Here is a 230,686-nt window from a genome sequence, read left to right as displayed (position 1 = left end):
AGTTGACTGGCAGCGCATTGAAGGCTTTCTGGTTGAGGTAAGAAAAAGATTATTGCGAGAACAAACGCTACTCGCCGAAAAGCTTAAAAATGTAGAGTCCTGTATTGAAGCGATCAATTCATGTGAATAGTGGTTGACTCTCCCCCTATGGGCAGACTTTACACTCATCATCCCACTCAAAGGAGAAAGATGATGAAAAACGTATTAATACTCAACGGTAACCCAAAGCGACAAAGCCTTTGCCACACAATATCTGATGCTTATCAAAGCGGTGTGGCTCCTGCACATCACGTTCGTCGATTTGATTTAGGATCAATGACTTTTGACCCTGATCTATCTGGCGGATACGACTCTTCGAAAACGCTTGAGCCTAGTTTGCAGGAGTTTCAAGAGATGCTTCTCTGGGCGGACCATATCACGATTGTGAGCCCAATTTGGTGGGGAGGCATACCAGCTAAGCTTAAGGGCCTGATTGACCGCTCTCTTCTACCTGGATTCGCTTTTAAATATGAAAGTGGCAACCCAAACGTAATTCCACTTTTAGAAGGTAAAACATCTCAACTAATTCTGACGATGGATGCTCCAGAAAAATACGCTCAAGTGCAGGCAGATCCAGTTTTGGCACAGCTGAATCAATTTACGCTTCAATTTTGTGGGATAGAGTGTTTAGAATCGGTTTTTCTATGTTCTGCCAGTTTTGTAGATAACGACAAGATCGTGGATTGGCAAGCAAACGTGCGCGAACTAGCATCTCGAATGGTTTAGCTGTTTGGGCGAATAACATTGAACGTTATTCGCCGTATTAATGATCTACTGATTTTCTATTTTATCGATGTTGTTTAGAGTACAAGACTCAGTACCCGCAGGTGACGTCACCACCACTTTTTGAAAGCCAACAACTAAATTGTGCTGCACAGTACCGCTTTTGTATGTCACTACATCGGCACTGTTAATCCCCTTTGCTTTAACGTCCTTTTTCCCTTCGGCAGACGTACAAACCATGGTGCATCCTCCCATTTTACAGGTGATGTGAGTCATGAATTCAATGTTTGGATTATTCGCCGCCATCGCGGGAAATGTGGAGCCGATCAAAAGAGCGATAAGAGATATTTTTTGCATAATTTACCTAATTAGCATTTACGGCGTAAAGATGAGCAGTCTAGCTCTCACTAACCACCTGTTCAACAGGTTTTATAGACACAAAATGTGACATCGTCACCTATGGTATTTGATATTTACTCTAAATACTTATTTCCTTGATTTGAAAACGTATCGTCTCTTAATTCTTCAATTTCGCTCCAAATTTTTCTCGCCAATTCAGGGTTCACATCAACAAAATCGTGGCTCAATACTAGGTAGTAATTCTTCGTTGTAATCGCAGGTTGGACTTGTTTAATGTTGCTGATTTTCTGACTACTCAAAAACTGCTGAGCCATCGTATCTTGGACAGCAATGGCGGATAAACGATCCAATTGCAGCATATTAAACAACTGTTCCGTTGTTTTGACTTCGTGAACTTTGAGCTGCTTCTTCTTTAGCTCTCTGACAATAGAAAAACCTAAGTGCGCACCGACCTTTTGATCGGTGTCTGCTAGATTCTCTCCATCCCAATTGAGTTGTTTGTCGTCAAGTGTATAGAAATAATACCCTATGGTAGCGATACGTTTACTCCCATCAGGTTTACCATCACTTGTTGGATAGCGAGCATATTTCGCCCGTTGTGAGTTGTAGGAAAAGATGAAGCCTCCATCGACTTTCCCTGCTCCTATATCTTGCAGAACGCGTTTACCTGGAAGGCGTATATACTCGATGTTAAGGTCTAATTTCTTGGCAACTTGGTTAAGTACATCCAACGCTAAGCCAGGCGGATTAGCAACGTCAGCGCCATCTCCCATTTGAAACGGATAAGATTCAACATCTGAGTAAGCCAGCCTGATCGTTGTTGTGGCTGAAACATGAACGGAAATAGAAGCCATCGCCAGAAAGAGGCACAGTTTGCGAGTAAGTTGATTCATACGCTCTACCTTTCACTTAACTAAAGAAAGCATAGAGCGTGATCGTGTGAATGTCCTATAAATTCTTCGCAGATACAAACACGTAGTTTGCTGATACCTTCCATTTTAATACATTACGGCAGATCGATGATTTCGTTAATGAAGTCATACTTATCTGACTCATATTTTGTTATCCAATGCGCACCCTGCGCTGGCGCAGAATCCAGTGTAAACAAATAGAAGTCGATGCCTTTGTCACCCATAACTCGGGTAAAGTATGTGGCCTGTTTACGGTGGCTTTCGTCCGTGTAAGGAATCTGCTTAGCGGATTTTTTTAAGTCATCATCAAACCAGCTATGAACTCCTATTTGCTGAGCCATTTCAATCCGACCTACATCACTGGCTCGCTCCAGAGTACGCTTGTTCCCTGCAGCAAAGAGGTCTGTGCCTCCAGAGAATACGGAGCCATTCTCAGTGACCAACGTATTCATATTGTTGTCTTTGATCAGCAAGCCTGTATACATATTGATGTCGTCATCCGCGCTACCACCAATATGGCTGTCAAATACCATGGTCATTGGTGTTCCCTGATATTGATCCACTATTGATTGTAATTGAGTGAAAGTAGTCACACCTAATGTCGACTCAATACGTTGTTGGCAATGACCACCGCACACTGCATCATTATAAAAGTCATCAAATGCAAACGATGTTTTTATCTTTACTTCTGCTGGCGTCACAATCGGAGTCAAGATGGTAGAGCCGATCATCGTAAGGTACTCAAGTGCCTCTTGGTGATACTCCAAGCGCAGGGTTTTCATGCCCAATTGTGTTTGCGATTCCACCAAGCTTTTGTTCGAGGACACTGCAATTTTCTTGGGGCCACAATCAAAGCTATCAAGTTCATTTTTATCAGAGTAAATAAGGCACCTTGCATCGGCATCTGACATGTCATCAATCATTAAAGTGACGGTTTTTCCTGATACACTTTCTAGTTGCACTAACGTATCCCGACCATACTCATCAGCGTATTTTATCTTGGAGTATGTTTGTCCTTCATAGGTTAGTTGCATAGAGCTAAGTATTGGTAACCTCTCTGCAAGCAATTCTGCACGCTCCTGAGCACTAAACACGTAATCGGCCTTAGGCTTATCTTTTACAAGCGATTTAAACATGGAGTCTGAGCTGACCCCAGCTAGCGTCACCATTGGAACGGTTAGTAACGTGAGCAGTTTTATATTCATATGCATTCCTGTTGCTAATTAATAATCAGGAGCAATATAAATGGATAAAATGTAAGTTACTGTCGGTGATATGTAGTCTTTATGTAAGTTGATGTTTTACTAGATAAATGGAAACACATGAATGGTGATAGTAAAAAGCACCGCTCATAAGATGAGCGGTGAAAAAGTGGAGCTTCCAATCGCTATAGCCTTGGATGAAAGCATGTAACATGATTGGCGACATAGCATCTGCCTGATTGCCAAGAGCAAGATAACCGTGCGATGTTTCAATCCGATGGCTGAAAAACTTCAGGAAAATGACAATGCATCGTGTCTATGCGTTAGGCGAAAAAAAGGCTCATGACTGAGCCTAGAAACTTTCATAGAAAGTGATCGTAAGGTGTCTTCAGGATATTTCCGTTCAACATATTCACCATAGCCATAGCCTCATGAATAACAAAAATATCATTAGCTTTGCATGTGAACTAACCCGAAGTAAACCTGTTCACAAATCATTGCTCTACGTGAAGATGAGAAGTGGTTAAAAGTTTAGAGTTTCGTCATTAAATTGAATTTGCAATGGTACATCTTGTTGGCTAGGAGCTTAGATAAGCCAGAAAATGACGTTCTGTCGAGGATGTTGTCGAACTAGGGGGCCGAAACGAGTACAGCTCTAAACAGACATGCTTAAAGGTAAAAATAAAAAAGAACCGGCTCATTAAGAGCCGGCCTGCTTACCCGAAACAGCAAACGTAAGGCACTTGGATTATTACCAAGGCCCGCTTACAGTAACAAATTCATTTTTTTATGAAAGCCGTCACAGTGCATCTCTGTGAGGCTCGTTCAGCAAAAAGCTTGGCATATAGACACTTGAATCTATATAAGTCGATTAACGGTCATTTATATAGAAATAATCTTTATGTTTTAATCACAATCAATACTTTAAATTTTTAAAATGAATCGATCAAAGTTTTAAATTCAATTACTTATATGCATAATCATTAATAATATAGCAATAATCCAAAGTTAATACATGTAAGACCAGTTAGTGATATAAATACTTATAATTGAGAAGTTAATCCCAAAACTTTTTTCATCAAACTCGTAAATGAAGCTCTAGTCAAACAAGCCAATGGTGCGAATGCCGTGCCACATAATATTGCTAAAGAGGTTAATCTTATGTTGCATTTTTAGCAGGTGCATAACTGGAATGATCGCATTACTGTTAAAACTAGGTTCACCAACCGTTACATAGTGAGGTCAAGATGAAAGTACTAATTCAATATACTCAAACTGGTAAATACCGTGATCAAGCTTGGGAAGCATATACACTAAAAGCTAAAGGCGATGTTCATGCTGTCACCCCTTCATACGCGGCACAGCTCATCAAACAAAACAAAGCAAACCTGTTTACGACGGACGACTCTGATATCGTTATCGAATCATGATAAAAAAGAAGCTCTCAACGACAGCGCTGAGAGCTTCTTTTTTATTAACATGAACAAACAACTATTTTTGCTTCATGAATGCCACCGCTAGCCCAGATGCAATGAAAGTGGCTCCAGCCCCTAGATTCATTGATGTCACAAGCTTAGGTTTACGATGAAACCAATCTGAGAGTTGAAATGAAAAAACACCCATTAACGAAAAACCAAATCCGGTAAGTACAGCAAACCATACTCCATAACCTATCATTTGTATGGTGACTGATCCCAAATCGGGGTTAACAAACTGCGGGATAAACGCTAACACGAACATGCCAGGTTTTGGATTCAACGATGCAGACAAGAATCCAGTCGAAAATATCACTTTCAATGGTTGTTTTTTAGCTGGTTCCAACGTAAACAACTGACGATTTCGAATAACCTTAACGCCCAACCATATCAGGTAACCTGCTCCAACCGTTTTGACAATGTAAAAAGCTAACTCTGAAGTCTGAATTAAGACGGTCAAACCAAATGTTGCAGCCAAGACGTGAAACAGTATACCTGTACCGGAGGCACTACCTGATACCACAGCAGCTAACTTTCCTTGGCTTAACCCTCGCCCTATTGCCAGCAAATTATCTGGCCCAGGAGATAAAACGAGCACAATACAAGCAAGTGTGTAAGTTACAAAGACATCCATCGGAAACATTACTTATGACTCCTTTGGTGCGAATTGTTCAAAAACCTGTTGCGCGGTCATCTTATGAGATCCTGAATTCAGCTCATAGTAACCTGGCTTCTCATCAACAAAGATTTCGTTTTTAAGTGAAAAACGATGTTCTTGGAACAAGCCCACCGACAAAACGTATTCATCACCAGGTATAAGATAATAGAAAAGATGGGTACCACAGGTGGAACAGAAACCTCGCTCTGCCCATTCCGAAGATCGATAGCGTTTTATCGAGTTTCCGGAAAACTGAACTTTCGAGTGGCAATGTATTGCATGTAATGGTCCACCACTCCATTGTCGGCACATATTGCAATGACACAAACTGACTTCATGTTCTTCCTCAGCCTGCACTTCAACAGAACCACACAGACAAGTACCTTTCATTATGCATACTCCCTCAAATCAATAATGACATTCATCACTTTAATAAAACCTGAGAGATAATGTGCAAACGTAATCATAACTCGTGTGTAACATCACGGAATAGTACTTTCAGCTTTCTACTGGCTGAATTTGTCGGAGGTAACACTTTGAGCCTTCAGTAAGTTATGGCTAACCTATTTACAGATTAGCAAATATTTTTAGTTATAGTGCTTTAGAAGGCATACTATTTAGCCTAAGAACTTAACTCAATGCGCCCTGGATGACTGCTGCGAATGGCCTTTAATGCATCAGGCGGCATTTGTACGTTAGCGAACCAAAAAGGTTTATGTTTCTCGACAAATACGTTGCTACGCTCAAGAGCATCGTATATCGAGTAAGCCTGAGCTTGAGCCAATGCAACACCATAAGGGCTCCTCTCTAACATCGGAGTATCTTCCAAATCTTCTAAGAGAGCATTTTTTAAATGTACGTTTGTAGGTGACCAATCTATAAACTCAACGACTTTACGCGTTAGTGATTTTTCTAAGCCAATAATAACATCAGGGAGAATGCTCATTATTGGCTTAATTTCTGCGCAAGCGTAATATTCTTCACGAAGATTTTTATCACGATAGAACTGCATTCGCTCAACCAATGCATCCTCAAACATCATTGGAAAGTTGTTCACTATGGCAAACTGGCTAATAGTTCGTAAAGTGCCAATTGCTACCCCCTGTTCTGGCGATCTGACTTCGGCTTCTTCCAAGCGAAATCGAGTAACATTTGCAGTCAAAATCATATGCTGCCATAGCTTAGGGGCAATCAGTTTGGTAGTAGGCTCATCCCATCTGAGTAAAGGCTTAACCATTAGTATTGGAAACAGAATTCGGCTATTGTCGATCCCTAGAAGTCCTATCGCCATCTTCGTGTCGGTAAAACTCCTTACAGATTTTCCGAGGCGGGCACAAAACTTGGGATTCTTACCCAGTTCGAAAAGATTGTTTTTCAGTTGGTTATCGTTTACGGCTAAAACGTCAAGTTTGCTGTAACTTACCGAAGGCGAATAAGCAGTACTCAAAAAATATGAAAAATCGGGAAAACGTCCAAAGAGCTTTAAAACCTCCAGCTCAGATAGTTTGTCCATCATTCTATTAATAGCGGATTCTGAAATGTCCCCGATTACGTTTTCATGTATCTTTTGCCTTTCTTCAGCCGCTTGACGCCTCTCCTCGACTTTACTGCTTTCACACTCGAGTAGCAGCCGCTGGTTTTTCATTACGCGCTCTTTCTCGTTAAGGATCACTGTATCGCAAAACTCGCTCTGACGACTAAGCACAGAATCTACATCAGACTGATCAAGCACATACTTTATACTTACCAGCCATTTGGCATAACGTTCTCTAGTCGATGCCGCAATTTTGCTCGCAAGCTGATTAGCCTCTTCATTGTATTTCTTATTAGTGAGTAACAAGTGTAAAAGCTCTGCTCTGGGTGATAGATGTAATACTAGTACAACATGCCGCTCCATTTACTGATATGCCAAAAAATGAATGAATAAAAACCACTGCCTTTGTAAAAGAAAAGCCCCCAGTAATTAGCTGGGGGCTTTCTAGGTGTAACTGATCTTAATGTGCTTTCTTTTTGCCTTTAGAGCGAAAGCCTTGATGTGGAAATACGTTTCTTATCCGTTGCTGCACTTTCTTAGGAACTTGCTTTGAAAAAACCAACTTGGAACCTGTGCGTTGCTGATAGACTTTCAGCTCACCATCAAAAGGATCGCGCTCTGCAATATCTAATATATTGTGGCGAAAAGTTGGAGGAAAGTGCCCTTTTTCTTTGGTGATGTGCCCAGACTTAAACTGAACACGCAACACTGGCCTATCAACCGCCACTAACCAGAATACAACAATTGCAGCAACCAAAATCACGTAAAGCATACATGCTCCTTAGTCTAGTAACTTACTCAAATCCTCTTTGAGGCTATTGACCGCTTTGCTGGCTTTCTCACTGCGTGATGCTTCAGATAGCAAGTATTCAATGGCATCAGACAATGTACAGCCCAGTTCGTTTGCGCGAGTCGAAAGCTTCTCCCAAACGCGATAATCCAAATCGATTGATTTTTTCTTGGTATGGATTTGCTCCGCGTTAAAATGGCGCTTACGCTTAGCACGGATGGCTTGCTTGAGCTTATTATCCAACTCAAGCGACATATGCTGCTCAATCCACTCCAACACTTTTGTTGGCTCATGCTCTAAATGGCGCAATTCATTAACCGCGGCCTCTGCTTCACTCGTATCAACATACCGAGTTATCGCCTCTCCATTTTTCCATTTACTGATGAGATACGTCCACTTCCAACCACATTCTAAATTTTCAAGTTGTTGATATTTCATTGTAAGCAGTTTCCATTCAATTTGGGTGACAGCGTAACTCAGCATCACATTAGTTACAATCTTTATTGTAGAAAAATCGACCTAGATCATCACATTAAATTCGCTATGTCATACTTAGCCGTTTTTCTATATAATTTCTGACCTTTTCAAGTACATGAATACTGTTAATGATCCAAGAAAGCTGGCGTGCAGTCACTCCACAATACACAAGTTATGACGATGTAATATCGAGATTTGAAAGCCTACCCGATGTAGGTTTTCTCGACGTTCAGCCTCGATTAAAACAAGCCTTATCTACCTTTGCTGCTATCAAAGGTTTCGCCAGAATTCTCGTTGTAAACTCGCCAGATAACGCTTTCTACCGTTCTAATGTTAAGCGTAGTTTATCTTTCGTTTCTGACAGTAACGTCATTTCCACAGAAAGCATCAACATAAACGAACTTCTTGGTACCTATTCGTGTAATAAATCTGGCGAAATTATCGCGCACAAGAAAGGATTGTTAGCCAAAGCTGATGGTGGATTCTTGATCGTTTCCGCTAATATGCTTCTCGCTAACCCAAGCAGTTGGCCTGTATTCAAGTCGGTTTTTCTAGGTGAGAGTGTTAGCCCAATCAATACGACACCACGTAATATTGCTAACGATATTCCAAGCAACTCTTATGACGTAAAACTCGTTGTCGTTGGCGACAGAGATCAGATCGCTGACCTAGAATACATGGACGATGAACTTTATACTGGCTTAGCTTCTTATACAGAGATAGAGCACGAAATCACGTTAAGTGAACAATCCATCGAACTGTATTTGGGTTACTTGTCGTCTCTGTTAAAAGAACACCGCCTGCCAACTCTCTCTTCTGAGGCAATTCATAGATTAATGGTTGCAGGAGCTAGGTACACTGAAGATCAGCGCTATATGCCGATCGAGCCTTTGTGGTACCTATCAATATTTCAAGAGGCTTCACTTCATGCCAATGAGCAAGTCATTGATGAGAGTGCACTAGATAAGGCATTAGATGCAAAGTACCAGCGTGAGTCTTACCTACCCGAGCGCGCCTTATCAGACATATTAGATGGCCAGGTAATAATTGAAACTCAAGGTGAATGCGTTGGCCAGGTTAATGGTTTAACTGTCATTGATGTTTCCGGACACCCGCTTTCATATGGTGAACCAGCACGTATTTCATGTGTTATCCATTTTGGTGATGGCGATATTTCCGATGTGGAACGGAAAGCTGAGCTAGGTGGTAACCTCCATGCAAAAGGCATGATGATCATGCAAGCATTTGTCTCAAGCGCGCTTCAATTGGATGAGCCGTTGCCTTATTCGGCTTCAGTTGTATTTGAACAGTCCTATTGTGAGGTTGATGGCGACAGCGCCACACTCGCGGAATTGTGCTCTTTTGTGAGTGCCCTATCTGAATATCCAATTAATCAACAGATCGCAGTCACTGGTGCGGTAGATCAATTTGGTCGCGTTCAAGCAGTTGGTGGCCTAAATGAGAAAATTGAAGGTTTCTATCGTGTTTGTAAGCACCAAGGCTTTACAGGTAAACAAGGCGTCATCCTCCCTAAAACGAATCTAAAACACTTAGCCCTTCATAAAGATGTAGTAGAAAGCATTAAAAATGATGAGTTTCACATCTGGTCTGTCGAAACCGTTGATGAAGCAATCCCCATCATTATGGGCAAGCCTTTCCGCGGCGATGATGAAACAAGCGTGATTCATAAGATCGCAGAACGAATTGAAAACTTTGAAAAACATGAACTTCCTCAAGGATTTGTGGAGCGCATCAAAAACTGGTTCTCTTAGAACAAAGATTAGTCACATTTAGACTGATCGGAGTTGTTTGGCGTACACGTGTTCACTAACATGCTGCTATCAAAATTTGGAGTAATTGATAATGCAAAACAAACGTGATTCTTATAACCGCGAAGATCTACTAGCTTCAAGCCAAGGCGAACTATTTGGCCCAGGCTACCCTCAGCTTCCAGCACCAAACATGCTGATGATGGATCGCGTGACTAAGATGTCTGAAACTGAAGGTGATTTCGGTAAAGGTCTGATTCTAGCAGAACTCGATATTACTCCAGATCTATGGTTCTTTGATTGCCACTTCCCTGGTGACCCAGTAATGCCTGGCTGTCTAGGCCTTGACGCAATGTGGCAGCTAGTGGGCTTCTTCCTTGGCTGGGTTGGCGGTAAAGGTAAAGGCCGTGCTCTTGGTGTTGGCGAAGTGAAGTTCACGGGTCAAATTCTACCGACAGCGAAGAAAGTCACATATGAGATTCATATGAAGCGTGTTGTAAATCGCAAGCTTGTTATGGGCCTAGCTGACGGTCGTGTACTTGTTGATGGAAAAGAGATCTACGTAGCGAAAGATCTTAAAGTTGGCTTGTTCCAAGACACGTCTGCTTTCTAATTTGAAATACTTTTAAAAGCGACTCTCTTGAGTCGCTTTTTTGTCATCAAAATATTTAGTTATAGTGCGTTAAGCAACTAAACAAAAACCCCAATTGCTGGGGCTTTTGTTTGTTCCTTATGTCGTATGTGGATTGAGTCTTTTATTTGTAGAGACCAGAGTGTTTGTCTTCCCTGGCATCGCGCCAACCACCGAGCCAATAAGATCGAGCATCCATCTGTTGGTAAGGACATGAGTCCGTTGAGCGGCCGTTTAAGCCTGCTTTATAGCCTTGAGACTGAGCTCTTTCTAAGCGGTCACGCTTTTGTCTCTTCATAGTGTCGTCCTCATACATAAAGTTTTTCTAACGTACTACTATTAACTTTTTGTGGAGCTTTTATGACTCCACAATTAAGAATCGATCAAAAATCCGCCTTTCTCAAGGTATAAAAAAGGCACAGATCCAAAAATGTGAACCTGTGCCCTAGATTAAAATTTAACCTATTTTCTACGGAACCCTAAGAAACCAAGTAGAGTCAGAGCTAGGAAGCCCAGTGAACCACCTTGGCGATCAACTTTGTCTTCTTGAGTTACAGGGCGAGCTTGGATGTCAGAAGCCGTTGCACCATTAATAGGAACAAGTTTAACTGCGACGATCTTTTCTGAGCCGTCTATACCACCATTACATTTTGAATCAATAGCCGTAGTTTCATATCCACCTGAACAATAAAGAGCAGTGCCCGAAATTACACCCGAATCGTTAATGTCCGTCGCATCTATAATACGAAATTGGTTGTTTGTCGATGAGCTACTACCATCATTTGTAAGATCATCTAAGTACCAAGCTCTGTTATTCAGAGGAGCTTTCGCATTTGAGCTTAATGGCGCAATGAATGCTCTTTGAGATCTAGGCTTACCACCACCGCTTTCCTGATGGGTTTGGTTGTCTATCGCCCCGACAGCCTCGTCGTTATTATTGATAGCACCGGCTTTACCATTTGCGCCAGAGAAGAATATTGAGCCGGAGAATTCACTGTAACTACTATTGGGATTAGCAGGGTCTGTTATGTAAAACAGACTGTTTGCATAAGCACCATTTAATGGCGTCGCATACTTGACTTCACCTATCGCAATACCATTGGTATTTATCGAAGTCAGAATAGAGTTAAGATAATTACTTTCATTTTGGAATCGGCTCACAAAGCTAGTTGATATGCTATCCAAGTCAGTCAAATTAAAGACAGCGGCGACCGGCTTTTCATCTGAATCAGAGTTGTAACCTACAGCATATGTGGTACCTGATACATCAGCCAGATCACGTGCACTCCCTTGTGGCATGCTGCGTCCATCTTCACCTACATCTGAAACCCAATTTATACGTTTTAAAGTACTACCGTTCCAAACAGCTCCATAAGAATAATAGTCGTTCGTATTGTTGGTTGACTGCTTAGAAACGCTACCTACATAAAGACTGCCGGATTTAGCCCACACTTTGCTCTGATCATAACCAGTCGAATCTAGTGATGTGTCCGAATATGCAACGGTGCGGTTTTTCAGACTTCCACCATAATAAGTACCGATCGCATCTCCAGTGCCAGACGCAAAACTATTTACAATCACATTATTTTCAGCGCTCTGGACTTGAGATGATCCACTTTCAATATACGCCATTGAATTGTTTACAGTAGAGCTTTCTCGAGCATATCCGTTGGTATATTGATCTGTAGCCCAATCATCGCAAAGAGTACTATTGTAGCCTAAATAGCTACCACAGTAGCTAGTAAAACCATCATAACCCTCTTCTAATAGATCATAACCAAACTCGTAGCGAAACGGTGCTTCATCTCGATAGTTAAAACCTTCGTAATACAACTTTTCTTCATAAGCAATTTGCGAAGTCGTCTGAGTACAGGCATTTCCCCAACAATCCGTGCTTCCAGGCTCGATAGCTACGCCATATGTTTTGGCATTACCATTGACCACCGGTTGGTAATCATAAACATTATATATTGCGGCGTGCGCCCCAAAAGAAGCGGCTACGGCTAATGTAATGGACGATAGTTTAAAGATTTTACTACTCATTGTTTGTTAACTTTCCTGTTGCATTGCTTCGAGCTCTTCCCAGCGTTCGAAAGCAACTTCAAGTTCCTGCTCTACCGCAGAAAGCTTATCTAAAATCGGTTGTGTCTGCTCTACTGGCTGAGAGAAAAAGTCAGGGTTGTTCACCTGCTCTTGCATTGATTCTATCTCAGCTTCCAATTCTTCGAGTTTTGCCGGCAGCACTTCAAGTTCACGCTGCAGTTTATAGGATAACTTCTTAGGCTTACTCTTTACTGGCGCTGTTTTGGGAGATTCCTCAACCTGTTTCTCAGCTTTAATTGGTTTTTCAACCGCACGAGCTTTCTTCGTTTGTTCACGTTGCTGCTGGGCATCGTGGTAGCCACCGACAAACTCTTCGATTTCACCTTCGCCCTCGAAAATCCAGCTAGTTGTCACAGTGTTGTCAACAAACTGGCGATCGTGGCTGACAAGCAACAACGTACCCTGATAATTGGCAAGCAAATCTTCCAAAAGTTCCAACGTTTCGATATCTAAATCGTTGGTCGGTTCATCGAGAACTAATAAGTTGTTAGCTTTTAAGAAGATACGTGCCAGTAAAAGTCTATTTTTTTCACCGCCCGACAACGCTTTTACCGGTGTACGAGCTCGCTTAGGTGCAAACAAAAAGTCTTGCAAGTAGCTAAGTGCGTGGCGTTGGCGTCCACCGACCATCACTTCTTGTTTACCATCCGCCAAGTTATCGATAACAGATTTCTCAGGATCTAAGATTTCGCGATATTGATCGAAATAAGCGACTTCGAGTTTAGTACCACAATGAAGTCGCCCTGAGTCTGGTACGATATCGCCAAGTAGTAATTTTAATAAAGTACTCTTACCACATCCATTTGGGCCAATCAGTGCGATACGGTCACCACGCATGATATTGAAAGAGAAATCCTTAACAATCGACTTACCTTCAATGTCATAATTGATATTCGTCGCTTCGAAGACAATCTTGCCTGAGCGTGACGCATCATCAATCTGGATATTCGCTTTGCCCTGTACTTCACGGCGATCGCTTCGCTCTTCTCGTAGCTTCTTAAGCGCACGTACACGTCCTTCGTTACGTGTACGACGAGCCTTAATGCCTTGACGAATCCAAACTTCTTCTTGAGCGAGCTTTTTATCGAATTCTGCATTTTGCATCTCTTCGACTCTTAGCATCTCTTCTTTATCGACTAGGTAGTTATCGTAGTTGCCTGAGAACGAAGCAAGTTTGCCGCGATCAAGGTCGACAATGCGCGTCGCCATAGATTTGATAAAGGCACGATCGTGAGAAATGAAGATAATCGAACCACGAAAATCTTTGAGGAAATTCTCCAGCCATTCAATCGTTGTGACATCAAGGTGGTTAGTTGGTTCATCAAGTAATAACACATCTGGATCGCGTACCAGTGCTCTTGCAAGTGCTGCTTTACGCTGCCAACCACCAGAAAGGTCGGTCAGTTTGGTGTGACCATCGAGCTTAAGCGCTGCGAGCACGTTCTTGATACGGTCTTCAAAGCGCCACGCACCAGAGTGTTCGAGGTTCTCTTGGATACGTGCAAGCTTATTGATGTTTTGCTCTGATGGATCGACCGCAATCAGATCGAGCTGATCTTGATAGATCTTCAAGTGCTCGCCGATTTCTGCTAGTCCACCAGCAACGTAATCAAACACTGTGCCTTCCTGATTGCGTGGTGGATCTTGCTCCAAGCGTGAAACGACAACATCTTGGGTAACCGTTAGTTTTCCATCATCAAGCACCACCTCACCGGCAAGCACTTTCATTAACGTGGATTTACCCGCGCCGTTTCTACCAACCAAACAAACACGTTCATTCTCTTGCAACGCAAAATCTGCATTGTCTAGAAGAGGATGATCGCCATAAGCCAGTAATCCGTTATTTATTGTTAGTAATGCCATTTTCGTTTAACCAAAGCTGTAATTGTTGTAAATCAAACGGCCAATTAAGCTCGTTACCTTGATAATTGAGCACCGGGATGGTGACACCGTAACGAGAAAACAATTCATCGTCGAAAGCGATATCGACAATCTCGACCTGATGAGAAATATTGAGCTGTTTTGTAAGGTTAAATGCCATCTCACATAGATGGCACCCTTCTGTGCTGTATAAAGTGATCACCTGTGACCTACTATTCCTTGTGAGTCAAAACCCAACAGTTATGAATGTGTTTATTACGAGAAAAATCCATTGGAAGAGTTTGGTGCGAAATATTCTTCGCAACTAAACCAAGTTCATCCAAACCGTCCATATCCATTTTGAAGTGACGCTTATTGTTTGAGAACACTATCGTGCCGCCATTACGAAGCAAGCGCTTGAGATTCTTCATTAACTGAATATGGTCTCGCTGTACATCAAAGCTTTGTTCCATACGCTTAGAGTTGGAGAATGTAGGCGGATCAATAAAGATAAGATCAAATTGTGCCGTTGAGCGTTCGAGCCACTGAAGGCAATCAGCTTGCTCGAATCTATGCTGACGTCCTACTTGCCCGTTGAGCTTCATGTTTTCTTTCGCCCATTCGAGATAGGTATTTGACATGTCCACTGTCGTCGTCGATTTAGCACCACCACAAGCGGCATGAACAGTGCCCGAGCCCGTGTAAGCAAACAAGTTTAAGAAATCTTTACCTTTGGCCATTTCACCAAGCTTGCGACGAGTAATCTTATGATCAAGGAACAGCCCTGTATCGAGGTAATCGTGCAGATTAACGATCAACTTAACGCCATATTCGTTAACATGCATGGTTTCAGATTCTTGGGAGAGCTTCTGATACTGTGAGCGGCCCTTTTGCTTCTCACGGACTTTAAGGACAACCTTGTTTGCTTCCGTGCCCGTCACTTGAATCGCTGCACGAATGATATCCGTCAAACGACGTTTTGCTTTTTCTTCAGGGATGTTTTTAGGCGCCGCGTATTCTTGGATAACAAGGTGATCGAGATACACATCAATCGCAACATTGTACTCAGGTAAGTCTGCGTCATAAATTCGATAACAATCGAGTTCTTCTTTACGCGCCCATTTACCAATTTTGGCAATATTTTTCTTCAAGCGGTTAGAAAAATCAGGTGCGATCACCGATTCAGTGACATTGTCACCTTTATTTTCTACCGGACGATCACTAATCGAGTAATTCTTCTGGTGACAAGGTAACGCACCATTATTCAGTTTGAACTGTTTATCTGCACGCATGCGTAAACAGCTTAAAAGCTCATCAGAACTAGAGAAAATAGACGCTTGGCAGCCACCGAATTCAGATTTCAGTTGAGCACCAAATGCCGTGTACAGAGCAATCAAACCAGGATGAGTACCTAAACGCTCACCGTATGGCGGGTTTGAAACAATAACACCTGCTTCAAACTCTTGAGGGCGCTTAACTTGCGCTGCATCACCAAGGTTAAATTCAATCAGGGAATCAACACCTGCTCGACGCGCGTTGTCCTTTGCGGTTTTAAGCACTCGCGCGTCGTTATCAAAGCCGAAAAACTTAGTGTCAACTTTTTTGACGCCCCTTCTCGCCTGTACTGCCGCTTCCGATTTAATCTCAGCCCAAAGTTCAGGTTCAAAGTCTTCTAGTGACTCAAAGCCCCATTTCTCACGATTCACGCCAGGCGCCATGTTTGCCGCCATCATGGCCGCTTCAATCAAAAGCGTGCCAGAGCCACACATAGGGTCTAACAGCGGCTTATCAGCGCTCCAGCCACTACGTAGAATAATGGCAGCAGCTAAAGTTTCTCGAAGTGGCGCACGACCAGATTCAGGTCGATAACCGCGTTGGTGTAGGCCGCCCCCCACCATATCCACACCAAGAATCGCTTTATCACGATGTAGACGAACATGGATGCGAAGATCTGCACGATCTTTACTGATCGACGGTCTTGGCAAGTTCTTTTTCTCGAAACTATCCACTACGGCATCTTTCACTTTCATTGCGCCGTACTGGCTATTGCGGATTTCACGGTTAGTACCATTGAAATCAACAAAAAACATCTTCGAACTATGGAATTGATTGACCCAGTTCACGGAAGACGTTGCTAGATAGAGATCCATATCATCGTTACAAGTGAACTCAGATAGTACACGGACGAAACGCGACGCTAAGCGGCTCCATAAGCAACAACGATAAATTTGCTCATTTGATGCTTTAAAGCGTACCCCTGCTTGAACAGGTTTGGCATTAGCGATCCCTAGCTTAGTTAACTCTTCAACCAACAAGTTTTCCAAACCGTTGGACGTAACCGCAAGATATTGATGCATAGTGTTCTTAAATTCTTGATAAATGACCCTTCATTATACCTGTCTCACATCAATTACGTTAGCTCAATCCACCTTTATCTCTCCCTCAGTACATTCAATTGAACAAAACATCAGCATATTCATGCGGATCATTTAATTTCAAACTTAAGTTTGGAGCTAACACAACTTTGTACAGTAAGTTAAGGCTTAAGTCGGTAGTGAATACTTATTTACATCAAAACTGGACTATACCAAGATGTTTATTTTGCGTAATTTAATTACAAAAAATAGCTAATTGGGGAATAAAAGGTTAAATGAAGAGCGTAGAAGTATCAGAAGTGGGAATATTTTATTGATAGATAAATCGAAAAATTATGGATGACTCACGTTATCCCCTACCGCAAGTCTCAATTGAAGGTTCTTTTAAGCAAAAAAAAAGTCGGCTCGAAGGCCGACAGGGAAATGAAACAAAGGAACGAATTGTTAGCTGACCAGAGCCATAGGTTGTGTCTGGCCAGAGAGAATATGATTGGCGCTCGACATGCGATCGTGCATGACTTTAATCGCCTGGCCAAATCCCAAAGATTTGGTTCCATTAAGAACGAACGCTTCCAAATTAATAGAGGCGCATAAGCTAGAGTTGTCTCCTACTTCTAGAACTAGGAAGTAACCATCACTGTAGCTGTTCGATAATTGGACAAAATCGCCTTCCACAGGCGCATTTAAGCCATCAGAGATGCAATCGAAGAACCAGCTCTTGGGCTGGACTGGCTTATGAAAGCGCTTTGCCGCAACACAATAGAGTGCTAATTCAGCCTGACGAGGCTCTGAAAGGTCTAGATGAGCAATTTGCTCTTTGTATGTCTGGTAAGCAGATGCGTCGTCAACGGAGAATTCGTTAACACCGATTGCGCAATCTACAATCAACTTTTTGGAAAGATTTGTCTTGAATACCATATCATCACCCAGATCCAGCATCAGGTGCTGCTCTGTGTCATCATAGTACCAAGTCCATTTGTCACTCGGTTTAAGCATCATTCCAATCTCGTGTAAAAGTCAATTCAGGTAAAACACTAAATTACCTTCCCATACATTTACTGAAATTCTATTCGCTAATAAGCAAAAAAAAAGAGGAAATGATAAATCATCCCCTCTTCAGAAACTGAGTAAATTCAAGCTTCATGTTCATGTGACAGCGTCACCAAAGCCATCATAGGTTTTTAACAATATCTCTCACCAGCGTTGGTCCATGATAGATAAAACCAGAGTAAACTTGGACAAGTTGTGCACCAGCCATCATTTTCTCTTTCGCTGCAACGTATGAGTCAATACCACCTACCCCGATGACCGGAATTTGCTCTCCCAACTCTTCATGTAAACGACGAACAACTTCGGTGCTTCGAGATTGAACCGGACGGCCACTCAACCCACCCGCTTCATTGGCATGCTTCATTCCTTCAACAACACTGCGATCCAATGTTGTATTTGTCGCAATCACGCCATCAATGCTGTTCTTCAATAAAGACTCACAGATCTGGCTGATCTCATCATCACTAAGATCCGGAGCGATCTTTAGTGCAAGTGGTACATACTTATTATGCTTCTCAGCTAACTCGGCCTGCTTCACTTTTAATTCAGACAACAGTTCATCCAATGCTTCACCGTACTGAAGTGAGCGTAATCCTGGAGTATTTGGTGATGAGATATTCACGGCGATGTAGCCTGCATGCTCATACACTTTTTCCATACAGATCAGATAGTCTTCGGCCCCCTTTTCAATCGGTGTATCTTTGTTCTTACCGATATTGATACCAAGCACACAATCGAAGTTGGCTTTCTTTACGTTATTAACCAGATTATCAACACCTAAGTTGTTAAAGCCCATTCGGTTGATAATGCCTTCTGCTTCTACTAAACGGAAAAGGCGCGGCTTATCGTTACCGGCTTGAGGTCTCGGTGTTACCGTCCCGACTTCAACAAAACCAAAGCCCATTGCGTCGAACGCTTCAATACATTCACCGTTTTTGTCCAAACCCGCAGCTAAGCCAACAGGGTTACGGAAAGTCATGCCCATACATTCGACTGGACGATTAGGAAGTTGTTGACGATAAAGAAGATCGAGAGGAGTACCGGTGAAACGTTTGAAGTTTTGAATTGCGAGATCATGTGCCTTTTCGGCATCAAGTTGGAAAAAGCCAGTTCTGGCTAGACGGTAAAGCATTGTGCCTCCGATAGAAAAAAGCCCCGTATAAACGGGGCTGTATTATTTACTGTTTTACCGAATAATTCAACGAAATATGTGTCGATTACTCGTTAGCTGAACAGTTTAAGTTAAGCAGCATCAATTCACGTAAAGCTACAGAGAACTTAGCAAATTCATGTACTGAACCGACTTTGAACTCATTAAGGATGTTTTCCCAACGATGGAGTGAAATTTCATTATTTTCGATCCAATCGTCCAGAGCTTTCATCACATCGAGATCTTCTGGCGCACAGCTGCAACTTAATACCTGACCTGTTAGCTGACGTTGCTGCCAATCAAGATCTTCGCGGAATGCCGCTCTTGCCAGAGCCTGCCAATGGTTGTCGACAGCCTGACCATTGATCTGTTTCAAGAACCAGTGAAGAGACAAACGATCACCTAAGTTGTAGTACAACTTAGCGCTTTGCTCTACTGATTTGCCCTTTTCTCGAGACACTGTGGAAATATCCAGTACTGAGTATAGGCTAGACAAACGTGCAACATAATTAGCAATTTCAGGACTAATACCCTGCTCAATCCACGCTTGAGCCATTTCGTTATGCTCTTCGACTTCAGATGGAACCAGCATATCATCGAGTTTAGCTTTGATCGTTTCAACATCACCTTGGTAAAGTTCGATCAGTGCTTTCACGCATTGGCGACCATTGCGGTTGCGTAACAACCAGCGAGACAGGCGGCGTAACGTTCGACGAACATAGAACATCATATCGTACTGCGCTTCGGTTGACGCTTCGTTGTCGAGCTCGCGCAGTGACTTAAGCACATCACCTAAACCGAAGATTTCACGTGACGCTGCGTAAGCATTTGCTATATCAACAACATGTGCGCCCGTCTCTTCTTGTAGACGCGTCACATAGTTACAACCCATTTCGTTAACCATCTGATTTGCAAGCGCTGTTGCAATAATCTCAGCACGCAGTGGATGATTATCCATTTGCTGCGAATAGTTACGGCGTAACTCAGTTGGGAAGTAATTGACTAGTTGCTGTGCATGGTAATCATCGTTAGCAATGTCATCGTGAACCAGCTCTTCTTTCAGAACCATCTTGCCATAAGCAACTAGCACTGATAATTCAGGGCGAGTCAATGCTTTACCTAGCTTTTCACGCTCAAGTAACGTTTCATCATCTGGGATGTATTCAAGTGCACGGTCTAGGTGACCCGCTTTCTCTAAATCGTGAATAAAGCGAATCTGCTCTTTCACGAGAGACGTACCCTGCTGTTCAGTCACAGAGATAGATTCAGACTGGCAGTAAGCGTCATCAAGAACAATCTCACCCACTTCATCTTCCATGGACTCAAGGATCTTATTACGCTGCTTAACTGTTAGATCGCCATTGGCTACCAAGCCATTGAGGAAGATCTTAATGTTAACTTCGTTATCAGAACAATCCACGCCACCAACGTTATCAACAAAGTCCGTGTTTACGCGGCCGCCAGTCAAAGCATACTCGATACGACCCAGTTGAGTCATACCCAAGTTACCACCTTCACCGACAACTTTTGCACGTAGGTCACGTCCGTCAATACGCAAAACATCGTTGGCACGGTCGCCCACATCAGTGTGCGTTTCGTTTGACGCTTTTACGTAGGTACCAATACCACCATTCCATAGAAGATCAACTTCCATCTTAAGCAGCATCTTGATGAGGTCGTTTGGTGCCAGTGACGCTTTCTTAGTGCCGATCATCTTCTGGATTTCTGGTGTCAGAGCAATCGACTTCGCTCGACGAGAGAAGATACCGCCGCCTTTAGAAATTAGCTTAGTGTTGTAATCTTCCCAGCTTGAACGAGGTAACTTAAATAGACGATCACGCTCTTTCCAACTCTTCGCTGAATCTGGGTTTGGATCGATGAAGATATGCATGTGGTTAAACGCAGCCTGTAGACGAATATGCTTAGACAGCAGCATACCGTTACCAAATACGTCACCAGCCATATCACCAACACCGATAGCAGTGAAATCTGTAGTCTGACAGTTAATACCCATTTCGCGGAAATGACGTTTTACTGATTCCCAACCACCTTTCGCTGTAATACCCATTGCTTTGTGGTCGTAACCGTTCGAACCACCAGAAGCAAAAGCATCACCTAGCCAGAAGTTGTATTCATCAGATACAGAGTTCGCTAAATCAGAGAATGTCGCTGTACCTTTATCTGCCGCAACAACCAAATAAGGGTCATCTTCATCATGGCGAACAACACTCTTCGGCGGAATCACTTCCCCTTCGATAATGTTGTCTGATACGTCTAGAAGTGCGCGAATAAAGCGTTTGTAACAACGTTGACCTTCAGCAAAGATCTCATCACGACCACTTAGAGTATGCTGACGCTTACAAACAAAGCCGCCTTTTGCACCAACCGGAACAATAACCGTGTTCTTAACTTGCTGTGCTTTTACCAGACCTAAGATTTCGGTACGGAAGTCTTCTTGACGATCTGACCAACGAAGACCACCACGAGCTACTTTACCACCACGTAGGTGAACACCTTCGATATCCGGTGCATATACAAAGATCTCAAATGCAGGAACTGGCTGAGGAATTTCTGGAATGTCGCTCGGCTTCATCTTCAACGATAGCCAAGGTTTATTCTGCTTATTTGCGTCTAGCTGATAGTAGTTAGTACGCAGCGTTGCACTGATCATTTCGACATAGCGACGGATGATACGATCATCATCCAAGCTTTCTACATGATCGAGTTGCTCTGTGATCTTATTAGTCAGTTCAGTCTGGCCTTTCTGACTGCCCTTAAATTTAGGATCAAAACGCTTAGCAAATAATTCAACCAAACCTTTCGCTAGTTCCGGATAATGGCTTAGCGTTTCTTCAATGTATTGTTGACTGAACGGGAAACCTACCTGACGCATGTATCGCGCGTAGGCACGAAGAATCGAAATTTCACGACCCGTCAATGAAGCACCAAGTACTAGGCGGTTGAAACCATCGCTCTCCAGTTCACCAGCCCAAATTGCGGCAAATGCTTGTTGGAAACGATCACGAGCTTCACGAAGATCAACAGTCTTTTCGCTCTTATGAAGCATTGAGAAGTCGAGGATCCAATACACCTGGCCGTCCGCTTTACGAACTTCATAAGGTGACTCACCAATAACTCGCAGACCCAAGTTTTCCAACATTGGCATCACGTCTGAAAGGTGAATGGGTTCATCTCGATGGTAAAGTTTCAGGCGAACTGATTTTGAATCTGAACCCAGCTCTTGTGGACGATAGAACAACATACCTAGTTTGTTGTCATCGCTAAGTGCTTCAAGACGTTCAATGTCTGCTACTGCAGAACCAGGCATGACATCTTCTTTGTACGAACGAGGGAATGCACGTAGGTACTCTTTCGATAAAGGCAGACCTTTACTTTCACCGAAGTTCGCAACAATCGCGTCAGACAGGCGATCATCCCAAGTTGAAGATGCTTCCATTAAGTTTTGCTCAATCGTTTTAACGTCTACGTCCATGTTGTTGTTATCAACACGAACAATGTAATGAGTTCGGGCTAGTGGGCTCTCAGAGAAGTAAGTTGTAAACTCGACTTCTTTGTCACAGCCAAAATATTGTTTTAGGATTCGCTGAGTCTGACGACGAAGCTCTGTGTTATAACGATCTTTCGTTACGTACACCATACAGCTGAAGAAACGACCAAACGGGTCTTTACGAACAAACAGGCGAAGCATATCGCGGTCTTGCATCTGCACCACACCCATACCCACTTCAAGAAGTTCTTCTTCTTTCGCTTGAAGCAGTTCATCGCGAGGGTAGTTTTCAAGAATATTATGCAATGCTTTATAAGAGTACGAACCTTCACGATAGCCACTTGCGGCAAGAATACGTTCAACTTTTTCACGAATTAGCGGAATGCTTTCGACACTCTGGTTGTAAACAGCGGAGGTATAAAGGCCAGTGAAACGGTGCTCACCGACAACTTTGCCGTCTTTATCAAATTTCTTGATACCGATGTAATCGGTATAAGCCGGGCGGTGAATGCGTGAAGGTGTATTGCCTTTAGTCATGATGAGCAAGAATGGCTTCTTCGCTTCCAGACGTGCAGAGTCAGGGAAGTCAGAAAGCTTCACACTACGCACACGATTACGATTGCCAAATAGTCCTAGGCCTTTATCCGCCGTTGGGCGAAGTTCAGTATCACCGTCAACATTGACGAGATCGTATTCTTTGTAGCCCATGAATGTGAAGTTGTGATCACCTAACCAACGCAGAAACTTGATCGTCTCCTCGTAACGATCGCGTTCTACTTCTACCTTACCTTCTTGCGCTTCAACTTGATTAGTTACTTCTTCCAGTTTTTCAACCATCAGTAACCAGTCTTGAACCACTAAAGCAGTATCAGTCAGGATTTTAAGTAGCTCTTCTTTTAGAGAGCTCATCGTCTCTTTCGCGCTCAAGCGGTCAACTTCAACATGGAATAACGACTGAAGTACGCCTTCACCTTCATTGATACTGGTAATTTCACCTTTTTTATTGCGTTCAATCTGTGTAGGGCCATGAAGCATAAGGTGAGAAGCTAAGTCTAAACGGCTAAGTGCCATTTTTACCGAGTCAACAAGGAAAGGACTGTCAGGAACGACGATTTCTACAATGGTGTGTGTGGATTGCCATCCTTGACGGCTAACGGTCGGGTTAAAAACTCGGACCGATACATCATCTGCTTTTTTCTCATTAATATGGTGCCAAAGGCTGACTACGGCGCCATATAAATCAGATTCGTTTCGTTCGACTAGGTCGTCTTGAGATATGTTATTGAATAAATGCTGAGCAAGTTGAGTGACTAAGGGTTGATGAGCAAGCTCGAGTTTGTCTTGAATCAGTTTGTAGACCTTTTCAAGCAGAACCGGCATCAGAGTTTCACGCGCGGTCATAATCACACTCCACAATTAGAATTGTATATATTTTTGGGGGATGTTGTAAGCATAGTGCTTAACACGGGTAATGCCGCTTTATTGTAAAAGCTTTATTGATAAATAGTTAATTCTTTTAGGAGTGGTAGGAGGTGAAATGTTCGATAATGTGACTAAGGCACTATTTAAACTCCTATAAAATCAGTTGCTCACAGAACTTCTAACTTAAGAAACTTGTTATTTTGGTCAGTTGTTAAACGAAAACGCCCCTTAAGGCCAATTTGACTAAGAAAAGGTCTGAATCTTGATGCAGGCAATTGTAGGCGTAAACCATTGTCTGTCACCACTAGAACGTTGCTCGCCGCACCATTGTAATGAGCGAGAAAAGATTGATAAGAGATGTTGAGTGAAAAGTAGTACTGATTCATTTTCTTTGATTAAAGAAGTAACGATTTTATCACGCGCATAAAAACACTGTATAAATAAACAGTAGCACTATAAAGTGCTACTGTTTCGCTCAGCGATTAGGCTTCCAGAGCTTTGTTAACCTTCTCAAATAGGTCTTTTGCTAAGTTATCCATCGATTTGAGAGCTTCAAGCTCTGCTTTAATTAGTGCTTGGCGCTCTTCATCGTATTTACGGAACTTAAGCAATGGATCAATCAGGCGCGAAGCGACTTGCGGGTTACTGCTGTTCAGCTCTTTTAGAATCTCACCAGCGAACTTGTAGCCCTCACCTGACTTAGCGTGGAACCGCACTGGGTTCATATTCAGGAAAGATCCAACGAGGCTACGAGTTCGGTTCGGGTTTTTCAAACTGAACGCTTCATGACTCATCGTATTCTTGATTACATCCAAGACATTATGTGCCGGGTTAGTACCCTGCAGCGCAAACCACTTGTCCATAACCAGGCCATCATGTTTCCACTTATCACTGTAGTCTGACATCAGTGTTTCGCGGCATGCAAGTTGCGCACTATTCGCGGCACTCATTGCGGCAATGGTGTCTGTCATGTTGTTTGCACCGAAATACTGCTTCTCTGCTAACTCATTGCCTTGTTCTGTGTGCGCTAGATAAGCTAAAGCGGTGTTACGCAAAGAGCGCTTACCGATCGCTGCGTGATCGATCGTGTATTCAGCCTGCTTCAAGCTGTGATAAAGCGCGCTAAACTCATCTTCAAGCTCAGCAGCCAGCTTCACTTTGATAGATTTAAGCACTTTAGCAACGGCATCAACATCCACTTGTTTGTACCAGCCGGATACTTCGTTATGGTTTGGCAATGCCATCATCTCAGCAATAAATGCTGGCTCAAGCTTGTCTGATAATAAGACACCTCGGAAGGCATCAATCAGCGCAGGAGACAGTTCGACATTTTGACCGTTTTGCACTGCTTCAACATTACTACGAATGTATTTTGCTAACAGCATTTGACCAGAGTCCCAACGAGCAAATTCGTTACGCGCATGCACCATCAGGAAAATTAGTTCTTCATCGCTGTAATCGTACTCCAGAACAACTGGTGCAGAGAACTCACGTAGCAAGGATGGTACTGGTTGCTCAGATACGTTTTCGAACACGAAGGTTTGCTCCGCTTCGGTAACGTTAAGAACATTATCGACTTTTTCACCGTTACATTGTAACTCAATGACATCACCGTTTTCCGCGTACAACTCAACATCAAATGGAATATGAAGCGGCTGCTTTTCTTGCTGCTCATGAGTCGGTTCAGTACGTTGAGAAACCGTCAGCGAATACGTTTGTGCCGCTGAATCATACTCACTTGTAACGGATACCGTTGGTGTACCTGACTGGCTGTACCATAGGCGGAATTGTTTCAGGTCAACACCTGATGCATCTTCCATAGCCGCGACAAAATCTTCACAGGTTGCCGCCGTGCCATCATGACGCTCAAAGTAGAGCTTCATACCCTTCTGGAAACCTTCTTCTCCCAGCAGTGTATGCATCATTCGGATAACTTCACTGCCCTTTTCGTATACCGTTAAAGTATAGAAGTTGTTCATTTCTATCACTTTTTCAGGACGAATTGGATGTGACATAGGGCTTGCATCTTCTGCGAATTGTGGACCACGAATAATTCGTACGTTGTTAATACGATTCACAGCTCTAGAGCCCAAGTCCGATGAAAATTCTTGATCACGGAATACAGTAAGGCCTTCTTTCAGGCTCAATTGGAACCAGTCTCGACAAGTAACTCGGTTGCCTGTCCAGTTGTGAAAATACTCGTGGCCAATAACCGCTTCGATACCTAGGTAGTCAGTATCTGTTGCCGTTTGATCATTAGCCAAAACAAATTTAGAGTTAAAGATGTTAAGACCTTTGTTTTCCATTGCGCCCATGTTGAAGAAATCAACCGCAACAATCATATAGATATCAAGGTCATACTCTAGACCAAAGCGCTCTTCATCCCACTTCATTGAGTTGATAAGAGACGTCATTGCATGAGGCGCTCGATCGAGGTTGCCTTTATCGACAAAGATTTCTAACGCCACATCACGACCAGATTTAGTCACATACTTATCACGAAGGACATCAAAATCCCCAGCAACCAGTGCAAATAGATACGCAGGCTTAGGATGCGGATCTTGCCACTGAACCCAGTGACGGCCACCTTCCAAATCTCCTTCTGCAATACGGTTACCGTTGCTCAATAGGAATGGATAAGCCGCTTTGTCTGCGATCACTTTTGTTGTGTATTTCGCTAATACATCTGGGCGATCCATGTAATAAGTAATTCGACGGAAACCTTCCGCTTCACATTGAGTACAGAAAGCGCCGCCAGATTTATACAAACCTTCCAAAGCCGTGTTTTCTTCGGGATTAATTTCAGTGACGATTTTCAGTTCGAACGCTTCAGGTAGTGCGGAAATCTCTAGCGCACCTTCCTTTTCTTCAAACCTTGTCCAAGCCTCACCGTTAACAGAGACACTAATCAGCTTAAGGCTTTCACCTTCCAATTGAAGCGTTGTGTCATCTTTTAGCTGCTTAACTTGAGAAACCGCCGTTACGATTGTCGTGGTATCATGGAGATCGAAAGTTAAGTCGATGTCTGAAATAGTATGGGATGGTGAGGTATAATCTTTGCGATATTTGGCTTGAGGTGTTTGAGCCATGTCGAAATCCTTCTGACTAGATGTAATACATTGTGCTTGTGTCTATTCGAGACACTTATTGAATAGGTTGTTATTTGCAAACGCTGATAATTTTATTTTGAGCTAGCTTAACCCCAGACAATTAAAAAAACGAGGTATTATGTCTAAATACCTCGCTTTTACCCTACTGTGGCGAATAAGTTCAAACTATACGTCTAAATACTCACCTATATTTGTTAAATGTTATGTCACCTGACCCGGTTCAGCACGGCGTAGAGTGCTCCTTCTTCCATTTCCAGAGTGAGAATATCGCTGTTCAAGCTGTACCTTGTTTCATGCTCACCATTTTCATAGAGCAGCACCAAATGCTCTCCTTCGGTGTAGTACACACCTTTATGGATTGCTTCGTCGCCTTCTTCGTTACTCACTCTAAACATAAATACGAAGTCAGGTTGCAAAATCAAATCCATCCGCTGCACTTCACTGGCTACCATTTCATGTCCACTCAACTGAGCACTTGACCACATACCGGCAAGTGCGTTGGATAAAGCTTTTGTAAACACCACACCGTTGAGATTCAACATATTGTGATTACTGCTGTAATTGTAAATTTGCGGTTCAGAGGTATTCAAACCGAGAATCAATGTATCTTCATTCGCGGCGTAAAGTCCCTCCCAGTGATCGACCGAGTAATCGCGTTTTTGAATGTCGATCTTGAAGCTATAGTTGGAGTCGAGGCTAAGTTTGATGGCTAAAAAATTCTCTTCAGATTGCTCAGGATTTGGGTTAACCAAATACCAGTCACCGAGCAGGAATGGCTGGTCGAATTGAGTTAAATCGCTGTTATCTCTGGTTTCACTCGCGAACACAGAAACGCTAAAACAAGTCAGTAGAATTCCAATCCATCTCATAGCGCACCCCTCACTCTTTTCTTTAAGCTTAGGAGTCGAAATCTGATTAAGCGAAATTTTTTGATCTACATCACGTTAATTATTGATATAAAAAAAGCGAGCCGTTAATTGGCTCGCTTTTTATTTCCTTTATTTTCAGCTACTTAAGCATATCAACCATGATAGCTACGGATTCATCTAGATAGGCATCTGGAGCTTCGTAGTCTTTTGGCACATCATCGAGAGATTCAAATGCTTTCTCTCCGTGAGATTTTTGTCTCAGATTGATACGAGCTAAGCGATCGTCATCCGCCTTATCACTTTCCTCTTTGCGAACTTTTTCGTTAAGAGATAGTGAGTTATCGTCCTTCTCAGCTTTATACTTTTCGATATCTTCAGCAATAAACTGGAATTCCAGATCGTTAGCGATTCTAGCTTGATGCTCGCCATTAAGCTTAGTGATCAGCTTTTCGTTACGCTGTAACACTTCATATTTTGCTTTATCAATGCTATCCCAAGGCAGCGCATTATCTTCAACACTTTCACCAGTTTCGCTAGGCTCAATTGGTGTTGGGTAAGCAATGTCAGGCGCAACACCTTTATTTTGCGTACTGCCACCATCGATACGATAAAACTTCTGAATCGTGTATTGAACGTAACCTAACTCCTTATCGAATAAATCATAGATATGATTTAACGAACGGTGTTGCTGAACCGTCCCTTTACCAAAAGAGTTTTCACCGAGAATAATCGCGCGGCCATAGTCCTGCATAGCAGCAGCGAAGATTTCTGAAGCCGATGCACTGTAGCGGTTAATCAATACCGTCATCGGACCGTCGTAGCTGATCTTGCCGTCGGTATCACTATTTACGTTGACCCGACCATAACTGTCACGAACTTGAACCACCGGTCCACTAGTAATAAAGAGACCGGATAGAGCCGTCGCTTCTGTCAGCGCGCCGCCACCATTGTTACGCAGGTCAACAATAATGCCATCAACACCTTGGCCTTTCAGATCAGTAATCAGCTTATCCGTATCTTTTGCAAGACCAACGTAAAAACTTGGTACTTCCAATACGCCAATCTTCTTACCATCTTTTTCAATGACTTCAGATTTAACAGCGCGGTCTTCAAGACGAATTTTATCTCGAACAATAGTGATGACTTCCGCTTTCGCATCTTTACCTTCAGGCAAGATTTGCAGATTAACCTTGGTCCCTTTCGGGCCTTTAATCAACTGAACGACATCATCCAGTCGCCAGCCGATTACATCAACAATATCTTCACCGTCTTGGCCGACACCAATAATGCGATCACCTTCAGCTAATTGCTTACTCTTAGATGCAGGGCCACCAGCGACCAATGAGCGAATTACAGTGTAATCGTCTGTCATTTGAAGCACAGCACCAATACCTTCCAGTGAAAGGTTCATTTCCGTCTGGAATTGATCAGCACTTCTCGGTGATAGATAGCTGGTGTGCGGATCCACTTCACGGGCAAACGCATTCATGTACAGTTGGAATGCATCTTCATTGTGAGTTTGACTCAGACGTTTCAAAGCATTGTTATAACGCTTGCCTAAGACGTCTTTGATCTCTTCCCAATCTTTACCGGTCAGTTTGAGGTTCAGCGCATCATATTTAACACGCTTTCTCCAAAGTTCATCCAACTCCGCCGTATCTTTTGGCCAAGCCGCTTCACTTCGGTCGAGCTCAATACTTTCATCAGTATCAAACTTCATTTCCTTATCAAGCAAAGACAGTGCATAGACAAATCGCTCGTAGCGGCGCTTCATCGACAAGTTGTAAATATCAAAAGCAATCTGGTTGTCACCAGACTTTAGCTGGTCATCGATACCAGCCGCCCACTTATTAAAAGAGTCGATATCGGCTTGCGTGAAAACGTTACGATTGAAATCAAGAGACTCAACATAGCGTTGGAATATCGCCTGAGAGAATTGATCGTTGAGTGTGAAGTGTTTGTAGTGAGAACGAGTGAAGCGTGAGGTAACGCGTTTACTTGCTGTCGCATGTTGGGCTTCGGGAGCTAAGACGGGTAAGTCTTCGAGAGTAATTTTCGCTTCAAGAGCGTTTGCTGACGAAGCTGCCAGCCAGAGGCTAGCAGCAATCAGCGACAATTTTGAACGGCATTTCATGCGTAGGAGTATCTCCTTTATGCGCGCAGGTGCTCCGCTTTCACAACCATTTGCAGGCCGTTAGACAGTTGAACACGCACATCTTCCTTATTGATTTCAACGATAGTCGCAGCCATGTTTCCTTTGCCCATATTTACGTTTACTTGATTACCGATTGTAATTTCATCAGCATTCAGAGCGCGCGTTTCTACTGGCTTGCTGGCTTTCTGTGCTTTGTTTTGTTGTGGGCGACGGCTTTGTGGCTTTTTGTTAGCCGGTTTAGCTTTCGCTTTACCTTCTTCACGAGCTTTTTGAGCTTGCTCTTTACGACGAGCTTGCACTTTAGCCTTGCTTTCAGCTAGCGCTGTTTTTGCGTGTTCAACATGCTCTTCTTCCAGATCACCTGCTGAGTTGCCATCTAGGTCAACACGAGTCGCACCCGGCTTAACACCGTGTAGGTAACGCCATGAAGAAGTGTATTGTCTTAACGCTGCACGAAGCTGAGTTTTACTCACTTTTGGATCGTCGCTTAGACGTTCCGCAAGATCTTGAAAAATACCAATTTTAAGTGGTTTTGCTTCACCTTCTAAAGTAAAGCACTTAGGGAAACATTCAGCAATATATGCAATCACTTCTTTGCTGTTTTTTAACTTTTCAGTGTTTTCCATGAGGAGTCCTGGTTAGTGCGGCTTGTCCGCGAGCATTAAGATAAATATTTCAGGTATTATAGTGACCTGCAAGCGAAAAACCACACTCAATATGGAAATTATGCACTGATAGCGTGTGAATTAAACAGCTTTTCCACTTCGCTCATCAAAAACGTCAAACCTTCTTCATCTATTTCACTAAATCGTCCCACTTTTGGGCTGTCAATATCGAGTACACCAACAATTTGGCCATTAATGCTAAATGGAATGACGATCTCGGAATTACTGGCGGCATCGCACGCGATATGTCCTTCAAACTGATGAACGTCGTAAACACGTTGCACCGTATTGGTTGCCACGGCTGTTCCACATACACCACGACCAACAGGAATTCTCACGCACGCAGGTTGCCCCTGAAATGGACCAAGAACTAGTTCCCCTTCTTTCATTAGATAGAAACCCACCCAATTAAGTTCCTCAAGCTCCATATTTAAAAGAGCACTTAGGTTCGACAAATTGGCGATAAGGTCTTTTTCTGACTCTAAAAGTGCAACAGCTTGCTTGGTTAAGCGGTGGTAATGTTCTATTTTCATATTGACTTCCATTTGAAAATTAGAGACTTCCATCATGAATCAACGTACAATCGTCCGTAAACTCTAAATAGTAAGCATTCTCATTATAATGTCTGATAACCCCAACACTATTAGCCGTTCTTGGCTGATAACTCAAGTAAAAAAGCACAAGTCAAAACTTGTTCTCGCCAACATCATCGCGCTTTTCGCAACACTCGTCAGTGTACCTATCCCTCTTTTAATGCCTTTAATGGTCGATGAAGTCCTGCTTGATAAGCCTGCAACGGGCCTTGAGTTAATGGATAAAGTGTTGCCTGTTTCAATGCAGACACCAACCGGCTATATATTCCTTACCCTGCTTCTCGTCGTTCTGATGCGAACCGTGAGCCAAGTTTTAAATATCCTGCAGGGACGTCAGTTTACTCTCGTATCCAAAACGATCACGTATCAGATGCGCAGCAAGATGATCGACAAATTAGGTCGCATCAGTATCAGACAATACGAAACGCGTGGAAGTGGTGGTATCAATGCTCACTTGATTACCGATGTAGAAACCATTGACCAGTTCATTGGTACCACTCTCAGTAAATTCCTCATTAGTTTGCTAACGGTCATCGGTACAGCTGGTGTTCTACTTTGGTTGGAGTGGCGTCTCGGCTTATTCATCCTTTTGGTCAATCCTATTGTTATTTACTTCTCTCGAAAGCTGGGCAATAAAGTAAAACATCTTAAAAAACGCGAGAACCAATCTTTTGAGCGATTCCAAAATCGTCTTGTTGAAACCTTAGACGGCATCTACCAACTACGTGCAGCCAATCGCGAGCGGGAATTTCTTAGTGAATTAAAGCAACAGGCCAACCAGGTCCGTGTAGACGCTGATAAATACGCGTGGCAATCCGAAGCCGCTGGGCGAGTCTCTTTTCTTCTATTCCTGCTTGGTTTTGAGTTGTTCCGTGCTGTTGCCATGTTAATGGTCTTGTTCAGTGACTTAACTATCGGTCAAATATTTGCTGTCTTTGGCTACCTATGGTTTATGTTGGGCCCAGTGCAAGAGCTACTTGGTATTCAGTTTTCTTGGTACAGCGCAAAAGCGGCACTGGGTCGTATCAACGCCCTACTCGACTTGGAAGAAGAACACCGCCCAGTAAGTAAAATCAACCCGTTTACAACGGACAGAGAAGTCGACGTCAATATTGAAAACATTGATTTTTCTTATAATGAAGAAAGTAAAGTACTGAATAATCTAAACTTGAATATTCCGGCTGGAAAGAAAGTTGCATTGGTTGGTGCAAGTGGTGGCGGAAAATCGACGCTCATCCAGTTGCTCATTGGTGTATATCGACAGGATTCAGGTATCATTCGTTTCAATGGTGAGACAACAGATGATATCAGTTATGACGTAATACGAGATCAAATTGCCGTTGTATTACAACAACCTATACTATTCAATGACAGTTTAAGGCATAATCTGACGCTCGGCTCTGACTATGACGATTTGCAATTATGGCGAGCGCTTGAAATTGCTCAAATGCAGGATGTCATAAGTCAGTTAAGTGACGGTTTAAATACACAAATTGGCCGAAACGGCATTCGATTGTCCGGCGGCCAAAGGCAGCGACTTGCTATTGCAAGAATGGTTCTTAGCGATCCTAAGTTTGTCATTCTCGATGAAGCAACGTCTGCGTTAGATACGGCGACCGAAGCAGCACTGCATAAAGCGCTGACAGAATTTTTGAATGGGCGTACAACCTTAATCGTTGCTCATCGACTGTCTGCCGTTAAACAGGCTGATTTGATCTACGTTTTAGAAGATGGACAAGTAACACAGGCAGGCACTCATGTTGAGTTGGTTAAACAAGAAGGTTTATACCAAACGCTTTATGGAAGCGTTCAGTCGCACGCCTGAGATCCTACTATTTCTTAAAATTTGGAGGGTGATATGAGCCCTCCTAAATTAACGTCTCACCTTTCCGAAGCTTCACATGTAAGATTATGCCATGGGTGTGAACTCCCAATAGATACTGTCAGTGTCGAGCGAGGCAAAAGCGCTTATTGTCCACGCTGTGGAAGCAAGTTATATCGTGGAGGTACGCCTTCATTGTCCGGCAACCTCGCCATTGCAATTACTTGCCTCTTGCTCTTCATTCCTTCTCATTTCTTTGACTTTATTAGTATTCGCCTATTTGGCGTCATGATTCCAGCGACCTTACCTTCTGGCGTTTTCACGCTATTTGATGAAGGTTTTGTTTTCCTATCTTTATTAATTATCTTTTGCAGCTCCATCGCTCCTTTACTAGTCAGCGGTTCGGTCCTAACTGCTCACGCTGCATTAAAGCAACGTAATTTTCCGTTACTCAAATATTCGCTTTATACGATTCAACACCTCAAAAACTGGGTGATGATTGATGTATTTCTCGTCAGCGTCGCTATTTCCTGCTTTAAGTTGCAGGACTATTCCGACATATACGTGGGCGTCGGTTTATATGGTTTGGTCCTGTTACAGATCGCGACAGTCATGCTTGTCACACGAGTAAGTGTGCGTCGCTATTGGGAAGCGTACGAGTCTGAACGTTCTTATCATTTCAAAGAAAAACAACTCCACTGCCACCATTGTCATCTTTCTCAACCAGAAGGAACAGAGTGTGTTCGGTGCCACAAACCCATTTATCACCGTAAGCCTCGTTCCGTACAAGTGACTTGGGCTTATCTTGTTGCCGCTACGATTGCTATTTTTCCGGCAAACCTCATCCCAATATCGATTTTAATTACCAATGGACAAAGGCTTGAAGACACCATTTTTTCCGGCGTTGCGTCACTGGTAAAAAATGGTATGCCAGGCATTGCGGTCATTATATTTGTAGCGAGTATTGTCGTTCCCGTCGCCAAAATCATCGGTTTGGCGTACTTATTGCTCGCGATCCAATTCAAGCGCAAAGTATTTCATCGTCAGAGAATGATCATCTATTTTGTTATTAAATGGATAGGACGTTGGTCCATGATGGATTTGTTTGTTATTTCTATCATGATGACCTTAGTCGACCGCGGCCAGATACTCGACTTTACTCCAGGGTATGGGGCGGTTGCGTTTGGAATCGTTGTTGTATTGACTATGCTGGCGGCAGAGAGTATTGACCCAAGACTGTTGTGGGACAATTACCCAGATTCAGCTAAGAGCAAATCAGAGAAAAGAGAAGAACCTTTAAATGACTAATTCATCTTCTAATCAGCCTTCTTACTCACCAGACGTTAAGCGCAATAAAGGTGTGTCACCGCTGTGGTTATTACCCGTGTTGACCATGGTGCTCGCAGGTTGGTTAGTTATTAAGGCGATTAACGACGCCGGTCAGCGAATTCAGATCTACTTCTCTGATGCTCAGGGCTTAGTTGCAGGTCGAACTACCATTCGCTATCAGGGTCTCGAAGTCGGCATGGTGCGTGATATTAACTTGGCTGAAGATCTTGAGAGTATTTATGTCGAAGCAGATATCTACCCTGAAGCCGCCAAATTACTTTCAAAAGAAACCCGCTTCTGGATGGTAAAACCGACCGCTAGCCTTTCAGGCATTTCAGGCTTAGACGCTCTGGTGTCCGGTAACTACATTGCAATCCAACCTAGTGATAACCCAGCGGAACCTGAAACAAAGTTTACTGCGCTTGAACGAGCTCCTTCAGATATTCTTGCGAATGAAGGCTTGAACATCACCCTCCGAGCAGAAGATCTCGGCGGCATTTCTGTTGGCTCGCAAATAGTCTATCGTAAGATTCCAATTGGTGAAGTCTACAGCTACCAACTTGACGGCCAAGGTAAAAATGTCCTCATTCAGGCATCAATTCACGATGAATACCGAAAGGTCATTACCGACGAAAGTAGGTTCTGGAATGTCAGCGGTATCGGCGCTAATATTGGTTTTGAAGGTGTTGATGTCAGATTAGAGAGTTTAAGTGCTCTGATTGGTGGCTCTATTGCTGTCGACTCGCCAGATGGCGGAGAACCTGTTGCCGATAATACTCGCTTTAAACTCTACCCTGATCTAAAAACCGCGGGTCGTGGTATACCAATTAAAATCACCCTGCCAGACGACAATCAAATCAGTCCGACTGGTGCTCCTATCATGTACCGTGGAATCGAAATCGGCCAGATCACTGATTTACAACTCAGTAATGGGCGAAAAGAGATTGTCGCCTCTGCCGCCATTCAGCCAGCTTTCTCAGACATGCTGACGAGCGGCAGTAACTTTATCCTCGAAGAAGCAAAAGTCTCTCTTTCTGGTGTGGAAAACCTAACAAACCTAGTTAAAGGTAATTTCCTTACTCTGGTTCCAGGAAAAGGCGATCGCTCGCGCTATTTCTCCGCCATTCGCAAAGAACAGTTTAATAAACAACAAGCTAAATCTGTGGCCCTAACACTGGTTGCTGACAATTCATTCGGACTTGGAGCTGGTGCTAACGTCCTATACCGAGGCATCACCGTTGGTGAAGTAACGAAAGTATCGCTCAAAGGTGAGAAGGTAAACTTGGACGTTCTGGTGGATAAAACCTACGCCGAGCTAATTAAATCACAGAACCGATTCTTCGTCACAGGTAGCGCCACAGCTGAGCTCACTGAATCTGGACTGAACATCAACGTCCCGCCAGCACAGCAGCTTCTTACAGGTTCTATCAGTTTTGTTAGCGAAGGTTCTGACAACCCTAGAGAGCAATACACATTGTATCCAAGTAAGTCCCTAGCGGAATTGGCGAAATACAATATGTCTGGCTCAGAACGTATTACGCTGTTTGCTAACGAGCTTCCCTCTATCAGCAAAGGCAGCCCACTACTTTATCGTAACCTGCAAGTGGGTAGCATTTCCGATTTCCACCTTGTTGATGGTGGTGTGATCATTACCGCGAGTATTGAAAACCAATACAAACACCTTGTCACTGAACAGACTGTCTTTTGGAACCGTTCCGGCGTTGAAGTGGATGCTACTCTAGCTGGTATCAGTGTTAAGGCTGCGCCTTTGAAATCACTCATTCAAGGCGGTATCGCTTTCGATTCTTTGCCGGGTGTCGAAAACAAACAAAATGATAAATGGCTGCTCTATCAAGATTTCAAAACTGCGCGAAAGTTTGGCCATGTCATTACGCTCAATGCTGAGGGTGAGAACAATATTACCAAAGGAACAGCGGTAAAATATAACGGTGTACAAGTGGGTGAAGTCACCCTTGTTATACCTGATTTTAAGCGTGAGCGTGTTGAAATTAAACTGCGAGTGCTGCCTGAGTATGCAGACAAGCTAGCAACCGAAGGTAGTTACTTCTGGGCTGCTCAAGCGACTGTTGGCTTGAATGGTGTGAAGAATCTTCAGAACCTTCTCACTCAAACTATTAACGTAGTCCCTGGTGAAGGTAAAGCTCAACATACTTTCCATCTCAATAAAGAAGAGAGAGATAATCAGGGGGTATCCTTCACCCTACAAAGCGAGTCTCGTGGCTCAGTCGCTAAAGGCACACCTGTACTCTATAGAGAAATTGAAGTAGGTAAAGTGATTAATGTAGAACTCGGAGAGTTTGCTGATCGCGTTGTCTCGACCATTTCAATCCAGCCCAACTACGCTTATCTTGTAAGACAAAATAGCATTTTCTGGAACACTTCAGGTGTTGATGTTTCCATCGGCCTAGGCGGTGCCAACATCAAAGCGGGAACCATAGACAGTATTGTGAGAGGCGGAATCACCTTTTCAACTCCTGAGAACAGTCAGCTTCAGCCTATAGCCCAGCCTGGTCAATCTTTCTTCCTCTATCCAACACCAGAGGAGAGTTGGAAGACATGGCGCACCGCTATTCCGAAACCATAAACAACATTAGGCTTTCAAACGCAGCGATTTCGCTGCGTTTTGTTTTTCAATCCGCTATAATTCCGGCCCCTGTAAAAACTGAGATAGAACTTTGCATCAGAACGTCTACTTACCCGAAGAATTTTTGAAAGAAATGGAAGCCATTCTTCCTGACGGCCTCAATATGGAAGACTTTGTCGCCGCGTGTCAACGTCCGCTCCGTAAAAGTATTCGCGTAAACACGTTGAAGATTTCTATCTCAGAGTTTACTCAGCGAGCTCAAGAAAAAGGCTGGCAACTGTCACCCGTACCATGGTGTGAAGAAGGTTTTTGGATCGAGGCCGACGAATCAGAAACCCCACTTGGCAACACGGCAGAACACATGTCCGGCTTGTTCTATATTCAAGAAGCCAGCTCAATGATGCCTGTGTCTGCCTTGTTTCAAGATCAGAATGACGACTTCCTTAGTGTGCTTGACATGGCAGCTGCACCGGGTTCAAAAACCACTCAAATTGCGGCAGAAATGGATAACTTAGGTGTGCTCGTCGCCAATGAGTTCTCATCGAGTAGAGTCAAGGTCTTGCATGCCAATATTGAGCGCTGTGGTGTGCGCAACGCCGCGCTGAGTAATTATGACGGCCGAGTCTTTGGTGGCTGGCTGCCAGAACAGTTTGATGCCGTATTGATTGATGCTCCTTGCTCAGGTGAAGGCACAGTGCGTAAGGATGCAGATGCGATGAAAAACTGGAGCAAAGATTCCGTTTTATCCATCGCTGACACCCAGAAAGATCTAATAGAAAGCGCGTTTTACGCACTTAAGCCTGGCGGTGTTATGGTTTATTCAACGTGTACATTAAGCATCGAAGAAAACCAGCAAGTCTGTTTGCACTTGAAAGAACAGTTTGGTGACCTCGTAGAATTTGAGCCTCTGGATTCTCTCTTCCCTGAATCAGAGAAAGCGTTAACCGAAGAAGGCTTTCTGCACATTTTCCCTCAAATGTATGATTGTGAAGGCTTCTTTGTCGCCAGAATGAAAAAGCTTGGTTCTACTGAAGCACCACAAGTGAAAAAGCGCCTAGGTAAATTCCCATTCAAAAAAGCATCGAACAAAGTTCATCAAGAAATCAGTAAACAGCTGCATGACAGTTTAGATATCGAGCTTCCCAAAGATTCAGGAGTTTGGATGCGCGACAATGATGTCTGGCTCTTCCCTAATGCACTAGAACCTATGCTTGGTGAATTTCGTTTCTCAAGGATGGGGATTAAAATCGCTGAAGCTCATAAGAAAGGCTACCGATGGCAGCATCAGGTCGCGACAGCGTTAGCTACTGGCCAAGAGTCAAACTGCGTCACACTTTCTACAGACGATGCCCGTGAATGGTTTATGGGTAGAGACGTTCGACCAGAAAACCAGTCAGGTAAAGGTGAAGTGATTGTAAAGCTTGGTAACGATGTGATTGGATTAGGAAAATGGGTTGGGAATCGAGTGAAGAATGGTCTACCTAGAGAGCTAGTACGAGATAAAAATCTATTCTAAACCGCAAAATATTAGTAGGAAATGCCAGAGATGCCTAGCGAAACTGTGATGATGTACTACACTTTACTTAATGATAAATCATCGAATATCAACCAGTTAGCGCAGGCTCTGTAAGAGCCATTCCCCTAGGCCCAAAGCAATATCCGCTTCGGGCCTTTTTTTGACTTCAATTACGAAGCGATGCGAATGCCATCTTTCTCTATCGTAATTTTTCCTTGCTTATACAGACCACCGATTGTTTTCTTGAATGTACCTTTACTGGTGCGAAACGCAGCAAAAATGCTTTCCGGTGATGATTTGTCATTCAAAGGAAGAAAACCGCCTTTCTTTTCAAGTAGATCCAGTACTTTCTGACTCAAGTCATCCATCTTAGCAACGCCGATTTTCTGTAAAGAAAGGTCCACTTTGCCATCTTCGCGAATGCCCTTGATGTACCCTTTGAGTCGTTTACCGACAAACAATTTACCAAAGACATCGGATTTGAAGATCATTCCCCAGTGCTGGCCTTCCACAATCGCTTTGTAACCTAAGTCACTGCGTTCAGCGATTATGAGTTCGACTTGTTGGTTACGTTGGTAGTTAGCAGGCGTTTTATCCAACAGCTTATTAAATTTAGTGGTACCGACAATTCGGCCTGATGCCTTATCGGTATAGACGTATACCAGCACATTCTGGCCTGCTTTAAAGCGCGTGCGTTGCTCACTGAATGGGATAAGCAGATCTTTGCCTTTGATTCCCCAGTCAGCAAAAGCGCCAGTACTGTTTACGCCTTCGATTGTCATCAACCCCCACTCACCGACTTGAGCTATTGGAGTTTCAGTGGTTGCAACCAGCTGATTGTCAGAATCGAAGTACAAAAATGCATCAACAAACTGGCCTACTTCTGTTCCTTCTGGAACAAAGCGATTAGGTAATAAGCTTGTTCCGAAATCACCTGCATCGAGAAATACGCCAAAATCTGCTTTTTTTACTACTTCTAAGTGGTTTATCTGACCAACTTTAATCATTTCAACTGTCTCTTGCTAAATTTGCGGTGATTATACCGAAACTCTGTTATGCTTTCGCCAGATAATTAGAATTTTTTCAGGAGTACTCATTGCTCACCGTTGATAAGCAGGACGGCATCACTCTTAAGATTTCCCACGCTATGGCTTCGTCTAAAAAGTCAGATCTCGACCTCTATTTTTTCATCCCTGGCGAACTCGGCCTAACACCAGATGTACTCAAAGAGAGTGAGATTTACTACGAGTCGATCATTCAAAAAAGAGCCTACTTTAGTGACAAAACCCTTCTTCCACTCGTACACAGTCGATTGGCGAAACGGGGACGCCTTTCATCAACGCAGTACCGTGTAAGTTTGAGTTTGTTCGCCTATCAGTATGTGATTGCTCTAGACAAAGCAGTGAATGAACTGAACAAACACAATTCCGATGTCATCACGACAGAAGAAGTGGATGAAGTAATTGAACTTGCCTTAGATATCCTGAAAAAGCTAAGACGTAGTATCCCTTACGAAGAGAGCCTAAAGCGTTACTATGCCAACATCGACAATTACCTGTCTTGGTACACTGGCCAACGTTTTATGTCTCTCATCGCTCATATGCCACGTGATAGTGACTACAAGACGATCAAAGATCGGCTGTTAGCTATCGTCGAAAAAGAAGCAGCACACCGTAAGCTCAATAACTACAACTCAAAAAGTGTTCGTGACGACGTAACGCGACTCAGTAACAAAATGAGATTGCTACGCCGTTTGATTGAGCACCCAGTTGTATTAAACGCAAAAACTCAGTCGCTCGGCAAAAATATGAAGCGTGTTGTCAAAGGCTCGGCTACGGGTTTTGTTATGGTTTTCGTTACCATTACCGCCATTCTAGCGCGAGATTATTGGGGTGAAATCACGGTCTCTTTCATCATTCTGATGTCGTTTGTCTACGCTTTGCGTGAGATTTTTAAAGATGATCTTCGCGATGTGATGTGGCGGTGGATACGTAAAGGGCGGCCCAAGTGGCGTAAGTATTACCTAGACCCAACTACAAACAAAGCAGTTGGCCAGAAGCTTGAGTGGCTGGACTATAAGAACTTGCTCAAATTGCCTGATCGTATTCAGCTCATACGTAAAAAACGCGTTGTACAGCGTGAAGAACAGATCCTTCACTATCGTTCAGAAACAGAGATGTCGACCTCTAAGTTTATGAGTGGTTATGAAGAAACTCGCGAATCCATGATGTTGAGCATGCGACCATTTATGCGACTGATGGACAAGGGTTCAAATAAGGTTTACACGCTCAATAATAGCCAAGTCAGTAAAGAATCTGTCGAGAAACGTCATTTGATAAATCTAATTGCCAGAGAAGACAATCACAATGACGAACCCAACTATTATCGTTGGAAAATCGTGCTCAACAGAAACAAAATTGTTGCCATTGAACAGATGGAAGTGGATGACATTAGCCACCCATTCTCTTCAATGACAGAGTAAGTTGGAATTCTGCCATCGGTTCGTCGCCATGTAAGCTTGGGCAGATGGCAGTGATCTTCACTGGCTGATTAATTCGCTCTCCGGATTCCAGTGTTTCATCCAACATTTTGTCAATGAGTGCCCCATCGTTACACACAAAATGAACATCCCCTTCGGGCCTTTTAAGAAATTGCCCATCTACGGCTTTAAAGGCCAGAGACACTTTATGGCCTCTGTCTTGAGCTTTACTCATCGCCATAAAACCACCTGCCACATCGGCACCAATCGCCAACACACCAAAGTACATACTATTGAGATGGTTCTTCGTCTTTCTTTTTAGAGGTATTTTGATTTCGACTGAATCAGAATCCAGTTTGAGTATTTTAGGCCGGCACAACCAAATCAATGGTACTTTGAAAAATCCGAAAAGTTTGAGGTACAAATTGGCTTTAGCAAGTGGGGAGAGCATTTCACTGGTCCGACATGTTGTTATGTGTTTCTTTAGTTCATAACGAACAAAGGTTGATGTCAACATTTTGTTAACATCAACCTTTTGAAGTTATAGCAAAGTCACCTATTTTTGGGTTACGCCGTCACAACAACTTGAATATAAGTATGCTCAAGAACATATTCTTGTATTTTATTGTAGCTAGCGAGCCCACTACTCACGACCAATGCTGGCTTATTACTGTGATTTGCCGCTTTTACAGCCATATCAATAAGGTCGATTACAGCTTCGCTCTGAGGATCGAAAAGATGTTCCAATTCCTCACTGAGCCTGTCGACACCAAGTGTAAACTGAGTGAGATTCTCTAGGTTGATAACTAAGCCGTCGAAGTAATGCAATAAGCGCTCCGAGAGCAACGCTGCGGAAGGTACGTCAACGGTATACAAAACCTTCAACCCGTTTAAACCTCTTGGTAGCCCCTGCTCTGCCAGTAAATCAATGATCTTCGCTGCATCAGACAGTGCTCGGACAAAAGGCACAACAATCTCAACGTGAACACCCTGCTGCTGCAACGCCTTGATCACCTGACACTCTAGAGCGAATGCAGAACTAAACTTCGTTTGAGCATAGCGAGATACACCGCGTAACCCCAATGCTGGGTTGATTTCTTGTGCTTCAGCTTTCCCACCGAGAAGTGAGCTCAACTCATAACTATCAGCATTACCTAAAGCGACACGCACAGATTGATGGTTGGGCTTCACCGACTGCATAATTCGTTCAGTTAACGTGGCAACGAAATGTTCTTCCATCGAAACTTCGCCAAGTATCGCGTCAATGGAGCTGAGTTCAACGTCACTCAGAGTGGACTCAACATTTGTATAGCATGGGTGATAGAAAATATTTTCTGAGACTAAATCGGAAAGAGAAACAAAGAGGTGCGTGCTTTCTGATGACGATTCTTCACCCGGTATCGCATCACCTAAGTTAAGTTCTGAATGCAATTCACCTGAAGTATTAATGCTCATTACTGCTCCGTGCATTTTATTGTTTGATTCTTTCCTGAACATACCGATAGAACCAAAGTAAAACAAGCCCGAAGAGCATTTTTAGTAACCATAAGTGAATAATATTTCACTCACTATAGGTAGACACACTAAGAATGCAGATAAGAGGTTTATTCCTGCTGACGTTTCCGTTATCTTTACCGCTTCGCAATAAAAAGAACAGGCTATTGTATGCCACTCAAAACCGATGAATTAAGAACCCAGCCACTGGGTCCGATGCCGACTCCGGCTGAGCTTGGAAGCGCCCACCCAATTACGGACGATGTAGCGGAACGCATCGCTAAATCTCGCCGTCAAATTGAAAAAATTCTTATAGGGGAAGATGATCGCTTATTGGTGATTGTCGGCCCATGTTCTGTACACGATACCGACGCTGCTCTTGACTACGCTAAACGCCTGTCTGATATCCAAGAGCAATACAAAGACGAATTGTTTGTCGTCATGCGTACGTACTTTGAAAAGCCTCGTACTGTAGTTGGCTGGAAAGGCCTGATCACGGACCCAAATCTTGATGGTTCTTATGCACTCGAGACGGGCCTTAACAAAGCACGTAAGCTACTTCTAGATATCAACAAGCTAGGTCTTGCGACAGCTACTGAGTTCCTCGACATGATTACTGGCCAGTACATTGCAGACCTAATCACTTGGGGTGCGATTGGCGCACGTACCACTGAGTCTCAGATTCACCGTGAAATGGCGTCAGCGCTTTCTTGCCCTGTCGGTTTTAAGAACGGTACAAACGGCAACATTAAAATTGCGATTGATGCGATTCGCGCTTCTAAAGCCTCTCATTACTTCTATTCACCGGACAAAAATGGTCGCATGACTGTTTATCGCACAAGCGGTAACCCGTATGGCCACGTTATCCTTCGTGGTGGTGACAAAGGGCCGAACTTTGATGCAGAGTCTGTAGAAGCGGCTTGCCAGCAACTGGCAGAGTTTGAGTTACCTCAGCGCCTAGTGGTCGATTTCAGCCATGCTAACTGCCAAAAGCAACACCGTAAGCAACTTGATGTTGCACAAAACATTTGCGAACAGATCACATCTGGTAAAAATCAGATTGCGGGTATTATGGCAGAAAGCTTTATCATCGAAGGCAATCAGCCAATGAAAGACATCAACAACCTTACATACGGTCAGTCAATCACAGATCCGTGTCTGAGTTGGGAAGATACAGCAACAATGCTAGATATGCTGGCAGCTGCCGTTAAATCACGCGGTTAAACGAGAGGAATAAGAGTAATGCCATCTTTTGATATTATATCTGAAATCGATACGGTTGAACTTCGTAACGCAGTAGATAATGCATCTCGTGAATTGTCTACTCGCTTTGATTTCCGTGGTGTTGAAGCATCATTTGAAATGCAAAAAGATGAATCTGTGCGTTTGAATGCTGAGGGTGACTTCCAGCTTAAGCAAATGCGCGACATTCTACGCTCACACCTGACAAAGCGCGGTGTCGACGTCAATGCAATGGAAGCAAAAGCTGAAGAAGCATCAGGCAAGAACTGGCATCAAATTGTCGTATTCAAACAAGGTATTGATACGCCGACAGCTAAGAAAGTAGTGAAAGCAATTAAAGATGCCAAGCTAAAAGTGCAGGCATCCATTCAAGGTGAAAAGGTTCGGGTTACGGGTAAAAAACGTGACGATCTGCAATCAACCATCGCCATGATTCGAGAAGCTGATTTAGGCCAACCATTCCAGTACGATAACTTTCGTGACTAGCTAGCGCGTTGGATTATGATTTATCAAATAAGCCCGCGAATGCGGGCTTATTTTTACTAACTACCAACCACGCCTAACCTAATGTGCATATCACTATTCTTAAGCAACTTATATTGAGATGAATCTGGCGCGACCAAGACGACCACTCGTAAATTTTCGCTTTTTGCACTGGCCAACCTTTCCGACAAGCCCACGTCATCACGGTATTCTTCTCTCTCAGCATCTCTTCGAATTAAATCCACAAACTCAAACGGACAATCTTTGTCAAAGAACACAAGCTCTGCTTGCTGCATAATTCGCAGTGCTTTAAGAGGAAGAAGCTCGACATCATTCCCATAATCTATCCAAGTCACTGTGCCTTTGTCTTCGATCTGATTTTCAAATGTGCTCAGATACACACTCTCTAACTGCGAGCGCTCCGTTGCCAATTCAGTTTCTGGGTTGCTAAAGAATGATTCCCAAAACTTACGTCGTAAATCAACAGAAGGTAATCGCTGTTTGATGTCGTTCCGCTTTGATGCGCCGAAATCCGCAAGTAGTGACAGGTTTTGCGGCAAAGTAGCTTCAAACTGTTCTCTGATATTACGAACCAAAACTGGCGATGCCCCTCCACTGGAAATCGCAATCTGAATTCTCCCGCGATTTATCATCGAAGGCGTAATGAAGTCACAATAGGGCTGATCATCGACCACATTCACTAGTAAGCCCAATGCTTTAGCATCATGATAAACGCGATGATTGAGCTCTGGATTATCTGTTGTCGCCCATACTTGAATGTATTTGCGCTCTAACAGCTCTTCCGAATAAAAGTTCTGTATCCACAAACACTCGCCATCCTCCGCAAGTTTTTGTAGGTAAGACTCAACTTTGGGTGACACTATGGTGACGTTTGCACCTGCGCGAATCAGACTATCTACTTTTCGGCAAGCGACCTCTCCTCCCCCCACAACCAGAACAGGTTTGTCGGTAAGATTCATAAACAGAGGAAAATACTGCATTTCTATCCTTGGGCAATGATACGACCTATGTAGAAGATACTACCAAAGATGGGGCACATCGATAAACCCAACAATGGCAAACGCATAATTTATCACCAAATTTAATGTTATTTATAGAATTATGTTTTAAACCTTATGAAATGAACGAAATGTAAATATTGTGTAAACACTAACTTATAGAGAGTCTCTACGTTTGCACCATTAGTGTGATGTCTTGCACTATTTACATTCGCTTAACATTTGGTCATTCTAATTACAGGTCGGATTCGTAAATTCGTTTAATAAATCTTTTTAAATTATATATTTGAGAATTTACTGATCCTTTCCTACGCTTATAAACGGTTGATTTATATACAACTCAAAATTGAGTAATCAGCCAATAACTATTGAAACACAACAATTTTTTCATTCGTTGTATCAGGTGTTACCTGGTTTAACATGGATCATACAGGAAGGATACAAATGGCGAACAAACTAACACTTCTTGCTTCAGTAGTAGCTGCTTCGACTGCTCTTATGTCTACGAGTGCTTCTGCAGCAGATAGCACTCTGGATAAAGTGACTAAGCAGGGTTTCCTAACTTGTGGTGTAAGTACTGGTCTACCAGGATTCTCTAACCCTAACTCAAAGGGTGAATGGGAAGGCATCGACGTGGAATACTGTCAAGCTCTTGCATCTGCTGTACTTGGTGACAAATCAAAAGTTAAGTATGTGCCTTTAACCGCTAAAGAACGTTTCACCGCTCTGCAATCGGGTGAAATTGACGTTTTATCTCGTAACACAACATGGACACTTCACCGCGATACTGCTCTGGGTCTGAACTTTGTAGGTGTTAACTACTACGATGGTCAAGGCTTTATGGTTAAGAAGGACCTTGGTCTTAAGAGTGCAAAAGAACTCGATGGTGCTTCGGTTTGTGTTCAGTCTGGTACAACGACAGAGCTAAACCTAGCTGACTACTTCCGTAATAACGGTATGTCATACAAGCCTGTAGTATTCGATACAGCAGCTCAAACTTCAAAAGGTTTCGATGCAGGTCGTTGTGACGTGCTAACTACTGACCAATCTGGTCTATATGCACTTCGCTTAAACCTTCAAGATCCAAGTTCAGCTGAGGTACTACCAGAAATCATTTCTAAAGAGCCTCTCGGCCCTGTAGTACGTCAAGGCGACGATCAATGGTTCAACATCGCTAAGTGGACTCTTTCAGCAATGGTGAATGCGGAAGAGTACGGCATTTCCTCTAAAAATGCGGATGAGATGCTAAAATCTAAAGATCCAAACGTGAAACGTATTTTGGGTGTGGATGGTCCGAAAGGTAAAGGCCTAGGTATTCGAGACGACTGGGGTTACCAAGTTATTAAGCAAGTGGGTAACTACGGCGAAAGCTTCGAGCGTACTGTAGGTAAGGGTTCTCCACTACAAATCTCACGTGGTGTAAATGCACTATGGAATGCGGGCGGCTTTATGTACGCTCCACCAATCCGTTAAGCAAAACATAACAACAAAATGGGCGGTGTGAGCCGCCCTTTTTACAAAAAATGGATTTGAGGTTATAGCTGTATGAAACCTACTAATACTGTTGCGTCGAAGACGGATAACGGACCGACTTCTAACGCTAGCCTTTTATACAATCCCACCTTTCGATCGGTCGTATTTCAAATTATTGCGATACTGGCTCTGGTCTTTTTCTTCTACACGATTGTCAATAATGCACTGACTAACTTGGAAGCACGTGGTATAGCCACGGGTTTTGGGTTTCTGACGCAAGAAGCAGGCTTTGGGATTGGCCTAACGCTGATTGAATACGATGAAACTTATTCCTATGGCCGCACATTTATTATCGGCCTCCTCAACACTGCCTTAGTTTCTGTTCTCGGCATTATCCTTGCCACAGTTATAGGCTTTGTTATGGGTATTGCTCGTCTGTCATCAAACTGGCTAGTAAGTCGCCTTGCTGCTGTTTATATTGAGACGTTCCGAAATATCCCTCTTCTTCTACAGATCTTCTTCTGGTATTTCGCTGTCCTACAGGCGCTACCTTCTGCGAGACAGAGCCTCAGTCTAGGCGAAGCCATTTTCTTAAACGTGCGTGGGCTTTATTTCCCATCACCAATTTTTGAAGCTGGCTCATCAATTGTCATTGCTTCATTCGTGATTGGTATCATTGCCACTGTCTTTATCAGTATTTGGGCGCGTAACAAACAACGTCTTACAGGTCAGCAGACACCAATGGGACGAATTGCGTTGGGTTTGATTGTTGTCTTCCCAACTGTGGTTTACTTCCTAATGGGTTCACCTATCTCGGCAGAATATCCTGAACTTAAAGGCTTCAACTTTAAAGGTGGAGTTAGCATCATCCCGGAGCTGGCAGCGCTACTTCTGGCGTTGAGTATCTATACTGCGTCCTTCATTGCTGAGATTGTACGTTCAGGTATCAATGCCGTTAGCCATGGGCAAACAGAAGCAGCAATGTCACTTGGCTTACCCCGCTCAAGAACATTGAAGCTCGTTATTGTTCCACAAGCACTGCGAATCATCATTCCACCTCTGACAAGCCAATATTTAAACCTGACCAAGAACTCATCTCTTGCGATGGCAATTGGTTATCCAGACTTGGTCTCTGTGTTTGCAGGTACAACGCTCAACCAGACAGGTCAGGCAATTGAAATCATTGCGATGACAATGGCCGTTTACCTCTCATTGAGTTTGATTACCTCAGCTCTGATGAATATCTATAACCGTAAAGTTGCTTTGGTGGAGAGATAGCATGAAAGTACATCAATTTCAGCCAGATCTGCCACCACCAGCTAATACGGTCGGTGTGGTCGGGTGGCTACGCAAAAACCTATTCAATGGCCCGGTAAACTCTATCCTTACGGTTGTCTTAGCGTATTTAGCGATATCACTTCTGTGGACAGTGTTTGATTGGTCAATCCTTAAAGCAGATTGGGTCGGAACCACACGCGATGCATGTACACGGGATGGAGCATGTTGGGTGTTCATCAGTGTTCGCTGGGAACAGTTCATGTACGGCTTCTACCCTCAGGAAGAGCTGTGGCGCCCTCGCCTATTTTACTTCACGTTAGCCATTTTCACTGTGTTGCTTGCGTATGAGAAAACACCGAAACGTCTTTGGATTTGGCTGTTTTTCGTCAACATCTACCCATTTATTATCGCGGCACTGCTGTACGGCGGCGTATTTGGGCTAGAAGTTGTAGAAACACACAAATGGGGCGGATTGCTGGTTACGCTAATCATTGCGTTGGTCGGTATCGTTGTGTCTCTGCCTATTGGTGTAGCACTGGCGCTGGGTCGACGTTCAGAAATGCCAATCATTCGAAGTATCTGTACCGTCTACATCGAGGTTTGGCGCGGTGTACCGCTCATCACAGTTCTGTTTATGGCGTCGGTAATGCTGCCATTGTTCCTTGCAGAAGGGTCTGAAACCGATAAACTTATCCGCGCTCTCATTGGTGTGGTTATGTTTAGTGCTGCGTATATGGCGGAAGTCGTTCGTGGTGGCCTACAGGCAATACCTAAAGGACAATATGAAGCAGCCGATGCGCTCGGGCTAAGCTACTGGAAGAAAATGGGGCTGATTGTTCTTCCTCAAGCTCTGAAAATTACGATTCCATCAATCGTTAACACCTTTATCGGTTTGTTTAAAGACACAAGTCTAGTACTTATCATTGGTATGTTTGATGTACTAGGTATAGGTCAAGCTGCTAACACTGACCCTGAGTGGTTAGGGTTTGCAACAGAAAGTTATGTATTTGTCGCGTTAGTGTTCTGGGTATTTTGTTTCGGCATGTCGAGATATTCGATTTGGCTAGAAAACAAACTTCATACCGGTCACAAACGATAATCAGAAAGCTCAAGGACGTATTATGACGCAACAACAAGATTACATGATCCAGATTAAGGATATGAACAAGTGGTACGGAGAGTTTCACGTACTGAAAAACATCAATCTTGATGTTAAAAAAGGCGAAAAAATCGTTATTTGTGGCCCGTCGGGCTCAGGTAAGTCGACTATGATTCGCTGCATCAACCGCTTGGAAGAGCACCAAAAAGGTCAAATCATCGTGTCAGGCAATGAGCTTACGGAAGATTTGAAGAATATAGAAGCAGTGCGCCGAGAAGTCGGCATGTGTTTCCAACACTTTAACCTCTTCCCTCACCTGACCGTTCTGGAAAACTGCACATTGGCGCTAATTTGGGTGAAGAAGATGCCTAAGGAAGAAGCCAAAGCGATTGCAATGAAGTACCTAGAGCGGGTTAAGATCCCAGATCAAGCGGAGAAATACCCAGGTCAACTATCTGGTGGTCAGCAGCAACGTGTAGCTATCGCTCGTTCACTATGCATGAGCCCACAAGTGATGCTGTTTGACGAACCAACGTCTGCACTTGACCCAGAAATGGTACGTGAAGTATTGGATGTTATGGTAGAACTCGCTGAAGAAGGGATGACCATGCTCTGTGTAACTCACGAGATGGGTTTCGCGAAAGAAGTGGCTGACCGAGTTATCTTTATGGATGCTGGCGAGATAATTGAAGAGAACAATCCTGTCGATTTCTTCGAAAATCCTCAGTCAGATAGAACACAAAACTTCCTTGCTCAAATCTTAAGTCACTAAGAAAAAAGAGCAAATTTTTAAAGAGGCGATTTAGATCGCCTCTTTTTATTTGTTATATTGTGTTACATCTTTCAAAATACATAACTTTGTATTTCTATTATCATTTACTCTACTGCATGCATTGATAGGGCTTGATTTTTTCATTGTTCGCCCTCATAAATGTAGTTATAAACATAAAACCTTTACGAGGAAGATTATGAACAGTCCTATGTTTACCCGCACTTCGAATCAAGAAAGTGCTCTACAAACCAATAAGGTATTGCGTAACACCTACGCTCTACTTTCTATGACGCTCTTATGGTCAGCGGTTGTTGCTGGTGTATCTATGGCGATGAATCTACCTCGCCCAGGTATCATCATTATGCTTGTTGGCTTCTATGGCCTACTTTACTTGACTGAAAAGAATCGTAACAACAGCATGGGTATCGTGTTTACATTTGTGTTTACCGGTTTCTTGGTTACACCATTGGCCCTCTTCTGAATGCTTATATTGGCGCAGGTATGGGTGATGTGGTTCTAACAGCTCTTGGCGGCACAGCGCTTTCATTCATGGCCGCTTCTGCATACGCTCTAACAACGAAGCGTGATCTGTCTATGATGGGCGGTTTGATGCTTTCTCTATTTGTTGTACTAGTTGTAGGCATGATTGCAAGTTTCTTCATTCAGTCAACGATCTTACACTTGGCTCTAAGCAGCTTGTTCATTGTGTTCTCTACGATGGCAATTCTGATGACAACTCAGGGCATCATCCGTGGTGGCGAGACTAATTACATCTCTGCAACGGTTACTCTTTATGTATCTATCTACAACATCTTCATCAGCCTACTTAGCATTCTAGGCATCATGAATGACGATTAATTCGTAGACTTAAGTTGATTAAATAAAGCCCGGAAGGTGAAACTTCCGGGCTTTTTCTTTTCCTACATATTGTTGTCCCAACCTAAGCTGCGCTACCCTATTCTATATCTGAGTTTTTGAGACCTATAATAATGTTTGAATACAACGGCAAATCAATCGAAACTGATGCACAGGGTTACCTACTCGATCATACTCAGTGGGAAGAAGGCATGATTCAGATCCTTGCAGAACAAGAAGGTATCGAACTGACTGAAGCTCATTTGGAAGTTGTCCACTTTGTTCGAGAGTTTTATGAAGAGTTCAACACATCCCCAGCTGTGAGAATGCTAGTGAAAGCCATGGAAAAAGCGCATGGCCCTGAGAAAGGCAATAGTAAATACCTTTTTAAGCTGTTTAAGCAAGGCCCTGCTAAACAGGCAACCAAGCTCGCAGGTTTACCAAAACCCGCGAAATGCTTGTAAATATCAAAGAATTTTGAATCCGCTAAACGGTTTATAAGACATTGGCTCTGAGACTACTGAATCAACATGTGACGTCTTAGGGCCATCTTCCAACCACTTTGCCATGTCGGCTATTTGTTCTTCATTACCACACACCACCACTTCAACATCTCCATTGTTCAAGTTCTTCGCATAGCCTGTTAAGCCCAGTTTCATGCCATAGTGGGAGGTGTGATAACGAAAGCCAACGCCTTGAACAATGCCAGACACTGTGAACTTCTCGCACTTTTGATTCATAACTAATCCCTCAATACAAGGTCCGTGATATATTCGATTGGTATGTTTTACGACCCATATGGAACTACGGGTTTTTCATCGGAAATAGCAATTATGAAAGAAATACCATTTCGCTGGATTGATAAATATCTCATTCATCTAAAGATACAGGAAAAGTTTTACCTCCTGTTTTTCCTCCCTATCATCGCACTTTTAGTCCTAACTTTCGTTCTCGATAGTGCTGCTGATCAAATGCTTAACCACCTCTATCAAGATGAACTAGTTTTGATGAAAGGTCTAATTGAATCAGCTAATCTCACTCAAAGTCAGGTCGCGTCTCTACTCGCAAATTCAGAAACCATTTCGATTGGTGCTGGCGAAGGGGCTATAAGTGTCAATAACGGCGCATTCAGTCTAGTCGCAGACCCAAGTCAAAACTTATGGTCCGCCCTTTCCTCAACGCACATTGTCATCATTCTAGTGACATTGTCTCTTATCGCCTCTGGTGTGTATTACATTATGACCTTTATCGGTGGCGCAATGTTCACCATGAATAAAGCTCTGAACACCCTAGCAGATGGTGACCTAACCAGTCGTATGAACTTCTTCAAAGTCCGTGATGAGTTTAGCGAAATTGCCATCACCATAGATAAAGTCGCGGAGCGAGAGCAGTCATTAGTCTTGTCGATTCAGGAATCAGTCGCACTCATGCAACAAATCAGTTCTGATCTGAATCAGTCTAACCAACACAGCGCTGAAATTTCCGGAACTCAGCAAGAACACTTGAACTCACTAGCGAGTGCAACGGAAGAGATGGCATCAACGATTCGCGAAGTGGCGAACCTTGCGCACGACTCCAGCACCCAAACTGAAAACGCACGCTCTGTTGCCCAGCAAGGACAACAGAAAGTCGGCCATACTCTAACCTCCATTTCACAGTTATCTAACGAAGTCCAATCTGCTTCTCAAGCCGTTGCAGAGCTTGATGCCAATGCAGCTCAAATTGATGAAGTAGTCACTGCTATTAACGGTATCTCTGAGCAAACTAACTTACTTGCTCTCAACGCAGCTATCGAAGCAGCACGTGCCGGTGAACAAGGCCGAGGTTTTGCCGTGGTGGCAGATGAAGTTCGAGCATTAGCGGCAAGGACTCAGCAGTCAACTGTTGAAATTCAGTCAATGATTGAAGCCTTGCAGCGCAACAGCCAGTCGCTGACTAAATTGATGGAAACAACAGTGGTCAACTCTGGCGAAGGCCAAGCACTGATGTCAGAAGTGGATACGGAAATCGCATCCTTGGCAGACAAAAACCAATCCATATCTGATGCAAGTGTGCAAATAGCCACTGCGGCAGAGGAACAAGGTGTTGTTGCGGATAGCATCGCGGCGAGTGTGGAAGAAATTCGCAATCAATCCAACCAAGTCTGCGAAATGATCAACGCAACCAATGGAAATATCGAGCAACTTAGAGGGCAAAGTGATTCCATGGAAAACCTACTCACAGGCCTTAAAGCGTAATGTACAGAGCCGCCAGTTGGCGGCTCTTTTATTTGCTTTTCACTCCCACTTCCCTGAAAATAGCCAACCTTTCAAAACCAATCAATTGAGTAAACACATGACTCCAGCTATTTATCTTGAAAAAGGCCGTGATAAATCCTTAAGACGTCGACATCCTTGGATTTTCTCTCGCGGTATTCGCAAAATGGAGGGAGAGCCTTCATTAGGTGAAACAGTGGACATTTTTACTCATGACGGCAAATGGTTGGCAAAAGGCGCTTACTCTCCCCACTCTCAAATTCGTGCCCGTGTTTGGAGCTTTGAGAAAACTGAGATAAATGAAGATTTCTTTGTTAAACGTATCCAAAACGCACTGCTGCTTCGTCAAGATGTGATTGAGCGTGACGGTCTAACGGGTTACCGATTGATCGCAGCAGAATCAGACGGGCTGCCTGGAATTACCATCGATAAATATCAAGACTACCTTGTTTGCCAGCTCCTAAGTGCAGGCGCAGAATTCCAGAAGCAGTCACTGATAAACGCTCTCCTAAAAGTATTCCCGCAATGCAACATTTATGAACGCTCAGATGTAGCGGTACGCAAGAAAGAAGGCTTAGAAGAACGTACTGGTGTTTTACATGGTAACGAGCCACCAAAGTCTGTGGTCATTGAAGAGAATGGAGTCAAAATCAGCGTTGACATCGTTGGCGGACATAAAACAGGTTTCTACTTAGATCAACGTGACAGCCGCCAACAAGCCATGAAATACGTTAAAGGCAAAGAGGTACTTAACTGCTTCTCCTATACCGGTGGGTTCGGCTTGTATGCGCTTAAAGGTGATGCAAAACGTGTCATTAACGCTGATGTCTCTCAGCCAGCACTGGATAGTGCAAAGCTCAATGCTGAGCTTAACGAGTTCGATATCTCTAAAAAACGCGCTGTGTTCCTCAATGCTGACGTGTTTAAGTTGCTACGTGAATATCGCGATCAGGGCACCAAGTTTGATGTTGTCATTATGGATCCGCCAAAGTTTGCAGAAAGCAAAGCTCAGCTCAATGGTGCATGTCGCGGATACAAAGACATCAACATGCTGGCAATGCAGATTCTAAAGCCTGGTGGAACGCTGCTGACGTATTCATGCTCAGGCCTTATGGACCAAGTTCTATTCCAGAAAATCATTGCGGATGCTGCGGTCGATGCGGGTAGACAAGTCAAGTTCGTCGAGCGATTTGAACAAGCTGCAGATCATCCTACTGATACCGCTTACCCGGAAGGTTTCTATCTCAAAGGGTTTGCTTGTAAAGTTATCTAATCAGACAAATTCATTAATAGAAAAGGGCCTTACGGCCCTTTTTTTAATCGTGTGATTTGATAATTTCATTCAGTAAATTGGTCAAGTCGTTGCCCGTGATACTGCCATGACTGGTATCAATGCCGTTGAGTTGATCGACGACGTTATCCAGCTTAATCGACTGAGTGGTTTGTCCGTTGTCTCTCTGAATGGTGAGTTCAATGCCGTTACTGTCGACAACATTGGCAGAGACATCAGAAAGTAACTCTTCCATGGTTTCATCTTGTCCTAACAGATCAGAAATATCGATCTTATCTTCCGATACATGGAAGTCCGTGATTACGTCAGTACCACCATCTAGGTCGCCATCATGCCAGACGAATTCATCCTCACCATCGCCGCCAGATAGAATGTCACTACCTAAGCCACCGATGAGCGTATCATCACCCGCTCCACCTAGCAGAATGTCATTGCCTGCACCGCCATCCAGAGTATCATCCCCCCCCTGACCGAACAGAATGTCATCTCCTACTCCACCAGAAAGAGTGTCGTCCTGATCACCGTCACGGGAAACATCAAAATCACTGTGGTTCTGACGAACATAACTGTGAACATCTTCTGCTGATACATCAGCTAATGGACTGCTGGTCTCTGATGCAACGTATTTCTGTAATGCAGCAACACCTTGGCCGTCAATGTTATCGAAATCAATGAGGTCACCAAATAGAATGTCGTCGCCCTGCCCACCTTCTATGTTGTCTTCACCTTGTTCTAAGGTCACTTCCTGCCCAAGAATCGTCTCAGCTAGTTCGTCTACATTGATGTTAGGAACAACCACACCATCAGAGTCATACTGTGACAAGGTTGCTTCATTGACGCCACTGCCAATACCCACCGCTTCAACCGCTGAGATTAACGCCAACACCTGATACATATGACGAGCCTGCACCGATGCATTGCTACCATCGGTGTATCTCAATCCACCTGAGTAGCTTAAGTTACCTAGCGTAGCGCCTGTCAACGGCGATTTGACGGCACCTGAACTGGAGACAATTTCTTCACCTTTATAAGAGACCGCGATACCCACAGAATAGTTATCAGGCAAGATATCATCTAATGTCACGACATCCTTAGTGGATGCGTCATAGTCCAGCACAAGCTGGTCGAAATCAGCAGAAGTTACATTTAGGTGATTGTTATAGTTGGGGTTACCATCCGTAATAAAGTACGTAATATTTTCTGCTTGATCGTTAGTATTAGCATCAAACCATTCAACAGCTGCGTCGAAGCTGGTTTCGTAGTTTGTAAGACCACTACCATTGTCCTCGATACTACTTAGCTGAGACACAAAATCAGCGCGAGTCGTTGGAGAGCTTAAATCCACTGATATCGTGACACCTGAGTTAGTAGCAAACTCAGTTAAAAGGATGTTGACGGTCCCGGCATTAGAACCTGAGTTAGCAGTGCTGAGTAACTGATCGAAAACTTCGATAATTTCTGTTTTCGCCGTACCAACTCTTCCACCCATACTACCCGAAGTATCAAGAACAAATGCGATGTTATAGTCCTGACCTGCAATAATCTGGATACCCTGAACATCACCTACGATTAGTTCATGATCTCCATTGCCACTAATGGTGTCATCACCATGTGAACCCGATTCAAGCACATAGCTACGGAAAGAGAGTGTCTCTTCCGCTGTACTATGCGCTGTATCTTGGTTGGCGCTTTCGACCGAAGACCCTTGAACCTGAATCGGGAACTCCAAGCTACCACTGTAATCGTGAGGTACTTTGATATCGAAGGACGCGTCGCCATTACCATCTAGCGTTATTAAGTAAGAACCATTCGGCTGTGAAGACACCAAACTATCGTTCACGTATACTTCCACACCTGTTGGAATACCCGTCACAACGACTTCAGTTCCGAGAGCTTCACTGCCATCCGCATCAACTAAGGCTACAGCAACATTAACTGGAATGGTTTTATCTTGCGATGTTTCGTAACGACCATCCTCCATTTGCTCTGTCGCTACATTCACCACCTCCATTTCGCCAATAGTCATAGAGACTTGAGGTGCATCGGCTACTGGCACGACTTGAATGGATAGCGTATCTGAGGCACCTGTGTTTGTCGTATAAGTGATCACGGGAAGTTGGCCTGACCAGTTAGCGTTCGGCGTAAACTCATAGCCACCATCGGCCTGCATGACAAACGTGCCTTCAGACAAAGTCACGCTACTGCCTGCTGGGTACGAGACATTGTTGATAGAGAAGTGTTCAACAGAAAGGATGTTGTCTTCATCGCTGTCTCTACCGTCTATATCCGTCAGTACATTACCAATCGCACTGCGGTCTTCATCGACGACATTGACATCAGGTTGCGTCACAGTAGGTTTGTTTTCGTGAACGACAACATCTATCGTTGCTCGCGAATCCGCCTCGCTGGTTGAGTTCACCTCTGAAGCTGTGGCCACAACTGTAATTGTAAAATCGTCGTGAGAGCCTGCTGGTGGTAAAACGGATAACGAAGATAGATCCCAAGTCGTTACATCCACCTCACCGGAAGCGCCTACAACCACATTATTAGAACCACCATCACTCAATGTCGCACCTTGTGGTAAACCACTCAATGTGACCCCCAGCGTTTCAGAGCCATCGTTATCGTTAAGAGCACTCGTAATCTGAGAAAGTGGGATTTCAGTATCTTGAAGCCCTTCGTTGTAACCGTAGACTTCATATACTTCCACACCATTTACTGACTTAAGTTCTGAAGCCCTTACATCAGATTGATCCAGCTGTGTTTCGTCGGTCACTACGGATAACGCAGAGCTGGTAAGATCAACCGCTGCCGCGCCATTTATAGAAACATCGACATTAAAGTTACCTGGGCCACTTTGGTTGTGGTGATAAATCGCAAGTGGATAGTAACCCGACACCTGAGGCGTAAAGGCGCTGCCCTGAATTTGCCCACTTGAATTCCCCCAGTAGGCTTGGTCGGACATAACGCCACCAATCGTGATCGCTAGGCTGTCATCACCACGTCCTACAAAGTCATAACTCGTTCCAGCCTCAAGGTACACCAAACCAGTCACGAGCACGGCATTGTCTGCTGCCGTTGCCCAACTGCCGGTGTCTTGGGCATTGGTTGTTGTACTTGAAGAAGCAAGTTGAGGGTCGAGCGCATCAATAGCTGAAATCAACGTGCTGCCATTTACACCCTGACCATTGTCATTTCCTACAATCACTCCCGTCCAGGTCACCACATTGAAGTGCTGCTCTGGAAGCACAGTGTCTGGAGTGGTGATGTTAAGAACTGGAGTATCCGCTACGGGCGTAACATCAAGAGTAAGCGTCATTGCATCAGACTTGGCATCACCTTTTTCAACCACAAAGTCAATGTGAGCATAATCCTGATTCAGGTTACCTTCTCCGGTGCCAGTATGCTGGTTGTATCCTGACTCATCATCCTCAGGCGTAAATCGGAGATTGCCCTGAGCCACATGATTCACGGAGATCAAATCACCTTCTGAAACTGGTGCCCAGACTCCCGGCGAAGTTTGCACCTCTAAAACACCTGAACTCGGTAATTCAGAAATTGATATTTGTGCATCTAGGTCAGTAATACCGAAGTCAGAGACACCTAAGATGTAGCTTTCGTCTTCATCAAGTGTCACTTCCTTGCTCTCAGCATCAAGCACTGGCAAGACCGTTAGATTAATTACCTTGCTGACTGATTCAGCGGTCGCAGGTGCATTATCTTGTGCGGTTACAACAAATTCGAGCGGGTAGCTGCCCTCCTCAGGCACATTCACTTCAAGTCCCGTCAGGTCATTGCTCCATGCAGACAAATCTACGCTATTCTTTCCATCTGGCGTTGCTACAACAGTGATCGAGTTACCATTGCCATCTCGAATAACAGACCCTTCTGGTAATCCATTAAGTACCAAAGACAAGGTTTCTGAGCCGTCAGTATCACTTAAGCCAACAACAATATCGCTAAGCGGGATGAAGCTGTCTTCGTAACCAATGTTGTCTGCTTTCTCTAACGTTATGTCATCGAGCAGCGCACCGTAGCTGTTTGATGACGTTTCTGATTCAAATACAACTTTGTACTCTCCATCCGATGGTGCTTGGAAATTAATACTTTCGGTTTGCCAATTGAGGCTTTGCTGATCGGTGTACTCAAACAGAACTTTACGATCACCATTTTCATCTTCAAGGAATACCGTCAACGGAGAATCATTTAGCCTGCGCGCGACGACATCAAATGAAAGGGTGTAGAACTGGTCTGCTTGCGCAGTAAACTGAGTGAACAGTTGGTCATCACCATGACGACCTTCGATCTCAAAGATTTGATTCGAACTGTCTGAAACACCACCTCGATAGACAGTTTCTTTGCCTACTTCGCTGTATTCACCCGAGTTATCTGTTCCCCAGATACCTTCAGCACCATCAGATTGTGTAAGCTCACTCGCACTCACATTACCGCGCCATGAGCGGTTATCCATGTCGATAGAATCGAAATCATGGAACGAAATCACTTCTGGCTCAGCAATAGTAATTAAAGGCACGTCAGTGACAGCATCAACCTGAACATCGATACTGTGTTGTTCTATAAGCTCGTTGGAAGAAGTGTAACCTTCCACATTAACCGTAAAGTTCTCGTCACTGTTGTTTGGCGGAGTTATGTTCAACTGTGCCAGCTGTTGTGGAGTTAGCGTTGCTTCTCCATTGCTAATCACAATCATATTTTCGCCAGACTTAAGAATCGAACCGTCTGGTAAATCGGTCAATACAATTTCAGTCACAGAGCTGTTCGCAGGGATAGAGATGTTCAGCGCAATTTGGTTATCTTCATCACCGCTAGCATTCTGTTGTACGGTCAGGTCAGCCACTTCAACAACGCTTATCGTTGTCGTTGCCGTTTCTGATTGTTGACCCGAAGCATCCGTCACATGGATGTCTATCTCACGATCCGTTTCATCAGGGTTTTCACTGGTATTTTCGAATCGAATCCCTTTGAGGAAAGCTTCAAACTCTGAAGATGATACGCCACCAACTGTATCGGCAGTAATCAACAGCGTAACGCTGGCAGGCGTCACAGACTGGCTGACGGTGAATCCGGGCGTAGAAGGCCAAGTAAGTTGATCGCCTGCATACTTGTTCGTCAACGTCACTTGCATAGATTGAATAGCGTCTTTGTCGTCAAAAATGTCGACACTTGCATCCGCAATCGAAATTGCATCATCACCTTCAGTGAAAGCAGTAGCAAAATCAACATTGGTGTCTTGTTTCGAAATTTTGATGACTAAGTCGTTGTAGTCATTGTCATCATTGGCGTGATTTTTCTGGTCGTCAAAGCTTAAAACCGTGTCGCCATCGCTATTTTCAGATACTCTCATGTGAGAGTTTTCGTCATGACTCAAGAACACATTAATATTGGATTGCTCAGCTCCGTTAATAAGCAACTTACCATTGGAGTCCACTTCAAACGTTGCGCCTGATGGTGCATTTTCAATTGCATTGGCACCATTTGGAATGAGGAAGTACTCGACGTTGTCCATGCTATCTAGATTCGCAAGGACAGGATCAAATCCATTTTGACGGGAGTCGTACGAGTCCGACATCAAGATTTGAAGCTGCTGTGTATCTGACGATTCATCATAAACGTAGTAGCCGAATACATTGTGATAACCCGCACTTTCGCTGACAAATTCAATCTGATATTCACTGCCATCTAAGTCGATGGTTGGTTTTTCATTATCTTGAATCGTGGCTGTACCGCTAACCTGATTCGATTGATACTCTGTCTTAGCCGCTAACGTGAACGTCTCGTTGTTATCGGATACTTGATCATCGTTCGTTTGTACAGAAACCGTAAAATCACTTTCACCGGCTGGTAAATCAAACTCAAACACACCATTTTGTAGGGTGACCTGCTCCGATTGCTCAGGGGCGCCATATTTCACCGTCACAACACTACCATTAAAGTCTTCTGGTGAGGTGGCATTAATTTCATTGAGCTCTAAAACCACTCGGGTGTCCGAAGTACTCTCTGCAGACAACGCGACATCGAAACTGACAACACCGCCTTCTTCAACATTTTGGTCGCTGACCGAGTTAACAACCGGACGGTCATCATTGGCGGTTTCCGGGCCCTCACCGTCAGGGTCAACGCTTCCATCATCGACAATAGTCGCGACGCTAGAGTCAGAGCCCTGAGCTCCGACAACGCCGCTAACAGCAAGCTCGAAGCGCTCAGCTCCCTCGTAAACAGGCTGAGAGTCGTCATCACTTGTCTGAACGGTAACACGAGCCTGCGTCACCCCTGCTGGTAACACGACATCACCATTTGGAGCAATCGCCAGCGTTTGCCAGCTGTTGCCATCGTGATACTCCACTACCATGCTTGAAATATCAGACGCGTCTGTCTCTAAATGAGCCAAAGCTAGGTTGATAGTCACCGCTTCAGCCGTGTTTTTGCTCAATGAAACGGTGAACTCTGCAGTTGAGCCTTCACTGACACTCACATTTTCAGAAACAGACACCAATGGTATATCTACATTCTCAATTGTGCCCGAGGCCTGCTGTCCACCTAAAATCAGTGTGTAGTCTTCAGAGCTTTCATAAACGCCATCTATCAAGGTTGGGATAAGAACAGAGAAAGTGCTAACACCGACAGGAACAACCACTTGTTGTGCCGTGGAGTCATAAGTCACCCCGTTGGTGAATATCACTTGAGACAAGTCCACATCCGAATTGTCTGCGCTATCACTATCTGACTTACCAAAAGTGACACTGTATCGTGCTTCTTGCAGTACACCTTCTTCCAGTGTCACTTTGTAGACAAGGTTGTCTCCTTCATCTACTGAATTCTCAAGCATTGAGATAGATTCTACGGCGACCTCTTGAGGCAAGGGATTCACTACAATTGAAACCGTCGCCTCAGCAAAGCCTCCTTTATCATCGGTAATAACGTAATCAAACGTAGTATTACCAACGAACGCATCATCAAGATCTATATAAACTATGCCATTCTCAATCCTAGCGCTGGCGTTATTGACTTCAGAGACATGGGTGATTCGAATATTGTCGCCATTCGGATCAAAATCGTTACCCAATAGTTCAGTCAAAGGAATTTCAAGAACTTCTCCTTGATTGGCTGCATACGCACCGTCACCAGACGCTTTGAAGCCTGTTAGAAAATAGTCTGAAGAGTCACTGCCACGGGCAGGAATGTTGCTAAAATCTGTCGCTTCAAAAACAACGCTATCAAACGCTACGCCGCCGAGGTCTTGCTCATCAAAATGATAAGAACCGTGGTTGCTACCATCATTGGCAACAAAGGTGCCACTCGCGACGGCGTTATCGCCGAGATAGGCCACCCATTTACCTTGCTCATGGTTGCTACTTCCACCTTCATTTTTGAATAGATTCGATACTTCAAAGCTAAACTCTGTCGCAGGCTTGTCTAGGTCAACTCTGAACTGCTCAGACTCACCATCTTCTCGGTTGTACTGAATTTGAGCACCCGGCCCTCCGTTTTCGTCACCCGCAACCCCACGTTTGACACCGCTTTGAGTAATAGACTGATCTTGACCTTGATAGCTGCCGCTAATACTGACGCCATCATGTGTCCAAGAATTAGAGTTAAAGGTACCAAGTGCGACTTCAAAAGCAACAGGGTCATCTGTGGCAATCGGCGCTTGGTTTCCTTCGACTAGAGTCACCGTGTGCTCGTCGCTGTAATTTCCATCACTATCTACTGCTCGGTAATCGAAGGTGTCATTTGATGATGTTTCTAGATAACGCAGCTCCCAGTTACCCGGGCCTTCGGTGGTCACTATCAGCTCTTCAATTTGTCGACCTTCTGGAGCATCGATAGTCACAACATGGAACAAATCTGTATTGCCTGAGGTCTCTTTTGAGACTGGTACTTCGATGATTGAGCCATCATCAAGTTTTGCTTGCACTATCGCTGTTGTTTCAAACTCGTGGCCATCCTCAAACCAGCCACCGAGTCCATCTAACCCTACTTCTACAGACGTTGACGGGCGATGGGTAAAATCAATCGTAATTGTCTCACCTTGCTGAAGACCGCCATCATTTCCTACTGCAAGTCCATATCCAATATGCCCCGCATTTGGCTGACCAAAGTATTGTGTTAATGCCTGACCTGAAGAAGTAATTGTGATTGAATCGCCGTTGTCAAAAGTCAGAACCCTCTGGCCAGCATTACCTTGAACAGATTCACCCCAATTTAAGAAATTAGATTGGCTAGCGCCGCCACCCATACCATCGGGCGCTTCTTTTACTCCCAGAACGAAGCCTGTCGATTCAGCATCATTTTCATACCGAATCAGGTTGGGGTCACTGAATATTGTTCCTTGCTGCAGCACTTCGCCTTCTGAAGTAAAGGTCGTAAGATCATCGGCGTCGATCAACTGATCGCCGTAATACAGCTGACCCGACTCAGGAAGCTCTGTGATAACAACGCCAACAGGTGTGTTTGTTGCGTCATCTTCGTTATCAGAAATATGATCTTGTTCAGCATCCTCGCTATTAAACAAGATGCTTGCATTTCCATTTGCGTCGAGTGTTGCATCAAAATTTTCTGCTTCAGGTGGATTATCTTCGAAATCCAAAATCGTAGCGCTTGCGGTGGTGTCTGTTGACGCGCTAACTGTTCCGCTCCCCGCACTGACGGACAGGCTAAAGCTCTCATCCCCTTCATAAGTATCATCTTGTTGAGTGACAACTTTAACGTTTACAGAGCTCGAACCTGCAGGAACAGAAATTTCTCCCGACGCAGGCACATCCAACCAAGTACCATTCGCAGTTTGATATTGGTACGAAGCCAGATCTTCTGTTGAAGTATCTCCCGCATTTAACGTGAGAACGAAAGAAACAGTCGATGTCGCAGTGTTTGATAAATGGACCGTGAAGTTAGCGGTATTACCTTCATTAACGTCCCCACCTCCTGAGATGGAAACTTGAGGGCGGTCGTCGTCATTGCCCTCACCACCATCCTGAATGGTCGCGTCACCGCTCACCGTACCTGTCTGGCTACTGCTAGCACCAGTTAAAGTGAAGGTTTCATCGCCTTCATACACTGGCGCAATGTTGTCATCCGTGGTCTCAACCGACACAGTGTAAGAACTGTTGCCCGCAGGCACCTCAAAACTGAATTCACCATCAACCGCGTTGACAACAGTGCTGGTACCGTCGGCAAAGTTAACCGTGATTTGATTGGTGGTGTAGTCGTCACTTTCCGCTGTACCATTAGCCAGCGTCATGGTGACTAGCGTAACCAGTTCGCTCGAATTACTAAGAGTCACATCAAAGACAGCAGTACCGCCTTCATCGACCGTTGGACTAGAAATACTGGTAATTTCAGGGCGGTCATCGTCATTGCCTTCACCACCATCTTGAATGGTCGCTTCACCACTCACAGTACCTGTTTGACTGCTGCTAGCTCCACTTAAAGTAAAGGTTTCATCACCTTCATACACAGGGGCATTGTTGTCATCAGCAGTCTCAACTGACACGGTGTAAGAACTGTTGCCCGCTGGGACATCAAAACTGAACTCACCATTAACCGCGTCTACAACCGTGCTGGTGCCATCGGCAAAGCTAACCGTGATTTGATTGCTGGTGTAGTCGTCACTTTCCGCTGTGCCATTAGCCAACGTCATAGTGACAGGTGTGGCTAGCTCACTTGGGTTGCTCAGCGTGACATCAAAGACGGCCGTACCGCCTTCATCGACGGTTGGGCTGGAGATACTGGTAATGCCTGGGCGATCATCATCACCGCCTTGACCACCATCTTGAATGGTCGCTTCACCACTCACTGTGCCTGTTTGACTGCTGCTTGCACCGCTTAAGGTGAAAGTTTCATCGCCTTCATACACAGGGGCATTGCTGTCATCGGTCGTTTCAACCGACACGGTGTAAGAACTGTTGCCTGCTGGGACATCAAAACTGAATTCACCATTAACTGCGTCTACAACCGTGCTAGTGCCATCAGCAAAGTTGACGGTGATTTGATTGCTAGTGTAGTCGTCACTTTCCGCCGTGCCATTCGTCAGCGTCATGGTGACTGGCGTGGCTAATTCACTTGAGTTACTGAGCGTCACATCAAAGACGGCCGTACCGCCTTCATCGACGGTTGGGCTAGAGATGCTGGTAATTTCTGGGCGGTCATCGTCTGGGTTATCCCCTGCGCCGTTGCCGCTGTCATCAATAAACGCCGCTGCTTTCGCTTTGCCATTGTTGTCGGTGGTCACGCCATCCACATCGCGTACCACAAGCTGGAAGCGTTCACTGCCTTCATGCACTGGTGAAGCGTTGTCATCTACGGTATCAACTTCAACAAAGATGTCCTGCACACCCGCTGGCACAGAAATCTCACGACCATCAAAGTCCAGATAGACTTTATCGTCACCATCAAGATAGTACGCACGCATCTCACCAATATCGTCCGCTTCCGCGGTATTGGCATTGCCGTTGGTTTTGGCACGCAGGTCAAGGGTAACCGCATGGTCAACAGGGTTGGAGAGATTAATGCTGAAGGTCGCCACCTCACCTTCGGAGACGGCACCCGCGCCTGTCACGGTTAAATCAGGGCGATCGTTATCGCTGCCCTCACCACCATCTTGAATGGTCGCTTCACCGCTCACTGTATCTGTTTGACTGCTGCTAGCTCCACTTAAAGTAAAGGTTTCATCGCCTTCATACACAGGTGCGTTGTTGTCATCCGTAGTCTCAACCGACACGGTGTAAGAACTGTTGCCCGCTGGGACATCAAAACCGAATTCACCATTAACTGCGTCTACAACCGTGCTAGTGCCATCAGCAAAGTTGACGGTGATTTGATTGCTAGTGTAGTCGTCACTTTCCGCCGTGCCATTCGTCAGCGTCATGGTGATAGGAGTGGCTAACTCGCTTGGGTTACTGAGCGTCACATCAAAGATCGCCGTGCCGCCTTCATCGACGGTTGGGCTGGAGATACTGGTAATGTCTGGGCGGTCATCGTCTGGGTTATCCCCTGCGCCGTTGCCGCTGTCATCAATAAACGCCGCCGCTTTGGCTTTACCATTGCTGTCTGTGGTCACGCCATCCACATCGCGTACCACAAGCTGGAAGCGTTCACTGCCTTCATGCACTGGTGAAGCGTTGTCATCTACGGTATCCACTTCAACAAAGATGTCCTGCACACCCGCTGGCACAGAAATCTCACGACCATCAAAGTCCAGATAGACTTTATCGTCGCCGTCAAGATAGTACGCACGCATCTCGCCAATATCGTCCGCTTCCGCAGTATTGCCATTGCCGTTGGTTTTGGCACGCAAATCGAGGGTGACGGCATGGTCGACAGGGTTAGAGAGGTTGATGCTAAACGTTGCCACTTCACCTTCGGAGACGGCACCCGCGCCTGTCACGGTTAAATCAGGGCGATCGTTATCGCTGCCCTCACCACCATCTTGAATGGTCGCTTCACCGCTGACGGTACCTGTTTGACTGCTGCTCGCACCGCTTAAGGTGAAGGTTTCGTCACCTTCATACACAGGTGCGTTGTTGTCATCAGTAGTCTCAACCGACACGGTGTAAGAACTGTTGCCCGCTGGGACATCGAAACTGAACTCACCATTGACCGCGTTAACCACCGTGCTGGTACCATCGGCAAAGTTGACGGTGATTTGATTGCTAGTGTAGTCGTCACTTTCCGCCGTGCCATTGGTCAGCGTCATGGTGACTGCCGTGGCTAATTCACTTGGGTTACTGAGCGTCACATCAAAGACGGCCGTACCGCCTTCATCGACGGTTGGGCTAGAGATACTGGTAATGTCTGGGCGGTCATCGTCTGGGTTATCCCCTGCGCCGTTGCCGCTGTCATCAATAAACGCCGCTGCTTTGGCTTTGCCATTGTTGTCTGTGGTCACGCCATCGACATCGCGTACCACAAGTTGGAAGCGTTCGCTGCCTTCGTGGACAGGCGCAGCGTTGTCATCCACGGTATCGACTTCAACGAAGATGTCCTGCACACCCGCTGGCACGGAAATCTCGCGACCATCAAAGTCCAGATAGACTTTATCGTCGCCATCAAGATAGTACGCACGCATCTCACCAATATCGTCCGCTTCCGCGGTATTGGCGTTACCATTGGTTTTGGCACGCAAATCGAGGGTGACGGCATGGTCAACAGGATTGGAGAGATTGATGCTAAACGTTGCCACCTCACCTTCGGAGACGGTACCTGCACCTGTGACGGTTAAATCAGGGCGATCGTTATCGCTGCCCTCGCCACCATCTTGAATGGTCGCTTCACCGCTGACGGTACCTGTTTGACTGCTGCTCGCACCGCTCAAGGTGAAGGTTTCGTCGCCTTCATACACAGGCGCGTTATTGTCATCGGTCGTCTCAACCGACACAGTGTAAGAGTTGTTGCCCGCCGGAACATCAAAACTGAACTCACCATTGACCGCATTCACCACCGTGCTGGTGCCATCGGCAAAATTGACGGTAATTTGATTAGTGGTGTAGTCGTCACTTTCCGCTGTGCCATTTGCTAGCGTCATGGTGACTGGTGTAGCCAATTCGCTTGGGTTGCTCAGCGTGACATCAAAAACAGCGGTACCGCCTTCATCAACGATCGGGCTGGATATGGTGGTAATGTCTGGGCGATCATCATCCGGGTTATCCCCTGCACCATTACCGCTGTCGTCAATAAACGCCGCCGCTTTCGCTTTGCCATTGTTGTCTGTGGTCACGCCATCCACATCACGTACCACAAGCTGGAAACGTTCGCTGCCTTCGTGCACCGGCGCTGCGTTGTCGTCTATGGTATCGACTTCAACAAAGATGTCCTGTACACCCGCTGGCACGGAAATCTCACGACCATCAAAGTCCAGATAGACTTTATCGTCACCATCAAGATAGTACGCACGCATCTCACCAATATCGTCCGCGTCCGCGGTATTGGCATTGCCGTTGGTTTTGGCACGTAAATCGAGGGTAACGGCATGGTCAACAGGGTTAGAAAGATTGATACTGAAGGTTGCCACCTCACCTTCGGAGACGGTACCTGCGCCTGTGACGGTTAAGTCAGGGCGATCGTTATCGCTGCCCTCACCACCATCTTGAATGGTTGCTTCACCGCTCACCGTACCTGTTTGACTGCTGCTTGCACCGCTTAAGGTGAAGGTTTCATCGCCTTCATACACAGGTGCATTGTTGTCATCCGCGGTTTCAACCGACACCGTATAAGAACTGTTACCCGCTGGAACATTAAAACTGAATTCACCATTGACCGCATTCACGACCGTGCTGGTGCCATCAGAAAAGTTGACGGTGATCTGATTGGTGGTGTAGTCATCACTTCCCGCTGTACCATTGGCCAGTGTCATAGTGACAGGGGTGGCTAGCTCACTTGGATTACTGAGCGTCACATCAAAGATAGCGGTGCCGCCTTCATCGACGATCGGGCTGGAAATACTGGTGATTTCGGGGCGGTCATTGTCCGGGTTATCCCCCGCACCATTGCCACTGTCGTCAATAAACGCGACCGCTTTCGCTTTACCATTACTATCTGTGGTCACACCGTCCACATCACGCACTACAAGTTGGAAACGTTCACTGCCTTCGTGCACTGGTGAAGCGTTGTCATCCACGGTATCGACTTCAACGAAGATGTCCTGCACACCCGCAGGTACTGAAATCTCGCGCCCATCAAAGTCCAGATAGACTTTGTCGTCACCATCAAGATAGTACGCACGCATCTCACCAATATCGTCCGCTTCCGCGGTATTGGCATTGCCGTTGGTTTTGGCACGCAGGTCAAGGGTAACCGCATGGTCAACAGGATTGGAAAGATTAATGCTAAACGTTGCCACCTCTCCTTCGGAGACGGTACCTGCACCTGTGACGGTTAAATCAGGGCGATCGTTATCGCTGCCCTCGCCACCATCTTGAATGGTCGCTTCACCGCTGACGGTACCTGTTTGACTGCTGCTCGCACCGCTCAAGGTGAAGGTTTCGTCGCCTTCATACACAGGCGCGTTATTGTCATCGGTCGTCTCAACCGACACAGTGTAAGAGTTGTTGCCCGCCGGAACATCAAAGCTAAACTCACCATTAACCGCATTCACCACCGTGCTGGTGCCATCAGCAAAGTTGACGGTAATTTGATTACTGGTGTAGTCGTCACTTTCCGCTGTGCCATTGGCCAGCGTCATAGTGACAGGGGTGGCTAATTCACTTGGGTTGCTCAGCGTGACATCAAAGACGGCCGTACCGCCTTCATCGACGGTTGGGCTGGAGATACTGGTAATGCCTGGGCGGTCATCGTCCGGGTTATCCCCCGCACCATTGCCACTGTCGTCAATAAACGCCGCCGCTTTCGTTTTACCATTACTATCTGTGGTCACATCGTCCACATCACGCACTACAAGTTGGAAACGTTCACTGCCTTCGTGCACAGGCGCTGCGTTGTCATCCACGGTATCGACTTCAACAAAGATGTCCTGCACACCCGCTGGTACTGAAATCTCGCGCCCATCAAAGTCCAGATAGACTTTGTCGTCACCATCAAGATAGTACGCGCGCATCTCACCAATATCGTCCGCTTCGGCGGTATTAGCATTGCCGTTGGTTTTCGCACGCAGGTCAAGGGTAACCGCATGGTCAACAGGGTTGGAGAGATTAATGCTGAACGTCGCCACCTCACCTTCGGAGACGCTACCTGCACCTGTGACGGTTAAGTCAGGACGATCGGATTCATCGCTGATCGTACCTGCTCCGGACTCATTGAGATTAAAGCGATCACCGCCTGTTGTAGCGTTTGCACTGACATCCAACGTAAAGCTTTCGTTGCCCTCAAAAATACTATCATCCGTAGTTTCAACAGAGACTTGAATATTAGTTGCGTTACCGGGAATGTTGTAGCTGCCATCTTGATTCGCTACAGCTGTCTGCGCCTGCCCATTCACTTCATAACTAACATCGATCGGATTTACGGAAAAATCATCAAGAGTCGCAGCTTGATCATTGAAATTTAAAGAGAAATTATAGGTAACATCGCCATCAACATCATTCGACAACGCAACGTCAAATACTGCTGTATTCCCTTCTACAACAGATTCAGAACTAACCGAAAGAGTTGGTGTATCTGCATTACTAGCATCCACCTGCTCATCAGTAATTGTTCCTGTTCCTGATTCATTCAAGTTAAAACTATCATCACCAACAGTAGCGTTCGCGCTAACATCCAGTTTGAAGTTTTCGCTGCCTTCAAAAATATCGTCATCTAATGTTTCAACTGAGACTTGAATATTGGTTGCATTGCCAGGGATGGTGTACGTACCATCCTGATTGGCTTCAGCTGGCTGAGTAACACCATCCAGTTGGTAGCTGACACTGATCGGATTCGTTGTAAAGTCTGCTAACTCCGCAGATTGTCCTTCTATATTAAGTGCAAAGTTATAAGTCACATAACCATCGACAACATTCGACAGCGCAACATTAAACACAGCGGTGCTGCCTTCAACAACAGCTTCAGAGCTCACTGACAAGGATGGAGTATCCGCGTTGCCTCCTCCCTGTTGTTCATCACTGATCGTGCCTGACCCGGACTCACTCAGGTTAAAGCTTTCACCACCCACTGTGGCACTCGCATTAGCATCCAAAGTGAAGCTTTCACTTCCTTCGAAGATCTCATCATTTGCGGTTTCAACCGAGACTTGGATGTTGGTCGCGTTGCCAGGAATGGTATAACTGCCATCTTGGTTTGCGGTAGCAGTTTGAGTAACACCCGTTATCTGATAAGTGACACTGAAAGGGTTTTCGGCAAAGTCAGCAATCTCAGCAGTTTCACCATCAAGATTTATTGAAAAATTATAGGTAACATCACCATCGACATTGTTTGACAAAGCAATATCGAAGACGGCGGTGTTGTTTTCAAACACGGATTCATTGCTGACCGTTAGTTGCGGAAGATCGGACTCGTTGCCAGTGTTGTCCAAAATTGCCGTGCTTGCACTGTTGCTGCCAGCACCATCTCCCACAAGACCGAATACAGGCTCGACGTTGAGCTGGTATTCTTCTGAGCCTTCAAATGTTGTGTCCTGAGCAGTGTTGACGGTCACACGGAGTGATGTAACACCTGCTGGCACCTCAACCGTTCCATCATTTCCCACAACAAGAATGACGCGTTGCGATGAATCAGAATCACCAGAAGAACTTAATGCTTCTACACTCATCCCCGACAAATCTTCTCCTTCAGCAGAGCTCAAAGACAAAGTCAGTTTTAAATTAGTGGTTTGGTTTGACGCTTTGTCAAAGTTGATGGTGTAGCTCGCATTACTACCTTCATCTACCTGAGCATCTCCTGAAACAGATATAGCCGGAATCGGGGTCACATCAACATTAACGACTACAGTATCCGTTCCTCCATTTCCATCATCCACCGTTACTTCAAACGAATCAGAGCCATCATAATTTTCATTAGGCGTGTACTCCCACAGCCCAGTAACAGGATTGATCGTGACTACCCCGTTTTCCGGGGATGAGGAGATAGAAAAAGTAAGGGAGTCATCGGGGTTTGGATCAGTAGCACTAACCTGTCCGCTAATCGACGTATCTTCATTCGTTGTTACAGATACATCATCGGCAAGAGGGCTATTATTCAAAGTAGTAAAGGCTGGGGCTTGTTGAATGGCTTGATATTGGTCTAAAAGCGTTAGGCTCTGAGTTCGAGAAATACCCAAATTTTCAAAACCTTGAGTATTAAATTCAGTATTAGCAATGGTCTCATCACCTGTCCTGACGATGGAACCAATTGTGGTCAGACTAGAGCTTATTTGACCACCAGCAGCAGTCGAAAATTCATCACCTAGTTGAGTTGGATCTTGGCCTTCTTCCAGTGCTGCAATAATGTCATCTATTTCGCTTGTTATGTCTTGAAGTTCAGCGCTTTCATTAACAATACCAATGTTCACATCAGCGAAATCTGGATTGAGCTCTTCCAAGGACATAACAACATCGCCTGCTTTAGCAACTTCGTTATCATTCAATACACGAATACTTCCATTTTCATCTATTGCAATTGTTTGTCCTGCTGCTAGGTTACCAATTACTACGTATGTACCAAAACCCATGATAAGCCCCTAATCCTTTACAACGTTTTGTCTGTCAAAGTTGTGACAGGTGAAGTTAATTTACACATTCACTTAGTGCATAAATTAACACCGGCAACTTTCAAAACAAAAACATTTTTGTTTGGAGTGTTAACAATCTCTACTAAACAAATTACATAGTCGATCGCACATTCTTTGGATAAAGATCCTATTTTATTAGCCTTTATCTGCAATTTTCATTTTTCATCTCAATTTGAGTATTCATACTAGCCAAACAACATTTTATTAACGAACTATCATCCCAGTTTCTTAAATGATGTTAGTCTTCATATGCAGATAGTGTTATTTTATTGACGTCGCAGATTGATAATTCTCAAAAGTGAGACCTAATATTTGAGTAATATCTCTCGTTCAGGAGTACCCAAGGAGCCCCATCGTGAATTGGAATAGGATTAAGTTGTTGAGCATTGCTACCATGCTCTCTTTTCCAGCACAGAGCCAAACACTAGAACAAGCAGTAGCTTATACAATAACAAACAACCCTGATATTAAAGCTTCATACAACGAATATATGAGTAAGCTTTATGATGCAAAAGCATCATCAGGTGCCTACTTGCCTTCCATAGACCTTGATGCTGGTATTGGTTATGAGCAGGTTGATTTAGCTTCTGGGACAGAAGACGAGCTAACCAGAAAAGAAGCGACGCTGAGCCTAACTCAGTTAATTTGGGATGGCTCTGCTACTCTCAATGATATGGATAGAACGGCAGCCGATGCCGAGTCAGTTAGGCTTCAATTACTTGCGGACTCGCAAGATATTGCACTTGAAGTTACTGACATTTACCTCAACGCAACCAAAGCCTACGAAGTGTTAGCACTGTCGGAGAGCAACTTGGCTGTGCATAAAGAAATTTATAACGACATCAAGAAGCGAGTGGACTCGGGTATCGGTTCGACTGCTGATTTATCGCAAGTTGAAGCACGTCTTGCCAAGGCGCACAGTAATCTACTCGCAGCACAGAACAATCTTTATGATGTTCACACGCAGTTCAAACGAATCGTCGGTCAATCGCCACAAGCTTTGATTTTCCCACGAGCAGATGAAAATGCAGTCCCGTTTTCTGTAGATGAAGCGCTGGACTTTGCTTTTAAAAATCACCCAGTGATCAAAGTCGCTCAAGCGGATGTCGACTCGGCCCGATTCCAGTATGATCAAACTAAAGGCGTAAACTACCCAACACTATCTATCGAAGCCAACCAGATTTGGCGCGATGATGCAGGTGGTATACGTGGTAGCAGCAATGAGTCTTCGGCCATGCTGCGTATGCGCTACAACTTGTACAACGGTGGCTCTGATTCTGATCGAACTGAAAGTGCGGCTTATCAGCTAAATAAAGCGAAAGATTTTCGTGATCGCACATTCCGTAGTCTCGAAGAAGGCCTACGCCTATCATGGAGCGCATTGGATCTCACTTTGCAACAGAAGGAATTTTTAGCAGACCACGTAGACTCGGCATCTGAAACGGTTATCGCCTATGAAAAGCAATACAAGCTTGGAAAACGAACTTTACTTGATCTATTAAACACTGAGAACGAGTTGTTCGAAGCGCGTAAAGATTACCTAGATGCTAAATACGCTGAACAATACGCAAAATATCGAGTCATGAATGCGACAGGTGGTTTGCTGGCAGCGTTGCGCGTTGACACCCCAGAAGATTGGAATAAGGCGGTTGAGTACTAATATGAAGAAAGCATTTTTCACCCTCACTGCTGTCGCCTGCCTATTATCTTCTGCAACTCACGCTGAAGACGTGTATGACTATCGACAAACGCCTGTACCGAATCAGATAGCTGACTTACTTGATGATGACAAAGACGGTGTTATCAACGCACGCGATTTGTGCCCAGATACCCCACTAGGTGCCGACATTGATAACGATGGATGTGGGACATACGTTAAGTCGGAAGAAGAAATGGATCTTCACATTTTATTCGAGAATGACTCCAGCGACATCCAGCCTGTATTCCTGACTCAAATTCGCGAGATGGCCGATTTTCTTAAAATCTACCCTTCAACATCGATTGAGCTACAAGGCTACGCCAGTAAGGTCGGTAATCATGGCCATAACATGGCTTTGTCACAACGTCGTGCTGAAGAAGTCGAAAGTGCTCTGATTAATAACGGAGTCAGCCACACTAGGATCCGAATTGTGGGTTTTGGTGATACGAATCTCGCTGATACAGGCGATGATGAAATCACACATGCGAAAAACCGCAAAGTCGTGGCAACCGTCGTAGGCCACAAAGGCAGCATCAAGAAAGAGTGGACCATCTTCACTAAAAAAGCGAAGTAAGCGACCTTCTCTCCATTTAAATGGGCACTCAATGTGCCCATTTTTATTTAGCTTTCATAGCAACAGTGGTACCCTATCCGCGATTCTACTTATGAGATAAATCCTATGAGCAAATTAACTGCTGATATTCAGGCTAACCTAGAGCTATTCGTATCTGAAACCAAAGCAAATAGCTTGATTTGGGGTCTTCGCAATGAAGAAGGTTGGCTGTCTTGTGACTCAACGGAATTTGAAAACAGCGAAGTCATGCCATTCTGGTCTTCTAAAGAAGACGCACAAGCACACAACGTGGAAGAGTGGTCAGATTTTGAAGTTTTGGAGATTCCACTAGATATCTTCGTTGAAGACTGGCTACTAACACTAGCAGAAGATGGCGTTCTAGTTGGTACAAACTGGAATGCGCAGCTAGAAGGCAAAGAGCTTGAGCCATCTGAGCTTGCCAAAATGTATCTGGATTAATAACTCCTGATTAGAAAAACGCCCTCATTTGAGGGCGTTTTTGTATTAGCTATCTTAGAGAAACTTTACGCTTCACTACTTTGCTTACTGACTAACGATGCCATAACCGCTTCTCGATTGTCGATGTAATCATTCAAGCCCGCTTTTCTTAAGTCGCATGCTGGGCAATCACCACAGCCATCACCAATAATGCCGTTATAACACGTCAGTGTTTTTTCTCTCACCAATTGCAGTGCATCGTATTGGTCAGCCAAAGCCCAAGTTTCCGCCTTGTTTAGCCACATCAGCGGCGTAACAATGTCTAGATTACGGTCCATACCTTGAACTAAGGCACTGTTCATCGCTTTCACAAAGTCATTACGGCAATCAGGATAGCCTGAGAAGTCCGTCTCACACACGCCAGTAATCACAGCCTGAGCACCAATTTGATACGCGTAAATGCCCGCTAGGGTAAGAAAAAGAATGTTACGGCCAGGGACGAAAGAGTTAGGTAAGCCATTTTCCTGCAGCTCATGTGAAACCGGAATGTCATCACGAGTCAATGAGCTAATGGCGAGTTCGTTCAGCAAGCCAACATCCATCACTTTATGTGCTTTAACGCCTAGCTCTTTTGCGAGGTCTTGAGCCACTTCAATTTCCAGTTTATGGCGCTGACCATAATCGAAAGTGATTGCATGCACTTCATCATAATTCTTAAGTGCCTGAACGAGACATGTCGTGGAATCTTGACCACCACTAAATACTACAACTGCTTTTTTCATTTCGTTTCCCTTACGCAATACTTAGATACTTGTGTGTCTGGATAGAGAGTCTCCAGTTACGCGCAATACAAGTATCAATACATAGCTGAGTGGCGCGTGGTTTCTGACTGATCGGCTGTAAGGCAATAGTCGTGCTTTCAGGCACGCCAGCGCGCTCAATCAAAGCATCGAGCTGCTCAATGTCTTTATCGGTCGCCACTGGATGTTTAATCTCATTTGCTCGGAGTAAAGCACAGTCCAGAACGGGCAGTTTACCTTTCATTGCTACTTTTGGTGACACTGTCACCCAGGTATTTTCACTCGCAAGAATTGGTGATGTACCACTGGTTTCAATTTGGCAACGACATCCTATCGCTTCGAATGCTTCTGTCAGCGGACGCAAGTCATAGATGCATGGTTCGCCGCCAGTAATAACAATATGCTTAGCCTGATAACCTTGTTGACGATACTGCTCGATAATGTCACCTCCAGACACACTACACCATGTTGGTGAGTCTTCCGTTTTCGCGAGCACTTCCGCTAACGGGCGTTCGTCTTGAGGTGTCGCATCCCAGGTTTGTTTCGTATCGCACCAAGCACACCCTACCGGACATATCTGCAGACGAACAAACACCGAAGGAACGCCAGTAAAGACGCCTTCACCCTGAATGGTTTCGAACATTTCGTTTAATTTGTACAACTTTGTCTCAGCCTAACTCATCATCAATATTTAGCAGGAACGAGACCATAAATGACTGTACTGCGAAGGTCAACTAAATCAGAAATTGATCATTCCGATTCACTCATTTAATCTGCTTCTTTCTTTAGTGATAACTTTAAAACTTTTAGGTAAGTATATGTACAAGCTGATTGCTTTGGATATGGATGGCACTTTGCTAACCAGCGACAAGTCCATTTCAGAAAGAACAAAAACCGCCATAGAAAAAGCGCGAGCTCAGGGAGTCAAAATCGTTCTTGCTTCAGGCCGCCCTCTCGCAGGTATGCAAGAGAAACTGACAGAACTAGGCATAGACGGACACAATGAATTTGTGGTGTTCTACAACGGAAGTACAGTGAAAGAAATTGGCTCTGGAAAAGTCATTCATCAAGCCTACATTGATGGTCGACGTGCGAAACAAGTGGCGAAACTCGCTAAAGAGCTAGGATTGTACTGTCATGCATTCAGTACTGAGCACGGCTTAATTACGCCCGAGAATAACGAGTTTACTACCTTGGAATCGGACATTAACCAAGTGCCGATTACGGAAATGGCGTTCGATTCATTGGAGGACGACCACCCTATCATCAAAGCCATGATCGTCGGTGAACCATCAAAACTGACGCAAGCAGCGAAAGCTATTCCAGATGTACTTCATCAGGAATTCACCATTGTACAAAGCGCCCCGTTCTTTCTAGAATTTCTCAACCTTGAGAGTAATAAGGGCGTGGGGGTCAAAGCGATTGCAGACTACCTTGGTATCCACACTGACGAAGTTATTTGTATGGGAGACGCGGAAAACGATCACCATATGATTCGCTATGCGGGGCTTGGAGTCGCAATGGAAAATGCGATGGAACAAACCAAAGCGATTGCTGATTACATTACCACCAGCAATAATGATGACGGCGTTGCATTGGTCATCGAGCAGTATGTACTGAATCAATGATACTTATGCGTTAGCAATAAAAGCTGCCATTAGGCAGCTTTTGCAAATTTCCTAACGCTGACTACGAACAGAATCATAAGCACTGGGTAACGAACGGCGTCTAATCCGAATGACAAAACGCTACTTCTAGAAACAAACACTTCACTGTACTCAAACAACCAATATATCGCGACCATAGAGATGGTAATTGGAATAATCAGTTCTGCTGTAATTCTCTTTTCATTTTCGTCAGCTGTGTAAATCACGCCTAACGCCGTGCCGATTATCCCTAACCAAATACCAAATACCGGAATTGGCCACACAGAGACCATCACCAAGCCAGCAGCAATCAACACAAACCAAAGTGCTTTCGACTGTATCAATGTCATTAGCTCTACATCACGTTTGTTATCCAAACGGATCAGATGCCAGGCACACAGACCACCAATCAACAAACCACTTAGCATATCGACGATAAAGTGCGTCCCAGTGTAAAAACTAGAAATAGCTAGCCAAGTCATCAATCCCACGCTGGTACCTGCAAGATAGTCTACCCCATTTTCCCTCATTTTATTGATTAGTAAGGTGATCACGCACATCCATAATGCAAATGGTAAACTCGGTAAGCTGTAACCTGAGAATTGTGGCAAAGCCTTGTTCGCAAGATAGACCTGTGGTGGGGGGAGTTGAAATCCTTGTTTCGCAAGCAAAACAATCAATGACGTAATTGTTACGGCGAAAAACACTTTATAGCTAAAATCTCGCCCAAACCGCCAATAAAGATAAGGGAAGAGAACCAACAGAATAATGGGATGATTAAGTTGAAGGCTTAACTTAAACAGCTCTTCAATAATGGCTTCGGCATGAGTTGGTAGCTTATCTAGCAACAAACGGAACTCATTTAACCAAGCCAACTCCATTTGATTAAATGTAGGCGCAGATTCAACCAAGTTATCCACATATCGAACAGGTTGAGGAGTTGCTTGCTCAAAATACCCTGCAATCCGTTTGAGTTGTTCTGGGAATCGATATTCCTGAGCATTGATCATCTCTGGCGAAATTAACATTGCCGATGCAATTTCAACGCCATAATGCGGTGCAAACCATATTGGTAACTGGTGTGCATCAAATGAATCATCAATGTGAAACGCCACAATTTCAGAATCAGAGATACAATCGTAATAAATCGTGTTGTTTCTCTGACCCAGAACTTTATTGATTGAGACTACCAGCCCAGTTTCTTCCCAAGTTTCGCGCTGTGCGGCTGATTCTGGCTTTTCACCTCGTTTCACATTGCCTGCAGGCAACCATGACTTGCCAGTCAAAATTTCATTAACAAGCACCAGCTTATCATCCGCTCTGATAACACAGGCGGCGCCTTCTATTTCTGGCTGCTTTTGCTCAGCGAAAAGCAAAGATGAGAAAAATGTGAGTGTAAAAAATAGAAACACTCGATCCAACTGCTTAAAAATGGTCATTTATTACTTCTTGTTTAACCCACTGGTTTGCGGAGCCAATGGATGTGATGTTCGAAACCCAGTTCTTTATAAAAATCCAGCGCATTGCTGTTGAAATTCCACACTTCAACAAATATCTGCTTTACGCCATAGTCATCAAAACGCTGTTCAATCGACTTGCATAATTGTTTTGCAATGCCCGACTTACGACACTCTGGAAGGACATAAAGTTCATCAATACTTCCCATTTGCACAGGCTTACTCACACTGGAAATCAGTTCGCAAAAATGGCCAGATACAAAACCAACAATCCGTTGTTCTTCAAAAGCAATTAGTACAATACATTCTGGGTCATCTAAGTATCGGGCGATGCTCTTTTCCTGCTCTATATCTTCAGCCGTTTTAAAGTGCTCAGAGCATTGCTGATGATGTTCATCGTGCAGCCTGAACATCATGTCATTGAGCGATTCTAAGTCCTGCGCTTGAGCGACTCTAATTTCTAATCTGTGCATATTTATTTTGATGTCGCAAATAAACCACAGTGTGAGTCGAACATAAAAATTTATCAACAAAAAAGCCCCTTAAAAAAGGGGCTAATTAGTGATTATGGAACGCCGTCTCAACTATGATTCGAGGGCTTTCTGAATTTCTTCCAGACTCGTCGGATCATCGATGGTTGAAGGAACAGTATACTTTTCACCATCAGCTATTTGTCGAATGGTCTTGCGAAGGATTTTACCTGAACGCGTTTTCGGTAGACGCTCAACGACCAGCGCGTGCTTAAAGCAGGCAACTGCGCCTATTTCATCGCGTACCTTACCCACAAGCTCACCTTCAAGCTGCAAGTCATCAACTTTGACGCCGTCTTTTAGTACCACAAACCCTAATGGTAGCTGACCTTTTAAGTCATCATGCACACCAACAACCGCACATTCCGCGATAGCCGGATGGCCACCAACAATTTCTTCCATTTCGCCGGTCGACAATCGATGTCCGGCGACATTAATCACATCATCGATACGGCCCATAATAAACAGGTAGCCGTCTTCGTCTAGGTAACCACCATCACCTGACACATAGTAGCCTGGGAACTGGCTCAGATATCCCGATTCGAATCGGTCGTGGTTGCGCCACACGGTAGGTAAACAGCTGGGTGGTAATGGGCGTTTCAACGCAACAAAACCTTGCTTATTCGGTGCCACTGGCTCACCCAACTCATCCAATATTTCAACCTCATAACCGGGAATGGGTTTAGTCGCTGAGCCTGCTTTAACAGGCATCAACTCAATCCCTGTAGGGTTACCCGCAATTGCCCAGCCAGTTTCCGTTTGCCACCAATGGTCTACAACCGGTTTGTCGGTTTTACTTTCTACCCACTCCAAGGTTGGAGGGTCTAAACGTTCCCCCGCCATAAAGATGGTTTTTAGATTCGACAGGTCATATTGCTTGAGGTACTCACCTTCTGGGTCTTCTTTCTTGATGGCACGGAAAGCAGTTGGCGCGGAGAACAATACATCGACCTTGTACTCTTCACACACGCGCCAAAAGGCGCCTGGGTTTGGCGTTCTAACAGGCTTGCCTTCAAACAAAATCGTTGTGCAGCCATGAATAAGCGGCGCATAGACGATATAAGAATGCCCGACTACCCAGCCCACATCAGAAGCAGCCCAATAAACACCATCCTGAGGAACATCATAAATAGCACTCATTGAGTACTTCATCGCGACAGCGTGACCTCCGTTGTCACGCACGACTCCTTTCGGTTTTCCGGTTGTTCCTGAGGTGTAAAGAATATAGAGAGGGTCAGTGGCCAGAACCGGTACGCACGCGTGAGGTAAAGCATTGTTATACGCTTGCATCCAATCCACGTCTCGCGCCTGACTTAATTCAGCCTCACACTGTAGGCGTTGTAATACCAAAACCTTTTCTGGTTTCCAACGGCTATCCATCACTGCTTTATCAACCATAGGTTTATAAGGGATGACTTTATTGATCTCGATACCACAAGACGCTGTCATGATAACTTTTGGCTCAGCATCTTCTATCCGTACCGCAAGCTCGTTTGGGGCAAAGCCCCCAAATACCACAGAATGAATGGCCCCTAATCGTGCACATGCCAACATCGCCATTGCGGCTTCTGGAATCATTGGCATGTAGATAACAACTCGATCGCCTTTCTCCACCCCTTGCTCTGCTAACATCCCTGCGATCTTAGCGACCTGGTCTCTGAGCTCTTTGTATGTGTACTTTTGCTTGCTACCGGTGACAGGAGAGTCATAGATCAAAGCTGTTGTCTCCCCTCTTCCTTGTTCACAGTGGTAATCGAGTGCAAGCCAACAAGTGTTAAGCACACCATCAGGGAACCAACGTTCAATACCGTTTTCATCCTTTTGCAAAATGGTCTTAGGTTGCTCAAACCAGTCCAATCGCTCGGCTTGCGCTTTCCAAAATTGCTGTGGGTTTTCCTGTGCCCAAAGGTATTCTTTCTGATATGCAGACATAATGCTTCCTCCAGTATGTCCTGACATTACTTACATCGGGTTTGTTACCGACGAGATTTATTCTTCAAAGACATTGGAGGGAACACGCACAAAGCCCTCCATCAAAATACGAGCGCTTCGGCTCATTGCGGCTTTTTCTACTACCCAGCCTTGGTTTGAATGAGTGGCCCTAGCGCCTACTTTTAGCATTCCGGACGGATGCCCAAAAGTCACTGAATGCTTCTCACCACCTCCAGCGGCCAAATTGACTAGTGTCCCCGGCACACAAGAAGCTGAAGCAATGGCAACTGCGGCTGTTCCCATCATTGCGTGATGTAACTGGCCCATAGATAAAGCTCTCACCAGCAGATCTACGTCATTTTCATCAACCTGTTTTCCACTTGAGGCTTGATAACTCTTCGCTTTGCTGACAAAAGCCACCTTAGGGGTATGTTGGCGAGATTCAGCTTCTTCGACCTTATCGATAAGCCCCATTTTTAGTGCGCCGTAAGCTCGTATTTTTTCAAATCGTGCTAATGCCAACTCATCACTATTGATATCTTGTTGAAGCTCAGTACCAGAGTAACCAAGGGCATCGGCATCAATAAAAATTGTTGGGATACCAGCATTAATCAAAGTAGCGTTAAATGTACCAACCTCAGGTACTTCAAGATCATCGACTAAATTTCCCGTTGGGAACATACTTCCATCACCCGCAGCAGGGTGCATGAAGTCCACTTGAATTTCAGCCGCAGGAAAAGTCACCCCGTCTAGCTCAAAGTCTCCAGTTTCTTGAACAAGTCCATTGCGGATAGGTACGTGGATGACAATCGTTTTTCCGATATTGGCCTGCCACACTTTCACAGCAACCACACCATTTTCCGGTATACGCTCTGCAGGGATTAGCCCGGCATGAATCGCAAACGGGCCAACCGCCGCCGATAGGTTTCCACAATTTCCGCTCCAATCAACAAAAGGCTTATCAATAGAAACTTGTCCAAATAGGTAATCCACATCGTGCTCTGGCTGACTGCTTGGTGAAACAATGACGGTTTTGCTTGTACTCGAAGTTGCCCCTCCCATACCGTCGATTTGCTTGGCATAGGGATCTGGGCTACCAATGACTCTTAGCAGCAACGCATCGCGGGCCTTTCCCGGTTTTTGCGCCATCTCGGGTAAATCAGATAGATTAAAGAACACACCTTTACTCGTACCGCCTCGCATATAGGTCGCGGCGACTTTTATCTGGCTCGGTCTAATTTCACTCATAATCACTCCTTACTGAGCCAGAAAGTCTTGGGCGAAACGTTGCAATACACCACCCGCGTTGTAAACAGAGACTTCGTCGGCGGTATCAAGTCGACACGTGACTGGCACGTCCAGCTTTTCGCCGTTCTGACGCGTCACAACTAAGGCAAGGTCAGTCCCCGGTTTAATCTCACCAATCACGTCATAAAGTTCTGTGCCATCAAGCATCAGCGACTGACGATTAACTCCTTCTTTAAATTGCAAAGGAAGCACGCCCATCCCCACAAGATTGGTTCTGTGGATACGCTCAAAACCTTCGGCAACAATAGCTTCAACGCCTGCTAAGCGAACGCCTTTTGCCGCCCAATCACGAGATGAACCCTGACCATAATCGGCTCCTGCAACAACAATGAGGGGTTGTTTTCGGTTCATGTAGGTTTCGATAGCTTCCCACATACGCGTGACTTTTCCTTCAGGCTCAATACGAGCCAGAGAACCCTGTACAACTTCACCTTCGTCTCTAACCATTTCGTTAAACAACTTAGGATTCGCAAAGGTCGCACGCTGCGCGGTAAGGTGGTCTCCACGGTGAGTCGCGTAGGAGTTAAAGTCCTCTTCAGGAACTCCCATCTTCGCTAGATACTCCCCTGCTGCGCTGGATGCAAGAATGGCGTTAGAGGGAGACAAATGGTCGGTTGTAATGTTGTCACCGAGTATTGCTAGAGGCCTCATTGAAGACAGCGTTCTTTCACCCGCCAAAGCGCCTTCCCAATAAGGAGGTCTGCGAATGTATGTACTTTGCGGCCGCCAATCGTATAAAGGATTACTGTTGCTTTGTTCATCATCAAGTTTAAACATTTGAATATAAACTTGATTAAACTGCTCAGGTCTAACGTATTTGCCCACTACCGCGTCAATTTCTTCGTCAGTTGGCCAGAGGTCATTGAGGTAGATAGGCTTGCCGTCAGCGTCTGTACCCAACGCATCTCGCTCGATATCGAAGCGAATCGTTCCTGCCAACGCATAAGCTACAACCAAAGGCGGTGACGCCAAAAATGCTTGTTTCGCATAAGGATGGATACGCCCGTCGAAGTTGCGATTACCAGAAAGTACCGCAGTCGAATACAAATCTCGGTCGATGATTTCTTGTTGAATCTCAGGGTCTAACGCACCACTCATCCCGTTACATGTCGTACACGCATACGCGACGATACCAAAGCCTAGTTTTTCCATCTCTTCAAGCAAACCTGCTTCTTCAAGATACAACTTCGCGACTTTTGAACCCGGAGCGAAAGACGACTTCACCCATGGCTTGCGTACAAGGCTCAATTGATTGGCTTTCTTGGCAACCAAGCCTGCGGCGACAACGTTTCTTGGGTTACTGGTGTTCGTACAAGAGGTGATCGCTGCAATAATTACCGCACCATCTGGCAATTGACCTTCACTCTCTTGCCACTGGCCTGCAATACCTTGTGAAGCTAGCTCTGACGTTGGTAAGCGGCGATGTGGATTCGAAGGGCCGGCCATATTGCGTGTCACTGCAGACAAATCAAACTCAAGCACTCGTTCGTATTGCGCCGTATCTAAATCATCTGCCCAAAGGCCTGTTTGCTTGGCGTAGTTCTCAACCAGTTCAACTTGTTGGTCGTCTCGACCCGTCAATTTAAGGTAGGTAAGCGTTTGTTCATCAATGTAGAACATGCCTGCTGTCGCACCGTATTCAGGCGTCATATTGGAAATGGTTGCACGATCACCAATCGTTAGGTCACTGGCACCTTCACCGAAGAACTCAAGGTACGATGAGACAACACGCTCATTGCGTAAGAACTCAGTGATTGCCAAAACGATATCCGTTGCCGTAATACCGGGCTGGCGTTTACCAGTGAGCTTGACACCCACAATATCTGGTAGGCGCATCATTGATGGTCGGCCTAACATTACCGTTTCAGCTTCAAGCCCACCAACACCAATGGCAATAACACCTAATGCGTCCACATGTGGGGTGTGACTGTCAGTTCCGACACAGGTGTCTGGGTAAGCAATACCTTGCTTCGCTTGCACTACAGGTGACATTTTTTCCAGATTAATCTGATGCATAATGCCGTTACCTGCAGGAATAACGCTGACGTTTTCGAACGCCGTTTTACACCACTCGATAAAGTGAAAACGGTCTTCATTACGACGCTCTTCGATCGCGCGGTTTTTCTCAAACGCATCGGATTCAAATCCCGCATGCTCCACCGCCAGAGAGTGGTCAACGATCAGCTGTGTTTCCACTACAGGGTTCACTTTAGCCGGGTCACCTCCTTGGTCTGCAATTGCATCACGTAAACCGGCTAAATCAACTAAAGCGGTTTGCCCCAAAATATCGTGACAAACCACGCGTGCTGGGTACCACGGAAAGTCTAAATCGCGTTTGCGATCAATCAGTTGTTTAAGAGAGGCTGTTAGAGACTCAGGATCACATCGTCGCACTAATTGTTCAGCAAGAACTCGCGACGTGTAAGGGAGAGTCTCATAAGCTCCTGGCGTAATATCATTGACTGCTTCTCGGGCATCGAAAAAATCAAGATGAGATCCCGGAAGCGACTTACGATATTTTGAATTCACTGTACTACTCATATCATTGCTTCCATTCAGATAATATTCGGGTATCCGAGCCTCCCTACAAGCTGGCAAGGAGGCTCTTGGGTAACTGGGTGTTACCTCTTTTCGATAGGAACCCAATCCTGATGCTCAGGACCTGTGTAATCCGCACTTGGGCGAATAATACGGTTGTTGGCACGTTGCTCATAAACGTGCGCAGCCCAGCCAGTCAGACGGCTCATGACGAAGATAGGTGTAAACAACTTGGTTGGAATGTCCATGAAGTGGTACGCCGAAGCGTGGAAGAAATCTGCATTACAGAACAGCCCCTTTTCACGTTTCATCACCGATTCGACTCGCTCAGAGACTGCATAAAGGTGTGTATCGCCCACTTTATCTGAGAGCTCTTTCGACCAACGTTTGATTAATGCATTTCGAGGGTCACTTTCACGATAGATAGCATGGCCAAAGCCCATAATTTTGTCTTTATTGGCTAGCATCTGCATGATGTTGGTTTCTGCCTCATCAGGCGTCTGCCAGTTTTCGATCATTTCCATCGCAGCTTCGTTTGCCCCACCATGGAGTGGACCACGCAAAGTACCAATGGCAGCCGTAATACAAGAATGGATATCCGACAACGTCGAGGCACACACACGAGCCGCAAACGTTGAAGCGTTAAACTCATGCTCAGCATAGAGAATCAGCGAGCAATGCATGACCTGCTTATGCAGTTCACTCGGGTCTTTGTCCGTGAGCATTTTAAGAAAATAGCCACCAATACAATCTTGAGACTGATCTTCGGTATCAATTCGAACGCCATCATGACTGAAGCGGTACCAGTAACAAATGATTGCTGGGAATAGCGCCAACATTCGTTCCGTCGCACCTTGTTGCTCAGAAAAATCCATTTCCTGTTCAAGGTTGCCAAGAACCGAGCAACCTGTTCGCATCACATCCATAGGGTGAGCGCTTGCTGGAACCAGTTCCAAAGCTTGCTTTAGCTCAGCAGGTAAACCGCGTAAGCCAATCAGACGCGTTTTGTATGCATCCAGCTCCTGCTGCGTCGGTAAGTGACCACGTAACAGTAGATGGGCTACTTCTTCAAACTGCGCGTTATTAGCTAGATCAGTGATATCGTAACCTCGATACGTCAGACCTGTACCTGTTTTACCGACGGTGCATAATGCAGTGCTTCCGGCGCTTTGACCTCGTAGGCCTGCACCACCTATCTCTTTAGTAGGCATGTTGAACTCCTTTTCTGTCCGCTCTGCCCTCTGAATGGAGCATTTTCTGTTCGGACAAGTTTCACGTTATTGAATTAAAAGTTTTCCGATACTTTTCTTAGGCTTCCGTTTGTTTCTGTTGGCTATTTTCCTTCTGAAAACAGCTGATCTAATTTGTCTTCGTAATCGTGGTACTTGAGGTGCGCATAGAGCTCTTTACGCGTCTGCATCGAATCAAGCAGTGCTTCTTGATTTCCCTCTTTCAACAGGTGGGCGTACACCATCTCTGCGGCTTTATTCATCGCTCTGAAAGCACTCAATGGATACAGCACTATATCTACATTTGAGTTGGCTAACTCTTCACCACCGTACAATGGCGTTTGGCCAAATTCGGTAATGTTCGCCAATATAGGCACGTGTTTTCCGGTCGCTTGCTTTAGCGCTTCAGAGAACTGTGAATACTGCTCTAATTTGTTCATCGCCTCTGGGAAGATCATGTCCGCGCCAGCTTCGACACAAGCAATCGCTCGCTCAATGGCGCTATCCATTCCTTCAACTGCAAGCGCATCAGTCCGAGCCATGATGACGAAACTCTCGTCATTACGCGCATCTACCGCGGCTTTAACTCGATCAACCATTTCCTGTTGACTGACAATGGCTTTGTTTGGTCTGTGGCCACAACGTTTCTGAGCGACTTGATCTTCCATATGAACAGCGGCAGCACCGGCTTTTTCCATCGCTTTAATCGTGCGACCAATATTGAATGCGCCACCAAAACCAGTGTCGATATCCACCAATAAAGGCAGATCACATGCGTTAGTAATGCGGTCAACATCGACCAAGACGTCATTGAGGGTCGTAATTCCCAAATCAGGGAGACCGTAAGATGCGTTGGCAATGCCGCCACCTGATAAATAGATCGCTTGGTGGCCTATGTTTTTCGCCATCATGGCGCAGTATGGGTTAATCGTACCGACAATCTGCAAAGGATCATTTTGCTCTACGGCGGCTCTGAATTTCGCCCCTGGAGATAAACTCATGACAGTTTCCTTCTAGTCATTTTCAGCAAGTAAAATTTGTTGCTCTATTAACCGTCTGCTGCCTGAGATATGCCTTCTCATCAACATTTCGGCCAATTCCTCATCACGATTACGAATCGCCTGAAGGATAAATTTGTGTTCGTTCAGCGCTTCTTTTGGTCTGGATTGAGCCCGCGGCGATTGGTATCGATACATACGCAGCAAGTGATACAGCTCATCACATAAGAGCGCGATCAACTTACTATTGCGGCTCGCCTGAATAATGCGATAGTGAAAATCAAAGTCGCCTTCCTGATGAAAGTAAGAAGCGCCTGCAACTTCATCGATGTGCTTTGAGTGCTTGGCAAGCAATAGCTCCAAACTCAACAGCTCTTCCTGAGAGATATAACGTGCTGCCAAGCGCGCAGCCATACCTTCTAATGCCTCTCTAACTGCGTAGATTTCAACCAGCTTTTCAGGGGAAAAGGTAATCACTCGTGCTCCGACATGAGGAATGCGCTCAATCAACCCCAGCCCTTCAAGTCGCATAATGGCTTCTCGCAGTGGGCCTCGGCTTACCTCAAATCGTTTCGCCAACTCAGGCTCAGAGATCTTACTTCCGGGTTCTAAACTACCTTCTACAATTGCTTCAATCAGAATTTCGGTCAGGCTTTCTGATTTGGTGTTTTCTTTCTCTGTTGCTCTACTTTTCATACGAGTCGTGAGTTCATCATTCATACGTTTGCTCGCTTACCTGCTCAACCCAATGTGTCAACAGTTCTTATGCCATGCCTATAAAATAGCCGATCAAATTGTCGACAATCAAGATAATTGTCGACAATTTAGACTAAGGTATAAGTTAATTCGGTAAGGGTATCTGACTTTTAACGAAATACAGTACTCGTTTCTCATCTCTGTTTGTGAGCTCTATCGGCAAGAACAACACAAGAACAATGACTTAACTCTCATATGTAATTAGTATCGTTAGTATAGAAGTAACAATGGATATCTATGACAAGGATGCAGACTCCAATTGGTAAGACATCAATCGCTGTTGCTCTAGGTTTGAGCCTAACAGCGTGCTCAATGTTCTCAGAACCTAAGAGAGAACCCTATTACCCTGCACTTAGAGACACCGTTTATTCTGACGAAGACATTACTGTGATCGAATCAAACAATGTTCTCAAAACCGCTATTAAGTCCAATCAATATGTCAACGTTGCAGACCTCGATGAGGTTAATAACAACGCCGCCAAAATATTTGCTGAAGTGCTGAATAGCTCCTCTGTGACAGTCAAGGACATTCAGAATAAGCAATTCCATGAAGGCTTGAAAACCATCATTAAGCAGTTCACTTGCGAGCTGTATGCCAGCAAACAACCCGCTGATTCTGTGCAACTATGCCCACTAGATTCTAAGATTGTCGACAATAACCTAGATTACCTACCCTTCGAGGATGGGCTACGGTTTACTCAGAGGCTGAGCACTACACTGAATGACGATGAGGATAAATTACAGCTAGAGTTGTTTCTAAAAAGTACTCACGAGCGCTCACTCGATTCTCTTTGGGGAGCAGTACATGAATTGGGACGTTTTAAGAACAGCCAGCTCTCTGAGGACAGCTTAGTTCTTACTATCAATATGAAAGTGTATAAGAAGTCTGACTCAAACCTACGGTGGACGTACCTTCACCCAGAACCATTGGTCTTTTTTGTCGTGCTTCCTTCAGTCGATTTGATAATCAATCGTCCAAATGAAGTAGAAAGCATGGATTTCGCGTATAGAAGTGCAAAATTGTTAGTTGTTGATAGCCGTTAAGAGAATCCTGGATTCTGAGAGAGGCTCACACATTCAGCGATTCAACACACAATCAGCCTTTTATAATAAGTGGTAGGATTTATTTACGATCAGTTTACTGCTACTTTTTATAAATCCAACAAATTATATCTTACGTATCAGTATAATTTTTAAGGTCTTTTTTGTAACAGACTCATTATTTCAAGGATATTATATGGCTGATAAGTATTCAGCGTCGGCTAGCTTAATTTCGGCAAAGGACTATAAAAATCAAGAGCATACGGTAAGTGAATTTACCGTAACTCAAGCTTTGTCTACTCCTTTTGAGATTACCGCCATACTCGTTTCTTCTAGTTTCAGTGTTAAAGATCAATTAGGTCAGTTACTGACGATTAATCGTTATTCCAACGAGTCCGGCAGCAATAAGCTACAACGTTCTTTCAATGGCGTAATTGCTCGTATTGAACAAATGGGCCTAGACGCTAACCTGCAATTTATGCAGTACCGAATTACTCTCAAGCCTTGGTTTTGGCTACTAACGCATACTCACTCATTTCGCGTCTATCAAACTCAGTCAACTAAAGATATCGTCAGTGACATCTTCGACAACGCAGGCTTCAAAGGGAAGTACAAGCTCTCTAGTTTGCCTTCCACAAAAAGAGAATACTGCCTCCAGTACAATGAGTCTGACTTTGACTTTGTTACTCGGTTGCTTGCCGAAGAGGGCCTTCATTACTACTTCGAGCACGAATCCGGCGACCATACAATGGTCATTCAGGATGCTCAATCCCCCTTCGACAAAGCCGACGTCGCCAAATTCGATATGCAGGAAACCCCTTCTGGAAGCCTCCCACTGATAAAGTCTTGGGCACCTGTTATGTCTTTCCATGGCGCTAGCGTTGAATTAACCGCGTATGACTACTCACAATCTAAACTAGTAACAAGCAAAGCCAAAACAAGCAGCAATACGATTGCAAACAATACGAAACTGGCATCCGTCCACTATCCTGATTTGGGTATAAGTGGGGATATGACTGACTTATCTAGCAATCTGGCTAAAAGACGCATTGAGCAAATAGAACAAGATTATCAATCTGTTATTGCACAGGCTGAACACGATATGTTCGAGATTGCGACGTGGTTTTCCTTGTCCAGCCATTTAGACAAATCTCAGCTTGGTGATTTCTCGGTTGTCAAAACATCCACACACTACGCGGATGATGTTCGATGCGCTACTGAAGTAAAACTGATCCCGAAAGCCACACCGACTTACCCTAAGCCACGTTCCAAGCAAGTCGTCAATGGTTTGCAAAGTGCTACAGTTGCAGGCTCAACAGCAGGTGAAATCAACCAAGATGACCAAGGCAGAGTCCGTATTCAATTTCATTGGGACACTGAAGCCAGCGGAGACAAAACCAGTTGTTACGTGCGTGTCGCGCAAATGATGGCAGGTAGCGGCTATGGGACGCAGTTTATTCCACGAGTAGGTCAAGAAGTACTGGTTTCCTTTATTGACGGCGACCCTGATCAGCCAATCATTACAGGCAGTGTTTACAACAGTAAAAACGCGCCTCCTTATAAAGAAGCAAACGCGACCAAAACAGGTATAAAGACGAAGTTAACAGGTCAGACAAATGAGCTTTACTTCGACGACAAGAAAGATAACGAGCTAGTTTATCTTCATGCTGCCAAAGACATTACTCAGGAGGTTGAAAACAATCATACTGAAACCGTTAAAGGCGAATTGAGCCAGTCGGTGACGAAAGCGATGACAATTGCGACAGAAGACAATTACACCCTGAACGTCACAAAAGCAATGAGTGGTTCAGCGAAGTCCATCACGCTCGAAGCTGATGACTCCATCGACCTCAAAGTCGGCTCTAGCAAAATTTCGATATCTTCGTCATCTATTTCTATTGAAGCTACGAACATCGATATCAAAGCAAGCAGTGCGCTCAATCTAGAAGGAACCAATGTCACCAGCAAAGCGACATCTGCGAACAAAGTTTCCGGCACCACAACTGCACTTGAAGCAACCAGTTCAAACAGCATCAAGGGATTAAGTATTGCGATTAAAGCCAGCACAACATTAAGTGCCGAGGGTTCACTAAGTGCTGAATTCAAATCTGGCCTGAAAGGCACATTCGATGGTGGCGTACTAGGCGAACTGAAAGGCGCCATTGTGAAGGTAAACTAAAATTATGTATAAAAAGATTCCCTATCAGAGCAGCGCCCAGATCTTACCGAGATTTCAAGCCTCTGATGAAGCAAAAGAAGTCATTGGCGAAGAGCAACCCATCGACCAAGTTATTAAAAAGCTCCAAGAAGCAAAGCTCTATAACGATCTCATTCAGTTTCTCGCGCATGCACTGCCCGTCCGAGAAAGCATTTGGTGGGCTTTATGCTGCGTTTCGACTCGAAACGACGTATGGACAGATACACAGAAGATGTCACTTGATACAGTCAAGCAATGGGCTCAATCACCATCAGAGGAGCTTAGAAGACGTGCCGAACTGCTTGCCAATCGCTTGGAGTTGAATTGTGGCCCTTCTTGGTTAACTCAAGCTGTATTTTGGAATGGTTCAGGAAGCATCGTAGCACCAGACTTGCCAGCTGTGTTGCCTGATCCATTTTTATACGCGAAAGCAGTTGGTGGTGCGATCAATCATGCTGCATCACTTCCAGAATGGGATAAATCAGAACAGTATTACGAAAGTGCTATTCAAGCGGCACTAGACATCGCTTCCGGCGGTAATGGAGGTCTCAAATGACATTACCCGCAGCTCGGCTGACAGACATGCACGTCTGCCCTATGCAGACACCAGCGGTTCCACCTATCCCGCATGTGGGAGGCCCAATTACTGGCCCTGGTGCACCCACTGTTTTAGTTGGAAACATGCCTGCCGCTACACTTGGAGACATGTGTGTATGTGTCGGTCCACCAGATTCCATTATTAAGGGAAGTGCCACCGTGCTTATCAATAGCAAACCAGCAGCCAGAATGGGGGATACAACGGCACATGGTGGAACTATCGTTTTGGGGATGCCTACAGTACTCATAGGCGGATAAAAAGTAATATCTACGAATTGACGTAAATTTAGGCCAAAAGACACATTAGTGATAATTAACGTCCAAGAAAAGTAAAATATTCACCTATAAAACTGGCTTATTAAGTTGCAACACAATACCCGATAAATGGATGCGCTGAACAAAAAATGTCATTTTCTGGTCATAAAATAATCTAATTTATTTTTTGTAAACCACAGCAAAAACAAGGTATTGATAAAAAATATACGTCATCCGTCCAGTTTTCTAGAGACAGATCACTTTTCAAAGCAAATAATAAAAATGAACGAGCCTTTTCGAAAAATAAGCCTAGACTATGAAAGGTAAGTTTTTAGTTATTAATACGAATTAACAAAACAATTTATAAACCTTTTGGTGAAACACTAGCAACGGAAAATGTATGGTTGATATTGAAGCACTATTGGCACCTATCTCAGAAGAACACCCATCAGGTACATACCTGAAGTTAGATCGTAGTGCCTATCGTACTTTGAGAAACAACTACAACACGGCACAATCATCTTTCCGTCAACTTATCGAAACACCAGATGCGTCTAGCGATGAAGCGCTAATCGAAGCCAACCAAAGTAATTGGGATTTACTGCGCACCTCAACGTTTGAGGCGCTAACATCTCAGACCAAAGATATCGAGTTTTTAGGTTGGTACATTGCCAGCCAACCTTTCACAGCTTCACCGTATGAAAACCTAGCAAGTGCAACAAAAGTTCTAGCGGGTTTCATCGAATCGTTTTGGGGAACTCTAAACCCCCACCCTCCAGTCGAAAAGTTAAAAAGTAGCGATGAAGCTGGTCAGACAAAAGAACTAATCGAATTTCGTTTAAAGCCTCTGCTGCAACTTGTTGGTGAAAGCCAAGATTCCACTGCGCTTTATATGCCACTACAAATGATCTCTCTTATTGACGACGTGTCTTTTGGCGATTTTCTGCGTGCAGAGAGAAACGGCACAATGGCGGAGTTAAAAGATAGAGCGCAATCACTGTTTTCTCGCGATGTAGAAGAGACGCTCACAAAACTTTCTGAAAGTTATCAAAACTTTGATGCTGCTGAAAAACTGATTGCTAAAGAATGTCAGGCTGCTGGTGTAGCTCCTGCCAGCTTTAAATTCGTAAAAGCAAACTTAGCCGATTTGATCAATGCTATTCAATATCTTGTGGGAGACAAGTTTGCTCGATGGCCGTTAGATAGTGAGTTCAAACCTGTCACAGATGAACCTCAGCCAGAAGCGGCAGTAGCACCTCAAGCAACTGCACCTCTCGAAGCATCAAATGCTGAGCCAGCCTCTGCTGAAGCCACCAATGCAGATCCTGTCGCCCAAAACCAAGTTCAGCAAGCGCCTCAAGCTCCCGTCGTGCAGCAAGTTCCAGTAGCTGGTGTAATCACCAGCCGTGATCAAGCGTTTCATGAATTACGTAAGATTTCAGATTTTTTTCAGCAAACAGAACCACATAGCCCTATTCCATTTTTGCTAGAACGAGCAATTCGATGGGGTTACATGAGCCTACCTGAACTGCTAAATGAAATGACAGGTGGCAACTCAGGAGTAATTGCTCATATCAATCAAGTATCCGGTATGGACAACCTATCTCAAGCTGACCTTAGTAATAAACCATCAGCGTCAGCACAAACTTTATCCTCCGCATCTGGGCTCACTCAGCCAGATGTTCACGTTCCGCCTCCGCCGGCTTCAGCTCCTTCAGAGCCAGTCACAACGAGCGAACAACATACTCAAACTGAAGCGAACACTACTCAACCTGAAAGTGGTATTAGTAACTTCGAGTGGTAAAAACACTAAATGCTAATTAGCGAAGGAGATCAACATGGCTTCTATTTTCATGAGAATTGATGGCACTACACCTAAAGGTGCAGCAACTGTAGAAAAGATCGGTGGTAAAGATGGCTTCTTTGCTATTGACACCGTGACTTGGAATGCTGTTCGTGGCGTGGGTATTGATGTGGGTAACGCAAACAACGCTGACCAAGGTATGGTTGCGCTTGGCGAAATCAACGTAACTCGTGGTTGTGACGGTGCAACTCCGCATCTAACAACTTTCCTTTACGCACCAGGCGGTGAAGGTAAAACAGTTGAAATCGTAATGACTAAGCCAAACCGTGAAGGTTCTGGTGCAGATCCATACCTAATCGTAACTCTAAAAGCAGCTCGTATGTCTAGCTACAACATGGCTGGTTCTGACGGTACTCTGCCAAACGAATCTTTCTCTCTAACCTACACTGAAATTTCGAAAGCTTACTACATCGAAGGTGAAGGCGGTAAGATCGAGAAAGGTCCTGAAGTTGGCTTCGATGCAACAACTGCGAAAGTTACTTCGACTGCTGCTTAATTAGTTAAGGAGAACCATTGTGGCACTTAATTCCCAACACAAACGTGTAAGTAAAAACCGCGTAAGTATTACTTACGATGTGGAAACTAATGGCGCTGTAGAAACCAAAGAACTCCCATTTGTGGTTGGGGTAATTGGTGACTACTCTGGTCATAAACAAGACAAGGAAGACGTTGAAGATCGTACGTTCTACAACGTTGACAAAGACAACTTTGACACCGTGATGAAACGCGTTGGCCCAGAGTTGTCTTTGAAAGTCGACAATGTACTTGCAGACGATGATAGCCAGTTTGAAGCTGCTTTGAAGTTCAACTCAATGAAAGACTTTGAACCTGAAGCTATCGTCGAGCAAGTAGAACCTCTTAAAAAGCTTGTTGAAACCCGTAACCAGCTAAAAGTACTACTTTCAAAAGCAGATCGCTCTCGCGATCTCGAGAAGCTGCTGAAAGAAGTGCTCCAAAGTGCAGATACTATCAATGCATTATCGGAAGAGCTTGGTGTCAATAAGGAAGGAGGCGAAGAATGAGTACAGAAGCTGAAAATCAAACGCAAACTGAAGCAGCAGAAGGTTCGCTGAGTTTTCTAGACAGAGCGATTGAGGCCACCACTCAAACGCCTGCTGATACAACAAAAGAGCTGTTCTCAGTTCTAGCTGAACAAGCACTTTCCGGTACAGTAACGTGGGATAAAAACGTTACTAAAACCATCGAAAATGCAATTTCAGAAATTGACAAAAAACTGTCAAAGCAGCTTTCTGAAGTCATGCAACAAAAAGACCTTCAGAAACTTGAAGGCTCATGGCGCGGCTTGCAGAAGTTGGTGAAAGAAAGTGAATTAGGTCGTGATCTTAAAATCAAAATGGTTGATTTCTCTCAAGAAGAGCTTTTAGACCAATTTGAAGATGCACCAGCCATTGACCGTAGCCCACTATTCAACGCAGTTTACCAAGGCGAATTTGGTACTGCAGGTGGTGAGCCTTACGGTACATTCATTGGCGACTACGAATTCAGTGCAAAAGACGAAGATGTTGCCCTACTTCGCTATATGGGTGAAGTGGCTGCAGCGTGTCACGCACCATTTGTTGCCGCAGCGAACGCTCAAATGTTCGAATTCAACGACTTCACCACTTTTGATGAAGGCAAACCTGTTGCCGCTGGTTTTGATTCGCCGGCATACGCAGCTTGGAATGCATTCCGTGAAAGTGATGACGCGCGTTATGTAACTCTAACTCTACCAAGAACGCTTGCACGCCTACCATATGGTGCTAAGGGTCTTGGAACTGAGCTATTCGATTATGAAGAGCTTGGTACGGATATGGATGGTAATCCAAATCCAGAAAATAACGACCAACTTGTCTGGTCAAACGCAGCTTACGATCTTGGTCTGAAAATGACTCAAGCTTACACTGCGTCAGGCTGGTGTACTTCTATTCGTGGTCTGGACAACGGCGGTAAAGTTGAAAACCTCCCTAACCTGACTTACAAAACGGAAGCTGGCGATCTTGTTCAACAGTGTCCAACAGAAGTTAACCTAACGGATGAGCGTGAAAAAGAGCTAAGTGATTTAGGTTTCTTGCCTCTTGTTCACTACAAGAATTCAAACTACGGTGTATTCATTGGTGGTCAAACGACCCAAAAACCAAAGACATACACAGACCCAGACGCAACAGCTAATGCTGCTATCTCTGCTCGTCTTCCATACATCATGGCGAGTAGCCGTATTGCTCATTACCTGAAAGTAATGGGACGTGACAAACTAGGTTCAAACCTTGAAGCTCCGGATATTCAACGTGAACTTCAACTTTGGATTGATCAATACACCAACGCTGGTGCGATTGGCAACGAGCAACGTGCTAAAACGCCACTTTGCGAGTCTAGAATTGAAGTAGTCGAGCAGCCAGGTCGCCCTGGTTCTTATTCGGCGGTTGCACACCTACGACCGTGGCTACAACTGGAAGAGCTAACAACCTCTGTACGTATGGTTGCTAAAATTCCAGGTTAATCAAATTTAAGGCCGGAGCAATCCGGCCTTCCTTTCTTCTCGTTTACAATCTAAGGACAATATGAAATTGAATTTCGACGCAGATTGGCAGCAGAAGTTTGCCGCTTTAGACAGCAAAAAAAGCGACTTTCTAAGAGACGCGCTCTTTTTACTGTCTGAAGTTAACTCAGATGCGTTATCAAACAAACCATCGCTAGTTAACTTCGTATCTCGCCTTGTTGCGAGGTTAGATGACATCCTATCGAAACAACTAGATCAAATTATTCACGACAAAGCATTCGAACAGCTGCATAGCAGTTGGTTGGGGCTACAAGGCCTTGCCACCCTTCCAGTAAACAAGCAACGAACCAAACTCAAGCTTCTCGATATGGATTGGGAAGAAGTCTCAGCAGACGTTAATCAAGCATACAATATCAAAGCATCAAACTTGTTCAACAAGATTGGCAACCAAGAACTCAATACCCTTGGCGGTCACCCATTTGGATGTATTGTTTACACTCACCCAATAGCTATTGATATGGATTTTGATGCCGACTACGACGACCTGTTTACAGTTGAAATGTTAAGCAAATTGGGCGAGTCCACATTGTGCCCGATGATATTTACTCCCGATAAAAGTTTCTTTGTTGACCCGGGAGCAGATTGGCTGTCTGATATAAATAGGATAGAAAAAATCATCACAGGTCCAGATTATCAAGCATGGCAGTCGTTACGTGGCAAACCCAGTGCTCGATTTATCGGCTTTGTTATGCCTTCTGTTCGTATGCGTCATTGTTATAAGAACACCAAAGCAGGGTTCATCTACAACGAAGTCGGTACTGGTCTATGGGGTAACGCGGGTTTTGCATTTGCGGCAACGATTATGCGTGAATACCACCGCGTAAACTGGTTTGGTTTTCTTAAATCTCGCTGGAATGATAAATCCCAAGGCGCGATCGTCAATATTGACCAACATAGCAGCCTGTTTTTGAGAGAGCCACAAACAAACGTAGTGCTATTTGGCCAGATATCCACGTTTTACGCACAAAATGGGTTCGTACCACTTACCAAGAGCCCACTCAGTGACAAGTATTTTTTTAACGGTAACAATTCCATCTGGCAAAGTGGAACATCCGATAACGAAAAGATCCTGACACAAATTCAAACCAGTTTAATGTCTTGTCGTATCGCTCATTATTTGAAAGTTCAGGTTCGCGAGATGCTGGGTAGCTTCAACACAGCGGCCGAGTGTGAACTCTTTTTAACTCAGTGGGTAGAGAAGTTCGCTAGTAACGTAACATATGCGAATGAAGAAACGCTCGCTAAGTACCCTCTAAGCTTTGCCAAAATTAGTGTTTCAGAGTCTGAGAATCAGCCTGGTAGCTTTGTATGCACACTGAGAATTGTCCCTCAGTATCAATACGATCACTTCACTGGTGAAGTCGTTCTCACCACAGAACTGGATGAGGCTGCGTAATGGGATTCTGGAAAACGTTTATAGATCCTCGAAGCTCGATGCAGAGCGAAGAGATTGATGATATTAAATATCATCTCACCAAACTCTTAGAATCGGAGTCTTCTCTCGTTGATATCGACGACCGATTTACAGAACTTCAACGCTCTAACCTTCGCTTTGGCATTGAAGATGTGCAACTGCTCAGTGCCAGCTTAGACCAAACTCAGTTGGCTCTTAGGCTAGAAAGCTATATTCGAAACTTCGAGCCTCGTTTAACACAAGTCATGGTTGAATTACTTGAGCGAAAAGACAACGAAAATGCTTTGGTATTCAACATTATCGCGAAAGCGAAGACCTCGAAAGGAGAGCAAGAGCTGATTTTCGATTCAAAGATCTCTCTCAATGATTTAACAACAGTAATGACGGAGGATAGTTATGACTGATCCTTTAATGCGTTACTTCGAGCAAGAGCTTACTTTCGTAAGACGTGCACTAGGTCAATTTGGCCAACAACACTCAGAACATGCAGAGCGATTAAATATTCATCAGGGTCAGATTGAAGACCCAAGCCTCGCTCGATTACTGGATGGCGTTGCCCTCCTCAATGCGACGGTAGAAAAACAGTTATCGGAACAATTACCAGAAGTAGTCGAAGGCCTATTAGGTGTGCTCTACCCGAGCTATATTCAAACTATTCCGAGTGTCGCATACCTACAGTTGGCGCAAGAAGAAGATGTGCCGGAGTCAGTTTTAATACCTAAAGGCTCACACTTTACTTCAGAAGCTAAGGGCCGATTGTGTCAGTTTACGACTGTAGACGATCTCAAAACTGCGCCTTTTACATTGACCGATACAACAGCTTCCAGCGCACCGTTTAAATTCAATCGTCCCGCTGGTACCGAGCAGTCTACCGCAGTAATACAGCTGTCGTTTTCCACTGGGGATCCAGATACTCATTTTTCTCAGCTCGGTCACCAAGACCTAGATCTATTTGTTCAGGGTTTCGAGAATAATGCCGACTCTCTGGTGGAGCTCTTGTTGGGGCAAACCAAAGCGATTTCGATATCGGATGCCGGTTGCGAAAAACACGTTGTCTTGCTAGCTGAAAAACTTAAAAGTCGGATAAGTGACCTGAATTTCCTGTTCCTTCCTCAAAAAGGAAACCAATTTTCGGGCTTTCAACTTATTAGCGAATTTTTCTTCTTCAAAGAAAAGCGCCAGTTTTTCCGTCTAAAAGATTTCGGACAAGCAATAAAGCAGTTTGATTGCTCCGAAATCAAACTGAACCTATTTATGAATTCAATTCCTACAGAATTCATGCGCTTATTCGATAATCAAGTGTTTAAGCTAGATATCATTCCAGCGGTCAACTTGTTTGAGCAAACGGGAGAGCCTACAAATTATGACCAACGCTCTCTCACTATTCCTGTCAATGCTGATGCTCACAGCGAAAGTGACATCGAAGTTGTCGAAGTAAAAGAAGTCTTTGAGATCACCCCTCAAGGTGAAAAACCTCTGGTTCCACTATTCAGGGATAGCTATAAATCCAACCCAAATGCCGATTATTGGCAGAGTTCAAGGGATATTAATGGCCAATTCCAACTTGCCATCAGCCTAAAACCAAACCATGACTTAGAGTTCAACAAGCTCTATGGAACACACTTGCTTTGTACCAATGGAAAACAAGCATGTGGTATTAATGGAGAAATGGAGTGCCTTGAAAGCATTGACCTTCCTGGAGTATTTCGTGCTATTTACCCACCTACGGCTCCGATTGAACGAGAACAGAACCTCAATCTTCACTGGCAGTTTGTTGGCTTGTTGAATGGTAACTTTTCTTCACTGTTGCATGCGGATAACCCGACAGAGAAGCTAAAGCAAATGCTGCAGCTATGCAGCCGAGAGCAAGTATCCGCGGAAGAAATACAAACGATTCACAATGTATCCATCAAATCTCAGGTGTCTGCAATTCGAATCATGGGTAAAAACGTCTTTTCTCCAGGTACAGAGATTGAACTCACACTCGATACTCAAGGGGGCTTTCTGGTCTTTAGCGATGTTCTTAATCGTTTCTTCCAACAGTTTTGCAGTTTTGATCGCTATATCCAGCTGTCTATTAAGATATACGGGCGAGATGGCATCGCAAAACGCTACCCTAAAATCCATGGGAGCCAGCTAGCAATGTAGTTGCTGGCAGGAAAGCGATTATGTCATTCATTAACGACCTAACTCAGCACCCGCAGCAATACGACTTCGCTCAAGCGATGAGATTGTTGACGCATTGGATTAATCAGACTCCGAACCGAGTTAAGCTTGTGCTGAAAGCAGAAGCAATGCCAACAGGTGATGCCAGCGAAATTCAGTACTTCTCTCTGAAGAATAATCGACTCAAGTTGAGATTGGCAAAACAAGCTTTATCAGGTGTAAAAGGGGTTATACCTAACTACATATACGAAGAGCTGTTAGCGGCTTTGCACAACGATGACCATGCTTTAAAAGACTTTCTTGATGTCTTCAATCAGCGATATTTCGAAATTGTCAGCCAACTGGAAACGGGCTCCTGGCTTGTCGTACAAAATGAGCTCTACCCTGCAAAGACCGCGTTGTTGAACCATATCGCGACATTAAAAAAGAATCATGGCAAGTATTTCCAATATTCGATGTTGTTAAGCCAAGGGCAGCGCAGTTTAAGTACATTGAGCCAAATGCTAAATGACTATTTCCCTTTCGCTATTCAAGTTTCCACCAAAACACATGAAAGGCGCCAATTGCCTTCTGACTCTCTAACTCGCCTGGGGCAAAAAGAGCATTTTAATAGCCGAGTGGGTCAAGGCTTTTTAATCGGCAAAACATGTCTGACACATTTTAGTCACCTAATTGTCTCCATCACTCCAAAAACAGAAAACGAGTTGATAGCGATTCAATCAGATCCATTGTTGGCGAGCAATATGAAAGAACTCATCCAACATTACTTGAAGGACAACACCCCGACTTCCGTTTATCTAAATGTGAAACGGGAGTACCTAAATCGACCACGACTATCAAGCAATAAATATAACGCGGCGAAATTGGGCGAAGTCGATTGCCTTGCGCCGGAAAGGAAACCTCAACAAATCGTAAGTATTCTTCTGAAGTAATCTAACTTCAGGACCAAACAAAGAGTTAGGTATTAAAGACGTATTGATGCCTCTTGAGATACAAGGAAAACGGTATGACGCAAGTTACACTAACAAATTTAGTCGCTAAGCTGTCACCAGAGCTGAAACAAGCACTTGAAGTTTCAGCTGGTGCCGCAATGAATCAAAATGTGCCTTCTATAGAGACAGAACACTGGTTGCTTCAGCTTCTTTCTCAGCAAGACAAACATTTAAATAGCCTGATTCAATCACAGAACTTATCCCAAGATAACTTGGTCAACGAGCTGTCTTCAAAAATCGCACGTTTTCCTAAAGGTAATGAAGGCCAGCCAACATTAAGCCAAGCGCTTACCGAAATCGTCAAAGATGCTTGGATGATTGCCTCTGTGAACTATGGCCATGGCGAAGTGATCAGTCTCCACCTGATTCAAGCTATGTTGCAACAAAACGTGCTGGGTATGAATACTCTGCAGCTAGAAAGCTTACAAAGTGTTTCACTGGAATCTCTTCAAGGACTAATCAATAAAACAGCCGTTGCTAGAGCAAAAACTGGCGCAGCTGCCGCAGATGGCACTGGCGGTGCCCCTGTCGGCAATGACGCATTAAGTAAATACACAACGAATCTGACACAGCAGGCATTGGACGGCAATATTGATCCTATCTCTGGTCGGAATTCAGAAGTGCGTAAAGCCATCGATATTCTGTGTAGAAAACGCCAAAACAACCCGATCATGGTCGGTGAGCCTGGTGTAGGTAAAACAGCCGTTGTCGAGGGTCTAGCATTACGTATCGCGGCCAACGAAGTTCCTGGTGCCCTGCAAGGTGTACAGATCCATTCACTTGATCTTGGCTTACTTCAAGCAGGTGCAAGCGTCAAAGGTGAGTTTGAAAATCGTCTAAAAGACGTTATCAATGAAGTGAAAAACAGCGAAAAGCCTATTATTGTCTTCATTGATGAAGCCCATACCTTGATTGGCGCGGGCGGTGCAGCAGGTCAAAATGATGCAGCTAACCTTCTTAAGCCAGCTTTAGCACGCGGAGAGTTTAAAACCATCGCAGCGACTACTTGGGCTGAATACAAAAAATACTTCGAAAAAGATCCTGCTCTTACACGACGCTTCCAAGTTGTATCAATAGAAGAGCCAAACGCTGAAGATGCCAAGCAAATGTTGCGTGGTATCGCAGCATCGCTACAAAAACACCATGGTGCCTTCATTGCAGAATCAGCGATTGATGCCGCTGTTCATTTATCTATTCGTTACCTTCCAAGTCGCCAACTACCTGATAAAGCGATCAGCTTGCTTGATACTGCCAGTGCTCGTATTGCATTAACACAAGGCGCTAAGCCAGAAGTGATTGAGGCGCTTGAGCAAACCATTCGCTATCAACAAAACGAAAAATCAGCACTGGAAAAAGAGAACGCTCTGTTTGGTATTGCGGAAGATGAAATTGCGGAACTAACCACCGAAATTGCAGAAAACGAGAAGAAGCTGACAGACTATCAAGCTCGTTGGAAGCAAGAAGTTGATTTGGTTGACGAGATAAAAACACTCCAGCAAGAAATCAGCGATGGGCAGGCTGAAGAATCGGTAGATAAAGCCAAGCAAGACAAACTCAATGAGCTTATCGACCAACTTGGTGAATTGCAGGGTGAAGAGCCTCTAGTTAATGCAATGGTTGATGACAACACCATTGCTCAGGTCATTGCTAACTGGACTGGTATTCCTGTCGGCAACATGATGAGCGACGAAATTGCTCGCCTTCTTTCATTAGAAGAAGAATTGGATAAGCGTGTCATTGGTCAAAATGTTGCAAAGCAAGAGCTTGCCAAAGCGATTCGTATTTCGCGTGCAGGCTTAACTGACAGCCGTAAGCCGATTGGCGTGTTCCTAATGTGTGGTCCAAGTGGTGTTGGTAAAACTGAAACTGCGATGGCCCTTGCAGAGCAGCTGTACGGAGGTAGCAATGATCTGACGGTTATCAACATGACTGAGTTCAAAGAGGAGCATAAAATTTCTATGTTACTTGGCTCTCCTGCTGGTTACGTTGGTTTCGGTGAAGGTGGCGTATTAACAGAAGCAATCCGTCGCAACCCATACTCTGTGCTACTTTTGGATGAGATGGAAAAAGCGCATCCAGGTGTTCACGACTTGTTCTATCAGATTTTCGATAAGGGCCACATTAAAGACAGTGAAGGTAGAACGGTAGATTTCAAAAACACCATCATCATTATGACTTCAAATGCGGCGGATCAAGCCATCTGTGATGTCTGTGCGGACAACAGCGAACGATTGAGCAATGAAGAGTTACTTGAAGCCATTCGTCCTGATCTCCAACATTACTTTAAGCCAGCGTTTTTGGGTCGTACAACCATCGTACCTTACTACCCACTAAATGATGAAGAGTTAGCTAAAATCACGGAGATATCTCTCAACCGCATTAAGAAAAAACTGGCAGAGCAGTATCAAGCGTCGTTTACATGGGATGAAGGTTTTGTTGACTACGTGGTGGGCAAAAACACTGACCCGACTACAGGTGGTCGTGCTGTTGAGCAGATCATCAACCGTTCATTAATGCCAAAATTGGCAGAGGAATGTATCAGTAGATTGAGCTTGCAACAGCCAATCACCCAAGTATCTGTTACAGCCGCAAACAGTGAGGAAGGATTCGAGCTTACTATTCAGTAAGTTCGGATAAAACAGCAGGATGGATACCGCATATATGGATAAAACTAAGCGATTTATATCTTTGCGAGCCAAGCTTATCTTGGCTATCGTAGCTGTCCTGCTGTTCTCAAATGGCCTGAACACAACGCTTAACTATCTCAACTTCGACAAGCGCCTGACACAAACTAGCGATTCAACATATCAGGTCGTTTTGGATGAAACCGACAACGACATTCGCCAAGCGATGAGCTTGGGTTTACCTTTGTCATCAATTTCCAATATTCAATCACTCATTGAGAGACGCTCTGAGTTGGTTGATGGCATCAGCAAAATTCAAGTTGTAAACAGCGCAGATGAAGTCCTGTTTACGACTGGGGTAGCTAAGTTTGACACCGATCGGCTGCTCACCACCGATATCGTCAATACTTTTGATGTAAAAGAGGGTGAGCTGAGGCTCTATTACTCCCCACTCTATCTAGACCAAATTAAACAAGACCTACTGTCGCAGCAAATAATGGACACCTTCCTATGGGTGATGGTTGCTGCAGTCATTGGTTATTTGGCATTAAACTCTCTGATCGACTTTCTGCTTAAGAAAGTCAAATCCGCGACAAATGCAATCGATACTCAAGGGCTACCTGACAGTGAACTTCTGGCCGCAGCAAAAACACACATTATTGCAGACCGAAGTGGATCAAAGTGGGATAAGATTCGAGCGCGATATTTCCCGCTTTTGATCATTCTATTAGCGATCGTTCTGACCGTAACATCAAATTTAGGTAGCTCTTATCAGTCGTTAAGCAAATTCTCTGTCGTTTATGAAAATCAACTTGAGCAAAAGTCGAATCTGATTGGCGATACTCTTTCGCACATGATTGGCCGCTTAATTGACGAAGGAGTACCGCTAGATCGTCTCGCTGGCTTAGAAGAAGAGTTTTCAGCTTACATTGAGCATCATCCCGAATTATTGTCGATACGCCTCGAACGCGATACCGCTGCTATTTATCAGCATCCCAAGTTCTTTCCGGATTATGTTGAAGCTAGTGAGCTTTCTATCCCAATCGACGATACAGGTATTATCAAGCTACAGATGATGGCGGATACCAATATTATTCCGCAGATGATCAAAGACAGCATTATGGACATGATAACTGTCTTAGTCGCCTCTGGATTGTTTGTTATTGAGATAATTTTGTTTATTTGCAACTTCATGATCATCAAACCGTGGAAGCAAATAAAACAACTGATCGCCATGGGCGACCACAAACAAGTGCCCTACTTAGTCAATGTTCAATCCAATGACGAGTTCGGTACATTAATTGGGAAACTCAATAAGTTGGTGAAAGGCTCATTTGCCCATAAGGATTTGCCAACTCGAAATATTCAGGACTATCGCTTTGTTCGACTCCCTCTATTTATCCTGATCTTTTCAGAAGCAGCATCCCTTGCCTTTTTCCCGAATTTTGTGGCTAGCCTGCCAAGCACTCACAACTTAATTCCGGCAGACCTTGTCACCAGTTTGCCAATTTCTCTATTCATGCTGTGCTGGGCAATTTCTCTTCCGTTTGCTGGCTACTGGTCAGATAAAGTCGGGCGTAGAAAATCGCTGATAGCTGGGGGGCTGCTAACTTCTGTAGGCTTGGTTGCAACCGCGTTAAGCCCTAATTTAGAACTCCTACTCATTGCTCGAGCCGTTACCGCTGTTGGTTATGGTATCGTGTTTATCTCAGCTCAGGGTTATGTCACAGACACTACGAACTCTCATAACAGAACCAAAGGTATGTCGACATTCTTGTCTGCATTTTTCTCTGGTTCCTTATGTGGTGCAGCAATCGGAGGTGTTTTAGCAGATAAGCTGGGCTATTCTGTGACATTCTTGCTAGCCGCCGCATTTGCCATCGTGGGAGTCATGCTCGTTATTAGTTTCTTTGACCGGGGCGAAGCCAACAGTGAAAGTAAGCCAGTAAGACTCTCCGACTTTAAGGTTCTACTGAGCAACAAATATTTCGCGCTCATCACTTTCTTCAGTGCCATTCCTGCGAAAATCGTACTAACGGGCTTTCTGTACTACATCTGCCCTGTTTATTTGCAATCTCTTGGCGAAAGCAGTGCCGTTTCCGGCAGAGTAATGATGACCTATGGCCTAGCAATCATTGTCATTTCGCCGCTTGCAGCCATATTAATTGATAAATGGAACAACAAAATCGCCTTTATATTTATCGGCGGTATCTTGTCTGCAGGTGCATTGATTAATATCATGATGCTTCCTGGCACATTTGGGTTGCTATTAATAGTAATACTTGTTGGTATTGCACATGGTATTTGCGTTTCACCTCAGGTCCCTCTTATTATCGACCTCTTGTCAGATTCTGGCTTAGATAAAGGGAAAACTATAGGCATATTCAGACTGACTGAGAGAATTGGTAATATCGCCGGTCCTTTAGTCGCAGGTCTTGCTCTCAGTGTTTTAGGGTTCCAAGACACCATTATGTTATTCGGTGTAGCTCTTCTTATTAGTTCGATCGTGTTACTAAGCTTCTATAGCTTATTTACTCGTCGTGATAAAAACCAAATGGAGGTGGTTAAATGAGAGTTCTACTTTTATGTCTCCTGACTATCCTGCCGTTTGTGTCTTTGGCTGATACATCGGAATCAGAGAAACATGTTGTCATGGTATTGTGGCGAGGTGTGACTGATGCAGAACGCGGATTTATGGATTACTTATCCAACAAAATGAAGGTGCGTTATACCGTACTTGATGCAAAGCGTGATAAAGAAGCCCTAAAACAACACTTAGCGAGTGTCGAAGAAAGAAATCCCGACTTGATCTACACATTTGGCACAACCATCACTTTGAACCTACTCGGTACAGAACACAATCCAAGTCGCTTTAGAGAAAACAGTGATACACCCGTTGTGTTTAGTATTGTTACTGACCCTGTCGGCTCTAAAATCGTAGACTCTCTTGATGAAAAGGGTCGCAACTTCACAGGCGTAAGCCACATTGTTCCACACAATGTTCAGTTTAACGCGATTAGTCAATTGAGCGGAATAAAGACAATTGGGATCATTTTCAATCCACTAGAAAACAATGCGGTAGTAACAGCTCGCAGTATACAAACACTTTCGGCCAAGTATCAAAAGGATGTTTATCTTTATCCACTAAGAACATTGAATGACAAACCAGACTCTAGCTCTGTTGGAAAGGTTGTTGACCTAATGATTGAAGATGGTGTTCAGTTAGCTTATCTTCCACCGGATTCCTATATCATCAGTCAAGGGAAAGATATTGTTGATAACTTACACCAACAAGGCATCGCAACGTTTTCAGCAACTGAGTCGCCTATACGCAAACATGATGCTCTATTTGGTATTGTGAGCCGCTACTACAACGTGGGTCAATTTGCTGGTCATAAAGCAGAGCAAATATTAAGTGGTAAGTATCAGCCGAGTGACGTTCCAATCGAACCTTTAACCCAATATTCATATATAGTCAACGTCGGCGCTGCAAGAACACTAGACTATTATCCACCTGTTTCTATTTTAAAAATTTCCGAGCTTATTGGAGGAAATGAATGGTCAGAATGATGCCGTATTTTACTTTCTGCCTAACTATTTTGATTGGCTTATTCACCGTAGCCAACGCATCAGCACAATCAACATTTGGGCCTGCTCGTCTGCATTTGACGACTCAAGACTGGCCGCCCTATCAAGACTATAAGCATGGGCAGATGCAAGGTCTTGCTTTAGACAAAGTAAAATGCGCACTTAGCCATATGGGTCAACCTTACCAAATAACCATGACGGTCTGGTCAGATGCTCAGCTCAGAGTTCAAAGTGGTACTCAACACGGCTTCTTTGTAGCCACACAAACGGCAGAGCGAGACGAATACGCAACGCTGTCAGAACCTATCGCTCAGCAAGAGCTTCGTTGGTACTTTGGTCCGGGTGTAGAGCCTAAGATGGACGAGCTAACCAAAGTTAACCTCAAATTTTCTGCAAAATTTGGGTCCAACAAGTGGTTTTGGCTAAAGCGCAACGGATTCAACGTAGTCAAACAGCCGCGAGATGCTAAAGTATTACTAAAGCTTTTAAAACAAAGGGAAATTGACGTAGCACTGGAAGATGAAAAAGTGTTCAGCGGAGAGTTAAAAGAGGCATCTTTACCACATGACTTTTTCCAGTCTCAGTTAATGGACACCAAACCGATGGGCGTCTATTTCTCAAAACGTTTCCTTAAGAAGTACTCTGGTTTTTTATCTGCATTCAATGCAGCGATTTTAAAGTGTGAGGGATAACAAGTGACAATTAGTATTCATTTGATTTCTGTACCCTCTGATGAAGTCGTTACTTCTAGGGTTGTGTACTTACCTAAAACAGGTGGTGAATTTGGGCGGGCAACTTCTTGTGACATCTCTTTACCCGACCAAAGTAAACGTATATCAAGGGTACACGGCAGTATTCGCCTGACTGATAGCGGTTACTGTGTAAAGAGCACAGGCCAAAATAGCGCAGTGCTTAACGATAAAACGATGGCAAAGGGAAAAGAATACCCGCTCAATGACGGTGATATTCTCAAGGTCGAAAACTACACCATGTTGGTATCAACATTGATCACATCAGAACAGGCATCTGCTGAGGAAAAAGACGACGATTTGTTTTCTGAACCTTTTTCACTCCAACTTGAGAATGACGAAATCGACTTTTTGGAGGAAGATAAAGCTCCCGTGGAAAGTAAAAAAAGCAACCATTTCTCCCAAGACAACATTCTAAGTGATGACCCGTTTGCTGCGGATCCATTTGAAGATTTAGATGCGGATACAATTGCGAAACACGTTGAAGTGGATGATATCAACGCAAATGCAAAAGTGGTCCAAGATCCGGAAGATTCGGAGTTTCTACCTGTGCAATCAAAAGCGGATACCCCGATTGAGTCATCTCTGGAAAAACTGCTTTCGATGACAGAGAAAAACCAAAAGTACTTGAGAAACCCAACGTTACATCACGAAGCATTGTTTGATGCCCTTGAGAAAACCGTTGATCAGTTTCTTAACGAGTTCGCACCCTCTCAGCTAGAGAGACAGTTTAGCGACTATATTTCCGGTGGCATGTTCAGTAGTAAAGAAAAGAAATACTGGAGAATCTACCGTAAGCACTTTCAGCACCGACAAGAAAATGGAGATTTCCGACGCCAGTTTAAAGCTCTCTTTATGGAAAACATGCAAAAGCAAAGAGAGGAAAATTGATGGCTAAGTGGTGTTTTGTTTTGGCTCTGTTTCTGGTGGGTTGTTCATCCGATCCAGCGCCTGTTGTTACACAATACTCATTAGCAATTAAGTCAGACAAATCGGCCAACCCTTCGGAGTCTAACGATTCCAACCCTGTGGTTGTACGCCTTTACCAGCTGACTGATGCACAAATGTTTAAACAGCAGCCTTTTATCGACCTGTACAGCAATGACGTACAGTTACTTAGCGCTAACTTGATTTCCAAGCAAATTTTGCCTGTGGTCATTCCTGGGAGCGAGGAGAAAATAACTTTAGATATCAATAACCAAACACAATACGTCGGTGTTTTGGTGGAGTTTATTGACTATCAACAAAGTGAGCCAAAGTCGGTGTCAATGTTACCTAAAAATTCAGACGAGTATTTGCAACTTAGCATTTCAGGTGACAAAGCCAAGCTCGAAGTTATTACGCCAGATTCTCCCTGGTGGAAATTATTTTAATCATAAAATAGGGAAAGTACGTGGACGCATTCAAAAAAGTAGTATGGCAAGAAGGTATGTTCATTGCCCCACAACATTTTCAGCAGCAGGATCGATATGTCCAAAATTACGTTCGTCAAAATATCGAGACCTTGGCAGGATTTGCTCCCTTTTATGGTGTGACTGAATTAACCATCAATCACGATCTACTTAAAATTGGTAAACTCTCGGTAGCTTCATCAGCGGGTGTCTTCCCTGATGGAACTCAATTTGAGCTGAAAGAAGAGGTCGCCAGAGATATTCCTCAAGGAACAATAGAAACCATTGCTTATCTCGCCCTACCAATATCTTTGCAAGGCAACAATGACTATGGCAGTGATGAGTCAGAGCAGAGTCGCTATGTCACACAGTCCATCAGTGTTTTCGACACATCAACGTCAGAAAATGCAAGTGTCGAAATAGATGTTGCCCAGCTGAACATTTCTATCAAGCTTGAGGGTGAAGATACTTCCGGTTTTACCTTGATTCCTATTTCTAAAATTCTGGAAAGCAGCGAATCAGGAGATGTGGTACTGGATCGAGCATTTATTCCTGCCTGTCTTCACTACGGCGCTTCGACATTATTGGTTGAGCGCATGAAAGAGATCCACGCTCTTTCTTCCAACAGAGCAACAAATCTGCTCAAGCGAATCCAAGCTGGACAGGGACAGAAGAGCCCTCAGTCTATGATGCAAGATTACCTTTGGTTGCAGACTTTAAATACATGGCTGCCGTGGTTTGATCTCACCATCAATAACCCTAAGTTCCAGACGCATGATTTGTACCTCGAACTGCGAAAGTTTGAAGCCCAGGTAATGGCTCTGACGCCGGCAATCCCTGAGCCATGTAGCAATCTTCAGTATCACAGGCTGTATGATAGCTTTAATCCTCTGTTCTCTAGTTTGCGTAATATGCTTACTCTGGTCCAACAGGACTCTGTTATCGAGTTCAATTGGGACTCCTCTTTGTTCGAACGTCGTCGCTTGTTACGTACACTGATTAAGGATACGGCAAGCGTCTCTAATCGCCGATTCGTGCTTGCCGTTAAGTCAAATATAAGTAGTGCTGAACTTAATGAGCTGTTCCCCGTTTCTGCCAAGCTGGGTAACAACGCGCGCATTGTTGAGCTAGTGAGAAACAGTTTATCAGGTATAGCGCTCTCCCCGCTGCCTGTTGCGCCAAGTGAATTAAAGCCGATGCAAGGGGTTTCTTACTTCGAAGTGGATACCTCCGATAGGATGTGGCTTGAGATGCTTGAAAACCGTGATGCTATTGCAATGCATGTAGATACACGCATTAGTGAATTAGAAGTCATGTTGTACGCGTTGAGATAATGCCTATGGACTACTTAGACGAAGAAACACTGGTTTGGGACACAAACAAGTCTGACTTTACCGACAAGAACAACGATGAAAACACATCTCGCTGGGTGTCGGTTAATGCCAGTAAAAACCATCATGAGTTTCTGAATTACTTTGATAAAGCAGAAAACCAGTTAATTAATATCAGCAGTGAGTTACTGTCAACGACATTAAAAGTATCAACGCTGCCAGAACCAGAAGATGTCACAACACTTCGCCACCAGCTTGTAAGTAATATCAATGAAATCAAAGCCAAAGGTGCAGAGTTAACTTACCCTGTAGCGGTTATTGATAAACTCTGCTTCCTATATGCCGTTGTTTTAGATGAGCTAATTATCTACAGCGAATGGGGAGAAAAACGCGGCTGGGAAAATAAAACCCTGCTCAGCGAATTATTCGGTATGAGAAATGGCGGTGAATTGTTTTTCACCGTTGCGGAAAAAGCAACGAGACAGCCTCATAAATTGATCGATCTGCTTGAAGTCATATACATATTCCTCAACATCGGCTTCAAAGGTCAATATAGGGAATCAGGCAGTGAACAGTTAAAGAGCTTCATTCATCAGCTAGAGCAAGTCATCAGCCAATACCGCCAAAGCAACAGCATTCACTGCCGGACTCGAGTAAAGCAGCCTAAAGCACGTAAGCCAACACGCAGAAAACGCTATCTGCTAACGACACTATTTTTCAGTACTTTGATTGCGCTGAGTATAGGCTTAACTCACTTCTGGTATGAAAAAACAATGCCACAGCGCGCACGAGACTTTAACTTCTTACCGGACTTTAGCGAACGTTACGTCTTATCAGGTGAAGTTAACGATATCGTCTTCATCAGCAACGATGATGATTTGGTAAATACTCCGCAACGAGCTAGCAAAGTAGAGATGGTCGATGCAACTCCACCGCCTTCAATGCTGACCAGCAAGTCAGAATGGTTGGTACAATTGGCAACGTTCTCGTCACAAAAAAATGCAGACGCATTTATAAGCACACTGTCCCCATCCGCTTACACGCCTATCGTAGAACAGTTTCACTCCTTTTATCGGGTCATTGTTCGCAGCGAATCCTCTCAACAAGCCAGAGAGATTAAAGCTTGGTATTTAGAAAAAGACGCAATCAAAGCCATCATTGTGCAAAACAAAAAAACAATAAAAGAAACTAAGAAAACTTCAGAGGCTCCTTAGGAATGGCAGAATCAACTTCATCTAAATCTACAAACAACAGACGAAGCAGCATACTTTGGACTCTTCTGTTTGTGGTCATTACCTTTGCTGTTGGAGGTGTTCTGACCTGGAAGTATGCTTACCCAACACACACTTTAGTTGGTGTACTATCGACACTACTGGTCGCCATCCTTTTAGGCTCGCTATGTTATTGGTTACTTTCTCGTCGAAAGAACAAGCCACAAACATCTAATCAAGAAAAAGCGCTAATCAACAAGCGCTGTAAACTACTTGCACAACACTTTAAGTTGATGCTTTACGTGCAAAAGAGAAAGAAACGCCTCAGTAGCCGTTACGATCAACCAACTTATATTCTACTCAGCGACGATCCTCGTAAAGATAAGAGCATCATTACTCAAATGGGTTATGAAGCTTACAAAGTGGATGATTTTGGCAACGATATCGAGTTCCCTATTTTATTTTGGCTAAGTGAACACTCAATACTTATTTCGGTGAGCTTGGGAGAGGACCAAAACCCTGCTTACATCAAAACGCTCTGCCAGAGTTTAAACAAATGGCGTCCGCGTCAGGCAATTAATGGCTTGTTATTGACGACAGATGTGAAAGAGCTACTCAATTCCACGGAGACCCTAACGCAAAAAGCAGATCAGATAAAATCTGAGATTCAGGGGTTCAACCGAGCATTTGGCCTTAATCTACCAGTTTACAACGTCATTACTCAGATGGGGCAAATTAACGATTTTTGTCAGTTCTTCTCTGCTTTTGATGAAACAAAACGGAACGAGGTATTTGGTGCTACATCTCCGATTCAAAAGCATGGCGGAATTGATGGGGACTGGTTCAATGAAGAGTATGACAGCCTCATTAGCCAGTTAATCGCTAATATGAGTACCGCTCTAGCATCGCAACTAAATCAAGATTACCGCAATGCAATCTGTGCAGCCCCATACCAATTCGGTTTACTAAAACAAAGTCTGTGGCAGTTCCTTCATCGCTTATATCGCGGCGATCAGCTACAAGATGGGCTTAACTTCCGAGGCTTTTATTTCACACATAGTGGCACGAACCAAGCGCAACACGATGTTTTAGCTAACGTCGTAAACCAGTCTCTTGGACACGAGCAATTTCAGCAGCATCAACAAATCCCAGTGCAGCAAACCTTATTTGCTCAGCACCTGATGACTCACGCTGTACTTAACGAGCACGATCTTGTTGGAGTCAATCGTCGCAAAGAAAACTTACTGCTGACTATGCAAACAGCCTATACCCTATTCTGGCTAGGATTGTTTGCAAGTGTACTACTTGTCATAAAATTGGACTTCGACTATCAAAGCCAACGTGAAGCGCGTGCCGATAGCATGCTCGAACGCTACAAGGAGTCTATCGCAGCGCAGCCTTATGACATTGAAAACATGTCAGATAACATTCCAAATCTGTATTCTCTAAACCGGATTTATTCTCTGTATCTTGAGCCTAAGCCTTGGTACACGCTGTCAATCATGCCGAGCTCAAGTATCATGAAAGATGTTCAGGCAGCCTATTTCAGTGAACTACAGCGCGTATTGATCCCTTCTATGGAAAATACGTTAGAGAAAGATCTGTTTGTTTACGTCAACCTGGAAGACCAAGCAAAAACTTTGTCTTTGCTCAACAACTATCGCTTGCTGTTCAATCCTGAACGAACCAACATTACTGAACTCAAGAATTACTTTGTCACTACGCTAGAGGAGCAAGGCGAAGCAGACAGCGTCAATGTTGCACAACTTAGGGTCTTGCTTGATGACGTTTTTGCGCAGGATTTAGTTCCTATCAAGCCTAATTTTGATTTAGAAAGCCTAGCCAAAAAGGTCATTAACCAAACTGGTATAGAGACTCTTTTGTATGAGCATATCCTGAACTCGCCAACCTATTCGAAGCGCATTGATGTTCGTCAGGAGCTTGGGACCAACTTTAATCAGTTGCTGTCTTTCTCTCCAGACTACGTGGGTTACTTGGTTCCTTACCTATTTACACCATCAGGCTTCAACGAGTTGGACTTATCCGTCGACTCTCCAGTACTTAAAGACGCTCTGAAAGCGTACGAGGGAGTTGCTGGCACTTCACCAAGTGCGCTAGAAATGTATCGTATCAGCCGAGATCTCAAGCAAATGTATCAGGGCGATTACATTAATTACTGGCGAGACTTTGCTACTCATATCCAAGTTAAAAGCATTTCAAATGCTGATGAGCTAAAACAGACGCTTGCTGTACTAACAACCGCATCTAACAACCCTTTGGCTCAGCTGTATACGACTATCAGCAAATACACGTCTGTTGAGTTAATTCAGCCAGAAGCTAAGAAGGAAGGTGAACAACCACCCGAGCAGGATATCGATAAGAAAGAGTCTGCACGACAAATCTATATCGCGTTCAGCCAATACCACAAACAGGTTACCGCAGATGACCAAGGTAATAAGCCAATTGATGCGTTACTAGGGCAATTTACAGAAGCAGAAACCTGGCTAGGCAAATTCTACGAGGCGGAAGATCCGCAAAAAGTGGCCTATCAAGCACTGACAGCTGAAATAAAAACCAGTAACCCGATTTCACTTTTGGCACAGCAAGAGGCCTCTCAGCCTAGCATTTCAAAACAGATACTAGCTCAGATTACTAAGCAAACTAACGATCTTGTTATGAGCTTGGCACATGCCTATCTGAACAGCACATGGAAAACAGAGGTTTATCAGCCTTACGAAACAACCATTGCTGCTTACTATCCGTTTAACAAGACTGCAAGCCTAGATGCAAGCACGGCTGACGTTGCAGCCTTCTTTAAAGTTAACGGAATCTTAGACCAGTTCTACCAAACAAAACTGAAGAGTTTCTCCACCGAAGAACGCTCTCCATACTTGTATGGTTTGTTACCGAATACAGGGTTAGCGTTAGATCCAGCAGTGTGGCAAATGATAGACAAAGCTCGTGATATTCGAAATGCCCTATTCTTGGCGGATCCGCAAAATATGTCATTGCAATTCCAACTTAAAGCCAAAGAGATGAGTTCAGATGTCACCGAGTTTATTATCCGAGGTGAAAAGCCATTGTTTACTTATCAACACGGCCCGCGCCTATGGAGTAAACAAAGTTGGAACGCAACAGCAATTGAGCAAGATGCATTAGGCTTCCAGATAAAAGCACAAGCCAGCTCTATTGCTAACGAGAAATTCGAAGGTAACTGGGCTTGGTTTAAGCTGATTGAACCAAGAGTTGCATCTACGACCTCTCAGCAAACTGAAGTAGCCATTAAGTATGGAGAAAGTCAGGTTGAGTTGAGTATCAAGACGCAGGGACAAAACAATCCATTTGTGCCGAATTTCTTCTCTGCCTTCTCATTACCATCGAGTATCTAAATGTGAAGATAAACCGCGAAGCAGCTAGCAAAATAGAAACATGCTTTAGAGTACTGAAGGTTACTCAGTACTCGCTGCTTCGCAACGGTACTTATCTCGCGACTCACCCACATTTTGGACCCACGATTGTAAAGTTTGCTCATAGTGTAGCTGCAAAACAGCAACTCAAAACAGAAGCTGAATTCCTGCATCATCATTCCTCTCCTTACTGGCCCAAGTATCTGGACTATGGATCCGATATGGGGATGGATTGGCTGATGCTGGAGTTTTTTGAATCTCTGTCCATCGATTATTCTCAACTAGATCATTCTCTAAAAAAAGAAATTACCAGTAACGCTGAGCAGGCCCTCATTGCCTTACACGGCACTGGATACATTCATGGCGATATCAAGCCTTCCAACCTGATAGTAACGCCATGCTACCGAACCATATTGATCGATATGGGAAGCATACTCCCCATAGGGTCCAGTTACGAACAACAAACAAGCCCTTCTCTCTCTCCTCTGTTTTCTGCTCTAAACCCGAACCTACGCACTGGTGAAATTTCCCCTCAGAATGATTTCTTTTCACTCGCTATTTCGCTGCAAACTATGTGGGAACATCACCCTTTTTCAGAACAGTCGTTGATCAAGTTTATAAAGACAGAAAAGCTCCCAATATTAGGGAGCCTTTCAAGTTGTTATCAAATACTAGTAGCACAGCAAGTTAAACGTGCTAGGCAACTTGCTCTCGCGTCAGATACTGGGTGATATCAACTTTATCGTTCTGGCTTTCGGGCAAAAACTTATTGGCATATTCTAGATAAGCCCCACTTTGTAAAAACAATAAGAACAGCTCCATATCGACATGCTTATCCAACGCCATTTTATGGAGGATATCTACCGCGACACTCACTGGTTTGGCTTTTTTATACGGCCTGTCTGCTGCAGTAAGCGCTTCAAAAATATCCGCTATGACCAAAATTCGTTCTGGTACCGATAAGTCTTCCGCCTTTAATTTACGTGGATAACCCGTACCTTTTAAGGTTTCATGGTGCGTTGAAGCATAACGTGGTACTCGACTAAGTTCGGGCGGAAACGGTAAAGCTTCCAACATTTTGATGCCACTAATCATATGTTCATTAATTTTGAATCTGTCCTCTGCCGTTAATGTACCTCTTGATATAGATAAGTTATACAATTCCCCTAGATTGTACTGGTATTTCGGCACATCCATTTTGATGCCAAACTTAGGATCAAACTCCAACGGTCTAATTCGGTGCTGTATATGTTCTGGTTTGTCATCAAGTAACTTCTCTGTTGCCGGCAAAGTGCGTTGAGTGGCTGGCTTATTCAATTCTTCAAAAGGCGATAAACCCAATCGATCATCAAAATTTCGCTGCCATGTAATTTGGCTTATGGAATTAATTCGCTCAACCTGCTCTTTCCCCATAAACTCACCGCCGACATTCGATGTCGCGACAAACTCGAAATCCTCTTGTAGCTGGGCTTTCTTTGCACGCAATATCTGTAAGGCTTGCTCTTTGTCTACGTCTTCCGCTAACTGAGATTGTAGAAATTCGATTTCAGCATCTCTCCACAGTACTTCAAATCGCATTCTTACTTCATGAATACGGTTATAGTTAGCTTCGAGCTTAGTGCCTTTATCAACGATATGTTCAGGTGTGGTTATCTTACCGCAGTCGTGTAGCCAAGCTGCGATACGGAACTCCCTACGTTCCTGATTGTTGGCAAACGAAAAATCTTTCAGTGAGCCTGAGTCACATTTCTCAGCCGCTTCCGCAAGCAACATTCCAAGCTCAGGAACGCGATTACAGTGACCAGCCGTATAAGGAGATTTGTCATCGATGGCTTGAGCAATCAACTTAATAAATGACTCAACAAACACCTCTTGTTGCTTTTCATGTCGTTTTATTTCTCGTGCCATATCATGAATGGAATGTGATAACGCCCAGACTTCCTTAATATTGGAATTCACTATCTGTACATCATCAAACTTGCGACATTTAATTTTCTTCGTTTCTTCCTGAAGCTGGCGAATAGGTTTTACAATCGGATTACCAAATACCCAAGCTACAGGTAGCAACAAGCATAAGACTACCACCGTGCCACCAATCGAGGTATACAACCTGTCATATACCTGCGCCATCACCACATCTTCCGGCACGATAACAGCAAGGAACTCTTCGTTGTCTTGAGCATTTTTTCCTAATGCCTCTACATAAAAGAATTTGCTGCTACCGTTCACCTCACGTTTGTGGATTGTCCCTGTGCCCGCCAAAGAGTCTAATCCTTCATAAGGCACTCGATGCTCTTTGACTTGGCTAAACCACGCATCACTCAACGTTGTCAGCTCATCGGGTGTGATGCTGTCAATGGCACGAGTTAATAGTGACTCGAGCGCATGATGCTTTTCACTTAGTGTCAGGTAAAAAGGTGCAGATGCCTGAATCGGCAGGAATTGGAATTTAACATTGTTGTTTTGACCTAAATGTTCCAAAGTCCTCCTCGTGTCGCGTAAAAGCTGGATATCACCTTTCAGTAACGCCTGATACGCATCTTCGCCGTCACTGAATACTGTCGGGCTAACTTCTCCCATAACAGAACTAGCGTTAAAGCGATGCCCATCAATAACTCCAACCTTACTTGAGTACCAATCAGGTGCTGTCTCCCCCAAAAAAGCCATGGCTAAAGGTTCTTTAAACAGAAGTATCCGAGCGTGCTCAGCATCCACATCCATTTCTGGAAGCGAATGTGCAATATCCAGCTGGCTTTGTTTTAACTTACGAATTAGCTCATCACTCGAAAACCCATTAATAAACTCAAAATGGAGCCCCGTTTTCTTTGCCAATAAATTCAGTAACGCGATAGAGTAACCCTGCGGTTCACCGGCACGGGCGTAGTCATATGGCCTCCAGTTCAGTTGATTCGATACCAACAAAGATGGCGCCCTATCCACTAGTGCTTGTTCACTCGGGCTTAAAGTTAGCGGCTTGGTCACAGACTGAATCTCATCCGCTCCCTGTTGATTGGAAGCAATGATTTCACCAGTGCGATGAAAAACAAACGATTCTATGCCTGCGTCGGTTGGCAAGCCCATTGCGGCAGCGGTGATTCTTGAACTGATCGAAGACAGAACTATATCAATACCCAATACCGCTTCCCGTGTCTTCAGAGAATAAGTCTGCCCAGTAATTTTCAAGTGCTTAAAGAGATATGGTTCTGTCTTGTACACATCATCTGCTGAAGCAGCTTGGTACCAAGGACGCTGTGTGGGGAAATAATTACTTTGTTTGGTACGAACACCAGTTTGTTCAAAATCGGAGGTGTAATAAATCGTCTGGCGTATTCGATTATGTTCCGGACCATTAATTTTGATCACCACCCAACGGTCATCCGCACGGGCTTCAATGCGCTGCCGAACAATTGGCGAAGACTCTAGGTTGATAATCTGGTAGAAGTCCTCTTGGCCATTACCAAAATAAATACTGTAAAACAATGGATTATCTTTCAATACTTGAATCAGTATGGTACGGATTTCTTCTTCACTGAAATCATGATCGATCGTTCTTGAAATACTGCTCAGAATCCGCGCACTGCTTTTCGCGTTCAGATCGACCTCTTGGATATACTCACTGACGTCGGTTGTCGCCTTGGTCAGTTTGCTTACTACGTGCTCTTCAGACATCTGACGAGTAAAAATATACTGCAGGCTAATTGCGAACATCGATGTAACGATCGTTGCAATAATGAACATCGTTCCCACTGTAAAGCGTATCGAGTATGTGTGCTTATGCTTCTTCAATTCGTCCAACTACACGCCCTCCATGGCCATAACTTCTAGACTTTGAGATGAACTAAAGTACCAATTAAATAGTGTAGTAATTGCATAGAAAGCAGAGACATATCTGGAAGGAAAATTTCGATTATTCGCAGCGCGTCAACAATTTAGCTGCAGAACAATGCCGATTAGGGTAATTGTTCAGGTCAAAAATTTTACCGTGAACTTTATGAACAAAATCCTCACAATGCTCAATATTGTTTTTATCAACGTATTAACGACAATTATTTAACACACCATTAACCTTAAACGCATCTATTGACGAGTTTCCCTCCCTTGTTAATGGAAAACTGATAACGATAAGTGCAATCTCAATGAAGATGCACCTGAACATAAGGAACGTGAATCATGTTTAAGGTACTCAAGCCAACACTGGCAGCTTCAATCATCGCTGCGTCTTTTTCTTTCAACACTTTTGCAGCCGATCTTGAAAAAATACACTTCTTAATCCCTGGCGGTGCTGGTGGTGGCTGGGATATGACGGCTCGTGGAACGGGTGATGTCCTCGTTAAGTCAGATATCGTCGACAACGTCTCATTCCAAAACCTATCCGGCGGTGGCGGCGGTAAAGCCATTGCTCACCTGATCGAAACCGCTCAGCGCCAAGAAGATACGCTGATGGTGAACTCTACTCCAATCGTCGTGCGCTCACTGACAGGCATTTTCCCTCAGTCATTCCGTGACCTGACACCGGTCGCAGCCACCATTGCAGACTATGGCGCAATCGTGACTTCTGTCGATTCCAAGTACAACACTTGGGAAGACGTAGTTAAAGACTTTGAATCTAACCCTCGCAAAGTCAAAATTGCTGGCGGCTCAGCTCGTGGCAGTATGGACCACCTAGTTGTAGCGGCAGCGTTCAAGGGTGAAGGTTTCGATGCACGTAAAGTGCGCTACATCGCTTACGATGCAGGCGGTAAAGCCATGGCTGCTCTACTCTCTGGCGAAACACAACTGCTTTCCACCGGCCTAGGTGAAGTACTTGAGATGTCAAAATCTGGACAAGTTAAGATCCTAGCGGTCACAGCACCTAAACGCCTAGATGCAGCACCGGAAATTCCAACTCTAACGGAATACGGAAACGAAACTGTCTTTGCTAACTGGCGTGGATTCTTCGCCGCTCCAGGTACCAGCCAAGAAAAGCTGGATGAGTGGAACACCGCGCTGCAGAAAATGTATAACACCGACGAGTGGCAGGTCGTTCGAGATCGCAATGGCTGGATCGATAACTATAAGGCAGATAAAGATTTTTACGCTTTCCTTGAAGATCAAGAAAAGCAAATGGGCGACCTAATGCGCGAGCTGGGTTTCCTTAAGTAATCCTGTCGAGGGCAAACTTGCACTTGCCCTCTTTCCTTTTTGCCGTACCTGAGATAACGACACAATCTCCTCTGTTTAGAAATAAACAGCTAAGCCTCTTTGACTAGCAGCAAATGGCTTATTGGTTAGTGATACATGCTCATTAATCCCTCTTGTACGGCTTTTTTCTTCCCTCAATGTAAATGCAAATGGAGTTGGATATGTCGGACTTGCCAACGAATTCTTTCAACAAAGGTCAGTTTTTCTCAAAAGAGAATTTGCTTTGTCGCGATCGCGTCGGTGCCATGATCTTTCTTATCGTATGCCTTTGTTACGGCTATCAAACATCACAAATTCCTCTTTTTCCCGGTGACGAATATGAACCCTTCACGGCTCGCACCTTACCCACACTTCTGACCTTTATCGGTATCGGTCTTTCTCTGATACTGCTTGTGACAGGCCAAGCGGATAAGCAAAGTGGCGCGGTAATGGATTTTAACTGGAAACTGCTGATCGCTTTTTTAGCGTTGATGGCATTTTATGGTTTAGGGCTGACTTACATTGGATTTGTGCTCGCAACGGGACTATTCCTGCTCGCAGGTTTCTACCTACTGGGTGAACGACGGAAAAAGGTCCTGTTCGGAGCCTCTTTCCCTTTTGTCATCGCATTTTATCTGCTGCTCACTCAGGGACTGGATATTTACCTGGAACCGGGCGTCATCTTCACCATGTGGTCGTAAACAGTAAGGAATAACAAATGTTAGATGGAATCTTACAAGGTCTTTCGACCGCAGTTATGCCGATGAACATCATGATGGTGATCGTCGGATGTTTCGTTGGTACCTTCATCGGTATGCTTCCAGGCCTTGGCCCTATTTCAGCTATCGCTCTGATGATCCCCATTACGTATGGATTAGATCCTTCATCAGGCCTAATCTTAATGGCAGGTGTGTATTACGGTGCGGTATTTGGTGGCTCAACCTCCTCAATTCTAATCAACGCTCCGGGCTGTTCTTCTACCGTTGTGACCGCTTTTGATGGCTACCCAATGGCGCAGAAAGGTCAAGCTGGTAAAGCACTAGCATTAGCTGCCTACTCGTCATTCACGGGTGGTACCCTATCCGCGATTATGCTGCTCGTAGCAGCTCCTGCTCTGGCAAGTGTGTCACTTAGCTTCCAGTCTTCTGACTACTTCGCACTGATGCTATTGGGCCTATCAGCCGTTGCTGCCTTCGCTGGTAAAGGTCAGGTAATCAAAGCTTGGATGATGACCATTCTAGGCCTGATGCTGTCCACGGTAGGTATCGACAAAGGCGTGGGTGTTGAGCGCTTCACATTTGGACTGACAGACTTAATGGATGGATTCAGCTTCCTGCTGTTAGCGATGGCGACTTTTGCATTAGGGGAGACCTTAATGGGCATCCTTAAGCCAGAAAAAGACACTCGCAACGAAGAACAAAGCAAAATGAGTGACATTGGCAGCATGAAAGTTACCAAAGAGGAAGTCAAAGAGGTCGCGCCTGTTTCGATCCGTTCTTCCATTTTGGGTTTCTTTACTGGCGTGTTGCCAGGCGCTGGTGCAACTATCGCAGCCTTCCTGAGCTATGGTATGGAACGTAACCTAGCACCTAAAGATAAAAAAGAAGAATTTGGTAAAGGCAGCATCCGCGGGTTAGTTGCTCCAGAGTCAGCAAACAACGCGGCATCAAGTGGCTCTTTTGTACCACTTTTAACTTTGGGTATTCCGGGTTCAGGCACAACAGCAATCATGTTAGGCGCACTAATTGCTTATGGCATCCAACCAGGCCCACGTCTGTTTGTCGAACACCCTGACGTCTTCTGGTCAGTCATCATCTCGATGTACTTCGGCAACATTGTTTTGGTTATCCTCAACTTGCCACTGATTCCTTACATTTCCAAACTGTTAGCAGTTCCTAGGACAGTGCTGTTACCGATGATTCTGTTCTTCTCTATCACTGGTGTTTACCTAGTGTCATTCAACACTATGGATGTCTTCATCATGTTGTTGATTGCGATGGGTGCCATTGCGTTGAGGCTGGCTAATTTCCCTCTCGCACCATTACTGCTTGGTTTTATCCTTGGCGGATTGATGGAAGAGAACTTGCGTCGGGCGTTAATGATCACTGATGGAGAACTCAGCTTCCTATGGGAAAGACCTATCACAATGACCTTTACCGTGTTAGCCGTATTGGTGTTGTTTAGCCCTATTATCGTTAAGCTGTTTCAAAAACTAAAACCTAGTCCCGTTAAAGCGGAACAATAAACACCCATTTCAAGGAGGCGATTTAGCCTCCTTTGTTACCTCTATTTGCCAACAATATCAGTTAGAGTTTATACTCTAATTTTTACAAATAGAGTTCATTGTATGTCGCTGCGTCCTATTGCCTTGTTAGTTGGCTGTCTTAGTTCATTCCCATTTGCAGCCCATTCCGCGGCCATCAGTTTTAGTGAAGCTTGGCAGCTATTGCAAAACGAAAACAATTCGTTGGCTGCGCAAAGAGCGAATGTTGACCGATATCAACACTTGGAAAATGCGACTGATAACCTGAACCTGCCATCTGTGACGATTGGGGCAAACTACACGCGCTTGGATACCGATGTCACCCTGTCAGGCAATCAGTTGATTGAAAGTACCAATGGTACTTTACCCAGCGTCGGCAGTATCTCTCTTCCTCCTTCATTACTCTCAGGGCTCGGTCAACTGTTTACCGATCTAGGTAATACGACCTCGACGATTACCGAGCGGGATATTTTTATATCTTCTATCAGAGCTATTTGGCCTATTTTTACTGGCGGTCGAATCACCGCAGCACAATCAGCAGCAGAAGGGAAATCAGAGGAAGCGCAAAGCCAACTCGCGATGGAGACTCAGGCGCGATACGAAGACTTAAGCAAATACTATTTTAGTGTCTTGCTAGCAAAAGAAGTGGTCGAGACGCGTCAACTGGTAGAAAGCGGCTTAAAAACGCACAGAGACAACGCACTTAAATTAGAGCAGCAGGGACAAATCGCTCGAGTTGAACGTCTCCAAGCGGAATCCGCACTCGATCAAGCGACCATTGAGCGCAAGAAGGCACAAAAGAATCTTGATATCGCACAGACAGCGCTCACTCAGATACTCAGCCAATCTTCGACGGTTGAGCCACGCGATCATCTATTTATCAACGACACTCTTCCCCCAATGGACGCATTCATTAACCAAACTCTAATCACCTACCCGGGGTTGTCGTTGCTTGATGCAAAAGAGAAGCAGGCCCGAAGTCTGATCAAAGCAGAAAAAGGCAAATATTACCCTGAGGTCTACCTGTATGGTGATTACAGCTTGCATGAAGATGACTCACTCGCCAGTCAGATGAAACCAGACTGGCTCGTTGGAGTTGGCGTCAGTATTCCGCTCATTGAATCAACAGGTCGCTCGGATCAAGTTAAAGCGGCTCATAGTGCGGTGTCTCAAGTGCAATACCTCAAAGCACAAGCCAAGCAAGATTTAACAGTGCTTGTTCAAAAAACCTATTTAGAGGCGCAGCAAGCTCAGGAAGAAGTGCTCGGACTTAACTCCAGCATTGAGCTAGCTAAAGAGAACATCAAACTGCGAGAGAAGGCCTTTTCTCAAGGCCTTTCTACTTCGACGGACGTCGTTGACGCTCAGCTTTACTTAGCCAGTGTCCAGACACAGAAATCAGCCGCCAGCTTTAACTACTTAATATCGCTATCAAAGCTTCTCGCTTTATCGAGCGAAATGAACACATTTCAGCAATATCAGCAAACCTCTATCAACACTTCAAACCTTTAGGATACCGAGATGAAAAAAGCCAAACCGATTGTACTGACTGCTGCCGCTTTAGCCATATCATCTTGGATTGGGTATAGCTTCTATCAAGCCTATCAACCAAAGCCAGTGCGTCTGCAGGGGCAAATTGAATCGCAACAATACAGCATTTCTTCCAAGGTACCGGGCCGTATCGATCAGGTGCTGGTTCGCAAAGGTGACAAAGTAGAAAAAGGCGAGTTGATTTTCACTCTTCATAGCCCAGAAATAGAGGCTAAACTGGAGCAGGCTATTGCAGGACAGAAGGCCGCTGGCGCGCTCGCACAGGAAGCAGAAAAAGGCGCAAGAATACAACAAATCCAAGCGGCAAAAGACCAATGGCAGAAAGCTAAAGCCGCCTCTCAATTAATGGAGAAAACCTACCTTCGGGTTAACAACCTCTACAAAGATGGCGTTGTCGCTGAACAAAAGCGCGATGAAGCCAAAACCCAATGGGACGCGGCAAAATACACAGAAAGTGCCGCTTATCAAATGTACCAGATGGCTCATGAAGGCGCCCGCGACGAGACCAAGGTTGCTGCTGCAGAGAAAGCTCGCATGGCAGCAGGCGCGGTTGCCGAAGTTGAGGCTTATGCAAAAGACACACAAATCGAAAGCTGGTTTGACGGCGAAGTGTCACAAGTGCTGCTGCAAAGCGGTGAGCTTGCCCCTCAAGGTTTTCCTGTGGTGACCGTCATTGATACAGATGATTCTTGGGCGGTACTAAATGTCCGCGAGGATCAACTTAGTCATTTCGCCAAAGGCCAAAGATTCAGTGCTTATTTGCCTGCCCTTGGTCATTCACTTGAATTTGAGGTCACTCATATCGCAGTCATGGGTGATTTTGCCACTTGGCGTTCAACCGATGCGTCACAAGGCTTCGACTTACGCACCTTCGAGGTCGAAGCCCGCCCATTGGCTCACAAAGATACCCTTCGCATGGGTATGAGCTTAGTTGTTGAGTTGTAAAATGTCCGATTTATTCGCCACGCAGTGGCGCATACTGCAACGAGACCGATGGCTGCTCTCGTGTCTGACATGGATACCGCTTATATTGGTTGTCTCTATCTGGGCGATATTTTCTCAGGGTATTGCAAGAGACCTCCCCATTGGCGTTGTCGATCTATCCCACAGTCAGCTTTCAAGGCAGCTTAGTCGCAACTACGATGCAACCGCCACACTGTCTGTCACCCATCACTTTTCTGACGTTGCGGAGGCAAAACAAGCGTTGGTTTCAAGCCAAGTGTATGCGTACGTTGTTATTCCGGATAATTTTGATAAAGACATTTATCGCGGTTTACCTCCCGAAGTAAGTGCGTTCTACAACAGCCAAACAATATTAATTGGAAAGCTTATCGGCTCAGCACTAGTACAAGCTCAAGCAACATTCAATGCGCACATTGATGCCTCAAAAGCACTCGCCAAAGGGAACAGCACCGTTGGCTCTGCCGTAGGTACTGCTCTTCCAGTGCAAACACAGATCACTCCTCTGTTTAACAAGAACGCTAACTATGCTCAATTTCTGGTCTCTGCCATTGTTCCAGCCTTGTGGCAAATCATCATCGTGGTTTCAACCATATTGGTGTTGACGGCTAACCACAGGGATAGAGGTTTGACTCAGTGGTTCAAAAGTGCGCCAACCATGCAGTGGACTCGTACATTGCTGCCTTATTTCCCTGTATTCATGGTCCAAGGTTTCACTTTTCTATGTTGGTTTTACTTGGGCTTTGACTGGCCGATGAATGGTAGTTTACTGGTGCTGATGTTTGCTCAGGGGCTGACAGTTATGGCCTGTATGATCATGGGCAGTTTTTTCTTCTTTTTGACACTCGACCCTGCGCGCGCCATGAGTTTCGCTGGAGCATTTACTGCGCCCAGTTTTGCTTTTATGGGCATCACTTTTCCAGTTACCGACATGAACCCACTCGCACAATTCTGGCGAAGTTTACTGCCTATCAGTCACTATATTGAAGCTCAGGTAAGCCAAGTCAGCTACGGACAGTTTTGGGTGAATACAGCGCTAGGTCTGTTGCCGATGTCAGGGTACTTACTGCCTGCGTTAATATCGGTACTTTTGATCAAAAAGCATCTATCTCGCCATAACAGCCTATATTCACAGGAGGCCAAATGACATTCAGACAAGTATTCTATGCTGAACTCAAAGCGCTTCTAACAAACCCTGTGGTGATGCTGACTGTTTTTGGAGGCGTTGTATTCTATTCGTTCCTCTACCCGCTTCCCTACAGCCACCAAACTCCAAGAGAGCAAAAGATCAGTATCGTTAACCTCGATCAAAGCCAGATAAGCTACCAGTTGGAGCGAATGGTAGACGCAACGCCACAAGCCAAGGTTGTTCAGCGAGATTACACCATTGAGGCAGCTCACCAAGCCTTTCTCAACGGTGAAGTGAGCGGCTTTCTAGTCATTCCAGAGCATTTCTATAAAGGCTTGTTACTCGGTAAAAGCCCAACGCTCTCCTTTGCCGGTGATGCTTCCTATTTTCTGGTTTACGGCACCATAGTAGAAGGGTTGGCACAAGCAGGAGGCACATTGGCGGCGCAAACTAAAGTATCCAGATTAATATTGGACGGCGTTCCTCTCTCTTTAGCCAGCGAGCAGTTCGCCTCAACCAAACTCAATTTAAAACCAACCTTTAACCCACGTATGGGCTATATAGATTACGTCGTGCCTGCCGTATTCGTTTTAATACTCCAGCAAACACTTGTGATGGCAGCAGGCCTAATGACCGGGAGTCAGAAGAATGGCACAGGGTATTGGAGCAAAACCTCACCGACAACGCTTTTGTTGGTAAGGCTTTGTGTACTCACCACTGTTTATTATCTTTTGAGTATGTATTACTTCGGGCACAGTTTTACGACGCATGGGGTGAGCCAGCTTGCCAGTAGCACTCAGCTTCTTACCCTACTGTTACCTTTCTTACTGGCGTCCTGCGCGATTGGAATCTGGCTTGGCGCTATCGTTCCTAGACGTGAGTTAGTGACTTTGGTGGTGCTGATAAGCTCAATGCCGCTGGTATTCAGTGCTGGATTTATCTGGCCATTGGAAAGCATCCCGGCACCAATAACCTGGTTATCGCAGCTATTTCCTAGCACACCTGCTATTCAGGGTTTTCTTGCCTTGAATCAAATGGGCGCAGAGTGGAATCAAGTATCTTCCCAGTGGAGCCTATTGTGGTTACAAAGTCTGTTTTGGGGAGTCATCGCAATATACAGCTATCGCCGATACTGTTATTAAAAAGGCTAATTTTGTGTCAGGTATTTTTAAATTCTTCAAAAAATTAAGTGAGAATTTGGGAGGAAAGTAGAACTCTAGGTCAAGATTCGGTCAGCAGTTAATTTAGTTACTGCGATTATTTTGCGAACGATGTAACATTTTTGCTCATAATATATACTATTGTTCAATTAGTCATCGGATATTCCATAAGTCAAATGAACAGATCTTTGCCAACACCAACGTTGACGCTAGAAGTTAAATCACTGCTCGCTTACGCCTTAATTCCAATCCTCATTGTTTTTCCAGCTTCACTGTACGTCGCTTACCAAGGCATTAATGACAGCCTAAGAAATATCGCTGTTACATTTCAAGAAAGAATCGAAGATGTCATCACTGAACTAAAAGACGAGAACGCTCAAGCTATGAAATACCCAGAGCGCTGTGAAGCCATTCAAGAAGACCTCCTATTTGAGAGCTACTTGAGAGAATTAATCATTGTTCAGGATGGTGTCGCTATATGCTCCTCTAAACGTGGCGAGCTTCATTTAGATTTAACAGGTGTATTTAAGCGAAACGAAGCTAAATCCGGCGTTTTTCTATTCGATATTAAAGGTGACCCGCGCCAAAGAACAATGGTCGTTGTAACTGCACAAGAAGACAGAGCTAACAGTGGTGCTTTTGCTATTGTAGACAAGAACTATCTAGTCGAAAGACTAGGTAAGGTAGAGGATGATAAGCTCAGTTTTATTACTGCCCGATTTGGCCAAAAGGTTTACCCAGCGGATAGAACTTTTGTGTCAGACACACTTCACTACACATCAACATCATCTCTATATGGCTTTTCTCTTTTGGTGGAAGCAAGTCCAGCATTCATCAAAAGGCGGGCGATTTTTTATGGACTGAGTAGTCTACCTCTTTCACTACTCATTTCAATCACTCTATTTGCGGTAATGTCTCATATAAGAAATAGAGACAGTCTGGTCGATGATTTAAAAAAAGGTTTAAAAAGAAAAGAGCTGTTTCTCGCATATCAGCCTATTGTAGACAGTCAAACAGAAACTCTGGCTGGCCTTGAAGCACTGATTCGATGGCAGCATCCTACATTAGGATTAATCAGACCCGATGTTTTTATACCACTAGCCGAACGCCAACAGCTCATAAACACTATCACTGACTATGTACTGAAACGAACGTTAGCTGATCTTCAGAGCATAGCGAATTTCAACGGCATACATTTAGGAATTAATGTTCCACCTTCATATCTGCATGATGAGAGCCATCTCATCAATCTACATAGTTATGCTAGACAATTCAGACATATTGGAATTCAGTTAACAGTAGAAGTTACAGAACGTGAAATACTTGACGACAAAGGTCGAACAGCGCTCGCTGACCTTCGTAAGAGTGGTATTTTGGTTTCTATTGACGACTTTGGTACCGGACACACCGCTCTCTCTGTCATTCAGAAAACACAATTTGATTATCTGAAAATAGATAAGTGTTTTGTGGATACCATAGGTTTGGAAACCGTTAATTCTACCGTGCTCAATACTATCATTGACCTTGGCCACCGCTTGGGAGTAAAAATGATTGCGGAGGGAGTGGAAGAACAAAACCAAGTCGAATATCTGGCCAAAATGAATGTATCATACCTGCAGGGCTACCATTTCTCCAAGCCCCTAGAATTAGACGATCTCAAAGAATCTTGGTTGTAAATAAAAGCCCGTGTCACTATAACGGGCTTTTATTAGAACCCTCTTCTTTTCCAGAATTCACCTTCATCTCGACTGTATATTTCGAAGGTTTTTTCGGCAATGACTTTCCCATTCATTTCGATAGTCATCCGCCACTTTCCAATATTGGAGTCGAATCCATTAATCGGGTCGAGCAACTGGATTGTATCACCTAGATAGAAATTCCAGTCGTTGTTTCCAATGTGAAGATCACCTGTAAAAGGGTCCAGCACTTGGCCTTTTTTACCTAATACGCCCGGATGTTCAATACAATATTCAATAACTTGCCCTTTGGCTTTTTTAATATTCACAATGAAACCAAATTCGATATCCTGATCGGCAGGCACTTTGGTTGTAAATTCTTGTATCTTCGGTAGATGTTTTGACTTGGAATCCCATTGACTATAGATGCCGTAAGACGTCATTTCTACTATGGCTGATCTTTTCGCCATTCTTGCCACCGTTTCTTCATTTGCTGGATGGTGCTCGTTGTTACACCGTGAATATTGCCAAAGTTCTCTTTACATTCAATGATTTCAAACTCAGCACCGTACCGCTTTGCCATCTGATAGTAAGGCGCTATTTCCCATCTCATCACAAACGTGTTCGAAACCACTACGCTTTGTCTTTTCATCAGGCTGTCCCGTGTCATGTTCTTACACCAATCATGGGCCTTTGCGATATGTTCTGGCCTGAAGTCATATTCACCTTTTGCATCAACGAAATACATGTCCGCTTCGTAATGATTCACATCCAGTGTCTTAGCCAGCGTACTTTTCCCTGAACCAGGCAATCCGCGAATAATGGTCAGTTTTAACGTCATGAAAATGAATAAATCGAATAATGAGGCGGTGATATTACCGTAAATAAGCATAAAAATGCTATCGACATCTCATTCCGTTTGAGTTAACTTTGGATGTATAGACGTCTAAAAACAAAGCTTAGGGAGAAAGCTGTGCCGATTAAGATCCCCGACCAATTACCTGCTAGTGATGTATTACGTCAGGAAAACATATTCGTAATGCCTGAATCCCGAGCCTCTACCCAGGAGATTCGTCCACTTAAGGTATTGATCCTCAATCTTATGCCGAAAAAGATCGAGACTGAAACGCAGTTCCTTCGTTTGCTTTCCAACAGCCCACTTCAGGTTGATATTGAACTGCTTCGTATCGATGACAGGCCAAGTAAAAACACGCCGACTGAGCATCTTGATAACTTCTATCGTCAATTTGAGATGGTGAAAGGGCGCAACTTCGATGGACTGATTATTACCGGCGCTCCGCTGGGCTTGGTTCAATTTGAAGATGTGATCTACTGGGAACATCTAGAGGCGATCATGAATTGGGCGAAGCAACATGTCACCTCAACCCTGTATGTCTGTTGGGCTGCGCAGGCCGGTTTAAAACTGCTTTATGATTTGCCAAAACGCACACGTAAAGAAAAGCTGTCTGGTGTTTATCATCATCAAATTCATCAGCCATATCACCCTGTTTTGCGTGGCTTCGATGATACGTTTCTTGCTCCTCACTCGCGATACGCTGATTTCTCTCCAGAGTATCTAGCTGAACATACCGATTTGGATGTACTGGCAACTTCAGATGTTGCTGGCGTTTATTTGGCTGCGACAAAAGACAAGCGAAACGTATTTGTCACAGGCCACCCAGAATATGATGCCTTCACACTTCACAACGAATACATTCGTGATCTGGGAGAAGGAATGGAGCCCGCAATTCCTGTGAACTATTACCCGAACAATAACCCTGATAACAAGCCTGTTGCGAGCTGGCGAAGCCATGGCCATTTATTGTTCTCAAACTGGCTCAATTACTGCGTTTACCAGCAAACACCTTACGACTTGGATCATTTCAGTGAAGCCAACTTTACTACGGACGATTGAGGTCAGCGATACTGATTAGTTGTTTGATCTCATTAATTACCTTCGGGGTATTTTGCCAAAGGATAAAATGCCCCTCTCCTTTCACTTCTACAAGTTTTTTCTCTTTCCCTGTTAAGCGCTGAATCGCAAATGCAGAGTTTTCTGGATCGGCAATATTGTCTTCATCACCATGAATCAAAGTCACAGGTACTGAGTCCAGTAAGCCCCAGTCTTTATTGCTCAACTTGGAAAGCTCATCAGCCAGCGGCATCATTTCTCCGTTCGACTTTTTCCAGTTATCAGACAAAAACACACTGACCAACCAAGTATCTGCGAGCTCGTTATACCATTTTGGCTCCTCTAGTTTGGGATCAAACGCAGGCGCCACCAGCACCATCCCCTGAACAAGATTTGGAAACATTAATGCAAGGTTCAGAGCAATTGGACCACCAAGGGAATGGCCAATGAGAATGTTAACTTTGTCTTTAGCAAGTAGTGATTCTATCGACTTTGACTGCGAATCCAAATCGGCTGCAAGCTCTTCTGGAGACTGGCCATATCCAACACGGTCCACGGAGATGAGCTCTGCATTTTCGAGCAGCCACGTATCTTTAAGATATGCTTCATACCCCTCTTTGTTACCCGGTGAGCCATGTATGAAGATCAACCGATAGTTACTGGCTGCATTACCCCGCTCGACATAAGCAACACCACTGTCAGCAAAACGAGTGGTAGCATCCAGTTCTGAAGCAATGGACGATTTTATCGATAACCCAGCTAGGAAGCTTAGAACGGTTGCACCAACGACTTGTTTTCTCACACTTCGTCTCCTTTATTTACTAGTATTGTTGCCAAATCAGCCGCATGATTGGGCTCATTTTTACCAGACCGGACAGACCACGTTATACATTCAAGATCCTTAAAATTTTCTACATCTATCTTATGCGCTTTTTTTGCCTCATCGCCACAATGCTTTTGTCCTCATGTGTCACAATTGACACTCAAACTGTCACTGCAGGCACAAAAGACAAGGCCGACGCGCGAATAGCATTGGGCTTGAGTTATTTGCAACGTGATAACAGGGTAAAAGCAAGAGAAAATATCCAAAAGGCACTTGAGCACGCACCAGAGTACTATCGCGCTCAGTTAGCAATGGCACATTATCTAGAACAGGTTTCTGAGTTCACCCACGCGGAGCACTGGTTTCAACAAGCCATTTCACAACACCCTAACAACGGACAGTTACTCAACGATTATGGTAGCTTTCTATGTAAGCAATCTCGATTTCAGGAAGCCAACGTACTGTTCGAAAGAGCGGTAATTCAACCCAATTACTACTATGTTGCCGACAGTTATGAGAATGCGGCATTTTGCGCTTTGAAAGCAGGCCAACAAGCTAGAGCAGCCCGTTACTTTGAGCGGGCAATTGCTCATGACTCAAACCGACCTCAGGCTATTCTAAATTTGGCACAACTGGAAATGAATCAAGGAAGGTATGAAGCAGCACAAGGCCATTTAACGCTTTTTCATCAACAGTTTGGCATGCAAGAGATATCACTGAGACTTATGGTCGAGCTGGAGACCCGAAAGCATCATCGTCCTTCTCCAAAGCCTTAAATCACTCGAAAGGTTAACGTTTTTTGCGTTGGGAATGAGGGAGCTTACGGCGCTCGCGGACCCGCGAAGCGCGCTGAATTTTTACGTATTCTCTATAAACAATATATATAAACCCGAACAGGCCAGAGACAAACAAAAGCGCAAAAAGTAGCAGTAAACTATCACACACCCATTCAGGCTCACAGGGCATATAAATTTCAATTTCCATATGCCCTCCTTCATGCTTATGCTTTTGCGTCGTACCACGCCTGCCTTTCAGTCGCAGTTTTAAATGTCCAAGCGATAAAGCGGCTAACCTTTTGTCCTTGGCTCATTTCAACAACCTGAACTTCTTTCGCACCAGCTTTTTCTAGGTTCTTTCGCATCCAACGGACATTCTCTTTCTTTGAGATAAGCGTAGAAAACCACAATACCTGATGAGCAAAATCACGGCTTTCAAACGCCAGATTCTTGATAAAAGCCGCTTCACCACCAGGACACCAAAGCTCCGCATTTTGGCCACCAAAGTTAAGTATAGGCGATGCTTTAACCTTACCTCTCTCACTCGCCTGACCGCGTTGTTGCTTACTGCGGTTTAGTTTTTTAAGTTTACGTTCAGTGCCTTGCTGCGCTTCCTGCACAGATCTATGAAATGGCGGATTGCAGGTCGTCACGTCAAAGTACTCGTTTTCCTTAATCACTCCCTTGAAGAAATAGCGACTCTGGGTTTGTAAGCGGCACTCCACGTGACCTTTAAGTACAGGGTTTTCTTCTGCTATTTGATTAGAGTTCTTTACTGAAACTGGATCTATGTCTGACCCCACATAATCCCAACCATATTGGGTAGCCCCGACAATAGGGTAGATGCAGTTGGCACCGACACCGACGTCAAACGCGTTTACCGATTCATGCTTCACTTGCTTCCCATCTTTTGACAGTAACTCTGCTAAACGGTGAATGTAATCGGCGCGCCCCGGAATCGGTGGGCATAAGTAACCCTTAGGAATATCCCAAGATATGACACCATAATGATGTGCAAGCAGCGCTTTATTGAGTAACTTAACAGCCTGTGGATCGGAAAAGTTAATAGAGGCTTCGCCTTTAGGGTTCTTCACGACATACTGTTTAAGTTCAGGTGTTGCATTTACCAATTGATTGAAATTATAACGACCATGGTGAAGGTTTCGCTTATGGAGACCTGCTTTGCCTTTTAGCACGGTCACTTTCATTTTCGAGCGAACAGTATCATTTGTCGTTTTTAAATGGGTGGCTTTTTTCTGCTTAGTCATAAGTTACTTATTTGCTTTCTCAACCATCTCGGTATAAATCATGAACAGGCGAGCATCCAGCTCTAATTGATGATAGTCAGGTTCCATATGACAACAGAGTTGATAAAACGCTTTATTGTGTTCTTTCTCTTTCAAGTGAGCTAGTTCGTGCACCACAAGCATACGGAGTAAAGGCTCAGGAGCATTTTTAAATACGCTCGCAATACGAATTTCATTCTTCGCTTTAATTTTACCGCCATGCACTTTCGCAACGTAGGTATGCAAGCCTAGCGCGTTATTGATCAAGTGAATTTTATTGTCGTAAATGACTTTGCTGATCGGCGCCGTTTTCTTCATATAGCGATTTTTGATCGCAATGGTGTATTCAAACAGCGCTTTTTCACTCTTAATAGTATGATTATCAGGGTAACGCTGTTTAAACCAGTTTTGTAAGCGACCAGACTCCACCATCTGAGTCACAGGCGTCACAATATGTTCAGGGTAACCTTGGATGTAACGAAGAACTGGGTTCATAGGATAAGTTTCGGTCCGCCAAATTGAAGACGCGTAAGTCTACCTGAATCACACTTGCCATTCACTGTCTTTTCATTACACTCTGCTGCATAGCAAGATGTAGGAAATTACGATGAAAAGACTTGTTCTGTATGTGAAGGATAAATGCCCTCACTGTAAAGATGCTCAGCGATACTTAGATGAAAAGGGCTATGCGTACAGATTAACCAACGCAAAAATGCAGCGTGGCAGAAAAGAACTGGATGCTATTGGAGCACGCTCTTTACCCGTGCTCAAAATTGGTGATCGCTACATGATTGGCTGGAACCCAAAAAACTTCGAGAAAATGTACAACTCGAAATGATCAAGCCTCACGCATCGCATTAGCTTCTAGAGGTTTTAGCGTTGCGTGAAATACTTCATCCAGCTTATCGGAGCTGATAGGCTTTGTGATCACATCCGTACACCCTTCCGAAATCATTCTTTCTCTCGTCTGTTCAAACGCGTCAGCCGTACAGCCAATAATCACAGGAGGATTAGGTAAATCGAGCTTCATAATCGCCCTTGTTGCCTTCATGCCATCCATCACTGGCATGTGGTTATCCATTAAGACACAATCAAAGTGTTGATGCTGTACTCTTTCAACTGCCAGTTCGCCATTCTCAACCACTTCATATTCGAAGCCTTTGTTTTTAAGAAACTTACCTAAGACCAGTGCATTCACGCGAGTATCTTCAGCAATTAACACGCTCAGTCCGGTGCCGTCAAATGCAGATAGTCGTTCTTGTTTATCACTGCCCTGACGAACCTTTTTCAACCCGACAGGAACCACAATTGTAAACTGGCTGCCTTTACCAACCTCACTGCTAAGGTCGACAGTCCCGTTCATGGCTTTAACCAGATCCCGAGTAATCGATAACCCTAAGCCGGTACCACCGAACCTTCTCGTTGTGTCGCTTTCAGCTTGTGAGAATGGGTCAAAAATTGCGGACTGTTTCTCTGGGCTGATACCAATTCCGGTATCGGAAACGTCAATATGAAGCTCAATACGATGGCTTTGTTCTACCACATCCAGCGACAACGTAATACCGCCTTCCGACGTAAACTTGAGAGCATTGCTTAATAGGTTTTGTAGAATCTGAAGAATGCGTGTCTCATCGGCCACTAACGCACGGTCACACGATTGAGAGTACTCACACTTAAACTCTAGGTGTTTATCCGCACACAGTGGCTCATAAAGTCGGGTAAGCCTTGCCACCACGTCTTTCAGTAAGAACTCAACTTTTTCAAGTTCCAACTTGCCCGCTTCAATTTTAGAGAAATCAAGTATGTCATTAAGCACATTTAACATGTGTTTTCCCGACCCAAGAAATGTATCAACATACTCCTGTTGCTCTTCGTTGAGCGTCGTATTTTTGAGAAGGTCCCCGACACCCAGAATACCATTCATTGGCGTTCGTAATTCATGGCTCATTGCTGCCAAAAACTGGGATTTTGCGATGTTTGCCGCTTCTGCTTCAACTGCCTTTATCTTCAGCGATTCTTCCAACTCTACTCGCTGAGTGATGTCCCTTTCTACAGCCATAAAACCTTCTATCTGTCCGTGGGTTGAATACAACGGCGTCAAGGCAATTTCAATCCAGTATGACTCTCCTTCCTTGTTGTAATTGAGTAACTCAAAGAACCCTGGCTCTCGACGATCTATCAGTTCTCGAATCTTTCGTGTCGTTCGCTTATCGGTATCCACTCCCTGAAGCACATCACCCGGCTTTTTGCCGATCATTTCTGATAGCGAATACCCTGTCAGCCGCTCAAATGCTCCATTCACCCAAGTCACTTTGGAATCTAAATCCGTAAACACAACCGCATCACGCATATGTTTAACCACTCGAGCTAAGCGGGCAGACTCCGCCTCCCTTATCTTTAGCGATTCAGATTGCTCATAAAGCTGCTGCTCAGACTCAGCTAACTTACGAAATGGGGATACCAAAATTCTTCGTCCAAAAATGAACATGACAACCAACGTCATACTAGTCGCAATTAACATCCCGACGAGCAGGCTTCCCGTCAAATTAGCTTCCGCATCAATGACCAATTGGGGGGAGACCGAATACAACAAGGAAAGATCAGTGCCCTCAATTGGAAACATGTCCATCTTCCAATTATTAGGAGCTTGCATATTCCAGTTAAGTCTATTTTGGGCGATACCAAACCAGTGCATACTGTCGGTGCCCAGGCTTTCGAAAAACTCACTTTCATCAAGTGGCGTTACATATACTCCTAGCCCTTCAGCATAACCGTTGTACAAGATTGGAGCGCTAAGAAGGAGGTAGTCCCTACCGTCATTTTTATAGAGCGAGTACGAAGGCTTTTCCATTAGGGACTCGTTTTCTATACCAGTCGTAATAAAGGTATAAACAACATCGGGCAATGTAATTTCTTGATAAACGTTACCGCCAGAAAAATCATATATGTTGACGTCAGCCGTCGCTCCAGAAGATTTGAGAAGCTCAAGCTGATCTTTAAACGCACTCTGATCATCCACTCCTTCTAAGACTGCACCTTTCGTGACAGGGTGAGAAGTCACGCGCTCAAGCCTCTGTTCATGCAATTTTAGAAACTCAAATACGTATCTCTCAATAGCGACGAACTTTCCTTTCAAGCTTTCACTTATCAAGACCTGAGCGGTTTCTCTAGCTTGATGTTGAACAAAGGCAAAGCTCGCAAGCATAAAAACGCAGGCCCCAACGATGAGAAACAACGAAAACAGATGCATTCCATTTTTCTTATCAAACTTCAACATAGACCTGCGTTACCTCTGTGCTCTAGATGGATTTAGGAATTAGTTTCACGGCATCTTTATCGTCATAAATAGCCATACAGAAATCGTCTGCACCTAACGCCTCATGCGCGTCAAAATCATCTTCAGTGAAAGGGGCGAATGGAGCACGATACTCTTTAATCAGCCCCTGTACTGGCTTATCCATCGACTCCAGTGCTTTCTTTAATGCAGTTCGGTTCGACTCCGCATCATCCGTTAGCTCTACCGAACTCGCTGCCTCAATGAATACCTTTGCCAAATCGTAACCATGGACAAAACCAGCTGGTGCCTCAATATTGCTGTCTTCAAAGTAAGCTGGGAACATGGTCTTTGCGTCCTTGAACACATTCTGATTAAAGCTGTTTTGTTCCGAGCTGTAGAAATTGAAACAAGACTGAATGAAATGAAGGTTGGCTTTTTCACGAATAGGGAAAGGCACGTTCTGAGCAAACTTACCGCCAGTAATGCCCCAGTGGCTGTATATAGGCATTTTAATACCAACGTCTGCAACACTTTCAACGATGAGTTTACCTTCACGACTATTAGCCACCAGCAGAACACAATCTCCTCCACTGGATTGGGCTTCACGAATCAAGATTCGCGCATCAACATCTTTTATGCCCCAATCAAACCAGCTGGTTTTCACGCGCTCGGCCAGGTCTTCAGGTAAAGCAGACATCATTGCTTTGTAATTTGATTTGCCCCACCCCGTATTTTCTAACATCAAGTGAGGTTGATTGCACTGTTGCTCTAACGCGTAGTTAACCAGTATCTTTCCTACCTTAGAATCATCAACCGAAAGACGAAATACGTAGTTATCCTCAGTAGAAGGATATCGAGTTATAGGCGTACCCGCAGCCCAAGGAACCAAAGTCAACATCTTGGATTTGTTAATGTATTCTCGGTACTTGATCAATGGAGGAGAATGCAAGCCACCAATGTAAACCAATCCATTGCTGTCCTTAAGAAAACGCTCCATGTTTTTCTTACTACGTAGGACGTTCCCTCTATGGTCAGTGGTAACAAACTCTACTGGTATGCCTGATATTTGGTTACCTTTCTGGGAGAAGGCAACCTTAATTCCATGCTCAATGGAGAGTGCCGATTCCAGATGCCCCGTTCTATCAGCATCAAGATAGATCTTAAGTACATCAGGTTTTTCAGCCTGCACGACGCTGGCAAACAGCGCCAACACTAAAATTAGAAATTTCCTAGCCATACTTGTCACCAACGTAGTCGTTATTATTTATTTCTATAGTTAGCCTAGGAAAGCATGAAGTTTTTTCCAGTAATTTGTTGACTTTACAAAACAAAAAACAGGTTGCGTCTATTCTTCAAGACACCAACCCGCTTTATTTATGTTCAAGATTGCTACAACTGACGAATGGTCGATTTGTAGCACGCCTCCACTTCATCGAAACAAAATTCCAGCTCATTCTTAATACTCTCTAATTTGTCGTCATGATAGTGAGAGACATAAAGCAACTGGCTCAAATTCTCTTTAGCAATAAGCTCCAATGTGTTCTTGACTAGTCTTCTGCCTAAATAGTCTAGGCCCTGATAAGGTTCATCCAGAATCAAAATTGCTGGCTGCTTTACAATTGCTCTGGCGATAAGAAGTAAACGTTGCTGGCCGTATTCCAACTGTTTGAATGATGTCTTTGCGTACTCCGTCATATGCAGAATTTCTAACCACTCTTGAGCAATTTGAATTTCTTTCTTTGCCGGTTGCTGATATAAGCCAATGGAGTCATAGAAGCCAGATAAAATGACTTCCAAAGCACTGCAACTCACGCGATATTGAAGGTGCAGAGAAGAGGAAACCATCCCAATGTGCTTTTTAATATCCCAGATAGACTCACCCGAGCCTCGCTGGTTACCCAAGATATGAATATCGTTAGAGTAACATTGGGGGTGATCACCGAAGATTAACCCAAGGAGCGTACTTTTCCCGCACCCATTCGGTCCTTTAACCTGCCAATGCTGGCCTTTATCAATTCTCCAGTTAACCTCAGAGAAAATGGTTTTCTCTGTATATTCTACTTTGCCATTTTTAAGCTCAAAAATCGGATTGCTAAACTCTGTTTTGTGTTGATGGCTTCGAATGAGCTCCATCATCTGCTCGCTTTGCTGCTTTGACTGAGCTTTGATTTGGTTAATGACCGGATGCTGGTGCCATGACTGAATATCCATCACGCTGTCTAACTTACCATGACTAAACAAAGCAACTTTCTCAATCCATGAAGGGACATCTTCCTCCCGATTAAATGTCACCACCATCTGCAACGACTGCGATAACTCAGTCAAATAATTGGTAAGTGAAGCGCGATGAGCCACATCTAAGCCTGTGTAAGGGTTATCAAGTACAATCAGATCTGGCTTGGTTGCCAAAGCGCGAGCTAACATTACCCGTCTGGTTTCTCCGGTCGACAGAACTCGAAATCCACTATCACTCAAATGTTCCAGATCCAAATCATCAAGTAATTGAGCAGTCAATTGCGCATCTTCGCACTGTTCATAAATCAGAGAGTAAACTGAGCTGCCTTTATCTATTCGGTCTAGAAAATCAGTGTCATCTTTAGCCAGTTCTTCTTCAAGCAACCTTTGCTGTTCAACCAATGAAACTTGTGAAACCTTGCCATCGGAGAGTTCCATATAGCCTTGCTTAATTTCTGACTCGCCACAAAGCAAGCAGCCAAGAGCAGACCCAATATCACCTTCGGTACTGAAAACGCCCCAAGACTGGCCTTTCTCGATAGCCCAGTCTTTTATCTCTAACGTACTCGAACCTGTTTCAACCACCAGATCTGTCATCTTCAACTGCATTTAACCAAATCTCTCTTTTCCAAATTGTATGCAATTAAATTACGTTATTTAGAACAATGTTGCGATCACCTTGAAAAGAAATGTGAACTACACATATTGCTTAACAAATTCAATGAATGTTCTATCCGCAATTGATAAATAGGCGTTCTTTCGCCACGCAAGAGATAAAGTCAGATTGACCGGTTCATCAAAGGGAATGGCAACCACATCTTTTTCATGCTCGGTCACCAGCTTCAAAAGCGCAGTGATCGCAAACTCATGTTTCACAATACTGAGTATCATTGGCAATAGATTCGTTTCAAATGAAAACTTCATTTCTTTGTCGTACAAGCGCGCCTTTTTCTCGACAAAGTCACGGTGAAAATAACCGGGCTTAAACATGACTAGTTCATGTTTGAAAAACTCTTCAAAACTAATGCTTTTGTTCTGTGCCAAAGCATGTTCCGGCCCAACAACTGCAACCATTTCTACATTCAATAAATGGTCTGTTTCAAGATCTTCCGGGACGTTTTCATCATCAATCACGCCAATGTCGAGTTCACCATCCAAAAGCATCTTTCGAATAGACCGGGTACCTGCGTCAATTAGCGTGAGCTTGAGATTGGGATAATGCGACTTGAACGCCATAAGTACTTGGGGGAAAAAGTAAGACCCCATCATACTTGGCGCACCAAGTCGAACCTCTCCCTTTTCAAGGCCTCTCAGTTCATCTATTGCTAACTTGGCATCATCGATTTGCTGCAAAACCCGCTTGGCGTGTTCATATAGCACTTTGCCTTCATCGGTAAGCGTTATGCGTCGTTCTTCTCGTCGAAATAACTCAACACCCAACTGCTGTTCAAACTTCTTGATTGAAATACTCAACGCAGGCTGAGCAATATGTAGTGCTTTCGCCGCCATGGTGAAGTGGCCATGGTCAGCGACGGCCACAAAGTGTTTTAAGTGTCGGGAGTCCATCAGATGCTCATATCAAAAATATATCAACTCTATATTTTTAATATATTTTATTAATCCAATTATCACTGATATTTTGATCACAATAACTGACTGAATAACTAGAGTAGCCAACACCAATGATCGAACTTGGAAGCCAAGATTACCGACGAGTAACACTGAGTCTCGCTCTCGGCTCATTCATCGTGTTCTGTAACCTGTACTTGTTTCAACCGATGCTGCCGTACATGGCTCAGCACTTTTCCGTATCCGAGACTCAAATTAACTGGCTGTTTGCAGCAACGACGCTGGCGCTCTCATTTAGCCTCGTGCCATGGGCAGTTGCATCTGAGTCCGTAGGGAGAAAACGAGTGATGTTGTATGGCCTTTTAGCTATGCCTGTAATCGGTATCGGGATGCTTCTATCACCCTCACTTCTTAGCTTAGTTGTATTGCGTGCGCTAATGGGAGTCGCATTAGCCGCTTTTGCTTCTGTGGCAGTCGCTTACATGGTAGAAGAGTTATCCCCCAAGGCCTTTGGTCAAGCAATTGGAGGCTATATAGCGGCTAACTCACTCGGTGGCATCACCGGGCGAATCGTCGGTGGTACACTCACTGATGCTTTCGGCTGGCAACAAGCAGTGATTACCATGGCGGTGTTTACCTTGATTGGAGCTATAGCGGTATGCGCGATGTTACCAAAGCAGAAATACTTCTCTCCCCAAAGAGGCATGCTTAGATACCACAACCGAGCGTTGGTTAAGCACCTAAAAAACAAAGCTATTTGGTTAGCTATGCTGATTGGTGGGGTGAATTTTGCTCTGTTTGTTAACTTGTATTCGGTTATGGGTTTTCGTCTTGTTGAGGCTCCACATTCACTACCTATTGGCCTAGCCTCGTTGATTTTCCTCTGCTACTTACCCGGCACATTAAGCTCTAAGCTTACTTCAGTGTGGAACCGAAACCGTCAGCCTATTTCAGGTATGGTCTGCGGGACTATAATAAGCCTACTCGGTATGTTGGTCGCATATCTGGATCGTATTCCATTCATGATCCTCGGATTAGCTCTTATTAGTTTTGGCGCCTTCTTCACGCATACGCTGGCCTACGCCTGGGTTAGCCAAAAAGCCACCCAAGCTAAAGCGACTGCCACAGCTCTTTATCTTGTTCACTACTATGTTGGTGGCAGCTTAGGAGGCTTCTTCTTAATTTATTGCTGGCAACATGGCGGTTGGGGTTATGTCATTGCTGGTGGTATGTTGCTTTATCTGATGATTTTTGTGTTGTGCTATAAACTGAATGTAATTCATCAAAGTTCAGCAGAACTGGAGAACGAAGCTAACACCAGTCCAACTTCTGAGCTAAAGGCAACGCCCTCATCTCACTAGACTCATCTCGACGCTTACGACCACAAAACGAATCTGTTATTCTTGCTTCCAAACTATAAATTGGAAGTAAGATGACAACCCCAAGCTCAAAAGAGACTATCGCAGAGCAAGTCAATCAATGGCTTAATGACGTGGTAATTGGCCTTAATTTATGTCCATTCGCTGCAAAGCCACAGCGCAATAAACAAATAAAAATATTTGTCAGTGAAGCACAGCAAGAAGAGGCATTGCTAGAGGACATACTCACCCAGCTAATGGAATTAGAATCAAAGACAGCTGAAGAGTTAGAAACTACATTGGTCGTTGTACCAAACATGCTGGAAGATTTTTATGACTACAACTTGTTTATAGACTGGGTCGAGGCATTAATCCGCCAGCAAGGCTGGGAAGGAACCTACCAGTTGGCGACGTTCCATCCTGAGTATTGCTTTGGTGGAGCAGAACCAGAAGATGCGGAGAATCTAACTAACCGCTCTCCCTACCCAGTGTTCCATTTGATTCGTGAAGAGAGCATGGAGAAAGTACTCAAACATTATCCAGATCCTGAATCAATTCCTGAGACCAACATAGCTCGTGTGGAATCCCTGGCTCAGCCTGAGCTAGTGAAGCTTTTCCCCTACTTGTTTAAATAATTATATTGATAGGAGTGGAGCTCAGTCTCCACTCATCATTTCAGTCACTGGTTCTTCTGATAGTGGACGAACAACTACTCTATTTCGCCCCTGATTCTTTGCCTGATACAACGCTTCGTCAGCCACTAAGATGATTTGGTCAAGTGCACCTTTCTTGTTATCTATTTCTGATTCGTTACCAAAATCAAATTCACATACACCGATCGACACGGTGACGGGTTCACCATCTAGAAGAATCTCATTGGCAGATTGGTGAAGTTCTTCGATAAGTTGACGCCTTTCAAGTTCGGTTCTCTCGGGCAGCCAAACGACAAACTCCTCTCCCCCGAACCGTGCAATAAAGTCCCTTTCAGATAAACATGCCTGAAGTTGTTGCGCGGTTTTCTTTAAAACGTCATCACCGATTTGATGACCGTAAACATCGTTGACCCTCTTGAAGTTATCAATATCAATCACGGCCAGTGAACCTTTGCCGGATGCGAGTTTCATACGTTCGATATCAAGGTGGATGGTTTTGAACATACAACGGCGGTTGGCAACATTGGTCAACGCATCGTGATAGGCTTGATATTCCAGTTGGCTATTTAACTTTCTAAGACGCTCTTCCTGTTTACGGCGGATTAATTCTACTTCAATCCAAGACGCCATCAGTTTGAGCGCATCTACATCTATATCTTTGAATTTTCGAGGGTAAGGTGACGCAGAAGAAAAATTAAGTGTGCCAAAAACTTCATCATCAACAAAAATTGGAATGCCAATGTACGACTCTAAGCCAAACGCTTCATAGGCAGGATGTTTAGCATACTCATCGCTTTCTCCCATATGCTCAATGGATACTGGGCCAAATGAACTACAGGTGATTTGGCAATAAGTTGACTCATAATTAAACGTATCGCCAGGTTTTAACTCTACGCCTTCAGAAGTAACGCAATACAAGACTGTATATAGCTCGCCATCAATGCGGGATAAAATACCAATATCCAGATTGAAACGCTCCAAGCCCATCATGATGAGTTGGGTAATCTGAATATCAAACCCTTTCTGATAATCGTTTGTGATCTGATAGAGTCTCCGTATGACCTTTTCACTTTCACTTGCTACAACCATATACTGTCCTGATAGCTAAAATTTCTTATACGTAAGATAGACTTATCCCAATAATCACATCAATAGCCTTGCACATAAAACTCTGAATACTTTGCCCTTGTCCCCATTTATTTTCGTGCTGTAATGGCGCGTTTCATAAGGCTTTGTTAGTATGACGCGATAATTACCAAATGCAGGTTAAGTGAATGCACCTTTCCAAACTTACTCAAGAAATTTTTGACCACCTTTACCGCGACATTACTGAGTTTCGTACTACTTTCGACTTACCTGTTGCCTCTCCTGAAAGCTTAGACGAGAAAGCTGATACGCTGCATACCTCTTTAGCGGTAGAAGAGCTCACTGAACTGGCAGAAGCTGATAACAAGACGGAACAAGCTGACGCTATCATCGACAGCGTTTACGTTTTAATGGGTCGTCTAGTTCATTTGGGTGATGACAAGGTTGAGTCGAACCTTGCTATCAGTTATCTGATTGACCTACTACTCAATGTTGCCGTTAATCGTGGCATCAACTTTATCCCTTGTTGGGACGAGGTCCACTCAAGCAACATGAGCAAGGTTTGCCGCAATGAGAAAGAATACGCTGAGACAGAAGCGCATTACGCTGAGCAGGGAATCAAACTAATGGCAGTACAAAAAGGTGATTACATCATCGCAAAATGTGCTGAAGATTTCGTTTCAGAAGCAAAAACGATTCGCCAAGGAAAGGTATTGAAGTCTGTTTACTACCGCCCTGCTGACCTTGCTCCGCTAACAGCATAAACTCCCAGATAAAAAGCCGCCACCTTCGGAAAACCTTAGGTGGCGGAAGCTGCCATAGTCATAAAAATGGGCTTATATTTGTCAGCTTTCCAGTTTCCCTTCAAATTGACTAAGCCTAACAAGAACGAGAATGTATCGTTTTTATTAAAGCCAAACTTATGCCAAGTTTCTAGAAACAGTAACTTATTGATTTTTATAGGAATGGCATTTTCAGCGATTTCTGTGAGCATGAGGCGTGCTCAAATGTAGTGCATAGCGCACTAATTTGAGAATTGGGAAATGGGGCTATTGCCTGATTAATCAAAGATTAATACAGGTTCTCCGTTAAACTCCGTTCTTTGAACTCGAGTTTTGAATACTCTAGAAAGCTCACTCGGCTCGAATACCTGATCTACGGAGCCTGCTTGCTGAATCACACCTTTATCCAATAATAAAGCCTTATCGGCATGTTTAAGTGTGCGATTGAGGTCATGATTAGACATCACCACAGTGATTCCCATATCAGCGACTTTACGAATCAGTTTATACAGTAGGGCTTCCTGACCAATATCCAGCGGCGCAGCAGGCTCATCCAATATAAGGAGCTTCGCATAAGGATTTAAAGACGGCCAGATTTGCAGGCATATCGCGCATAACCTCACTCGCTGCCACTCGCCGCCAGACAACTGGTGAATCGAACGATGAAGCTTATCCTCTAGCTCAAGTACATCCACCAACTCTTTAACGGCTAGCTCCACAGCTTCATCCAAGCCTTGGACGGAGCTTGGGAGTGACAAGGAAAGATATTGCGAAACCTCAAGATTGAAAGCGGGACGATCACTCTGACTCAAAAACCCTCGATAGCTTGCAAGGCTCTCAACAGAGCTACTTTTGACGTCTAAGTCAAAAATCACGGCGTCACCCTCAAAGTCTAACAAGCCAGCAATCGCTGTCAGCAAGGTACTTTTACCACTGCCATTTGGACCAACGACATGAAGTACTTCACCTTTCTCAACAGAGAACGAGAGCGGCAATAAACGTGAGCCAACCGATAAGCTATTAACGTGAATCATGATGTTTCACCAGCATCCAGATAAAGACAGGGGCCCCGATTGTCGTAGTGACCACTCCAAGTGGTAGCTCAGCAGATTCTAGGGCGACTCGAGCAATGATATCGGCAAACACCAACAGCATCGCACCGGACAATGCGGAGATAGGCAGCAAATAACGATTCTCACTACCCAATGCAAGCCTGAGAAGATGAGGAACGATCAAGCCAATGAATCCTATCACACCACCAAGTGCAACGGCGCCGCCAACCAAAATCGAAACGGCTAAGATTAACTTCCAGCGGACCGCTTCCACATCAACACCGAGTTGCTTAGCATGCAACTCCCCCATCATTAGCTTGTCTAGTGTCTTACCTTTCATACATAGCCAAGCAAGTACAGGGACAAGAGTCAGCGTCAATAAGTGATGATACCAACTTGCACCACCAATGCTGCCCATTAGCCAATACATTAACTGCCTTAAGCTAAGATCGTCGCTGAAATAGAATGCCCAGGTGACAATAGCGCCTGTCAAAATGCCTAACGCCACCCCAACTAACAAGAGTCTAGTAGTAGTTAAACGCATGATTTTCGCCATTGAAACAAGCAACAGAGTAAACACCAATGCGCCAATGACCGCGGCGATCATAAACCCGATGGGTGTTGCAAGCGCGGGAAGGAAAAACAACACAATAACCATCATGACACTGGCGCCACCAGAAATACCAAGCACACCGGGCTCTGCCAGAACATTGCCAAGCAAAACTTGCAGCACGGCACCAGAAACGGCCAGTGAGGCTCCTATGGCAATCGCGGCAAGCAACCTTGGTAAACGAAGTTGAGTAATCAGCTGCTGTTGAAGACTCGACAGCTCAGAAAAAGGAGAAATAAAGACTTCACCAACCATCAGATGCGTCGCTGAGAACAGAACAAGCGCAGATAGGATCACGATAAAGTAGCGCTTCCAGCGTTGATGCCTACGGCTTAATAATTCACTCAGTTCCATGCAGCTTAGATTGGCCTTAAACGGCTAAAGTTATAGGTACAATAAAATAATGGCTTAACGATACCGTTAAGCCATTAAAATAGAAAGCTTCTCAGATGAGTTTAGGCCGCAAACGCTTTAATCGTAGACAAGTTGACCTTCTTCGTAACGCGTTTTCACCGGGCACACCATGAGTGCTGCACGCTGGCCAACTGCCACATGACGGTTAGGGAACACAACCGCTTCTCCCTCATTTTTCGCCATGAGCGGTTTGTCACCATCATGACCAAACACTTCACCGTGCTTAAACGAGGTAAAGTTTTCAACGTCGTCATCAAACATGAAATCAAAGTCATCATGCAAACGCACGATAGTCCGACTGACACGGTACATTACAGGGGCACGCGGCAAATGCTCAGCTTCGCTGGAAGCAATCAAATCTCGCATTGCCAAATCAAAGGCGACCAGTTTATCGAGATCATTTTCTCCAATACGAGCCACTCGTCCCAACTCAACTGTCAACGCCTGCGCTGCAAAGTTTTCGGCACTGAACCAGCTAAATGTGCTGGAAGGCGCGTTAGAGAACATCACCGCATCGATATGACCACTCGCGACAAACTCCATCAACGCTTTACTGCGTACAGGGTGGCGCGTTTTCGGGCTCACGACAAAGGTGTAGTGTTTGGACAAACGGATCGCACAGTGTAGATCTAGGTGCCAGCGTTTATCAGACGGCGTGTCTTGATAGAAATCAGCAACAATACGTTTCAGGTTCTGCGCAATGGCCAGCTCTTTCGTTGGCTCATATTCTTTATCATCAAACAAACGGTTAAGGTTCATTTCAAGGAAACGTGTATGAGCGTTCGTTGACTCAGGGTGAGCAATGATAAACAACAAACGTTCTGTTACAGGCTGGAATCCAGACTGGATATCGGAAATGATTTTATCCACTAACTCCATCGGTGCGGTTTCATTACCGTGAACACCACAGGAAAGAATGATGTGTTTGCTGTTTTCGTCCAACGTTGATGGGATGACTTCCAGAACTCCGCGTTCATGAAGTTTGAACACAGTGCCGTTCGCAACAGTAATTTCCCCTGCTGGCATCTCTTGTTCTAAGTTCAGGCTGTCAAAAAGAAAAGATTGGCGAAAGAGGTTTTTCGTCATGCGCTACTCCTTTATTGCACAGCGGGTATGTTAATGAATTGTTCAGGCAATTTATGTAGCCACGATCTCACTTATCAAGAGAAAACCCGTGCTTCATCGTAAAAAACTCAATTGCCACGCCCGATACCATTTTCCGTTCGGGATAGAATGCTTTCGCTGTACATAAAACAACCGGGCAGACTCCCTGCCCGGCTTGCTGATTATCATATCATATTTGTGGTGAATTTATTCTTGATCCAGCAGAGATTCAAACTCATCAATCTTGCTTTTCACCATATCGACGCTTTGTTGCCAAAATGCTTCGCTATCCAAAGCCATACCTAAGTGCTTCTGAACCACTTCTTCAGCCATCATCGAACCAGTATCGCGTAGGAGGTTAACGTAATCTGAGTAGAAACGGTCACCTTTCGCTTCGCGTTGCGCATACACGCCTTTGCTAAACAGGTAGCCAAATAAATACGGATAGTTGTAGAAACTAACTTCCGAGATGGAAAAATGCAGTTTACTTGCCCAGAAATAAGGATCCGCTTCCGTCATGGATTCGCCGTACCACTCTTTCCAAGTTTGGCTCATCAAGTCACACAATTGCTCGGCGCTGAGCTCACCTGACATCCGCTGCTGATAGAACTCTTTTTCAAATTCGAAACGAACAGGAATGTTAATCATCAAGGCATAGCAACTAGAGAGCTCTTCCCACAGCATCTCGAGTTTTTCTTCACGACTATCGACTTGTTCAAGAAGATAATCACGCACAATATTCTCGGCGAAAATAGACGCTGTTTCTGCGAGCGTCATTGGGTAGCGTGTTTGGCACAGCGGCATATCTCGCATCACCCAGTTATGGAAAGCGTGCCCTAGCTCGTGAGCGAGAGTCAGCAGGTCAGAACGACTTCCACCCCAAGTCATAAAGACCAATGGTGAACGTGTAGCTGCAAACTTAGTACAATAAGCCCCAAGCCTTCTGCTAGCAGAAGGCGCGGCATCAATCCATCCATTTTCCACCATCATGGCGACAAATTCCGCCATTTCACCATCCACTCGTGCAAAGGCCTTAGTGATGATGTCAATGCCCTCATCGAAGCTGTACACCTTAGGCTCGCCGTCTGTCAGGCTCGGCATCCCAGCTAAGTGGTTCCAAGGTTTCATTTCATTCAAGCCATGAACCCGAGCCATGAGTAGGCCAGCTTTCTGCCCCACATGACGATTGTCTTTGGCGACTTGCATCATAGCGCTCAGCGTATCTGATTGAATGCGGCTGTCGTGGAGACTGGTATCTAGGAAGTGGACATCTTTAAGGTGAGAGCGTTTTTGGTTTTCTGTGTGGCGCCAGCCAGCTAACGCATTTAGGATCCCAGCAAAGCTTTCCTGATGAGTCTGCATCGCTTTTTGAATGCCGCGCCAAGCGGGTTCTTGATTATCGAAATCTGTGCCATACAAAATACTGGCAGCCTGGGAGAAACCAATACGGCTCTCTTCCCCCTCTTTCAGCTCTACCTGAAGCGCACCTGTGATATTGTCGTACATTCGCCCCCAAGCATCACGGCCATCCACCTGCATGGCTGACAGTAGCTGCTCTTCCGCGACACTCAACTTAGTATCTGCCAGCTTTCGTGTGCATTCGATCTGGAATGCCTGACCAAATACTTCGCCGTTTTCATGGTTCAACACTTCAGAGATAAATTCTTGAGGCGCATTGGTTAGAGTGTCTTCATAAGGGGTAAATGCTTGCGATAACTCTGAGCTCAATTTGGCAACGCGGCCAATCATGGCTTTAGCATCACTGTTCATCGCATCAACCGACGCGTGACAACTTGCAAAGGTATTGATCGTCGCAAGCAGTTTACCCGCGGCTTCACTGGTCAATATTGCGTTTTGCATTACCGTGACCGAGCTGCGCTGATCGACATTCAATCCCAGTACCTGAATGCATTGCTGAACCAGCGCTACATCTTGCTCTATTTTACTATCGTCCAATCCTTGGTAAGCAATAGACAAATTCCAGCTTGGTGTCGTCATGTTTTAATCCTTTATGTGAAGTGGTGTGCCAATAGAACACACGCGCTGATATAGACTGTCCGTTTTGGTAAGTTGAATATGAGTCAGGCTCTGATTGCCTATCTGTAACACGGAGTAAAGTGCGGGGTTTCGCCAGTCTAAGTTTAATAGTGAGGCCAATATCATACGTATGGTACCACCATGGCAGATGATTAATGTGTCCTCTTCGACACTCTCTATCAGTGAGGCCCATTGTCTGCTAACGCGCTGATGAAACGCTTGCAGTGTTTCAGCTTGAGGTAACTCGACCGCCGCAGGGTCATTCCAAAATCGTTCGAGTAGTGACCACTCTGTTTTAATAGAATCAAATGGCTTTCCATCAACCTCGCCAAAATCCATTTCTCTAAGCTCACCTTCTATCGATAAAGAAAGCTGGGAATTCTTTGCAACCAATAAATCAGCTAAATCAGCGCAACGGCGAAGAGGTGAAGTGATGATATGTTCAAAACGGATTGAAGTGCCTAACAAACTTTGGCAAATCGCTTGCTGTGTGCTGCGAGCGACTAAGACATTGGTCGCTCCGTTGAGCGCCGGTTCGCCTAACGTTTTTCCATGTCGCAATAGGTATATATTAACTGTCTTCACGCGACTTCCCTTTCAGCACCATAGGCAACCCCGCCGAAACAAACGTTACTTTATCTGCTACCTTCGCGATGGCTTGATTCATCCAACCCGCATGATCAACGAATAGGCGAGTGACTTCTCCCATTGGAATCACGCCTAACCCTACTTCGTTAGAAACAACCACCAGATTAGCCTCACTGGCAGCCAGCGTTTTTACCAAACGCCCCACCCTCTCGGTTATCTGGTGTGACTCAATAGGTTGGCCTTGATTGTAAATGACGTTATTTATCCAAAGGGTTAAACAATCAATCAACACGATATCTTGAGAAGTGAAGCGTTCGATCTGATCTTCGAGAGCATTCGGGCACTCATGCCCTACCCACCCTCTGCCTCTGCTGATTTTATGATGAGAAATTCTTGCCGCCATTTCATCATCAAAAGCCGTTGCAGTCGCAACATAGTGACGTGTATATACAGAGTGGCTATCGACCACCAGTGATTCTGCAAAGCTGGATTTTCCTGATCGAGCTCCGCCCAATATCAGATGTACACTCATTCACTCACCTTAAAGACCAGCCAAGAACAATCATGTAAATCAGCAGTTCCATAATTTGCTGAGCGCCGCCTAAGCAATCCCCCGTAAAACCACCTATTCGTTTCATCAACCAGTGTTTAAACATAATACGGAAGATAACGGTTATACCGACGATCACAGCGACCAATTCAAAATCAAACCACAATAAAGGTACCAACGCCGATATTGCCAGTATGGCTAGCTCACTTTTAGATTGTTGATTCGCAAGTGGCTTACTTTTGCTGGCATCAGGGTCACTCACATAAGGCATGTCATAAATGAGCGATGCAGCCACGGCGCGGCTTAGCGTGTAAGCAGCAACGATAACCAATAAAACATTCGTCAATGATGCAAGCTCAGTTAGCAGGACATACTTACCCAGTAACGCCATCAACAGCGCGCTAGCACCATAAGTACCAATACGGCTGTCTTTCATAATGGTTAAACGCTTTTCCAGCGTCATCCCACCACCAATGCCATCTGCCATGTCCGTCAGACCATCTTCATGAAACGCCCCAGTAAGCAATAAACTGAACACCATCATGACAACAACCGCCATGTTCGGGCCAAGTACACTTTCAGCCAACCAATACACGGCCGCACATAATGCACCTAAACACAGTCCGACTAACGCGAAATAGCGGCCCGCCTGATTCATACGTGATTCAGAATAAGGCGTAGACTGAGGTATTGGGTAGACGAGAAAAAAAGCCCAAAGCCAGCCAGAACAATTCAAGTTGATACTTGAGGGTACTGATCACACTGTCACTCCAGCATCTTCAAAACTTGCCATTGAGTTATAAAACTCAGCTGCTGCACGAACCAAAGGAACAGCAAGCGCTGCGCCCGTGCCTTCACCGAGACGCATCGACAAATCCAACAAAGGTTTAGCACCTAATTCTTCAAGCAGAAGTTGGTGCGCCAACTCCTCTGACTTATGGGCAAAGATCATAAATTCGCGGCATTCAGGTTGAATCAAACTCGCGGCATAAGCGGCCGTCGTGACAATAAAACCGTCAACAAGAACCGGCGTCTTATTTTCACAAGCAGCTAAGAAGGCCCCAACCATCTGAACGATTTCAAAACCACCCACTTCGGATAGAACTTGGTAAACATCCCGACCTTGGCATCGGGAGACTCCCTTATCGACTAGAGCCACCTTTTTCGCTAACTGCTCAGGAGTAATTCCTGTGCCTAGACCAACACATGACTGGGCATCCTGACCGGTCAAAGCTGCAACTATAGCAGCGGCACTTGAAGTGTTCCCAATCCCCATTTCACCAAACATGACAAGGTTGCAGCCTTCATTGACCGTTCGCTTAACCAGCTCCCGACCAAACTCAATCCCCTGTTTGACTTGCTTGCTAGACATCGCTGCTTCATTGGCAAAATTGGCGGTTCTGTCACCCAGCCTTTGCACTACAAAGTTAGGCGCTGACGCCTCTACAGGAATCAATATTCCCGTATCAACCACTTTAAGCTCAATCTGGTTTATCCGACAAAAACAATTGATTGCCGCCCCACCAGCAAGAAAATTTAACACCATTTGTTGAGTTACTGCGCTTGGCGCGATGCTCACGCCTTCGTCCGCAATGCCATGGTCACCAGCAAAGACGATTGCTGTAGGCTTTACAACGTTCACATTGGTGACAGCGTCACCTTTCAAATTACTCTGAATCAGTGCGAGCTGGTGGGCAATTGACTCTAACTGCCCAAGAGCACCCAGTGGTTTAGTTTTTTGATTGATTCGATGCCAAATAGCATCTGAATAAGATTGATCTAACATATGACTTTATTTCGGTCTGGCGACAGTAAAGGTTTGGTCTAGGTTGGCGTATTGACTGCCACCTAAACGAGAAAGAGGATTCACTTTTAGTGCATCAACAACTAAACGTTCTTGGTTATCTCCAATCACTTCCGGCGCAATGTATATGTCTTCAATTTGAGCAAAGATTAGGCTTTGAGGTGTTTCCCCAATTTCTTTAACTTCAAACAGCTTGCACCCGAAAGCAATTGGGCAATCTTTGATTCGGGGTAATTCAAACCCTTCAAAACCGATGAGCTCTAGACCCGCTAAAGCGACTTCAGATTCTCCGTGCGGCAATGTTGCCGAAGTCTGCGTCACTTGTTCCGCCAAGTCAGCATTCGCGATATGCACCACCATTCGACCTGTCTCAAGAACATTGCGGGTTGTATCTTTGATTTCTCCGGTCGGTTTCTTACCTACAGAGAACATCAACAGAGGCGGATTACTAGAGACAGGCGTGAAGTAGGAAAATGGAGCCAAGTTGTAATCAGTTTCACCAGACTCCGTCAAAACCCACGCTATTGGCCTTGGAATAACAGTTTGAGTCATTAAGTGGTATATCTGAGTGGGAGCGAGAGTGCTAGCGTCGATATTCATCTTGTTCATCCTTTTTGGTATCGCGAGTCCCCTGTGAACCTCAGAGTGTAACGTGAAATCAGCCAGTTAACACCCCTATCAATCGGCGGACAAACACTATTCCCGTGTCATTTTTGCAATCAAATTGATACCAAAAATGAAACTTTTCCCATTTATCACCTATCTTATTAAATGGGTACAACCTAATCGAACGCTAACTTATTGAATTGTAACAACCTGAATTTTAGACGGCACAAAGACTGCATTAAATACTGCCGTGATGAGGTTAACCCAACTTTGATAGTGCAAGGAGGTTTGTATGTTTGCCAATCAAAAATCAAAGAAACAGAAGCAACACAAGTCGAATCAAAAGACTCAAAAACGAGTCCCTCTCTCTCTTACTTGACCACTCCACCATCAGAATTGGCCTCGTTAAACGGGGCCAAACGTAATCCAATTTTACTCGCAACCTAAAAGATTGATCACAGACTTTCTGTGTTTGTTGTTAGATGCTCTGATCGTCACGATTAGCTAAAGGTAAGAAATTTGTCTGAGTCTAGAGATCTGGTCGTTATGGTCGCCGGTGCTACAGGGTTAATAGGAACCGAGCTCATCAAACAAATGTTAGAAGAAGATCCTGTCACACGTATCTATGCGCTTAGCAGACGTGAACTCCCTTTTTTCCACCCTAAGTTGGAAGTCCTTCAAAATAAGCAGCTTCAAGTTCAAGAGTGGGACACAGATAAGCCTTCGCCTAAATATGGATTCATCTGCCTAGGCACAACCATTAAACAGGCAGGATCCAAGCAAGAGCTAGAGCGTGTTGATTATGAACTGGTGTGTGATGTCGCCCAGACTATGAAAGTACTTGGTGTCACTCATCTGGCTGTCGTTTCAAGTTACGGTGCCTCCGTACGTTCTCTTTCTCACTACCTTCGCTGTAAAGGGAAGATGGAAATGGCGATTGAACGTATGGGTTTTGAACATATCACCTTCGTTAGGCCTGGACCTTTAGTGGGTTTAAGAGACACACCGCGCACTGACGAAGCCATCGTACAAGTCGTCCTAAAATCTTTGCGCCCTCTGATGTTTGGCAAACTCGCAAAACTCATACCGATCCAGGCAAGCGAAGTAGCGAAAGCAATGCAATATGGAATTCTTACAAAGACTGACCGAAAGCTTCAGACATTGGACAGTATTCAGATGCGAAACTTGATTAATAAATATCAATAATTCGATGATTTCTGCTGACTTTTGAGCAAATTAGACTCAGCTCGCATCTTTTAATAACTTAAATACATATCAAATATCTTTTTTTCATTTCAATCATACATTTCAAATCATTATCGTTTGTTACAGAATTTAATCCTGTAATTAATTTACTCAATAAATACGTTACAAACACTCAATAAGGACTATCAATTATGTCAGTAGCGGCTATCGCTTCATTAGTGGCATTTGTCGGCATTCTCTTTTTCCTCTACGGACAGCAACGAAAAGAGAATACGCTATCCCGACTCGTGCTATTGGGCTTGGTACTCGGCAGCTCATTTGGCTTAGTACTGCAGCTTGTTTTTGGCGAAGGTAACCCTGCCATCGCTCAAACCTTAGAATGGGTTAACGTCGTTGGCCGTGGCTATGTTGGCCTGCTTAAAATGGTCATCATGCCACTCGTTCTTGTTTCTATGATCGCAGCCGTCGTCAAACTTGAGAAAGGCGGTTCACTGGGCAAGATTTCAGGCCTTACCATTTCTGTGTTGCTTGCTACTACAGCGATTTCAGCAATTGTGGGCATTGTAATTACCCAAACGTTTGGCCTATCAGCAGAAGGGCTGACAGAGGGCGCGCGTGAAACCGCTCGTATCGCAGTGCTAGAAGATCGCGTAGGTACTGTCGCTGATCTCACTATCCCACAGATGCTGGTAAGCTTTATCCCTACCAACCCATTCGCTGATCTGACAGGTTCTCGTTCTACTTCCATTATTGCTGTCGTGATCTTTGGTGTCCTGACTGGTATTGCTGCACGTAAGGTGATGGCGGAAAAGGAAGAGTTGGAAGCGCCAATTCGCACTTTTGTTGAAGCAACTCAATCTGTTGTGATGCGACTAGTGAAAATGATTATGGCGCTCACGCCATATGGTATTGCGGCGTTGATGGCGAAAGTTGTCGCGACATCCAGTGCAGGTGACATCCTGAATCTATTGGGCTTTATCGTTGCCTCTTATGTTGCAATCGCTCTAATGTTTGTGGTTCACGGTATTTTGGTGTCGTTCGTTGGTGTGAGCCCGAAAGAGTACTTCCAGAAGATTTGGCCAGTACTGACATTCGCATTTACCTCACGCAGCTCAGCAGCAACTATCCCACTTAACGTGGAAGCGCAAATCAACAAGCTACGCGTGCCGCCTGCTATCGCAAACCTTTCTGCGTCATTTGGCGCAACCATAGGACAAAATGGCTGTGCGGGCATCTACCCTGCAATGTTAGCCGTAATGGTTGCCCCAACAGTGGGTATCGACCCAATGGATATCAACTTCATCCTATCCCTAGTCGCAATTATCGTAGTAAGCTCATTCGGTATCGCAGGCGTAGGTGGCGGTGCGACTTTCGCTGCACTAATCGTACTCCCAGCAATGGGATTACCAGTAACCATCGCTGCGCTACTTATCTCAATCGAGCCTTTGATCGATATGGCGCGAACCGCGCTCAACGTTTCCGGCGCTATGACGGCGGGCACCATAACCAGCCGTATCCTTGGCGATAAAGTCTCAGACGAAGAGCTTGAAGCTCAACAAGCCTAAAATGACCAAGCCCTGAGTGAACAGCTCGGGGCTTTTTCTATCCGCACAATTTTCTAGCAATCAAGCGCTTCCCGTTTGCCTTGTCACGATCTCAATGGTCTAATACTCGAGTGAATTTCAAAGACTTGGTAAAGAGATAATGCAACAAGCGCATCAACCTACGTTTTTCTTCTTCGATTATGAAACGTGGGGAACCAGCCCAGCAAAAGACAGACCGTCCCAGTTTGCGGGTGTACGCACCGACATGGATTTCAATATCATCGGTGAGCCTCTTGTTATCTACTGCCAACCGCCTTCAGATTATCTTCCATCACCCGAAGCCGCGCTTATCACTGGTATCACACCTCAGAAGGCGGCAAGTAAAGGGTTACCTGAGCCGGAATTTATTACCAAAATTCATGAGCAGTTGTCCACGCCAAACACCATCAACTTGGGTTACAATAGCATTCGATTTGATGACGAAGTGACGCGATATACCTGTTACCGAAATTTCATCGATCCGTATGCGTGGAGCTGGCAAAACGGCAACTCTCGCTGGGACTTACTCGATGTCATGCGCGCCTGTCACGCCCTTCGCCCAGAAGGTATTAATTGGCCAGAGAATGAAGAAGGTTTTATCAGCTTTAAGCTAGAGCACTTGTCCGTTGCCAATGGCATTGAGCACGAGAATGCACACGATGCGATGGCTGACGTTATAGCAACGATTGAAATGGCTAAAAAGGTGAAAGCCGCTCAGCCTAAGCTCTTTGATTATTTCCTTAGCATGCGCCACAAGCGCAAACTGAACGAACTCGTCGATATCGTGAATATGACACCGCTTATGCACGTATCGGGTATGCTGGGGCGCGAATGCAATTACACTAGCTGGGTGGTTCCGGTCGCTTGGCATCCAACCAACCAGAATGCGGTGATTGTTGTCGATTTAGCGAAAGACCCGCAGCCGTTGTTGGATTTAGATGTAGAACAACTTAATGAGCGTCTCTACACCAAACATTCTGAACTTGGCCCAGACGAACTGCCTGTACCAATCAAACTTGTCCATCTCAACAAGTGCCCTATTTTAGCTCCAGCCAAAACATTAACTGCTGAGAATGCAGCTAACATAGGCATTGACAGAGAAAAATGCTTACAAAACCTTGAGCGACTAAGACAGCACCCTGAGATTAGAGAAAAACTCAATTCGCTATACAGTATCGAGAGAGAATACGAAAAGAGCGATGATGTTGATACTATGCTTTACGATGGTTTCTTCTCTCCTGCGGCAAAGCAATCAATGGATATCATACGAGAAACTGAACCAAAGAATCTTTCCGCCCTTGATATCTCATTCAGTGACGACAGAATTGCTCCGCTTCTGTTCCGCTATCGCGCCAGACATTTTCCGTGGACATTGGATGAGAGTGAACAACAAAAATGGGCAGCACACAGCCGCGAATACTTCGAAAGTCGAATAGAAGACTACATGTTGAATTTGGAAAACTTAGTTCACGAGCATGAGAGTGACGAAAAAAAGATAGCTATCTTAAAATCTGTTTACCAATACGTTCAAAAGCTAGTATCTTAACAACTTATTGCCTGCACCCTATAACACTCAGGCCTCATCAAACAATAAAAAAACACTACGTTGATCGAGGCTAGTGAGCAAACTGAACCCACAGTTCAGGGCTTACACATACGCAAAAGTTGATAAAATTTGGACGACACTACCTATGGCGAAAACCTTGCTTAAATACGTCGTATCTATGGGGCTGATTTTCCTCTGCCTCATGGCAGGCATTAACATTCAAAACCTTCTAGATATATCTATTCCGGGTAGCATTATCGGCATGCTTATCCTATTCGCTCTGCTTGCAAGTGGCTTAGTACCTGTAGAATGGGTACGCCCAAGTGCCACTCTGTTTATTCGCTATATGGTGCTGCTCTTTGTTCCGATCAGCGTTGGGCTTATGGAACACTTCGATCTGCTATATAACAATGCCCTACCAATCCTCGCTAGTGCCGTCGGTGGCACATTCATTGTACTAGTCTTGTTAGGGCTGATGTTGGATAGAATGTTGAAGCGAGGTGAGCAATAATGTGGCTGCTAGTAACGATTATCGTATTTCTCTCTGCACGCTGGCTTTGCCAGAAGATCAGCAGCCCTTTTATGAACCCTCTGTTAATCAGTTTAGCAGTGATGATTCCGCTACTTACGCACCTCAAGGTTCCGTTCGAAACTTATTACAATGACAATGAATGGATTAACTTTCTACTGCAACCCGCCGTGGTTGCGCTCGCTTACCCTTTGTATGAGCAACTTCCACAAATAAGAGCTAACTGGCGAATCATTATGCTGGCGTGTGGTGTCGGTAGTGTCATGTCGATGCTGACAGCCACGGTTATCGCCTCATATATGCAAACAGATCTCTCCTTAATCGCTAGTCTACTAGGTAAATCTGTCACGACTCCGATTGCGATGGAAGTGTCCAGCCACCTAGGTGGAGAACCTGCCATTGCGGCTATTCTAGTTTTACTGGTTGGTCTGTTTGGCGCCATCTTGGCTTATCCAATTTACAACTTACTTAACATCACACATCCTATTGCAAAAGGGCTGACCATGGGCACAGTTTCTCATGCTCTAGGAACCGCGACTTGCGCAGAAAAAGATGCTCAAGATGCCGCTTTCAGCTCTTTGGCACTTGTAGTCTGTGGGGTGATTACCTCAATCCTTGCCCCTTCATTCTTTGCACTGGCTGTCTGGCTTGCTACATAAGATCCTTTGCGTCGGGTTGCTTATCTCAGCATTCCGACGCACATCACTCTATTGAATTCTGCAATCGTTATCATGTGTGAGCTCACTCTAATTGTGAAACAACAAATCCTATTACATTAACTTATGTGATCAGTGTCTCAGCAAAGTTCTCTGTGTTACATAAAATGAAATACCAGTATCAGGGTAAGCCACTCTAAACAGGTAACTCAGGCAGACCCGAAGATATCTACTATTGCATAAACAAGGATTCAATATGAGAAGCCGCATTGAACAAGCGCTGTCTGAAGCGCCAGCTAAAGTCGCAGAGTTCCTTTCTCCTATTTTGTTAGCGGACGATTTTGACGCAACGCTCTCTCCAGCACAATTTGCAGAGCTATTAACCATTTCAGGATTGGAAGATGATGAGCTACGTGTAGCCCTGCTTCCTTTTGCAGCAGCTTACTCTTATGCGCCTATCTCGAAATTCTACGTTGGTGCCATTGTTCGCGGACTCACCGGGCGTCTTTACTTTGGAGCAAACGTAGAGATCTTAGGCGCTCAACTTGGCCAGACGGTACATGCAGAACAATCAGCAATCAGCCATGCTTGGATGAAGGGCGAGCAAGGCATCTCAGATATCACAATCAACTTCAGCCCTTGTGGCCACTGTCGTCAGTTTATGAACGAACTAACGACCGCAGACGAGTTGGTGGTACAACTACCTCAACATGATGAGAAAACGCTGCAAGAATATCTACCAGAATCCTTTGGTCCATCAGATCTTGGTATCAAATCTGGCTTAATGGCATCCACCGATCATGGCAAAAAGTGTGAAGAGTCCGATGAGATGGTGTTGAAAGCACTCGATGCGCTTAATAAGAGCCATGCCCCGTATACTCACAACTTGAGCGGTGTGAGCATTAAGCTAAAAAATGGCAAAGTATACCAAGGCGCTTATGCTGAAAACGCAGCATTCAACCCTAGCCTTCCACCTTTACAGGTTGCACTTATCCAGCTCTTGCTTGATGGTGAATCATTTGATGACATTGAAACAACAGCACTTGTAGAAATGTCTGAAGGTACGATTAGTCACCTTGCAGATACGCAGTCTACTCTGGAAGCAATTAACCCAGATATTCCTGTTGCATATCTAGCCATCTAATCGGGTAAATGAAAAAGGCGCTGTAAATAGCGCCTTTTTTGTACATTTAAAAAATCAAACATCAAAGAAAGGGGTGGGATCGACCTCAAGGTTACATGGTGCAATCGCTTTTTCGATTTTATATTGGCTATTTTTAATATCGACAAAGCTGACGTCGACAAAGCGCTTATATTTACGCGAATAAAAACACTTCACTTCAGGTTTTAAGGGCTCATCGGCATTCGATGTCCATACAATACCTACTCTTCCATCATTTAGCTCGACCAATGCCCCAACAGGATAAACACCAATACAGTTGATGAACTTATAAACCAAGTCTCGATCGAGGTGAAACGGCGTTAAGCTCAATATTATCTTGAACGCCTCTGCTGAACTCATACCTTTTTTATAACAACGGTCCGCCGTCAATGCATCGTAAATATCAACAATGCAACTCATTCGGCCATGGAGCGGAATTTCATCCCCTTTCAACCCTTTTGGATAACCATTCCCATCCAACTTTTCATGGTGCATCAAGCAGACGTCTCGGCTAATGTCTCCCAATCCATCAACAGTAAAGATGATCTCTTCGGCAAACACCTGATGCAGCTTCATATGATCAAACTCTTCAGGAGTGAGTTTACCTGGCTTATGGAGGACTTTATCATCGACTTTTATTTTGCCGACATCATGAATGATGCCACCAATCGCTAACTGCTTAAGCGTATCTTTTGGCAACTCAAGATGTTTACCAAACGTAACTAGTAAAGTTGCAACATTGACTGAATGCTCAAGCAGATACTCGTCTTACTGCGAAGTGCAGAAACACAATGTAACGCATCCGAATCAATTAAGACTGCTTCAATAAGATCATCGGCCCAACCTTCTAAGTCATCGACATGAATCGACTTGTCATCAAATGTTTGGTTAAGAATCTTTTGAGCAAGGCCTTTAGCTTCACGAATAATCTTCGACGCTTTCTTCTGCTTGGAAAAGCGGCTCATAGATTTGCGTTTTACTGGAGTGGCAGACACGTCTTCTTCAGGTGGTTCCTCTTCCACTACAGGTTTGAAAACACTCCCTTTCGCGGAAAGGCTTTGGTCCACCCACGCAAATTTGATCCCATTTTTAACAAGTTGCTGAATAGCCTGCTGGGAGGAAACCCTACCTGCATTGGCTAAATTGACGCGTTTGTTATCTTCGATTGCGGTAACAAACATCCCAACCATTAACGTATCAATCGGAACCTTTATTGAGTTGCTTGGATCGTACTTCATCTATGGACTATGGCTGCTATTGTTATTTCTATAGTTTTAATGAATTATAAGCTCAAACTCATCACTTTACTTAAGCATTTGCTCTATTGATACGTCACATATTTAAGAATTTTTGTGATACGCTGCAAGCAGGCTGTCTTAGATGCCCTTATTCCCTCAGCACACTCCTTAACGAAGACGAAATCATCGCTCACAAAATTAATTGTCCAGATTGTGTACTAGAGCAGATTTTGAGTTGCTAGACTAAAACCACCATCCTACGCAAACGTTTGCTTTTTGCATTTATATCCGTATGATTCGTGTCAATTTCATCTCCGCTTATTTAAAAAGGTTATCTATGTTTGGTACTGCAACTCGTAAGAACGCGACCCGTGTTTTACTGCTCGGCTCCGGAGAACTAGGGAAAGAAGTCGCTATAGAATGTCAACGCCTAGGATTGGAAGTCATCGCTTGCGACCGATATGAAAACGCACCAGCCATGCAGGTTGCACACCGAAGCTACACACTGGATATGCTTGATGGTGATGCACTAGAGCAGATCATCGCCAAAGAACAACCTGATTACGTAGTGCCTGAAATCGAAGCTATTGCCACAGACAAGCTTGTTGAGCTTGAAGCTAATGGGCTCAATGTTGTGCCAACAGCCAATGCAACTCGCCTAACAATGAATCGCGAAGGCATTCGTCGGCTGGCGGCAGAAGAGCTTGGCCTCACCACTTCGCCCTACCATTTTGCAAGCACCTATCAAGAGTTCACTCAAGCCATTGAATCCGTTGGCATCCCGTGCGTATGTAAACCAATTATGAGCTCTTCTGGGAAAGGTCAAAGTGTTATTAAATCGGCAGAGGATGTAGAAACAGCGTGGCAGTACGCCCAAGAAGGTGGCCGCACTGGTGCTGGACGCGTCATTGTTGAAGGTTTTATCGATTTTGATTACGAAATTACCTTACTGACAGTCAAAGCTGTGGATGGTATCCACTTCTGCGCTCCGATTGGACATCGCCAAGAAGACGGTGATTATCGCGAGTCATGGCAACCTCAAGCGATGTCCGATGCGGCGCTATCTGCAGCCCAAGACGCCGCCGGCAAGGTTGTAAATGCATTAGGAGGCCGTGGTATCTTCGGTGTAGAACTATTCGTCAAGGGCGACACCGTTATTTTCAATGAAGTTTCCCCTCGCCCGCACGACACCGGATTGGTCACTCTCATGTCTCAAGACAGTTCTGAATTCGCACTTCATGTACGCGCATTCACTGGCCTCCCTATTTCAGGTATCACCCAATATGGACCTACCGCTTCAGCGGTGATTTTAGGGCAAGGCCAATCCGATAACCTTCAGTTTGAAGGAATGGCAGACGCTCTAGCAGCCCCACAAACTCAGCTACGTCTATTTGGCAAACCTGATATCAATGGACGCAGACGCCTAGGAGTGAGCATTGCTCGTAGAGAGACCATTGAGCAAGCAATAGAAAGCGCCGTTTCCAGCGCAGATAAGATAAAAATCGTTTATTAAAACAAAAGCCCCTGAGCTTATTCAGGGGCTTTCATCATTAACTTTCAATCAAATACACTTCTTCGGCGAAGCTGGATAAACCTTTCTTCGCTATCTTAGGATGATTTTCATCTGCGTCATCACGATACAGTTTTGAAATTTTATATTCTGAGAACAGCTGGCGAACTTCACTTTCGGTGACTGAAAACGGTGGGCCCGCCATTTCAGCTTGGGGATAATCTAACGTAACTAACAGAATTCTTCCGCCCGGCTTCAGCAGCGATTTAACGCGTTGGACGTAATCTGCGCGCATTTCTTCCGGTAAAGCGACCAGAGCGGCACGGTCATACACAATTTCTACTGGTTGAACGGGCGCGGTAAAGATGTCGCCAGTATAAATAGATAGCTCATCAAACTGATACAATTCATGCTGACCGTTTACAGGGATCACCGTAGGCGTATAAAAATGTTCAGAAAAAAATGAGCGCACCGCGATTTTGCTTAGTTCGACACCCTGAACGTCCTCGTGTTTGGTCGCTAGCCAAACAAGATCTTCTGTTTTGCCACATAGTGGGACAAACACTTTATCTTCTCTACTTGGCTTGGTTTCGGACCAATACTCAACCAGCAGCGGGTTTACGTCTTCTAAGTGAAAACCAATTTGGTTTGATGCCCATTTACTGTGCCAAAATTCTGGATCTTTCATTTCAATTCCCTACCTGACGTGACTGCTTCATAGCCTATACGAAAGCGTTTCTTAGTGGTATCCCTCAAGCTGTATAAACCGTTCAGATTAGGTTCAGGTAAGGTGTTTATACTTATTTACAACTTGAGAATGAACCATAAGGAAATCGGGCACTCAAACAAATTGAGAGTTAGCTCAAACAATTACACCATAGGGTAATTCCTACATTGTAATTCGCCAGCTAGCCCCCATATAGATATTAGAGATTGGTACGTTTTGGTTGTTGAGCCTTTTCTTACACCGTTTACACAAGACGCTACGAATCTAAGGAGAGTGAATGAGCCTATTTTTGCGAACTACGGCCCTGATGCTTTTAATGCTCAGCCGCGCGCCAGCTTTCGCCGCTATTCCAACAGCACCCGGTAGTGAGGAAAATCGTTCGACTAACCAGAACGAAGTCTGTTCCAAAGCATTCAAACACAACCTGAGTGGCCTGTATGGCATCCAATCCACACCAACAACTCCACTTCAACCCTACTCTGACTTCGACATTCTATACAGCAAAGCACACCAAGCTCAGGCTGAACTGGAAATGATCTGTAAGAGCACTGCAATGCTAACTTCAACAGACGCCCACTTTGCAGGTGTGAAATCTGCAGAGCGAGCAAAGCAAAAGATCGCCTATGAACTTGATGGTGATGCTGAGCGTATTACTGACCTTGCCCGTGCGACGATTGTTGCTGATGACATCGAAGGCTTGATGTCAGCTTACGAAGTGTTGAATCGTGAAACCACTGTGGTAAAAGTAAAAAACCGCTTTAAGAAACCTGGGGCTTCAGGCTATCGTGACCTAAATCTATTGGTCCAGCTTCCAAAGACCAACTTGATTGCTGAAGTCCAGCTACACCTTAAAGCCATTGCTGATGTAAAAAGTGGTCCAGAGCATGACTTGTACGAACGTATTCAGAAAATCGAACGTCAAGCGGCTTCAGAAAGCCGAGATATCAGTGAGTTTGAATTCGCCCAGATTAAGTCAATGCGAGCTCAGTCGAAAGCGCTTTACCAAGAAGCATGGCAGCCTTATATTACTACCCATCTAAGTGCCGCCTAGGCCTAACTAAATGCTAACAGCCCCTTCTCATGAAGGGGTTGTTTTTCAAGGAAGATGATGACCCCACAGCAGCAAGCGTATCTAAACGAATACCTTACCACACTCACACCTCAACAGCGGGAATCAATACCAGACACCATCGCTGAATATTTTTGTGCTGACGAGTTTAATGCCAACGAATGTGCAAGGTTGATTAATCAAGGTACAAAGAGAGCGTCTTGCAGCCTTAAACAAGGCTACGACATTGAGCAAGAGCCTCTTCCTCAGGTAGGTCGCATTACAGTGGTGCTTAACTGGCAGCAAGAGCCGGTTTGTATCATTCGCCTAACAGAAGTTTCTATCTGCCCTTTCGATCAAGTAACTGAAGAGTTTGCCCGCTCAGAAGGAGAAGGTGACCTGAGCTATGAATGGTGGCGTGAGGCGCACATTAAATTCTTTACTCAGTACGCTGGTGAGATTGGCGCCAAATTCGATTTACAGTCCGAATTGGTACTAGAACGATTCGAAAAAGTGTATCCACTGTAAAGCTTACCCAGCCCGACTGCTGAGGGTTAGCCAGACGTCCCTCAGCACATATCCGATCATAAATTCGGCACGCGATAAAATCATAAACTATCATTTTATCAGTGACATAAGAATAAGAAATGAATCTATGATCCTTTGCAGGCAGTTTTTCCTCTCTCTCATTACTCTGGTAATCGTTAACGCTGCGTGGGCACAAATCGACTACGGACCTGTACAAAGCTATACACAATCGCCCTTCCATACCAACAGTTTGTCACCTCAGCTCCGCTCTGGATTCTCAATGGATGAAGACGATATCGAGGTCTATGGTACGGGTACCATTTCAAGTATTTGGGCCGTCACTCCAGACTACGAGTTAGACTACTACCAAAATCAAATCGCTGTTGGTGGGAAATGGCAATTCTCTTCAGAATGGCAACTAGAGCTTAGCTATCGCTGGAATTACGCTGGTAATAACCACCTAGATCGATTAACCATTGCGTTTCACGATTGGGTTGGCATTGACCAAAATGGCCGAGAGGATGTGGACAACGATCGCTTTGTGATCAATATGCCTGACTATGGCATAGAGTTGGAAAACTTCCGTGGAGAAAGCCTAAGTCACGCGATCACCAGTTACATGCAATACCAATTTATCAATAAAAAGCATCACGGGCTTTCAGTCGGAGCATCTCTTTACTACAACGACACCAAACATGGCATTTTCAGTTCTTCAGAATTCGAACAAGGTATTCAGCTAAACTACGGCTATCGCCGCGATAAACACTCTCTAGACACCCTACTTGCTATCACTTTTCGCAATACGCCAACAGTATTCAAAGATATGCCCTATCGCTCTAGCACCTGGACAGTTGGAGCTAGTTATCGCTACCAGCTATTGGAAAGGCACCATCTTATTGGGCAAATCGCTTTTCATGAGGGCGTATCAGATGGGGAGGATGAATTTTCCAAGCCATCGACCGAATTCACCTTTGGCTATCGTTACCAGATGGAAAACTCAGCCATTGAATTGACTGCAGTGGAAAACATGTTTAACGCAGATAACAGCACCGATATCGCCTTTGGAATAGGATACCGGTACCGCTTTGGAGGTTCAGATAACCAAGCTTAAACTGAAAGCACTCGGCTAACCGCAGAGCTGATTTCAGCATCGCTGGCATTAAGGCTCAGAGAGAAAGAAACGTACTGGTCACCTCGCATGCTAAGCGAACGGTCAACTTCCGCTAAACAATGCATAACACTGCCATCAAGTATGAATGACAACTCTATTTCTTTCTTGTTAATGAAGCCATTGTTGCGAAATTCTATCTCCTGATAGCAACCAGATTTAGATGAGAAGTTGCTGCCTCGCAAATATCCTTTTTCCACATCTGCTTTGACCATTCCAAAGCCCACTTGCTCTATAGCTGAAATTACTTTGGAAGCGACAGGCAATGCTTTCACTTCAACGAAATCACGATCTTTAGGGTCAATCGCGAAATCGATATCTAGCGTGGTTTCTACCCATACGTGGCACTGATTCTTCATTGCATTCAGTGCCGTAATTGGGGTCTCATCATCTAACTTTAATTCGAACGGAACCTGTTTATGTTCCTGAGGCTGAATGGTGAAAGGCTGAACCGCTTGAAGGCTACCAATGGTGAAATTCTGATAGCTGGCACCGTTATCACTCTCCACTTTAACTTCAGTGCAAAGCTTGAGATTAATGGCGTCAATTTGCTGCTCAACATCGCCACCCTGAATGTGAACCACGCCCTTCAGAGTTTCTCCCTGATACACAGACATACTCTCTAGAACCGTATCCACTTTTGCAGCTCCAATTCCCAGTGACGCCTTTAACTTACCAAACATAAGGTTTCCTTTTACTTTCTATGTCGTTATTGTTTCTGATTAACATGCGGCGTTATCGAGTCGCAAGACATTTATCTGAATAATGTGTAAACCATCGTTTAGACTGCTTAATCCGCAACCAGAGTTGCAATTTCATGACAAATGAACCACCATTTGTATAGTCAAATAAATAATTATTAAATCATCATGAGCCAATCGCCATTATATCTCCAAATAAAACAATACATTACTGACAAAATTGATTCTGGACATTGGCCTGTGGGCCATCGTATATCGACTGAACTGGAGCTAACAGAACAATTCAAGGTTAGCCGAATGACTGTCAATAAGGCGATTCGTGATTTGGTCGCCGAAGGAAAGCTTCAAAGACGACCTAGAGTAGGCACTTTTGTCTGCGCTCCCGATGATAAAGCGGAATCTCCATTACTGGATATCCAAAACATTGCTGAGAGTGAAATTACGGGGTAAAACATACTCTAGTAAGGTAATTAAACAAGCCTCGATGCTCGCCGATGAAACTGTAGCAATAAAGTTAGGGGTGATGTTGAACAGCCCGATTTTCTATAGTGAAATCATTCACTTTGAAGATAATTCTCCTATTCAATATGAACTTCGCTGGGTCAACAGTGCCTACGCGCCTGACTATCTTGAACAAGACTTTACCCAAATCACCCCAAATCAATATCTGTCTGAGAACTGCCCACTGAGTGCTATCGAACATACCGTTGAAGCCATCGTTGCAGATGATGAGGTGCGTACCGCCTTGAGACTCGGGGCTAACGAACCTTGCCTGCTACTAAACAGAAGGACATGGAGCCAAGATAAGCTCGTGAGTTCTGCATTGCTTTACCACCCGGGCACTCGCTACAAATTAAGCTCTAAAATATTACTCGGTTAAAGCATTTCATACTTTTTACTGATCACATTTTTGCAACAAGCCACTTGATCAATTGTTATACCTGAACAATTATTTGTATATACATTTGAACTTATGGACTCAATTACATGCTTGGAAGCGCTTCTTCATCCTTAAACACCGACAGCCAAGAATTGCTGCTAACCAATGCACGGCTGGTCTCTATGGTCGCTGGGTCGCAAGGGTATTCCGTTTCTGAGCCAAGTAGCCTTCTGATTAAGGGTGGAAAGATTGCACAAATCGGTGGCTCCGAGCTTTCTTGCGCCAACTCTTATGATTGTAAAAACCAGTTGGTCACACCTGGATTTGTTGATTGCCACACTCACCTAGTCTATGCAGGTAATCGCGCCAATGAGTTTGAAATGCGTCTTAATGGTGTCCCATACCCAGAGATTGCCAAGCAAGGTGGCGGAATTCTATCAACCGTTCGTGCAACGCGAGAAGCAAGTGCAGAAGCTTTAATTAACCTCGCCCTTCCACGATTGGACGGTTTGATTCGAACTGGTGTCATATCAGTAGAAGTAAAGTCGGGTTACGGTCTGACTGTAAAAGACGAGATCAAAATGCTACGTGCAGCAAAAGCACTAGAAGATCACCGTAAGATTCGAATCACCACAACGTTACTCGCCGCACATGCCCTTCCTCCAGAGTATGCGGGTAAAGCAGATGACTACATTAAACTGGTATGCGAAGAGATGATTCCTCTTGTCGCTGAGGAGAAGCTAGCAACCAGCGTCGATGTGTTCTGTGAATCGATTGGCTTCAACTTGGAACAAACCGAAAAAGTCTTCGCCGCAGCCAAGCAATATGGTCTGCATGTAAAAGGTCACACTGAGCAGCTTTCTAACTTAGGTGGCACAGCCCTAACCGCTCGCTACCAAGGGCTGTCAGCGGATCATATCGAATATCTCGATGAAGAAGGCGTAAAAGCACTAGCCCAATCTGGAACGGTTGCCACGCTGCTGCCTGGGGCGTTTTACTTCTTACGAGAAACCCAATTACCGCCTATTGAGCTACTTCGTCAACACAATATTCCAATGGCAATTGCAACGGATCTTAACCCAGGCACCTCGCCTTTCTCAGATTTGACTATGATGATGAATATGGGCTGTACACTTTTCGGCCTAACACCTGAAGAAACATTGCGTGGCGTGACTTGCAATGCTGCTCAAGCGCTAGGCTTCGGTGACAGCCGAGGGCAAATTCAGCCGGGATATGATGCTGATCTTGCTATTTGGGACGTGAGCCACCCTGCCGATTTCAGTTATCAGCAGGGTTTGTCACGCTTATCTGCTCGCGTGGTAAACGGAGAACTGGAATATGTCTAACCTACCAACGACTAACCAGGATTTTCACTGGCAAGGACGCCATGACGCTGAAGATGGTGCGATGGGCAAACGCGTCCATCACGTTATCAAACAGTTGCAAGTGCAGGGTCTTGAACCTTATCGAAATGCCGTGAGCATCTTGGGTTTTGCGTGCGATGCTGGTGTTGCGCGAAACAAAGGTCGCGTTGGCGCCAAAAAAGCGCCTGATTTGATTAGACGCGCACTTGCCAACATGGCTTGGCACAAAGAAAGCGCGCTTATCGATTTGGGTAATGTCGTCTGTGAAGATGATTTGCTGGAACAGTACCAATCAGAATGTGCTGATGTCATCGCTGCAGCGCTTCGCTCTACTCCAGTTATCACGCTCGGCGGCGGTCATGAAGTGGCGTGGGCTTCCTTTCAAGGACTTGCGCGCTATTTCGAGTACTTAAACCCAGTAACGCCTCCTAAGATTGGTATCATCAATTTTGATGCTCACTTTGATTTACGTGCATTTGAAAGCAGTAACGCCGATGTAAAACCCAGCTCTGGTACACCATTCAACCAAATTTATGATTACTGCCAAAAGCAAGACTGGCCATTCCATTACGCCTGCCTAGGTGTCAGCAGAGCCAGTAACACGCAAGCCTTGTTTGAGCGAGCCAAAGAGCTCAACGTGTGGTTCGTTGAAGACAAAGATCTCGCACACCTAAACCACATCTATCATCTGACCCAGTTGCAGCATTTCATCGATAATTGCGATTACATCTACCTCACCATCGATCTTGATGTTTTCCCAGCTGCGACAGCTCCGGGCGTCAGCGCTCCTGCCGCCAGAGGCGTCAGTATGGATACGCTGGCACTCTTTTTGGACCGAATTTTACACTACAAACAGAAGTTGGTTATTGCCGACATCGCTGAGTACAACCCTACCTATGACGTTGACAGTCAGACGGCGCGGTTAGCTGCAAGGCTTTGTTGGGATATTGCTAACGCCTTTTCCGAAAAATAGAAAAAACAGAAAGGAAAGCGACTAGATTGCGTGAGAGCTTCTCTCTTGCGCAGACCGCTTTCAACCTGAAAACGTGAAATACAAGGAGTCTTACCATGACGGAACGCCAAGTAGAAGATATGCGTCTCGATACAACCCGCACTATTCGTGCCCCACATGGCACGGATCTGAGAGCAAAATCTTGGCTGACTGAAGCACCGCTTCGCATGTTAATGAACAATCTGGATCCTGACGTCGCAGAACACCCTCATTCGCTGGTTGTGTACGGTGGTATTGGCCGTGCAGCGCGCAATTGGGAATGTTTTGACAAGATTGTTGAAGTTTTAGAGCGTTTGGAAGACGACCAAACCTTGCTGGTTCAGTCTGGTAAACCTGTTGGTGTATTCCCAACACACAAAAATGCGCCACGTGTTCTTATCGCAAACTCAAACCTTGTGCCGCATTGGGCAAACTGGGAACACTTCAATGAGTTGGATAAAGAAGGACTGATGATGTACGGTCAGATGACCGCCGGCAGCTGGATCTACATTGGTTCACAGGGCATTGTTCAAGGTACTTATGAAACGTTTGTTTCTGTTGCGAAAAAGCACTTTGATGGTAAAGCAAACGGACGTTGGATTCTAACCGGTGGCCTTGGCGGCATGGGCGGCGCTCAGCCTCTGGCTGGCACCATGGCGGGCTTCTCTATGATCGCGGTTGAGTGTGACGAGTCTCGTATCGATTACCGTCTACGTACAGGATACGTTGACAAGAAGGCCACCAGCTTAGATGAAGCACTGGCAATCATTTATGAATCTGAAGAGCCTGTTTCTGTCGGCCTACTAGCAAACGCCGCAGATGTATTCCCTGAGTTAGTTGAACGTAACATCACTCCAGATGTAGTGACAGACCAAACGTCAGCACACGACCCACTCAACGGTTACCTTCCAATTGGTTGGTCGATGGAACACGCAGCCGACATGCGTAAGCAAGATGAAGCAGCTGTTGTCAAAGCAGCCAAAGAATCGATGGCGATTCAAGTTAAAGCGATGCTTGAGCTTCAAGAACGCGGTGCAGCGACACTGGATTACGGCAATAACATCCGCCAGATGGCCCTAGAAGAAGGCGTTGATAACGCGTTTGACTTCCCGGGTTTCGTTCCAGCTTATATTCGCCCACTCTTCTGTGAAGGTATTGGTCCATTCCGCTGGGCTGCACTATCCGGTGACCCAGAAGATATCTACAAAACCGATCAGAAAGTCAAAGAGTTAATCCCTGACAACCTACACTTGCACAACTGGCTAGACATGGCTCGCGAGCGCATTCAGTTCCAAGGTTTACCTGCTCGTATTTGTTGGGTTGGACTGAAAGATCGTGAACGCCTAGGCCAAGCATTCAATGAAATGGTCAAAAATGGCGAGCTTAAGGCGCCGGTTGTTATTGGCCGTGACCACCTAGATTCTGGTTCAGTTGCCAGCCCTAATCGTGAAACAGAAGGCATGATGGACGGTTCTGATGCCGTGTCAGATTGGCCTCTGCTGAATGCTCTGCTAAACACAGCAGGCGGTGCTACTTGGGTTTCACTCCACCACGGTGGCGGTGTAGGAATGGGCTTCTCTCAGCACTCTGGCATGGTTATTTGTTGTGATGGCAGTGATGATGCGTCTGAGCGAATTGCTCGCGTTCTTCATAATGACCCAGGTACAGGCGTGATGCGTCACGCAGACGCTGGCTATGACATTGCCAAGCAGTGCGCAGCAGAACAAGGGCTCGACCTACCTATGCTCAACGAAGAGCTGAAGAAGCTTAAGTAAGCACACCTGAAGAAAGGAAAGACAAAGATGTTAAATTTAACGCTAAAGCCGGGAAATATTAGCTTAAAAGAACTCCGTCAGGTGAGCCGCTCTCCTGCAAGATTGACTCTGGATCCGGAAGCCATTCCTGCTATCGATGAAAGCACTAAAGTGGTTGAACAAGTGATTGCCGAAGACCGCACTGTCTATGGCATCAACACAGGCTTTGGTCTGCTTGCTAACACTCGTATTGCACCAGAAGATCTAGAGACACTGCAAAAAAGTATCGTGTTGTCGCATGCGGCAGGTATCGGCGAGTTCATGTCAGATGAAACCGTTCGCCTGATGATGGTACTCAAGATTAACAGCCTTGCTCGTGGCTTCTCAGGTATTCGACTTAAAGTCATTCAAGCGCTGATCGACCTAGTCAACTCTCAGGTCTATCCATGTGTGCCACAAAAAGGCTCTGTCGGCGCTTCTGGTGACCTTGCGCCACTGGCGCACATGAGTACCGTATTACTCGGTGAAGGTCAGGCACGCCACAACGGTAAGATCATCTCAGGTCTGGAAGCAATGAAAATCGCTGGCCTTGAACCAATCACACTCGCGCCTAAAGAAGGCCTTGCGCTGCTTAACGGCACTCAGGCATCAACTGCCTTTGCGCTTGAAGGATTGTTTGCGGCTGAAGATCTGTTTGCTTCAGCAACAACCTGTGGCGCAATGTCTGTAGAAGCGGCACTAGGAAGCCGTCGTCCATTCGACCCTCGTATTCACCGCGTGCGTGGTCATCGAGGCCAGATGGACGCAGCACTGGCTTATCGTCATGTACTGGACACCAATAGTGAAATTGGCGACTCACACACAGGTTGCGAGAAAGTTCAGGATCCATACTCTCTGCGTTGTCAGCCTCAAGTTATGGGCGCGTGTTTACAACAAATCCGTAACGCCGCTGACATTCTGGAAGTGGAAGCTAACTCTGTCTCTGACAACCCACTGGTTTTTGCCGAAGACGGTGACATCATCTCTGGTGGTAACTTCCATGCTGAGCCTGTAGCTATGGCAGCGGATAACCTAGCTTTAGCCATTGCTGAGATTGGCAGCCTTTCTGAACGTCGTATGGCACTGTTGATCGACAGCGCACTGAGTAAACTACCACCTTTCTTAGTCGACAACGGCGGTGTTAACTCAGGCTTTATGATTGCTCAGGTCACCTCCGCTGCATTAGCAAGTGAAAATAAAACGCTGGCTCACCCTGCGTCTGTTGATAGCTTGCCAACATCGGCAAACCAAGAAGATCACGTCTCTATGGCAACGTTTGCTGGGCGCCGTCTTCGTGACATGGCGGAGAACACTCGTGGCATTTTGGCGGTTGAGTATCTTGCGGCCGCTCAGGGGATAGACTTCCGCGCTCCAAACAAGTCGTCTACCAAAGTCGAAGAAGCAAAACAAATTCTGCGCGAGAAAGTACCGTTCTACGATAAAGATCGCTACTTTGCACCGGACATAGAGCAAGCAAACAGTTTGCTTAAGCTTGCAGTACACAACCATCTGATGCCAGACTCGATTCTACCTAGTATCTAAACACCAATATAAGGGCTCCGATTCGGAGCCCTTTCTTCTTCTCAATGTCATAATTCAGTAATAACTCCACTGGATGGACCATTCAAAAAGAATCGTCATATATAATCCATCTCAGTTTTGGCTATTTACCGTAAATTATGTTTTTAAAACCATATTTTTCTAACAACGACAAGCAGTTCCAGTTTACTCGTCAGCAAGCAAGCCATTTTGCAAAGATGGTTGCGGGCGACTTCAACCCAATTCACGATGAAGACAACAAGCGCTTCTGCGTTCCGGGCGACCTGCTTTTCGCTGTATTGCTACAGAAAGAAGGCGTTAGCCAGAAAATGCGTTTTGATTTCTCAGGTATGGTCAGTGACGGTGTTGCTCTGCACATTGAAAACAAGTGTGACAAAGAAGCCGCTGTTGTTGACGAAAGCGGTAAAGAATACCTGCACATGAATCGCGAAGGCGAAGTGAATCGTGATGCCGCATTCATTGAGCATGTCGTAACAAATTACGTTCAGTTCTCAGGCATGAACTTTCCACACATCATGGTTCCATTAATGGAAGAACAGCAGATGATGATCAACTGCCAGCGCCCATTAGTGATTTACGAGAGCATGGAAGTGGAATTCACTCGCTTAAACCTATCTCACCCAGAAGTCGAGTTTGCAGGCGCAACGTTTGATGTTGAAGGCAAACGTGGTGTCGTCACATTGAATTTCGACTTTAAAGAAGGTGACGAGGTTGTCGGTAAAGGCGTTAAGCGTATGGTTGCGAGTGGTTTGAAGCCATACAACCAAGAAGACATTGACGGCTTAGTGACTCGCTTTAACGAGCGCAAAGAGGAATTCTTAGCGCAGTTCAACAAAGCGGCATAGCCTACTCAGATTTCTAAAAAGAACCCCGCTCAAATGAGCGGGGTTCTTTTATATCCAGCGTCTGACACGTTGCTTGTAGTCTAAATAAGCGGCCCCAAAAAGTTCTTCAAGAGCGCGCTCCTCTGGACTAATTTGAAAACGATTCATGTACAGCACAAACACGAAAGCCAGCGCAATGCACAACAAGTTCTGCTGCCAGTACGCAAACCCAAGCAACAGTAAGAACATACCCAAATACATTGGGTTTCGCGAGTAGGCAAACACCCCACTATCCACCACTTGAGACGCATCCTTCACCTTGACTGGATTCACGGTTGTGTTCGCTTTGCGAAACTCGTAGACCCCAGCTAAACCAACAACAACAGAAATCGCAAAGCACGCCAATAAAACTGCCCAAGGTATCGGTAAACTAACCGAGAAAGTGTGGAACTCGTGCCCCACATGGTTCATCACCACACCGAGAACAATAAACAGGGCAACAGGAGGAATTTTTCTTTCTAATTTTTCCATAGTGTTCAATAGCTTTGCTGACGTTACTAAAAAATAGCCCAGCTTTGAAAGCTGGGCTAGGTTTAATCACACAATTTGCAGTAGCGCCTGTAAAGGGTGTTTCACTTTGATGTCCTCAAAGCGCTTCACCTGACTTCGACAGGAATAGCCAGTGATCAAGCATCGCTCCTTCGGCAACTGCTCTAGTTGAGGTTTCCAGCTCAGCCCGTAAATGTCTCTCGACATCTGCAACTTATCGACTTCGTGACCGAACGTTCCTGCCATACCACAACAGCCCACAGGCACCGTATTCAGGCGGGAACCAAAGTGCGAGAATATTGCTCCCCACTCTTTCTCTGCGTTTGGCATTTTGGTTTTCTCTGTACAGTGAGCCAGAAGATACCAAGGTTCTTCTGCACTCGTACCAGAGGCCTCGAACTCACCCAACCTAGGTTGCAGCCATTCATGAACCGTCAGCACTTCGAAATCACCACGCTTGTCGCCAAGTACTTCGTTATACTCATCGCGATAACAGAGCACCAACGCCGGGTCGACGCCAACCATAGACACTTCCAGATCGGCGACTTGCTGTAAGAACATCGCAGTGCTCTTAGCACTTTTGGCAAAACGCTGTAAGAAACCTTTCACGTGCTGAGCCTTACCATTAGGTTTGAAAGGCAGCAAAACAGGCGTTTTACCAAGTTTAGTCAACAACTTAGCAAAGTCTTCCACCACTTCAGCATCGTAGTAGCTGGTAAATGGGTCTTGCACAATCACCACATGGTTCGCTTTATCTTCTTTAGACAAAGCCGCCAGGTATTGCAGATCAAAAGGTTGATGATGCTGTAATCGCGACTTGAGTGTTGGCACTGACATGAATGGCGCATCGGTATAACCTACCGCAGCAGTCGTGAGATTTTGGACCCATTTTTGGCTGAGAACGCCATTCACTAACTTCGGCGCTTTCGCCATGACAGGTAAAACTGATTCTATATTCGCAACCAAATAGTCCTTTGCAGGACGCTGATAGCGCGAATAATAAATATTGAGAAATCTTGAGCGGAAGCTTGGTACGTCTACCTTAATTGGGCATTGGCTGGCACAAGCTTTACAGGCTAGACAGCCATTCATCGCTTCGTAAACTTCATGAGAAAAGTCATACTCATGGCGCTTATTTAACGAATTACGCACTCTGTCCAACATCGATTTGATGGATGACGTTTCTTCTAAAGCCTGTTTCTCCAAATCGAGAATATCCACGCCCTGCTCTGTAAGCTGACGCAACCACTCCCGAACCAAGCCAGCACGTCCTTTAGGAGAATGGCGACGATCTGCCGTCACTTTCATCGAAGGGCACATTGGCGAAGATGTATCGTAGTTAAAGCAAAGACCGTTACCGTTACATTCCATCGCCTGCTTAAAACTGTCTCGCACTTCAACGTCGATCTGGCGATCAAAGTAGCCACGTTTTGTATCTGTGACTTTGACTAGTTCTTCTTGGCTTTCTAATGGTGTGCAGATCTTACCTGGGTTCATCTTGTTGTGAGGGTCAAACGCCGCTTTTACTCGTCTCAACTCAGTAAAAAGCTCTTCACCAAAGAACTCTGGTCCATATTCTGAACGGTAGCCTTTGCCATGCTCTCCCCACATCAAACCACCGTATTTGGCGACTAGCTTAACGACTTCGTCAGACACTTCATGCATCAAGGCCTCTTGCTTAGGATCGCACAAATCTAACGCGGGTCGAACATGGAGAACGCCTGCATCAACGTGACCAAACATACCGTAGCTGAGAGATTTGGAATCCAGTAGCTCTCGGAACTCAACAATAAAGTCAGCAAGGTTTTCAGGCGGGACACAAGTATCTTCAGCGAATGCGACAGGTTTCGCTCTTCCTTTCGCTGCGCCAAGTAAGCCCACCGCTTTCTTACGCATGTTGTAGATACGGCCAATGCTAGCCACATCACTGCACACCTGATAACCGATAATGCCCGCTTGCTCGGCTTCCATCATTTGATCCAAACGTTTGGTCAGCGCATCGACCTGCTGCTCGACTTCCTCAACATCTTGGCCTGCATACTCCACCATGTTGATGCCTTGCATATCTTTACCTGGAACGTCAGTCAGCAAATCACTGACGGTATGCCAGACAATATCCTGCTTAGCCAGATTGAGTACTTTTGAGTCGATGGTTTCTACTGAAAGCGCATTGGCTTCAACCATAAATGGGGCGTTACGCAGTGCGGAATCAAAGCTGTTGTATTTCACGTTCACTAACGTGCGAGCTTTAGGGATTGGAGTGAGGTTAAGCTTAGCCTCTGTAATAAATGCCAAAGAGCCTTCCGCGCCACATAAGACTCGAGTTAAATCGAAGCTCTGTGTCTCTTCATCAAGTGCATTCTTTAAGTCATAACCCGTTAGAAAGCGATTGAGAGGGGGAAATTTCGCGTTGATTTGCTCACGCTTGCTACGACAAACTTGCTCTGTAACCTGTAATGCTTGGTATGCGTACTCGCCATCCTTGGGTTCCCCTTGAGACATATCCGACTCAAGCACCGAGCCATCAGCGAAAACCGCTTGCAAAGACAATACGTGATCAGACGTTTTTCCGTATTTCAGAGAGCCTTGTCCGGAAGCATCGGTATTGATCATACCGCCCAGAGTCGCACGGTTGCTGGTCGAAAGATCAGGCGAGAAGAAATAGCCATAGGGTCTGATAGCATCGTTTAACTGGTCCTTCACCACACCAGTCTGAACACGAGCCCAGCCTTCCTTTTCGTTGATTTCCAGTACCTTGTTCATATGGCGTGACAAATCAACCACAATACCCTTAGTCAGCGACTGACCGTTGGTCCCTGTACCACCTCCGCGTGGGGAAAAAGTGATACGTTCATATTGAGGTTGGATACTGAGTTTGCCGATTAAAGCAACGTCTTGAGTGGATTTAGGGTGGACAACCGACTGGGGTAATTGCTGATAAACACTGTTGTCAGTGGCAACAGCCAGACGGCTTGAGTATTGGCTTTCGATGTCTCCGGAAAATCCCGATTGTCGGAGTTCTTCCAGAAAACTGAGTACGACGGGATCCACATCAGATTGAGAGTGTAATCTTGGTAACATTTGCTTCCTGCCCCTACTACGCTGATCCTATTCAGCATTGGGTTCAATACAATAAGTAATATTTTTTTGATTTTCGTCACTTTACAACATTTGAAAGGGTGAATAAAACAGAATTGCAATGTCAGAATGGCACTAATCGCAATTCTTACCCACACTTAGTAATTATACCTAGATTAGTAAGTGCCTTTTTATGAGCGAATCATCAATGAAAAAAAATAAAATTATCACCACAGAAGATATTCTATTAAAGCTTTGCCAATCTGTGTCTGGCGTGCTGACTTCAGCAACAAGCTCCGATATTAGCTATTCAGCGATGGTGCAAAAAATCACTAAGACCAGCCTGAAACCTGATTTTGGCTGCTTTGTATTGTTTGACGGTGGCTTTTCAGGACTGGTTGTTATCAACTTCACATCAAAAGCTGCTTTAGAGATTTATACGAACTACATGCGTAATATGGGCATGCCGGAAGAGGAATTAGCCGTCCTACACACTTCAGATGAGGTGGGTGATGTTCTTGGTGAGCTAATGAACCAGCTAGTTGGTGACTTTACCAACCAAGTTAGAAAAGATCTTCAAACGCACATCACTCAGAATCAGCCGAAGATGTTAACGCTGAACAAACAAGTGATCTTGTCGGTAGACACCAACTTAGATCGCCCACAGGCACGTCGAGTTACCTTCTCAACAGAGAACGGCAATATTTTCTACCTTGAGCTAGCAATGGACAAAACTGAGTTTATTCAGTTAGAGGAATTCGAATCACACGAAGATGAGAGCCCAGATTCAATTCTTGAACAAGCTCAGAAAAAGCTGACGTCAAAGAAAGAATCGCCTAAAGAAGAAGCGGATCCAAATGGCAGCGATCTACTCGATGAACTAGGTATCTAAGCCAGTTCTCTCCTATTCAATAAGCCGCTGAATAACAGCGGCTTTTTTACGTTTGTTAATGCTTTGTTTCGAAACAAATCTTCCAAGCGGACCAGTCAAGAGTTTCGTTTTAATGTCAGAAGCGTTAAAATGGTCGACTTCGTAAAAATCAGTGAGATTTTCTGTTGTCGATGGATAAACAAAAAGCCCTCAAAAAAATTGCTAAGTGTCTAGAACTTGGTAACTCAGCCAACGTTAATGAAGCGGCGAATGCGATCAAAATGGCGCACCGCCTCATGCTTAAGTACGGCTTAGACAAAGATGATATTGAATTCATCAAAATGGGCAAAACTAAATCGACACACTTACTGCCATCTAACGTCAGCTCGACCTTGCTTCGCATCATTCGGGGTATCAACACTAAGTTTGGTGTTGAGGCTGTGCTGACCAACCACAAAGGCTTGAAACGCGCCGAGTTCATCGGTGAGGCGGATCGTGCAATTTTCGCAGCGTTCGCATTCGATATCATTTATCGTGAACTGAATGAGCAAACAGGTAAATTCCGCAATAGCTTTGCGGGGACGGGGACTTCGACGGGTGAAGTTTCTCGGCGGGTCAATTCGTTTGTTTCTGGTTGGGTTGAGGGTGCATTGGAAAAACTGCCCATCATTAGCCCAGATGACGATTCAAACAAGAAAATCGACGACTACATCGATAAAGAGTTTAAGAATATTGACCGTGAAACGTTCAAGAAGCAACTGAGAGAAGCGATGAAAAACCTGACTGAAGATTACGAAGTCGGTCTTAAAAAAGGCCGCTCAGTATCAGTAAGCCGCCCTATTGATGGCGCACAAGCCCCTAAAATGCTCCGCTAATTTCTTATCCCACTTCCCATAACCTGGCTGAATTTCCATCACTTACGTTCAGCCAGCGTTAATATTCAGTCAATTAATATCTCCTCAATTGACATAAGTAACAACAAATAGTTAATTCTGTTCCCGCAAAAGTTCGCTTCTTTGCTTCATTCCTTGCGAACAAACGAATACTAAGAATACATGGAGATGTTTTCGTGAAAAAAATGACTTTAGCGCTAGCCGTCGCTATTGCCCTTTCCGGCTGTCAGGCAACTCAACGCCAAAATGCAACTACTGGTGAATCAGAAACAAACTCAGTAACCAAAGGTGCCTTACTCGGTGCTCTAGCAGGTGCAGCGGTGGGATTAGCAACAGGCGATGATGCAACTGAGCGTCGTCAACACGCTTTAATAGGTGCAGCTGGCGGTGCCGCTGTTGGAGGCGGCGTAGGTTACTACTTCGATCAACAAGAGGCTGCGCTAAGAAAAGAGTTGTTAGACTCTGGCGTGCAAGTGGAGCGTGTTGGTGAAAATCAGCTAATGCTTCGTATGGAAAATGGCATTGGCTTTCAAACCGGCTCATACAACTTAGACCCAAGCATTCATAACACCTTGCGTGGCGTGGCGAAAATTCTGGTCGAATACCCTGATACTAGCTTGGTCATTGAAGGACATACAGACAGCACTGGCAGTGATACCACTAATCAAGTGTTATCTGAACGTAGAGCCGAGTCCGTGCGCTCCTATCTTATCTCTCAGGGTGTTGCTTCCGGACGCGCCATCGCACGTGGTAATGGCGAACGTTTCCCTCTGTGCACGAACAACACCTCAGAAGGTCGTGCTTGCAACCGAAGAGTCGAGATCAAGATACTACCTCTCAAATAACATCCGTAATTTTCTCGATGAAAATGGCTTCTCAGGAAGCCATTTTTTATTTATCAGATAATACATTACACTATAGTGCAGGTAAGCCAGTTTTAATGGACTAAGGAATATCTTGAAATTTATCAGCCTTTTATTGTTGTTATTGTCCCCTCTCAGTTTGGCAGAGTCGATTGAAGCTTTAACCGCTAAAGCTCAGAATGACGACATAGAAGCACAGGTCCAACTAGCCAATCAATACCTCAATGGTGAAGAAACACCACCTTCACGAGGTGACGCTATTTACTGGTTCGAGCAAGCCGCTAACAATGGCAGTACTGAAGCCATCACCCAATTAGCCTCTCTTCACCTTCAGGGTGACAATAAGAACACTAAAGAAGCGATTTACTGGCTGACGCAACTCGCGGTAGCAGGTAACGTACAGGCTCAGTTAAATCTTGGCAAAGTGTATGAAAGCATGCCTCACTCACCAGAAACACTAGATTTGGCAGAAGTCTGGTATCGCACAGCTTCGCCACAAAGTGAAGAAGCAGAGCAAGCTTATGCAAGAGTGTTGGAGAAGAAGTTCAACGCTCAGAGAGCGAAGCAAGTATCCTCAATTGGTCAGTTAGAAGTCGCTTTTGATGATTCCAGTATTCAACTAAGTCCAATCGCTAAGAGCAAATCCAGCTCTAGCAAGCGCAGTAACGACATCATCTATTCTTTGATTGGGGTTTCGACAATACTTTTTATTTTAGCGATCTGGTTAGGCCGAAAAGTGAGTAAGCTGAAAGCACATTCAACACTCTCGCATAAAGGTCTATCTTCAGAAAAGCGTCAATTGGAGTCTCAGCTAAAAGACAAAAATAACTTGTTGAAGCAACAGAAAAAGCAACTGGAAACATTGTACAAACAGTTTAAGAAAATTCAGTCTGCTCAAAGCCCTAGCCCTCAAAGACGTCATGCTGAACCTTCAGCATCAGAACAAAAGCTTTCTCTGGCTTGTGCTCTATTTGGATTCAAAGTCGGCGCAATTCCTGCTGAAAAAGAAATAAAAGTCAGATATAAGCAGTTGTGTAAGATTTACCATCCAGATTTAAAAGGCAGTGATGAAGAAATGAAACGCCTTAATAGTGCGTTAAAGATCATCCTTACCAGTGTTAATAGATAGTTACAAATTAAAACACATTGAGTTTAAAACGCTCAAAGGTCTTATTTTTACTCACTTGCGCAATCGATCTCTCTCCCAGTTCACGTAACAAATAGTTAACTTACATTCCGCATGTATGTCATAATCTGCGCCGAAAATAACACCTGGTAAAACAAGGTGAGGAGAAATCTATGTTTACTATCGAAGGTATTTGCGACTGGTGCAAAAAACCTAGCCTGGTTACCAAACATGAGTATATTGATGGCCTCTGCCACCACTCTTGCAAAGAGTGTAACGACCTAGCAAAACTGGACGTTCGCCAATTCAATATCGCAGAGAGCCAGCAACGTGAGCGCCGCTCTCAGTCATAGCAGCCGCAATTTGCTTTCTAGATGAGAAGAAACAGCCACCGTTTGACGGTGGCTTTGTTGTTTTAAGAGGCGCTGATATTAGTTGATCACAGCGTCGGGTTGATTTTCAGGGGATGCAGCCTTAAAAGCAGGGTGCTGCCTTAGTGACATTGTCACTTTATGAATAATTGGGTAACGACTCAGATCTACATTGAATCGCTCTGCGTTGTACACTTGCGGAACCAAACATACATCGACCAAACTAATTTCATCCCCTACACAATAGGCACCATGAGTCTCAGCCAGCTTCTTTTCTAAGCTATGAAATCCGACTTCAATCCAGTGGCGATACCATTGTGATTTTTCTGCCTCTTCCACCGATAGCTCGTTGGTTAAATATTGCAGTACACGCAAATTGTTGATGGGATGAATATCAACCGCTATATCCTGCGCCAGAGCTTTAACCACATACCGCTTTTGTTTATCCAAAGGCGTGAGCAAAAGACTAGGATATTGCTCATCAAGATAATCAATAATGGCAAGTGACTGATTAAGGCGTACGTTCCCATCCACAAGAACTGGAACGAGTTCACTGGCGTTAAGAGACTGGAATTGGGCGGAGTGTTGCTCTCCGCCATTTTTGACCAAATGGATTGACTTCTGCGCATAGGGCAACTGTTTCAAGTTGAGCGCAATTCTAACTCTATAAGCCGCAGATGAGCGCCAGTATCCATACAACGTCATTTCCGACATCAGTATTTCACCACTTTCTGGTCAATAGAGCCAAAAATAGAATCACCAGTTGCGTCTTTCATTTCCATTTTGATTCGGTCGCCAAACTTCATAAAGCTGGTTGAAGGCTTACCATCTCGAATAGTTTCAATCATGCGCACTTCTGCAATACACGAATAACCCACGCCGCCTTCAGTAATAGATGTGCCGTATTCCGTACCTTGCTTATTTGAGACCGTACCCGAGCCCACGATAGCGCCAGCTGATAATGGGCGGGTTTTCGCAGCATGCGCCACCAGCTCAGGAAACTCGAACGTCATATCCACGCCTGCATTGGGGCAGCCAAATGCTTCGCCGTTGTAGAAAGACAGCAGAGGCAGAGTGACTTTACCACCATCCCATGCATCACCTAATTCGTCTGGTGTCACTGCCACCGGAGAGAATACAGAAGATGGTTTAGATTGGAAGAAACCGAAACCTTTTGCCAACTCATTCGGGATCAGCCCACGCAGTGAAACATCATTCACCAACATCAGTAGGCGAATCGAACCCGCTGCTTCTTCCGCAGTCGCCCCCATAGGTACATCGTCGGTGATCACAGCCACTTCACCTTCAAAATCGATGCCCCACTCCTCACTGCCTACAGGAATATCATCTCTAGGCCCGATAAACGCATCGGAACCCCCTTGATACATAAGTGGGTCAGTCCAGAAACTCGGTGGCATTTCGGCACCTCGGGCCTTACGCACCAGCTCAACGTGATTAACGTAAGCACTGCCATCGGCCCACTGATAAGCGCGCGGTAATGGGGATTCACACTGATTTTGTTCAAACGGTATCTCGGCAACCAGTTTACCTTCATTTAATGCTTTATAGACCTCAGCGAGTTGAGGCTCTACTTTCGACCATTGGTCAAGCGCCGACTGCAAAGTGGTGGCAATATCAGGCACAGCCGTACATTTAGTCAGATCTTTACTGACGACGACCAATTGTCCGTCTCGAGTGTCATTTTTCAGGGTCGCTAACTTCATCATTGTTCCCTTTTATTCTTCTGGATGTGATTTCCAACTGTAAACGTATTCTGGGTTCTCTACTGCATGAGCCTCATCGCTAAAGTTTAAAGCGTGTCGGGTATCGATCATCACAGCAACTTCATCAGTAAATTTCTTCTTGTATTGCTGACCCGCTTTAAATGCTTTCGGGTGTGGGCCGTGTGTAAAGCCTGCTGGGTGGAAAGTCACCATGCCGGCTTCAATATTGTCCCTGCTGAAAAAGTCACCCGCATGATAGAAAAGCACTTCATCGTAGTCATCGTTGTTGTGATAGAACGGTACCTTCAGCGCACCAGGGTCACTTTCAATCGGTCTTGGTACGAAGGTACAAACGACAAAACCTGCTCCTACAAACGTCGTATGTGCTGAAGGTGGTAAGTGGTATCGGTGAGACATTAACGGACGAATATCACGCCAGTTAAGCTTCACAACAGAGAGATCACCGTGCCACCCGATCGCATCAAGCGGGTTAAACGGATAAGTAATCACGCTCACTTGCTCGTGTCTTTTCACCTGCACTTGAGTTTGGTTTTCCGAATACTGCGCTTTGAAATGATCATCAATTGAAGGAATTTCCAACACGGCAGGATCAAACACCGCATGATTACCAACCATACCTTTTTCAGGCAATGAGTAAGCAGCATCGGTATTCTCGACCATAAGAATGAACATTGGCTCAGATGGCTCTAGGCGCCAGTTGGTCGAGCGAGGAATCATCACATAATCCCCTTCGCCGACCTCTAGATGACCGTAGTCGCAATACAGATCCGCTTTACCCTGATGGATAAACAGCAGTTCATCCCCATCGGCGTTTCGTACAAGAAAATCCATCTTGTCTTCCATACGCCAGATACGAATTTTACAGTCATTGTTATGCAAAAGGTTAGGCACCACCCATGGTGAAACCTGTGCCGCTTTCTCAACCAGATTAAAATTGAACGCGCGAGGTCTTAACTCCCCTTCCCATTCCGTCCAACCTGTTGGTGCATGTTGGTGATGGAAGTGTGCCGCTGGGCCGAAGAATCCGCTTCGGCCTGCTTCGCGCTCATAAATTGCGTCTTCCGGGAAGTCGGCGTGTGCCTGCTTGGAGCACACTCCCTCCCGGTGAGGGAATGTAATCCATTTATGCATCGCTCAATACTCCTCGACGAATCTGATCTTCTTCAATCGATTCAAACAGCGCTTTGAAGTTACCTTCACCGAAACCTTCGTTACCTTTACGCTGAATAATTTCAAAGAAAACTGGGCCAATTACCGTTTGAGTAAAGATTTGCAGTAAGATGCCATCTTTCATCGGCGCACCATCGATCAAGATCTGCAGATCTTTTAGTTTCTCAACATCTTCCGTGTGGCCTTCTACTCTCGAATCGATTTTTTCGTAGTAAGTATCTGGCGTTGGCATAAAGTCCATACCACGGTCGCGCAGCGTTTGTACGGTTTGATAAATATCATCCGTTGTCATTGCGATATGCTGGATGCCTTCGCCATTGTATTCACGGATAAACTCTTCAATTTGTGATTTGTCGTCTGAAGACTCATTGATTGGGATGCGGATTTTGCCACATGGTGCCGTCATCGCGCGGCTGACTAGGCCAGTCAGCTTACCTTCTATGTCGAAATAGCGGATTTCACGGAAATTACCAATACGCTCATAAAAACCAGCCCATGTATCCATGTTGCCCTGTTTAACGTTATGAGTCAGGTGGTCAATCTCATACATGCCTACGTCCGCTTTCTTCAAGCGAGCTTCAGCGTCTTCGTAAAAATTGAAATCAACATCATAGATGCTCTGTTTTCCGTAACGATCCACGAAATACAGTAAGCTTTCACCGATTCCGTATACCCCAGGAATACTCAATTCCATTGGGCCGACTTCAGTTTTATACTCTTCTGCCCCATTTTCTATCGCATGTGCCATTGCAACACCGGCATCTTTGACACGAAATGCCATGCCACAAACCGATGGTCCATGAATTTTGGCAAACTCTTCAGCCTGACTATGAGGCTGAGCATTGACGATGAAGCTGATATCTCCCTGGCGGTATAACCACGCTTCTTTTGAACGGTGCTTGGCTATCTCCGCGAACCCTAGAGAAACAAACAACGCCTTCAATTGCCCGATCCCTTCATCTGTCGCAGCGGTGTACTCGACAAATTCAAATCCATCAGTTCCAAGTGGGTTATATACTTGAGTCATTGTTCTTCCCTCAGTGATTGGTTACGTCCTTTCTTATTAACTTGAACCAACTTGATGACTAAGGGAATAAAGCTGCTCTAAATCGCTCTGGATGTACTTTCAAGTTATTTTGTAAATAAAACGTAACAGAACCAGGCCAAATCGTTAAGAGACTGAATAATATAAATTTATCACAAAAATTAGTAACATTTATTTTACATTCAACATATCAATTAGCAACTTCGTTGCCCATGCGCACCATTTACCCAGCCAGCACTACTCCGATTTGATAGGTAAAATTAAACACATTGCCTAGCAATAAGTATCAGATTTATCTGAAGAATGAATAGATAAACCGAACACGTATAAATAGTAAAAATCTCACTTTTAGGCTCCCAAGATTTCAGCCATATAACCCCTCATTTATTGATTTAACTCAGAGATCGGAATCTACGGGCAAGGATATGGTAACGACCTCTGTTCCCAAAAAGGTCAAATAACAATGAGTGAGATAAACCGTGAACGTCTGATAGAGCATTTCTTTCAGCTTATAAAGATCGACAGTGAATCACGCAATGAAAAGCAGATAGCTGAAACACTCGCAGAGCAGCTTGGTGCAATGGGACTCGCGGTGCACAAGTTACCCGTACCTCGTCAAGTTTCCAATGGCTTTAACGTATACGCGCGACTTGAAGGTAGCCTTGATGGCAGCATTGTTCTAAGTAGTCACATGGACACTGTCACACCGGGTATTGGCATTGAGCCTGTCATTGAAGACGGTATTATTCGTTCCAAGGGCGACACTATTCTTGGCGGTGACGACAAGTCAGGCATCGCTGCAATCATGGAAGCTATCCGCTGTATTCAGTCTGACGGATTGGCGCATAAAACCATTGAACTTGCCTTTACGGTTCATGAAGAAGGTGGCTTGTTTGGTTCTCAGCACTTTGACATGTCATACATCACGTCAGACAAAGCGATTGTTCTTGATACAGGTGGACCAATCGGCACTATCGTCAACGCAGCACCAGGCCAACAAAAGATAATTGCGAAAATTAAAGGTAAACCAGCCCACGCAGGTCTAGCACCTGAAGAAGGGATTAGTGCCATTCAAGTCGCAGCTGATGCCATAAGTAAAATGAAGTTGCTTCGTATCGACAGCGAAACCACTGCGAACATTGGTATTGTGGAAGGCGGAAACGCAACAAATATCGTTATGCCGGAACTTAAAGTCGTCGCAGAAGCCCGCTCTCTAAATGACGACAAACTGACTCAACAAGTGTCTCATATGATCGAGACATTTGAGCACACATGCCAGCAACATGGAGCTAGCGTAGAGATTGAATCTACCCGCGCATACAATGCATTTGTTATTGCAGATGATCACCCACACATTGAGTCCGTTAAAGCATCATTTGAAGCTATTGGCGCCAAACCTTACACCAAAGGCACAGGTGGTGGCAGCGATGCAAACAACTTTAACGCGAAGGGTCTAACAACAGTTAATGTCTCGACTGGTATGGCAAAAGTTCATACTACCGAAGAATTCATCGCCATCGATGATATGGTAAAAATTTCACAATTTGTGAAACATTACCTAACTCATTAATAATAACTAAATTAGAGCCGGCTTATATTATCTGGCTCTTCACTTCAATTAGCCATCTTGCTCAAATAACACTCAACTCAATATCGATTAATATCTAATTACTTATTTCTTCATTATTTCGCTAGTCATTTATAGTCAATAATATTGATAGCATAAATATAGATTGTTAAACTGCGCCGTCTCAATAACAATACATTGCATATTAATGTTTATAAGAACTGCATTACTCATCGTCACTTGTGCTTTTTCATCACTGTCACTCGCCGAAGCCTCAGAAAAAGGAACTACAGAACAAATTTATCATTCTGGAAGCAACTACTTAGCGGAAAGCTATGATGTATTTTCACCGGATAACAAAACATTTGAATTGGTTTTGAAAGATCTCGATTCGGACAAATGTTTGGTGTTCCAAAAAAGTGAGAAGTCAGATCTCGTCCGTGTCTATGCGACTAACCTGAATAAGAGTCACTACGTTACGCGGCCAATATCAGGCAAGATTCAAATTCGCTTCAGCGAAGACCCGAATCTCTATGATCTTACGACAAACAGGCATTACATCAGACCAACGCTTACGCGGTTGAGTAAAGAAAGAGACGCTGAGTTGTTTAAAAGTTTGAGCGTACAGGAGATTATGTTTGTAAAGCTCGATGTACTAGGTAAAGAACACGTATTAAAAATCAATATCGAGGATTTGGAAGAACTATTGAAGATGGGGACCTTTATTTAAGAGTTCATATTTTCATCATTTGAGTGAGCTTATATAAAAATACCCTTTTAAATATAAGCTCTTTATATGAATAACTATCCTCAGTGCAATCGTTTCACTTATTAATTCACCCCAATCTTTAATTGATATAATTATATATAGCCCTTCAGATAAACTTGAAAAATTAAACGAATGCTTGCCTATAAGTAAAACTCTCCGCACTCGCAGTGTACGTTTACCTGCTCTTCTAGTTCTAGGGCCATGATTTTGATACCAAGGAAAGTAAATAACCCTCCAGTCATACAACCCATCACCACTAATATCTTCTGATAGGCGGATTTCGTAGAACGAAGAGATGTTAAGTCTTAACCATGGATTTGTTGGGAGAGTAGAGGTTTAGCAAATTCCCGCTCAACATCAATAGAGCACCTAGTATCAGAGAAGTTTCAAACGATTCCGAGTAAAGCACAATACCGACTACTGCGATGACTGGTAACCTCAAGAAGTCCATCGTTACGACCACGCTGGCCTCAGCATGTTGCATCGCTTTCGTAATACAAAAATGGGCAGTTAGCGCGGTGATGCCTACAACCGCAATCCATACCCATTGCCAACCTGACGGAAGCTGCCACTCCGAAAGAGACATACCTAGGCCAATAGGAAGCTGAATCATACACATAAGAAACAGTATCGTTAGCGGATGCTCAGTTGATGATAAGGACTTCGTTGTCGCATGGGCAATGGAGTAACCAATCGCCGCCCCCAAAACGATAATGGCAGCAAGATTAACTATCTCGGTTCCGGGCTGAACGATCATCCATACGCCAGCGAAGCCAAACGTTATTGCACTCACTTTCCGGACATTGAGCTTTTCACCCAGAAATAAACAAGCGATCAATAAGGTCCATAAAGGAACGGTAAATTCCATTGCAAATACTTCGGCTAAAGGTAGCAAGCCGATACCAACAAACCAGCCATACTGACCGCCAAAATGGAAGACATTCCTCAGCGTATGTAGGCCCATACGCTGCGTTCGAAACAACCTAAACTGCCCAGATTTAACGATCAATAGAGAGACAATAATCAAACCAATCAGGCTGCGAAAAAACAGGACTAGAAAAGTGTCAACGTGGCCACTTAATTCTCTGGCCCCAACCGCCATCAAGCTAAAAGAGACCAGAGCACCTGTCATCCAAATTGCAGCCATCATCATTTGACTGATTCCTTAATCACTCAAGCATATTGCCCAACGATAGCTATATCATACTTTCAGGAAGCTAAACAAAAGGAAAAATCTGACCGTATTAGCAACTCTAGAACATTTGGACCGTCAACTAAGCCCTACATTTCTTGATAAGACTGAATGGTTTTTAGCGCTTTTGAAAGGTTGTTTTTACCATTGAAGTCATGTGCAATCGCGATAACATCACAGCCTGATGCTGTTCCTGCCTCAACGCCTGCATAAGAATCTTCAAATACTAACGTTCGCTCTGGAGAAACACTGAGCTTATTCAAAGCAAGTTGATAGGCTTCGGGGTCCGGCTTGTGCTTTGTTACGTGTTCTTGTGTTATCACCACATCAAACATCCCGCTGAGCTGTAGGGACTGTAAAATATTATCCACCATCCAAGTGGCCGCAGAACTGACTACCGCGCACTGCTTGCCAGCTGATTTTAGATTTTCCAAATACGCTTTTGCTCCCGGGTTAAGGGTCAGATTCTCATCCAGCAATCTCTCATAATGAGCTCTAAAGTGCTGGTTGAACTCCTTCAACTCCGGCGCAATGTCCGCATGCGAGAAAAAATGCCCGGTCACTACTGGCCAACTTTCTCCCATCACATCTTTGTAGATATTAAAATCAACTTCGGCGCCGTAATCCTTGCACGCTAGCGCTAAAGCTTGGCCTTTAAGTGGTTCTGAGTTGACTAAGGTACCGTCCATGTCGAACAGGTAAACATCGTAATTTTTCAAACGCTACTCCATGTTTGATTTTATGGTAAATCTCGTAATTTCCTCGCCGGGTTTCCTGCGTAAATCCCCTTTTCTGTGATGTCTTTAGTCACGACACTACGCGCACCGATCACGGCTCCGTCACATATGTTGACAGCAAGAATGGTCGCGTTTGACCCTACTGTCACCTGGTTGCCGATGTTTGTTCGCCCCCAACTATTAGGATCGGGATCAGGCTGACCTTCTTTGAACAAGTCATTTGCGAACATCACACCATGCCCAATGAAGCAATCCTCACCAATCTTCACGTACTCGCAAATAAAACTGTGAGATTGAATCTTAGTGCGTGCCCCAATAACAGTATTCTTCTGTATTTCAACAAATGGCCCGACAAACACACCGTTTTTCAATGTGCATCCATATAAATTGGAGGGTTCAACAATGGTGACATCGTCCCCAAACGTCACATCCACAACCTTGGCTTGTAATACTCTCGGCACGCTCAAGTTCCTTACTGAAATATCGCATCTTCAATAGGACACCAAAGTGATAGAAAAGGTTCGAACTGTTTGAAAGGAATAAACTTTTTAGCTGAAAGATTATGCTTGAAGTAAACCTCTTCAAGCGCCCAGATATGATGATCAGCGTATATACCCCATGCGAATGCGCCGTCGCGAATTTCTTCTAGACTCAAATTCTTCTTACTTAGGTAACCCTCTATAAAAGCTTTGGACTTGTTTACATCCAACTGAAACATATATTGACAAGCACGCGCAATTTCATAAGCAGGAGGCATGTACTGCAATAGATCCCAGTCAATAATACCCGAAACCTGTTTGTTCTTATCAAAGAAGAGATTGTAATGATGATAATCTCCATGAATCAAAATTCGCTTAGTCTTCGGCTGAAACTCGTGCCGACTTTGAGAAGAAGCAATGTAAGCCATCTGAGCTTGAGCGCGTTTCATCGCCCAAACGTCGACCTCTTCAGGCTCTTTTATACTATTAATCGCTCTATTGATTCGTTCCAGTCTTTCGAGCCAGTTTTGCTGGCTCCAACTCAGCTCAATAGTAGGGAAGCTTCTCTGTGTCTTTGTCTCCATGACTAGGTGTAAATTAGCGAGTGCGGCCCCCGAATTAAATGCATAAGTACAGTCAAATTCGCTTGAGGACACTTGCCTGCCTGTGGCTTCCGGATAGAGGACAAAGCATTCTCCTTTCCATAGAGTGATAGGTGAATTTTCGGCATTCAAGCAAGGCTCTACAATAAAATGCAATGAAGAGGAAAGTTCTGCCAGTAAACGAAGCTCATCTTTGATTCGATGATTGTTCGTATGTTTAAAGTGGCGTAGATAGTATGTTTCGTCTGATCGAATTCTATAAGTAGAATTTACAGCGCCAGAGATCACTTCTTGAATCTCTGCTCGCTCAGATGTTTGCACCCAGCAATTTAAAACTTGTTTATCTAACATCCTCCCTCCTCAGCTCTAATCTCGTAATCTAGGTTACAAAGCCTCCACCCATTGAGAGCGCCACTCTGGTGCTGGATAATTGTCAGGCCAAAACTCGAGTTGTTTTGCAATGAGCCCGTTTACCACAGTATGAAATGTGATGGCTCTGGCGCTCTGAGTACCATCTGTTATCGACACGTCAGTAACGACCGTCTCACCTTCGCAAACTATCGAGTGAATATCAAAAGTCCAGATACCGTGACCTGGATAATTCGTGTTGAGCGCGGCGAAGTTATCTCGTCCAATAATCTTTTCTTTCGATTGGGGCCATACGCCTTCAAAATCTTCGCTTAACCATTCGCTGGCCTTGTAAAAATCATTACTTTGCATCGCTTGCCAAAAAGCGTTCACGACTTCTTTTGCATTCATTTTTTTACTCCATTAAAACAAAGTGCGTTGGTGATATCAGAAGATTAGAGTTCGAGATAGAGCCTCAACATATCCTTATGTTGGATACCATCTTCAAAAATCGGCTCTGGGTAGTGGATGAGAAAATGATCTTTCAATACCGAATCCACGCGGAAACCGAGGCGTTGATAAAACTTGAGTTGATAGCCAAAACATCCTGTTCCTAACTCAACACGTTTTACACCTGAAGACTTAAGTTCTCTGAGAACAAACTCGAGCAAGTGGCTGCCTATTCCTCTCCCGTGGAAAGTTGGCAAAACAGAAGCATTCATTAACTCCACCAGCGATTGGCTGCGTGGCAGCATAACCATGACACCAATAAACTTTCCCTCATCATCCTCGGCAACAAAACATTGAGATTTGCTTAGATACGACTGAATGTTCTCTTCGCTTGGGTCCGCTTCGAGTAATAGCGGTAATGGCACTTGCTCAGGCGCTATCTGTTTGTATTCCATGACTGGTTTTTCACTCTCTATAGCTGTATCCAATATCTTGCCAAAAGGTTGGGAAACACTTTACCCATAACAATGTTTTCTAATTGACCACCATTCGCTTCAATCACTTTTCGGGATGGCCAATTATCATCATCTGCAGTCACAAGTGCTTTGAATATCCCTAGTTTACGAGCTTCCGCCAATGCTAACTTCAGCATCATCTTACCGTTACCTTGGCCTCGGAAGTTGGGGGCGATGTCATACCCGATATGGCCAGCTTCAGAAGAAAGAAATTCATTTTCAATATGATGACGAATACGAATGACTCCGCGAATATTCTGATTTTCATCAATCAACCAGAAATGGCTACAAGGGACGTAACCCGGTTTTAAATCGATACCCAAAGATTCGTTGGAAAGCTGACTGACATAGCGTTCAATATCATTCTCACCTTCCTCATAGTAATCTGCGTTCTCAGGATCATTTTGTTTGAAATCTTGGTAGAATCGAGAAAATGCCTCTTTGAACTGCAATGAAGGGGGGATTAATCTCATCAATTCTGTCCCTCACTCTCAGAATTATTTTTTAGACCATATTGATAGAAAACAACTCGTTGTTCATTCATGGACTGTTTTACAAAGCCAAGCTTTTCTAAAAGTTTCAACGATGCAATGTTTGACTCATCAACACCAGCGACGAGCTCTCTCCAGCCACTTTTGCTCGCAATAGAGTCGATAAACCCAGCAAGCAGCTCACTAGCCAACCCTTGCCCCCAGTACTCTTCTGCCAGCAAATAGCCGATATGCGCACTACCGCTGTCTTGATAGACGAATACAAACCCAGCTAATGAGCCATCGTTAGCTCTCACTACATAAAGTACGCTCTCGTCATTCATTTTGCTTAACCAGATCTCTGCTGATTCATTAGACCTGACTTGGTGAAAGTACGGAGGTAAATTCTCAACAACCTTTTCTGTCAGTGTTGCTTGAATTTCAGATAGAAAATGAGCATCGCGATCGTCATCTTTAAACTGCTTTATGGTTAATCTGTTTGTGTGATATGTTTCCACCGGAACCTCACTTACTATTAAACTCATCTGTGTTTATGGTGCTTTTTAGCTAGCCTTTCGTTGCCCCGTTTGTAATTGCCAGTGACTCTCGCCATCAGTTGCTGTTGGTCATGATTTGAGAGAGTACTGACCTTCGAAACGAATTCAGATGCCTGCTTTCCACGCAATATGGTAACAATCTTACCATTACGTAAAATCCTCAGTTCAGCCCGATTCTCTTCAAAGGAAAAACCTAGGTCAGACCCCATATTAATACTCCTCAACTTCAAACTGGTAAGCGACTCGTCTACCCCACCCGTTTGCCAATTGCTGAATATCCTCAATACCATAGGGTTGACCTTCAATCATGCGTAGCGCAAGTTCAACACTCTGTGATTCCTTTGGAGAATGGTGTAATACGGCTTTTGCACACCACTTTATCTCCACGTGCCAACTGTTGTCCTTTTCTGCGATCAAGGTGTAAGCGCTACGAAGGATCTTCTTAGCCAACATTTTACCCATATACTTATGGTTAGACTCATTAAGCTCATCACATGCTTGGGTTATAAATGACGAGAGATCACCGTTGAGAGCAAAACCGATTTTCCGGTTTGGTTGTAACCGATTGAATTTCTGGGACAAGTCGTCACCTGACACACAACAGCAGCAATGCTTTAACCAAAACTGCCAGTGATAAATTTCATTTGGAGAAAGGATTGCTTCTAGGTGGCCAGGATCGAAGTCTATCTTGCTGAAAATAGTTAACTCTTGCTCTAATTCTGATTTGGTGACCTCAAGTTTTCGTTCGGTTTCAAGATCTAAAGGCTTAGTGAAAACAATAGATAAGTCTAAATCTGACTCAAACTCAACCGCAGTTCCCCTAGCAACACTCCCATATAGATAAAGGCTATGAATTCTGCCTGAAAAAGTGTCACGTAAACAGCTAACCACACGGTCAACTGACTGCCTAAACGCGGGCTGAATATAGGCGACTGAACAATGATTAAGAATGTAACCTTGCTCGTCCAACCCGTTATTCATTGGTTTCATCAAGTTTGTCACGCCACTCTTGTTGTAATATTGCCATAACTACCGTGTCCCACCAGCGCCCTTTAAAATATCTGTTCTCTTTGAACACCGCTTCTCTGCGCATACCCAAGTCAGAGCAAAGCTTAAGAGCCGCGCGGTTCTCCTTAATCGTTTCGGCGTATATCCGATGCATATTAAGCTCACGAAACCCATAATTTGCCAAAGCCGTCGCAGCTTCATAAATCAAACCGCTTCCCTGAAATGAACGTGCTATTCCACATCCCATCGACGCATTATGTTCATCTTCCAATCTCAAGCATACCGTACCAATAAAGATGCCTTGCTGTTTATGCTCTATTGCAAGCTGGTAACTCCTTCTTGGTATTTCGGCAGCCTGTTGAATAAACAATTTTGTCAATTGACGGTATTTTTCTGCTTTGCTGTCCGCTTCGTCATAGAAACGTTGATACTTTACGTCTTGAGATATCGCCACAAACGCGGCTTCATCTTCTAGCGACATGTCTCTAATAACAAGTCTTGGTGTTTCTAGCCTAAACAATTGCTTTCCCTAAAGGTGCTTTTCCATAACAAAATTTGTCAGTACCTGACCACGCATCTCAACCTGTTGTTCTTTCACTACTTTAAACCCCATCAGCTCATAGAAAGGACGAGCAGTAATGCTCACCTCCGAGTAGAGGCGGCTGATACCCTTGTCGTTCGCAACCTTTAGCACATGCTCCATAAGCGCCCGACCAACGCCCTTCCCCTGGAAAGCGTGATGACAAAAGAAATGATCAACTAATCCGGAATCTTGCAAATCGGTATACCCCGCGACTTGACCGTTCATTTCAGCGATGTAAGGGTTAATTTGGCACATTTTGTTTTTCCACCTTTCTATGTCCCATCCTTCTGGCGCCCACGCTTCAACCTGATCCTGACTGTAATGCTGGCGATTTACATTTCGGACTGTATGGAAAAACACTTCCCAAAGCGCATTAGCATCTTCTGGCTGATATTGACGAATAGTGATCATAACACTCCCCTTAGATTGCAGGTCTTTGTTATAACATAAAAAAAGCTCGCTAATCATTAGCGAGCTTTACCTTTAAATAGCAGCCTGTAGCTTTTCTTCAACCTGTTTTAAAATTTGGTATTCTTCTTTATCACAGCCACGAACAATCGACACCCAGTGATCACCCGTTTCATCAGTTCCTTTAAACTCCGCACGCAATTCATACTTGCGCCACGTAACAAAGGCCATAACGAGGGTTAACGCTAAAGTATACAGTCCAAACTGAGGAACAAATGCCCATGTAGCTGCAGACAACACCAATGCCAAAGATAACACTCGAACAATGTTTTCTTTGATACCTAATCGACGAACTTCAAAACGTTTGATTTTGCTCAACTTATAAGCGTCAGACTTTACCACTAACTCGTTAGAAGTAAGCATGAAGTCTTGCTCGCTTACCGTTCTGCGAAAACGAAACAAATCCACTAGCTTGTTACTATGAGTGATTTTACTCATCACTTTTCTCCATGTTATGAAAAATGTACAAAAACTACGATATACATGGAGTTACTTATGGATACAGTGGGATTTATAAATCAAGAAAATACAAAAGGCAAGAACAATTGTGCGAGCCTGCTAAAAATAAGCCCTATGTTACAAAGAGTTAGCTATATCAAACCTTAGAGGGCTCTCGACAAATACTCTCACTAAACCATTCAGCAATGGCACGAGCTCGCCCAAGATCTTCTTCTTCGCTAACAGGAAGATAAGCAAAGCCTCTAAACTCAAGCTGCATGTAGCGAGCAGTAAGCTTAAAAGGTTCAATAAAACAATCTGGTAATTCATGATTGTAGCCAGTCGAGATAACAGATATTTCCTTACCTTTCAGCTGGCGTCCAAGTTGCTTTTCTATGGTCAACAGATCTGACAAGCGATCGAAGAACACTTTCAGTTGTGCCGACATGGAATACCAATAGACAGGCGAAGCGAACACAATGTGATCATAGGTGGTAAGCATGCGAATCAAAGGAATAAAATCATCGCTGCGATTTTCGTGTAGATAGTCATAATAAGAGAGTTGGTAATCCGCTAAATCAAACACCGTAGCATTTGTCATCTCAACAAATTTATTCACTAAGTGACGCGTATTACCATCTGTTTTTGACGTACCCAAGACCACTGCTACCTTCATTAGAATTCCCTCTAGTTTAGTAAGCTAGGCCGTTTTTTCGGTGAAATGTCCACAATCGCTACATTTATAACCGTGTTTATAGAAAAACAGCGGAAAGCCTAAAAGAATAAAGACTAAAAAAGCGGGTCGCTTACCTTTGGTAAACGGCTCTAGTTTTAGGCTACCACATTGAGGGCAATGATCTTGTGAAGTGGAACTTTCTTCAGAACATAAAGCATCAGAATAGTCGGTATTAAGGATAATGGTCGCTTGCTCGGCATCTTCTTCCTGAACCATTAAACGAACTCCGCCAATAGCATTTGAATAGAGCCACTGGGTGTTAACGGTATGTTCGTCAGCAATATTGCTTTCAATTCCAGCGGCTTCCAAGCTCGCTTTCGCAATATGAGCTTCATGAGGGAAAGAAAAACGAGCTACAACTACCATACAACCTCTCTTGTGCTAAACCATCACTCTTCGCATGCCATTTTTTCGGACGTATCACAGTCAGCTAACGCCAACTCGTACTCTGCTCTGGCACTTTCACTCAAATAGACCGCCATACCTTCAAATAGGTTCCATAGCTCTTGGCCATATTTCAACTTAAACTCTTCGCTTGCTAACACCAACTCAAGTTCATTGGCAACGGTCAACTCACAAAACTGGTGTAACTGCTCTTCCGTCATCTCGAATACCGAGCCCGTAAATCGGTCACGAAACTGGATGAACGGTTTAGAATCAAACTGAGGAAACACATAGTCTCTGTCGCAAGAGCAATAGAGATAAACCAGATCTTCTGCTTCTCGACCAATAACCGCTGCGATTTCACTTCGCATTTCCAGTGAGACCATGCTCTCATCAAATCCAGCGGTTCCGTATGCTGCATGGAAGAGGCCAGCGCTCCTGACCGTATCACTCGCATGCCATTTTGCCAGCAAGGACTCTGTTCCAACCAAGTGGGATTCAAGCGAACCGTTTAAGTGCTGAAAGTCACCCGCTCCTAGAGATTCCAAGCGTTCAAAGTGTGTATTCATAATTGATTTCTTTTTGGTTTAACCAGTAATGACCTTAGACATGTTGTAACCAGTGACCACAAATCCCAACTCTTCATATAGCTTCCGAGCCCGCTCATTGTTGAAGGCAACGCGCAATTTAATCTGTTTAATATCGACATCTTTCATTTTCGCTTCCAAAAGCTCGATAGCCTTACTACCCAAACCTTGCCCTCGAAAGGCTTCCATAACGTAAAAGTCGTAGATAAATGTCGACCCTTCTTTTTGATTAACGCAATGCCACAAGTAACCTGCTAATATTGATTCACCATCTTCTTCAGCATCGATACACATCAGTGACTGCCCCTTCGACTCAACACCATCGGGAAAACAACGCTTCAAAGCCTGATGAGCGAGTTCAAGAGATTTCTCAGCAGCGTGGCCTTGATTCTCGGCAATGTCCTTTGCATAGGCCTCGGCAGAATAGTGATAAAAATCCGCAAACTCTTCCGTTCGCATTTCTCTTAGCTTAACCATACTTATCTTTTAACCTCGACCACAAACTGATGTCATCATGATATGTTGAGGGCCAACAGGACCACCTAAATACAACTCATCCGTATCAGTGAAACCACTACTTAAATAACATCGATAGGCGGGCTCGTTTCGACAGTTTACTGTGAGATAAAGCGAATTGACTTGTGGATAAACTTCACCAACATACTGGGGAAGCAATTTAAGTGCATCACGTGCAATACCTTGCCCCTGTAGATTACGATCGATCAACAATGCTCTGATTCCAATACCGTCTTCTGGGCAGAAACTGAATTTCTCAGCGTACCCTATATCAAGAAGAAAAAAGCCCACGGGTTGATCGCCTTTCATAATCACGTAGGGATGTTCACTTTCTTTCAGTTCGGGGATCATTTCGCCAATGTTATCAACGGTAAACTGAGCTTGTTCAGGAGTAACGCTTAACGCATGTATAAGGTGTGCTTTTTCAGCACTGTACTTTTCTATAGAAATCATAATTATCCGAATAATTTTTCCAACCAAACGGAGCTGATATAGCTTCCGTTTTTCTTTGCATAGGAATCAAAAACACCCACTTCTCGGAACCCAAACTTCTTATGCAAAGCAATTGAGGCCTCGTTTGGTAAAGCAATACCAGATAGCGCACGATGAACACCCTGCAGCTTTAACTCCTCCATAAGTGCTTGATATAAAGCAGAGCCGGTACCTTTTCCTTTTACGTCAGATGAAAGATATATCGTCACTTCTACCGTATCTGCAAACGCCTCAGATGGTCGGTATGGTTGCGAACAGGCAAATCCAACAATGTTTCCCTGATGCTCGGCTACCAATAACTGGTGCCTAGTGTTTTGGGAAAATTGTTCAAACCAATTTAAACGGTTTTCCAATGTAAAAGGTCTTTCTTCGAAGCGAGCATTGGTATTGGCAATGTAATAGTTGAAGATATCCGTGATTGACCGAATATCACTGTGAAGTGCAGTTCTAATCTTCATTACTGAATCTCCATAGACTTTGCATCAATCGAGAAAGTCACCAAACCATCGCATTCTCCATACAGGTTGATACCATCCTCTCGCTGCATTCCAAGTTTGTTCAAAATGGTGACCGAAGGTTTGTTCGCTTCCAAAGATACACCATATATTTTCTCATGCTTACCGAGTTTAAAGGTTTCTCGTATCAACGCCTCGGATGCTTCCATTACATAACCTTTCCCCTGATACTCTGGCAGTAGCGCGTATCGGATATCACTGAATTCTGGGTTTTCACACACTTCAACGCCTGCGTACCCCATCTTTCGAGTTGGGTTTTCTATGCAACAAATAACGTAGGAACCAAAACCATACTGCCTCCAGTGCTCTACTCTGTTGGCGTGATGCTGCAGAATTTCTGGTTCTGAATAAGCCGCTCCCTTTGGCAGGAACTTTGTTAAACTATCTGAACTTAGTACTTGCCTGTAGACATCAACATCTGCCTCTTCAACATGCTTCAATATCAAGCGTTCCGTATACAACATATTCCCTTTACCCTGACATATTTGATTCGAGCACTCGGCTCAATCAAAGATCAAATTCAGCATTGTGTAGTTTGAGCACATTCACGAGAGGTTCTTCCCACCCCAGGCAAAGCTTAAGCTGTTCGACAATAGGCTTCACCTGAGCTTTATCAACATTGATCTCTATCTTAAGCAAGTCATAATTCTCTACTAAACCTTTATCGCCGAACACAGGTTTAGCACCCTCCAGTGCACGATGAGAGCCCGTCATGGCTCCAAAGGCCCAACAGTGGTCGTAATCACCAATCTTATCGACACCAGATTCATGCAATGTGCTAAGAACTTGTGCCTTTTGGGCAGGTTGGCAAAAGATTTCTAATTTATACATCTTGTCATTCTTTTAAATCATGGATTCCACTTCAATCCTAAACGGCTCACAAGGCGTGCCTTGATGGTACTTCAACTGCCATTTTTCACCCGTAAACACCCAAATTGACGAACGTTTGGTATACAAGCTTGCGCTTCCCTTAGAATCAACCCAAGCCGATTTATACAGCAGCAATTGAACAGAAGGTTCAAGCGCAATACATTCAAATGATTGTGAATGTATCTTGCCTGTTGAAGGCTCCTCGTTCTCCATCAGCTCTAATATAGACTGCAGATCAAAGCTTCTGCCTGAGCGACCCACTTCACGAAATCAGGGTGAAGTAAACGCATAACCTCATGTTCGTTCTGACGGGTTTCATATTGTTGAAGCAAGACTTCTTGTTCAATGAGGAATTTCATCCGTGTAGTACCTGTCATTGCATGCCTTTCAATAGCCTGAAGATATCACTCCCGACTGCCATATGAAACACGTCAATTGATAAAGAAAACTTAACGCACATTCTTCACATACCTTTATTTACAGGCCCCGTCCCTATAAAATACGCAAAACATTTATCAACACGGATACCCCATGGCAAAACTTACTCTGCAAGAACAAATGCTGAAAGCTGGTTTAGTGAATGAAAAGAAGCTAAAGAAGGCCAAAAAAGGTTCAAAAAAATCACGCGTACAAGCTCGTGAAGTAAAAGCCGCGGTCGAAGAACAAAAACGTCAACAGCAAGAGCGTGATAAAGAGCTAAGCAACCAACAAAATGAGCAGCGTCTGAACAAAGAAATTCAGTCGCAAATCAAACAGTTGATCGAGATGAACAAAATCGATCAGAAAGATGGTGATATTAAATATAACTTCACCGATGGAACGCTCGTCAAATCCCTTTACGTTGAATCGATTATCCGCGAACAACTTATCAAAGGTATTCTTGCTATCGCCCGTCATGAAGATGGCTATGCGGTGATCCCCGGGGTTGTCGCAAACAAAATTGCACAGCGTGATGACCAAGTCATCATTGAGCTCAAAGAGCCAGAATCAGACGTGCCAGCCGAAGACGACCCATATGCAGACTATGTAGTCCCAGACGATCTGATGTGGTAAAGAAAAAAGCCACTCGGTAACCGAGTGGCTTTTTACTAGTGTTATTCGAGCTATCTATCGCAGGGTTTGTATTACTTTCCCTTTGCCATCCTTAAAATGAACTTCTGCATGCGCGCCGTTAAAGAGTGCCAAGTTAGGCGGTAGATGGCCTATATCCACGTCATATAGAACAGGCACCTTTAAGTCATTGGCCACAGAAAGGAAAGCTTCACTAGACGTTATTGCTTTTCCACAATTATCTAAAACCGCATTTCTTCCAAATAACAGTCCACTAATCTGTTCAAAGACACCTTGGTATTTTAACCCTTGCAAAGCGCGCTTTAACACTGTCGGTGGCATCTCTGCATTCTCTAAATACAGAATCAAACCGTCATTTGGATAGCATTGTTTAAAGCGCTCAAGATCGAGATACTCTGTCCCAATCAGGTGGGCCATAGTATCAAAGCAGCCTCCTATCAGACGTCCACTAAAGCTCAACTCTTCAACATCACCCACCGCTTTCCACTGAGTTCTCTCTGTTTTAACTAAGCAACAGTTCGGATGAGTTTCGAAAGACTCACCAGAAACCTGATAAAGATCAGAAGAGAACTGCGTTATTTCAGCCCCAGCTTTGGCTGTCATAACATTTAAGGTGTTTGCGGTGAGCTCGTCCTTCTCAAGTGGGTTTAACTCCATCAAATTGGAGCTATGTAAAGTCGACCAACCTAATTGCGTGGTAAGCACTGAGCTGATAGTACTCACGTCAGAAAAGCCAAATACCCACTTTGGCTTAACCTGCTTCAATTTTTCAAAATCGAGTAAAGGCAGAAGGTCCATCGCAAATTCACCACCCCAAGGTGGAGCAACCGCCGAAATGGAGTCATCGCACAAGAACTTCATCAACTCTTCTGCTCTCATTGATGGAGTCGCACTCACATGCTTTTCGTTTTCTCTTAGGCAGTGGCCTTCGATTACATTAAATCCAAGGCTTCGAAGGTGTTCCAAGACGAGGTCTAAACGTTGGTGACACCCTGAAGGAACGCCCGAAGAAAAAGCGGTAACGGCGATCTTATCCCCTTTCTGTAGAGGCTCTGGGTATTTCATAGTATTCCTATTTTTATTATTCGTTTGTCTTGCCATTAGATATAAGAAAATTGATTAAACTAAAAAGAATCATCAGAGACTTCACTCAAACCTGAGCGACTTGCAATCTCCGATTCAAAACCGTCGATGCTCTTTTGGTTTTTCTTCAGCCAATACTTTTCAATCCCCTCAGTCCCCTGCTTTTCGGACCATTTTGCCAAATCTTTTCTGTCCCCTTCGTAACTAAAATATGGTACAGACATACCGCACGAAGATTGAACCATGTTGATATCAAGGATAAATATCTGACGGGCAGCCACGCTTTCGGGGAACAAGCTGACGTACTTTTTCCATTCCGCATCTTTGTTATGCAGCACACTCGCCTGTCCGTAGGCTCTTAAAATTAATGGGGCGCCTTCAAATGCACAGAACATGAGGGTCATGCGTGGGTTATTCAACACATGTGCGGCCGACTCATTACCGCTACCAGTGAGGTTGAGCCAAGCGATTTGAGTTGGGCTGATGACTCTAAGTGAATCCCCACCTTTTGGCGACAAGTTCACACTACCGCTATCCGCTGCAGTACCGACAAAATAGAGTTTTTGTTGCTCAATAAACGCGATGTGTTTATCCGATAACTCTGAAAACTGTTTTCCCATCTTGCTCAACTCTCATTCCATATGCTACACGTAAAATACATTAATGCGGTTAAATATAAGAAACAAGTAGTTATGTGTTGAGGCGCGTCAAAGCGACTCAATTTAAACAGTGTGTACCTACTTTTCTTTGATTCACGAGATTGGCGACAATTTGCCACGAAGGCCAATTAGATAACCAAAAGGGGCTCCTAATTGGCAGATGGAAAGCCCTTTATTTCATTGTCCAACCATGTCTAATGCTCAACAAAAATAAGACGGTTCGTATCAAACCCTCTCGCTTTAGACATCGAAATAAATTTATCGATAACCTCTTGCTCTACAGAGCTTGAACGCGCTAATAGCCACAAGTAATCATTATCAGGACCAGAAACGAACGCATAATCGTAGTTTTCTTTTTCAAGTTCGAAAACCACATATGAACCATAAAATGGACCGAAGAATGATACTTTCAAGTAGCCTTGATCTGAGCTTCGAACGAAATATGCATTACCTTCCGCCTCTTTCCACTCATTGAGTTCTTCGGAAAAGCCTTGGTTAATGACTTTGACACCGCCGTCGTCCTTAAGACTGTATTCTGCGGTTACCTTACTCAGGCCTCTTTCAATGAGTGGTCGAGCCTTGCAATTTCGTACCATTTACCCGTATACCTGTCGATGTCAAAATCCTGCACGGGTTTAACCTCACTCGGCATTCCTAAGCAACCGCTGATAAAAAGTACCGTAAACAAAAAAAGAATTCTTTTCATGATGTCTCCATACTACCCGAAACGTTTGATTCAACTATTTGTTAACTCTAGTAATATACCGAGTTTAACAGCAAGAAGTTCAATCAAAATAAAATTATCCTTTTCCAATTTTTTATCCAACAACCTCTGCAGCGGTTCGAATCGACTTAGATATTTGCTGAACAAAAAAGCCTTACCATGCAGCGAAACATGCACTTAAAGAGGTGGCCAATCTTTCAGCCATGTAAACTGCCTTATGTTATTGACAATCCACTCAAGCGACACCTATTTTAGTGCCAGGATTTGGCCCCACATTTCTCACACTGAAACTGATCTTCTTGATCGATAAAAAAACTGTTGGTGTGCTCACCATCTTTAACAACAAAGGCTATCAGGAATTCGATACAACTTCCGAACAACGATTGCTTTTGCTCAAATTTGGAATCAGATTTATTCGTTTTTCTACTTGGATATGAGGAGTAAGTGATTGACATTTTTGGCAGAAGTGAGGGTGTTTGATGTATTGGCTACTTTCCACTGATACGACTCATTCAGTTTTAAAAGACACTAAAATATAACATTTCCCATAGCTATATTAAACACGTCCGAATATGATTAGTTTCGGTCATATAACTGCTTTTAACTGACCTTAAACTAAATCAAGTGTTCTATAACTTCAGGTTTTATTTGATTCAAAATAGCCATTCCTCCTTCGGATTCTGTATTTATCTCAACCCAGCCGTCAGTACCCATAAATTCAGCTTCAGCAAAGCTTATTTCTTGGTCACTATGGGTATCAATAAGCTTACCTTTCAATCGAAAAGTCCCTAGGGATGTTTTAAGCCGTTTAATTGAAAATTCCATCTCACTTCCTTTTTACATGACTTTAATAAGAAGAGCCGTCTATTTTTCTTATAGGAATGTCCTTGAGTATAACACTTTCCGCCATACGCATATTGATAGCAGTAACCTGCTCATCACACTTTGGCGTTGTCACATAGTGGGTCATACATCCGCAAAGGTTACAACGATGAAACTCCACACATTTATCTCCCCAAATATAGTAAAGAGAAGGATCTTCAGACCATGTAACGGTTACCTCAGAAGGCGAATAGTAAGCCCACAGTGCAGCATAGCGACGGCAGATTGAGCAATTACACTCTCCCACTTCCAATGGGGTGCTCTTAGCGACTAACTTCAGATTCCCACAATGACAACTTACTTCCATGGTACAGGCCCTTTCCTATCCATTACGTTTATAACCGTTGATAAATGACGGTATGCGACAAAAATAACATTGAGTAACGTTCATTGACTCTAAAACGGTATTCAAATTCTTGATCATCGAGCTTTTGCCACGTTCGGTCGAAGTACTCATTAATGTCATTAATGCGTCCCGAAGGCACTTTTAGATGTTTATCACTCCATTGATAAGTACATGACAGAGCCAGCACACCGCCAATAGAGACTCGCGACATCAAATAGTCCACCACTTGTTTGGGGGATTCACATTGGTCAAGCACATTTAGGCAGACCACTAAATCACATTGAGGGATAGTTAACTCATCAGAAGCTGGGGTGTTAAAGGTTTCAACAACCAGTGGTAAATACTTATTGGATAAAGAGTTTGTATCAAGCTCCAAGTCAACATCTTCACCCTCAAACGCCCTAAATCGACTAACCCCTGGCGTGAGCAGGATCTCCGTAAAAGCATCAAGTAAACGACGAGAAGGCTCTACAACATAGACTCGCTTTAACTCTTCACATGATGAAACAAGCTCGTAATTTGCTCTTCCGCACGCAGGCCCAACTTCCAGTAGGCTTTCTGGCTTTATATGATGCTCCGATAATTGTTTGGCGATGGCTTGTGCAGCCTGAACACTGTAATTCGAATGAATGAATTGTGTAGGTACATTTTGACTTTTAGGCCTGTTAACTTTTGTGTCTAAACACTTGTCTATCCATGAGGCTTCAATATAGGAAGCTAGCCATTTTTCTGTAAGATAAAAATCGTCCATTTTTTCACTTAATATCCATCGATTTTATATGTTAAACATCTGACCGTATCATGAGGTTTAAAAACTCAGATCTTTTTTAGCATTCCGCGTGTATGCCCTTACTAAATACTCACATGCAACTAAACACTTATCTACAAATAGTTATATTGAATTGTTGGCTTGAGTCTCAAGTTATCTATTTGAGCAAATAGGTAAATTCGTATTTTCGAAAAGGCTTAACTTAATAAGAAATCATAGAGTTGTCCCGCAATTACTACAAAGTAAGTAGGTAGTATTCCCCAAGAGAATCTTCGGCTTTTGAATGACGGGTAAACCCTTGAGACTGATAAAATTGCAGCGCAGGCTCATTGTGTGACATGCATTTTAGGCTGAGTGTAGAGTAACGGGCTTTAGCCAGTTGTAGTAGATGGTAGCCGACACCTTTTCGGATATGCTCTGGTGAAACGTAGAGGTGGTGAATAAAGTTTTCTGGTTCCCAGATTGAAATAAAACCTGCGATGTCTTCTCCAATGATTGCGACCCAGATTTGCTCTCCTTCAACATCGCTGTCAAAGTCTGACAAATCATAGCCAGCTGTATCTAACCAAATAAAACTGGCTTTTCGTGATTTAAGATAAAGGTTTCGAAGTGCCGGAAGAAACGCGTCTTGATACGGTTCAATTAAGATAGGGTCTACCAAACATTCTCTCCAATCCCCATGGCATATATACAAAGAGTAGGCACAGTTTCCTAACCGCGCCTACTCAGTTTATTTGTTACATCACACATTGTTGAGCTGTTTTCGCTTGCTCTATGCCTTTTTCAATCAAGGATACAGCATCTTCGCTATTGACTGACGACAGCAATTTATCCATCAGCTCGGAGGCTGTAGACTCCGATGATGCTTCAACTAAACAGCTGTATGCATTCGCAATATGTTCTTTCGCTTCAACCAACGCTTCTGGGTTGCTGAAGTCGACCGTCAATGCTTCTTCGACAGACGCCGCCATTGCCTTTGCTGACTCTGTTGCGTCACCAAATTGATCCAGATTGAACTGCTCTAAGTCGAAAGACTCGACTTGCTGCTGAATGTTGTCCACTGCTTTATTCGCAGCCTCTTGCGCCTGATCGATAGCTTTAGTTGCATCATCACATCCGGCTAAAGCACCCAGCATCATTATTACTATCAGCGTTTTCTTCATGTCTTACCTTCAAAAATCTTCAGTTACAGGGGGATCTTAAAACAGTGATACTCGACTGCAAACAACAATAAAGTAACGGATTGTTGATGAACCTAATCTGAATTAAAAACGGGTGAGTTCCACTTCGGCGAAATTTTCTCTACAGATGCTCGGTCATATCCACGCATTGTTATTTTGGAGTCCTATCATGCATGTAGAAAATAAAGAATTAAAACAAAGTCATATTGGTTACAATCTTGGCGTTATTGGCGTCGCATTAGTGTTGGCTTGGATTGGTATTTACAAGTTTACCCCGACAGAAGCTAAGTTGATTGAGCCTTTGGTGGTCAACCATCCAGCGATGAGTTGGCTTTATGACATCATCTCTGTACAAGCGGTTTCGAATCTTATCGGTGCCACCGAGATCATCGTGGCTATTGGCCTGATTGCTGGCTTCAAAAATGCAAAAATCGCGTATGTTTCCGGAATAGCAGCCGCTGTCATTTTTGTGGCGACACTCAGCTTTCTTCTAACGACGCCAAATACTTGGAAAGTATCCGATGGCATTCTCGTGACCAATTTCTTTTTAGTGAAAGATATCCTGTTTTTGGCAATTTCAATTAGCGTCATCGAACGTAACAAACCTTTAGTTCAAGCATAAACGAGCAAGGGCTCGCATATACAGAGAGCCCTTGTAGTAAGAACACTCAAGTTAATTGGCACCATTAAGCTTTCTTAACAAATTGTGCCGTTACCATCATTTCACCTGCACCATCAACTTTACAATCCAACTGATGGTCTTTGCCGTCAACAATTCTTCTGATCACAGCTTTCGTGCCTATTTTTAAGATCAAGGAGCTACCTTTAACCTTAAGATCTTTTGCCAAAGTCACTTTATCCCCTTCTGCTAGCAGCGTTCCGTTAGCGTCTTTAACGTTGGGGGTTTCGGCTTCAAGTGCTTCATCGGGATTCCACTCATACGCACACTCTGGGCAAACCAGATGACTCTGGTCTTGGTATACATATTCAGACTGACAGTTTGGACACGGTGGGAAAGACATATATTCACTACTTGTTTAGATTGATTACCATATGATACTGCGCTTAAAAGCCCTGTGCGAGCCATTAGATATAAAAACTAGAACGCGATTTGGGGAATCATTTATGCGCCCAGCAAAGGTAGATGTTTTATCTTGTGGTACGTCATGCTCATAATGAGACAATGCCTGATAGCGTTTTTAGGTAACGGCTTTGATAACTCAAGGACAATCGCCCTGTTACCTTGAAAATCCAATACATCACCATAGAGTTCTCGAAAAGTGTCCACCAGCTTAGTCTGACAATGAAAGAACAAATAATACTGATCCGGAGTGTTTGATTTCCAATCGATTCGGACAGGGCTTCCCGACTTAACACTGAAGCTCGGTTCACCCCATTTTAATGATTCACTCACCACACCTAAGCTCAATTCTTCAGCTAACTGAAAAATCATCGTTCTCAGATTCAAAAGCTTAGTTCGCGCCTCATTTGGGTATTGGTTGAAATGCACTTGCATTGACGGTTCCATCACACACCTTTTAAGACTATTAGTGGCTAGCTTAGATATCACTTATTCCTCAGAGTAAGCATCTGCGCGCTTAACTCTGAGACAAGCCACCATCGACCACTAAAGTATGACCGACGACATAACTTGCTTGATCTGAGCACAACCACTCAATCGCGTTCACAATTTCCGCAGGCTCAGCGAAGCGGCCAATAGGCACTACAGACTCAACTTCAGAGCGAATATTAGGGTTAACAGACGCTTGACGCTCTTCCCATCTTGGTGTCCAAGTGACGCCAGGTGCAACAGAATTAACCCTTATTCCATCTTTAATCGCCTCCAGAGCAACCGAACGAGTCAAACCTTCCAAACCATGTTTTGTCGCACTGTACATTGAAGCATTAGGCGTCGGGCGAATACCATTGATGGAACTGATATTAACAATCGATGCGCCTTCAGACATGAGCAATAACTCGTGCTTCAGACACAAAGTATGCGACCATAAATCATTAACTAGGGTTTTATAGAGTTCATCAGAGTCAACCTCAGAAAACTGGCCATTTGATTCTAGTTTTGGAGACGCATTATTGATCGCGATATCAAGCTTTCCATACTCTGAAGTCAGGTAATCAAACAGTGCCTCAACCTGATCACGATCAGATATATCTACCACTTGAAAATCCACACTAGATAACTCTGGATTCGTCGCAATGACGTCGTCCCAAGTTTCCATAGTCCGAGCACACGTGATCACCTGCTCTCCTTTTGAAGCGTACAATTTAACCGCTTCCAAACCGATACCCTTGCTACCACCTGTGATCAAGACTGTTTTCATTGCTGATTCCTTTCATATCACCCCGACCCTTTCGCCTGACGCTAAAGCATGTTCCACTCACTTATGCCGTGCATGGCTGTAACCATTAACCCTTTCACTTTAATACGAAATTAAATGGAGGGCTTAAATTTTTTCGTCATACCTTGACTGGCTGGAGCAACCAAACGATAGCCCAGCTTTTCATAAAAAACAGGCTCATCCGCAATCATTGATACATATGAGCCAGCCAATGCTACGGAAGATAGGTAGCCATCTATGTGTTCCATAACCTTTCTCCCAAGTCCTTTGCCTTGGTAATCAGGGTCAACTGCAATATCAACAATTTCAAAATTACACCCTCCATCACCCACGACGCGCCCCATCGCAATTAACTTATCTCCATCCATAACTGAAACGCCATAAAGTGAGTTTGGTAACCCTATTTTGGCGGCTTCAAGAGACTTAGGCGACAACCCCGCGGTGACACGCAAAGCACAATAGGCTTCAGGGCTAGGCACACTTTGTACAACGACATATTCCATTCAATTCTGCTCCTATCATCATCTATCTGACGGAGCATACACCAAATCACTGTATAAAAAAACAGTACCCATACCAATCTATTGTGCTGGCTTAATTGATCACCATATTGGCAGCCATGACCAGTAAGAGTGCTGCAAAGATCTTCTTAATCGTAGGGACTGGTAAAGAGTGTGTCGCCTTAGCACCTAGAGGCGCTGTAAACCAAGACGTACTCACAATGCCTAGTAAAGCAGGTAAATAAACAAATCCGGCAAAGCCATCGGATAACGCATAGTGACCGCTACCTGAACTGATATAGCCAATGGAGCCAAACAATGCGATCACAATGCCACAAGCAGAGGCACATCCAATTGCTTTTTTCATATCAACGGAGAAAAACGTTAGTAAAGGAACCAAAAGTGCGCCGCCACCAATGCCTATCATTGCCGACAACCCACCAGTAATCGTTGTCAGCACAGTGAGGAAAGGTTTGCTTGGCATTTTTCGATCGTTCTCTGAATCATTTTTGCTACTGAAGATCATTTTCAGTGCGATAAGAATAACGCTGACTGCAAACACAGCCCGAACCACTTGCTCGGGCAGCAACGCCGCCATGAAACCGCTAATCAATGCACCTAGCGCAACGCCTGTCATTATCCATGGTGCGAGATTCCACGGCACATTACCGTTTTTATGATGAGCAATGGCTGAAGAAGTTGAAGTAAACAAAATAGACGCCAATGAGGTAGCAATCGCTGCAATCACTACTTGCTCACTCGGTAACACACCAAAGTGGAGCAAAATAATGCTGAGTATCGGAACAATGACTAGCCCACCGCCAATGCCCAACAACCCAGCTAAGAAACCAACACCACTGCCTAATAGTGCGCAATATATGATCAACAACACCAGCTCACTCACTCATTTCTCCTTTTCATTTTGTTGGAAATATTGTGTTATAAAAATTCTTCATGTTCCCATGAAGCACACTAATATATCTCTTTCATAAATAATGAAACATGAAATCTCTTCATGTTGAAAGTGAAGTAAATCCATTGTTATTTATGTGTCGATCAACGCTATAAATAAATCTCTGCTCTTAACTACAGCTCATTTTATTCAGATCTCTGAGGTTAAATGGAAAAAGCAGTGGTGGCTCAGGTCTGGGATTATCAAAAACAAAAAGAAATCCAGAAGAGCAAGGAATGATTCAGCTTTCATCTTAGGAAATAGGATAACAGATCACCATGAATACAGACTTCACATTTACTATCAAGAGCCTTAGCCTCGATGAGAACTATCGCCCTGCTGACAGCACGCGTATTACGACCAATTTTGCCAACCTAGCCAGAGGCGAAAGTCGACAACAAAACCTACGCAATGCACTACAGATGATTGATAACAATTTCAATGCATTAGCACATTGGGACAACCCGAACGGCGATCGTTATTCTGTAGAACTGGAAATCGTATCCGTTGATATGGATATTGATGCTGGCGGTGAGAGCTTCCCTTCGATTGAAGTACTAAAAACCTACATCGTCGACCGTAAAACCAATGAACGCATTGAAGGTATTGTAGGAAATAATTTTTCGTCTTATGTACGAGATTATGATTTCAGTGTACTTCTACTTGATCATAATAAAGACAAACCTCAATTTAGTATTCCGGACAATTTCGGTGAACTGCACGGCAAACTATTTAAGCACTTCGTCAGCTCAGAAACATATAAGCAAAACTTTAAAAAGCCACCAGTTATTTGTTTGAGTGTTTCGGATAACAAAACGTATCACCGAACTGAAAATCAACACCCGGTATTAGGTTTTGAGTACCAGCCGAATGAGTCATCTCTCACCGAGCAGTATTTCCAGAAAATGGGGCTACAAGTTCGTTACTTTATGCCGCCAAACAGTGTTGCACCTTTCGCATTTTATTTCTTTGGCGATTTACTCAACGATTACACCAACTTGGAGCTGATTAGTACGATCAGCACGATGGAAACGTTCCAAAAAATCTATCGCCCGGAAATCTATAACGCGAACGCTGCAGCAGGTACCTCTTATCAGCCAAGTTTGAAAAATAGTGATCATTCATTAACGCAAATTGTTTATGACCGCGAAGAGCGTAGCCGCCTAGCTATTGAGCAAGGGAAGTTTGCTGAAGAGCACTTCATCAAACCATACCAGACCGTTCTTGAACAGTGGTCCGCAAATTACGCTTAACAACTAACGAAAACAAAAAGCACTTATTATGAAAACACTATTACCAACTTCAACGGCGGGGAGCCTGCCAAAACCTTCTTGGCTAGCACAGCCCGAAACACTTTGGTCATCTTGGAAGCTACAAGGTGATGAGCTGACGGATGGTAAACACGATGCCCTACGCCTGTCATTGCAAGAACAACAGCATGCCGGTGTGGATATCGTCAGCGATGGTGAGCAAACACGTCAGCACTTCGTTACTACTTTTATTGAACACCTGAGCGGCGTGGATTTTGAAAACCGCCAAACGGTTAAGATACGAGATCGATACGACGCAAGCGTGCCAACTGTTGTTGGCCCCGTCAGTCGCCAAAAGCCTGTATTTGTTGAAGATGCGAAATTCTTACGCCAGCAAACTGATCAACCGATAAAATGGGCGCTACCTGGCCCAATGACGATGATTGACACGCTTTACGATGATCACTACAAAAGCCGCGAAAAGCTCGCATGGGAATTTGCCAAAATACTGAACCAAGAAGCCAAGGAGCTCGAAGCTGCTGGAGTGGATATTATCCAATTTGATGAGCCTGCCTTTAACGTTTTTTTCGATGATGTTAACGACTGGGGCATCGCATGCCTAGAAAGAGCCATCGAAGGTCTAAAGTGTGAGACGGCGGTCCATATCTGTTACGGCTACGGTATTAAGGCCAATACAGACTGGAAGAAAACGCTGGGCTCAGAGTGGAGACAATATGAAGAGGTCTTCCCTAAACTACAGCAATCCAACATCGACATTATCTCGCTGGAATGTCATAACTCTCGCGTACCAATTGAGCTACTGGAACTCATCCGAGGCAAAAAGGTCATGGTGGGCGCTATAGATGTTGCGACCAATGCTATCGAGACACCGGAAGAAGTCGCAGATACGTTACGAAAGGCGTTACAGTACGTCGACCCCGACAAACTTTACCCTTGTACCAACTGTGGTATGGCCCCTCTGCCCCGTGATGTATCACGCGGCAAGCTCAATGCCTTAGCAGCTGGCGCAGAGATAATCCGGAAAGAACTCGCTGGCGCGAGCTAGAAGCGGTAAGGACCGTTCTCAAATCACAAAATAAGGTGGCAATTGATGCCACCTTACGTCGTTGCTAAGCCGCTATTTTAGAGTGTTGGGGTCAATCCCAAGATCAATTATTGCCGAGAATTCTGAAAATACATTCTTAAAGTTGCTTTTCCATTGGAATACAATCCAAGCTAATACCTCTTGGAGAATGATAAGTTGAGAGACTATCTCCAACAAACCCACACGAGCGATAAAAAGGCGCGGCATTTAAAGTTGAATCCAACTTTAACGTTTGTAAACCATGTTGCTTAGCTAGCTCTTCCAGAAAAGCCAGCATTTGTTTCGCAGCCCCTCGCCCAAAGAAATCTGGTTCGACAAAAATAGCGTCAACCATACCTGTTTCGGTATTAAGTTTACCGCTTCCGATGACTTGACCATCTATTTCTGAAACATAAAAGGTACTGACAACATCTTGGGTAAATCCTTCGGATACCTTCCCTTGAGTCCATAGAGAGAGCTGCTCTTCAGAATAAGAGCCAGAACATTTTTCAACAATAGCTCGCTTACGGAGGTCAAAGATCACCTGTGTATCAGACTCAATCGCTTTTCTAATGGTTAACATCCACTCCTCCCTGCTGCCTTTCGTGTAATGCTGATTTAAGAGTTAAACAGAGCAACATTGCCCATACTCAAAAGCGTCAAGAGCTCTTCATACAACCCTCGTTAACTGTTCGAAACACCGACGATTGAAAAGTGATGACTTGCGATATTAAACCCTTCACGCAGATAAAACTTATGTGCAGGGAAACGTTGAACACCCGAATCTAGATGAATTTGCTCACAACCGTGTTCAATTGCGTACGACTTAAACCAATTGATTAGGAGTTTACCAACTCCACGTGAGCGAAATTGAGAGTTTGTTACTAAGTCTTCAATGTAGATATGCTTACCCCATGCAAGCTTTTCTCCCACACTAAATCCCGCGACAGCAAGTACCCCTTCAGGTGACTTCACATATACAACCTGATAGCCATTCAGTTGCTGTTTATCGATTTGTGCCGATAAGGAATCTAATTGGTAATTGGGGCGAAGTTGCATCAGCACCTCAAGCACTGATGTGTAATCGGCGTTTTTCTCTAGAAACTGGACTTCCATATTTTCTCCATCAAATCGGCTAGACATGTTAATAGCTAAGCAATATTCGTTATCTACACCCAACCATTGCACTACACCACTTTCAGTAGCTGTTTTTGCGAGCGATTAAGCCGCTACGATACCAAGGCTACTTAAGGCGTTCTTGCCATTTACCATTGTTTTCATGCTTGCACTTTTCTTCGGTGTCAAAACGAACATGTCGTCGTATATCTTTGAGGTTGATATCGATTGATGCCAGCTTCTTCTTGATAAGAAAGCACATGTCGTCGAGGTCGGCTTTGGCTAGGTTTGCATCAGTATCGTAAACACAAATCACCGACAGAGATCCGGGGAAAGCATCATAGTTCACTAGGTGTGTTAACCACATGAATCCTTCGGATTCCTCTTGTGCCACATCACATGCCTCGGTTAGGGCGATTCTAATGGCGTTATCTCGCTTCTTATCTGTCTTTCTCATTCTTACTTCTCATAAAATGCTTGCCGCTTTATTGAGCCGTGCTCAAAGCTGGTCCCATAACTAAACCGTAGCCTCAGGAAGACATCGAAACAGCTAACAGCAAGAACCACTCTGAAAGGCTTTGTTATTCTAGCTACTTGCAGAAAGTCTCAATATACAACGCTTCGACCTTATCTCTCGCCCACTGAGTGCGGCGCAAAAACTTTAAAGACGATTTAATGGAAGGATTGTTGTAGAAACAATTGATTTGGATTTCTGCATCTAACCCTTCCCATCCGTAGTGTTCTTGTAAACGTACAAGGATTTTTTCAAGGGTCAAACCGTGCAAGGGGTTATTGGGTTGTTCTTGGCTCATTTGTGGAAATTCCTGACTGCAAGTATCTAGGGCAGAGTCTACCAGATTAAGGCTAACTGTTTTTCAGTTTCCTACAATATAGGCTTCTGCCAGCTGCAATTCACTCTAAATGCTTATTCGCTGCACAATGTGCGTTAAATTCTCTCTTTGTTCAAAGAGGTGTGTTCGAATTCCCTTAACGATGCCAACCAATTCAGACATGCAGCGTATTTTAAGTACCCCATCCAAACACCCCATTGTTCCGCTTGGATCGTAGAAAATAGGTAACATACCAGCACTAATCGCGGCTTCTATTCCGACCAAGCTATCCTCGACCACAGCACAATTAGTTGGCTCAAAGCCCATGCTATTGGCAGCGTGCAGGAATAAGTCTGGCTCGGGCTTCCATTTACCAATGTCGTAGGCGCTAAAAATATTACGCTCAAAGTACTTGGCTAGTTGAGTGATCGACAGTGCAGTCTCAATTTTTTGGGTCGGCCCTGAGGATGCCACACACATTGGCAAGTCAATTTCGCCGAGAGTAGTATGGACACCGCAGCAAGGCTGTAACTCACTTAGAAAAAGGTCATTCACTCGTTGTCTGTACTTATAGACGAAGTCAGGCGGAAGCGTAACCAAATATTCCTGCTCTATCATTGATAAAATAGTGTCGAGTTTCATTCCTCGGAACCGAGACACCAAATACTCGGCGCTTAGCGATAGTCCGATAGCTTTTAGCTCACCCTCCATCGCTAAGTTGCACAGATACTCGCTATCAACCAACGTACCGTCACAATCGAAAATGATGCACTTAATCATATATCACTCTTAGTTACCTAATGCAGCGTAACGGTGTTAACCACGCGTCCACTTAACCAAGTTCATTGTGTCACAATCACAAAACTCAACCTAGGACTCAGAGTGCCGAATGTGGAATCACGCTAAAAGCGCTCGTTATATGAACTATCGCGTTGGTACTCTAACCAAGACTTAATGAGTAATGCCCTGTATTTAACGATTGAACGGCTTTGTTTCCTAATTCTTCCGAGCGATTGCAGAGCTACCCGTGGGTAGTAACGTTATTTTATTAAAATTGTTTTAGGCATACCAAGCTCGGTCATCTTGTTCAACGTTTTGACCATTGCGTATGCTTCACCTACTTGAGCGTTGTAACACCTTAAACTCAAAGAGTTACCCAATAGTTTTTTAAATCGATGCATCGCTGTCTCTGACAGCGAACGCTTGTGGTAGCCATACTTCTTTTTCCAATATTTGTTGGAGCCATATAGCTCCTGACACGCAACGGCAAGATTACGTGGGTGATACCTTTCCCAGTAAGCGGCATTAGTTCTGGGGGGGGGATAAGGGGTACCGCTTGTTTTACACGAATTGCGTTGTAACAATCTCGTGTGTCATAAGCACCGCCTGCCGATATTTCGATTATCTTTCGGTAGGTTTGCTTGAGTAATGTAGGAAGAACTTCAGCATCAGTGACATTGGATAGGCTCAACTCAGCCGCAACAATGTCATGGGTATCTGCATCAACTGCTAAGTGGAGTTTGCGCCACGTCCTGCGTTTGCCGTCAGTACCGTGTTTCTTAACTTTCCATTCTTTTAGCCCAGTAGCATCAATGGCCAAATGTTTGATGATGCCTCTCGTTTTAGCTCTAAAAGAGACATCAACGGACTTTGCTCGTTTGCTGATGCAAGTGTAGTGAGGGCAAACAAGTGGTACTTTAGCCAGCTGAAATACTGAGTTGATGAAACCTTGCAATGCCCTCAAGGGCATTGAGAATACGCGCTTCATCATCAATGCCGTCGTAATGGCGATATCACTAAATAACCGAGGTCTTCCTCGCTTAGGTTGCTTAGTTTGGTGATTCCATTGCTTGATTGCAGTCTCATCAATCCAGAATGTAAGAGAACCTCTATTGATAAGTGATTGATTGTATTGTGGCCAGTTTTTCGCTCTATACTTGGGCTTAGACATATTGTGAGCTAGGTAGTGGACTTCCCAGATCAGATCCCAGAGTTAACGTTTAGTTCCATTGAATTAGGAAACAAAGCCACCAAGGAGGTCTAAGTCACCGTGTGAATAGGGCTCGAGATCTCCCACAAATCCAGCATCAAGTTCTTCGAGTGTCAGACAATAGTTTTTGTGCTCTTCTCTAGCGATAATTAAATTAGCTTTTAAGTTTCCACCTGAGAAACCTTTACTACACCCGAGAAGTGCTCCATTGCTTTGGTTTATCAACCTAGAATTTTTCATATATTCATCGATTAAAATATCGACGCTGATACATTTCTCTTTCATACAACTACTTAGTAATGGGTGACTCATTCACCATTTGTACATAACGCCGCACTAAGGTGTGAGCGACACTTGGCTATACTTGAGCAAAGCGAAAACGCCAAGCGTTGCGAATCACTCTTAAATGCTTTGTTAGGCTAATTTTTCACGAGCATCATTAAACTTTTTAAAAGCCGTGCCGTCCGAGTAACCAGTGTCTAAGAAACCTTGATTGTTTAGTTGAAACCATAAAGATAATGCAGCATCTAGACCAAACTTGTTTTCTTCTGGATCAAGATTTTTCAAATACACTTCTGGAACTTCAGCTAGGTCTTCCGCATACCATCGAACACCATTAGGAAAATGGATTCCGTCTTGACCAAAGTTTAATAAAGATTCCCCACTAGCATAACGGTTGACCGTTGATGCATCTAGATATAACCCACGAACATAAACCTGATTTTTCCAACAGATCGCAACACTTGCAGCTATATAACCACGCGACTTCCAATAGGAGAATACCCAACCACTACAAAGGTAGTAACGAAAGTAAGGCTTATTATTAATATGGCCTAGAGTCTCTTGCAGAATGAGGACAGACTCTGTTCCTCGGTCGATTTTATCGACAGTGAGTAACACTCCATCAAGGTTATCACTTCCAGATTTTGCTATTAGTCCAGAGAGAAAATCACTAAATTTCTGCGGGTACTTATAAAAGTTGTAGGTTGAGTAAACCTCTTCTGATGAACCATCTAACCAACCTCGGTTTATACCGAAGAGATTACTTGTAGAAACGAGAATTTCGTTGTTTAGCTTTTCAAGAAGACGTTCGTCACTACTAACATCATGGAGTGTTAAACCATGCCCGATGACATTAGGAATTTGATTTCTATGGACTCCATGAGCTTCAAAAACGCTAACTAGACGAGTAGATAAAAGCTTCTGAGGTGTTTTGTCACTCTTTTTGAAAGGCTTAATAACCCTTTCCATTAAAGATACAAATGACTCAATTTCTCCGAATATCAACTGATCTTCTCCTTATTAGCCTAACGCTGCGTTAAGTGGTGAACAACGCGACCACCCAACCTAACCCATTGTGCCGTAAACACTAAAGTCGATTAAAAACAAAACTGCCAAGCGTTGTGAATCCGTCTTGAACGCTTTGTTAGGTGATTAGCTTAACATTGTCTTTATTTTCCCTCTGACTCTGGCAATAAACTCTCGAGCAGAGAGCGCTAGTTCCAACAGTTTTACTTTGCGAAGTTCTACCTGTATTTCATCTGAGAGTTCTTTGTTTTCTTGTAGGGAATCATGTCCTTCAGCGACTAAAAATATTAACTCGGGTGAATCTTTCACGAACGCTTCCAAAACTTCACAATATATTGCCAACCTAGTTTTATAGTAATCATTAAATAAGTAGTACAATACAGGGTTGATCAACAAAAACACCGTAGACATGAAAACAAACATATACGGGTTGATAGTTTTCAAAGGGTCAATGACCGGATTTAGTAACGCGAAAAAACAAAGAAGCACCGTGAACGCAGAGTACACGATCATAAGAAGGCAGTAGTTAGTCATCAGCTTAAAATCTGGGAGTAACGTTTCAAGTGCTTTAAACAAATTTGGGCTATTTAAGTCATGTTCCGGAGCTATATGAGACACAGTGTTCTCAAATTTCTTCCAAAACTGTTCTCTGGCGGAAGAATAATTTTTAATCCATAGTCCCGCAACTAGATTCAGACCAAATGCGAGCTGAAAAACAGTTGATGCATCTTTAAAATATACTGGTTCCATAAAAACTCCGTTCACCTAACGCCTTGTTAAGTAGCAGCTAACTGCCACCACACTCAAACAAGACCACTGTAATCACTAAACTCAAATCAAACCAAAATCGCCGACTGTTAGCTGTCTGCTTGAACAATTTGTTAGGTGTTTTTCACCAAAACTGCCACCATTTTTTGGGTTAGAAGACTCGATTACTTGTGAATTCTCAGGGTTTGGCGAGTCAGTTTCAGAATTTAACATCTCTGAAATCATAGCTTGAAAAGCTGGTGTACTAACTTGTTGTAATGTAACCAAAGCTTGCTTTACATTTGGTTCAATCGAATCTGTATTCAAGCCATTGGCCAAAGCCTCTTCCATACACCAACGTTCAAGTTTTGGTGTGTTAAAGGAGAGTCTGACACTATTTGAATTGTCGCGATCAACCCAAAAATAAATGGCTGGATAATCTCCTTTGGGCAATGAAGAAACTCCATTAAATTCACCAATATATGCGGGAACTGATTGCTCTTCTTTATTCATCCTATTGTGTAACAGTGGAAATAAATCTACGTGTTCCATTAATTTTTCCTTTTTATGACACCTAACGCCCTGTTAAGGTGTGAGCAATGCAATACCGAAGATCCCGCATACAACCTTAAACACTGAAACAAACGCATAGTAAAAATGCCACGCGTTGCGAGTCACTCTTAAACAGTTTGTTATAGCGCTTTGCCGTTTACAAGTGACCAATGATGAGGCATTAATTCTCGTATAGTTTTGAAAACCAATGCATTCTCTGGAGTCGTAATTGCCGCTTTGACATCCCCTCCCCAGTGGACAAGGCGCTCTTGGCAAACTCCGCATGGTGACAAGATTAGAAATTCATCGTTCTCGTTCTCACGACACAGGCATAATGAGTGGGTCACTCGCTCATTGAGTTTGTGAGCCTCTAAATACGCTCCCACTTCCATGCATAGTGAAAGAGCATCGTTTTTAGTATCAGGAGCTATGCTTGTTAATATTTTTCCTGACTCTGTTCTAACAGCCGCAGCACCACCCCAGCCAGAAGGATATCGCATATTTACTAGTTCTATTGCTGCTTGATAGAGCTCTTTTTCGATATTATCCATGATCATCCATATTCAATTTTATCGAGCGCTATAACGCCCTGTTAAGGTGTGAGCAACGCAATGCCGAAGTCACCGCATACCACCTTAAACACCTAAAGCAACGCATAGTAAAAATGCCAAGCGTTGCGAATCACTCTTAAACAGTTTGTTATGTGAATTTTAACCGTGTACCTCGATGCTATCTTTTGGGGCTTCTGAACGTATGTCCATGCCATAATCTCTGATGACACCCGCCACTCTGAGTCTGTAGCTTTCAAAAACACCACCACGACCTTTTGATTGAGCAAATCGGTGAGATTCTAGATTGCGCCACTCTTGAATTGCTTCTTCGTCACGCCAAAATGACAAAGATAGAACCTTACTGTCATTGGTTAGACTTTGGAAACGTTCGATTGAGATAAAACCATCAATACCTGATAGCAATGGTTTTAATTCACTTGCAATATCTAGATATTCAGCAGTCTTGCCCTCTGCTACATGTACTTCAAAAATTACTGCGATCATAACTCACCAGACTACGACTAATATATTCGAGCATTTTACCGAATTGGAGCTGCTGTAAATATGAGTTTTAGCAAGAAGTTAGAGGTTAGATTCTGTGATTTTTCGCCATTCACATAACGCCGCATTAAGTGGTGAGCAACGCACGACTACAGAACCTAAACCATTGTGCCGTCAACACTAAATTCAAAGCAAACCAAAAATGCCGAGCGTTGGGAATCCGTCTTAAATGCTTTGTTATGTATCATTTTCCAAAGCACGAATATGATTCTCAAGCCTTATTTTTTCAAATCCTGGGAGCTCAAGTTGAGTACAAAAGCTTTCACCTGAATTACCAATAATGGATACTGAGATAATAATTGGCGAAGACTTCCTAGTGTACTTTAGCCAACGGCGTATAGTTTTATCGACCGAACGTGAGTAGTCCAATTCTCTTCCTGACAATACTCGCTCAACAAAGTGACTACCAAACGGCAATCCAACGGTATTCAATGAAAACTGTATATTTCTGTTCTTCTTCAAGAAATTGGCATCAATCACCGCCGCATGAACATTTTCTCTAAACGGACCGAATGTATTTCCGTCCCAAAAAGGCCAATCATCGCGTCCAACCGAACAAGCTTCCTTGCTATAGATTAAATAATTTAACTTTGGTGTATGGGTTACCAACCTTCTCAGTTGGTGAGTACAAAATGATGGGAACTTTCTTATACTATACCGATCATTGCTTGAAGCTTTCGCTTCGTAAAACGCTACTCCAGATATTGGCTCAGAATTACTTGAAAACCTTCTCGTGATAACAAAAGCTATATCACCATGAAACTTTTCCGCATTACCTGTAAGTTTGTACGCTTCAAAGTCGAATGCACTATCAGAGAGTTCTTCCATGAGTCCTGGAACTTTATAGGTTGCCAAAATACGCCTAATACTTTCAATGATTTTGTAACTTATCAGGTTTTCGTTCCAATCTACATCTGGACAACCTCTGATAATGTCATCTGCTGACTCTTGAATGCGTTTTTCAATGCTATATGGAGTACTTCTAGGATCAAAGTCCTCCCTATCATCGACTTCTCTCTCCAATTCAATATCAAACTCTGAATAATCGATCTTTGCCATCAAGTTGCCTCATTGCAGATTTTCCATTGATACATAACGCCGCGTTAATGGGCAAGCAACGCTGCCACAAACTTAAACCATTGTGCCATAAACACAAAAACCAAACTGTGAGCCAAAACTGCCAAGCGTTGGTAGTCCGATTAAACGCTTGGTTATGGAAACCTAAGGCAACCACTACAATCACCGCAACGCTTGAGCGCTTTGCAACCACGAAAACCCCACAAGCCAGTATGCAGCAACCCGATGAAGTCCAAAGAAGAAACCTAACAACAACGATATGGCCAATTGATACAAAGAAGGGCCGCACCACTGGAGCCAAGATTCAGCTAATTGCCGCTGTACCATGTAACTTGGGATAAAAACGCAAACGGCAGATTAGCCATAGAGAAATACCCAAAGCGGCTTTTCACCAGAGATAAAAATTTGGTACCAAGTGAGGAAATAAGAGCTCACAGGAAACTCGCTACAAAAAGAGAACTAATAACCAAATAAGAACTAAATTTTGCTGCACCATAACGCCGCATTAAGGTGTGAGCAACGCTACCACAAAACTCAACCATGCCACCGTAAACACGAAGCACAACGATGGAATGAAAAATGCCAAGCGTTGGGAATCACTCTTAAATGCTTTGTTAAGCGTATTTATGCAACACGCACCAATTCATACGTGTCTTCACCCGATTCTGTTGCAATATACTCCAAAGCACATGAAACCAAACCATGTTCTACTGGGTTGCTAGCGAGAGGGTTATGAATAAAAACCCAATCATTTTGAGATGCTGGACGGTTGCAACAATCTGAATATGAAAACAAGATACCACTAATCCCTGAATATTTCGGGTCAATGAAATACTGAATGTCGATCTCGGTACCGGATGCTTTTTGTACTGTGGCAGAGAATTCAAAGCTAATAGTTGTCTCCCCAGTGCCTCTGTTCACTTTTAACACCTCACCACCAATCGGAAAAACTGTTCGTACTATTCTTGGAGGTTGAAAATCCGCTCTTGCACTTGGAATTTGGCAAGAATTGATAGCGATTACATATGGTTCATCTTTTCCGATAGTACCTTTTGCACAATACTTTGCGTACTTAGTAAACTTTTCTTGGATAGCTGAAGTGTAACGCAGTTTAATTTGATCTTCTGGGACTTTAGTTATACCACCGACCATTGGAGACGGAACTTCGTCGGCACCGCTTCCTGCTTTGGGGCAAATTGCCTCAAACCACAGGCGTTGCCCTTTGTCTGTTACACAGACGTCAGGTCCTGGTTTCGGACACGAAACATCTAAACCTTGTTTTAATAATTCGACTGTTAAATCCATTTCCCAAAACCTTGCATCAAAGTCGATTGCAAGTTCTTCTGAAAAGTTCACATCACTAAAGGGTTGAAACTGTTCCCATAGTGCTTCTGTTAATTCTTTCCCTGCAATTTCAGCCGGATTTGTACCATCACGAAGATTTTCGTATGAAGGATCTTCAACTTTTATATCTGTTCTAAATATGCTCATTATTTCTCCATACGCTTAACGCCCAATTAAGGGGTGAACAACGCTACCACCCACACCTAAAGCATTGTGCCATAAACACTAAATTTGAAGTAGAAGCAAAAATGCCGAGCGTTGTGAATCCCTCTTAAATTGCTTGTTATGAAGCTTTTTCTGACGAGACCTCATATTTTTTCCGAATAAGTTCGACGCCCTCAACGTAGTACTCTCCAGCACGTTCATAGTCTTGCTTAAGTGTATGACTATCTGGATTAGCAAGATGAATAAACTCATTAATTGCGATCCCATACATTGAAAACGAGGTAAAAATTTCATCTGAAATAAAAGGCTTTGATTTAAAGAGTATTTTTATAAAGTCAGACTGAACTGTAACTATTTGCTCTTGAGTTAGCTTAGTTGCTTGCATTGCATTGGCGGCTTCCACTGCTGCTTTTGATAACCCAAATTCACTTACAAGTAAGTCGTATTGTCGATATTGAGCGGCAGAATAGTGCAATACACCTGCTTTTTCAGCCAATTCACTCACTATTTTAACTTGGTTGTTAAACAATGTACGCTCTATTTCAAGCTCAGACTTTTTACTTTCAATATCATAGCCAAACCATACGACTGTCACGTATGCTGTTAATACCGCCGTAAAGCTTATTATAAACAGCTCTTTTAATATCGTTTTTATTGAAGGACTCATAATGTTTATCCGCCTTGCTTCATAACGCCGCATTAAGGTGTGAGCGACGTTTGGCTATACTTGAGCGAAGCGAAACTGCCAAGCGTTGCGAATCACTCTTAAATGCTTTGTTAGTTGCAATTTTACCAACTGCTATTTGTTCTCAACGTATACTTCCACACCACTTTGGTTTGATACGATTGATGAAGGATATACTGTATTCGGTATACCGATGACAATGTCCCGCTCATTACGCCATGAAATATCAATGACTTCATCGGAGTTATACACGGACTCATAGATAAGTTCATACTTAGTCACAATTACGTCCGGCTGAAGCCACACTTTCATTATATTGTCACTGTCTGGACACTGGGAGAACTGCGCATGGATTGCCCTCTTTCCCTCTGGGCTAAATACTTTATCGCTTTCTCCTGTTAAGCACCCGTCTGGACGCTCAACAACCGTGCGTTGCTTGCTGACTCCTAGACTAGCAGATACAGACAAATAAACAGTTGAAAGTCCGATAACAGCTAATATATGGATAACTAACAGATAAACTTTTTTCCACATTTTATATATTACCAATATCCTTACGTATTCGAATTTAGATGCAACTAACGCCTTGCTAAGGTGCGGCTAAACCACAAAACCTGAGCAAAGCCACCGTAATCCCAAAACTCAACCGAACCAAAAATGCCAAAGGTTAGCCGTCACTCTTAAGCAATTTGTTATGTGACGCTCTTTCTATTTATCTCTGCGAGGCATGCTTCTATGGCAGCCTTAAACAAGGCAAAACTAGTTAAAGCCATCAGACCCGTAAGTAAAACCCATAGTGAGAATTTTGTTGTTAATATCCAAAAAGTCCACCAAGAAAATAGCACAAATGATATAACTGACATGAACAACATTTCTTTTACTAGTTTCCAGTCTCGTTTAACGGGTGTGCTATCTTCATTCGATATTTCCGCAACATCAACCTTAGGATCTGGGTACAACCTCGAAAGTAACCTATCAATTCGAGCAGAGACATTACTGTAGTGTTTCGAGGTTTCTGAAAGTTGCTCTTGGACTCTAATATGATCCATAAGTTCTTTATGAGGATTTTGTTGAACCTCTTTAAACTTTGTTATTGCCATAATTAAACCTGCGAGCGATGCCGCTAGTTTAATGAAAACCTCTATTCCCATAACTTAACTCTTATTAATAATTCTGATGATTGGTAAAGTCACATAACGCCTTGTTAACGGGTGACAACGCTGTGCCACCCAACCTAAAATTATCGCCCTAAACACTGAAGCTCATTTTTATGAAAGTGGTCAAGCGTTAGGAGTCCCTGTTGAACAACTTGTTAGGTGCTTAGTCTCTGAAATTAAATAGTTTTGCTGTCCGTATCCATGGTTCAAGCTTTTCCCTTGAACCATTATTTATGTGCCAAAAAATAAACGTATAATCACACTCTTCCGTCAGTACAGCATTCAATTCAGGAATTATAAATTGAGAAAAGTTGGCACTTCCTCTGTTCATTGCTTCTTCATAAGTAGGCAATAAATTATCAATGTTGTCGACTAATTTTGCCTCTCTGCTATCCCAATTGACAACATACATTTCATACTGGCAATGAAGCAATTTCAGAAGGTGATTAAAGCGAGACCACTCAATTTCAGTCACTTCATCTAACTTGTAAAACTCATCTCTCCCAAGCCAACCTCTCCACAGGGAAATGAACTCTTTATGGAATTCTGATCTAATTTCATCTTCGTTGTTGTAGTACTCAGGAATCATGTTTTCCTCGATAAACACCTAACGCCGCATTAAGGTGTGAGCGACGCTTGGCTACACTTGAGCGAAGCGAAACTGCCAAGCGTTGCGAATCACTCTTAAATGCTTTGTTATACAGCGGGTTTTGTGTGGTTAAATTTTCGTATATACAAATTCTGCGATCTCTTTAGCTCGCTTGTCTACCTCCGGCTTACCCCATTCACGAGACTCAATGAAGTTCACGTCTAAAGGATAACCTGCCGCTTCAAGCAACGCTATTTTGTCGCTTGTGCCTTTATCTTTGAGCTTATGACCATTTGTACTAGCATCTGTTAAGAGTAAGTTTCCGATGCTACCAATGATTTCTGGGCTAACACCTTGTTTAGACCTAGATTCAGGAATTAGATGCTCTATCGTTAAATTTGAATGGTTAATATCCAAGCCATTGGCTTGGCTACCTAAAAGTTTACATAGCGAATACTTGATAATATTCTTCGATTTGGTTCTATTTGATAAGTAATTCAAGTCTAAAAATTTAACTTCAAACTCACTGTATGAAGGAAGCTTTTCACTAAGCTTTCTAGTGATGCTTGCCAACACTTTCTGCACAGAGTCGTTATCTTGAGCTAACGATAATTCAATTGAGTGTTGAGAGTACATTGTAGCGATACTCCCCGAAGACCTCTGTTGAGTGATAGCATTGAAAACAAAATGAAAATGCTCGATTTTCTTTAAAGTAGTTTTTAATTGTTTAAGTGACACTCTGCTATCAAAGTAGGCAACTAGCAGAGACAATACGAAAGACGACTGCTGTTTTACCTTAAAACTATTCAATGCCGTTAAAGAGAGCTGTACGTCATATTGTTCTCTTGTCCAATCAGAGCTCTCAGGACTTAACATCTTAGAATAGCTTACTGCGCTTTCACTCAAATCTTTTAACAACGATTTAGCGTTGTTTGAGTCCTTAGTTATGTGCTCTTTTATTAGTGAGAACAGTTTCTTATCTGTTGTATATTCGTGCTTAGAAATCCAGTAATGAAGTAAGAAAGTATCAATAACGCTGTTGTCTGAGATATCATCAAAGCGCTTAACTAATAGATTCCATGCCTCTTTTGGACTGTCCAGTGTAGAATGAGTATTTTTGATAGTTTTTAAAATCAGGTTTTTTACAAGATCGGAAGTCTTCAAATCTCGACCACGCGCATTGAGTGTCTCGAAAATTAGGTATGCATCGTCTTCGTTGTCTAACTGAATAAATACTAATTTAAGTGACAAAAACTTATCTCTTAACTCCTTTAGTTTAAGGACTGGGTCTTCATGCGCAAAAAACTCAAGTTGAGGGTTTTCCACTTGAGTAAAAGGTATATGTTGTTCGAGTTTTTTTGTCAGTAGTTCATACGCAAACTTTAGGTTTGATTCTTCAACACCGACTTCACAATCGATTTTGATTTCGGAGTTCAGATCGTTAAATGATTGTATATGATTCTGTAAATATGGAAATGAGGTTTCAGCGTTAAGAACAAACTCGTTAACGTAGTCATTATTGGGAGTTTCAATAAACTTGTGGATTCCTTTCGCTAGGTTTTCTTCGCCCAACTTTAAGAAAGCATCACGAATTACCGACAACACAATCGTTATTGTGGTCAATCGTTGCTGACCATCAACGATTCCAAAGTACGGTTTACGAGTTTGATAAACAACCATTGAACCAATGAAGTAGCTATCCGTTTTATCACCGATAATATCAGACCAAAAATTTTCCACTTCATCTTTACCCCACGAGTAAGGGCGTTGAAATCGAGGAATTTGAAAATAACCAGATGAGAAAATGTCCTGAACTTCTTTATCGTTGCTTCGATCTTCATTGACTATAACTCTTATAAAACAATAACTTTCCAAATATTAACACAACCATATGCATACAAAAAGCTGGAGCTGTATAACGCCCTGCTAAGGGGTGAGCAACGCAATACCGAAGCCACCGCACACCACCCTAATCACTATATTCAACGCATAGTAAAAATGCCACGCGTTGTGAATCCCTCTTGAGCAGTTTGTTATATGACTTTTCGCGCGATGATATGGCTTGACTTGCTTTCGTGACCCGACATAGTTGGATTGTCGACCAACGTAGAGCCCTCAATGTTAAAATCTTTTAGTAACCCTCCAAGCTCTGCTTTTGAACTATGCCACATCGATACGCCTGTACCTGAGACAAAACGCAAGCTTTGGTCTGAACAAAACTCAGCTAGGTAAATAATACCTTGAGGTTTGAGCACTCGATGTAGTTCTCTAAGCACATTATTACGAGAGCTTTGTTCGGGAATACAAGTTAGTACAGCACACAAGAATATCGAATCAAATTCACCATCTGAGAAAGGCAAAACCTCGGTTGATAGGTGCCGTAAATCAAGCTCTGGGCATTCACTCAAGCCTCGATTCACCATCTCTTTTGATGAATCAATACCAATGACTTCACGATAACCAAGTTCTAATATCTCCTTCGTCATACGCCCATATCCACACCCGAAGTCCAAAACCTTGGATTCAAAGGGGACAGCTGCGACAAAGTCATTGGCTGATATCTGCAAATTGAAGTTGACTAGATCTGCCACCGAATCCCACTCACTCATGGCTTCCTCCTTAAGTCATATAACGCCGCATTAAGGTGTGAGCGGCGCTTGGCTATACTTGAGCGAAGCGAAACTGCCAAGCGTTGCGAATCACTCTTAAATGCTTTGTTAGTTGGTGGACTCCAACGCATGTTGAAGACATTCAGCGCCTTTGCACCCTAGGTAAATATTTTTGCCATTAGACATCTTTAATTTCAAAGCCTTACCTATTGAGACATTGTATAACCAGCCATCTTTTAGCAAACGAACTCCAATGCCTTGATACCATTTCGTTTCATAAGACGAAATATCTACAATACTTGAAACTTCGACTTCCTTTCGAAGGAAGCCAAAACCAAAATACCAGCACACTTTATTACCACTTACCTCAACAGACATCGAGTAAAACAATGCACCGATTACAAGATTAACTGTCAACGCTATGAGCATACTGCCAATGTGATTCGATGTTAAAACTATAATTGCACTGAGAATAGAAAGGATGACTATCAGTATCTTGTTAACTTCCGTTTGTTTATACATTACTTTTTCGTCCCCTGTACTGAACCAACTAACGCCCTGTTAAGGGGTGAGCAACGCAATACCAAAGCCGCCGTATACCACCTTAATCACTAAAACCAACGCATAATAAAAATGCCACGCGTTGCGAATCCCTCTTGAACAGTTTGTTATAAATCAATTCGTTTTGGTTTCGACTATAGCTGATGGCGCTTGAAAGTAATCTTGATAGAAAGCAGAATTTCCCACTTTGATACCAGCAGTGAATACCGCAATAATAAAAACAGCTGCACCTAGCCAGTGTTTCACTTCCACATGTTTAACCAACCATAATAAAGTTACCTTCTCGGGATAAGCAACACCACTGCTTTCTTGCTGTACACCTGCTTCAAGTTCGCTCGCTGTTTTTATTGTTTTACCAAAAACAATAGCTTGATTAACTATACCTATCGCTTCATTAATGTTGTTAACAGCGTCTTGCTTGCTTCCTATCCTGTACGTAACTAAAGCAGCCGATTTAACTTGTTCAAATACACGTTCGTGCTTTTGGCTGAAGTGTAATAGTGGCTGCACTTCATCGCACCATGCTTCAAAATTTTCTATGCTGCCAAAGTTATAACCTCGGCGCTTTTGGTGCTTTTCTAATTCTTCAATAAATTCCACAAAACCTCCATGATTTATAACGCCAAATTAAGGTGTGAACAACGCCGCCACCTTAGCTAAAGCCATTGTGCAATAAACACTAAATTGGCTTGAAGTGAAAAACGACGCCAAGAATCAATGCTAATTGAGTGCGTTTGGATAATGAAAGCACATATAGAAATTCATATACAAAGTTCATTTTTACTTCCTAGCTGTATTGGCATATAACGCCGCATTAAGGTGTGAGCGACGTTTGGCTATATTTGAGCGAAGCGAAAACGCCAAGCGTTGCGAATCACTCTTAAATGCTTTGTTATATATTCATTCTTCTAGTTTACCGACCACCCATTGTGAACCTAAAGCAGAACGCCTTGCACAGGTACCTGGTTCCAGTGCCGTCAAATCATTAATGGTTGCATCCTCAGCCACTAGGTGCCCCACACCAATATGATGGGGGCGACCGCTTTCGACGCAACCGTCAATACCACACAGAAACTGCCAGTCTCCATCAAAATCTCTTACAGAAAAGAGCACTGGTCTAGTTTTCTCAAATACATGCGTGCACACAAACACGCCATAATCGTTTCTAAATTTCATAAAAGCCCTAGAATATATAACGCCGCGTTAATGGGCAGACAACGCTGCCACAAACTTAAACCATTGTGATATAAACACTAATGCCAAACTGTGAACCAAAACTGTCAAGCGTTGGCTGTCCGATTGAACGCTTGGTTATATGCGCACAATTTTAACAACCGAATTCTCTACCAAAGGAAATGAGCGAGCAAACTCGATAACTTCCAATTCAGACTCGTTAGGATGAGATGTAGTGGTGACATCAAATACTTGGCTACCATCTCCAACTGCCAATTCGTCTATTACATCTTCCCAAGTATTACAGTCTACACCTGTAATACAGATTAACCTTGCACCATCCGTCAATATTTTGAGGAGAAATTCATCAGAATCAGGACTGTAATTAGACTTAGCAACAAGTACTACTTTTTTATGTCCCATTTAAATAGATCCATATTAAGCATATAACGCCGCGTTAATGGGCAGGCAACGCCGT

208 protein-coding genes and 7 pseudogenes (1 of these 215 cut by a window edge) are annotated in these 230,686 nt (G+C 44.1%); 87 read left to right on the top strand and 128 right to left on the bottom strand.

Going from position 1 to position 230,686, the window contains the following annotated elements:
- Positions 1–130 carry the 3' portion of a MerR family transcriptional regulator gene (locus tag VIC_RS20470; RefSeq protein WP_006962184.1) on the top strand. It extends 215 nt beyond the left edge of the window, so only the last 130 of its 345 coding nucleotides appear in the window; its start codon lies off the left edge, out of view; it ends in the stop codon at positions 128–130.
- A gap of 62 nt (positions 131–192) precedes the next feature.
- Positions 193–765 (top strand): NAD(P)H-dependent oxidoreductase, encoded by a 573-nt coding sequence (locus VIC_RS20465; RefSeq protein WP_039952384.1) that lies wholly within the window; start codon positions 193–195, stop codon positions 763–765.
- Between the two features lie 45 nt (positions 766–810).
- Here the strand turns inward: VIC_RS20465 and VIC_RS20460 are convergent, their stop codons facing one another.
- The 3 genes from VIC_RS20460 to VIC_RS20445 form a co-directional block, all read right to left on the bottom strand.
- Positions 811–1,119 (bottom strand): hypothetical protein, encoded by a 309-nt coding sequence (locus VIC_RS20460; protein WP_019276071.1) that lies wholly within the window; start codon positions 1,117–1,119, stop codon positions 811–813.
- Positions 1,120–1,235: 116 nt separating this feature from the next.
- On the bottom strand, positions 1,236–2,015 hold the full coding sequence (locus VIC_RS26415) for a substrate-binding periplasmic protein (RefSeq protein ID WP_006962173.1): 780 nt from the start codon (positions 2,013–2,015) through the stop codon (positions 1,236–1,238).
- A gap of 113 nt (positions 2,016–2,128) precedes the next feature.
- A complete protein-coding gene (locus VIC_RS20445) occupies positions 2,129–3,238 on the bottom strand; it encodes a hypothetical protein (RefSeq protein ID WP_006962171.1) in 1,110 nt (369 codons plus the stop codon).
- 1,244 nt (positions 3,239–4,482) lie between these two features.
- Here VIC_RS20445 and VIC_RS20440 point away from each other — a divergent pair.
- Positions 4,483–4,665, top strand: coding sequence for a hypothetical protein (locus tag VIC_RS20440; RefSeq protein WP_006962169.1), 183 nt, complete (start codon positions 4,483–4,485; stop codon positions 4,663–4,665).
- 61 nt (positions 4,666–4,726) lie between these two features.
- Here the strand turns inward: VIC_RS20440 and VIC_RS20435 are convergent, their stop codons facing one another.
- From VIC_RS20435 to matP, 5 genes are all read right to left on the bottom strand, one after another.
- Positions 4,727–5,353, bottom strand: a complete 627-nt coding sequence (locus VIC_RS20435; RefSeq protein ID WP_039952383.1) for a LysE family translocator — start codon at positions 5,351–5,353, stop codon at positions 4,727–4,729.
- A 3-nt stretch (positions 5,354–5,356) separates the two neighbouring features.
- Positions 5,357–5,758: a GFA family protein gene (locus VIC_RS20430; RefSeq protein ID WP_039952381.1), complete on the bottom strand. Its 402-nt coding sequence runs from the start codon at positions 5,756–5,758 to the stop codon at positions 5,357–5,359.
- Positions 5,759–5,990: 232 nt separating this feature from the next.
- Positions 5,991–7,265, bottom strand: a complete 1,275-nt coding sequence (locus VIC_RS20425; protein ID WP_006962161.1) for an HDOD domain-containing protein — start codon at positions 7,263–7,265, stop codon at positions 5,991–5,993.
- A gap of 97 nt (positions 7,266–7,362) precedes the next feature.
- Complete coding sequence (locus tag VIC_RS20420) at positions 7,363–7,674, bottom strand: DUF3634 family protein (RefSeq protein WP_006962158.1); 312 nt, start codon at positions 7,672–7,674, stop codon at positions 7,363–7,365.
- Positions 7,675–7,683: 9 nt separating this feature from the next.
- Entirely contained in the window at positions 7,684–8,130 is a 447-nt protein-coding gene (gene matP, locus VIC_RS20415; protein ID WP_006962156.1) for a macrodomain Ter protein MatP, read from the bottom strand.
- Positions 8,131–8,297: 167 nt separating this feature from the next.
- Here matP and VIC_RS20410 point away from each other — a divergent pair, with 167 nt between their 5' ends.
- A complete protein-coding gene (locus tag VIC_RS20410; protein ID WP_006962154.1) occupies positions 8,298–9,941 on the top strand; it encodes a S16 family serine protease in 1,644 nt (547 codons plus the stop codon).
- 91 nt (positions 9,942–10,032) lie between these two features.
- Positions 10,033–10,551 (top strand): bifunctional 3-hydroxydecanoyl-ACP dehydratase/trans-2-decenoyl-ACP isomerase, encoded by a 519-nt coding sequence (gene fabA, locus VIC_RS20405; protein ID WP_004743352.1) that lies wholly within the window; start codon positions 10,033–10,035, stop codon positions 10,549–10,551.
- A 142-nt stretch (positions 10,552–10,693) separates the two neighbouring features.
- Here fabA and rmf read toward each other — a convergent pair whose 3' ends face one another.
- From rmf to VIC_RS20335, 14 genes are all read right to left on the bottom strand, one after another.
- On the bottom strand, positions 10,694–10,867 hold the full coding sequence (gene rmf, locus VIC_RS20400) for a ribosome modulation factor (RefSeq protein WP_006962151.1): 174 nt from the start codon (positions 10,865–10,867) through the stop codon (positions 10,694–10,696).
- A 164-nt stretch (positions 10,868–11,031) separates the two neighbouring features.
- Positions 11,032–12,612, bottom strand: a complete 1,581-nt coding sequence (locus tag VIC_RS20395; protein WP_006962149.1) for a DUF3466 family protein — start codon at positions 12,610–12,612, stop codon at positions 11,032–11,034.
- Positions 12,613–12,618: 6 nt separating this feature from the next.
- Entirely contained in the window at positions 12,619–14,535 is a 1,917-nt protein-coding gene (locus tag VIC_RS20390) for an ABC transporter ATP-binding protein (protein ID WP_006962146.1), read from the bottom strand.
- Entirely contained in the window at positions 14,513–14,755 is a 243-nt protein-coding gene (locus VIC_RS20385) for a glutaredoxin family protein (RefSeq protein WP_080555958.1), read from the bottom strand. Before VIC_RS20385 ends, VIC_RS20390 begins: the two co-directional genes overlap by 23 nt.
- A 10-nt stretch (positions 14,756–14,765) precedes the next feature.
- A complete protein-coding gene (rlmKL, locus tag VIC_RS20380; RefSeq protein ID WP_006962144.1) occupies positions 14,766–16,889 on the bottom strand; it encodes a bifunctional 23S rRNA (guanine(2069)-N(7))-methyltransferase RlmK/23S rRNA (guanine(2445)-N(2))-methyltransferase RlmL in 2,124 nt (707 codons plus the stop codon).
- A gap of 462 nt (positions 16,890–17,351) precedes the next feature.
- Entirely contained in the window at positions 17,352–17,903 is a 552-nt protein-coding gene (locus VIC_RS20375; protein ID WP_039952378.1) for a cell division protein ZapC, read from the bottom strand.
- A 175-nt stretch (positions 17,904–18,078) separates the two neighbouring features.
- Positions 18,079–19,089 carry a quinone-dependent dihydroorotate dehydrogenase gene (pyrD, locus tag VIC_RS20370; protein WP_006962142.1) on the bottom strand — a complete coding sequence of 337 codons (1,011 nt, stop codon included), beginning with the start codon at positions 19,087–19,089 and terminating at the stop codon, positions 18,079–18,081.
- Positions 19,090–19,174: 85 nt separating this feature from the next.
- The gene (locus VIC_RS20365; RefSeq protein ID WP_006962141.1) at positions 19,175–24,016 is read right to left on the bottom strand and encodes an NAD-glutamate dehydrogenase; all 4,842 of its coding nucleotides are present in this window, start codon (positions 24,014–24,016) and stop codon (positions 19,175–19,177) included.
- Positions 24,017–24,204: 188 nt separating this feature from the next.
- Positions 24,205–24,423 carry a DUF2835 domain-containing protein gene (locus tag VIC_RS20360; protein WP_006962140.1) on the bottom strand — a complete coding sequence of 73 codons (219 nt, stop codon included), beginning with the start codon at positions 24,421–24,423 and terminating at the stop codon, positions 24,205–24,207.
- Between the two features lie 96 nt (positions 24,424–24,519).
- Positions 24,520–27,126 carry an aminopeptidase N gene (gene pepN / locus VIC_RS20355; RefSeq protein ID WP_006962139.1) on the bottom strand — a complete coding sequence of 869 codons (2,607 nt, stop codon included), beginning with the start codon at positions 27,124–27,126 and terminating at the stop codon, positions 24,520–24,522.
- Positions 27,127–27,353: 227 nt separating this feature from the next.
- Entirely contained in the window at positions 27,354–28,016 is a 663-nt protein-coding gene (locus tag VIC_RS20350; RefSeq protein ID WP_006962138.1) for a hypothetical protein, read from the bottom strand.
- Positions 28,017–28,155: 139 nt separating this feature from the next.
- Entirely contained in the window at positions 28,156–30,150 is a 1,995-nt protein-coding gene (gene prc, locus VIC_RS20345) for a carboxy terminal-processing peptidase (protein ID WP_006962137.1), read from the bottom strand.
- 17 nt (positions 30,151–30,167) lie between these two features.
- Positions 30,168–30,797 carry an RNA chaperone ProQ gene (gene proQ, locus VIC_RS20340; protein ID WP_006962136.1) on the bottom strand — a complete coding sequence of 210 codons (630 nt, stop codon included), beginning with the start codon at positions 30,795–30,797 and terminating at the stop codon, positions 30,168–30,170.
- A gap of 98 nt (positions 30,798–30,895) precedes the next feature.
- Positions 30,896–31,369 carry a GAF domain-containing protein gene (locus tag VIC_RS20335; RefSeq protein ID WP_006962135.1) on the bottom strand — a complete coding sequence of 158 codons (474 nt, stop codon included), beginning with the start codon at positions 31,367–31,369 and terminating at the stop codon, positions 30,896–30,898.
- A gap of 88 nt (positions 31,370–31,457) precedes the next feature.
- Here VIC_RS20335 and VIC_RS20330 point away from each other — a divergent pair, with 88 nt between their 5' ends.
- The 4 genes from VIC_RS20330 (at position 31,458) to rsmF (ending at position 38,701) form a co-directional block, all read left to right on the top strand.
- Positions 31,458–33,254: an ABC transporter ATP-binding protein gene (locus tag VIC_RS20330; RefSeq protein ID WP_006962134.1), complete on the top strand. Its 1,797-nt coding sequence runs from the start codon at positions 31,458–31,460 to the stop codon at positions 33,252–33,254.
- Between the two features lie 33 nt (positions 33,255–33,287).
- Positions 33,288–34,559, top strand: coding sequence for a paraquat-inducible protein A (locus VIC_RS20325; RefSeq protein WP_006962133.1), 1,272 nt, complete (start codon positions 33,288–33,290; stop codon positions 34,557–34,559).
- Positions 34,552–37,185 (top strand): MlaD family protein, encoded by a 2,634-nt coding sequence (locus tag VIC_RS20320; protein ID WP_006962132.1) that lies wholly within the window; start codon positions 34,552–34,554, stop codon positions 37,183–37,185. Before VIC_RS20325 ends, VIC_RS20320 begins: the two co-directional genes overlap by 8 nt.
- Before the next feature lie 91 nt (positions 37,186–37,276).
- Complete coding sequence (gene rsmF, locus VIC_RS20315; protein ID WP_039952375.1) at positions 37,277–38,701, top strand: 16S rRNA (cytosine(1407)-C(5))-methyltransferase RsmF; 1,425 nt, start codon at positions 37,277–37,279, stop codon at positions 38,699–38,701.
- A 170-nt stretch (positions 38,702–38,871) separates the two neighbouring features.
- On the opposite strand, the gene VIC_RS20310 is transcribed toward rsmF, so the two are convergent.
- The gene (locus VIC_RS20310; protein WP_006962130.1) at positions 38,872–39,708 is read right to left on the bottom strand and encodes a CvfB family protein; all 837 of its coding nucleotides are present in this window, start codon (positions 39,706–39,708) and stop codon (positions 38,872–38,874) included.
- An 89-nt stretch (positions 39,709–39,797) separates the two neighbouring features.
- Here VIC_RS20310 and VIC_RS20305 point away from each other — a divergent pair, with 89 nt between their 5' ends.
- Positions 39,798–41,183, top strand: a complete 1,386-nt coding sequence (locus VIC_RS20305) for a hypothetical protein (RefSeq protein ID WP_006962129.1) — start codon at positions 39,798–39,800, stop codon at positions 41,181–41,183.
- Here the strand turns inward: VIC_RS20305 and VIC_RS20300 are convergent.
- Positions 41,152–41,631: a DUF4442 domain-containing protein gene (locus tag VIC_RS20300; protein ID WP_019276483.1), complete on the bottom strand. Its 480-nt coding sequence runs from the start codon at positions 41,629–41,631 to the stop codon at positions 41,152–41,154. The genes VIC_RS20305 and VIC_RS20300 overlap by 32 nt on opposite strands.
- A gap of 116 nt (positions 41,632–41,747) precedes the next feature.
- Positions 41,748–42,635, bottom strand: coding sequence for a putative PEP-binding protein (locus tag VIC_RS20295; protein WP_006962127.1), 888 nt, complete (start codon positions 42,633–42,635; stop codon positions 41,748–41,750).
- Positions 42,636–42,845: 210 nt separating this feature from the next.
- Here VIC_RS20295 and VIC_RS20290 point away from each other — a divergent pair, with 210 nt between their 5' ends.
- Together VIC_RS20290 and VIC_RS20285 are read left to right on the top strand one after the other, a co-directional pair.
- On the top strand, positions 42,846–43,898 hold the full coding sequence (locus VIC_RS20290; RefSeq protein ID WP_039952371.1) for a 3-deoxy-7-phosphoheptulonate synthase: 1,053 nt from the start codon (positions 42,846–42,848) through the stop codon (positions 43,896–43,898).
- A gap of 18 nt (positions 43,899–43,916) precedes the next feature.
- Entirely contained in the window at positions 43,917–44,402 is a 486-nt protein-coding gene (locus tag VIC_RS20285) for a YajQ family cyclic di-GMP-binding protein (protein WP_006962125.1), read from the top strand.
- A 56-nt stretch (positions 44,403–44,458) separates the two neighbouring features.
- Here VIC_RS20285 and VIC_RS20280 read toward each other — a convergent pair whose 3' ends face one another.
- Complete coding sequence (locus tag VIC_RS20280) at positions 44,459–45,400, bottom strand: NAD(P)-dependent oxidoreductase (protein ID WP_006962124.1); 942 nt, start codon at positions 45,398–45,400, stop codon at positions 44,459–44,461.
- A gap of 462 nt (positions 45,401–45,862) precedes the next feature.
- Here VIC_RS20280 and VIC_RS20275 point away from each other — a divergent pair, with 462 nt between their 5' ends.
- The 6 genes and pseudogenes from VIC_RS20275 to VIC_RS20250 all read left to right on the top strand — a co-directional run bounded on the left by VIC_RS20275 (position 45,863) and on the right by VIC_RS20250 (position 51,359).
- Entirely contained in the window at positions 45,863–46,891 is a 1,029-nt protein-coding gene (locus VIC_RS20275) for an amino acid ABC transporter substrate-binding protein (RefSeq protein ID WP_006962123.1), read from the top strand.
- A 72-nt stretch (positions 46,892–46,963) separates the two neighbouring features.
- Positions 46,964–48,169 carry an amino acid ABC transporter permease gene (locus VIC_RS20270; protein ID WP_038163946.1) on the top strand — a complete coding sequence of 402 codons (1,206 nt, stop codon included), beginning with the start codon at positions 46,964–46,966 and terminating at the stop codon, positions 48,167–48,169.
- Position 48,170: 1 nt separating this feature from the next.
- Positions 48,171–49,268 (top strand): amino acid ABC transporter permease, encoded by a 1,098-nt coding sequence (locus VIC_RS20265; RefSeq protein ID WP_006962121.1) that lies wholly within the window; start codon positions 48,171–48,173, stop codon positions 49,266–49,268.
- Between the two features lie 22 nt (positions 49,269–49,290).
- Complete coding sequence (locus VIC_RS20260; protein ID WP_006962120.1) at positions 49,291–50,040, top strand: amino acid ABC transporter ATP-binding protein; 750 nt, start codon at positions 49,291–49,293, stop codon at positions 50,038–50,040.
- Positions 50,041–50,236: 196 nt separating this feature from the next.
- Positions 50,237–50,898 (top strand): annotated as a pseudogene (locus VIC_RS20255) (Bax inhibitor-1/YccA family protein).
- Positions 50,899–51,029: 131 nt separating this feature from the next.
- Positions 51,030–51,359 carry a TusE/DsrC/DsvC family sulfur relay protein gene (locus VIC_RS20250; RefSeq protein ID WP_006962117.1) on the top strand — a complete coding sequence of 110 codons (330 nt, stop codon included), beginning with the start codon at positions 51,030–51,032 and terminating at the stop codon, positions 51,357–51,359.
- 3 nt (positions 51,360–51,362) lie between these two features.
- Here the strand turns inward: VIC_RS20250 and yccX are convergent, their stop codons facing one another.
- Positions 51,363–51,635, bottom strand: coding sequence for an acylphosphatase (gene yccX / locus VIC_RS20245; protein ID WP_006962116.1), 273 nt, complete (start codon positions 51,633–51,635; stop codon positions 51,363–51,365).
- 93 nt (positions 51,636–51,728) lie between these two features.
- On the opposite strand from yccX, the gene VIC_RS20240 reads away from it, so the two are divergent.
- On the top strand, positions 51,729–53,132 hold the full coding sequence (locus VIC_RS20240; RefSeq protein WP_006962115.1) for a methyl-accepting chemotaxis protein: 1,404 nt from the start codon (positions 51,729–51,731) through the stop codon (positions 53,130–53,132).
- A 97-nt stretch (positions 53,133–53,229) separates the two neighbouring features.
- Positions 53,230–54,423, top strand: a complete 1,194-nt coding sequence (locus VIC_RS20235) for a class I SAM-dependent methyltransferase (RefSeq protein ID WP_006962114.1) — start codon at positions 53,230–53,232, stop codon at positions 54,421–54,423.
- 43 nt (positions 54,424–54,466) lie between these two features.
- On the opposite strand, the gene VIC_RS20230 is transcribed toward VIC_RS20235, so the two are convergent.
- Positions 54,467–71,557, bottom strand: coding sequence for an Ig-like domain-containing protein (locus VIC_RS20230; protein ID WP_006962113.1), 17,091 nt, complete (start codon positions 71,555–71,557; stop codon positions 54,467–54,469).
- A 415-nt stretch (positions 71,558–71,972) separates the two neighbouring features.
- Here VIC_RS20230 and VIC_RS20225 point away from each other — a divergent pair, with 415 nt between their 5' ends.
- The 3 genes from VIC_RS20225 to VIC_RS20215 all read left to right on the top strand — a co-directional run bounded on the left by VIC_RS20225 (position 71,973) and on the right by VIC_RS20215 (position 74,349).
- Positions 71,973–73,277, top strand: coding sequence for a TolC family outer membrane protein (locus VIC_RS20225; protein ID WP_038511632.1), 1,305 nt, complete (start codon positions 71,973–71,975; stop codon positions 73,275–73,277).
- A gap of 1 nt (position 73,278) precedes the next feature.
- Complete coding sequence (locus VIC_RS20220; protein ID WP_006962111.1) at positions 73,279–73,890, top strand: OmpA family protein; 612 nt, start codon at positions 73,279–73,281, stop codon at positions 73,888–73,890.
- A 105-nt stretch (positions 73,891–73,995) separates the two neighbouring features.
- Positions 73,996–74,349: a DUF2750 domain-containing protein gene (locus tag VIC_RS20215; protein ID WP_006962110.1), complete on the top strand. Its 354-nt coding sequence runs from the start codon at positions 73,996–73,998 to the stop codon at positions 74,347–74,349.
- Positions 74,350–74,414: 65 nt separating this feature from the next.
- Here the strand turns inward: VIC_RS20215 and queC are convergent, their stop codons facing one another.
- Positions 74,415–75,110, bottom strand: coding sequence for a 7-cyano-7-deazaguanine synthase QueC (gene queC / locus VIC_RS20210; RefSeq protein WP_006962109.1), 696 nt, complete (start codon positions 75,108–75,110; stop codon positions 74,415–74,417).
- A 10-nt stretch (positions 75,111–75,120) separates the two neighbouring features.
- Complete coding sequence (gene queE / locus VIC_RS20205; protein WP_006962108.1) at positions 75,121–75,771, bottom strand: 7-carboxy-7-deazaguanine synthase QueE; 651 nt, start codon at positions 75,769–75,771, stop codon at positions 75,121–75,123.
- 175 nt (positions 75,772–75,946) lie between these two features.
- On the opposite strand from queE, the gene VIC_RS20200 reads away from it, so the two are divergent.
- On the top strand, positions 75,947–76,756 hold the full coding sequence (locus VIC_RS20200) for a Cof-type HAD-IIB family hydrolase (RefSeq protein WP_006962107.1): 810 nt from the start codon (positions 75,947–75,949) through the stop codon (positions 76,754–76,756).
- Between the two features lie 29 nt (positions 76,757–76,785).
- Here the strand turns inward: VIC_RS20200 and VIC_RS20195 are convergent, their stop codons facing one another.
- The 8 genes from VIC_RS20195 to VIC_RS20160 form a co-directional block, all read right to left on the bottom strand.
- Positions 76,786–78,213 (bottom strand): bifunctional NUDIX hydrolase/phosphatase PAP2 family protein, encoded by a 1,428-nt coding sequence (locus tag VIC_RS20195; protein ID WP_006962106.1) that lies wholly within the window; start codon positions 78,211–78,213, stop codon positions 76,786–76,788.
- A 14-nt stretch (positions 78,214–78,227) separates the two neighbouring features.
- Positions 78,228–78,704 (bottom strand): GNAT family N-acetyltransferase, encoded by a 477-nt coding sequence (locus VIC_RS20190; RefSeq protein ID WP_039952365.1) that lies wholly within the window; start codon positions 78,702–78,704, stop codon positions 78,228–78,230.
- A 111-nt stretch (positions 78,705–78,815) separates the two neighbouring features.
- Positions 78,816–80,693: a propionyl-CoA synthetase gene (locus VIC_RS20185; RefSeq protein ID WP_006962104.1), complete on the bottom strand. Its 1,878-nt coding sequence runs from the start codon at positions 80,691–80,693 to the stop codon at positions 78,816–78,818.
- 57 nt (positions 80,694–80,750) lie between these two features.
- Positions 80,751–81,941 carry a 2-methylaconitate cis-trans isomerase PrpF gene (gene prpF / locus VIC_RS20180; RefSeq protein WP_006962103.1) on the bottom strand — a complete coding sequence of 397 codons (1,191 nt, stop codon included), beginning with the start codon at positions 81,939–81,941 and terminating at the stop codon, positions 80,751–80,753.
- A 9-nt stretch (positions 81,942–81,950) separates the two neighbouring features.
- Complete coding sequence (acnD, locus tag VIC_RS20175; RefSeq protein WP_006962102.1) at positions 81,951–84,542, bottom strand: Fe/S-dependent 2-methylisocitrate dehydratase AcnD; 2,592 nt, start codon at positions 84,540–84,542, stop codon at positions 81,951–81,953.
- An 80-nt stretch (positions 84,543–84,622) separates the two neighbouring features.
- Positions 84,623–85,750: a bifunctional 2-methylcitrate synthase/citrate synthase gene (gene prpC / locus VIC_RS20170; protein ID WP_006962101.1), complete on the bottom strand. Its 1,128-nt coding sequence runs from the start codon at positions 85,748–85,750 to the stop codon at positions 84,623–84,625.
- Positions 85,751–85,872: 122 nt separating this feature from the next.
- A complete protein-coding gene (gene prpB / locus VIC_RS20165) occupies positions 85,873–86,769 on the bottom strand; it encodes a methylisocitrate lyase (RefSeq protein ID WP_006962100.1) in 897 nt (298 codons plus the stop codon).
- A gap of 12 nt (positions 86,770–86,781) precedes the next feature.
- On the bottom strand, positions 86,782–87,486 hold the full coding sequence (locus VIC_RS20160) for a GntR family transcriptional regulator (protein ID WP_006962098.1): 705 nt from the start codon (positions 87,484–87,486) through the stop codon (positions 86,782–86,784).
- Positions 87,487–87,768: 282 nt separating this feature from the next.
- Between VIC_RS20160 and VIC_RS20155 the strand changes: the two genes are divergently transcribed.
- The 22 genes from VIC_RS20155 (at position 87,769) to VIC_RS26410 (ending at position 115,637) form a co-directional block, all read left to right on the top strand.
- Positions 87,769–88,566: a hypothetical protein gene (locus VIC_RS20155; protein ID WP_039952609.1), complete on the top strand. Its 798-nt coding sequence runs from the start codon at positions 87,769–87,771 to the stop codon at positions 88,564–88,566.
- Between the two features lie 193 nt (positions 88,567–88,759).
- A complete protein-coding gene (locus VIC_RS20150) occupies positions 88,760–90,742 on the top strand; it encodes a type VI secretion system Vgr family protein (protein WP_006962095.1) in 1,983 nt (660 codons plus the stop codon).
- A 4-nt stretch (positions 90,743–90,746) separates the two neighbouring features.
- Complete coding sequence (locus tag VIC_RS20145; RefSeq protein WP_006962092.1) at positions 90,747–91,316, top strand: DUF6931 family protein; 570 nt, start codon at positions 90,747–90,749, stop codon at positions 91,314–91,316.
- Positions 91,313–91,615, top strand: a complete 303-nt coding sequence (locus VIC_RS20140; protein WP_019278072.1) for a PAAR domain-containing protein — start codon at positions 91,313–91,315, stop codon at positions 91,613–91,615. Before VIC_RS20145 ends, VIC_RS20140 begins: the two co-directional genes overlap by 4 nt.
- 397 nt (positions 91,616–92,012) lie before the next feature.
- Complete coding sequence (locus VIC_RS20135; RefSeq protein WP_006962091.1) at positions 92,013–93,416, top strand: type VI secretion system protein TssA; 1,404 nt, start codon at positions 92,013–92,015, stop codon at positions 93,414–93,416.
- 34 nt (positions 93,417–93,450) lie between these two features.
- The gene (locus VIC_RS20130; RefSeq protein WP_006962090.1) at positions 93,451–93,972 is read left to right on the top strand and encodes a type VI secretion system tube protein Hcp; all 522 of its coding nucleotides are present in this window, start codon (positions 93,451–93,453) and stop codon (positions 93,970–93,972) included.
- Between the two features lie 19 nt (positions 93,973–93,991).
- Positions 93,992–94,498, top strand: coding sequence for a type VI secretion system contractile sheath small subunit (tssB, locus tag VIC_RS20125; RefSeq protein WP_006962089.1), 507 nt, complete (start codon positions 93,992–93,994; stop codon positions 94,496–94,498).
- Positions 94,495–95,973, top strand: a complete 1,479-nt coding sequence (gene tssC, locus VIC_RS20120) for a type VI secretion system contractile sheath large subunit (RefSeq protein ID WP_006962088.1) — start codon at positions 94,495–94,497, stop codon at positions 95,971–95,973. Before tssB ends, tssC begins: the two co-directional genes overlap by 4 nt.
- Before the next feature lie 61 nt (positions 95,974–96,034).
- On the top strand, positions 96,035–97,429 hold the full coding sequence (locus tag VIC_RS20115; RefSeq protein ID WP_006962087.1) for a type VI secretion system contractile sheath domain-containing protein: 1,395 nt from the start codon (positions 96,035–96,037) through the stop codon (positions 97,427–97,429).
- A complete protein-coding gene (tssE, locus tag VIC_RS20110; RefSeq protein WP_038158808.1) occupies positions 97,429–97,851 on the top strand; it encodes a type VI secretion system baseplate subunit TssE in 423 nt (140 codons plus the stop codon). The genes VIC_RS20115 and tssE overlap by 1 nt, the downstream gene beginning before the upstream one ends.
- Positions 97,844–99,595: a type VI secretion system baseplate subunit TssF gene (tssF, locus tag VIC_RS20105; protein WP_006962085.1), complete on the top strand. Its 1,752-nt coding sequence runs from the start codon at positions 97,844–97,846 to the stop codon at positions 99,593–99,595. The genes tssE and tssF overlap by 8 nt, the downstream gene beginning before the upstream one ends.
- A 20-nt stretch (positions 99,596–99,615) precedes the next feature.
- Positions 99,616–100,545, top strand: a complete 930-nt coding sequence (locus tag VIC_RS20100) for a type VI secretion system baseplate subunit TssG (protein ID WP_006962084.1) — start codon at positions 99,616–99,618, stop codon at positions 100,543–100,545.
- A 74-nt stretch (positions 100,546–100,619) separates the two neighbouring features.
- Positions 100,620–103,232 carry a type VI secretion system ATPase TssH gene (tssH, locus tag VIC_RS20095; protein ID WP_006962083.1) on the top strand — a complete coding sequence of 871 codons (2,613 nt, stop codon included), beginning with the start codon at positions 100,620–100,622 and terminating at the stop codon, positions 103,230–103,232.
- Positions 103,233–103,266: 34 nt separating this feature from the next.
- Complete coding sequence (locus tag VIC_RS20090; RefSeq protein ID WP_157622147.1) at positions 103,267–105,801, top strand: MFS transporter; 2,535 nt, start codon at positions 103,267–103,269, stop codon at positions 105,799–105,801.
- On the top strand, positions 105,798–106,799 hold the full coding sequence (locus VIC_RS20085; protein ID WP_006962081.1) for an ABC transporter substrate-binding protein: 1,002 nt from the start codon (positions 105,798–105,800) through the stop codon (positions 106,797–106,799). The genes VIC_RS20090 and VIC_RS20085 overlap by 4 nt, the downstream gene beginning before the upstream one ends.
- On the top strand, positions 106,796–107,509 hold the full coding sequence (locus tag VIC_RS20080) for a substrate-binding periplasmic protein (protein ID WP_038158866.1): 714 nt from the start codon (positions 106,796–106,798) through the stop codon (positions 107,507–107,509). Before VIC_RS20085 ends, VIC_RS20080 begins: the two co-directional genes overlap by 4 nt.
- A gap of 3 nt (positions 107,510–107,512) precedes the next feature.
- The gene (locus VIC_RS20075; RefSeq protein ID WP_039952361.1) at positions 107,513–108,457 is read left to right on the top strand and encodes an FHA domain-containing protein; all 945 of its coding nucleotides are present in this window, start codon (positions 107,513–107,515) and stop codon (positions 108,455–108,457) included.
- On the top strand, positions 108,457–108,939 hold the full coding sequence (gene tssJ, locus VIC_RS20070; protein ID WP_006962078.1) for a type VI secretion system lipoprotein TssJ: 483 nt from the start codon (positions 108,457–108,459) through the stop codon (positions 108,937–108,939). The genes VIC_RS20075 and tssJ overlap by 1 nt, the downstream gene beginning before the upstream one ends.
- A gap of 20 nt (positions 108,940–108,959) precedes the next feature.
- Positions 108,960–110,291 (top strand): type VI secretion system baseplate subunit TssK, encoded by a 1,332-nt coding sequence (gene tssK, locus VIC_RS20065; protein WP_006962077.1) that lies wholly within the window; start codon positions 108,960–108,962, stop codon positions 110,289–110,291.
- A 5-nt stretch (positions 110,292–110,296) separates the two neighbouring features.
- The gene (gene icmH / locus VIC_RS20060) at positions 110,297–111,502 is read left to right on the top strand and encodes a type IVB secretion system protein IcmH/DotU (RefSeq protein WP_006962076.1); all 1,206 of its coding nucleotides are present in this window, start codon (positions 110,297–110,299) and stop codon (positions 111,500–111,502) included.
- 2 nt (positions 111,503–111,504) lie between these two features.
- On the top strand, positions 111,505–114,888 hold the full coding sequence (gene tssM, locus VIC_RS20055; RefSeq protein ID WP_039952359.1) for a type VI secretion system membrane subunit TssM: 3,384 nt from the start codon (positions 111,505–111,507) through the stop codon (positions 114,886–114,888).
- Between the two features lie 2 nt (positions 114,889–114,890).
- Entirely contained in the window at positions 114,891–115,637 is a 747-nt protein-coding gene (locus tag VIC_RS26410; RefSeq protein ID WP_006962074.1) for a protein kinase domain-containing protein, read from the top strand.
- Here VIC_RS26410 and VIC_RS20040 read toward each other — a convergent pair.
- Positions 115,603–118,644: an HD domain-containing phosphohydrolase gene (locus tag VIC_RS20040; RefSeq protein WP_006962073.1), complete on the bottom strand. Its 3,042-nt coding sequence runs from the start codon at positions 118,642–118,644 to the stop codon at positions 115,603–115,605. The two genes, VIC_RS26410 and VIC_RS20040, sit on opposite strands and share 35 nt — an antisense overlap.
- Before the next feature lie 432 nt (positions 118,645–119,076).
- Between VIC_RS20040 and VIC_RS20035 the strand changes: the two genes are divergently transcribed.
- The 8 genes from VIC_RS20035 (at position 119,077) to VIC_RS20000 (ending at position 128,805) form a co-directional block, all read left to right on the top strand.
- Positions 119,077–120,048: a tripartite tricarboxylate transporter substrate binding protein gene (locus VIC_RS20035; protein ID WP_006962072.1), complete on the top strand. Its 972-nt coding sequence runs from the start codon at positions 119,077–119,079 to the stop codon at positions 120,046–120,048.
- A 200-nt stretch (positions 120,049–120,248) separates the two neighbouring features.
- The gene (locus VIC_RS20030; protein ID WP_006962071.1) at positions 120,249–120,767 is read left to right on the top strand and encodes a tripartite tricarboxylate transporter TctB family protein; all 519 of its coding nucleotides are present in this window, start codon (positions 120,249–120,251) and stop codon (positions 120,765–120,767) included.
- 17 nt (positions 120,768–120,784) lie between these two features.
- Complete coding sequence (locus tag VIC_RS20025) at positions 120,785–122,311, top strand: tripartite tricarboxylate transporter permease (protein WP_039952354.1); 1,527 nt, start codon at positions 120,785–120,787, stop codon at positions 122,309–122,311.
- A gap of 102 nt (positions 122,312–122,413) precedes the next feature.
- Positions 122,414–123,841 (top strand): TolC family protein, encoded by a 1,428-nt coding sequence (locus VIC_RS20020; protein WP_006962070.1) that lies wholly within the window; start codon positions 122,414–122,416, stop codon positions 123,839–123,841.
- 9 nt (positions 123,842–123,850) lie between these two features.
- Positions 123,851–124,825 carry an HlyD family secretion protein gene (locus VIC_RS20015; RefSeq protein WP_006962069.1) on the top strand — a complete coding sequence of 325 codons (975 nt, stop codon included), beginning with the start codon at positions 123,851–123,853 and terminating at the stop codon, positions 124,823–124,825.
- 1 nt (position 124,826) lies between these two features.
- The gene (locus VIC_RS20010; RefSeq protein WP_006962068.1) at positions 124,827–125,987 is read left to right on the top strand and encodes an ABC transporter permease; all 1,161 of its coding nucleotides are present in this window, start codon (positions 124,827–124,829) and stop codon (positions 125,985–125,987) included.
- Positions 125,984–127,111, top strand: coding sequence for an ABC transporter permease (locus tag VIC_RS20005; protein ID WP_006962067.1), 1,128 nt, complete (start codon positions 125,984–125,986; stop codon positions 127,109–127,111). The genes VIC_RS20010 and VIC_RS20005 overlap by 4 nt, the downstream gene beginning before the upstream one ends.
- Before the next feature lie 206 nt (positions 127,112–127,317).
- Complete coding sequence (locus VIC_RS20000; RefSeq protein WP_236612197.1) at positions 127,318–128,805, top strand: EAL domain-containing protein; 1,488 nt, start codon at positions 127,318–127,320, stop codon at positions 128,803–128,805.
- 32 nt (positions 128,806–128,837) lie between these two features.
- Here VIC_RS20000 and VIC_RS19995 read toward each other — a convergent pair whose 3' ends face one another.
- A complete protein-coding gene (locus tag VIC_RS19995; RefSeq protein ID WP_038158760.1) occupies positions 128,838–129,275 on the bottom strand; it encodes a DUF3859 domain-containing protein in 438 nt (145 codons plus the stop codon).
- Positions 129,254–129,697: an ATP-binding protein gene (locus tag VIC_RS19990; RefSeq protein ID WP_006962064.1), complete on the bottom strand. Its 444-nt coding sequence runs from the start codon at positions 129,695–129,697 to the stop codon at positions 129,254–129,256. Before VIC_RS19990 ends, VIC_RS19995 begins: the two co-directional genes overlap by 22 nt.
- An 81-nt stretch (positions 129,698–129,778) precedes the next feature.
- Between VIC_RS19990 and metA the strand changes: the two genes are divergently transcribed.
- Positions 129,779–130,720: a homoserine O-acetyltransferase MetA gene (gene metA, locus VIC_RS19985; RefSeq protein ID WP_006962063.1), complete on the top strand. Its 942-nt coding sequence runs from the start codon at positions 129,779–129,781 to the stop codon at positions 130,718–130,720.
- Here metA and VIC_RS19980 read toward each other — a convergent pair.
- Positions 130,707–131,519, bottom strand: a complete 813-nt coding sequence (locus tag VIC_RS19980; protein ID WP_006962062.1) for an alpha/beta fold hydrolase — start codon at positions 131,517–131,519, stop codon at positions 130,707–130,709. The genes metA and VIC_RS19980 overlap by 14 nt on opposite strands.
- Before the next feature lie 122 nt (positions 131,520–131,641).
- On the opposite strand from VIC_RS19980, the gene pilW reads away from it, so the two are divergent.
- Positions 131,642–132,316, top strand: coding sequence for a type IV pilus biogenesis/stability protein PilW (gene pilW, locus VIC_RS19975; RefSeq protein WP_039952607.1), 675 nt, complete (start codon positions 131,642–131,644; stop codon positions 132,314–132,316).
- A 13-nt stretch (positions 132,317–132,329) separates the two neighbouring features.
- Here the strand turns inward: pilW and VIC_RS19970 are convergent, their stop codons facing one another.
- Genes VIC_RS19970 through VIC_RS19960 form a run of 3 tightly spaced genes read right to left on the bottom strand, consistent with a single transcriptional unit; the run spans position 132,330 to position 134,097 of the window.
- Positions 132,330–132,524 carry a hypothetical protein gene (locus VIC_RS19970; RefSeq protein ID WP_019275846.1) on the bottom strand — a complete coding sequence of 65 codons (195 nt, stop codon included), beginning with the start codon at positions 132,522–132,524 and terminating at the stop codon, positions 132,330–132,332.
- 16 nt (positions 132,525–132,540) lie between these two features.
- A complete protein-coding gene (gene rlmF, locus VIC_RS19965) occupies positions 132,541–133,584 on the bottom strand; it encodes a 23S rRNA (adenine(1618)-N(6))-methyltransferase RlmF (RefSeq protein WP_006962060.1) in 1,044 nt (347 codons plus the stop codon).
- Between the two features lie 3 nt (positions 133,585–133,587).
- On the bottom strand, positions 133,588–134,097 hold the full coding sequence (locus tag VIC_RS19960) for a M48 metallopeptidase family protein (protein WP_006962059.1): 510 nt from the start codon (positions 134,095–134,097) through the stop codon (positions 133,588–133,590).
- A 112-nt stretch (positions 134,098–134,209) separates the two neighbouring features.
- On the opposite strand from VIC_RS19960, the gene VIC_RS19955 reads away from it, so the two are divergent.
- On the top strand, positions 134,210–134,440 hold the full coding sequence (locus VIC_RS19955) for a glutaredoxin family protein (protein WP_006962058.1): 231 nt from the start codon (positions 134,210–134,212) through the stop codon (positions 134,438–134,440).
- Here VIC_RS19955 and VIC_RS19950 read toward each other — a convergent pair whose 3' ends face one another.
- The 4 genes from VIC_RS19950 to VIC_RS19935 form a co-directional block, all read right to left on the bottom strand.
- Positions 134,441–136,879, bottom strand: coding sequence for a PAS domain-containing hybrid sensor histidine kinase/response regulator (locus tag VIC_RS19950; RefSeq protein WP_006962057.1), 2,439 nt, complete (start codon positions 136,877–136,879; stop codon positions 134,441–134,443).
- Between the two features lie 22 nt (positions 136,880–136,901).
- Positions 136,902–138,116, bottom strand: coding sequence for an ABC transporter substrate-binding protein (locus VIC_RS19945; RefSeq protein WP_039952353.1), 1,215 nt, complete (start codon positions 138,114–138,116; stop codon positions 136,902–136,904).
- Between the two features lie 152 nt (positions 138,117–138,268).
- Entirely contained in the window at positions 138,269–139,723 is a 1,455-nt protein-coding gene (gene modF / locus VIC_RS19940) for a molybdate ABC transporter ATP-binding protein ModF (protein WP_006962055.1), read from the bottom strand.
- 87 nt (positions 139,724–139,810) lie between these two features.
- Positions 139,811–140,680 carry a LysR family transcriptional regulator gene (locus VIC_RS19935; RefSeq protein ID WP_006962054.1) on the bottom strand — a complete coding sequence of 290 codons (870 nt, stop codon included), beginning with the start codon at positions 140,678–140,680 and terminating at the stop codon, positions 139,811–139,813.
- Positions 140,681–140,796: 116 nt separating this feature from the next.
- Between VIC_RS19935 and VIC_RS19930 the strand changes: the two genes are divergently transcribed.
- Both VIC_RS19930 and VIC_RS19925 read left to right on the top strand, forming a co-directional pair.
- The gene (locus VIC_RS19930) at positions 140,797–142,044 is read left to right on the top strand and encodes an MFS transporter (protein WP_006962053.1); all 1,248 of its coding nucleotides are present in this window, start codon (positions 140,797–140,799) and stop codon (positions 142,042–142,044) included.
- A gap of 71 nt (positions 142,045–142,115) precedes the next feature.
- Entirely contained in the window at positions 142,116–142,676 is a 561-nt protein-coding gene (locus VIC_RS19925; protein WP_006962052.1) for a DUF1415 domain-containing protein, read from the top strand.
- Between the two features lie 21 nt (positions 142,677–142,697).
- On the opposite strand, the gene VIC_RS19920 is transcribed toward VIC_RS19925, so the two are convergent.
- Positions 142,698–143,783, bottom strand: a complete 1,086-nt coding sequence (locus VIC_RS19920) for a sensor domain-containing diguanylate cyclase (protein WP_006962051.1) — start codon at positions 143,781–143,783, stop codon at positions 142,698–142,700.
- A 185-nt stretch (positions 143,784–143,968) separates the two neighbouring features.
- On the opposite strand from VIC_RS19920, the gene VIC_RS19915 reads away from it, so the two are divergent.
- Positions 143,969–144,544, top strand: coding sequence for a nucleoside triphosphate pyrophosphohydrolase family protein (locus VIC_RS19915; protein WP_006962050.1), 576 nt, complete (start codon positions 143,969–143,971; stop codon positions 144,542–144,544).
- 35 nt (positions 144,545–144,579) lie between these two features.
- Here VIC_RS19915 and VIC_RS19910 read toward each other — a convergent pair whose 3' ends face one another.
- From VIC_RS19910 to VIC_RS19865, 10 genes and pseudogenes are all read right to left on the bottom strand, one after another.
- Positions 144,580–144,774, bottom strand: coding sequence for a hypothetical protein (locus VIC_RS19910; RefSeq protein WP_006962049.1), 195 nt, complete (start codon positions 144,772–144,774; stop codon positions 144,580–144,582).
- 66 nt (positions 144,775–144,840) lie between these two features.
- Positions 144,841–145,596 carry a vitamin B12 ABC transporter ATP-binding protein BtuD gene (gene btuD, locus VIC_RS19905; protein WP_006962048.1) on the bottom strand — a complete coding sequence of 252 codons (756 nt, stop codon included), beginning with the start codon at positions 145,594–145,596 and terminating at the stop codon, positions 144,841–144,843.
- Positions 145,583–146,578 carry a vitamin B12 ABC transporter permease BtuC gene (gene btuC / locus VIC_RS19900; RefSeq protein WP_006962047.1) on the bottom strand — a complete coding sequence of 332 codons (996 nt, stop codon included), beginning with the start codon at positions 146,576–146,578 and terminating at the stop codon, positions 145,583–145,585. Before btuC ends, btuD begins: the two co-directional genes overlap by 14 nt.
- A 117-nt stretch (positions 146,579–146,695) precedes the next feature.
- A complete protein-coding gene (locus VIC_RS19895) occupies positions 146,696–147,724 on the bottom strand; it encodes a succinylglutamate desuccinylase (RefSeq protein ID WP_006962046.1) in 1,029 nt (342 codons plus the stop codon).
- A gap of 225 nt (positions 147,725–147,949) precedes the next feature.
- Positions 147,950–149,740 carry a M3 family oligoendopeptidase gene (locus VIC_RS19890; protein ID WP_006962045.1) on the bottom strand — a complete coding sequence of 597 codons (1,791 nt, stop codon included), beginning with the start codon at positions 149,738–149,740 and terminating at the stop codon, positions 147,950–147,952.
- A 3-nt stretch (positions 149,741–149,743) separates the two neighbouring features.
- Positions 149,744–150,364, bottom strand: a complete 621-nt coding sequence (locus VIC_RS19885; protein WP_006962044.1) for a histidine phosphatase family protein — start codon at positions 150,362–150,364, stop codon at positions 149,744–149,746.
- A complete protein-coding gene (gene cobU / locus VIC_RS19880; RefSeq protein WP_006962043.1) occupies positions 150,351–150,899 on the bottom strand; it encodes a bifunctional adenosylcobinamide kinase/adenosylcobinamide-phosphate guanylyltransferase in 549 nt (182 codons plus the stop codon). The genes VIC_RS19885 and cobU overlap by 14 nt, the downstream gene beginning before the upstream one ends.
- Positions 150,900–150,903: 4 nt before the next feature.
- Positions 150,904–151,678 (bottom strand): annotated as a pseudogene (locus tag VIC_RS19875) (adenosylcobinamide-GDP ribazoletransferase).
- Positions 151,675–152,703 carry a nicotinate-nucleotide--dimethylbenzimidazole phosphoribosyltransferase gene (cobT, locus tag VIC_RS19870; protein WP_006962041.1) on the bottom strand — a complete coding sequence of 343 codons (1,029 nt, stop codon included), beginning with the start codon at positions 152,701–152,703 and terminating at the stop codon, positions 151,675–151,677. The pseudogene VIC_RS19875 and the gene cobT overlap by 4 nt, the downstream one beginning before the upstream one ends.
- A gap of 6 nt (positions 152,704–152,709) precedes the next feature.
- A complete protein-coding gene (locus VIC_RS19865) occupies positions 152,710–153,321 on the bottom strand; it encodes a flavin reductase family protein (RefSeq protein ID WP_039952349.1) in 612 nt (203 codons plus the stop codon).
- Positions 153,322–153,846: 525 nt separating this feature from the next.
- On the opposite strand from VIC_RS19865, the gene VIC_RS19860 reads away from it, so the two are divergent.
- The 6 genes from VIC_RS19860 (at position 153,847) to cdd (ending at position 159,991) form a co-directional block, all read left to right on the top strand.
- Complete coding sequence (locus tag VIC_RS19860) at positions 153,847–154,533, top strand: NAD(P)H-binding protein (RefSeq protein ID WP_006962039.1); 687 nt, start codon at positions 153,847–153,849, stop codon at positions 154,531–154,533.
- 191 nt (positions 154,534–154,724) lie between these two features.
- A complete protein-coding gene (locus VIC_RS19855) occupies positions 154,725–156,098 on the top strand; it encodes an L-cystine transporter (protein ID WP_006962038.1) in 1,374 nt (457 codons plus the stop codon).
- A 139-nt stretch (positions 156,099–156,237) separates the two neighbouring features.
- On the top strand, positions 156,238–157,662 hold the full coding sequence (gene sbcB, locus VIC_RS19850) for an exodeoxyribonuclease I (RefSeq protein ID WP_006962037.1): 1,425 nt from the start codon (positions 156,238–156,240) through the stop codon (positions 157,660–157,662).
- A 145-nt stretch (positions 157,663–157,807) separates the two neighbouring features.
- The gene (locus VIC_RS19845; protein WP_006962035.1) at positions 157,808–158,173 is read left to right on the top strand and encodes a CidA/LrgA family protein; all 366 of its coding nucleotides are present in this window, start codon (positions 157,808–157,810) and stop codon (positions 158,171–158,173) included.
- A complete protein-coding gene (locus VIC_RS19840) occupies positions 158,173–158,850 on the top strand; it encodes a CidB/LrgB family autolysis modulator (RefSeq protein WP_006962033.1) in 678 nt (225 codons plus the stop codon). Before VIC_RS19845 ends, VIC_RS19840 begins: the two co-directional genes overlap by 1 nt.
- 253 nt (positions 158,851–159,103) lie before the next feature.
- The gene (gene cdd, locus VIC_RS19835) at positions 159,104–159,991 is read left to right on the top strand and encodes a cytidine deaminase (protein ID WP_006962031.1); all 888 of its coding nucleotides are present in this window, start codon (positions 159,104–159,106) and stop codon (positions 159,989–159,991) included.
- A gap of 54 nt (positions 159,992–160,045) precedes the next feature.
- On the opposite strand, the pseudogene VIC_RS19830 reads toward cdd, so the two are convergent.
- Positions 160,046–161,247 (bottom strand): annotated as a pseudogene (locus VIC_RS19830) (HD-GYP domain-containing protein).
- Between the two features lie 337 nt (positions 161,248–161,584).
- Between VIC_RS19830 and purT the strand changes: the two are divergent.
- Positions 161,585–162,760 (top strand): formate-dependent phosphoribosylglycinamide formyltransferase, encoded by a 1,176-nt coding sequence (gene purT, locus VIC_RS19825; protein WP_006962025.1) that lies wholly within the window; start codon positions 161,585–161,587, stop codon positions 162,758–162,760.
- Positions 162,761–162,797: 37 nt separating this feature from the next.
- On the opposite strand, the gene VIC_RS19820 is transcribed toward purT, so the two are convergent.
- Positions 162,798–163,445: a thiopurine S-methyltransferase gene (locus VIC_RS19820; RefSeq protein WP_006962023.1), complete on the bottom strand. Its 648-nt coding sequence runs from the start codon at positions 163,443–163,445 to the stop codon at positions 162,798–162,800.
- Positions 163,446–163,761: 316 nt separating this feature from the next.
- On the opposite strand from VIC_RS19820, the gene VIC_RS19815 reads away from it, so the two are divergent.
- The 3 genes from VIC_RS19815 (at position 163,762) to VIC_RS19805 (ending at position 166,171) form a co-directional block, all read left to right on the top strand.
- The gene (locus tag VIC_RS19815) at positions 163,762–164,535 is read left to right on the top strand and encodes a nucleotidyltransferase family protein (protein ID WP_006962022.1); all 774 of its coding nucleotides are present in this window, start codon (positions 163,762–163,764) and stop codon (positions 164,533–164,535) included.
- Positions 164,536–164,592: 57 nt separating this feature from the next.
- Positions 164,593–165,060 carry an ASCH domain-containing protein gene (locus tag VIC_RS19810; RefSeq protein WP_006962021.1) on the top strand — a complete coding sequence of 156 codons (468 nt, stop codon included), beginning with the start codon at positions 164,593–164,595 and terminating at the stop codon, positions 165,058–165,060.
- Between the two features lie 127 nt (positions 165,061–165,187).
- Positions 165,188–166,171, top strand: a complete 984-nt coding sequence (locus tag VIC_RS19805) for a DUF3187 family protein (RefSeq protein WP_006962020.1) — start codon at positions 165,188–165,190, stop codon at positions 166,169–166,171.
- Here the strand turns inward: VIC_RS19805 and VIC_RS19800 are convergent.
- The gene (locus VIC_RS19800; protein ID WP_006962019.1) at positions 166,168–166,911 is read right to left on the bottom strand and encodes a sporulation protein; all 744 of its coding nucleotides are present in this window, start codon (positions 166,909–166,911) and stop codon (positions 166,168–166,170) included. The genes VIC_RS19805 and VIC_RS19800 overlap by 4 nt on opposite strands.
- Before the next feature lie 186 nt (positions 166,912–167,097).
- Here VIC_RS19800 and hutC point away from each other — a divergent pair.
- The 6 genes and pseudogenes from hutC to VIC_RS19770 all read left to right on the top strand — a co-directional run bounded on the left by hutC (position 167,098) and on the right by VIC_RS19770 (position 174,362).
- Positions 167,098–167,809, top strand: a pseudogene (hutC, locus tag VIC_RS19795) (histidine utilization repressor).
- 107 nt (positions 167,810–167,916) lie between these two features.
- A complete protein-coding gene (hutI, locus tag VIC_RS19790) occupies positions 167,917–169,155 on the top strand; it encodes an imidazolonepropionase (protein WP_006962018.1) in 1,239 nt (412 codons plus the stop codon).
- Entirely contained in the window at positions 169,148–170,146 is a 999-nt protein-coding gene (gene hutG, locus VIC_RS19785; RefSeq protein ID WP_006962017.1) for a formimidoylglutamase, read from the top strand. Before hutI ends, hutG begins: the two co-directional genes overlap by 8 nt.
- 95 nt (positions 170,147–170,241) lie before the next feature.
- The gene (gene hutU, locus VIC_RS19780) at positions 170,242–171,939 is read left to right on the top strand and encodes a urocanate hydratase (protein WP_006962016.1); all 1,698 of its coding nucleotides are present in this window, start codon (positions 170,242–170,244) and stop codon (positions 171,937–171,939) included.
- Positions 171,940–171,966: 27 nt separating this feature from the next.
- On the top strand, positions 171,967–173,499 hold the full coding sequence (hutH, locus tag VIC_RS19775; protein WP_006962015.1) for a histidine ammonia-lyase: 1,533 nt from the start codon (positions 171,967–171,969) through the stop codon (positions 173,497–173,499).
- Positions 173,500–173,636: 137 nt separating this feature from the next.
- Positions 173,637–174,362, top strand: a complete 726-nt coding sequence (locus VIC_RS19770) for a DUF3581 domain-containing protein (protein WP_006962014.1) — start codon at positions 173,637–173,639, stop codon at positions 174,360–174,362.
- A 48-nt stretch (positions 174,363–174,410) separates the two neighbouring features.
- On the opposite strand, the gene VIC_RS19765 is transcribed toward VIC_RS19770, so the two are convergent.
- Both VIC_RS19765 and ydiJ read right to left on the bottom strand, forming a co-directional pair.
- Complete coding sequence (locus VIC_RS19765; RefSeq protein WP_006962013.1) at positions 174,411–174,872, bottom strand: methyltransferase family protein; 462 nt, start codon at positions 174,870–174,872, stop codon at positions 174,411–174,413.
- Positions 174,873–174,938: 66 nt separating this feature from the next.
- Positions 174,939–177,971, bottom strand: a complete 3,033-nt coding sequence (gene ydiJ / locus VIC_RS19760; protein ID WP_006962012.1) for a D-2-hydroxyglutarate dehydrogenase YdiJ — start codon at positions 177,969–177,971, stop codon at positions 174,939–174,941.
- 205 nt (positions 177,972–178,176) lie between these two features.
- On the opposite strand from ydiJ, the gene VIC_RS19755 reads away from it, so the two are divergent.
- From VIC_RS19755 to VIC_RS19735, 5 genes are all read left to right on the top strand, one after another.
- Complete coding sequence (locus VIC_RS19755) at positions 178,177–178,860, top strand: DUF3334 family protein (RefSeq protein ID WP_039952345.1); 684 nt, start codon at positions 178,177–178,179, stop codon at positions 178,858–178,860.
- 170 nt (positions 178,861–179,030) lie between these two features.
- The gene (locus VIC_RS19750) at positions 179,031–179,714 is read left to right on the top strand and encodes a DUF2786 domain-containing protein (protein ID WP_006962010.1); all 684 of its coding nucleotides are present in this window, start codon (positions 179,031–179,033) and stop codon (positions 179,712–179,714) included.
- Positions 179,715–179,908: 194 nt separating this feature from the next.
- On the top strand, positions 179,909–180,577 hold the full coding sequence (locus VIC_RS19745; protein WP_006962009.1) for an OmpA family protein: 669 nt from the start codon (positions 179,909–179,911) through the stop codon (positions 180,575–180,577).
- Positions 180,578–180,689: 112 nt separating this feature from the next.
- A complete protein-coding gene (locus VIC_RS19740) occupies positions 180,690–181,724 on the top strand; it encodes a tetratricopeptide repeat protein (RefSeq protein WP_006962008.1) in 1,035 nt (344 codons plus the stop codon).
- Between the two features lie 170 nt (positions 181,725–181,894).
- Complete coding sequence (locus VIC_RS19735) at positions 181,895–182,074, top strand: hypothetical protein (RefSeq protein ID WP_006962007.1); 180 nt, start codon at positions 181,895–181,897, stop codon at positions 182,072–182,074.
- A gap of 78 nt (positions 182,075–182,152) precedes the next feature.
- On the opposite strand, the gene maiA is transcribed toward VIC_RS19735, so the two are convergent.
- The 4 genes from maiA to hppD are packed head-to-tail and all read right to left on the bottom strand — an operon-like array spanning position 182,153 to position 186,034.
- Positions 182,153–182,806 (bottom strand): maleylacetoacetate isomerase, encoded by a 654-nt coding sequence (gene maiA, locus VIC_RS19730; RefSeq protein WP_006962006.1) that lies wholly within the window; start codon positions 182,804–182,806, stop codon positions 182,153–182,155.
- The gene (locus VIC_RS19725; protein ID WP_006962005.1) at positions 182,806–183,816 is read right to left on the bottom strand and encodes a fumarylacetoacetate hydrolase family protein; all 1,011 of its coding nucleotides are present in this window, start codon (positions 183,814–183,816) and stop codon (positions 182,806–182,808) included. Before VIC_RS19725 ends, maiA begins: the two co-directional genes overlap by 1 nt.
- Positions 183,817–183,828: 12 nt before the next feature.
- Complete coding sequence (locus tag VIC_RS19720; RefSeq protein ID WP_019275648.1) at positions 183,829–184,968, bottom strand: homogentisate 1,2-dioxygenase; 1,140 nt, start codon at positions 184,966–184,968, stop codon at positions 183,829–183,831.
- Positions 184,961–186,034, bottom strand: a complete 1,074-nt coding sequence (gene hppD, locus VIC_RS19715) for a 4-hydroxyphenylpyruvate dioxygenase (protein ID WP_006962003.1) — start codon at positions 186,032–186,034, stop codon at positions 184,961–184,963. The genes VIC_RS19720 and hppD overlap by 8 nt, the downstream gene beginning before the upstream one ends.
- A gap of 481 nt (positions 186,035–186,515) precedes the next feature.
- Here hppD and VIC_RS19710 point away from each other — a divergent pair, with 481 nt between their 5' ends.
- Both VIC_RS19710 and VIC_RS19705 read left to right on the top strand, forming a co-directional pair.
- Positions 186,516–187,622 (top strand): M20/M25/M40 family metallo-hydrolase, encoded by a 1,107-nt coding sequence (locus VIC_RS19710; RefSeq protein WP_006962002.1) that lies wholly within the window; start codon positions 186,516–186,518, stop codon positions 187,620–187,622.
- 205 nt (positions 187,623–187,827) lie between these two features.
- A complete protein-coding gene (locus VIC_RS19705; protein WP_019275651.1) occupies positions 187,828–188,349 on the top strand; it encodes a hypothetical protein in 522 nt (173 codons plus the stop codon).
- Positions 188,350–188,686: 337 nt separating this feature from the next.
- Here VIC_RS19705 and VIC_RS19700 read toward each other — a convergent pair whose 3' ends face one another.
- The 22 genes and pseudogenes from VIC_RS19700 to VIC_RS19595 all read right to left on the bottom strand — a co-directional run bounded on the left by VIC_RS19700 (position 188,687) and on the right by VIC_RS19595 (position 200,694).
- On the bottom strand, positions 188,687–189,541 hold the full coding sequence (locus tag VIC_RS19700) for a DMT family transporter (protein ID WP_006962000.1): 855 nt from the start codon (positions 189,539–189,541) through the stop codon (positions 188,687–188,689).
- A 128-nt stretch (positions 189,542–189,669) separates the two neighbouring features.
- Positions 189,670–190,299: an HAD family hydrolase gene (locus VIC_RS19695; protein ID WP_006961999.1), complete on the bottom strand. Its 630-nt coding sequence runs from the start codon at positions 190,297–190,299 to the stop codon at positions 189,670–189,672.
- A 20-nt stretch (positions 190,300–190,319) separates the two neighbouring features.
- Complete coding sequence (locus VIC_RS19690; protein ID WP_172857534.1) at positions 190,320–190,784, bottom strand: acyltransferase; 465 nt, start codon at positions 190,782–190,784, stop codon at positions 190,320–190,322.
- 5 nt (positions 190,785–190,789) lie between these two features.
- Positions 190,790–191,749: an aminoglycoside phosphotransferase family protein gene (locus tag VIC_RS19685; RefSeq protein ID WP_006961997.1), complete on the bottom strand. Its 960-nt coding sequence runs from the start codon at positions 191,747–191,749 to the stop codon at positions 190,790–190,792.
- 33 nt (positions 191,750–191,782) lie between these two features.
- On the bottom strand, positions 191,783–192,157 hold the full coding sequence (locus VIC_RS19680; RefSeq protein WP_006961996.1) for a nuclear transport factor 2 family protein: 375 nt from the start codon (positions 192,155–192,157) through the stop codon (positions 191,783–191,785).
- Positions 192,158–192,201: 44 nt separating this feature from the next.
- On the bottom strand, positions 192,202–192,651 hold the full coding sequence (locus VIC_RS19675) for a GNAT family N-acetyltransferase (RefSeq protein ID WP_006961995.1): 450 nt from the start codon (positions 192,649–192,651) through the stop codon (positions 192,202–192,204).
- Positions 192,652–192,668: 17 nt separating this feature from the next.
- The gene (locus VIC_RS19670; RefSeq protein WP_039952342.1) at positions 192,669–193,184 is read right to left on the bottom strand and encodes a GNAT family N-acetyltransferase; all 516 of its coding nucleotides are present in this window, start codon (positions 193,182–193,184) and stop codon (positions 192,669–192,671) included.
- Positions 193,184–193,699, bottom strand: coding sequence for a GNAT family N-acetyltransferase (locus tag VIC_RS19665; RefSeq protein ID WP_080555956.1), 516 nt, complete (start codon positions 193,697–193,699; stop codon positions 193,184–193,186). Before VIC_RS19665 ends, VIC_RS19670 begins: the two co-directional genes overlap by 1 nt.
- Before the next feature lie 23 nt (positions 193,700–193,722).
- Complete coding sequence (locus tag VIC_RS19660; RefSeq protein ID WP_039952340.1) at positions 193,723–193,947, bottom strand: hypothetical protein; 225 nt, start codon at positions 193,945–193,947, stop codon at positions 193,723–193,725.
- Between the two features lies 1 nt (position 193,948).
- The gene (locus VIC_RS19655) at positions 193,949–194,719 is read right to left on the bottom strand and encodes a nucleotidyltransferase domain-containing protein (RefSeq protein WP_006961992.1); all 771 of its coding nucleotides are present in this window, start codon (positions 194,717–194,719) and stop codon (positions 193,949–193,951) included.
- Positions 194,712–195,266: a GNAT family N-acetyltransferase gene (locus VIC_RS19650; RefSeq protein WP_039952337.1), complete on the bottom strand. Its 555-nt coding sequence runs from the start codon at positions 195,264–195,266 to the stop codon at positions 194,712–194,714. Before VIC_RS19650 ends, VIC_RS19655 begins: the two co-directional genes overlap by 8 nt.
- Before the next feature lie 9 nt (positions 195,267–195,275).
- Complete coding sequence (locus VIC_RS19645) at positions 195,276–195,740, bottom strand: GNAT family N-acetyltransferase (protein WP_006961990.1); 465 nt, start codon at positions 195,738–195,740, stop codon at positions 195,276–195,278.
- Positions 195,741–195,812: 72 nt separating this feature from the next.
- The gene (locus VIC_RS19640; protein ID WP_006961989.1) at positions 195,813–196,235 is read right to left on the bottom strand and encodes a DUF6232 family protein; all 423 of its coding nucleotides are present in this window, start codon (positions 196,233–196,235) and stop codon (positions 195,813–195,815) included.
- Between the two features lie 157 nt (positions 196,236–196,392).
- A complete protein-coding gene (locus VIC_RS19635) occupies positions 196,393–196,911 on the bottom strand; it encodes a flavodoxin family protein (RefSeq protein ID WP_006961988.1) in 519 nt (172 codons plus the stop codon).
- Between the two features lie 24 nt (positions 196,912–196,935).
- Positions 196,936–197,337: a putative signal transducing protein gene (locus tag VIC_RS19630; protein ID WP_006961987.1), complete on the bottom strand. Its 402-nt coding sequence runs from the start codon at positions 197,335–197,337 to the stop codon at positions 196,936–196,938.
- 23 nt (positions 197,338–197,360) lie between these two features.
- Positions 197,361–197,924, bottom strand: a complete 564-nt coding sequence (locus VIC_RS19625) for a DUF6817 domain-containing protein (protein WP_006961986.1) — start codon at positions 197,922–197,924, stop codon at positions 197,361–197,363.
- Between the two features lie 18 nt (positions 197,925–197,942).
- Positions 197,943–198,419, bottom strand: coding sequence for a GNAT family N-acetyltransferase (locus VIC_RS19620; protein WP_006961985.1), 477 nt, complete (start codon positions 198,417–198,419; stop codon positions 197,943–197,945).
- Between the two features lie 9 nt (positions 198,420–198,428).
- Positions 198,429–198,911, bottom strand: a complete 483-nt coding sequence (locus VIC_RS19615) for a GNAT family N-acetyltransferase (protein ID WP_006961984.1) — start codon at positions 198,909–198,911, stop codon at positions 198,429–198,431.
- A gap of 2 nt (positions 198,912–198,913) precedes the next feature.
- A complete protein-coding gene (locus VIC_RS19610; RefSeq protein WP_039952335.1) occupies positions 198,914–199,408 on the bottom strand; it encodes a GNAT family N-acetyltransferase in 495 nt (164 codons plus the stop codon).
- The gene (locus VIC_RS19605; protein ID WP_039952332.1) at positions 199,408–199,929 is read right to left on the bottom strand and encodes a GNAT family N-acetyltransferase; all 522 of its coding nucleotides are present in this window, start codon (positions 199,927–199,929) and stop codon (positions 199,408–199,410) included. Before VIC_RS19605 ends, VIC_RS19610 begins: the two co-directional genes overlap by 1 nt.
- Before the next feature lie 43 nt (positions 199,930–199,972).
- Positions 199,973–200,296 carry a YqfO family protein gene (locus VIC_RS19600; RefSeq protein WP_006961980.1) on the bottom strand — a complete coding sequence of 108 codons (324 nt, stop codon included), beginning with the start codon at positions 200,294–200,296 and terminating at the stop codon, positions 199,973–199,975.
- Positions 200,297–200,308: 12 nt separating this feature from the next.
- Positions 200,309–200,694 (bottom strand): annotated as a pseudogene (locus VIC_RS19595) (nuclear transport factor 2 family protein).
- 172 nt (positions 200,695–200,866) lie between these two features.
- Between VIC_RS19595 and VIC_RS19590 the strand changes: the two are divergent.
- The gene (locus VIC_RS19590; RefSeq protein ID WP_006961977.1) at positions 200,867–201,388 is read left to right on the top strand and encodes a DUF2058 domain-containing protein; all 522 of its coding nucleotides are present in this window, start codon (positions 200,867–200,869) and stop codon (positions 201,386–201,388) included.
- Positions 201,389–201,442: 54 nt separating this feature from the next.
- On the opposite strand, the gene VIC_RS19585 is transcribed toward VIC_RS19590, so the two are convergent.
- From VIC_RS19585 to VIC_RS19550, 8 genes and pseudogenes are all read right to left on the bottom strand, one after another.
- Positions 201,443–202,471, bottom strand: coding sequence for a S66 family peptidase (locus VIC_RS19585; RefSeq protein WP_006961976.1), 1,029 nt, complete (start codon positions 202,469–202,471; stop codon positions 201,443–201,445).
- Between the two features lie 59 nt (positions 202,472–202,530).
- Positions 202,531–203,109: a pyridoxamine 5'-phosphate oxidase family protein gene (locus VIC_RS19580; protein ID WP_006961975.1), complete on the bottom strand. Its 579-nt coding sequence runs from the start codon at positions 203,107–203,109 to the stop codon at positions 202,531–202,533.
- A 233-nt stretch (positions 203,110–203,342) separates the two neighbouring features.
- Positions 203,343–203,854, bottom strand: a pseudogene (locus tag VIC_RS19575) (lipocalin family protein).
- A gap of 633 nt (positions 203,855–204,487) precedes the next feature.
- Positions 204,488–204,697: a hypothetical protein gene (locus VIC_RS19565; protein ID WP_021456455.1), complete on the bottom strand. Its 210-nt coding sequence runs from the start codon at positions 204,695–204,697 to the stop codon at positions 204,488–204,490.
- Between the two features lie 22 nt (positions 204,698–204,719).
- Positions 204,720–205,061 carry a GFA family protein gene (locus VIC_RS26405; protein WP_080555955.1) on the bottom strand — a complete coding sequence of 114 codons (342 nt, stop codon included), beginning with the start codon at positions 205,059–205,061 and terminating at the stop codon, positions 204,720–204,722.
- A gap of 28 nt (positions 205,062–205,089) precedes the next feature.
- The gene (locus VIC_RS19560; RefSeq protein WP_006961971.1) at positions 205,090–205,851 is read right to left on the bottom strand and encodes a methyltransferase domain-containing protein; all 762 of its coding nucleotides are present in this window, start codon (positions 205,849–205,851) and stop codon (positions 205,090–205,092) included.
- Between the two features lie 253 nt (positions 205,852–206,104).
- Positions 206,105–206,530, bottom strand: coding sequence for a GNAT family N-acetyltransferase (locus VIC_RS19555; RefSeq protein ID WP_006961970.1), 426 nt, complete (start codon positions 206,528–206,530; stop codon positions 206,105–206,107).
- Positions 206,531–206,606: 76 nt separating this feature from the next.
- Positions 206,607–207,032, bottom strand: a complete 426-nt coding sequence (locus VIC_RS19550) for a hypothetical protein (RefSeq protein ID WP_006961969.1) — start codon at positions 207,030–207,032, stop codon at positions 206,607–206,609.
- Positions 207,033–207,219: 187 nt separating this feature from the next.
- On the opposite strand from VIC_RS19550, the gene VIC_RS19545 reads away from it, so the two are divergent.
- A complete protein-coding gene (locus tag VIC_RS19545) occupies positions 207,220–207,672 on the top strand; it encodes a YkgB family protein (RefSeq protein WP_006961968.1) in 453 nt (150 codons plus the stop codon).
- Between the two features lie 64 nt (positions 207,673–207,736).
- On the opposite strand, the gene VIC_RS19540 is transcribed toward VIC_RS19545, so the two are convergent.
- From VIC_RS19540 to VIC_RS19520, 5 genes are all read right to left on the bottom strand, one after another.
- Entirely contained in the window at positions 207,737–208,072 is a 336-nt protein-coding gene (locus VIC_RS19540; RefSeq protein WP_006961967.1) for a zinc ribbon domain-containing protein YjdM, read from the bottom strand.
- Between the two features lie 101 nt (positions 208,073–208,173).
- Entirely contained in the window at positions 208,174–208,578 is a 405-nt protein-coding gene (locus tag VIC_RS19535; RefSeq protein ID WP_029236151.1) for a DUF1801 domain-containing protein, read from the bottom strand.
- Between the two features lie 70 nt (positions 208,579–208,648).
- On the bottom strand, positions 208,649–209,389 hold the full coding sequence (locus VIC_RS19530) for an SDR family NAD(P)-dependent oxidoreductase (RefSeq protein WP_006961966.1): 741 nt from the start codon (positions 209,387–209,389) through the stop codon (positions 208,649–208,651).
- 110 nt (positions 209,390–209,499) lie between these two features.
- Positions 209,500–209,910, bottom strand: coding sequence for a GNAT family N-acetyltransferase (locus tag VIC_RS19525; RefSeq protein WP_006961965.1), 411 nt, complete (start codon positions 209,908–209,910; stop codon positions 209,500–209,502).
- A 91-nt stretch (positions 209,911–210,001) separates the two neighbouring features.
- On the bottom strand, positions 210,002–210,811 hold the full coding sequence (locus VIC_RS19520) for a sulfite exporter TauE/SafE family protein (protein ID WP_006961964.1): 810 nt from the start codon (positions 210,809–210,811) through the stop codon (positions 210,002–210,004).
- A 326-nt stretch (positions 210,812–211,137) separates the two neighbouring features.
- Here VIC_RS19520 and VIC_RS19515 point away from each other — a divergent pair, with 326 nt between their 5' ends.
- The gene (locus VIC_RS19515; RefSeq protein ID WP_006961963.1) at positions 211,138–212,112 is read left to right on the top strand and encodes a DUF1852 domain-containing protein; all 975 of its coding nucleotides are present in this window, start codon (positions 211,138–211,140) and stop codon (positions 212,110–212,112) included.
- Between the two features lie 28 nt (positions 212,113–212,140).
- A complete protein-coding gene (locus VIC_RS19510; protein WP_006961962.1) occupies positions 212,141–213,175 on the top strand; it encodes a methionine synthase in 1,035 nt (344 codons plus the stop codon).
- Between the two features lie 136 nt (positions 213,176–213,311).
- Here VIC_RS19510 and VIC_RS19505 read toward each other — a convergent pair whose 3' ends face one another.
- From VIC_RS19505 to VIC_RS19385, 24 genes and pseudogenes are all read right to left on the bottom strand, one after another.
- Positions 213,312–213,776 (bottom strand): GNAT family N-acetyltransferase, encoded by a 465-nt coding sequence (locus VIC_RS19505; protein ID WP_006961961.1) that lies wholly within the window; start codon positions 213,774–213,776, stop codon positions 213,312–213,314.
- Between the two features lie 101 nt (positions 213,777–213,877).
- Positions 213,878–214,309, bottom strand: coding sequence for a GNAT family N-acetyltransferase (locus tag VIC_RS19500; RefSeq protein WP_006961959.1), 432 nt, complete (start codon positions 214,307–214,309; stop codon positions 213,878–213,880).
- A gap of 127 nt (positions 214,310–214,436) precedes the next feature.
- Positions 214,437–214,766, bottom strand: a complete 330-nt coding sequence (locus VIC_RS19495; RefSeq protein ID WP_039952329.1) for a hypothetical protein — start codon at positions 214,764–214,766, stop codon at positions 214,437–214,439.
- A 133-nt stretch (positions 214,767–214,899) separates the two neighbouring features.
- Positions 214,900–215,121: a VF530 family protein gene (locus tag VIC_RS19490; RefSeq protein ID WP_004400149.1), complete on the bottom strand. Its 222-nt coding sequence runs from the start codon at positions 215,119–215,121 to the stop codon at positions 214,900–214,902.
- A 105-nt stretch (positions 215,122–215,226) separates the two neighbouring features.
- Positions 215,227–215,919: an HAD-IA family hydrolase gene (locus VIC_RS19485; RefSeq protein ID WP_006961952.1), complete on the bottom strand. Its 693-nt coding sequence runs from the start codon at positions 215,917–215,919 to the stop codon at positions 215,227–215,229.
- A 260-nt stretch (positions 215,920–216,179) separates the two neighbouring features.
- A pseudogene (locus tag VIC_RS19480) lies at positions 216,180–217,090 on the bottom strand (IS5 family transposase).
- A 63-nt stretch (positions 217,091–217,153) separates the two neighbouring features.
- The gene (locus tag VIC_RS19475; RefSeq protein ID WP_006961946.1) at positions 217,154–217,414 is read right to left on the bottom strand and encodes a hypothetical protein; all 261 of its coding nucleotides are present in this window, start codon (positions 217,412–217,414) and stop codon (positions 217,154–217,156) included.
- 129 nt (positions 217,415–217,543) lie between these two features.
- Positions 217,544–218,416 (bottom strand): hypothetical protein, encoded by an 873-nt coding sequence (locus tag VIC_RS19470; RefSeq protein WP_006961945.1) that lies wholly within the window; start codon positions 218,414–218,416, stop codon positions 217,544–217,546.
- 147 nt (positions 218,417–218,563) lie between these two features.
- A complete protein-coding gene (locus VIC_RS19465) occupies positions 218,564–219,187 on the bottom strand; it encodes a hypothetical protein (RefSeq protein ID WP_039952326.1) in 624 nt (207 codons plus the stop codon).
- Between the two features lie 81 nt (positions 219,188–219,268).
- Positions 219,269–219,736, bottom strand: a complete 468-nt coding sequence (locus VIC_RS19460) for a hypothetical protein (RefSeq protein ID WP_236612196.1) — start codon at positions 219,734–219,736, stop codon at positions 219,269–219,271.
- 140 nt (positions 219,737–219,876) lie between these two features.
- Entirely contained in the window at positions 219,877–220,287 is a 411-nt protein-coding gene (locus VIC_RS19455) for a cytidine deaminase (RefSeq protein ID WP_025613414.1), read from the bottom strand.
- A 159-nt stretch (positions 220,288–220,446) separates the two neighbouring features.
- Entirely contained in the window at positions 220,447–220,791 is a 345-nt protein-coding gene (locus VIC_RS19450) for an antibiotic biosynthesis monooxygenase family protein (RefSeq protein WP_006961941.1), read from the bottom strand.
- Between the two features lie 234 nt (positions 220,792–221,025).
- Positions 221,026–221,907 carry a hypothetical protein gene (locus tag VIC_RS19445; RefSeq protein ID WP_006961938.1) on the bottom strand — a complete coding sequence of 294 codons (882 nt, stop codon included), beginning with the start codon at positions 221,905–221,907 and terminating at the stop codon, positions 221,026–221,028.
- 642 nt (positions 221,908–222,549) lie between these two features.
- Positions 222,550–223,416, bottom strand: coding sequence for a hypothetical protein (locus VIC_RS19435; RefSeq protein WP_006961936.1), 867 nt, complete (start codon positions 223,414–223,416; stop codon positions 222,550–222,552).
- Positions 223,417–223,552: 136 nt separating this feature from the next.
- On the bottom strand, positions 223,553–224,101 hold the full coding sequence (locus VIC_RS19430) for a hypothetical protein (protein WP_080555953.1): 549 nt from the start codon (positions 224,099–224,101) through the stop codon (positions 223,553–223,555).
- Between the two features lie 132 nt (positions 224,102–224,233).
- Entirely contained in the window at positions 224,234–224,431 is a 198-nt protein-coding gene (locus tag VIC_RS27085) for a hypothetical protein (RefSeq protein WP_006961932.1), read from the bottom strand.
- Between the two features lie 380 nt (positions 224,432–224,811).
- Complete coding sequence (locus VIC_RS19420; RefSeq protein WP_039952319.1) at positions 224,812–225,270, bottom strand: hypothetical protein; 459 nt, start codon at positions 225,268–225,270, stop codon at positions 224,812–224,814.
- A 169-nt stretch (positions 225,271–225,439) separates the two neighbouring features.
- The gene (locus VIC_RS19415) at positions 225,440–225,865 is read right to left on the bottom strand and encodes a hypothetical protein (protein ID WP_006961930.1); all 426 of its coding nucleotides are present in this window, start codon (positions 225,863–225,865) and stop codon (positions 225,440–225,442) included.
- Positions 225,866–225,994: 129 nt separating this feature from the next.
- A complete protein-coding gene (locus VIC_RS19410) occupies positions 225,995–227,740 on the bottom strand; it encodes a DUF262 domain-containing protein (RefSeq protein ID WP_006961928.1) in 1,746 nt (581 codons plus the stop codon).
- Positions 227,741–227,898: 158 nt separating this feature from the next.
- The gene (locus VIC_RS19405; RefSeq protein WP_039952316.1) at positions 227,899–228,474 is read right to left on the bottom strand and encodes a class I SAM-dependent methyltransferase; all 576 of its coding nucleotides are present in this window, start codon (positions 228,472–228,474) and stop codon (positions 227,899–227,901) included.
- 108 nt (positions 228,475–228,582) lie between these two features.
- Positions 228,583–228,996, bottom strand: a complete 414-nt coding sequence (locus tag VIC_RS19400) for a hypothetical protein (RefSeq protein WP_039951603.1) — start codon at positions 228,994–228,996, stop codon at positions 228,583–228,585.
- A gap of 153 nt (positions 228,997–229,149) precedes the next feature.
- Positions 229,150–229,635, bottom strand: coding sequence for a hypothetical protein (locus VIC_RS19395; protein ID WP_006961925.1), 486 nt, complete (start codon positions 229,633–229,635; stop codon positions 229,150–229,152).
- A 300-nt stretch (positions 229,636–229,935) separates the two neighbouring features.
- Positions 229,936–230,211, bottom strand: a complete 276-nt coding sequence (locus VIC_RS19390; RefSeq protein WP_039952315.1) for a hypothetical protein — start codon at positions 230,209–230,211, stop codon at positions 229,936–229,938.
- A 135-nt stretch (positions 230,212–230,346) separates the two neighbouring features.
- Positions 230,347–230,631: a hypothetical protein gene (locus VIC_RS19385; RefSeq protein ID WP_006961923.1), complete on the bottom strand. Its 285-nt coding sequence runs from the start codon at positions 230,629–230,631 to the stop codon at positions 230,347–230,349.
- Between the last annotated feature and the right edge of the window lie 55 nt (positions 230,632–230,686).

Origin of the sequence: Vibrio coralliilyticus ATCC BAA-450, assembly GCF_000176135.1 — a bacterium.
In the GTDB taxonomy this organism is placed as follows: domain Bacteria; phylum Pseudomonadota; class Gammaproteobacteria; order Enterobacterales; family Vibrionaceae; genus Vibrio; species Vibrio coralliilyticus.
Note: the sequence above shows the minus strand (reverse complement) of the source record. Positions and strands in the feature narration are given on the sequence as shown.

What these genes read in the sequence shown, in the direction of transcription:
- VIC_RS19635 (WP_006961988.1), bottom strand. Translation starts at nt 196,911, where the DNA reads ATGAAGGTAGCAGTGGTCTTGGGTACGTCAAAAACAGATGGTAATACG.
- VIC_RS19540 (WP_006961967.1), bottom strand. Translation starts at nt 208,072, where the DNA reads ATGTCTTTCCCACCGTGTCCAAACTGTCAGTCTGAATATGTATACCAA.
- VIC_RS20090 (WP_157622147.1), top strand. Translation starts at nt 103,267, where the DNA reads ATGGATAAAACTAAGCGATTTATATCTTTGCGAGCCAAGCTTATCTTG.
- acnD (WP_006962102.1), bottom strand. Translation starts at nt 84,542, where the DNA reads ATGAGTAGTACAGTGAATTCAAAATATCGTAAGTCGCTTCCGGGATCT.
- ydiJ (WP_006962012.1), bottom strand. Translation starts at nt 177,971, where the DNA reads ATGTTACCAAGATTACACTCTCAATCTGATGTGGATCCCGTCGTACTC.
- VIC_RS20295 (WP_006962127.1), bottom strand. Translation starts at nt 42,635, where the DNA reads ATGAGCATTAATACTTCAGGTGAATTGCATTCAGAACTTAACTTAGGT.
- VIC_RS20135 (WP_006962091.1), top strand. Translation starts at nt 92,013, where the DNA reads ATGGTTGATATTGAAGCACTATTGGCACCTATCTCAGAAGAACACCCA.
- VIC_RS20390 (WP_006962146.1), bottom strand. Translation starts at nt 14,535, where the DNA reads ATGGCATTACTAACAATAAATAACGGATTACTGGCTTATGGCGATCAT.
- VIC_RS19580 (WP_006961975.1), bottom strand. Translation starts at nt 203,109, where the DNA reads ATGGGAAAACAGTTTTCAGAGTTATCGGATAAACACATCGCGTTTATT.
- VIC_RS19515 (WP_006961963.1), top strand. Translation starts at nt 211,138, where the DNA reads ATGAATACAGACTTCACATTTACTATCAAGAGCCTTAGCCTCGATGAG.
- VIC_RS20185 (WP_006962104.1), bottom strand. Translation starts at nt 80,693, where the DNA reads ATGTCTGCATATCAGAAAGAATACCTTTGGGCACAGGAAAACCCACAG.
- VIC_RS20235 (WP_006962114.1), top strand. Translation starts at nt 53,230, where the DNA reads ATGACTCCAGCTATTTATCTTGAAAAAGGCCGTGATAAATCCTTAAGA.
- VIC_RS19545 (WP_006961968.1), top strand. Translation starts at nt 207,220, where the DNA reads ATGCATGTAGAAAATAAAGAATTAAAACAAAGTCATATTGGTTACAAT.
- VIC_RS20015 (WP_006962069.1), top strand. Translation starts at nt 123,851, where the DNA reads ATGAAAAAAGCCAAACCGATTGTACTGACTGCTGCCGCTTTAGCCATA.
- VIC_RS19995 (WP_038158760.1), bottom strand. Translation starts at nt 129,275, where the DNA reads ATGGCGAAAAGATCAGCCATAGTAGAAATGACGTCTTACGGCATCTAT.
- VIC_RS19800 (WP_006962019.1), bottom strand. Translation starts at nt 166,911, where the DNA reads ATGTTTGGTAAGTTAAAGGCGTCACTGGGAATTGGAGCTGCAAAAGTG.
- prpC (WP_006962101.1), bottom strand. Translation starts at nt 85,750, where the DNA reads ATGCCTACTAAAGAGATAGGTGGTGCAGGCCTACGAGGTCAAAGCGCC.
- tssM (WP_039952359.1), top strand. Translation starts at nt 111,505, where the DNA reads ATGGCAGAATCAACTTCATCTAAATCTACAAACAACAGACGAAGCAGC.
- VIC_RS20310 (WP_006962130.1), bottom strand. Translation starts at nt 39,708, where the DNA reads ATGATTAAAGTTGGTCAGATAAACCACTTAGAAGTAGTAAAAAAAGCA.
- VIC_RS19810 (WP_006962021.1), top strand. Translation starts at nt 164,593, where the DNA reads ATGACCCCACAGCAGCAAGCGTATCTAAACGAATACCTTACCACACTC.
- VIC_RS19565 (WP_021456455.1), bottom strand. Translation starts at nt 204,697, where the DNA reads ATGGAATTTTCAATTAAACGGCTTAAAACATCCCTAGGGACTTTTCGA.
- VIC_RS19615 (WP_006961984.1), bottom strand. Translation starts at nt 198,911, where the DNA reads ATGATTTCTATAGAAAAGTACAGTGCTGAAAAAGCACACCTTATACAT.
- cdd (WP_006962031.1), top strand. Translation starts at nt 159,104, where the DNA reads ATGAGAAGCCGCATTGAACAAGCGCTGTCTGAAGCGCCAGCTAAAGTC.
- VIC_RS19865 (WP_039952349.1), bottom strand. Translation starts at nt 153,321, where the DNA reads ATGAATATCGACGCTAGCACTCTCGCTCCCACTCAGATATACCACTTA.
- VIC_RS19820 (WP_006962023.1), bottom strand. Translation starts at nt 163,445, where the DNA reads ATGAAAGATCCAGAATTTTGGCACAGTAAATGGGCATCAAACCAAATT.
- VIC_RS19390 (WP_039952315.1), bottom strand. Translation starts at nt 230,211, where the DNA reads ATGAAATTTAGAAACGATTATGGCGTGTTTGTGTGCACGCATGTATTT.
- VIC_RS19935 (WP_006962054.1), bottom strand. Translation starts at nt 140,680, where the DNA reads ATGGACTCCCGACACTTAAAACACTTTGTGGCCGTCGCTGACCATGGC.
- VIC_RS19485 (WP_006961952.1), bottom strand. Translation starts at nt 215,919, where the DNA reads ATGATTAAGTGCATCATTTTCGATTGTGACGGTACGTTGGTTGATAGC.
- VIC_RS20410 (WP_006962154.1), top strand. Translation starts at nt 8,298, where the DNA reads ATGATCCAAGAAAGCTGGCGTGCAGTCACTCCACAATACACAAGTTAT.
- prpF (WP_006962103.1), bottom strand. Translation starts at nt 81,941, where the DNA reads ATGAGTGAAATTAGACCGAGCCAGATAAAAGTCGCCGCGACCTATATG.
- VIC_RS19955 (WP_006962058.1), top strand. Translation starts at nt 134,210, where the DNA reads ATGAAAAGACTTGTTCTGTATGTGAAGGATAAATGCCCTCACTGTAAA.
- VIC_RS19490 (WP_004400149.1), bottom strand. Translation starts at nt 215,121, where the DNA reads ATGAGCCAAGAACAACCCAATAACCCCTTGCACGGTTTGACCCTTGAA.
- VIC_RS20085 (WP_006962081.1), top strand. Translation starts at nt 105,798, where the DNA reads ATGAGAGTTCTACTTTTATGTCTCCTGACTATCCTGCCGTTTGTGTCT.
- VIC_RS20275 (WP_006962123.1), top strand. Translation starts at nt 45,863, where the DNA reads ATGGCGAACAAACTAACACTTCTTGCTTCAGTAGTAGCTGCTTCGACT.
- VIC_RS19610 (WP_039952335.1), bottom strand. Translation starts at nt 199,408, where the DNA reads ATGAAGATTAGAACTGCACTTCACAGTGATATTCGGTCAATCACGGAT.
- VIC_RS19535 (WP_029236151.1), bottom strand. Translation starts at nt 208,578, where the DNA reads ATGGAACCGTCAATGCAAGTGCATTTCAACCAATACCCAAATGAGGCG.
- VIC_RS20375 (WP_039952378.1), bottom strand. Translation starts at nt 17,903, where the DNA reads ATGCTTAAACCGAGTGACAAATGGACTTGGTACTATGATGACACAGAG.
- VIC_RS20425 (WP_006962161.1), bottom strand. Translation starts at nt 7,265, where the DNA reads ATGGAGCGGCATGTTGTACTAGTATTACATCTATCACCCAGAGCAGAG.
- VIC_RS19670 (WP_039952342.1), bottom strand. Translation starts at nt 193,184, where the DNA reads ATGAGATTAATCCCCCCTTCATTGCAGTTCAAAGAGGCATTTTCTCGA.
- VIC_RS26415 (WP_006962173.1), bottom strand. Translation starts at nt 2,015, where the DNA reads ATGAATCAACTTACTCGCAAACTGTGCCTCTTTCTGGCGATGGCTTCT.
- VIC_RS19660 (WP_039952340.1), bottom strand. Translation starts at nt 193,947, where the DNA reads ATGGGGTCTGACCTAGGTTTTTCCTTTGAAGAGAATCGGGCTGAACTG.
- VIC_RS19925 (WP_006962052.1), top strand. Translation starts at nt 142,116, where the DNA reads ATGACAACCCCAAGCTCAAAAGAGACTATCGCAGAGCAAGTCAATCAA.
- icmH (WP_006962076.1), top strand. Translation starts at nt 110,297, where the DNA reads ATGGACTACTTAGACGAAGAAACACTGGTTTGGGACACAAACAAGTCT.
- VIC_RS19465 (WP_039952326.1), bottom strand. Translation starts at nt 219,187, where the DNA reads ATGGAACCAGTATATTTTAAAGATGCATCAACTGTTTTTCAGCTCGCA.
- VIC_RS19430 (WP_080555953.1), bottom strand. Translation starts at nt 224,101, where the DNA reads ATGAGTCCTTCAATAAAAACGATATTAAAAGAGCTGTTTATAATAAGC.
- VIC_RS20445 (WP_006962171.1), bottom strand. Translation starts at nt 3,238, where the DNA reads ATGAATATAAAACTGCTCACGTTACTAACCGTTCCAATGGTGACGCTA.
- VIC_RS20465 (WP_039952384.1), top strand. Translation starts at nt 193, where the DNA reads ATGAAAAACGTATTAATACTCAACGGTAACCCAAAGCGACAAAGCCTT.
- VIC_RS19415 (WP_006961930.1), bottom strand. Translation starts at nt 225,865, where the DNA reads ATGATTCCTGAGTACTACAACAACGAAGATGAAATTAGATCAGAATTC.
- cobT (WP_006962041.1), bottom strand. Translation starts at nt 152,703, where the DNA reads ATGTTAGATCAATCTTATTCAGATGCTATTTGGCATCGAATCAATCAA.
- VIC_RS20145 (WP_006962092.1), top strand. Translation starts at nt 90,747, where the DNA reads ATGTATAAAAAGATTCCCTATCAGAGCAGCGCCCAGATCTTACCGAGA.
- VIC_RS19510 (WP_006961962.1), top strand. Translation starts at nt 212,141, where the DNA reads ATGAAAACACTATTACCAACTTCAACGGCGGGGAGCCTGCCAAAACCT.
- VIC_RS20220 (WP_006962111.1), top strand. Translation starts at nt 73,279, where the DNA reads ATGAAGAAAGCATTTTTCACCCTCACTGCTGTCGCCTGCCTATTATCT.
- proQ (WP_006962136.1), bottom strand. Translation starts at nt 30,797, where the DNA reads ATGGAAAACACTGAAAAGTTAAAAAACAGCAAAGAAGTGATTGCATAT.
- VIC_RS20460 (WP_019276071.1), bottom strand. Translation starts at nt 1,119, where the DNA reads ATGCAAAAAATATCTCTTATCGCTCTTTTGATCGGCTCCACATTTCCC.
- VIC_RS19505 (WP_006961961.1), bottom strand. Translation starts at nt 213,776, where the DNA reads ATGTTAACCATTAGAAAAGCGATTGAGTCTGATACACAGGTGATCTTT.
- VIC_RS20440 (WP_006962169.1), top strand. Translation starts at nt 4,483, where the DNA reads ATGAAAGTACTAATTCAATATACTCAAACTGGTAAATACCGTGATCAA.
- VIC_RS19455 (WP_025613414.1), bottom strand. Translation starts at nt 220,287, where the DNA reads ATGGATAATATCGAAAAAGAGCTCTATCAAGCAGCAATAGAACTAGTA.
- VIC_RS19725 (WP_006962005.1), bottom strand. Translation starts at nt 183,816, where the DNA reads ATGAAGTTAGCGACCCTGAAAAATGACACTCGAGACGGACAATTGGTC.
- VIC_RS19805 (WP_006962020.1), top strand. Translation starts at nt 165,188, where the DNA reads ATGATCCTTTGCAGGCAGTTTTTCCTCTCTCTCATTACTCTGGTAATC.
- VIC_RS19920 (WP_006962051.1), bottom strand. Translation starts at nt 143,783, where the DNA reads ATGGTTGTAGCAAGTGAAAGTGAAAAGGTCATACGGAGACTCTATCAG.
- tssF (WP_006962085.1), top strand. Translation starts at nt 97,844, where the DNA reads ATGACTGATCCTTTAATGCGTTACTTCGAGCAAGAGCTTACTTTCGTA.
- VIC_RS20365 (WP_006962141.1), bottom strand. Translation starts at nt 24,016, where the DNA reads ATGACCGCGCGTGAAACTCTGATGCCGGTTCTGCTTGAAAAGGTCTAC.
- VIC_RS20020 (WP_006962070.1), top strand. Translation starts at nt 122,414, where the DNA reads ATGTCGCTGCGTCCTATTGCCTTGTTAGTTGGCTGTCTTAGTTCATTC.
- pilW (WP_039952607.1), top strand. Translation starts at nt 131,642, where the DNA reads ATGCGCTTTTTTTGCCTCATCGCCACAATGCTTTTGTCCTCATGTGTC.
- VIC_RS20130 (WP_006962090.1), top strand. Translation starts at nt 93,451, where the DNA reads ATGGCTTCTATTTTCATGAGAATTGATGGCACTACACCTAAAGGTGCA.
- VIC_RS20395 (WP_006962149.1), bottom strand. Translation starts at nt 12,612, where the DNA reads ATGAGTAGTAAAATCTTTAAACTATCGTCCATTACATTAGCCGTAGCC.
- VIC_RS19600 (WP_006961980.1), bottom strand. Translation starts at nt 200,296, where the DNA reads ATGTATAAATTAGAAATCTTTTGCCAACCTGCCCAAAAGGCACAAGTT.
- VIC_RS19950 (WP_006962057.1), bottom strand. Translation starts at nt 136,879, where the DNA reads ATGTTGAAGTTTGATAAGAAAAATGGAATGCATCTGTTTTCGTTGTTT.
- VIC_RS19855 (WP_006962038.1), top strand. Translation starts at nt 154,725, where the DNA reads ATGTCAGTAGCGGCTATCGCTTCATTAGTGGCATTTGTCGGCATTCTC.
- VIC_RS20240 (WP_006962115.1), top strand. Translation starts at nt 51,729, where the DNA reads ATGAAAGAAATACCATTTCGCTGGATTGATAAATATCTCATTCATCTA.
- VIC_RS19620 (WP_006961985.1), bottom strand. Translation starts at nt 198,419, where the DNA reads ATGGTTAAGCTAAGAGAAATGCGAACGGAAGAGTTTGCGGATTTTTAT.
- purT (WP_006962025.1), top strand. Translation starts at nt 161,585, where the DNA reads ATGTTTGGTACTGCAACTCGTAAGAACGCGACCCGTGTTTTACTGCTC.
- VIC_RS19890 (WP_006962045.1), bottom strand. Translation starts at nt 149,740, where the DNA reads ATGACGACACCAAGCTGGAATTTGTCTATTGCTTACCAAGGATTGGAC.
- VIC_RS19560 (WP_006961971.1), bottom strand. Translation starts at nt 205,851, where the DNA reads ATGGACGATTTTTATCTTACAGAAAAATGGCTAGCTTCCTATATTGAA.
- VIC_RS20360 (WP_006962140.1), bottom strand. Translation starts at nt 24,423, where the DNA reads ATGAATCAGTACTACTTTTCACTCAACATCTCTTATCAATCTTTTCTC.
- VIC_RS19720 (WP_019275648.1), bottom strand. Translation starts at nt 184,968, where the DNA reads ATGCATAAATGGATTACATTCCCTCACCGGGAGGGAGTGTGCTCCAAG.
- VIC_RS19735 (WP_006962007.1), top strand. Translation starts at nt 181,895, where the DNA reads ATGTTTACTATCGAAGGTATTTGCGACTGGTGCAAAAAACCTAGCCTG.
- VIC_RS20030 (WP_006962071.1), top strand. Translation starts at nt 120,249, where the DNA reads ATGTCGGACTTGCCAACGAATTCTTTCAACAAAGGTCAGTTTTTCTCA.
- VIC_RS19770 (WP_006962014.1), top strand. Translation starts at nt 173,637, where the DNA reads ATGTTTTTAAAACCATATTTTTCTAACAACGACAAGCAGTTCCAGTTT.
- VIC_RS19435 (WP_006961936.1), bottom strand. Translation starts at nt 223,416, where the DNA reads ATGAGCATATTTAGAACAGATATAAAAGTTGAAGATCCTTCATACGAA.
- VIC_RS19960 (WP_006962059.1), bottom strand. Translation starts at nt 134,097, where the DNA reads ATGAACCCAGTTCTTCGTTACATCCAAGGTTACCCTGAACATATTGTG.
- VIC_RS20010 (WP_006962068.1), top strand. Translation starts at nt 124,827, where the DNA reads ATGTCCGATTTATTCGCCACGCAGTGGCGCATACTGCAACGAGACCGA.
- VIC_RS20280 (WP_006962124.1), bottom strand. Translation starts at nt 45,400, where the DNA reads ATGCAGTATTTTCCTCTGTTTATGAATCTTACCGACAAACCTGTTCTG.
- VIC_RS19930 (WP_006962053.1), top strand. Translation starts at nt 140,797, where the DNA reads ATGATCGAACTTGGAAGCCAAGATTACCGACGAGTAACACTGAGTCTC.
- VIC_RS19815 (WP_006962022.1), top strand. Translation starts at nt 163,762, where the DNA reads ATGAGCCTATTTTTGCGAACTACGGCCCTGATGCTTTTAATGCTCAGC.
- VIC_RS19710 (WP_006962002.1), top strand. Translation starts at nt 186,516, where the DNA reads ATGAGTGAGATAAACCGTGAACGTCTGATAGAGCATTTCTTTCAGCTT.
- VIC_RS19640 (WP_006961989.1), bottom strand. Translation starts at nt 196,235, where the DNA reads ATGAGTAAAATCACTCATAGTAACAAGCTAGTGGATTTGTTTCGTTTT.
- hppD (WP_006962003.1), bottom strand. Translation starts at nt 186,034, where the DNA reads ATGACTCAAGTATATAACCCACTTGGAACTGATGGATTTGAATTTGTC.
- sbcB (WP_006962037.1), top strand. Translation starts at nt 156,238, where the DNA reads ATGCAACAAGCGCATCAACCTACGTTTTTCTTCTTCGATTATGAAACG.
- prc (WP_006962137.1), bottom strand. Translation starts at nt 30,150, where the DNA reads ATGAAATGCCGTTCAAAATTGTCGCTGATTGCTGCTAGCCTCTGGCTG.
- hutH (WP_006962015.1), top strand. Translation starts at nt 171,967, where the DNA reads ATGTTAAATTTAACGCTAAAGCCGGGAAATATTAGCTTAAAAGAACTC.
- VIC_RS20260 (WP_006962120.1), top strand. Translation starts at nt 49,291, where the DNA reads ATGACGCAACAACAAGATTACATGATCCAGATTAAGGATATGAACAAG.
- maiA (WP_006962006.1), bottom strand. Translation starts at nt 182,806, where the DNA reads ATGTCGGAAATGACGTTGTATGGATACTGGCGCTCATCTGCGGCTTAT.
- VIC_RS20195 (WP_006962106.1), bottom strand. Translation starts at nt 78,213, where the DNA reads ATGACCATTTTTAAGCAGTTGGATCGAGTGTTTCTATTTTTTACACTC.
- VIC_RS19550 (WP_006961969.1), bottom strand. Translation starts at nt 207,032, where the DNA reads ATGAAGAAAACGCTGATAGTAATAATGATGCTGGGTGCTTTAGCCGGA.
- VIC_RS20265 (WP_006962121.1), top strand. Translation starts at nt 48,171, where the DNA reads ATGAAAGTACATCAATTTCAGCCAGATCTGCCACCACCAGCTAATACG.
- VIC_RS20140 (WP_019278072.1), top strand. Translation starts at nt 91,313, where the DNA reads ATGACATTACCCGCAGCTCGGCTGACAGACATGCACGTCTGCCCTATG.
- rlmKL (WP_006962144.1), bottom strand. Translation starts at nt 16,889, where the DNA reads ATGCATCAATATCTTGCGGTTACGTCCAACGGTTTGGAAAACTTGTTG.
- VIC_RS20290 (WP_039952371.1), top strand. Translation starts at nt 42,846, where the DNA reads ATGCCACTCAAAACCGATGAATTAAGAACCCAGCCACTGGGTCCGATG.
- VIC_RS19495 (WP_039952329.1), bottom strand. Translation starts at nt 214,766, where the DNA reads ATGAGAAAGACAGATAAGAAGCGAGATAACGCCATTAGAATCGCCCTA.
- VIC_RS20115 (WP_006962087.1), top strand. Translation starts at nt 96,035, where the DNA reads ATGAAATTGAATTTCGACGCAGATTGGCAGCAGAAGTTTGCCGCTTTA.
- VIC_RS20190 (WP_039952365.1), bottom strand. Translation starts at nt 78,704, where the DNA reads ATGCACAGATTAGAAATTAGAGTCGCTCAAGCGCAGGACTTAGAATCG.
- hutG (WP_006962017.1), top strand. Translation starts at nt 169,148, where the DNA reads ATGTCTAACCTACCAACGACTAACCAGGATTTTCACTGGCAAGGACGC.
- VIC_RS19585 (WP_006961976.1), bottom strand. Translation starts at nt 202,471, where the DNA reads ATGAAATACCCAGAGCCTCTACAGAAAGGGGATAAGATCGCCGTTACC.
- yccX (WP_006962116.1), bottom strand. Translation starts at nt 51,635, where the DNA reads ATGAATCAAAAGTGCGAGAAGTTCACAGTGTCTGGCATTGTTCAAGGC.
- VIC_RS19400 (WP_039951603.1), bottom strand. Translation starts at nt 228,996, where the DNA reads ATGTATAAACAAACGGAAGTTAACAAGATACTGATAGTCATCCTTTCT.
- VIC_RS20100 (WP_006962084.1), top strand. Translation starts at nt 99,616, where the DNA reads ATGTCATTCATTAACGACCTAACTCAGCACCCGCAGCAATACGACTTC.
- tssC (WP_006962088.1), top strand. Translation starts at nt 94,495, where the DNA reads ATGAGTACAGAAGCTGAAAATCAAACGCAAACTGAAGCAGCAGAAGGT.
- VIC_RS19910 (WP_006962049.1), bottom strand. Translation starts at nt 144,774, where the DNA reads ATGCTCACAGAAATCGCTGAAAATGCCATTCCTATAAAAATCAATAAG.
- VIC_RS19915 (WP_006962050.1), top strand. Translation starts at nt 143,969, where the DNA reads ATGCACCTTTCCAAACTTACTCAAGAAATTTTTGACCACCTTTACCGC.
- VIC_RS20420 (WP_006962158.1), bottom strand. Translation starts at nt 7,674, where the DNA reads ATGCTTTACGTGATTTTGGTTGCTGCAATTGTTGTATTCTGGTTAGTG.
- VIC_RS20035 (WP_006962072.1), top strand. Translation starts at nt 119,077, where the DNA reads ATGTTTAAGGTACTCAAGCCAACACTGGCAGCTTCAATCATCGCTGCG.
- VIC_RS19405 (WP_039952316.1), bottom strand. Translation starts at nt 228,474, where the DNA reads ATGAGTGAGTGGGATTCGGTGGCAGATCTAGTCAACTTCAATTTGCAG.
- VIC_RS19590 (WP_006961977.1), top strand. Translation starts at nt 200,867, where the DNA reads ATGGCAAAACTTACTCTGCAAGAACAAATGCTGAAAGCTGGTTTAGTG.
- VIC_RS20005 (WP_006962067.1), top strand. Translation starts at nt 125,984, where the DNA reads ATGACATTCAGACAAGTATTCTATGCTGAACTCAAAGCGCTTCTAACA.
- VIC_RS19450 (WP_006961941.1), bottom strand. Translation starts at nt 220,791, where the DNA reads ATGATCGCAGTAATTTTTGAAGTACATGTAGCAGAGGGCAAGACTGCT.
- VIC_RS20320 (WP_006962132.1), top strand. Translation starts at nt 34,552, where the DNA reads ATGACTAATTCATCTTCTAATCAGCCTTCTTACTCACCAGACGTTAAG.
- tssJ (WP_006962078.1), top strand. Translation starts at nt 108,457, where the DNA reads ATGGCTAAGTGGTGTTTTGTTTTGGCTCTGTTTCTGGTGGGTTGTTCA.
- rlmF (WP_006962060.1), bottom strand. Translation starts at nt 133,584, where the DNA reads ATGACTAAGCAGAAAAAAGCCACCCATTTAAAAACGACAAATGATACT.
- VIC_RS19755 (WP_039952345.1), top strand. Translation starts at nt 178,177, where the DNA reads ATGAAAAAAAATAAAATTATCACCACAGAAGATATTCTATTAAAGCTT.
- queE (WP_006962108.1), bottom strand. Translation starts at nt 75,771, where the DNA reads ATGTTCGAAACCATTCAGGGTGAAGGCGTCTTTACTGGCGTTCCTTCG.
- pyrD (WP_006962142.1), bottom strand. Translation starts at nt 19,089, where the DNA reads ATGCTTTACCGTCTAGCCAGAACTGGCTTTTTCCAACTTGATGCCGAA.
- VIC_RS19630 (WP_006961987.1), bottom strand. Translation starts at nt 197,337, where the DNA reads ATGGTAGTTGTAGCTCGTTTTTCTTTCCCTCATGAAGCTCATATTGCG.
- VIC_RS19530 (WP_006961966.1), bottom strand. Translation starts at nt 209,389, where the DNA reads ATGAAAACAGTCTTGATCACAGGTGGTAGCAAGGGTATCGGTTTGGAA.
- modF (WP_006962055.1), bottom strand. Translation starts at nt 139,723, where the DNA reads ATGCAGTTGAAGATGACAGATCTGGTGGTTGAAACAGGTTCGAGTACG.
- tssE (WP_038158808.1), top strand. Translation starts at nt 97,429, where the DNA reads ATGGGATTCTGGAAAACGTTTATAGATCCTCGAAGCTCGATGCAGAGC.
- VIC_RS20160 (WP_006962098.1), bottom strand. Translation starts at nt 87,486, where the DNA reads ATGAATGATGAACTCACGACTCGTATGAAAAGTAGAGCAACAGAGAAA.
- hutI (WP_006962018.1), top strand. Translation starts at nt 167,917, where the DNA reads ATGCTTGGAAGCGCTTCTTCATCCTTAAACACCGACAGCCAAGAATTG.
- VIC_RS20025 (WP_039952354.1), top strand. Translation starts at nt 120,785, where the DNA reads ATGTTAGATGGAATCTTACAAGGTCTTTCGACCGCAGTTATGCCGATG.
- VIC_RS19765 (WP_006962013.1), bottom strand. Translation starts at nt 174,872, where the DNA reads ATGGAAAAATTAGAAAGAAAAATTCCTCCTGTTGCCCTGTTTATTGTT.
- VIC_RS20350 (WP_006962138.1), bottom strand. Translation starts at nt 28,016, where the DNA reads ATGAGATGGATTGGAATTCTACTGACTTGTTTTAGCGTTTCTGTGTTC.
- VIC_RS20155 (WP_039952609.1), top strand. Translation starts at nt 87,769, where the DNA reads ATGCAGACTCCAATTGGTAAGACATCAATCGCTGTTGCTCTAGGTTTG.
- fabA (WP_004743352.1), top strand. Translation starts at nt 10,033, where the DNA reads ATGCAAAACAAACGTGATTCTTATAACCGCGAAGATCTACTAGCTTCA.
- VIC_RS19525 (WP_006961965.1), bottom strand. Translation starts at nt 209,910, where the DNA reads ATGGAATATGTCGTTGTACAAAGTGTGCCTAGCCCTGAAGCCTATTGT.
- VIC_RS27085 (WP_006961932.1), bottom strand. Translation starts at nt 224,431, where the DNA reads ATGAAAGTGTGGCTTCAGCCGGACGTAATTGTGACTAAGTATGAACTT.
- VIC_RS19685 (WP_006961997.1), bottom strand. Translation starts at nt 191,749, where the DNA reads ATGTTAGATAAACAAGTTTTAAATTGCTGGGTGCAAACATCTGAGCGA.
- VIC_RS19500 (WP_006961959.1), bottom strand. Translation starts at nt 214,309, where the DNA reads ATGGAAGTCCAGTTTCTAGAGAAAAACGCCGATTACACATCAGTGCTT.
- queC (WP_006962109.1), bottom strand. Translation starts at nt 75,110, where the DNA reads ATGAAAAAAGCAGTTGTAGTATTTAGTGGTGGTCAAGATTCCACGACA.
- btuD (WP_006962048.1), bottom strand. Translation starts at nt 145,596, where the DNA reads ATGATTCACGTTAATAGCTTATCGGTTGGCTCACGTTTATTGCCGCTC.
- VIC_RS20270 (WP_038163946.1), top strand. Translation starts at nt 46,964, where the DNA reads ATGAAACCTACTAATACTGTTGCGTCGAAGACGGATAACGGACCGACT.
- VIC_RS20080 (WP_038158866.1), top strand. Translation starts at nt 106,796, where the DNA reads ATGATGCCGTATTTTACTTTCTGCCTAACTATTTTGATTGGCTTATTC.
- VIC_RS19970 (WP_019275846.1), bottom strand. Translation starts at nt 132,524, where the DNA reads ATGGAAATTGAAATTTATATGCCCTGTGAGCCTGAATGGGTGTGTGAT.
- prpB (WP_006962100.1), bottom strand. Translation starts at nt 86,769, where the DNA reads ATGAGTTTATCTCCAGGGGCGAAATTCAGAGCCGCCGTAGAGCAAAAT.
- VIC_RS19475 (WP_006961946.1), bottom strand. Translation starts at nt 217,414, where the DNA reads ATGAAAGAGAAATGTATCAGCGTCGATATTTTAATCGATGAATATATG.
- VIC_RS19845 (WP_006962035.1), top strand. Translation starts at nt 157,808, where the DNA reads ATGGCGAAAACCTTGCTTAAATACGTCGTATCTATGGGGCTGATTTTC.
- VIC_RS19675 (WP_006961995.1), bottom strand. Translation starts at nt 192,651, where the DNA reads ATGGAATACAAACAGATAGCGCCTGAGCAAGTGCCATTACCGCTATTA.
- VIC_RS26405 (WP_080555955.1), bottom strand. Translation starts at nt 205,061, where the DNA reads ATGGAAGTAAGTTGTCATTGTGGGAATCTGAAGTTAGTCGCTAAGAGC.
- cobU (WP_006962043.1), bottom strand. Translation starts at nt 150,899, where the DNA reads ATGAGTGTACATCTGATATTGGGCGGAGCTCGATCAGGAAAATCCAGC.
- VIC_RS20215 (WP_006962110.1), top strand. Translation starts at nt 73,996, where the DNA reads ATGAGCAAATTAACTGCTGATATTCAGGCTAACCTAGAGCTATTCGTA.
- VIC_RS19750 (WP_006962010.1), top strand. Translation starts at nt 179,031, where the DNA reads ATGGATAAACAAAAAGCCCTCAAAAAAATTGCTAAGTGTCTAGAACTT.
- VIC_RS20040 (WP_006962073.1), bottom strand. Translation starts at nt 118,644, where the DNA reads ATGTTCATTATTGCAACGATCGTTACATCGATGTTCGCAATTAGCCTG.
- VIC_RS19655 (WP_006961992.1), bottom strand. Translation starts at nt 194,719, where the DNA reads ATGAATAACGGGTTGGACGAGCAAGGTTACATTCTTAATCATTGTTCA.
- VIC_RS19700 (WP_006962000.1), bottom strand. Translation starts at nt 189,541, where the DNA reads ATGATGATGGCTGCAATTTGGATGACAGGTGCTCTGGTCTCTTTTAGC.
- VIC_RS19385 (WP_006961923.1), bottom strand. Translation starts at nt 230,631, where the DNA reads ATGGGACATAAAAAAGTAGTACTTGTTGCTAAGTCTAATTACAGTCCT.
- VIC_RS20335 (WP_006962135.1), bottom strand. Translation starts at nt 31,369, where the DNA reads ATGAAAATAGAACATTACCACCGCTTAACCAAGCAAGCTGTTGCACTT.
- VIC_RS20325 (WP_006962133.1), top strand. Translation starts at nt 33,288, where the DNA reads ATGAGCCCTCCTAAATTAACGTCTCACCTTTCCGAAGCTTCACATGTA.
- VIC_RS19895 (WP_006962046.1), bottom strand. Translation starts at nt 147,724, where the DNA reads ATGACGAAAAACCTCTTTCGCCAATCTTTTCTTTTTGACAGCCTGAAC.
- btuC (WP_006962047.1), bottom strand. Translation starts at nt 146,578, where the DNA reads ATGGAACTGAGTGAATTATTAAGCCGTAGGCATCAACGCTGGAAGCGC.
- VIC_RS20230 (WP_006962113.1), bottom strand. Translation starts at nt 71,557, where the DNA reads ATGGGTTTTGGTACATACGTAGTAATTGGTAACCTAGCAGCAGGACAA.
- VIC_RS20285 (WP_006962125.1), top strand. Translation starts at nt 43,917, where the DNA reads ATGCCATCTTTTGATATTATATCTGAAATCGATACGGTTGAACTTCGT.
- VIC_RS20200 (WP_006962107.1), top strand. Translation starts at nt 75,947, where the DNA reads ATGTACAAGCTGATTGCTTTGGATATGGATGGCACTTTGCTAACCAGC.
- VIC_RS19445 (WP_006961938.1), bottom strand. Translation starts at nt 221,907, where the DNA reads ATGGCAAAGATCGATTATTCAGAGTTTGATATTGAATTGGAGAGAGAA.
- VIC_RS19625 (WP_006961986.1), bottom strand. Translation starts at nt 197,924, where the DNA reads ATGAATACACACTTTGAACGCTTGGAATCTCTAGGAGCGGGTGACTTT.
- VIC_RS20430 (WP_039952381.1), bottom strand. Translation starts at nt 5,758, where the DNA reads ATGAAAGGTACTTGTCTGTGTGGTTCTGTTGAAGTGCAGGCTGAGGAA.
- VIC_RS20150 (WP_006962095.1), top strand. Translation starts at nt 88,760, where the DNA reads ATGGCTGATAAGTATTCAGCGTCGGCTAGCTTAATTTCGGCAAAGGAC.
- VIC_RS19460 (WP_236612196.1), bottom strand. Translation starts at nt 219,736, where the DNA reads ATGGAACACGTAGATTTATTTCCACTGTTACACAATAGGATGAATAAA.
- VIC_RS19705 (WP_019275651.1), top strand. Translation starts at nt 187,828, where the DNA reads ATGTTTATAAGAACTGCATTACTCATCGTCACTTGTGCTTTTTCATCA.
- VIC_RS19680 (WP_006961996.1), bottom strand. Translation starts at nt 192,157, where the DNA reads ATGAATGCAAAAGAAGTCGTGAACGCTTTTTGGCAAGCGATGCAAAGT.
- VIC_RS20435 (WP_039952383.1), bottom strand. Translation starts at nt 5,353, where the DNA reads ATGTTTCCGATGGATGTCTTTGTAACTTACACACTTGCTTGTATTGTG.
- VIC_RS20250 (WP_006962117.1), top strand. Translation starts at nt 51,030, where the DNA reads ATGTTTGAATACAACGGCAAATCAATCGAAACTGATGCACAGGGTTAC.
- VIC_RS19645 (WP_006961990.1), bottom strand. Translation starts at nt 195,740, where the DNA reads ATGATCACTATTCGTCAATATCAGCCAGAAGATGCTAATGCGCTTTGG.
- VIC_RS20300 (WP_019276483.1), bottom strand. Translation starts at nt 41,631, where the DNA reads ATGCTCTCCCCACTTGCTAAAGCCAATTTGTACCTCAAACTTTTCGGA.
- VIC_RS20330 (WP_006962134.1), top strand. Translation starts at nt 31,458, where the DNA reads ATGTCTGATAACCCCAACACTATTAGCCGTTCTTGGCTGATAACTCAA.
- matP (WP_006962156.1), bottom strand. Translation starts at nt 8,130, where the DNA reads ATGAAATATCAACAACTTGAAAATTTAGAATGTGGTTGGAAGTGGACG.
- VIC_RS19990 (WP_006962064.1), bottom strand. Translation starts at nt 129,697, where the DNA reads ATGCTTATTTACGGTAATATCACCGCCTCATTATTCGATTTATTCATT.
- VIC_RS19840 (WP_006962033.1), top strand. Translation starts at nt 158,173, where the DNA reads ATGTGGCTGCTAGTAACGATTATCGTATTTCTCTCTGCACGCTGGCTT.
- rmf (WP_006962151.1), bottom strand. Translation starts at nt 10,867, where the DNA reads ATGAAGAGACAAAAGCGTGACCGCTTAGAAAGAGCTCAGTCTCAAGGC.
- VIC_RS19420 (WP_039952319.1), bottom strand. Translation starts at nt 225,270, where the DNA reads ATGGGAATAGAGGTTTTCATTAAACTAGCGGCATCGCTCGCAGGTTTA.
- VIC_RS19945 (WP_039952353.1), bottom strand. Translation starts at nt 138,116, where the DNA reads ATGGCTAGGAAATTTCTAATTTTAGTGTTGGCGCTGTTTGCCAGCGTC.
- tssH (WP_006962083.1), top strand. Translation starts at nt 100,620, where the DNA reads ATGACGCAAGTTACACTAACAAATTTAGTCGCTAAGCTGTCACCAGAG.
- hutU (WP_006962016.1), top strand. Translation starts at nt 170,242, where the DNA reads ATGACGGAACGCCAAGTAGAAGATATGCGTCTCGATACAACCCGCACT.
- pepN (WP_006962139.1), bottom strand. Translation starts at nt 27,126, where the DNA reads ATGGCTCAAACACCTCAAGCCAAATATCGCAAAGATTATACCTCACCA.
- VIC_RS19605 (WP_039952332.1), bottom strand. Translation starts at nt 199,929, where the DNA reads ATGTTGTATACGGAACGCTTGATATTGAAGCATGTTGAAGAGGCAGAT.